Genomic DNA, 223,303 nt, shown 5'->3' on the forward strand with positions numbered 1-223,303 from the left:
CTGTTCGCCCAACCGGAGCTGCTGGCCGCCGCCACCCGCGAGTTCGACGAGCGCACCGGCGGCGGCATCGGCGGCAGCCGGTGGCAGGCGCCGCTGCTGCCGCGCGACTTCCAGGCGCCGCACCGCTACCGCTGGCCGGAATACATCCGCACCGTGCGTGGCGAGGAGTGGTGGATCCCCGCGCGGGACGACGAGTAAGGCCGCCCGTCGCGCGACTGCAACCCGGGGGCGGCGGCGCCACTCAACCGCAGGAAGCCGCAGAGAGAGGGAGGTGCAGCCATGCCGAGCTGGATGATCAGTTACCACAAGGACGACAACACGAGCACGCTGTCGATGCCGTGCGAGCACGCACCGAGCCTGGAGGAGGCCGAGCGCTACCTGCTGGAATGGGCCCGGCACAACCTGGAGGCCGGCGACTACGGTGCGGCCCACGATGCCACCGACGGCAAGCCGGGCGCGCTGCTGCTGCAGCTGTACGGCATCACCATCAGCGGCATCACCCGCGAGTGAGGGGCCGCGCTGCAAGGCCGGGTACCCGTGCGGGCCCCCGGCCATGCAGCAGTGCCTGCCGGGCGTTTCGAGGCAATGGTTCCCTTGGGCTGGCTGGAAATGGCTCTTTGTAGAAGGCCAATCGCCGCGCATCATGATGGCCTTTCCCGTACCCGGAGAACGGCATGTACCTGCCCGAGCATTTCCGCGAGAGCCGCGTCGACGAGCTGCACCGCCTGATCCAGGCCCACCCGCTGGGCATGCTGGTGCACGCCAGCGGCGGCGCGCTGGACGCCGACCACATTCCCTTCGAACTGCTGCCCGGCGAGGGCGCCCACGGCCTGCTGCGGGCCCACGTCGCGCGGGCCAACCCGCTGTGGCGGCACGCCGACGGCAGCGAGGTGCTGCTGGTGTTCCGAGGCGCCGAGCACTACATCTCGCCCAACTGGTACCCCAGCAAGCACGTCGCCCACGAGCAGGTGCCCACCTGGAACTACCAGGTGGTGCACGTGCGCGGCACCCTGCGGGTGGTCGACGACGAGCGCTTCGTCCGCGGCCTGGTGGGCCGCCTCACGCGCACCCACGAAGCCGGCGAGGCGCGGCCCTGGCGCATGGCCGACTCCACCCCCGAATTCATCGCCGGGATGCTGGCCAGGGTGGTCGGCATCGAGGTGGAGATCCAGGCGCTGGTCGGCAAGTCCAAGCTCAGCCAGAACAAGGTGGCCGACGACGTGCGCGGCGCGGCCGCGCGCCTGGACGAGGAGGGCGCCGCCGAACTGGCCGGGGCCATGCGCGCGCACGTGCCGTCCTGAGCGGCGCTGGCCAGCCCGCCCGCGAGCGGCTATCGTTCCGGGCGGCCTTCAATACAGTTCCAAGGACACCTCGCCATGACCGTTGCCCTGCTCATCATCGACGTCCAGTACGTCCTCTGCGGCGGCGCCGAGACCTGCTTCGACCACCAGGGCGTGGTCGAGCGCATCAACGGCCTGAGCCGCCGCGCCCGCGCCCTCGGCTTGCCCGTGGTCTTCGTCCAGCACGAAGAGGCCGAGGGCGACTTCCGCCATGGCGGCCCGGGCTGGCAACTGGCCCCGGCGCTGCAGGTGGGCGAGGACGAGCCGCGGGTGCGCAAGACCACCCCGGATGCGTTCAACGGCACCGAGCTGGATGCCCTGCTGCGCCGCCTGGGCGTGACCGGCCTGGTGATCTGCGGCATGCAGACCGACTTCTGCGTGGACACCACGGTGCGCCGCGCCCTGGCCGAGGGCTACGACGTGGTGCTGGCCGGCGATGCCCACAGCACCACGGACAACGGCGTGCTGCGCGCCGAACAGATCATCGCCCACCACAACGAGGTGTTCAGCCGCATGAGCAGCTTCGCCCCGCGCCTGGAGGTGCTGCCCAGCGCCGCGGTGGCCTTCGACTGAGGCCCGGCGCGGACAGCCGCGATTGCTTACGGCGTGTTCCTTTTAACCGCGATCCGTGCCGACATGCCCCGCTATCGCGGAAAAGTTCCGCTCCTACGGTTCCAGGAAGCACGGACGTAGGCGCAACTGTCTTGCAGGCTGCGCCGCCTCTTTCCAATCCGTAGGGCGCATAACGCCTACGGCGTTATCCGCCGCGGCCGTCGGGCACCGGCGTTCCGGCCAACGGCGGATAACCGCGAACGGTTATTCGCCCTACGGTCGAGCACGGACGTAGGAGCAACTGTCTTGCAGGCCGTGCCGAGGTGCTCTTCGTAGGATGGGGTGAGCTTGCGAAACCCATGCGGTCGTGGTGATGGGTATCGCTTCGCTCCACCCATCCTACGTCAGCGTTTGTCCTGAACTGTAGGACTCCGTCCGCGATGGCCGGGGGTATCGGCGCGGATCGCGGATGAAATCCGCTCCTACGCGGCCCCACCCCCGCCATTCCCCTGTAGGAGCGCGCCCTGCGCGCGAATCGCGGGCAGGGCCCGCTCCTACAGGTTGACGCCGGATTTCTTGCCCGCGCCGGACAGCCGCCGCCGGGAGGCACGGTCGTAGGAGCGGACTCCGTCCGCGATAGCCTGAGCGCCTGCAGGCGCGACCGCCGCGCGTCCGGAGCGCCGGCCATGGGCTGCCGCCGGGGGTAAGGTGAGGGGACGCGGGGGTGGTCCGGTGTGCGGGCCGGCCCGGTGCGGAGGAAGAGCCCATGGCCAGCCGACCGACAGCCTGGCGACCGCTGCGCTGCCTGTTGCTGGCAGCGTTGCTGGCGCTTGCGGCCTGTGCCGGACGCCAGGCCGCCGAGCCGGCCGCGGCGCCGGTGACGGCGGCCACCTGGGCGCAGGTGGACCGCGATATCGCCGACGCCTCCATGGCCGCCGCCGACCAGGCCGAGGACTATGCCCGCAACGCCATGGAGGGCTGGATGGACCTGGTCTACCAGCGCACCGACAGCGACTTCATCCCCTGGTTCTCCGGCTACTGGACGCAGCAGTGGCTGGGCCTGCGGGTGGCCTGGTACAAGCTCGGCGACAGCGAGAAGAGCCCGGCGGTCAGCCGCCTGTCCGTCTACCTGCAGGGCCAGTACCAGCGCCGCGTGCTCGACCCGGTGGCGAAGCAGGTCGACCCCGCGGCGGTGATGGAGGCCGCCACCCGCTTCTACGTGCAGGCCCTGGCCGGGCAGCTGGACGCCATCCCCGAGCGCCTGGGCGTGCCGCGGGCGCAGCTGGACCAGCGCCTGCAGGCCATCCCCGCCATCGTCCTGGGCCCGCCCGCCGTCCGCGACGCCTCGTTGTACCAGCTGCTGCGGGCGAAACGCCTGGACCAGTTGCCGGCCTACCAGGCGCTGATCGCCCGGGTGCACGACGCCTCGACGCGCACCGGGGTGGACGTGGATGAGCCGGACCAGGGCGTGTCCGCCGTGGCCCGGCGCACCAGCGAGAAGCTGCTGGGCGAGGTGACCGTCAGTGGCGCCGTCGGCGCCCTCGCCGCGGCGGTGGGCAAGGCGGCTGGGACGGTGCTGTCGCTGGCCAGCACCGGCTTCACCGCGCTGTCCCGTGACCGCGAGCGTCCGCAACTGGAGGCGCAACTGCGCAAGGACCTCAACGATGCCTTCGACCAGCAGTGGCTGGCACTGATGGGCAATAGCCAGAGCGGCGTGCTGGCCGGCGTGCACTACCTGTCGCTGCAGGTGGAAGCGGGCGTCGCCGCGCCCTGGACGGCGCAGCCATAGAGGGCGCCGCGCGGAACGGGTAGATTAGGCGCACTTTCCGCCCCCGTCCCGGAGCCGCCCCATGCCCACCGCCGCGCCCGCCAGGTTCCTGCCCAGCCTGGACTCGATCATCGCCGCCCATGCCGAACTGCGCGCCGCGCGGCCGCTGGTGCAGTGCCTGACCAACGTGGTGTCGGCCAACTTCATGGCCAACGTGCTGCTGGCCGCCGGGGCCTCGCCGGCGATGGTCGACAACCCCGAGGAGGCCGCCGGCTTCGCCCGCGTGGCCGGCGCCGTGCTGGTCAACCTGGGCACCCCGAGCAGCGCCCAGGTGGAGGGCATGCGCCAGGCGGTGCGTTCGGCGGTGGCCCATGGCACGCCCTGGGTGCTGGACCCCATCGGCGCCGGCGGTCTGCCCTGGCGCGGCGGAGTGGCCGCCGAGCTGCTGCAGCAGCGCCCGGCGGTGGTGCGCGGCAACGCCTCGGAGATCATCGGCCTGGCTGGGCTGGGGCAGGGCGCGCCGGGCTTCGACAGTTCCGACGATCCGGCCCGCGCGGTGCCGGCGGCGGTGGAGCTGCTGCGCAACTGCCAGGCGGTGTCGGCCTCGGGGGCGGTGGACCACCTGCTGGGCTGGGTCGGCGACAGCCGCGAGAGCGCCGTGCCGCGCCTGCTGCGCATCGGCGGCGGCAGCGCGCTGTTGCCGCGGGTGACGGCCTCCGGCTGTGCCCTGGGGGCGTTGGTGGCGGCCTATGCGGCGGTGGCGGTGGACGCCTTCACTGCCCTGGCGGCGGCCCACGTGCATTTCGCCGTGGCCGCGGAAATCGCCGAGGCGGCCAGCCGCGGCCCGGGTTCCTTCGCCGTGGCCTTCGTCGACGCCCTGGACGCGGTGGACGCCAACCTGCTGCGCCAGCGCGCCAGGCTCATGTCGGTGCAGTCCACGGCCTGAGGCGACGCGCGCTCAGTCGTCGCGGGTCAGCACTTCCAGCAGTTCGATTTCGAAGATGAGGTTGGAGTTCGGCTTGATGTGCGTGCCGATCTGCCGCTCGCCATAGGCCAGGTGGGCCGGCACGAAGAGCTTGCGCTTGCCGCCGACGCGCATGCCCATCAGCCCTATGTCCCAGCCCTTGATGACGCGTCCCGTGCCGATCACGCACTGGAAGGGGCGGCCCTTGTCGTAGGAGGAGTCGAAGACGCTGCCGTCTTCCAGGGTGCCCTTGTAGTTCGTGGTGATCAGGGCGCCCTTGACCACCGCCTTGCCGTCGCCCGGGCGGATGTCCTCGATACGCAGTTCGTCGCTCATGTCTGTGCCTCTGTCGCAGGTGGCGGCCCGGCCGGGCCGTTTCGGGGCGCCGTTTTCGCAGGAAACGCCGCGCAAGGCAACAGGCGGGCTCAGGAATCCTTGTTGAGCAACGCGGCCAGCCCGGCCAGCGCCTTGTGCGTGACCTTCGGCCCGCTGGCGCCGGCGTCGTTGCCCTGGTAATGGGCATCGACCTGGCGCTGGTGCTCGTTGTCGTGGCAGTAGAGGCACAGCAGCTCCCAGTTGGAGCCGTCCTCGGGGTTGTTGTCGTGGTTGTGGTCGCGGTGGTGCACGGTGAGTTCGCTCAGGCGCTTGCCGGAGAACTCGCGGCCGCAGCGCCCGCAGATCCAGGGGTACATCTTCAGGGCCTTTTCCCGGTAGCTGCTTTCGCGGCGCTGCTGCGCCTCGGCCAGGAGCTGGTCGACCTTGCTGGTGGGTTTGGCGGGGGTTGGCATGGTGGTGGCTCGGGTGGTTGGGGGCAGGTTTTCAGCATACCTCCGCGCAGGATGGATTGTCCGTATCACCGGAGGGGGCGGCGCAGCCTGCGGGTCCAATCGCGGACGGAGTCCGCTCCTACGCTCGTGCTTCCCTGGAACCGTAGGAGCGGACTCTGTCCGCGATCATGGCGGATAACGCCGTAGGCGTTATGCGCCCTACGGGTCTGCGGCCGGTCGGTCGTCGGGGCGCGACCAGATCCACAGGTTGCCGATCGCCATCCCCAGCACCACCGCGTATAGCCAGTAGCCATGGGGCAGGGTGACCAGCATGAGCGCCAGCGCCGCGAGCATCGCCAGGCTGGCGGCGACCTTGGCCCGGCGGGCGATGGCGCGGCCGTTGCGCCAGTTGGCGAGGATGGGGCCGAACAGCCGGTGGTTCTCCAGCCAGGCGCTCAGCCGGGGCGAGCTCCTGGCCGCGGCCCAGGCCGCCAGCAGGACGAACTCGGTGGTCGGCAGGCCGGGTACCACCAGGCCGACCATGCCCACGCCCAGGCTGGTGTAGGCGAGCAGGGCATAGAGCAGGCGGGCGGTGCGCGAACGGGCGGGCTGGGACATCGGGACGGCAGCGACGGGGGTGACAGGCGCATCCTGGCGGCTGCCGGGATGCGCGTCAATCACCGCGTCAGGCGCGGGCGGCGGCATGCTCGTAGGCGTGCTGCAGCAGCACGCCGAAACGCTCGAAGGCGGCCAGGGCGCCGGCTTCGGCTTCGCGCTCTTCCGCGGCGCTCAGCGCCAGGCCGTCGAGGGTGCGGGTGAAGCGCTTCCAGCCCTCGGCGCGGCCGCCGGCCGGCTCGCCCAGGTGGCGGGCGCCGAAGTTCTCGTCCAGGCCCAGGGCGGCCACGCGCTTGATCAGGAAGGCGGCGCCGAGCTTGGAGCCCTCGGAGACGAACAGCCAGCCCAGCGCTTCGGCGCGGGACGGCCTGGTGATGGCGCCGGCCACCGGCGCCGGGACTTCCGCGCCCAGGTCGGCGAGGTCGGCCTTGGCCTGCAGGGCGCGGCAGCGCTCGGGCAGGTCGGGGAAGAGGGCGCCCAGCTCGGCGTCCTGGTACAGCGCCTGCAGTTCCGACTGGAACAGGTACTGGGCGACGACGAAGGGGGTGAAGTTCTCGCGGCTGGCGAAGGGCTCGTGGGCCTTCACCGCGTTGTCCAGGCGCTGGTGCGGGGCGTGGGTCGCCAGGTTCAGGCGCTGGGAGCGCAGGGCGGGGGCTTCCAGGGTGGTCATGCAACGGGTTCCTTGAAGTGGTGGATCACTGAAGACGAGACGAACGAGGGCGGGAAAAACGTAAAGAACGATGAGAGGTTTTCCTGTAGGAGCGTGCCCTGCCCGCGATTTCGCGCGCAGGGCACGCTCCTGCAGGTGAATCCGGAGGTGGGCATGGCGGAGCGGATCTTATCCGCGAATCGCGCCGGTGGTTCCGGCTATCGCGGACAAGGTCCGCTCCTACACCGTCGGTACCCGCAACACCCCGTAGGATGGTGTTGAGCGAAGCGATACCCATCGCCATGACCGCATGGGTACCGCAAGCTCGACCCATCCTACGAAGAGCGGTTACCTCAGATATCCCACACCAGGTTGAGCGAGAAGTTGCGGCCCGGCTGGGTCAGGCGGTCGAGGTTGGCCGGGGCCAGCACCGCGGCCTCGCCGACGCTGTCGTAGCCGCGCACGTCGTCCCACAGCCAGTACTTCTTGTCGGTGAGGTTGTACACGCCGGCGTTCAGCGTCAGGTCGTCGGTCAGCTTGTAGTAGGCGGTCAGGTCGAGGATGCCGAAGCCGGGGGTCTTGAACTGGCTGCTGGTGCCGTCCGGGGCGTTGAAGGTGGTGTCGTCGACGCGGTCCTTGCGCTTGACCAGGGTCCAGTTCAGCAGACCGCCGTAGACCTGGCTGGGAGCGTCGTAGCCCAGGCCGAACACGCCGGTGAGCGGGTTGACGCTGTTGATCGGCTCGCCGGTGTCCTTGTTGCGGCCGTAGGCGTAGGCCACCGAGCCCTTGGTGTAGAGGCCCTGGGGCGCGCCGAACGGGGCCAGTTCCAGGCGGCCCTTGAGCTCCACGCCCTTGATGATGGCGTGCTTGATGTTGTTGCTCTGGAAGGTGACCTCGTTGTAGCCGGCGGTGATGGCGTCCTCGTTGATGAAGTCGCGGTACTTGTTGTAGAACACCGAGACGTCGAAGGTGCCGACGTCGAAGGTGCCGCGCAGGCCGGTCTCGTAGCTCTGGCTGCGCTCCGGGTCGAGGTCCGGGTTGGGTTCGACGCGGTAGCCGCTGGTGGGGTTGTCGAAGCGGCCGTACAGGGCCTTGGCGGTCGGGGTGCGGAAGCCCTGGGCGTACTGGCCGTACCACAGGTAGTTGTCGTCGAAGGCGTAGGTCACGCCGAGCTTGGGCGAGAGCTGGTGCCAGGTCTTGTCCTCGCTGCTGACCTCGCCGTCGCCGCTCTGGTCCGCGGTGTTGAGGAATTCCTCGGTGATGTGCGGCTTCAGCCGGGTGTAGTCGTAGCGCAGGCCGGGCAGGAAGGTCCAGGCGTTCCAGCGGATCTCGTCCTGGGCGAACAGGCCGTAGGTGTCGATGGTCGGGTCCGGGAAGTCGCTGCTGCGCGCCAGCACGTCGCTGGCGCTGGTGGCGCCGACGGCGCTGCAGCCGCGGCCCACCGCCAGGCAGGTGCCGTTGCCTTCGCGGTAGCCGGTGACCTTCTGCCGCTTGAGGTTGGTGCCGTAGGTCAGCAGGTGGTCGGTCTGGCCCAGCTCGAAGCTCTTGTCCAGCTGCAGGTCGAACACCCACAGGCGTTCCTTGTAGAGGGTGTCGCGGGTGCGCAGGACCTGGCGAGTGATGGGGTAGTAGAACTCCTCGGTGCCCTGTTCGGTCTTCGCCACCTGGTAGTTGAAGGTCCACTTGGCGTGGTCGGCCAGCGCGCTGTCGAGCAGGAACTGGTGGTCCAGGCCGAAGCGCTCGCGGGTGATGGTGTCGTTGGCCTTGCGCCACTGGTACATGCCGCCGGGCAGCACGCTGTCGGGGATGGTCGGCGCGCCGTTGAAGTAGGGGCCGCCATAGGCGCTCTTCTGGTCGGAGTCGACGTCGTCCTTGTAGTGCTCGTAGGTCAGGCCGAAGCGCGAGCCCTCGGCGTAGTTCCAGCCCAGCTTGGCCAGCACGTTGGTGGTGCGCACGTCCTCGGGGTTGGCCTCGGTGCGGGAGAGGCCGGTGCCGCCGTGGCTGCCGTAGGACTCGGTCTCGTGGCCGTTGCGCTGGCTGACGTGGAGCAGGGCGTCGAAGTCGTCGTGGCGGCCGGCGACGGTGGCGGAGGTCAGCCAGCTGTCGTCGGCCGAGCTGTAGCCGGCCTTCAGGCGCGCGCCGACGTCCTTGCCGTCCTTGATGATGTCGTCCGGGTCGAGGGTGAAGTAGCTCACCGCGCCGCCGATGGCGTTGCTGCCGTACAGCGCCGAGGCCGGGCCGCGGAGGATTTCCACGCGCTTGACGATCTCCGGGTCGACGTAGTTGCGCTCGGTCTGGGCATAGGGGCCGTTGAAGAAGGAGCCGGGGATCTCGACGCCGTCGACCTGCGTCAGCACGCGGTCGCCGTCGATGCCGCGGATGTTGTAGCCGGTGATGCCGGAGCGCTGGCCGGTGCCGCCGACGCTGACGCCCGGTTCGTCGCGCACCAGGTCCTTGATGCTGTTGACGTTGTTGCGGTCCAGATCGGTGCGGCTGCGCACGCTGACGCTGTTCGGCACCTCGTTGACGTTCTGCGCCTGGCGGGTGGCGGTGACGGTCTGCGGCTGCAGCTCGATGGCGCGGGCGCCCGGGGTGCGGAACAGCACGACGTTGCGTTCGGAGACCTGGCGGTAGTCCAGGCCGCTGCCGGCCAGCAGGCGCTTGAGCGCCTGCTCGGCGCCCAGGCGGCCGGTGACGCCGGGGGAGGTGACGCCGCTGGCCAGTTCCGCCGGCAGGGCCACCTGCCAGCCGGTGACCGAGCTGAAGGCGTTCAGCGCGCCGGCCAGCGGCTGGCGCTCGATGGCGAAGCGGTAGCCGGCCTGGGCCTGGCTGCTGGGTTCGGCTGCCTGGGCGCTGACGGCGGGCACGGCGGCCAGGGCGATGGACAGTGCCAGCAGCGAAAGGCTGGCCGGTGCGCGCAGGCGATGCAGGGTGGAGCGTCGGGCGTGAGGGATCATCGAGGGCTCTCTTCTGAGTGTCGTCGCATTAAAAATGCGAATCAGTTGCATTGGCATCTGACGAAACGATCGAGGCCTCGGGATCGCGTAAAAATAATTTTTGGGGAATCGGGAGCCCGAGCGTAGGGCGGATAACCGTTCGCGGTTATCCGCCGTTGGCCCATGCACCGAGGCCCACGAACGGCGGCGGATAACGCCGTAGGCGTTATGCGCCCTACGAGTTCGCGGGCAGGCGGGGTTCAGAACCCCAGCAACTGCCCCACCTGGTCCCCCTGCGGGTTGTCGCTGCGGCTCACCAGCGCGTAGTTGTAGTCGCCCTGGCTCCAGTAGCGCGTCAGCAGCTCGCCGTCCTGCCGCTGGCCGTGGGGCAGCAGGAGGTGGCCGGGGCCCGGCGGGCGGATGAAGAAGCTCAGGCGGTGGCCCTGGGTGTCTTCGTATATCACCAGCGCCGCCGCGCCCTGCTCGGTGGCCAGCAGGCGCGCGCCGACGGTGCGCAGGCCCAGGCGGTCGAGGTCGGACGGCAGGCTGGCATTCTCCAGGTAGCGGCCGAGCCAGTTGCGCACGTTCTCGCCGGCCCGGGTATCCAGCGGCGCGCTGCTGCCGTTGGCGGCGAACAGGCGGTAGGCCTGCACCGCGTCCTCCATCGGCTTGCCGTGCCGGACCAGGCTCATCTCGCGGGCCTGCCAGCCGCCCAGGCTGCCCACGCCCAGGGCCACCAGCAGGCCGGCGGCGACGGCCAGGCGGGCGTGGCGGCGTTCGCGCAGGCGGCGGCGGATGTGCGCCGGGTCCAGCGCCGCGCCGGCCGGCGGCAGGGGGCGGCTGGCCAGGGCGGCGCGCAGGTGCTGGGCGTCCTGTTTCCAGCCTTCGACGCGGCGGGCGTCCTGCGGGTGGCTGGCCAGCCAGGCCTCGATCCACTGCCGGCGCTCGGCGTCCAGCTGGCCGTCGACGTAGGCGTGCAGGTCGCTTTCGGTAGGAGTCAGTTCGCTCATTTGAGTACCCGTAGGGAAGGGGCGCCGCCACTGCCTTCGCTGAGCGCGCGCAGGGCCTGGCGTGCGCGCGACAGGCGCGACATCACGGTGCCGATGGGGATCTGCAGGGCCTCGCCGACCTCGCGGTAGCTCAGCCCCTCGACGCTGACCAGGGCGAGCAGGGCGCGCTGTTCGGCCGGCAGGCGTTCGAAGGCCTCCAGGGTGGACTGGGCGCTGACGATGTCCTCGGTGGAGGGGCTGTGTTCGTCCGTGCCGCCGAACAGCGAGAGGATGCGCGCATAGCGGCGGGCGCGGCGCTGGCCGTCGACGAACAGGCGGTAGAGGATGGCGAACAGCCAGGCGCGCAGGTCGCCGTCGCCGCGCTTGCCGCCCCAGGCCGACAGGGCCTTTTCCAGGGTGGCCTGGACCAGGTCGTCGGCGCTGGCCGCGTGGCGCGTCAGGGAGAGCGCGAAGCGCCGCAGGCGCGGCAGCAGTTCGCGCAGTTGCTGGTCATCCAGTTCGTTCATCGCACCGCGGCCGTCGGCCGTCTCCGTGGTTCGTCGAGCCCGTGGGACGAACCTGCGGGCAGTTTATTCCACCGCCGATCGGCCTTGCGGTGAATTTTCCGTGCCGGGAATAACCGGGCGCCTGGGGCGTCGTACGGGCTCATCGAACGCAGCCCAACGAGGACGCCCCCATGACCCAACCCGACTCGGCGCCGCCGAACCTGCCCCTGCGCCTGGCGGCCATCGCCCTGGCGGTGGGCGGCCTGGCCGCCGCCTTCGCCTACGCCGCCGGCTGGATCGGCCCGCAGCGCCTGACCCCGGCGCGCCTGGTGGACAGCCTGGAGCGCAACGCCGGCGTCTACCCGGCCTACCGCCGCAACCACGCCAAGGGCCTGTGCGTGGTCGGCCATTTCGACAGCAACGGCGCCGGCGGCGAAGTTTCCCGCGCCGCGGTGTTCGCCCCGGGCAGCGTGCCGGTGGTGGGGCGCCTGGCCATCCCCGGCGGCAACCCGGCCGCCAGCGACGGCGCGGCGCCGATCCGCAGCCTGGCCCTGCGCTTCCTGCCCGGGCACGGCGGCGAATGGCGCACCGGCATGAACGCCATGCCGGTGTTCGTGGTGAACAGCGTGCAGGGTTTCTACGCGCTGCAACAGGCCTCGCAGCCGCAGCCGGGCAGCGGCAAGCCCGACCCGGCGAAGCTGGCCGCGTTCTTCCAGGCGCACCCGGAGACCGCCGCCTTCCGCGAATGGGTGAAGAGTTCCACACCCTCGTCCAGCTACGCCAACAGCGCCTACTACGGCCTCAATGCCTTCCTCCTGGTGGACGGGCAGGGCCGCGAGCACCCGGTGCGCTGGTCGGTGCAGCCGGAGGCGCCGTACCAGCCGATCAGCGCCGAGCAGCGCGGCGAGGCCGACTTCCTCGCTGCCGAGCTGCAGCAGCGCCTGGCCCAGGGGCCGCTCAAGTGGCGCCTGCAGCTGACCCTCGGCGAGCCCGGCGACTCCACCGCCGACGCCACCCGCGCCTGGCCGGCGCAGCGCCGCAGCATCGATGCCGGCGAGCTGGTCATCGAACGCGCGCTGCCCGAGCAGGGCGGGCCCTGCCAGGACGTCAACTACGACCCGCTGGTGCTCCCCGATGGCATCCGCGCCTCCGACGACCCGCTGCTGAGCGCGCGCTCGGCGGCCTATTCGGAGTCCTTCAACCGCCGTACCCGCGAACAGGCCGCCCTGCCGGCCAAGGAGCCGCAGCCGTGAACGCCGAACCCCGCTACTTCCCCTTGCCGTTGCGCATCCTGCACTGGCTGATGGCGCCGCTGGTGATCGCCATGCTGCTGATCGGCCTGGCCATGGTCGCCAGCGCATCGCCCGCCCACGCCACCCTGGTGGCGATCCACAAGCCCCTGGGTGCGGCCCTGCTGGTGCTGGTGCTGCTGCGCCTGGCCATCCGCCTGAGCGGCCGGGTGCCGCCGCTGCCGCGGGCGATGCCGCACTGGCAGCGACGCCTGGCCCATGCCTCGCACTACCTGCTGTACGCGCTGCTGATCCTGCAGCCGCTGGTGGGCTGGACCATGCAGTCGGCCGGCGGCTACCCGGTGGTGCTGTTCGAAGGCCACGAGCTGCCGGCCCTGGTCGATCCGTCGGTGTGGCTGCACAGCGTGCTGCGCAGCGCCCACAGCCTGATCGCCTACCTGCTGATGGCGACCATCCTGCTGCACCTGGCGGCCGCCCTGTTCCATGGCCTGGTGCGCCGCGACGCGGTGCTGCCCAGCATGACCGGCGGTCGCTTGCCGACCGCCGCCCCGGGAGAACGTCCATGAGCATCCGCCCCCTCAAGCCCCTCCTGCTCGCCCTGGCCCTGGCCGCCACCCCGGCCGCCTTCGCCAGCGAGGCCGGCGACCCGCCGGCCGAGGACTACCGCTACGGCAGCCGCCCGGACATCGCCGAGGTGCTGCGCCCGGCGGACCTGGATTTCTGCGGCATCCGCGAGGTGGAGACGCTCTACCTCGACCACCACGGGCAGAAGCACCTGATGCGCTACCCGGTCTGGGGCCAGGGCTGCCCGAGCGAGAACTGACGGCAGCCCCCCGTGCCGGCCCGCGTTCACTGCCGTTGCGTGCTGCCTTCGACCACGGTGACGGTGGCGGTGGTGCCGGCGCGCAGGCGGTCGCGGCCGGCGTAGGCCGGGTCCACGGCGATGCGCACCGGGATGCGCTGGGCCAGCTTGACCCAGGTGTAGCTGGGGTTGATGTTGGCCAGCAGGCGATTGCCCGGGGCGTTCTCGCGGTCGGTGATGGCGAAGGCGATGCTCTGCACCCGGCCCTCGAAGCGCTCGCCGCTCATCAGTTCGATGCGCACCCGGTCGCCCTCGTGGATGCGCGGCAGCTTGGTTTCCTCGAAGTAGCCGCCGACGTAGAAGGAGTCGCTGTCCACCAGCGCCAGCAGCGGCGCGCCGGCGCTGGCGAAGTCGCCGGCGCGGGTCAGCAGGTTGGTCACGTAGCCGTTCACCGGGGCGTAGACGCGGGTTCGCTCCAGGTCCACCCGGGCCTGCTGCAGGGCGGTCTCGGCGAGGTGCACCTGGGCCTCGGCCAGGCCCAGGTTGGCCTGCTCGCGCACCAGCTGGGCCTGCGCCACCGAGACGTCGGTGTTGGCCTTCTCCCATTCCTCGGCGGAGATCGCCGAGCGCGCCTTGAGCGCGCGGCGGCGGTATTCCTCGCTCTGCCGCTGGCGCAGCAGCGCCTGGTTGGCGGCGATGGAGGCCTGGGACTGGCCGAGCGCGGCCCTGGCCACCGCCACCGCGCGCTCGGCGTGCTGCACCGCCAGGGCGTAGCGCTCGGGGTCGATGCGCAGCAGCAGGTCGCCCTTGTTCACGTGCTGGTTGTCCTGCACGCGCAGCTCGACGATGCGCCCGGAGACGTCCGCCGCCAGGCTCACCACGTCGGCGCGCACACGGGCGTCGCGGGTCCAGGGGGCGCGGGTGTAGTAGCTCCAGGCGTAGCTGCCCAGGACCACGGCCAGCAGCACCACGGCCAGGGTGAGGAGCGGCGGCAACAGCTTGCGTAGCGAATCCATGTCAGTGCAGCGCTCCCATCAGCAGGACCAGGCCGGCGCAGAGGCAAGCGTAGAGGGCGCCCTCGAACAGCGCCTCGTGCCACACCAGGCGCATCACGCCGATGCGCCGCAGCAGCCAGTCCAGGGCGATGAACAGGGGCAGGGCGAGGATCAGCGCCTGGGCGACGGGGGCAGGTAGACGCCGCCGATCTCGAAGTCAGTGGGCATGCAGGTTCTCCCGCGTGGCTTGCAGGGGGGACGGGGGTTCGCCGAGCAGGTCGCGGTAGCGCTCCAGCAGGGCGGCGGCGATCAGCAGCGACACGGCGCTGGCGAACAGTGGCCGCAGGGCCAGGCCGGGGGCGGTTTCGCGTTCGGCGTGGAAGGCGTCCAGGCGCTCGCTCAGGCCGCGCAGGCGCGGCAGCAACTCGTCCAGGCCACGGCGTGGCGGCTGCGCCAGCGCCTCGGCGAGGTCGTCCAGGCACTGCGCCAGGGGCGCGCGGAAGTCCGCCGGCAGCCCCGGGGCCAGGGCCTCGCGGCGCAGTTGGTGCAGCACCACGCCGAGGGTCATGCACGCCAGGGTGCATTCGAAGCGCCGCGCCGACAGCGCCTCGCGCGCCGCCGGCAGTAGCCCGAGCATGTTCGCCAGGCGGTCCACCAGGCGGCTCTCGAAACTGAAGCGGTGCGCCTCGTCGGGCCGGGCCAGCAGCACCTGGCGTACCTCCTCGCGGCTCTGCAGGAACAGCCGGCGGATGCGCGCGTCCGGGGCGAAGGGGAAGATGCAGGCGTAGGCCAGCAGCGACAGGCCGGTGGCGAAGGCGTAGCCGCCGGCGAACTCGAACCACTGGATGGCGTCGTTGAACCAGACGCCCTGGTTCTGTGGCCCGACCATGAGGAAGCTGGTCAGCCCCAGGCCGATGGCGATGCCGGCGGTCTGCGGGCTGTACAGGCCGATGGCGACCAGGTACAGCAGCGGCGCGAGCAGCAGCGCCAGCATCTCGAAGTCGGCCACCGTCGGCAGTCCGAGGAACAGCAGCAGCGCCGAGGCCAGGAAGGCCAGCAGCAGGCCGCGCAGGTAGTTCTGGCAGGCCGCCAGCGGCCGCGGGAAGGTGGCCAGTAGGGAGCAGAGGATGGCCACCAGGATCAGCCCGCCACGGGCGCCGTCCCAGGCCGTCTCGATCCATACCAGCGCGCCGAGGCTCAGCGCCAGGAAGGCGCGCACCCCGTTCATCAGCGCCAGGCGGTAGTCCAGGTGCAGGGCCTGGGCGCGGCCCTGGTGCACCGCGCAGCTGCCCGGACGGCCCTCGCGGATGGCCTCGGCCAGTTCCAGCATCTCGTCCAGTTGCTGCATCAGCCGCGCCTGCTCGTAGCGCAGGCCCCAGGCCAGCGAACGCAGGGCGGCGGGCAGGCCGTCGGCGAGCTGCTCGACTTCGCTGGCGGCGTTGTCGAAGCGCCGACGCAACTGGGTGATGCGCTTGCGGCTGGCGGCGGGCAGGGCGTTGCCGTGGCGCGCCAGCTCTTCCAGGCAGGCCAGCTCGTCCTCGCGCAGGCGCTGCACGGCTGGCGGCAGCGGGCCGTCCAGGCGCTGCAGGACGAGCGTGCGCTGGCGGTGCAGGATGGCCAGGCGCGAGGTCATCAGCACCAGCTGGTTGCCCAGCAGCTGCACCAGGCCGTCGACGCTGCGCAGGCGCGGGGCGTCGAAGTAGAGGTGGCGGCGCAAGCCTTCCAGGGCGCCGATCTCGCCCAGCAGCTGCATCTGCCGACGGCGGAAGTCTTCCTCCGGTTCCTGCGCGCGCACCGCCGCGGCGGCATGCACGGCGATCAGCCGCAGCAGCACGTCGACCTTGGCGAAGTAGCCGCGCGCCACGCCTTCGGGGCGGGCGAAGAACAGGCTGACCAGGGTCACGCAGGCCACCCCAGCAGCGTCTCGGTGACCCGCGTGATGGCCAGGCCGTAGGTGCCCTCAGGGTCGGGCTGGGCCAGCAGCGCCACTATCACTGCGGTGAAGCCGGCGAGCACGAACGCATGGGAATGGGTGTAGCGCAGCAGGGTGCCGCCGGCGGTGCACAGTCCCAGCCACAGCGCCAGGGTGAGCAGGAAGGGCAGCGGCGCCTGGGGGAACAGCGCCATGACGCCCACCGCCACCGCGCCGCCGAGGGTGGTGCCCAGCACCTGGGCGAAGCTCTTCTGCAGGGTCATGCCGGCCAGCGGCTGGCTGATGATGACCACCGTCATGCTCGCCCACTTGGGTTGGTCGAGGTCGAGCAGGAAGGCCAGGTACAGCGTCAGCAGCCCGGCCAGCACGGTGCGCAGGGCGAACAGCAGGCTGTCGGCCGTGGGCTGCAGCAGGGCGCGGAGGTAGACGAGCAGGGGTTGCATGCCGGCTCCGGGGCGGCTGGGGAACCCCCTTCAGTCTGGCCCAGGCGGCGGATTTTGCCGGCCGGCTTCAGCGCAGCCGGCTGTCGATGTGGATTTCGCCGCTGAGCAGCTTGTGCACCGGGCAGGCGTTGGCGATCTCCAGCAGGCGCTGGCGCTGGGCGTCGTCCAGCGCGCCGTTCAGGCCGATGTCGCGGGTGATGCGGCTGTTGCCGGGCTTCTCCTGGCTCAGTGCGAGCTGCACCTGGATGCCGTCCAGCGGCCACTGCTTGCGCCGCGCGTACATGGCCAGGGTGATGGCGGTGCAGGCGCCCAGGGACGACAGCAGCAGTTGGAAGGGCGCCGGCCCCTGGTTGCCGCCGCCCAGCTCGGCGGGCTCGTCGGCCAGCCATTGGTGCAGGCCGTCGGACAGGCTGACCTGGTAGGGAATGCCGGCGTGGCTGGCGGTGACGGGGGCGTCGCTCATGGGGGAAAGCTCCTTGGAGGTGAAGCCTGGGAGTCTAACCGCTTGCGCAGGGCCATGTGGCTTGTGGCGATCTCAGACCTGCAGCGGCGGCCAGTGCCTGGCCGTATGCACGAGGGCCAATATCCTGACGACCTCGTCTTCTACCTGCCTGATAGACGAGGCGGTAATGTTCGTGGGGAATCAGTTCACGGGTTCCGGGAATCCTGCCCGGCTTGCCCCTTTGGGGAAACTGCGTCAGTGCGCCGGCCATCCTGGAGAACAGTTCGTCCATACGTACGGCCGCCGACGGATTATCGACGGCGATGTAGTCCCAGATATCGCTGCGGTCTTGTTCCGCCTGCGGCGTCCAGAGAACCTTCATCCGTGGCCCATGGCCTTGGCTCGACGGGCTGCGAAGTCGGCCTCGACCTCTTCATTCGAGCGACCCTGCCCGGCCTGCACGGAAGCGCGCGCGGCTTCGACCTTGCGCTGGAGATACTCGTCATATTCGCGGGACTGGCGTTGTTCACGGATGAACTCCCGCATCAGTTCCCGCATCACTTGCGAGGCAGGACGATGGGCCGCTTCCGCAGCAGCCATGAAATCGGCCCGAAGTTCGGCCTCTAGTTTCATGGTGAAGACCGCTTCTTTGGACATGCTCGCAGCTCCTGGTAATTACAGTGTATATACCTAGTATGCACGCCTGGGCACTTTACGCCATATCGATGGGTGTTGGAATGCATCCGCGGCTTAGGACTGGTTTCCGGGCTGCGCCCCCCGCGCCTGCTGCAAGCGGATGTGCCGCCGCGCGCTGCGCGCCAGGCGGATGCCCAGCAGGATGGCCGCGCAGGTCAGGCCGACGATCAGCCCCTCCCACAGCCCGCGCGGGCCGGTGGGTGGCTGGAACCAGTCGGTGAGGCCGAGGCTGTAGCCCACCGGCAGGCCGATGCCCCAGTAGGCGAACAGGGTGATGATCATGGTCGCGCGGGTGTCCTGGTAGCCGCGCAGGGCGCCGGCGGCGGTGACCTGCAGGCCGTCGGAGAACTGGAACAGCGCCGAGTACACCAGCAGCGCGGCGGCCAGGGCCAGCACCTCGGGGTCGCGGGTGTAGAGCGCGGCGATGTGCTCGCGGAACAGCAGCATGGCGCTGGCCGAGATGGCCGCCCAGGCCAGCGCCGTGGCCATCCCGGTGCCGGCGGAGAAGCGCGCGTCGCGCGGGCGGCTGGCGCCCAGGGCCTGGCCGACGCGCACGGTCACCGCCATGGCCAGGGCGTAGGGGATCATGAAGGCCAGGGCGCTGATGTTCAGGGCGATCTGGTGGCCGGCCACGACCTTCTCGCCCAGCTCGCCGATCAGCAGGGCGATCACCGAGAAGATGCTCGACTCGGCGAAGATGGCGATGCCGATGGGCAGGCCGACGCTGACCAGGGCGCCGATCACCTTGCGGTCGGGCCGCTCCCAGCGGGCGAACAGGGCGCTGGGCTTGTACACCCGGGCGCTGTTCACCCACACCAGCATGCCCAGCAGCATGAACCACATCACCGTGCCGGTGGCCCAGCCGCAGCCGGCGCCGCCCAGGGCGGGGAAGCCCAGGTGGCCGTAGATCAGCACGTAGTTCAGCGGGATGTTCAGCAGCAGCCCGCAGATGCCCAGCACCATGCTCGGCCGGGTGCGCCCCAGGCCGTCGCTGAAACAGCGCAACACGTGGTACAGGGCCACCGCCGGCAGGCCGCAGGCGATGCCGCGCAGGTAGAAGCGGCTGGGCTCGATCAGCGCCTGCTCGACCTTCATCGCCCGCAGGATGGGCTCGGAGAGGAACCACAGCGCGGCCGCCGCCAGCGGCCCCACCAGCAGCGCCAGCCACAGCGCCTGGCGCACCAGCGGGCCGGTGCCGGGCTGGTCGCCGGCGCCGAAGCGCTGGGCGACCTTGGCGGTGGTGGCCAGCAGGGTGCCGGTCATCAGCAGGAACACCGGGATCCAGATGGAGTTGCCCAGGGCCACTGCGGCCAGGTCGCGCGGGCCGACGCGGCCGGCCATGACGGCGTCGACGAAGCCCATGGCGGTGGTGGCCAGCTGGGCGATCATGATGGGCGCGGCGAGGGTGAGCAGCTCCCTGAGTTCGGTGGCGATGCGCCGTCCGCGCGAGACGGGCTGGGCAATGGCAGTCACGGCTGTCCTTGGCTGAGCGTACGTTGGCAAGCCGGCCAGTCTATCGCCTGACGCCATGGTCAGGAAAGCGCCGCGCACGCGGGCCGCGACCCCTGGCCGTGGCGCTGGTAAAGTGACGGGAATCATCCGTAGGCGCTTTCCTCACAGGAGCTTTGCCCATGCGCATCCTTGCCGACGAGAACATTCCCCTGGCCGAGGCTTTCTTCGGCGCCCAGGGCGACATCCGCCGCGTCCCCGGGCGCGCGATCGACCGCGCCGCCCTGGGTGACGCCGAGGTGCTGCTGGTGCGCTCGGTGACCCAGGTCGACCGCGAGCTGCTGCAGGGCAGCGCGGTGCGCTTCGTCGGCACCTGCACCATCGGCACCGACCACCTGGACCTGGCCTACTTCGCCGAGGCCGGCATCGCCTGGTCCAGCGCCCCGGGCTGCAACGCCCGCGGCGTGGTGGACTGGGTGCTGGGCAGCCTGCTGGCGCTGGCCGAGGCCCACGGCGCGGACCTGGCCAGGCGCCGCTACGGCGTGGTCGGCGCCGGCCAGGTCGGCGGGCGCCTGGTGGACGTGCTGCGCGGCCTGGGCTGGGACGTGCGGGTGTGCGACCCGCCGCGGCAGGCCGCCGAGGGCGGCGATTTCGTCAGCCTGGAGGAGATCGTCCACGAATGCGACGTGATCAGCCTGCACACGCCGCTGACCAGCATGGGCGCGCACATGACCCGCCACCTGATCGACGCCGAGCGCCTGGCCCACCTGCGCCCCGGCGCCTGGCTGCTCAACGCCAGCCGCGGCGCGGTGGTGGACAACCTGGCGCTGCGCCAGCGCCTGGAGAGCGGCGCCAACCTCGATGTGGCGCTGGACGTGTGGGAGGGCGAGCCCCAGGCCGACCCCGAGCTGGCCCAGCTGTGCCGCATCGCCACCCCGCACATCGCCGGCTACAGCCTGGACGGCAAGCTGCGCGGCACCGCGCAGATCTACGGGGCCTTCTGCGCCTGGCGCGGCATCGAGCCCAGCGTGCAGCTGGACGACCTGCTGCCGGCGCAATGGCTGATGGAACTGGGCCTGGGCGAGGACTGCGCGCCGGACTGGGCGCTGGGCCTGCTGTGCCGCGCGGTGTACGACCCGCGTGGCGATGATGCGGCCTTCCGGCGCAGCCTGGTGGGCGGCGCCGAGGCGCGCCGCGAGGCCTTCGATGCGCTGCGCAAGCATTACCCGCCGCGCCGCGAGATCACCGGCCTGTGGGTGGACATCCAGGGCGAGGCGCCGGCGCTGGAACGCCTGGTGCGGGCGCTGGGCGCCAACCGGGTGGGCGAGTAGGCGAGACGGGGAAGAGGGCCCGCCGCGGGCGCGGCGGGCCGGAGGGGCTCAGCGCGCGCGCTTTTGCACGCAGCTGCCCTCCAGTTCGCGGCAGGCGCGCTGGATCATGTCTTCGGTGATGGGTATCTCGCGGCCCTGGGCGTCGATGATCGAGCCGCCCACCGGCTGGTCCGGGGTCGGCCGCGGGGGTTCGCGACGTGGGGCGTTGTCGTGGGTCGGGTGCGAGCTCATGGCCAAACTCCTCATCGAAAGCTGCTGCAGTCTAGGCAGAATCACATGAAGTCCCGGTGACAGCGCAGCGCACGCCGGGCGAAACGACCGCCATGGCCGCGGGCGCAAGCCGGGCGGCGGGGCGGTGAATGCTTGTTATGAGCCGGTCCCTCCCGGACCTGGTATCCGTGGGAAAGTCCTTTGAGGTTGAGTATGGACGGATTTCACCTGGGCCTGATCGTCAATCCGCTGGCCGGTATCGGCGGCGCCGCCGCGCTCAAGGGCAGCGATGGCGTCGCCGAACGGGCCCTGGCGCTGGGGGCCGCGCCGCGCGCGGCCGAGCGTACCCGCCAGGCCCTGGAGGTGCTGCTGCCGCTGCGCGAGCGCCTGCGCTGGCTGACCTTCCCGGGGCCGATGGGCGGCGACCTGCTGGCCGAGCTGGGCTTTCATTTCGAGGTGATTGGCGAGCTGGCGGACGAGCAGACCAGCGCCGAGGACACCCGGCGCGCCGTGACCCTGCTGCAGGACGCCGGGGTGGCGCTGATCCTCTTCGCCGGCGGCGACGGCACCGCCCGCGACGTCGCCGCGGTGGCGCGCGAGGGCCAGCCGGTGCTGGGCATCCCGGCCGGGGTGAAGATCCATTCCGGGGTCTACGCGGTCAGCCCGCGGGCGGCCGGCGAGCTGGCCCGGCGCCTGGTGGAGGGCGGCCTGGTGCGCCTGGCCCAGGGCGAGGTGCGCGACCTCGACGAGGCGGCGCTGCGCGAGGGCAGGGTGGCGGCGCGCTGGTACGCCGAGCTGACGGTGCCGGAGGAAGGCCGCTTCATGCAGCACGTGAAGCAGGCCGGGGTGGAGACCGAGGAACTGGTGCTGGCCGACATCGCCGACTGGCTGCGCGACACCTGGGAGGACGGCGTGCGCTACGTCTTCGGCCCCGGCTCGACGCTGCACGGCCTGGCCCGCGAGCTGGGCCTGGAGACCACGCTGCTGGGCGTGGACGTGATCGAGAACGGCGAGGTGATCGCCCGCGACGTCACCGAGCAGCAATTGTTCGAACTGGTGGACGACTACCCCAGCTGGCTGCTGGTGACGGTGATCGGCGGCCAGGGCCACGTGATCGGCCGCGGCAACCAGCAGATCAGCCCGCGGGTGCTGCGCGCCATCGGCCTGGAACGCCTGCGGGTGGTGGCCACCAAGCGCAAGCTCGGCACCCTGGAGGGCCGGCCGCTGCTGGTGGACAGCGGCGACCCGCAGCTGGACGCGAGTTTCCCCGACGTGCTGCGGGTCTGGGCCGGCTACAAGGAAGAGCTGCTCTACCCGTTGGCCGAGGCGCTGTAGCCGCCCAGGCCGAGGAAGCGGGCGAGCGGGGCGATGCGCGACAGCAGGCAGCGCTCCAGCAGCCAGACGAGCAGCAGCGACGCCCCCAGCAGCGGCAGGTACAGCCCCAGCAGCACCAGCACGGTGAGGGCCAGCGCCGGGTAGCGCGCCCCCGCCATGGCCGCCGGCGCGCCCAGCACGCCCCGGGGCCGGCGCCGCCACCAGAGCACCAGGGCGCTGAGCGCCAGGCAGACCAGCCCCAGGGTGGTGAACAGGCCGAGCAGTTGATTGGCCACGCCGAACAGCTGGCCCTCGTGGGCCGCCACGCCATAGCCGATGACGCGGTCCAGCAGCGGCCGCTGGGCGAAGTCCACGCGCTCGAGCACTTCACCGGTCTGCGCGTCCAGCACCAGGTTGACGCGCTGCGGGCGGTTGGCCGCGTCCGAACGCGCTGTCCACCGCGGCGCCATGGCCGAGGGCGGCGCCAGCAGCACGGGGTAGGGCAGGTCCAGCGCCTGCACGGTCGGCAGCATGCGGTCCAGGGCGGTGTAGTCCGGTGCCGGCGGCGGCATGCCGGGCATGGCGTGGTGCATCATGCCCGGCATGTTGGCGTGCTCGTCCGCCGGGGCGCTGTTCTGCGCACGGCGCTGGGCCATTTCCGAGGCGCGGCCGGTGGTCCAGTCCTGTTGCACCGTCTGCCTGGCCACCCATTGGCGGACGTCCTTGAGCGCACCGCCCCAGAAGGTCGCCCAGGGCAGGCCGCTGAGGATCAGCAGCAGGGCGAACAGCGACACCCAGAACCCGGTCACCCCGTGCAGGTCGCGCCAGAACAGCCGGCCGCGCTGGCCCAGGCGCGGGTAGAGCACCCCGCCCAGGCGCGTGCCGCGCGGCCACCAGAGGTACAGGCCGGTCACCAGCAACAGCACCGTCCAGCAGGCGGCCAGCTCCACCAGGTAGGAACCGGTGCTGCCCATCAGCAACTCGCCGTGCAGGTGGAACAGCTGGCGGCTGAAGCGCTGGTCCTCGGCCACCCGGTGCAGCACCCGGGCATCGGTCGGGTCGACGTAGACGCGGTACAGCCCCTCGCCGCTGCCGACCAGCACCTGCGCCGCATCGCGCGGGCCATCCGGCAACTGGTAGGCGTTCAGTCGCGCGCCGGGCACCGCGGCCAGGGCTGCGCGCACCTGTTCGCTGACCGGCAGCCGCGCGGCGCTGGCGTCCACCTGGTTGTAGGGGCTGTCGAGCAGGGCGTCGATCTGCGGGCGGAACAGGTAGATGGAGCCGGTGAGCGACAGGGCGAGGATGAACGGGATGCAGAACAGGCCTGCATAGAAGTGCCAGCGCCAGATCAGGCGGTACAGCGCGGCGCGGTTGGCTGGTTGCATGGCGGGCCTCAGTAGTCGTAGCTCAGGCCGAGGAAGGCCGTGCGCTGCGGGTAGGGGTGGCTGACGTAGTACTTCTCGTTGCCCAGGTTGTCGATGCCGGCCGAGGCGGTGAGGTGCTCGTCGATGCGGTAGCTGGCCTTGACGTCGAACACGCTGTAGCGGCTGATGCCGCCGTAGGTGTCGTGGTTGTCGTCGGTGTTCAGCAGGGTGCCGTAGGCGGCGCTGGAATAGCGGTAGCCCAGGGCATAGGTCAGGCGCGAATCCTGGTGGTAGACCGCGGACAGGCGCGCCCGCCAGCGCGGGATGCGCGGGTAGTCGTTGCCCTCGGCGGCGGGGGTCAGCTGGTCCTCGAGGATTTTCGCCTGGGTCCAGGTCAGGCTGGCGGACAGGTCCAGGCCGGGCAGGCCGACGTCCCTGGCGTCCAGCGCGCTCTCGATGCCGCGCAGGCGCGCGCGGTCGATGTTGGCGATGCGGGTGACGTTGGGGCTGACGCTGGTGTCGGTCTGCGAGAACAGCGCGTCGTGGCGTTCTTCCTGGAACAGCGAGACGCGCAGCAGGTAGCGGTCCCAGCCGTACTGGGTGGTCCAGTCGAAGGAACGCACGTCCTCGGGTTTCAGCTCCGGGTTGTTCTGCACCAGCTGGGTGCCGCTGCTGATCTGCTGGAACAGCTCGCCCACGGTTGGGTAGCGCACCGCGCGGCCGTAGGAGAAGCGCGTCTGCAGGGCGTCGGTGATGTCGAAGGCCAGCGCCGCCTTGGGCGAGATGTCGTTGCGCTGCTGGTCGTCGTAGTGGGCCACCTGGGGCGTGGTGGTGACGTCGCGGTTGAAGCCGTCGAAGGCTTCCCAGTGCTCGGCGCGGGCGCCCAGGGTCAGCGTCCAGCGCGGGGCGAACTTCCAGGCGTCCTGCAGGTACAGCGCCTGGGTGCGCGTCTCGCCGCCGGAGGCCGCGACCTTGGCGCCGTCGCCGCCGGACTTCCAGTCGTCCAGCTGGTAGGTGCGCTGCTTCAGCTGGTAGTCGTCGATGTGGTAGCCGAAGGTCAGCTCGTGCGCATCGGGGCGCCAGGTGCCGCGCAGCTCGCCGGTCTGCCAGCCGGTGCCGTCCTGCACCTGGCGGGTGCCGGCCAGGCTCTGGCCGTAGTTGGAGGCGGTGCGGGTGGCCGAATCCAGGTAGCGGTAGTCGCTGACCGAGGCCTGCCAGTCGAAGGGCCCGCCGCTGTGGCTGGCCAGCGACAGGCCGTTGAGCAGGTGCAGCTCGTCGGTGCGGCTGGGGTTGAGGCCGGAGACCTTGTACGACTGCCCGTCGATGTTGACCGTGCCGTTGTACAGGGTGCGCCCGCTGGCGTCCTTGAGGTAGCTGTCGACGCCGGTGTGGGAGTCGTTGGACCACAGGCCCAGGGTGTAGACCGCGCTCACGCCCGAATCGAAGTCCCAGCCCAGCTTGAGCTTGCCCTGGTCCTGCAGGCTGTGGTCGATGGAGTAGCCACCGAACACCAGGCGCTGTTTGCCGTTCTGGTCGCTGTCCGAGTGCGCGCCGCCGGCGCTGGGCGCGCCGGCTACCGGGGCCTTGCCCGACAGGCCGGCGGTGGAATAGCTCATCGGCTGGCCCTGGCTGTCCAGGTGGTCGTAGGACACCCATACCGACAGCGGCCCGCGGCGGTCGCCGGCGGCCAGGCTGATGTCGCCGGTGCCATAGTCGTCATGGCTGCCGTAGAGGTCGAAGTCCTGCCGCGAGCCGGTGACCGAGGCGTGGAATTCCGGGCGCGTGGGCATGCGCGTCTCCAGTGTCACCACGCCGCCCAGGGAGTTGCCCGGGTAGAGCGCGCTGAACGGGCCGTAGAGCACGTCCACCCGGGAAATCTCGGCGGGCGCCACCAGGCCCCAGCGCGGCGGGAAGCCGTAGCTGTTGCCGAGCAGGTTGGAGAGCAGCAGGTCGTCGGCGTAGACCAGCGACTGCGCGCTGGAGATGGTGCCGGTGGTGCGGGTGGCGAGGATGCCGTTGCGGTCGCCGATGTAGCGCTCGCGCACCTCGAGGCTGGGCAGGTATTTCAGGGCCTGGGCGGAGGTCACCAGGTTGGTGCTCTCGCGCAGTTGTTCGGCCGTGCGGCTCTCGACCACGGCGGGGGCACTGGCCAGCGCGGCGGGCAGCGGCTGCTGGCCTTCGGCGCTGACCACCACGTCGGCCAGGCGGGTGGGGGCATCGCCGTCGGCGGCGGTTTCGGCGTGGGCCGGCAGCAGCAGGCTGCCGGCCAGGCCGCAGAGCAGGGTGCGGGCGGCCGGGGGCTTCAGTGCGTAGGCAACGCACCGGCGCAGGGATGTGGACATCCGGATGATCCTTGTTCAGGACGACGGGAGCGCGGCCAGGCGTGCGCGCAGGGGCACGCACGCGCGGGGCGCGGGTTCGGGGTGTCGTGGAACGGGATCAGGCCAGGGGCGGGCCGCGCGGACGGACGTCCAGCAGGTGCAGGAAGGGCGGGAGGGGCAGCGCCGGCGGCGGCGCCTGGGCGTTGACCGGCCCCAGCGCCGGGGCCATGGCAATGGCCCAGAGCAGCGCCGGGCTGTCGTGCAGCAGGGTGCAGTAGCCGCAGGCCGGGTCGAGGCTGTTGTGGACCATGCCGCCGTGGTCGTCGGCCGGGGCCTGCTGCATGGCCCCGTGGTCCATGGGCATCTGCCCCATGTCATGGGCGGAGCACCAGGCGCCCTGCGGCGGCGAGGCGTGCTCGACGGCCTCGAGGGTGCGCGAGAAGGTCGGGGCGAACAGCAACAGCCCGAGGGCCATGACGGCCAGCCAGGAGGCGAGGCGGTACTGTGCTGAATGACGGCGCAAGCGGCAGCGTCCCGATCGGTGGGCCGGATTGGGGCCGATATGCTGCCATGGTTGGGGCGTGGGGGAAAGGCGGAGCGGAGCGTGCAGGGTGTCGTTGGCCAACCGTAGGGCGAATAACCGTTCGCGGTTATCCGCCGCCGGCCGGAACAGCGGTGTCCGGGGCCATTGGCGGATAACGCCGTAGGCGTTATGCGCCCTACGGGGAACCCGGGAGCTTCGCGGTCGCGCGTCGCGCCGAACGGTTGGGGAGGGTCAGGGAGCGAGTGGCGAGTCCGGAGTCATCCGGAGACGCCAGCTACCCCTCACGCCCCTCCGCCCGACAAACAGCGAGCCGAATCCGCGCCGCCTCCCTTGCGTGGCGCGGCAATACTGTCATGCTGTCATCATTGGCTTCGGCGGCCCCGGCCGCCGTGCCTTTCGGGGAAGCGAGCATAATGACGGCGCCACACCCGCCTCGTCGCCGGGCGGTGGTGGTGTCTACCAGGGCGGGGCTATGCGCGACATCGGCAGTTGGCTGTTGGCAGTGATTCTGGCGGGGCTGACGGCCCAGGCGCTGGCTCAGGACGAGCGGACCTTGCACGTGCTCGCCTGGCCCGGCTATGCCGACGCCGACGTGGTGAAGGCCTTCGAGCGGCGCGAAGGGGCCCGGGTGGCGGTGACCTTCGTGGATTCCGACGAGGCCCTGTGGGACCGCCTGCATGCCCAGGGTGGACGGCTGTTCGACGTGGTCGCCGCCAATACCGCGGAAATCCAGCGCTACCAGCGCGCCGGGCTGCTGCAGCCGCTGGACCTGGCGGCCATTCCCAACACCCGCCGGCAGCAGCCGCGCTTCCGTGACCTGGCCGGCATCGGCGGGCTGGTCGCCGAGGGCCAGGTCTACGCCATTCCCTACACCTACGCCGCCATCGGGTTGATCTACGACCGCCGCCAGGTGCCGCAGCCGCCCCGCAGCATGGCCGAGCTGTGGAACCCGCGCTACCAGGGCAAGGTGCTGGCCTTCAACAGCGCCCAGCACAACTTCTCCTTCACCGCGCTGAGCCTGGGCCTGCCCGACCCCTTCCACCTCGACGCCCGGCAGACGCGGCGCGTGGCCCTGCGCCTGGTGGAGCTGCGACGCAACCTGCTGGCCTACTACAGCCTGCCCGAGGAGGCCACCGCCCTGTTCGTGCAGCACCGTGCGGCGCTGATGTTCGCCAACTATGGCGCCCAGCAACTGACGCAGCTGCGCCAGGCCGGCGCCGACGTCGGCTACGCCATCCCCGAGGAGGGAGCGTTGGCCTGGCTGGACTGTTGGGCGGTGACCCGTAGCGCCGGCGACCGGGCCCTGGCCCAGGCGTGGATCGACTACATGCTGGAACCCTCGGTCAGCGCGCTGCTGACCCAGCGCCAGGGCCTGGACAACACCCTGGGCGCAGCGGCCGCGCCGGATACCGGGGCACGCCTGTACTGGCTGCAGCCGGTGGAGGACGTGGGCCGCCGCGAGGCGCTGTGGAGCCGCATCGTCTCCGGCGACCGGGCGGAGCGCTTCTGATGCGCCTGGGGATCATCGCCAAGCTCAGCATCCTCCTGGCCTGCATCGGCATCCTGTCCTCCGGCGTCACCGGCTACTACGCCTACACGGCCAACCGCCAGTTGCTGACCAACGAGGCCGAGCGCAACCTGCTGACGTCCACCCAACTGCTCGCCCAGCGCTTCAGCTCGCTGCTGGACGACATCGGCGCCGACGCCCTGACCCTGGCCAACATGCCCTCGGCGCCCAAGGTGGCCGCGCCGCCCGGCAACGTGGTGGACCTGGTGGCGCAGGAGCGCCTGGCCGGCGTATTCGCTACCTTCATGCGCCTGCACCCGCAGTATTCCCAGGTACGCCTGATCGGCCGCCAGGAGCATGGCCTGGAAGTGCTGCGCTACGACCGCGACGGCCAGCGCGTGCTGCGCGTGGACGGCGAGCAGTTGCAGGAGAAGGGGCACTTCCCCTACGTCTTCGAGAGCCTGGCGCTGGCGCCGGGGCAGGTGTTCGTCTCGCCGATCACGGTCAACCACGAGCAGGGCGCCCACGCCGCCGACGGCGCACCGACGCTGCGCGTGGCCACCCCGGTGCCCGGTGGCGCAGGTGGCAACGAAGGCGTGGTGGTGATCAACGTCGACCTGAAGAAATTCCTCGACCAGCTGGTGGCCGACCTGCCGCAGGGCCTGGAGCTGTACCTGACCAACGAGTGGGGCGACTTCCTGGTGCACCCGGACCCGGCCATGACCTTCGGCTTCGACAAGGGCCGGCGCATCCTGGTGCAGGACAGCTTCGTCGAGACCCGCGGGCTGTTCGAGGGCGCCGGCAGCGTGCTGGTCAACGACCTGCAGGGCGCGCACCGCGAGCACGGGCGGATCATGGCCTTCGTGCGCAAGCCCTTCGGCCTGCCCGGCCAGGGGCATTTCGTGGTGCTCGGCCTGGCCCGGCCGCTGGACGAGGTGCTGGCCAGCGGCCGGCCGCTGGGCCTGAGCATCATCCAGATGGTGCTGGTGTTCAGCCTGCTGGCCACCGCCCTGGCGGTGCTCTTCGCCCGCGCGCTGACGCGCCCGCTGCAGATGCTGATCCATGCCGCGGTGCGCTTCCAGGCCGAGCACAGCCTGGCCGCCGAGCTGCCGCTGCAGCGCCAGGACGAGATCGGCCTGCTGGCACGCGGCTTCGACCAGCTGCGCAAGGAGCTCAAGGCGCGCATGGAGGCGATGAGCCGCAGCCAGCAGGAGCTGCAGCACCTGGCCAACCACGATTCGCTGACCGGCCTGCCCAACCGCATGCAGTTCTTCGCGCAGCTGGAACAGGCCATCGCCCAGGTGGCCGCCAGCCACGAGCAGCTGGCACTGCTGTTCATCGACCTGGACTACTTCAAGCGCATCAACGACGAGATGGGCCACGCCGCCGGCGACGAGGTGCTGACCATCATCGCCCGCCGCCTGCGCCACGCGGTGCGCGACCACGACCTGGTGGCGCGCCTGGGCGGCGACGAGTTCGTGGTGCTGCTGCGCGGGCCGGGCATCGCCGGCACCGCCTCGGCCGTGGCGCGCAAGATCCTCGCCACCCTCGGCGAGAAGCTGCTGCTGCAGGGCGCGGTGGTGCAGGTGGGGCCAGCATCGGCATCGCCCTCTATCCCGACGACGGCAACAGCGCCGAGGAACTGCTGCTGCGCGCCGACGGCGCCATGTACCGGGCCAAGGTCGAGGGCCGGCGCAGCTTCGCCTGCCAGCAGGGTGGCGGCCTGGAGATCGACCGGCACCCGGAGGTCTAGTCATTCCCGCGAACGAGGGTAATCGCGGACAGAGTCCTACAATTTGCCTTGAAGCACGGGCTCTCCGTAGGAGCGGACTCTGTCCGCGATTTGGCGGATAACGCCGTAGGCGTTATGCGCCCTACGAACTATCGCGAACACGGGGAACCAGGGTTCGCGAGCAAGCTCGCTCCTACGAAAAGCAAAAGCGGCTCTTGCTCTGGCGTTTGGGATTTCCAGAGAAACCTCCGCGCGCACCGGAACGCCCCTTCAGAAGGCCGAGCGAAACCGGCGCTCAGGAGGTCATGCGACATGGATGTCGCTAGAGCCCCGATGGGCTACAGGGACGTACCCTCGGGGCGGGCCTCCGTGGCGGGGGAATTCGCGAGGGTAGCCCGGCTTCATCGGGCCCGTATGTCGGGGCAAGCCTTCTTGGTTACTTCTTTGGCGTTTGAAAGAAGTGACTCGCCCGAGGGGGCGAAACAAGAGACATCAACGCACTCGGAGCGGCGCGCTACACCCAAACCCAATAGACAGTTGCTCCTACGGTTCCAGGGACGCGAGCAACTGTCTTGCGCCCCGCGCCGCCCCCTTGCAACCCGTAGGGCGGATAACGCCTACGGCGTTATCCGCCAATGGTCCCGGACACCGCTGTTCCGGACGGCGGCGGATAACCGCGAACGGTTATTCGCCCTACGGTCGGGCATGGTCGTAGGGCCTTGTCCGCGATTGGGCTTTCAGACGCCGGCCAGCCCCTCTCCCGCTTGCGGGTGAGGGCGGCAGCCGCCGCCGGCAAGCACCGTTCGCGAGCAGGAACTAGGCGTCCCCGGGTTTCTGCTGGGCGTAGGCGCGGGCCTTTTCCTCCATCAGCCGCAGCACCCGGGTAGCGGTCTCGACGTCTTCCCGGGGGATGCTGCCGAGCACTTCGGTGCGCAGGGCGTTGAGGGCTTTCTCCAGGCGTTCGGCCAATTCGCGTCCCGCATCCTGCAAATGGATGGCGCGCAGCCGCCGGTTGCCCGGCACCATGCGCCGTTCCAGCAGGCCGGCGGCCTCGGCCTGGTCGAGGGTGCGCACCAGGGCCGCCGGGTGCACGCCGATGCGGTCGGCCAGCACGTTCTGCAGCACCCCGTCGCCCATGCGCGAGACCAGCAGCACCGGCGTGGCCACCGCCAGCGACAGGCCGCTCTCGGCCAGCACCAGGCTGGCGGCCTGCTGCCAGGCGCGGCGCGCCGGTTGCAGCGAGCCGGTGAGGGCGAACAGGTGGTCCTGGGGCGGGCTGGGCATGGGGCGGTCCGTTGCGGGTGGATTCGCGCCGATGATACGGGCACGGGCGGGGAGCACAAGGCCGGCGTCGTCAATCTGTGCAAAGTCAATTATTGAATTGACAGCTATTGATCCCGGATTCCAGAATCCACCGAAGCCGCCGCCAGCGCGCGGCCGGCCCCACTGACGCCACGCCAGGTCCCCCACCATGAGCACCGAATTCCGCCCGCCGAGCCTGGCCCTCGCCACCCTCGGCCTGGCCCTGGCCACCTTCATGCAGGTGCTGGACACCACCATCGCCAACGTGGCCCTGCCGACCATCGCCGGCAACCTGGGGGCGAGCGCCAACCAGGGCACCTGGGTGATCACCTCGTTCGCCGTCAGCCAGGCCATCTCCCTGCCGCTGACCGGCTTCCTGTCCCGGCGCCTGGGCGAGGTGCCGCTGTTCATCGGCTGCGCGCTGCTGTTCGTGGTCACCTCGTTCCTCTGCGGCGTGGCCCGCGACCTGCCCATGCTCATCCTGTTCCGCGCCCTGCAGGGCGCCGTGGCCGGACCCATGTACCCGATCACCCAGAGCCTGATGATCAGCATCTACCCACCGCACAAACGCGGCATCGCCCTGGCGCTGCTGTCGATGGTGGCGGTGGTGGCGCCCATCACCGGGCCCATCCTCGGCGGCTGGATCACCGACAACTACTCCTGGCCGTGGATCTTCTTCATCAACCTGCCCATCGGCGCCTTCGCCGTGTTCGTCATCAGCCGACAGATGCGCGGCCGCCCCGAGCGCCTGCAGCGCACCCGCATCGACTACGTGGGCCTGGCGACCCTGGTGGTGGGCGTCGGCGCCCTGCAGGTGCTGCTGGACAAGGGCAACGACGAGGACTGGTTCGCCTCCCCGTTCATCATCGGCTGTGCGGTGGTGGCGGCCATCAGCCTGGCGGCCTTCCTGATCTGGGAGCTGACCGACCGCGAGCCCATCGTCGACCTGCGGCTGTTCCGCCACCACAACTTCCGCTACGGGACCCTGGCCCTGGTGCTGTCGTTCTCGGCCTACTTCGCCATCAACCTGCTGCTGCCACAGTGGCTGCAGCGCAACCTCGGCTACACCGCCACCTGGGCGGGCCTGGCGGCGGCGCCGCTGGGCATCGCGCCGCTGCTGCTGAGCCTGCTGGTGGGGCGCTACGCGGCCAACTTCGACCTGCGCCTGGTGGCCTCGGTGGCCTTCGTCGCCATGGGCGCCACCTGCTTCCTGCGCGCCGGCTTCACCCTGGACATCGACTTCCGCCACGTCGCCCTGATGCAGGCGCTGATGGGCGTGGGCGTGGCGCTGTTCTTCATGCCCACCACGGTGATCCTGCTGTCGGACCTGGAGCCCCACGAGATCGCCGCCGGTTCCGGGTTGTCGACCTTCCTGCGGACCCTGAGCGGCAGCTTCTCGGCCTCGCTCACCACCTTCCTCTGGGACCGCCGCGCGGTGCTGCACCACGCCCAGCTCAGCGAAAGCGTCACGGCCTTCGACAGCGGCACGCGCCACAGCCTCGAGCTGCTGGGCCAGGGCGACCCCCACCTGGGGGCGAGCCTGCTGAACCAGATGATCACCCAGCAGGCCTACCAGATCAGCTTCAACGAGCTGTTCCACGCCCTGGGCTGGATCTTCCTGGTGCTGATGAGCGTGATCTGGCTGACGCGCCCGCCGTTCACCGGCAAGGCGCGGGTGGCGGTGGCGGACCACTAGGGCCGCCGAGCCTGCGGGGCCCGGCGGGCCGTTCAGCCCCTGGGCCGGCGCACCGCGCGGACCTTGCCGCTGGCGCCGCCGCCGCAGTAGAAGCGGTCGCCGCCGTCGGCCTCCAGGCCCGAGACGCCGATGCCGGCCGGTAGCGCCAGGGCTTCGAGGACTTCGCCGCTGCGTGGGTCGATGCGCCGCAGCTCGCTCTCGTCGTTCTCCCAGGTGCCGTGCCAGAGCTGGCCGTCGACCCAGCTGACGCCGGTGACGAAGCGGTCCGACTCCAGGGTGCGCAGCACCGCGCCAGTCTGCGGGTCGATCTGTTGGATGCGCCGCGCCTGGTACTGGCCCACCCATAGCGAGCCTTCGGCCCAGGCCAGCCCGGAGTCGCCGCCGTGGCCGGGGCGGGGAGGGTGGCGAGCACTTCCCCGGTGCGTGGGTCGAGCTTGCGGATGAGTTCTTCGCCGATCTGGTACAGGTAGCGGCCGTCGAAGGCGGTGCCGGCGTAGGCGGGGACCTCGATCGTGCGCTCGATGGCGCCGCTGTCCGGGGCCAGGGCGTTGAGCCGCTCGCCGGAGGCGAACCAGACGTGCTGGCCGTCCCAGGTCAGGCCGTGGACTTTGTCGATGCCCGGGAAGGGGCCGTATTCGCGGAGGATTTCCGCGGGTCGGGTTTTCATGGTGGCGTCCTCCTTCGTGTGGTGCCTGGGGCCATCCTAGTCAGCCATTGACGGGGGCCGGGAGTAACAAGGTGGTCGCGAAACCCACCGGCGGGCTCAGCCAGCGCCGCGCCCGGCCCTGGCCGAAGGCCTGCACCCGGGCGTCCGCCGCCAGGGCTTCCAGCGCGCGCTGCACCTGGCGCTGGCTGCTGCCCAGGGCCAGCGCCAGGGCCGAACTGGACCAGGCCCGGCCATCGGTGAGGCAGGCCAGCACCGCGGCGTGGCGGTCTTCCAGCGGGCGCGCCAGGACCAGCACCTCGTCCACCTGCAGGGGTTCGAGCACGAAGCCCGTGCGGGTGGCGGCGATGCCGGCCAGCCCCTCCAGGGCCGCGCGCAGCCGGCCGATCTCCACCCGCAGGCGGGCGCGGTGGCTGTCGTCGAAGTGGCGGGTGCGGAAGGCGCCGGCGATCAGCTGCGCGCGGCTGGCATCCGCCGGCCAGGCCTCGGCCAGGATGCGGGCGAGGGCGAACAGCACCGGCCGGCTGGCCAGCGGCACCCTGGCCCGCGGCGTGCCGACCAGGTAGCGGCAGGCATCCACCAGCAGGGCCTGGTGTTGCAGCAGCGGCTCGACTTCCTCCAGCCGCAGCAGGCGTTCCGTGCCGCGGGCGATGCAGCGCGCGGCGGGGGCGTCGAGCAGCCGTTGCGCCGCCTCGACCTCCGCCTGCAGCGCGGCGATGCCGGCTTCGCGGGCCGCGGCCGCGGCTTCGAGCAGGGCGGCCCGGGCGGCGCCTGCGCGTAGCTGGCGCAGGGCGATGCTGGCCGCTGTCAACCGATGGATCGCCCGCAGGGGCGCTGCCAGGGCCTGGGGCTGCAGCCGTTCCAGCTGCGCGCCGGCTGCATCGAGCTGGCCGAGCAGCAGCTGGCGGCGCGCCGCGAGCAGGCGCACGTGGGCCGCGTTCAGGCGGTCGCCATGGGCTTCCAGGGTGGCCAGCGCCGCTTCCAGGCGCGCCACCGGCCAGCCCAGTTCGCGGTCGGCGAAGGCGATTTCCGCCTCGGCCACCTGGCAGCGTGCGCGGGCCACGGCCTCCCGCGGGCCGAAGGCCCGGGCGGCGGCGCGCAGCAGTTCGCGGGCGCGAGCCAGGTCGCCCAGCTGCGCCATGGCGATGCCGCGCAGGGCCAGCGCCGGGGCGTCGTCGCGCAGCGCCACGCGGTTCAGCGCGGCGAAGGGGTCGCCCATGGCCAGGGCGCGGGCGGCGGCATTGAGCAGGGCATCCATTGGTCGGTTCCCGGGGTTCCTGCCCAGTCTAGCCAGCGCACCGCTTGTGGGCGTCCGCGCCCTGGCCGGGAAGCGGCGGCCTGCTTTGCGCGGGGATTCGACGAACGGCAGCAGCCCCCATGGGGTGGGCGTCGTGGCGGCGCGATCGGTAGCCGGGGAGGGGCGGCGACGGCGCCAAGGCATGGACCTTGCTGAACTTGCATGGGGCCGGGAAGGTCCGTCCCAGAGCGGGAGGATGCGGCCGGCGGCACGGCCGCGCGCTGCATTTCCCCGTGTTAGTCTTCTGGATTCTCATTCGCTTCGCCGTCCGCACCGGTTGTTCGCGGGCGGCCCGAAACGTGGAGATCGGCCCATGTCCCGCCCGATCGATCCCGGTCTGGCCGACGCGGCCATTGCTGCTTGCGGTGATGCCTCGGCCAGGGCCCTGCTCGATGACTGGTTGAGCGAGCGCGAAGCCCGTTGCGCGCTCTTTCTCGATGTCGACGGTACCCTCCTGGATATCGTCGAGAGCCCCGACGCGGTGCGCGTCCCCGACGACCTGCGCACCGCCCTGCAAAGCCTGCACCGCCGGCTTGACGGTGCCCTGGCGCTGGTCAGCGGACGCCCGCTGGCGCAGCTCGACGACCTGTTCGCCCCCCTGCGCCTGCCGGCCAGCGGCGGCCACGGCGCGCAGTGGCGCCTGGCCGGCGGGCAGCCCATGCGGCAATTGCCGGCGGCCCAACTCGGCGCGGCGCAGCGCGAACGCCTGCTGGCCCTGGCCCGGCGGCACCCCGGCGTGCTGGCCGAGGACAAGGGCAGCAGCCTGGCCCTGCATTACCGCGCCGTGCCCGAGGCCGGCCCGGCCCTGCGGGCCGCCCTCGACCGGCTGCTGCGCGGCCCCGACGGCGCCGGGCTGCGGCTGCTGCCGGGGAAGATGGTGTTCGAGGTGCTGGCCCATGCCAGCGACAAGGCCCAGGCCATCCGTCGCTTTCTCGGCGCGCCGCCCTTCGCCGGGCGCCGGCCGCTGTTCATCGGCGACGACCATACCGACGAGCCGGCCCTGGCGCTGATGCCGCAGCTGGGTGGGCTGGGCCTTTCGGTCGGGCGCCCGGCCCCCGGCGCCCGGGCCGTCTTTGACCATCCGCGAACGGTACGCGAGACACTCATACAGGCCACGAGGAGGACACAGGCATGAGCGGCAAGCACAACGGCGCGCTGGACCTGGGGCTGATCGGCAACTGCCGCGTCGCCGCCCTGGTGAACCGGCAGGGGCGCCTGGTGTGGTGGTGCTACCCGAACTTCGATGGCGACCCGGCCTTCTCCCGGCTGCTGGCCGGCGAGGAGGAGAAGGGCTTCTGCGACGTGCTGCTCGACGGCATGGTCAGCAGCCATGCGGAGTACCAGCCGAACACCGCGATCATCCGCACCACCCTCACCGACGCCGCCGGCAACGCCGTGCGCATCACCGACTTCGCCCCGCGCTTCCCGCAGTACGGCCGCTATTTCCGCCCGGCGCAGCTGTGCCGGCTGGTGGAGCCGATACAGGGGCTGCCGCGGGTGACCCTGCGCATGCGCCCGACGCACCACTACGGCAAGCCCTGCGAGGCGGTGGCCGGCTCCAGCCACATCCGCTACCTGGGTGGCGACCAGGCGCTGCGCCTGACCACGGATGCGCCGCTGTCCTACGTCATGCAGGAAACGCCCTTCGCCCTCAAGCACCCGGTGAGCCTGGTGATGGGCGTCGACGAGCCGCTGGACGAGTCCCCCGAGCAGGTGGTCAGAAGCTTCCTCGAACGCACCCGCGCCGGCTGGTACGAGTGGGTGCGCTCGCTGGCCATCCCCTTCGAATGGCAGGACGTGGTGATCCGCGCGGCCATCACCCTGAAGCTGTGCAGCTTCGAGGAGACCGGGGCGATCATCGCCGCGGTGACCACCTCGGTGCCCGAGGCGCCGGGCACCCAGCGCAACTGGGACTACCGCTACTGCTGGCTGCGCGACGCCTACTTCGTGGTGCTGGCGCTGAACCGCCTGGGCGCCACCAAGACCATGGAGCGCTACGTCGACTTCATCACCACGGTGGCGGTGGAGGGCGCCGAGCTGCGGCCGCTGTACGGGGTGGTTCCGGCCATGGACCTGACCGAGCGCATCGAGCCGGACCTGGCCGGCTTCCTCGGCCACGCCCCGGTGCGCGTCGGCAACCAGGCGGTGGAGCAGGTGCAGCACGACGTGTTCGGCTCGGTGGTGCTGGCGGTGCTGCAGAGCTTCGTCGACCAGCGCCTGCCGCACCCCGGCGACGAGGGCATGCTGCGCCTGCTGGAAAGCCTGGCCGAGCGCGCCGCGCGCTGCGCCTTCGTGCCCGACGCGGGCATCTGGGAATACCGTGGCCGGCAGCGCGTGCACACCCATTCGGCGATGCTCTGCTGGGCTGCCTGCGACCGCGTGGCGCGCATCGCCGCGCGCCTGGGCCACGGCGACTCGGCGGCGCGCTGGCGCAAGGAGGCCGCGCGCCTGCGCGAGGGCATCCTGCGCGAGGCCTGGAGCGAGCGCCGGCAGTCCTTCACCGGCAGCTTCGGCGTCGACGACCTGGACGCCAGCGTGCTGCTGATGCACGAGCTGGGCCTGATCGAGGCCGACGACCCGCGCTTCGTCGCCACCGTCGACTGCATCGGCCGCGAGCTGAACGTCAACGGCCACCTGCTGCGCTATGCCGCCCCCGACGACTTCGGGGTGCCGGAGACCGCCTTCCTGGTGGTCAAGTTCTGGTACCTGGACGCCCTGGCCGCCATCGGCCGGCGCGACCAGGCCCGCGCGCTGTACGCCGAGCTGCTGGCCGCGCGCAACAGCTTCGGCCTGCTGTCCGAGGACCTGCATCCGCACACCGGCGAGATGTGGGGCAACATTCCGCAGACGTATTCCATGGCCGGGTTGATCAACACCGCCATGCGTCTGTCCATGAGCTGGGAGGAGGGCCTATGTCGCGGCTTGTAGTGATTTCCAACCGGGTGGGCATGCCCGATGCCGAGGGCCGGCCCGCGCCGGGCGGCCTGGCGGTGGCGGTGGAAGCCACCCTGCGCGAGCGCGAGGGCCTGTGGTTCGGCTGGAGCGGCCAGGTGGCGGAGAACCCCGCGGAGCCGGTCACCCTGGAGAACGGCAACATCACCTACATGATCACCGACCTGCCGCCGCAGGACTTCCAGGAGTACTACAACGGCTTCGCCAACCGCGTGCTCTGGCCGATCCTGCATTACCGGGTGGACCTGGCCGAGTTCACCGAGGCCGACTTCGGCGGCTACCTGCGCGTCAACGAGTTCTTCGCCGAACGCCTGAGCCCGCTGCTGCAGCCGGACGACGTGCTCTGGGTCCACGACTACCACCTGATCCCCCTGGCCGTGGCGCTGCGCGAGCGTGGCCACCGCAACCGCATCGGCTTCTTCCTGCACATCCCGATGCCGCCGCCGGACCTGCTCACCGCGCTGCCGCACCACGAGGAGCTGGTGCGAGCGCTCACCGAGTACAACCTGATCGGCTTCCAGACCGAGAATGACGCCGACAACTTCGCCCGCTACCTGACCCGCGTGGTGGGCGCGGCCACCCCCGACTCGCGGCGCTTCAGCCTGGGCCACCAGCACTTCCGCGTCGGCGTGTTCCCGGTGGGGGTGGACGTGGAAGGCTTCCGCCGCCTGGCCGAGGAGGCCGAGCACGGCCCGCTGGCGGCCAAGCTGGAGGAGAGCCTGGTGGGCCGCGCGCTGATGGTCGGGGTGGACCGCCTGGACTACTCCAAGGGCATCACCAACCGCCTGGACGCCTACGAGCGCTTCCTGGAGAAGTACCCCGAGCGGCAGGGCCGGGTGACCTGCCTGCAGATCGCCCCCGGCAGCCGCCAGGAGATTCCCGAGTACGCCGAGATCGACGCCGCGGTGAGCGCCCGCGTGGGCCACATCAACGGGCGCTTCGCCGCGGTGTCCTGGGTGCCGCTGCGCTTCGTCAGCCGCAACCTGGGGCGCGAGGACATCGCCCTGGTCATGCGCCGCGCGCGCATCGGCCTGGTCACGCCGCTGCGCGACGGCATGAACCTGGTGGCCAAGGAGTTCGTCGCCGCGCAAGACCCGGCCGACCCGGGCGTGCTGATCCTCTCGCAGTTCGCCGGCGCCGCCGCCGAGCTGGGCGGCGCGCTCATCGTCAACCCCCATGACCGCGACGCCCTGGCCGACGCCATCGAGCGTGCCCTGGAGATGCCGCTGGAGGAACGCCAGGCGCGCCACCAGGAGATGTACTCGGTGCTGGAGGCCAACCACATCCGCTACTGGGGCCATGGTTTCATCGAGGCCCTGACGCGCCCGGCCGTGCCGCTGAACTGGCTGTCCAGCCGCGGCGCCAGCCAGCACTGAGGCAGCCGGGCAACGGCCGTGGGCGCCGCTCACGGGCCCCGTGGCAGGCGCAGGCGGGCGCGCAGGCCGCCCTCGGTGCGGTTGGCCAACTGCACGCTGCCACCCAGGCGCTGCATGATCATGGCCACGATGGACAGCCCAAGGCCCGCGCCGCCCTCATTGCCTTCGCTGTAGAAGCGCTGGAAGGCGCGCTCCAGGTGGGCCTCGGCGATGCCCGGGCCCTGGTCCTCGACGCTCAGCTCGAAGTGCGCGCCCTCCGCGCGCAGGCCGATGCGCACCAGCGCGCCGGGTGGGGAGAAGTTCACCGCGTTGGTCACCAGGTTCTGCAGGGCGATGCCGATGGCGCCGGCGTCGCTGTTCAGGCGGTAGTCGCCGGGCTCGATCTCCAGCACCGGCTCCAGGCCCTGGCGGAGCATCCAGGGGGTGAGTTCGGCAAGGGTGTCGGTGACCACCGCGGCCAGGTCCACCGGGGCGAACTGGCGCTGGGCCAGCTGCGGCTCGACGCGGGCCAGGGTCAGCAACTGGTTGACCACCCGGCTGAGGCGGTCGACGCCGCCGATGAGGAAGTCCAGGGCCTCGCGGCGCTCGGCCTCGTTGCGCGCCTGCAGGGCATTCTGTGCGTGCAGGCGGAGCACCGCCAGGGGCGTGCGCATCTCGTGGGCGGCATCGGCGATGAAGCGGTGCTCGCGGCGCAGCAGCGCCTCGAGCTGGCCGAGCAGGCGGTTGAGCGCGGCCTGCATGGGCTCCAGTTCCCTGGGCAGCGGCACCAGCTGCAGCGGTTCCAGGGAATCGGCGTGGCGGGCGCGGATCACCTTCGCCATGTTCTGCAGCGGCTGCAGGCCCCAGCCGATGGCCAGCCAGACCAGCAGCACCAGGGCCAGGCTGCCGAGCATGAAGGGCAGCAGGGTGTGGCGGACGATGCGCCCCACCAGGTCCTCGCGCACGTCGTCGCGCTCGCCCACCCAGATCAGCAGCTTCTGCGCCGGCACCGGCAGCAGGAAGCCGCGCCAGTGCCGGCCCTCCACCTCGTAGTTGGCGAACCCCGGCGTGCGCAGCGGCGCGCTGAAGGTGGGCGCGCTGGGCGTGTGCACCAGGATCTGGCCGTCCTCGCGCCAGACCTGGAAGGCCAGCTTGTTCTCGTAGGGGTGGCCGACGCGGTGCTTGCCGACCTGGCTCAGCGCCTCGTCGAAGGCGGCGTAGAGGTTGCGCCGCCCGGGCTCGTCCAGCGGCATGCTCATCACCCCCTGCAGCAGGCGGGCATTCTGCGCCAGGTGGGCGTCGTAGACCTCGGCGATCTCGTGACTGCTGTCGTGGTAGTTGTACAGCGTCAGCAGGGCGGTGCCGATCAGCAGCAGGGCCGTCACCCGCAGCAGGGTGCGCTGGCGCAGCGAGTTCATGCCTGGCCTTCCACCAGGTAGCCGATGCCGCGCACGGTGCGGATGAGCTCGCCGGAGAGCTTCTTGCGCAGGTGGTAGATGTGCACCTCCAGGGTGTTGCTCTCGGCTTCCTCGTCCCAGCCGTAGAGCAGCCGGGTCAGGCGCTCGCGGGTGAAGACCTTGCCCGGCTGGGCCAGCAGTTCGTGCAGCAGCAGGTATTCCTTGGGCGTGAGCACCACCGGCTGGCCGCGGTAGCTGACCTGCTGGGTGGCCGGGTCGAGGCTCACCCCGGCGTGCTCGATCAGCACCCGCGCGCGCCCGGCGCTGCGCCGCAGCAGGGCGCGCAGGCGGGCCTTGAGTTCGTCCAGGTCGAAGGGCTTGACCAGGTAGTCGTCGGCGCCGGCGTCCAGCCCGGCGATACGGTCCTCGGTGGCGTCGCGCGCGGTGAGGATCAGCACCGGCAGGTTGGCGCCGCCGGCGCGCAGGCGCCTGAGCACCTCGACGCCGTCCAGGCGCGGCAGGCCCAGGTCGAGCACCACGAGGTCGAATGCCTCGTGCTGCAATGCGTGCAGCGCGCTGGCGCCGTCCTTGAGCCAGTCGATGGTGTAGCCCTCCTGGCGCAGCCCGGTACGTACCCCTTCGCCCAGGGCGCTGTCGTCCTCCACCAGCAGTAGCCGCATGCTCAGTCCTGTTTGTCCCCGGTGGCCTTGAGTAAAGCATCGATTTCGCCGCGGCGGCCCTGGTCGGCCGGCCCACGGGCGTTGGCGTCGCTGTAGCGGCGGATCAGCGGCAGTTGCTTGCGCAGGGCGCGGTCGACCACCCCCGGCAGCATGCCGTTCAGGCGCACGAAGAGTTTCTCCGGCCAGCCCAGGTACAGCTCGCTACGGTTCTTCTGCACGGCGTCGAGCACCGCCCGGGCGACGTCGCGCGGGTCGTCCATGCCGACCTTCAGGGCCAGGTTCAGCGCCGTGGCGGCGGCCGAGTTCATGCCGGTGCGGGTCGCCCGCGGGGCGACGTAGAGCACGTCCACCGGGGTGTCGGCCAGCTCCCGGCGCAGGGCCTCGGAGAAGCCGCGCAGGGCGAACTTGCTGGCGCAGTAGGTGGCGTAGCCGGGGTAGCCGATGGAGCCGTAGGTGGAGCCGACGTTCACCACCAGGGCGTGGGGCTGTTCGCGCAGCAGCGGCAGCATCACCCGCGTCAGTTGCAGGGTGGCGTTGATGTTCAGTTCCAGCAGGTCGTCCAGGGCCTGTTCGTCCAGCTGTTCGAGCAGGGCGAAGCGGTTCACCCCGGCGGCGTTGATCAGCAGGTTGGCGCCGCCCATCTGCCACGCCGCCTCGACCACCGCCTGGCGGCCGCCGGGCCCGCGCAGGTCGGCGCCCTCCCAGCGCAACTGGTGCGGGTAGCGTTGCCGCAGCCCGGCGAGGGGGCCGGGATGGCGGCTGACCGCCAGCACCTGGGCGCCGGCGGCGCACAGCTGCTCGGCCAGCTGCAGGCCGATGCCGCCGCTGGCGCCGGTGAGCACCGCGCGGCAGTCAGGCAGGCGCATGCTGCACCTCGCCCTGGCCGGCCCGGGCCCGCGGCAGGCCGCGGAACATGTCGGCGTACAGCCGGTACACCACCCGGGCGGCGTGGATCACCGCCTGCTGGTCGGCGGCGTCGTCCAGGCGGTCCATCAGCGTGCGGTAGGTGGCCATGTGGCCCTGGTCCAGGGCGCCGTGGGAACTCAGGTAGCCGAAGGCGCCCGGCGGCAGGCCGAGGCTCTCCTGGATGCTGCCGGCGGCGCGGGTGGCCAGGGCGATGCTGGTGCCCTCCAGCACGTTGACCATGCCGAACAGGCCCACCGGGTTGTCGCGGGCGATCAGGTCGTAGAGGAAGGCCACCATCAGCTCGATGGGCAGCGCCGGGCGGCCGTTGCGCACCTGTTCGGGGTTGCCGCCGCAGGCGGCGATGTCGTCGAGGATCCACTGCTCGTGGCCGTATTCCTCCTCGATGTAGTCGCACACCGCCTTGCGCAGCCATTCCAGGCGCGGGGGCAGGCGGGCGCCGCAGGCCATCATCAGCGGCACGGTATGGCGCACGTGGTGGTAGGCCTGGGTGAGGAAGGCGACGTAGCCTTCCAGGCTGACGACGCCGTCCAGGGCGTCGCGGATCACCGGTACGCCGAACAGCGCCTGGCGCTCCTGGGCGGTGGCCGATTGCAGGGTGTCGAAGAATGCCATGGGGTGAACCTCATTCGGTCACGAGGGAGAAGAGTTCGTTGCGGTAGCGTTCGAGGATTTCCGCGCGGCGCGGCCGGCCGTTGCCGGTCAGGGTGCCCTCGGCGGCGCTGAGCGGCTGCGGCAGGCGGCGCCAGGCGTGCACCCGGGCGTAGTCGGGGAGGGCGGCGTTGCAGCGCTGCACCGCCTGTTCCAGGTCGTCGTCGCCGGCCTGCGGGTCCAGCGGCCAGAGCAGCGCCAGGTTCTGGTGCAGGCCCTCGCCATGGACGAAGGCCTGGAGGATGACGCCGCCCTGGGTCAGCTCGGCCTCGATCCATTCCGGGTTGAGGTTGCGCCCGAAGCTGGTGATGAACTGGTTCTTCTTGCGCCCGGCCAGGTACAGGTAGCCATCGGCATCGAAGTGGCCAAGGTCGCCCGTGGGCCACCATTGCCCGGTGAAGGGCGGCTCGCCCAGGTAGCCGAGCAGGGTGGCGCCGCGCACCAGCACCTCGCCGTCCTCGGCCAGGCGCACCTGCGCGTGCGGCAGCGGCTGGCCAACGCTGCCCGGGCGCCGCTCGCCGGGGCGGTTGAGGCAGACCACCGAGGCGCACTCGGACAGCCCGTAGCCCTCGTACACCGGCAGGCCGACGGCGGAGGCGCGCTCCAGCAGGCCCGTGGACACCCGCGCGCCGCCCACCGCGACGAAGCGCAGCGGGCCGACGCGCATCAGGCCGCGCTCGATGGCGCTGACCAGGCCGAGCAGCAGCTGCGGCACCAGGATCAGGCTCTGCGCGCCGCTGAGCGCCACGCAGCCGAGCAGGCGCTTCCAGTCCACCCCGCTGGCGCCGCTGATGCCCAGTTGCCCCTGGGGAAGCAGGGTGACGCCGGCGCCGGCCAGCAGCGCGGCGTACAGGCCGAGGTTCTCCAGCAATACCGCCAGCGGCAGCACCGCCAGGTAGCTGGAAGGCTCGGCCGGGCGGCTGGCCCGTTCCAGTTCGCCGGCCACCCGCAGCAGGGCCCCGGCGGACAGGCACACGCCCTTGGGCGTGCCGGTGCTGCCGGAGGTGTAGGTGATTTTCGCGGTGCCGGGCGGCAGGCCCGCGTCCGCCGTCGCCGGGCGTTGCCAGAAGGGCTCGCCGGGGGTGAAGCCCAGTTCGCGCAATTCCTCGTGCAGCTCGGCCGGAGCCAGGGCCAGTGTCGCCTGGCTCTGCAGCAGGCAGTGGGCGCGCTGGGCCGGGCTGAAGAAGGGCGGCAGGATCACGCAGGGGCGCTCGCCGAACAGCGCCGCCAGGTCCCAGAGCAGCGCCTCGGGACCGTTGTCCAGGGCGATGGCGAGGACGCCCGGCGGCTGCTTTTGCAACAGCGCCTCGCGGGCTTGCACCTGCTCCAGCAACTGGGCATGGCTATAGCGTTCGCTGGCGCCGCGCAGGGCGATGCGCTCACCCTGCTGCCGCGCATACTCCTCCAGGCATTGGCGGAAGGCCTGCAATTCAGGCTGCATGGCCAGCCTCCGTCAGCAACAGGGGAAAGCCCAGGCGGTCGAGCACCTGGTTGCGCTCCAGCTGCGCGTGCCCGTAGCGGATATCGCCGGCGAACACCTGTGGGTGCTGGTCGTAGTAGCTGCCCCAGCTGGCGCCTTCGCCGTCCAGGCGGGCGGGGTCGGCGCGGCCCAGCACGCTCGGCTCCAGCCCCAGGCGGTGGAAGCTGTTGACCAGGCTCGCGGCCCCGGTGAAGGCCACCCAGTTCAGGTCGCGGGCGGCCAGCAGCCAGGTCATCGCGACAATGATCAGGCGCGCGCTGCCGGCGCTGAGCGCGGACAGGTTGCCCACCTCCACCAGTTCGTCGCGCCCGACGATGCGCCCGGCCAGGCGCGACACCGGCACCTCCAGCGGTTCGTCCAGGTAGCGTTCGAGGAACAGCGGCCCACCGGTGGCCAGGCGGATGCCCACCGCGGCGCTCAGCCGGCCCTGGCCGTCGCACAGGCCGAGCAGGTCGGGCAGGAAGTGCTGGACGTCGGCATGGTGCATCCGCGCGAAGCGCTCATGAACGAAAGCCTCCAGCGCCTCGCGCCCGGGCTCCCCCTCGCGACGCAGGACCAGGCTGGCCCTGCGCTCGTGGTGGGTGCCGAACTGGAATGGAAAGAGGGCATTCCATTCTGCTTGTGTCATGTTTCCCCCAAGGCGGGACTGGCGATGGGAGGGGAGTATCGGCAGCGAATCTGAATGCAGTCTGAAGCTGTGGCGGGGTTGCTCAGTCATCCCGAGTAGATCGCCGCGGCGATTCGGCGGATAACGCCGTAGGCGTTATGCGCCCTACGTGGGTACCCGGGAGCTTCGTGATTCTGCTTCACGCCGAACGGTCCCCTCTCCCGCTTGCGGGGGAGGGTTAGGGAGGGGGTGCGGCGTCAGGGTTGGCAGAGGTGCGTGAGCGAAGTCCCCTCTCCCCAACCCTCTCCCTGAAGGGAGAGGGAGCTGTCCCGAGCAAGCGGATAACGCAGCGTCAGCCGGCAAACTCGTAGGGCGAATAACCGTTCGCGGTTATCCGCCGCCATTCGTGCCGCCGGTGAGTCCAATCGCGGACTCTGTCCGCGATCGTCCTCACTCGATCTCGAACAACCCATTGTGGATCGGCCCCACGTTCAGGCGCTCGCGCACGTCGTCGTCGATGCGCGGATCGTCCGGGCGGTACAGCTTCACCTGGCGGTAGGCGCTGATGCGGTTGATCTCCGGGCCCAGGTATTCCCAGACCACCCGGGTGCACGCCGGGGTGCGCCGGTCGCCGCTGGAGACGCCGGTCTTCAGGCCGTTCAGGCGGGTGATGCGGCTCTTGAAGCTGGGGATGAGGATGGTCTGGCTCATCTCGTTGACGGTGAGCGACTCGTAGTCGATCAGGAACACCCGGTCCTGCAGCTGGAAGGCCGCGCCCAGGTAGCGGCAGCGCACCCAGTCCTCGGCCTGCACGTCGGTGCTGCTGGAGCGCTCCTGGCGCTCCTGGCGTTCGAACAGGAAGTTGCCGCCCTCCTCCCACAGGTGCACCAGCGACAGCAGGATGGAACCGGGCACCGACATGCAGTTGGAGTATTCGAAGTAGTAGCCGCAGTAGCGCGACAGGTTGCCGGACTGTTCGCGCAGCGGCTCCAGCAGGCGCAGCAGCGGGTCGTTGCGCGGCACGCTGGCCTGGCTGGCGCGGGCGCCGATCAGGCGGGCGAACTGCTCCGGCGGCAGGCCCAGCTCGTAGTCCTCGACGCCGAAGAAGTCACCGATGCGCTTGAGGTTGAAGGGGGTGGGCTGGCTCTGCCCGCCGAGGTACTTATTGAACTGCGCGCGGTTGATCTGCAACTGCCGGCAGACCTCCGAGATAGAGCGGTAGTGGCTGCAGGCGAGCTTGAGGTTTTCGCCCAGGTGGTCGGACATCGGTGGCTTCCGGGGTGATGCGAGTGGCGCAAGTCTAGCATCAGGTCGCATCAACTCGTAACAGGATGCGAAATTGTCACGGGCCCGTGCCTTGGCCAACCTTGCCCGCCAACGCCAGGCGCCACCCGGCGCCTGACGCCTCTCTTCCATCCGAAGAACAAGAATCGAGGTCACACCCATGCTCGAAGCGCTCAACGACTTCCTCTCCGGGAAGGTTCTCATCGTGCTCATCGTCGGACTCGGCAGCTACTTCACCCTGCGCTCCCGGTTCGTCCAGTTCCGCCACTTCGGCCACATGTTCGGCGTGTTCAAGGAGTCCATCCGCGGCCAGGCCGGCCAACTGAGCTCGTTCCAGGCGCTGATGCTGAGCCTCGCCGGGCGCGTGGGCGCGGGCAACATCGCCGGCGTCGGCATCGCCGTGACCCTCGGCGGCCCCGGCGCGGTGTTCTGGATGTGGGTGACGGCGCTGGTCGGCATGTCCAGCAGCTTCTTCGAGTGCACCCTGGCCCAGGTCTACAAGCGCGCCGACGGCGACGGCCTGTACCGCGGCGGCCCGGCGTACTACATCCAGCACGGCCTGAAGCTCAAGGGCATGGCGGTGGTGTTCTCCGTGCTGCTGCTGGTGACCTACGGCTTCGCCTTCAATGGCCTGCAGTCCTACACCGTGACCCATTCGCTGCAGAACGCCTTCGGCTTCGCTCCGCAGCACACCGGCATCGCCCTGGCGGTGCTGCTGGCCATCGTCTTCGTCGGCGGCATCAAGCGCATCGCCGCGGTGTCCGACCTGCTGGTGCCGGTCAAGACCCTGGCCTACATCGGCGTCACCCTGTACGTGATCGGTAGCCAGATCGAGCACGTGCCGGCCATGCTGGAAACCATCTTCAAGAGCGCCTTCGGCCTCGACCCGGCCTTCGGCGGCCTGCTCGGCAGCGCCATCGTCATGGGCGTGAAGCGCGGCGTGTTCGCCAACGAGGCGGGCCTGGGCAGCGCGCCCAACGTCGCCGCCGTGGCCGCCGTGCGCCACCCGGCCTCCCAGGGCGTGGTGCAGGCCTTCAGCGTGTTCCTCGACACCTTCGTCATCTGCACCTGCACCGCGCTGCTGATCCTGCTCTCGGGCTTCTACACCCCCGGCTTCGAAGGCGACGGCATCACGCTCACCCAGAACTCCCTGGCCGCGGTGGTCGGTGACTGGGGCCGGCTGTTCGTCAGCGTCGCGCTGTCGCTGTTCGTCTTCACCTGCATCCTCTACAACTACTACCTGGGCGAGAACAGCCTGCAGTTCCTCAGCCGCAACCGCCTGGTGCTGATCGGCTACCGCGCCCTGGTGCTGGCGCTGATCGTCTGGGGCTCGGTGCAGAACCTCTCCACGGTGTTCGCCTTCGCCGACATCACCATGACCTGCCTGGCCTTCGTCAACCTGCTGGCCCTGGCCCTGCTGTTCAAGGTTGGCCTGCGGGTGATGGGCGATTACGATGCACAGCGTCGCGCCGGCATCGACCAGCCGGTGTTCGACTCCGCCCAGTTCGCCGACCTCGACCTGGACCGCGATGCCTGGCCGGCCGGCCGGAGCGCCGAGGCCGCCCGCGAAATCCCCGCTGGCCTGCCGCAGGCGCAACGCTGACGGCCGCGCGGGCCGTCCCGGCGGTCGGCCCGCGCCACAACAAGAACGCAGGATCAGCCCATGCGCGCAGTCAAGAACCTCTTCGTCCTCTACACCGGCGGCACCATCGGCATGCTGCAGACGCCCGAAGGCCTGGCCCCGGCCAGCGGCTTCGAGGCGCGCATGCGCGAATGGCTGGCCGGCAGCGGCCGGCAGCCGACCTTCGCCTGGGGCTTCCGGGAAATGCAGCCGCTGCTGGACAGCGCCAACATGCAGCAGGCCAACTGGCTGGCCATGCGCGACGCCATACTCGAAGCGGTGGAGCAGGGCGGCCATGACGGCGTGCTGGTGCTGCACGGCACCGACACCCTGGCCTACACCGCGGCGGCGCTGTCGTTCCTGCTGCTGGGCCTGGACGCGCCGGTGCTGCTGACCGGCTCCATGCTGCCCGCCGGCGCGCCCGGCAGCGACGCCTGGGCCAACCTCGGCGGCGCCCTGGACGTGCTGGAGGGCGGCAAGGCCAGCGGCGTGCAACTCTACTTCGGCGGCGCGCTGCTGCACGGCGCGCGCGCCACCAAGCTGCACAGCGAAGCCTTCGACGCCTTCACCACGCTGCCGCGCCACCGCGACGGCGGGCACGCCCCGCAACGGCCCGAGGCGCTGGGCTACCGGCAAGCGCGCAGGCCCGTACGCCTGGCGGTGCAGCCGCTGTTCCCCGGCCTGCAGGCCGAGCAACTGGACGCCGTGCTGAACAGCGGCGTGCAGGGCCTGCTGCTGGAATGCTACGGCAGCGGCACCGGCCCCTCGGACAACCAGGCGCTGCTCGATGCCCTGAGCCGGGCCCGCCGCCGCGGCGTGCTGCTGGCCGCCATCAGCCAGTGCCCGGCGGGCAGCGTGGTGTTCGACACCTACGCCGCCGGCAGCCGCCTGCGCGACACCGGCCTGGTGTCCGGCGGCGGCATGACCCGCGAAGCGGCCCTGGGCAAGCTGTTCGCCCTGCTGGGCGCGGGGCTGGACGTGGAAGAGGCCGAGCGCTGGTTCGCCCTGGACTTGTGTGGCGAGCTGGCTGAATAGGCGGGCATGTCGTAGCCACTGGGGAGCATGTCTGTTTCTTCCCCAGGCTCACACGTAGGGCGCATAACCGTTCGCGGTTATCCGCCGTCGGCCAGATACGCCGATCCTGAAACGCAGCCATGTTGGCCGGATAATCGCGGACAGAGTCCGCTCCTACAGGCTAAACGCCATGCCTCACCGCAACCTGTAGGAGTGGGCCCTGCCCGCGATTCGCGCGCAGGGCGCGCTCCTACAGGAGAATGGCGCAGGTGGGGCAGCGTAGGAGCGGATCTTATCCGCGAATCGCGCCGATACGTCCGGTCATCGCGGAAAAGTTCCGCTCCTACGAGGGGAGGAGTAGCGCATAGGATAGGTTGAGCGGAGCGATGCCCATCGCCATGGCCGCATGGGTTTCGCCAAGGCTCAACCCATCCTACGATGGCGCCTCTCCTGTAACTCTATTCTGGGCTCCCGCGTTCGCGCACTACTGTCCGGCACTTTTCATGCTATTAACAGCTGCCCTTGCCGTTGGTTAATCTCCTGTAGTCGCTCCCGTCGTCGTCGGGAGCGTTCGGCCTCCAGGCCAGGGCGCTGAAACAGCGTCGCCTGTACCTCCACCATCAGCATCCACAGGCTTTGCCGGGCTCCGGTCCGACGTTGGTAAAGACTCAGCAGCAGGTAGCTGATCAACGCACAGAGAATCTGGATGCGCACGGCATTCTCGCTGCGCCCCAGGAAGCGCTTGATCTTCAGGTGCTGCTTGATCCATTTGAAAAACAGTTCGATTCGCCAGCGATCCCGGTAGCGCTCCGCAATCTCGGTCGCTGGGCTGGTCAGGTCATTAGTCGCCAGGCTCAGCGGAGGCTCACCGCCCGGGCGATTCACCAGGATTCGTCGCAGCGGCTTGGTGTAGTGATTGCGCCGTCTGCCACCGGGGGAACGATTGGAAAAACGCACCTCGGCGTCCTGCAGGATCGTTTCCCGGTCCTGCACGGGCACTTCGCGCTGGGCCAGGACCTTGAGCGCCACATTGGACTTGAAACGCGTGACGAAGCGGGCCTGCTGGGCATCCAGGCTCGCCCACCAATTGAAGTCGTAATAGCCCTTGTCGAACACGTAGGTGGCCCGCGGCTCGATGCTCAGCGTCTTGCCTTCGTCGACATCATTGACGTTGGCGGCAGTGAAACTGCAATGCACCGGCGCGGCGGCCTGCTCGGCATACAGCACATGGACTTTCAGCCCCTGGGTGCGGGTTCGGTTGCTCAACGTCCACTCGTCGAAGCCTGGGCCCTTGAGGGTGATCGACGTGGAGTCCAGCAGGTACAGCAATTCTTTCCCGTCGCGGCGCAGTTGGCGGCAGGCGCCGGTCATCAGGTATTGCGCCGCCAGGGCGAAGACCTGGGCATTACGGCGCTCGTTGGCGTCGGCCAGGGTCGAGCGCCGGATCGGGCCCGCACCGAGGTGATAGTGATGATTGGACTGGCTGTTGAAGCTGGTTTCCAACGCACGCAGGCTGCTTACGCTGGCCAGATGGGCATACACCATGGCGACCAGGTGATGCCAGCTGCCAAAGCGCTTGCTGTGCTTGTCGGCGCCCTGTTCGGCGACCAGTCGATCGAAGACTCCGCGGGGCAGAGCTTTTAGAACATCGTGAAAACGGCTTATTCTGAACATCTTGCGGGGGCTGGGGTTGAGTTGGCGCTCAACGGTTTAATCCGTGCCTTCAGCCCCCGCAAGCCCTCCAGGCTTTTCCTCGCAAAATTTATTCCGGACAGTAGTGCGCGTTCGCGGGAGTGACGGGGATTAAAATTTCTGGCGCCATGCCTCAGCGTAGGAGCGGACTCCGTCCGCGATTGATCCCAGGCCGCACTGGACCACCCGGTGGCCCGAATAGCCCCGCTCCCTTCAGAACCCTGCCTACCCCACAACCCCCTTGCGCATGAACACCCGCGCAAAACCGTCCTCCGTGGCCCGGTGCGTTTCCTGGTAGCCCAGCTTCGTGTAGAGGGCGATGTTCTCGGTCATCAACTGGTTCGTATAGAGTTCGATGGCCTCAAGGCGCCGGGCCCGCGCATAGTCCTCGCAGAACGCCAGCAACGCCTTGCCGATGCCCCGGCCCTTGAACGCCGGCGCAACCGCGATGTTCTCCAGCAGCACTACCGGACTCTGGGGCGGAGCACCAGCACGCCGGCCACTTCGCCATCGAGGGCACACACGAACACATCGGCCTCGGCGATCACCTGCCGGTAGTCGTCGAGCATGGGCGCGGGCTTGCGGCCGATGCGCGGGATGTAGGGGCTGTAGGCCTCGTCTACCAGACGGGCGATGGCGGGGGCGTCGTCGGGGGTGGCTTGGCGGATTTCTCGTGCATCCATGGTCGCTGCCTGGTCATTGCCGGTGGAGAGGGCACTCTAGCGGATTCGCCTGCTGCCAGGCTCGCGGCATCCGAAACGGTACCTGGCCCCGCCTGGCGTCGGCGGGGCCAGGGCTGCGGTACCCGTCTCAGCCAAGCCGCATGCTCAGCTCGACGTCCTCGGCGAAAGGCACCGACAGGTAGCCGTTGCCGGCGTCGCGCACCCGCGCCAGGTACTCCGGGCTGTGGTCGGCGTTGTCGGCGACGATCAGCGCGCCGGGGCGCAGGCGGCTTTCCACCAGGGCGAGGATTTCCGGGTAGAGCGCCTTGGCGCCGTCGAGTAGCAGCAGGTCGATGCGCTCCGGCAGGTCGCGCGCCAGGGTCTGCAGGGCGTCGCCCTCGCGGATCTCCACCAGGTCGGCCAGGCCGCCGGCGCTCAGGTTGGCCCGGGCGCGCTGCACCTTGGACGGTTCGAACTCGCTGCCGATCAGGCGGCCGCCGCCGTTGTCGCGCAGGGCCGCGGCGAGGTGCAGGGTGGAGATGCCGAAGGAGGTGCCGAACTCCACGATGCTGCGTGCCTGGCAGCTGCGCGCCAGCATGTACAGCAGCGCGCCGGTGGCGCGCGAGACGGGGAGCGGCAGGTCCTTCAGGCGCCCGTAGAGGTCGCGGTACTCGGTCTTGCTGCCCATCAGGCGCGACAGTTCCTCGCCGGACAGGCCGGTGATGGCGGGGCTTCTGGCCGGCTCGCTGGCGTCGGCCTCGGCGAACAGGCGTTCCAGCAGGGCGGCGACGGGGGTGGTGGTGAGGGTGGTCATGGGGGGACTCCGAAGGTGGGTTGAGCGCTTCAGGGCGCCCGACTAGAATGCGACGAACTCGTCAGGTTTCACTATTCGCATTCCCGGAGTCCCCCATGGGCGAACGCCGCAGCCCGCGGATTTCCTCGCGCAAGCAGCCCCGGCAGGCCCGCTCGACCGAGCTGGTCGCCGCCATTCTCGACGCCGCTGTTCAGGTTCTGGCGAAGGAGGGCGCGCAGCGCTTCACCACCGCGCGGGTGGCCGAACGGGCCGGCGTCAGCGTCGGTTCGCTGTACCAGTACTTCCCGAACAAGGCGGCGATCCTGTTCCGCCTGCAGAGCGACGAATGGCGCCAGACCAGCGAGATGCTGCGCGGCATCCTCGAAGACACCCGGCAACCGCCCTTGGCGCGCCTGCGCACCCTGGTGCACGCCTTCGTCCGTTCGGAATGCGAGGAAGCGGCGGTCCGCACCGCGCTCAGCGACGCCGCGCCGCTGTACCGCGACGCGCCCGAGGCGCGGGAGGCCAAGGCGGCCGGCGAGCGCATCTTCCACAGCTTCATGGCGCAGGTGCTGCCCGATGCTTCGAGCGAGGCGCGGGCGCTGGCCGTGGACCTGGTCACGACCACGCTCGGCGCGGTGGGCAAGCAGTTCTCGGAAACGCCGCGGACGGATGAGGAAATCGAGCGTTATGCCGGGGCGATGGCGGATATGTTCTGTGCCTATCTTGGAACAGGCAGAGCAGCTTAAGGCCTTCGTTGTTCGTTATGGCAGATGAATAGCTTGTCTTAATGGGCCGGTGGTCGGGTTTTGCTGGGGAAGTGGTCGTTAATGTAGTTCCTGATTTTTTCTTTAAGTGTCAAATTCCAGACTGGCGTTGGCTCCTTGTACCCTGGAATTTTGCGTTGAGGACGGCATCCCCAACTGAGTTGGTTTCTCGAAGGCTCGGTTGCATAGTCCACCGTCGAGCTTGAGTACAGTGCGAGCATGAAGGATACGGTTCTGATGCAGCGCGTTACAATTCTCAAGCGGTCTTGAAGTGTCTGCCTCTCTGTGGGAGATGGATAATCGATTGGCATGAAATCCGGGCAGAAATCATATATCTGATCAGGATGCCCTAGCATGAAGTTTGTACAGTCGGTGAGCGCCCGGATGTTATTGTGTAGTGACCAATTCAGCACTTCACGTACATCTTCATAGGCATTCCTGCCATCTGCGAACTCCAGAATGGAGAATGGGAGAATAAAGTAATTTCTGTTCCATTCCGCCCTTGCTTCTTCATAACTTGTCAAGTATCCGTCGACCCGGTCTTTTGATTGTTTTTCTACGAGTGCTGAATGAATCCTAGAGGAGATCTCTGCCAGCTTGGCTGCTGAGAGCAATAGTGTTTTGGATGCGGCTTTGCGCTTTTCTATGTTGTGTCTGTATTCAGCAGCGTCATCGAAGTTTCGAGTAATGGCACCTCCTAAAATTCCCGTTACTAGGAATCCCGCCAAAAGAAGTGTCAAGGGGTGCCTTGCGATGGCATCAAGTCTTGAGACTTTTGATTGTGGGGTGTCTTCGGGCTGAAGGGTGTTGGTACTTCTTTTCATAAGGGACCTCCATGTCCGCCTCTATAGCTCATCAGGATGGTTCACCTATTCAGGTGTATTTGATTTTTAGCTGGTTTTTGTGGGGCTCTTATATTTATTGGCTTGATGGTTCTGAGCATTTAGGAATTATTCTTCCTGAAGTGCTAGGGCGGATAACCGTTCGCGGTTATCCGCCCTACGCCTGAGGGCGTTGCAATACCGAAAAAAATCCCCCGACCACTCGCGCGGCCAGGGGATGGAAACGCCGGTGCAGGGGGTAACGCGCCGGCGAGGTAGGACCTTTTCGCGTTACAGCCGGATCAGTACCGATTTCACCTCGGTGTAGTGCTCGATGGCGGCGGCGCCCATTTCGCGGCCCAGGCCGGACATCTTGTAGCCGCCGAAGGGCAGCGCCGGGTCCAGTGCGCTGTGGCAGTTCACCCAGACCGAGCCGGACTTGATCTTCGGGATCATCCGGTGCACCGCGCCCAGGTCGTTGGACCAGATGCTGGCGCCCAGGCCGTAGGGGCTGTCGTTGGCCAGGCGGATGGCTTCGTCGATGTCGTCGAAGGGCATGGCCACCAGCACCGGGCCGAAGATTTCCTCCTGCACCAGCGGGTTCTTCTGGTCCACGTCGACGATCACCGTCGGCTTGACGAAGTAGCCGGGGCCGAACTGTTCGCCGCCGCAGGCGATGGTGGCGCCTTTCTCGCGGCCCAGTTCGATGTAGTTGTGCACGCGCTGCTGCTGGCGGGCGGAGATCAGCGGGCCCATGTCCACGCTCGGGTCCAGGCCGTTGCCCAGCTTCATGCCGTTGGCGATGCCGGCGATGTCGGCCACCACGTTGTCGAAGTGCTTGCGCTGCACGTACAGGCGCGAGCCGGCGCAGCACACCTGGCCCTGGTTGAAGAAGATGGCCTGGGCGGCGCCGGCGGCGGCGCTGTTCAGGTCGGCGTCGGCGAGGACGATGGTCGGCGACTTGCCGCCCAGCTCCAGGGTCACGCGGGTCATGTTGTCCATGGCCGCCTTGCCGATTTCCTTGCCCACGGCGGTGGAGCCGGTGAAGGTCAGCTTGTCCACCAGCGGGTGGTGGGTGAGGGCGCTGCCTGCGTTGATGCCGGTGCCGGTGACGACGTTGAACACGCCCGCCGGGTAGCCGGCTTCCAGGGCCAGCTCGGCCAGCTTCAGGGCGCTGAGCGGGGTTTCGTCGGCCGGCTTGAGCACCACGCTGCAACCGGTGGCCAGGGCCGGGCCGAGTTTCCAGCAGGCCAGCAGCAGGGGGAAGTTCCAGGCGACGATGGCGCCGACCACGCCGACGGCCTCGCGGCGGATGAAGCCGTGGAAGTCGTCGTTGGGCATCAGCGGCATGGAGACGTCGACGCTGGCGCCTTCGATCTTGGTGGCCCAGCCGGCCATGTAGCGGAGGAAGTCGATGCCCAGCTGCACGTCCATGACCCGCGCCACGGCGGCGCTCTTGCCGTTGTTCAGGCATTCCAGCTCGGCCAGCAGGTCGGCGTCGCGCTCCATCAGGTCGGCGAGCTTCCATAGCAGGTTCTGCCGCTCGCGCGGACGCATGCGGCTCCAGGGCGAATCGTCGAAGGCCTGGCGGGCGGCGCGCACGGCGCGGTCGACGTCGGCGGCGCTGGCGGAGGGCACCTGGCAGAGCACTTCGCCGGTGGCCGGATTGCGCAGGTCCATGAGGGCGCCATCGGCGGCACCGGTCCAATCGGCACCGATGAGCATCTTCGGCGCGCGCTGCAGGAAGGCGCGGGATTCGGGCTTGATGGGCAGGGAAGCGAGCATTGCGGTTGCCTCTTGTTGAGTTGTCCCGACGGCTATCGCAACCGCTATGCCAAGCTGGTCTTGTTATTTCAACCTATTGAATTAAAAAGGGTTTTATTGGGTCCTGAGTATGCGGAGCGAATACCCGCTGTCGCAGCTTGCGACAGCCCTGAGACAGCCCCTGACGAAACAGCCCGCACGGGGCGGGCTGTTTCGAGGCGGGGTCGCGGCTCAGGCGTGGTGGATTTCGCGGTCCTTGGTTTCCGGCAGGAAGAAGGTGCCGAGGATGGCCGTCATCACCGCGATGATGATGGGGTACCAGAGGCCGTAGTAGATGTCCCCGGTAGCCGCCACCATGGCGAAGGCCACGGTGGGCAGGAAGCCGCCGAACCAGCCGTTGCCGATGTGGTAGGGCAGCGACATGGAGGTGTAGCGGATGCGCGCCGGGAAGAGTTCCACCAGCCAGGCGGCGATGGGGCCGTAGACCATGGTCACGTAGATCACCAGCACGGTGAGCAGCAGCAGGACCGCTAGGTGGTTGGTCTTGGCCGGATCGGCCTTCTCGGGGTAGCCCGCGTCCTTGAGGGCGGTGCCCATCTGTGCGGTGAAGGCCTCGGACTGCGCCTTGAAGTCCGCCGCCGCCAGGCCGCCGCCCTCGAAGCTGGCGATCACCTTGTCGCCGATGTGCACCTGGGCCACGGCGCCGCTCTCGGCCTTGACGTTCTGGTAGGGAATGGCCTTCTTCGCCAGCAGGCTCTTGGCCTGGTCGCAGGAGCTGGTGAATTTGGCCTTGCCCACCGGGTCGAACTGGAAGGCGCAGGCGGACGGGTCGGCGACCACGGTGACCGGGTTCTTCTCCTGCGCGGCGAACACGTCGGGGTTACCGAACTCGGTCAGGCCCTTGAAGATCGGGAAGTAGGTCAGGGCGGCGAGGATGCAGCCGGCCATGACGATCTTCTTGCGCCCGATGCGGTCGGACAGGCTGCCGAAGAACACGAAGAAGGGCGTGCCCAGCAACAGCGAGCCGGCGATCAGCAGGTTGGCGGTCTGCGCGTCTATCTTCAGCGTCTGCAGCAGGAAGAACAGCGCGTAGAACTGCCCGGTGTACCAGACCACCGCCTGGCCGGCGGTGCCGCCGAGCAGCGACATGATCACCACCTTGAGGTTGTCCCAGCGGGCGAAGGACTCGGTCAGCGGCGCCTTGGACGCCTTGCCTTCCTCCTTCATGCGCTTGAACACCGGCGACTCGGAGAGTTGCAGGCGGATGTACACCGAGATGGCCAGCAGCACGATGGAGAGCAGGAAGGGGATGCGCCAGCCCCAGGCCTCGAAGGCCTCGTTGCCCAGGGAGGTGCGGCAGGCCATGATCACCAGCAGCGAGAGGAACAGGCCGAGGGTGGCGGTGGTCTGGATCCACGAGGTGAAGAAGCCGCGCTTGCCCTGGGGCGCGTGCTCGGCCACGTAGGTCGCCGCGCCGCCGTACTCGCCGCCCAGCGCCAGGCCCTGCAGCAGGCGCAGGCTGATCAGGATGACCGGCGCCGCCACGCCTATGCTGGCATAGCTGGGCAGCATGCCCACCACGGCGGTGGAGATGCCCATGATGACGATGGTGATGAGGAAGGTGTACTTGCGCCCCACCAGATCGCCCAGGCGGCCGAACACGATGGCGCCGAAGGGGCGCACCGCAAAGCCGGCGGCGAAGGCCAGCAGGGCGAAGATGAAGGCCGTCGTCTCGTTGACCCCGGCGAAGAAGTGCTTCGCGATGATCGCCGCGAGCGAGCCGTAGAGGTAGAAGTCGTACCACTCGAAGACGGTGCCCAGGGAGGAGGCGAAGATGACCTTGCGCTCCTCCCGGGTGATGCCGTTGTGGGGTGTGTTGCCCGCGGCCGGGCTGTAGGTCTGCGCCATGTTCTTCTCCGTCTTGTTCTTGTGATGGGCCGGAGTCCTTAACCACCGTTGCCGCACTCGGGCCATGGGGTTGATGCAGCGGAACACGGATAGTCGAAGCGAGACTGCAGACAGGCTTCAGGCTGGCCCGGCAAGGCGTGCGGGCCATCTAGAAGCATAAACGCCATCTTCCAGATATCCAGCCGCGGCGGATCGGCTAGAACCAAGGGTGCTGTCTCAGGCTGCAATGGTTGTCGCGAATTGCAACGCCGCGTGGCCCCTGGCCTTGCGCCAAGCGACTGTCATGCAAGGTCTTTTCGCTGCTGGCACACAATATGTAGAGGCCCGGATGCGCAATCCCGCGAACACAGGCGGGAAGCATTCCAAGGAGGCCCGATTTGAAGAGGACGTTCACCCCATCGCCCGTGTTCCCCGGGCTTGGCGCCTTTGTCGCCACCTGCCTGCTGCTGTGGTTCCTGCCGTTGCTGGGCAATGCCTGGCTGTGGGCCAGTGCCGTGCTCATCGCCCTGGGTGCCGTGCGGCCCCGGTGGCGCGCCCTGGCCTGGCCGCTGGCCCTGGGGGCGCTGTGCGGCGCCTGCCTGGCGCTGGCGCTGCACCTGCTGGCCGACCATTTCCAGCTGCGCTACGCCTGGCTCTACAGCAGCGCCGCCTTGCCCGGCTACCTGAAGATGGCCAACCTCTGGGGCGGCGACGAGGGCACCGTACTGTTGCTGGCCACCTTCTGCATGGCCATCGCTGCCGGCCAGGCGCGCCAGGCCGGCTGGGCCGGGCGTTGCGGGGCGCTGGTGGCCGCCTGGTACGCGGCCACCGCGGCCTGGCTCGGGCCCTTTTCCGCCACCCCGGCGGACTGGCTGGCGGCGCAGCCCAACCAGGGCATGAACGCCCACCTGCAGACCTTCTGGATGGCCTTCCACGCGCCCCTGGTGCTGGCCGCCTACGCCTGGGCCCTGGCGCCGGCCGGGGCGGCGCTGGATGCCCTGGGCGGTGGCGGCGAGACCTATGGCGCGGTGGCCCTGCGCTACGGCCGGCGCGCCTGGCTGGTGCTCAGCGCCGGCATAGGCGCGGGCATGGCCTGGGCCATGGAGGACTTCACCTTCGGCCAGCTGTGGCACTGGGACCCGGTGCAGACCTCGGCCTTCGTGGTCTGGGCGCTGCTCGGCGCGGTGCTGCACGGCGCGCGGCGCTGGCGCCCGGATGGGGCCAACCGGCGCCTGTTGCCATGGCTCAGCCTGCTGGCGGCGGCCATGGCCTGCGGCGCCATGGCGGTGACGCGCAGCACGGTGCTGGCCAGCTCGCACCGCTACATAGGCACCACCTCCTGGCTGGCCCACCTGGGCCTGGCCGCGGTACTGCTGGCGCTGGCCGGCTGGGCGACGCTGCGGGCGCGCCGCGGGGCAGGGCGCAAGGCCCGCTCGGACTGGACCCTGGACGTGGCCATCTACCTGTTCGCCGGCAGCGCGCTGCTGGCCCTGGGCGCGCTGCTGCAGGCGCACCTCTATGAATGGCTGGGGCTGGAGCGCCCGGGCGACCTCAAGCCGTTCTTCGAGACGCTCACCGCCTGGGCCACCACCGACGAGATGAACGGCCTGCGCCGCGCCTTCGACCATTGGGACGTGGATGGCTACGGCCTGGTGCGCTGGCTGCTGCCACTGCTGGGCCTGCTCGGGCTGATCGGCGGCTACAGCTTCCTGCGCCGCAGCGGCTGGCCCAGGCTGGCGCTGGCGGCGAGCCTGGCGATGGCCGTGGCCATGCTGCTGGTGGGCTGGCACGGCGGCTGGCTGAGCGCCGGCTACAGCGGCCAGGGCATGCTTTCGCAGAACGTCGTGGTGGTGCTGCCCTGGCTGGACGCGGCGTTGCTGGGCGGGGCCTTCCTGCTGGCGTCCTGCGCCTTCTGGTGCGTGCTCGCCCTGTGGCGCAGCCGGCGCCTGGGCAACCTGCGCTACAGCGGCGGGGTGGCGCTGATCCACGGCGGCGCGGTGGTCGCCCTGGTCGGCGGGCTGGCCGCCACGGCGCTGAACACCTACCTGCAGGTGACCATCCCGCCGGGGGCCTCCTTCGAGCAATGGCAGGCGCTGGCCAACGGCATGCAGCTGCGGGTGCTGCCCGACAGCACCCGGGCGGATCGCGCCGGCTACCACTCGGTGGCGCGGGTGGAGCTGCGCGACGGCGGCCGCCAGCTGGAGGGCCATGCGCTGTTCCAGGACAGCCGCGGCAACCCGCCGGCCTACCAGGGCCCGGTGCGGCAATTGTGCGAGATCCTCGACTACCACTACGCGCGCTTCGCCTCGGACCGCGGCTACGTGCTGCACCCCTTCATCATCCGCGGCTGGCTGGGCGACCTGCAGGTGTGGGTGCCGGCCTCGCCGCGGCTGATGGGGCAGGCCGGCGACGCCATCGAGAGCCTGGTGGTGATCCGCCGCTACCCGCTGCTGTCGTTCGTCTGGACCGGGCTGGCCTGCATGCTGCTCGGCGCCTTGCTGCTGCCCGGCACGGGCACATCGCGCAAGCGCGTCCATACTGCATCCCAGGCGCGTCCCGAGGGCTTGTCTCAGAGTTAGACAGCAATCGCGAAATTAGACGTGCCAACTTGTCGCAGGGTGGCCCGCAAACCCGTCGAAGGCCTGATTCGGCGGGGCTTGCGCAGTAGTGGCACACAACCTGCTAAACAGCTGGAGAGCTAGACGGAACCAGCTGTTCGCCCAGCGGTGGGCACAGAACAATTTCAACAAGAAACACCGAGGAGGCCTGATCTTGAAGATGACACGACTTCGGCACTACCTGGGCGCCGGAACCCTGGCCGCAATGGCCATGGCCTTGCAGCAGCCGGCCCACGCCGCCGATGGCCAGACCATCATCAACGCCAAGTGCATGGCGTGCCACACCCCAGAGGGCAACAATTCCCTGAGCCGCATCAGCCACCAGCGCAAGACGCCGGAGGGCTGGCTGATGAGCATCGCGCGGATGCAGGTGATGTACGGCCTGAAGATCAGCGACGAGGATCGCCGCGCGGTGGTCAAGTTCCTCGCCGACAAGCAGGGCCTGGCGCCCAGCGAGACCGATGGCGTGCGCTACGCCCTGGAGCGCCGGCTGAACACCGTCGAGCACTTCGATAGCAACTTCGAGCAGATGTGCGCCCGCTGCCACTCGGCCGCGCGCATCGCCCTGCAGCGCCGCCCGGCGGCGGAATGGGAGAAGCTGGTGAACTTCCACCTGGGCCGCTGGCCGTCGCTGGAATACCAGGCGCTGTCCCGCGACCGCGACTGGTTCGACCTGGCGAAGAAGGAGATGGTCCCGGAACTGGCCAAGCGCTTCCCGCTGGACAGCAAGGCCTGGAGCGATTGGCAGAAGAACCGGCCGAAGGCCGAGTCCCTGGCCGGGGAATGGAGCTTCGCCGGGCACATGCCGGGCAAGGGCGACGTGGCCGGCACCATGAATGTCAGCGGCGGCGCCGACGACCAGTTCAAGCTCAGCGTCAAGGGCCAGTATGCCGACGGCACCCCGTTCAACGGCGAGGGCAGCGCGGTGCTGTACAACGGCTTCGAATGGCGCGGCAACGTCACCGTGGGCGACGTGACCATGCGCCAGGTGTTCGCCGCGCTGAAGGGCCAGATGCAGGGCCGCATGTTCGACAAGGCCCATGACGAACTCGGCCTGGACTTCGTCGCCGCGCAGAACGGCACCAGCCACGTGCTGGGCGTGCAGCCGGCGTACCTGAAGGCTGGCAGCGAGACCGAGGTCAGCGTCATCGGCAGTGGGCTGAAGGGCAAGCCGTCGTTCGGCAAGGGCGTGGAGGTGCTCTCGGTGGTGTCCGAAACCCCCGAACGCGTGACCGTGAAGGTCAAGGCCGACGCAGCGGCCGCGGCCGGCGAGCGCGAGGTCAGCGTCGGCACTGCCAAGGGCGGCAGCCTGGCGGTCTACAAGGACATCGCCGAGGTCAAGGTGGTGCCGGAGTTCTCCGTCTCGCGCATCGGCGGCAACGGCGGCTCCACGCCCAAGGTGCAGGGCAGCTTCGACGCCGAGGCCTGGGGCAAGGGCGCCGACGGCAAGCCGTTCCGCATCGGCGTGTTCCCGGCCAAGTGGTCGGTGGAGCCCTTCGACGACCGTGCGAAAGAGGACCAGGACGTCAAGTTCGCCGGTGTGATGGACGCCGCCAGCGGCGTGTTCACCCCGGGCGACGCCGGCCCCAACCCCGAGCGCAAGATGATGACCAACAACGCCGGCAACCTGAAGGTGATCGCCGCCGTGGACGACGCCGGCAAGACGCACCAGGGCGAAGGCCACATGATCGTCACCGTGCAGCGCTGGAACAACCCGCCGATCCCGTGATCCACCGCGTCACACGGGTTCGGATGAACTGAACGCATGAACCCCGCCCGCGGGCGGGGCGTACCAAGCAAGTTCCGGGAGGTCGCCATGGGCGCCATCTTGAATCTGGTCGAACGCAACCTGCACGAAGTGCGGGTGGACGCCGACCGCCTGTTGTTCCACATCCCCAGCTCCTCGCTGTTCGCCAGCGACGAGCTGACCGGCGGGATCATCGATGCCCTGCGCGGGCACGCCTGCTCGCCGGACGAGCTGACGCAGCGCCTGGCCGGGCGCTTCGAGGCCAACGAGATCGACGAGACCCTGCGCGAGCTGATCGCGCTGGAGCTGGTCAGCGACGGCTCGCCGCTCACCCCTGAAATCGGCATCAAGAAAGTCGACCGCACCGCGCTCAACACCGTGGTGCTGAACGTCAACACCGGCTGCAATCTCAGCTGCACCTACTGCTACAAGGAAGACCTGGACAAGCCCTCCGCCGGCAAGAAGATGGGCGCGGAAACCGCCGAGGCCTCGGTGGAGATGCTGCTCAGGGAATCGCCCGACGAGAAGCGCTACACCGTGGTGTTCTTCGGTGGTGAGCCGCTGTCCAACCGGCCGCTGATCGAGCACATGGTGGCCTACTGCGAGCGCCGCTTCGGCGAGCTGGGCAAGGTGGTGGACTTCGTCATGACCACCAACGCCACGCTGCTCACCGAAGAGATCGTCGACTGGCTCAACGCCCACCGCTTCGGCCTGTCCGTCAGCATCGACGGGCCCAAGACCGTGCACGACCGCAACCGCATCACCGTGGGCGGGCAGGGCACCTACGACGTGGTGCGGCGCAAGGCCGACATGCTGCTGTCGCGCTACAACAGCCGCCCGGTGGGCGCGCGGGTGACCCTGACCACCGGCGTCACCGACGTCGAGACCATCTGGGACCACCTGTTCAACGAACTGGGCTTCGCCGAGGTCGGCTTCGCCCCGGTGACCTCGGGCGACATCAGCAGCTTCAACCTGACCGGCGAGGAGCTCAAGCAGGTCTTCGCCAACATGAAGGCCCTGGGCCGCCGCTACCTGGCGGAGGCGCTGGAGGGGCGCAACATCGGCTTCTCCAACCTGCACCAGCTGATCACCGACATCCACGAGGGCCAGAAGAAGGCCCTGCCGTGCGGCGCCGGGCTGAAGATGCTGGCGGTGGACCACAAGGGCGAGCTGAACCTGTGCCACCGCTTCACCGGCTCCTCGCTGCCGACCTTCGGCAACGTGCACGCCGGGGTCAAGCAGGCCGAGCTGAACGACTTCCTCTCGCAGCGCCTGGACCGCACCGACACCGGCTGCGCCAGCTGCCGCATCCGCAACCTGTGTTCCGGCGGCTGCTACCACGAGAGCTACGCGCGCTACGGCGACCCGGCGCACCCCACCTACCACTACTGCGAACTGATGAGGGACTGGGTGGACTTCGGCATCGAGGTCTACAGCCGGATCATGGCCTCGAACCCCAGCTTCATCGACCGCCACATCACTCCGCGGAAGGCGCACTGACATGAAACATCTCAAAGCGATCAACAACAAGGCACAGCAGCTGGAGCAGGCTGCCGCCGAGGACCGCATCGAGGACGTGGTGGCGATGAACTCGGTCGCCGGCTGCGCCTCCACCACCGACCCGGGCTGGGAGATCGACGTGTTCGGCGGCGTCTCCTCGCTGTGCCAGCCGATGGAGGCCGACCTCTACGGCTGCTCCGACCCCTGCTGGTGGCCGGCCCAGGTGCCGGACATGATGAGCACCTACCCCGACTGGAACAAGGACGCCCAGGCCTCCGCGGAGAACTGGCGCAACCTCGGCACCGTATTCCCGGACGACAAATGAGCGGACAGAAGAACAAGAGGAAGCACTGCATGTCCAGAAAAGCATTCGCCGCCGTCCTCGGTGGCCTCTCGCTGGCCTGCGCGCTGCACGCCGCAGCCGCCGCCAACGAGGACAAGGCCCTGGAAAGTGGCCACGAGTACCTGGTGTCCACCAACTACCCGAACAACCTGCACGTCATCGACATGCAGACCGACAAGCTCTACAAGACCTGTACCGTTCCCGGCGCCTACGGCCCGGGCATGATCCAGCTGTCGCCGGACCGCAAGATCGCCTACGTGCTGAGCAACCACTACGCGGACATCTACGGCCTGCAACTGGACGACTGCAAGCCGGTGTTCCATGCCACCATCGCGCAGAAGGCGGGCGAGAACGCGCGCTCGATGTTCTCCATGACCGTCAGCCACGACGGCAAGGAGGTCTACGCCATCGCCAACCCGACGCTGATCCTCGCCGAGCACTACGAGGTGCAGCCGCCGCGCCTGCAGGTCTACGCCGCCGATGGCGGCATGGACGCCAAGCCGATCCGCACCTTCCCGGCACCGCGCCAGCTGACCATCATGCAGACCGGCGACGATGGCACCCTGTACGTGGCCGGCCCGGACATCTACAAGGTGGACGTGAAGACCGGCAAGTTCGACGTGCTGATCCCCAGCCGCAACTGGAAGCGCCCGAACTACGCGGCGCCGGACGTGCTCTACGTGTGGAACCAGCAGACCTACCCGCGCGACTTCTCGCTGCTGTACACCACCGCGAAGTTCAAGGACGCCAAGCAGGACCCGGCCACCGCCGACTACCTGTACGGCTTCTTCAACATCGACCTGGCCACCGGCAAGACCGAGACCGTCGACTTCGGCCCGGTCACCGAGGTGTACTTCAGCGGCATCCGCTCGCCGAAGGACCGCAACGTGATGTACGGCGTGCTCAACCGCCTGGTCAAGTACGACATCAAGGCGCAGAAGCTGGAGAAGGCGGCCAACCTCGACCACTCCTACTACTGCCTGACCGCCAACAAGGCCGGCACCAAGCTGTACCTGACCGGCACCCTGAACGACGTGGCGATCTTCGACGCCGACAGCCTGGAACGCATCGGCGACCTGAAGCTGCCCGGCGGCGACATGGCGATCACCACCAGCCAGGCCTTCATCCGCTGAAAACGCCGGGCGCCGCCTGCTGGCGGCGCCCGGTCGGGCTTTTTTTCAGGCGCCGGGGTCGACGACCTCCGGCTCCGCTTCCTCCGTGCTCAGGTAGCGTTGTGCGCCGCAATGGCTGCAGCGCTGGTGGAGCATCAGCACCTCGCCCACGCGGGTGGGCACGCCCTCGCTCCAGCGGCAGCCCAGGAAAAAGCAGCGTAATCGCATGAGACCTCCCGTCGGGAGCGGCTCCCGACCGCAGAACAGGCAGAGTGGGTTCGGATCGCCCCGGCTTGTTCTTGTCTGGCGACGGTCGCGGCCAGCATCCGCCCGGCACTCTAGAATGGGCAATCTAATCGACGCGGGGCCCGTGGGGCGGGGCCTGTCGCTCCAACTGCCGTCGTCTTTTCGGGCGATTGACCCGCCGGGGCATATCCCTAGCATCCGGGGGTGACGGCGGCTGCGCGCCCGGTGTGCGCGCCAGGTTTCGAACGATGGGGGCCACGAGGGCCCGGGGTGACGAGATGAGCAAGAACAGCAAAGGCCGCGCACTGGTGACCGGCGCTTCCGCCGGTATAGGCGCGGCCTACGCCCAGCGCCTGGCGGAGCGGGGCCACGACCTGCTGCTGGTGGCCCGCGACCGGGAGCGGCTGACGGCCCTGGCCGCCTGCCTGCAGGCCGAGTACGGGGTGGACGTCGACATACTGCCGGCGGACCTGACCGAAGCGAAGGAACGCGCCCGGGTGGAAGCGCGCCTGGCCGGGGACGCCGGCATCGACATGCTGGTGAACAACGCCGGGATGGCGGTCAAGGGCAGCATGGTGGAGGCGGGGCTGGACCAGCTGGAGCAGATGATCACCCTCAACGTGCTGGCCTCGGCACGCCTGGCCGGCTGCGCGGCCAAGGCCTTCGCCGCGAAGGGGCGGGGCACCATCGTCAACCTCACCTCGATCCTGGCCCTGGCGCCGGAGCAGTTCAACGGCGTGTACAGCGGCACCAAGGCCTTCCTGCTCAACCTGAGCATCTCGCTGCAGCAGGAACTGGCGCCCCTGGGTGTGCGCGTGCAGGCGGTGCTGCCGGGCGCCACCCGCACGGAAATCTGGGACCGCTCGGGCACCGACGTCCCGGAAGACATCCTCATGGAAGTCGGCCACATGGTCGACGCCGCCCTGGCCGGGCTGGACCAGGGCGAGCTCATCACCATCCCGGCGCTGCCCGACATGCGGGACTTCGAGGCCTACACCCAGGCCCGGCAGAACCTGGCGCCCTTCCTCTCCGGCCGCCTGCCGGCGGAGCGCTACGGCGTGCAGGTGGAATCGACCCCGTAGGGCGCATAACGCCTACGGCGTCATCCGCCAAATCGCGGACGGAGTCCGCTCCTACGGTTCCAGGAAGCACGGACGTAGGAGCGGACTCCGTCCGCGATTGGATTCACCGGCCGCGCCGGACATCCCGGTGGCGCGACCAACGGCGGATAACCGCGAACGGTTATTCGCCCTACGTCGCCCCACCCATGCTATTCCCCTGTAGGAGCGGGCCCTGCGCGCGAAATCGCGCTCCTACAGTTCGCTCGCGATATCGCGCTTGAGATAGCGCCGGGTGCTTTCCAGGATGCGTTCGGACAATGCCGGGTCGGCCACGCTGCGCGACAGCAGCAGGGCGCCGACCAGGGTCGCCAGGGTCGCCACCGCCTGGTCCGCCGGATGCTCCGCGGGCAGGACCTTCTCCAGCCGCTCCAGGCGCTGGGTCAGGGCCCGGTCGGTGGTCGGGCTGGGGCGGCCGCGGGCGCCCAGTTCGGCGCTCAGGGTGGGGAAGGGGCAGCCGCGCTCGGGGTGGTCGCGATGCTGCTCGGAGAGGTAGTCGTCGATGAAGTTCGCCAGCGCGTTCGGCCCGCGGAAGGTCTCGCCGGCCACCTCGGCGAGCTGGTCGGAGGCCGCCTGCAGGGCGATCTCCACCAGCTCTTCCTTGGACTTGAAGTGCGCGTAGAAACCACCGTGGGTCAGCCCCAGGGCCTTCATCAGGGTCTGCAGGCCGGTGGCTTCGACGCCTTCGCTGCGGAAACGCCGCGAGGCCTCGTCGATGATGCGCTGGCGCGTCTGGGCCTTGTGGTCGTCGGGGTAGCGCATGGGGCTGGTCCTGGATCGAATGACATGTTGATCGTCATTCTAACCCCGAAACCGGAACTGCGCCGAACGGCCTCAGACCAGGCTGTCGGGATCGCCGACGAACATACTGATGCGCGAGCGCAGCCAGCGTTCGGCCGGGTCATTGTCCTGGGCGCCGCGCCAGACCATGGACAGCTCGGCAGGGCGCGGGGTGAAGGGCGGCTCCTCGGCGCGCAGGCCGCCGGCGGCGGTCAGCGCCAGGGCCGCGTAGTCCGGCACCGTGGCGATCAGGTCGGTGCCGGCGAGCAGGGCGCCCAGGCCGTTGAACTGCGGCACCGCCAGCACCACCTGGCGCTTGCGCTCCACCGCGGCCAACTGCTCGTCGACGAAGCCTTCCAGGTCGCCGGCGTAGGACACCATGGCATGGGGTCGGGTGCAGTAGTCGTCCAGGCTCAGCTGGCCGGGCACCGAATCGGCGCGCAGCACCTTCCACTTGCTGCGGCGCAGGGTCTTGCGCTTGGCGTTGGCCGGCAGCTCGTCGGTATAGCTGACGCCCACGGAAATCTCGCCGGAGGCCAGCAACTGCGGCATCAGCAGGTAGTTGGCGCGGCGCACCACCAGGACGATGCCCGGCGCCTCGGAGCGCAGGCGGCGCAGCAGCGCCGGCAGCAGGCCGAACTCGACGTCGTCGGACAGGCCGATGCGGAACACCGACTTGCTGGTGGCCGGGTCGAAGTCGGCGGCACGGCTCAGGGCGGTGGAAATGGAATCCAGCGCCGGCGACAGGTGGCCGAAGATCTCCTGGGCCCGGGCGGTGGGCTCCATACTGCGGCCGGTGCGGACGAACAGCGGGTCGTCGAACAGGTTGCGCAGGCGCGCCAGGGCCGCGCTGATCGCCGGCTGGCCGAGGAACAGCTTCTCGGCGGCGCGGGTCACGCTGCGTTCGTGCATCAGCGTTTCGAAGACGATCAACAGGTTGAGGTCAACCTTGCGGAGGTCGTTGCGGTTCATGGGCTCTCCCTGACGATGGGGGAAAAGTGAAGCGCGGCGCGTCTGGCGTCAAGGTCTGACAGATAAGTCCTTGATCATTTTCCGCATTCTTCCTTAGCAAGACGTTCAACAGCCGTTATGCTTCCCTCCTGCAAGGCCGCATTTTTTCGAGCGCCGTCTGGTGTTCCGGCCTACGCGACTGATATGCCTGCGGAATCATCGGCATTTATGTCGACTATCGATAGCGGTGGGTAGCAAGCACAAGAAAGCCCGGATAGAGTCCGTGGCTATAAAGCATCAACGGCGAGGTATGTGATGTCCCGCATGATCCGTTTCCACCAGTTCGGTGATGCCTCGGTACTCAAACTCGAGGAAGTCCCGACCCCGCAACCGGGGCCGGATGAAGTCCTGATCCGCACCCAGGCGCTGGGCGTGAGCTGGCGCGACGTGCTCTGGCGGCAGAACCTGGCGCCCGACCAGGCCCAGCTGCCCGCCGGGATCGGCTACGAACTGGCTGGCGTGGTCGAGGCCGTGGGCGCGAACGTCACCGATCTTGCGCCCGGCATGGCCGTGGCCAGCTTCCCGGCCGATTCGCCGAACCAGTACCCGGCCTGGGGCGACTACGTGGTGATGCCGCGCACCTCGCTGACGCGCTACCCGGACAACCTCACCCCGGTCGAGGCCGCGGTGCACTATACCGGCCTGCTGTACGCCTACTTCGCCCTGGTCGAGCTGGCCAGGCTGCAGCCGGGCCAGCACGTGCTGATCACCGAGGCCGGGCACTGCCTGGCGCCGCAGTCGATCCAGCTGGCCAAGGCGCTGGGTGCCAAGGTCATCGCCACCACCAGCCACGAGAACACCCGCGACTTCATCCGCAGCCTGGGCGCCGACAAGGTGATCTACACCGAGGAGCAGGACCTGGTGCTGGAGGTCGAGCGCTTCACCGACGGCAAGGGCGTGGAAGTGGTCCTGGACCAGTGCGCCGGCCCGCAGATGAAGCTCTTGGGCGACGTCGCCGCGCCGCGCGGCAAGCTGATCCTCTACGGCATCAACGGCGGCAACGATGCCACCTTCCCGGCCTGCGCGGCCTTCAAGAAGCACCTGCAGTTCTACCGCCACTGCGTGCTGGACTTCACCGGCCAGCCGGAAATCGGCCTGACGCGCAACGACGAGGCGGTGCAGCGGGCGCTGCAGGCGATCAACCAGATGACCGCCGACCAACTGCTCAAGCCGAGCATCGACAAGGTCTTCGACTTCGCCAGGTTCCGCGAGGCCAGCAACTACATGGAAAGCTGCCCCAGCGGCGGCCGGGTGGTGATGAAGGTCGCCGACTGACCTGCCGTCCCGCGCAATGCCAGAAGCCACTCCCCGGAGTGGCTTCGGCGTTTCTGCGCACCCGCTTTTCGTAGGAGCGAGCTTGCTCGCGAACAAACCCCGTGCCGAAGCTGTTCGCGAGCAAGCTCGCTCCTACAGGGGAACGGCGTGGGTGGGGCGTAGGGCGAATAACCGTTCGCGGTTATCCGCCGCCATCCGTGCCACCGGGGCGTCCGGCGCGGCCGGTGAATCCAATCGCGGACGGAGTCCGCTCCTACGACCGTGCTTCCTGGAACCCGGCCGCACCCAGCGCAGGATCGGGCAAGCCTGCGCAGGACCGGGCAAGCCACTGGGCGGGCTTTTCCCGTATCGTCGCGGCATTCGGCCGGGGAAGCGCCTAGGCTGAATCCATTCCCACGGAGCGGCCTTGGCTCCGCATTTCCACATCACCCGAACCAAGAGGTGAGCGCCTGATGATCAAGCTGAAACTCAACGGCAAGGACCATGAATTCGACGCGCCCGGGGAAATGCCCCTGCTCTGGGCGCTGCGCGACGTCGCCTTGCTCACCGGCACCAAGTACGGCTGCGGCATGGCCCTGTGCGGGGCCTGCACCGTGCACGTCGACGGCCAGCCCACGCGCTCCTGCGTGACGCCCCTGGCGACGGTGGCCGGCAAGCAGGTCACCACCATCGAGGCGGTGGCCGGGCAACCCGCCGGCAAGGCGGTGCAGGAGGCCTGGCGCAAGCTGGACGTGGTGCAGTGCGGCTACTGCCAGTCCGGCCAGATCATGTCCGCCACGGCGCTGCTGGCCGGCAACAGGAGCCCCAGCGACGCCGACATAGACGCGGCCATGGGCGGCAACATCTGCCGCTGCGCCACCTACGTACGCATCCGCGCGGCCATCCACGAAGCCGCGCAGAACCTGGCCTGAGGAGACTCGACATGGCAGACCTGCAGCAACGAGCCAGCCTCGAGCCGGAAGACGCCGGCAACGGCATCCTCAACCTCAGCCGCCGGCATTTCCTGCGCGGCGCCGGCGGCCTGGCCCTGGGCATCTACTTCGCGCCGCTGCTGGGCCGCTTCGGCGACCCCGAGGCCGCCGCGGCCAAGGCCTTCGAACCCAACGCCTTCGTGCGCATCGCCGCGGACGACACGGTGACGGTGATCGCCAAGCACGTGGAAATGGGGCAGGGCAGCTACACCGGCCTGGCCACCCTGCTGGCCGAGGAGCTGGACGCCGACTGGAGCAAGGTCCGCGTCGAGGGCGCCCCGGCGGACGCCAAGCGCTACGCCAACCTGGCCTTCGGCACCCTGCAGGGCACCGGCGGCAGCAGCGCCATGGCCAACTCCTTCGAGCAGATGCGCAAGGCCGGGGCCACTGCCCGGGCCATGCTGGTAGCCGCCGCGGCGCAGCGATGGAAGGTGCCGGCCGAGCAGATCGAGGTGCACGACGGCGTGGTCGAGCACAAGGCTTCCGGGCACAAGGCCGGGTTCGGCCAGTTGGCCGAGGCGGCGGCCCAACAGCCGGTGCCGGCGGACGTGCAGCTCAAGGCGCGGAAGGATTTCAAGCTGATCGGCCAGGTCAGGCTGCCGCGCAAGGACAGCCAGGACAAGACCGATGGCCAGGCGCGCTTCACCCAGGACGTGCACCTGCCGGACATGCTGGTGGCCGTGGTGGCGCACCCGCCGCGCTTCGGCGGCGTGCCGGGGAAGGTGGACGACAGCAAGGCCAAGGCCGTACCCGGCGTGGTGGCGGTGGTGCAGTACCCGGGCAGCGACTCGCGCTTCGCCGGCGTCGCCGTGCTGGCGAAGAACACCTGGGCCGCGCGCCAGGGCCGTGACGCCCTGCAGGTGGAATGGGACGAGAGCAACGCGTTCCGTCTGGGCAGCGACGAGATCTTCGCCAGGTACCGGGAGCTGGCGGCCAAGCCGGGCGTGGTGGCGCGCAACGAGGGCGACATCGCCAAGGCGCTGGACAAGCCGGCCAGGCTGATCGAGGCCGAGTACCAATTCCCCTACCTGGCCCATGCCTCGATGGAGCCGCTGAACTGCGTGGTCAAACTCTCCGACGGCGCCTGCGAGATCTGGAACGGCGAGCAGTGGCAGACCGGCGACCAGATGGCCGTCGGGCAGTTGCTCGGCATCGCCCCGGAGAAGGTCGCCATCACCCAGCTGTACGCCGGCGGCAGCTTCGGCCGCCGCGCCAATCCGCACTCGGACTACGTGCTGGAGGCCGTCTCCATCGCCAAGGCGGCCCGCGAGCACGGCCACAAGGGCCCGGTGAAGATGGTCTGGACCCGCGAGGACGACACCCGCGGCGGCTACTATCGTCCGGCCTTCCTGCATAGCGCGCGGCTGGCGCTGGATGGCCAGGGCAACCTGGTGGGCTGGCAGCAGCATTTGGTGGGACAGTCGTTCATCGTCGGCACGCCCTTCGAGAAGGTGATGGTCAAGGACGGCATCGACAAGGTGGCGGTGGAAGGCGCGGCGGACCTGCCCTACGCCGTTCCCAACCTGCACGTGGAGCAGACCCTGGTGCCGGAGATCAAGGTGCCCACCCAGTGGTGGCGCTCGGTGGGCCACACCCATACGGCGTACTCCACCGAGACGCTGATCGACGAAGCCGCGGTCGCCGCCGGCAAGGACCCGTACGAGTTCCGCCGCGCGCTGCTGCAGAAGTACCCGCGGCACCTGGGCGTGCTCGACCTGGTGGCCGAAAGGGCCGGCTGGAAGCAGCCGCTGAAGGCCGGCGGGGAAGGCGAGAAGCGCGGCCGCGGGATCGCCGTGCACGAGTCCTTCGGCAGTTTCGTGGCGCAGGTGGTGGAAGTCACGGTGAAGGCCGACAAGAGCTTCAAGGTCGACCGCGTGGTCTGCGCCGTGGACTGCGGCCTGGCGATCAACCCGGACGTGATCCGCGCGCAGATGGAAGGCGGCATCGGCTATGGCCTGGCCATGGCCCTGCACAGCGCCATCACCCTCAAGGAAGGAGTGGTGGAGCAGTCCAACTTCCATGACTTCCAGGTGCTGCGGATCAACGAGATGCCGGCGGTGGAGGTGCACATAGTGCCGTCCAGCGAGGCGCCCACCGGCGTTGGCGAGCCCGGCGTGCCGCCGGCGGCGCCGGCCCTGGCCAATGCCCTGGCGGCGGCCACCGGCAAGCGCATCCGCAACCTGCCGATCGGCAACCAGTTGCAGGCCTGAGGCCGGCAACGACGGCGGCCCGTTTCCTTGTGGGGCGGGCCGTCGCTTTTTTCGCCAGGCGCCCTGGTGGATTCCCTCGATGGCGAATCTCGACCATGGCGATGCGCCGATATTTCCGGCGCGGTCGCGCCAAGGCAGGTATCCTTGTGGGCAGGCGCCCGACCGGGCGCCCCCTTTCTACTGGAGCTGTGACATGACCCGCGACAAGCAACTCTTCCCCGACGACGAGATCGGCGACGCCCTGTGGGCCCTGCAGGAAGATGGCGAGGACCTTTCGTTCGAGCGTGAGGTGGAATTCGCCGTGATCTTCCCGGAAGAGCAGGCGGCGCTGGATTTCGCCATCCTCCTGCTGCAGAACGGCCAGAAGGTGGCCTATTCCGAGTATGACGGCGACCCGGCCAACCCCTGGCAGGTCCTGGCCTACCCGGTGATGGAGCCCACCCACGAGAACATCGGTGGCTACGAGGAGCTGCTGGCCGAGCATTCCGAGCCGCTGGGCGGCAAGACCGACGGCTGGTCGGCGCTCTGAGGCGGGATGGGTAGGAAAAAGCCGGGGCATGTCCCCGGCTTTTTTGTGGGTGGCGAGCGGACGCCATGCCTGCCGGTGGATTGCATGTCCGTAGGGCGAATAACCGTTCGCGGTTATCCGCCGATGGCCGCGCCACCGGGACGTCCGGCATGGCCGGTGAATCCAATCGCGGACGGAGTCCGCTCCTACGACCGTGCTTCCTCGAACCGTAGGAGCAACTGTCTTGCCGGTTGCACCGAAGCGCTCTTCGTAGGATGGGTTGAGCCTTGGCGAAACCCATGCGGCCATGGCGATGGGTATCGCTTCGCTCAACACCATCCTACGGAGCCACAACCCTCTCCGGCGTAGGAGCGGACTCCGTCCGCGATTTGGCGGATAACGCCGTAGGCGTTATGCGCCCTACGGGATGGTGCGGGTGGGGCAATCGCGGACGGAGTCCGCGCCTACGGCGCCGGTTCGCCTTTCTCGGCCACCTGGCGCAGGGCTTTTTCGTAGTAGTCGGCCGATTGCGCGCCGGAGATCAGCTGGCGGCCGTTGATGATCACCGCCGGCACGGCGCGGATGCCGTGGCTGGTGAAGAATTCCTCTTGCTCCATCACTTCGCTGGCGTAGGCGTCGCTGTCGAGGATCTCGCGGGTGCGCACCGGGTCCAGGCCGACGCCGGCGGCCAGGTCCAGCAGTTCCCCGCTGTCGCTGATGTTGCGCCCTTCGCCGAAGTAGGCGTGCAGCAGCGCCTGTTTCAGCGCCAGGTCGCGGCCCTGTTCGGCGGCCCAGTGCAGCAGGCGGTGGGCGTCGAAGGTGTTGTAGATGCGCTGGCGCCTGTGCAGGTCGAAGTGGAAACCGACTTCCTCGCCGAAGTCGCGGATGCGCTTGTGGTTGCTGGCGATGTCCTCGGCGCTGCTGCCGTACTTGCGCTGCAGGTGCTCGACCAGGTCCTCGCCTTCGGCGGCCATGTCGGCATTGAGCTCGAAGGGCTTGATGTGCAGTTCGACGTCGATCTCGCCGTCGACGCGCTGGATGGCTTCCAGCAACCCGGAAAGGCCGATGGCGCACCAGGGGCAGACGACGTCCGAGACGAAATCGAGGGTGATGGCTTCGCGCATGCGGGTGATCTCCGCCTTTGGGTTTCAGGGTTCAAGCATGGACCTTTTTGTGTCGGATGATCCAGCCTTGCGGGGCGATGGGTGCCCCTGTCATCACCTTTGACTTTAGGTTTTATTCATAACTACATGATTTTTAATTGAAATTTATATTCCAGAAATGACTTTAACTTGGGCGCTCTCCTGGCCACCCGAGAGCAGGCTACAGGCCTTGCCCCGCCTGGGATCTGGCCGCCTTGAGGCAGACGGGAAAAGCTACAGCTCTTTCAGTCGTTTCTTGAAGTGTCATTTAACCAATTGATATTCAATTGAAATTTTTCTTTAAAGTATGAATTTCCTTGCTTATCTGAAGATTTTACATTCGAAAAATAATGTAACTATTTGAAAAATAAAAAATTTACCTTTTCGGTTCTGATCTGCTCTTCGAATGAACGCAGGCCGGGCGACGCCACTGGCTCGCCCGGCCGGCACCGACCTCAGGGGCCTCAGAAGTCGACGGTGGCGGACACCCGCAGGGTGCGCGGCTCGCCCTGGGTCAGGTAGCCGCCGATGGTGGAGGCCCAGTAGGCCTCGTTGGCCACGTTCTCCAGGTTGGCGCGCAGGGTCACGTCGCGCTGTTCCACCTTGAAGCGGTAGCGGGCGCCCAGGTCGACGCGGGTCCAGGCCGGGATGCTCAGGTTGTTGGCCTGGTCCAGGTACTGGCCGCCGGTACGCAACAGGCGGCCGTTGACCGCCAGGCCGTCGATGCCGGGCACGTCCCAGTCGGCGCCGAGGTTGTACTGGAACTGTGGCACGCCGATGGCGCGGTTGCCGTCATTGGCGCCGCCGGCGGTGTTGCGCAGCTCGGTGTCGATCCAGGTGGCGCCGGCCAGCAGGCGCAGGCCGTCCAGCGGTTCGCCGAACAGGTTCAGCTCGACGCCGCGGTTGCGCTGCTCGCCGTCGACGCTGAAGACCTTGGTGTCCGGGTCGGTGACGCTGGTGGGCTGTTCGATGCGGTAGAACGCCAGGTTGCCGCCGTAGCTGCCGAAGTCCAGCTTGGCGCCCACCTCGACCTGTTTGGAGCGCTGCGGGGCGAACACCTCGCCGACGTTGACCGCGGTGGAGGGCGCGGTGGGGCCGGCGGCCAGGCCTTCGATGCGGTTGGCGTACAGCGACAGGTAGTCGGTGGGCTTGACCACGATGCCGTACACCGGCGTGGTGATGGATTCGCGGTAGTCGGCGTTGCGCACGCCGGCGTAGCTCCAGCCGTCGGTGCCGATGCTCTGGCGGCGCACGCCGAGGGTCAGCAGTACGCGGTCGTCGAGAAAGCCCAGGGTATCGGAGGCGGCGGCGCTGCGGTTGCGCGTCTTGCCGACGATGCCGGGGTCGTTGTAGTCGCCGCCGGAGAAGGTGGTGGCCGGCTTGGCGACCTGCACGGGGTGGTACAGGTTGGCCGGGAACTTGCTCAGGGCCATGCGGTAGGCGCTGCGCTGTTCGGCCCAGATGCCGGCCAGGCCGAGGTTCATCTGGTGGCTCACCGGGCCGGTGTGGAAGCGGCCGTTGAGGCCGGCCAGGGCGCTCCTGTTGTCTTCGTCGTGGGTGGCGTCCATGGTGCCGCCGCCGGCGCCGCCGTTGTCGTCGCTCAGGGTCAGCGAGGAATAACTGCCGTTCTCGCGGGTGTGCTTGGCGCCGCCGGCGAGGTAGGCCGTCCAGTTGTCGTTGAGGTCGTATTCGCCGCGGAACATGCCGTAGCTGTCTTCCAGCTGCGAGTAGCTCCAGGCCTGGCCGTAGTTGCTGTCGGCGTCGGGGGCGTGGGGGATGCTGGTGACGCCGCTGCCGACGTAGACCACCGGGCGGCCCTGGTTGATGCGCTGCTTCTGGTAGCCGAAGTCGCCGCTCAGGCGCAGGCGCTCGCCGCGGTAGTCGAGGTTGACGCTGGCCAGCTTGTAGCGCTGGGCGTTGTCGTCGATGGCGGTGTCGCCCTCGCGCTGGGCCAGGTTGAGCCGCGCGCCGAAGCGGTTGTCCTCGCCGAAGCGCTGGCCAAGGTCGAGGTGTTCGCCGACCTGGCTGTCGCTGCCGTAGTCCAGGCTCAGGCTGCGGGTGGGGATGTCCTCGGCGTGCTTGGTCTGCAGGTTCACCGCGCCGCCGATGCCGCTGCCGCTGGGCGTCACGCCGTTGATGAAGGCGTTGGGGCCCTTGAACAGCTCGACGCGCTCCAGCGACTCGGTGCCGATGATCTGCCGCGGCGTCACGCCGTACAGGCCGTTGAGCGAGACGTCGTCGGTGCTCAGCGGCAGGCCGCGGATGACGAAGATCTGCGAGAAGTTGCCGTAGCCGTTGCCCTGGCGCACCGCGGCGTCGTTGAGCAGCACGTCGCCGACGGTCTGCGCCTGCTGGTCGCGGATGGTCTGCGCGGTGTAGCTGGAGAAGGCGAAGGGCACGTCCTGCATGTCCTGGTTGCCCAGCATGCCCAGCCGGGCGCCGCGGGCCACCTGGCCGCCGCTGTAGGCCGGCGGCAGCTCGCCGGGGGCCTGGGCCACGGCGCTGACGGTGGTGGCGCCCATTTCCAGGGCCTCGCCGTCCTGGGCGATGGGCTCCACGCCATAGCCGCTAGGCTTGCGGACCAGGCGGTAGCCGCTGCCTTCGAGCAGCCGGCCGAGGCCGTCTTCGGCGTCGTAGCTGCCCTTGAGGCCGTCGCTGTGGCGGGCGTTCAGGGTGGCGGCCTCGAAGGCCAGCGGCACGCCGGCCTGGGCGGCGAAGCGCGCCAGCACCTCGCCCAGCGGGCCGGGGGCGATGTCGTACTGGCGTTGCACGCTGGCGGTCTCCGCGGCCAGGGCGGGCAGGGCGGCGCCGTGCAGGGCCAGGCCGATGGCCAGGGCGAGGGTGTGGGGCTTGAGGCGGAGGCGGGTGGTCATGCGGTGTTCCTGTCGGCGGGAGGTGTGGATGGGTTGTTTCCTCCTTCACCGGACGAGCAGGAAAAAGGTGTCACGGCGGATGAAAATTTTTTCCGGGGCCTCAGGCGGGCTCCAGGGTCACCCAGTAGCGCGTCAGGCGGCTGACCTTCAGTGGCAGCATGTCGGCCAGCAGGCGCAGGCCGGCGTCATCGTTGCCCAGGGGAATGGCGCCGCTGACGCGCAGGCCGGCTAGCTGTGGCGCGCAGCGCAGCACGCCGCTGCGGTAGCGGCCCAGTTCGGCCAGCAGGGCGTCCAGGCGCATGTCCTGGGCCAGCAGCATGCCGTTCTCCCAGCTGCTGGCATTGGCGTCCGCCGGCTGCACGGCCTGCAGGGCACTGGCGCTGAACAGCAGTTGCTGGCCGGCCTCGACCTGGCGGCGCGCGGCGCTGGCGAGGGGCTCCACGGCGACGCTGCCTTCCAGCACGGCCACCCGGCACAGCTCGCCCAGGTCCCGCACCGCGAAGCGCGCGCCGGCGGTGCGCAGCAGGCCCTGGCGGCTTTCCACCAGGAACGGCCGCGGCTCGAGCGCCGGGTCGGCATGGGTGGCGACGAGGATTTCCCCCTCGAGCAGGCGCAGGCGGCGTTCCCGCGGGGTGAAGCGGATGTCCACGGCGCTGCCGGTGTTGAGCGTCAGCAGGCTGCCGTCGGGCAGTTGCACGCGCTTGCGCTCGCCGGTGGCGGTGCGCTGGTCGGCGCTCCATTCGGCCCAGGGCAGCTGGCGCGCCGCCAGCCAGGCCGCGGGCGCCACCGCCAGCAGCAGGCCCAGGCGGTTGAGCATCTGCCGCCGGCTCGGGCCGCGCTCGCCGAGGCGTTGCAGGCTCTGCCGGCCCATGCCCGGGGGCAACTGGTGCAGGCCGCCGAGCAGGCTTTCCGCGCGGCGCCAGGCCTCGGCGTGCTGGGCGCTGCGCCCGCGCCATTGCTCGATGGATTGCTCGATGGCCTGCAGGTCGGCGTCGCTGGCCGGGCGTTCGCCCAGGCGCACCAGCCAGTCGGCGGCTTCGCCGAGGATGCGCGGGTCCAGCGTCTGCTCGTGCATCAGGCCAGGCTCAGGCAGGCGATGAAGGCCGCGCGCATGTAGCGTTTGACGGTCGCCAGGGACAGCCCCAGGCGCTCGGCGATGGCCGGGTAGGTGAGGCCGTCCAGCTGCGAGAGCAGGAAGGCTTCGCGGGTCAGGGGCGGCAGTTCGCCCAGCGCCGCGTCGATGCGCTCCAGGGTTTCCAGGATCAGCTCGCGGGCTTCCGGGCCGGGGGCCTGTTCCCCGGGCAGCGCGGCCAGGGCCTCGAGGTAGGCGCGCTCGATCTCCTGGCGGCGCCAGCGGTCCACCAGCAGCCCCTTGGCGATGTGGGTGAGCAGCGCCCGCGGGCGTTCGCCGATGTCGCCCGGCGGCCGGCGCAGCAGGCGCAGGAAGGTGTCCTGGGCCAGGTCGGCGGCATCCCAGGCGTTGCCCAGGCGGCCGCGCAGCCATTGCTGCAGCCAGCCGTGATGGCGTTCGTAGAGGCTGTGCAGGTGTTGTTCGGCGGAGGGTTCGGCGAATGCCACGGTGTCGTGCGCCAGATGATCATTTGCGAATGAATCTCATTTTATGTCGGTTCCGCCGCGGGGCGCAATGCCACGACGCCGCAGCCGGTCGGCGCGCGTGCCGAGCGCTGCCATCTGCACTGGCATTGCCACGCAGACGCGCTACCTTCAGCCTGTCCCGAATGCAAAATTCGCGGGTTTGCCTTCCTCGGCGGACGGCACCGTCGTTCGCGGTCGAAACCTCAGCCATCCAGAGATACGGAGCAGATCATGGCTCGCACCACGCCCATCGAGCTTTATCGCAACATCGGCATAGTCGCGCACGTGGACGCCGGCAAGACCACCACCACCGAGCGCATCCTGTTCTACACCGGCGTCAACCACAAGATGGGCGAGGTGCACGACGGGGCGGCGACCATGGACTGGATGGTGCAGGAGCAGGAGCGCGGCATCACCATCACCTCGGCGGCCACCACCGCCTTCTGGCAGGGCTCGACCAAGCAGTACCCGCACAAGTACCGCTTCAACATCATCGACACCCCCGGCCACGTCGACTTCACCATCGAGGTGGAGCGCTCGCTGCGCGTGCTCGACGGCGCCGTGGTGGTGTTCAGCGGCGCCGACGGTGTCGAGCCGCAGTCCGAGACGGTGTGGCGCCAGGCCAACAAGTACCACGTGCCGCGCCTGGCCTACGTGAACAAGATGGACCGCCAGGGCGCCGACTTCCTGCGCGTGGTCGAGCAGATCAGGCGCCGCCTGGGCCACGACCCGGTGCCGATCCAGCTGGCCATAGGCGCGGAGGAGAACTTCAACGGGCAGATCGACCTGGTGAAGATGAAGGCCATCTACTGGAACGACGACGACCAGGGCACCAGCTACCGCGAGGAGGAGATTCCCGCCGAGCTGCAGGGCCTGGCCGCGGAATGGCGCGCGCACATGGTCGAGGCCGCCGCCGAGGCCAACGACGAGCTGATGAACAAGTACCTCGAAGGCGAGGAGCTGAGCCAGGAGGAGATCAAGGCCGGCCTGCGCCAGCGCACCCTGGCCAACGAGATCGTCCCGGCGGTGCTGGGCTCCTCGTTCAAGAACAAGGGCGTGCCCCTGGTGCTGGACGCGGTGATCGACTACCTGCCGGCGCCCTCGGAAATCCCGGCGATCAAGGGCACCCACCCGGACGACGAGGAGAAGCACGACGAGCGCCACGCCGACGACAGCGAGCCGTTTTCCTCGCTGGCCTTCAAGATCGCCACCGACCCCTTCGTCGGCACCCTGACCTTCACCCGCGTCTACTCAGGTGTGCTGAGCAGCGGTGACGCCGTGCTCAACTCGGTGAAGGGCAAGAAGGAGCGCGTCGGGCGGATGGTGCAGATGCACGCCAACCAGCGCGAGGAGATCAAGGAGGTGCGCGCCGGCGACATCGCCGCGCTGATCGGCATGAAGGACGTGACCACCGGCGACACCCTGTGCGCCATCGACAAGCCGATCATCCTCGAACGCATGGACTTCCCCGACCCGGTGATCTCGGTGGCGGTGGAGCCCAGGACCAAGGCCGACCAGGAGAAGATGGGCATCGCCCTGTCCAAGCTGGCCCAGGAGGACCCCTCGTTCCGCGTCAAGACCGACGAGGAGACCGGGCAGACCATCATCTCCGGCATGGGCGAGCTGCACCTGGACATTATCGTCGACCGCATGCGCCGCGAGTTCAACGTCGAGGCCAACATCGGCAAGCCGCAGGTGGCCTACCGCGAGGCGATCCGCAGGAAGTGCGAGATCGAGGGCAAGTTCGTCCGCCAGTCCGGCGGCCGCGGCCAGTTCGGCCACTGCTGGATCCGCTTCGAGCCGGGCGACGAGGGCAAGGATGGCCTGGAGTTCCACAACGAGGTCGTCGGTGGGGTGATTCCCCGCGAGTTCATCCCGGCGATCCAGAAGGGCATCGAGGAGCAGATGCACAACGGCGTGCTCGCCGGCTACCCGCTGATCGGCCTGAAGGCGACGGTCTACGACGGCTCCTACCACGACGTCGACTCCAGCGAGATGGCCTTCAAGATCGCCGCCTCCATGGCCACCAAGCAGCTCTCGCAGAAGGGCGGCGCGGTGTTGCTGGAGCCGGTGATGAAGGTCGAGGTGGTGACCCCCGAGGACTACATGGGCGACGTGATGGGCGACCTGAACCGCCGCCGCGGCCTGATCCAGGGCATGGAAGACACCCCGGCGGGCAAGGTGATCCGCGCCGAGGTGCCGCTGGGCGAGATGTTCGGCTACGCCACCGACGTGCGCTCGATGTCCCAGGGCCGCGCCAGCTACTCCATGGAGTTCACCAGGTACGCCGAGGCGCCGGCGAACATCGCCGATGCCATCGTGAAGAAGAACAACGGCTGAGCCCCTGGTGAAAGAAGAACGGCGCCTGCGGGCGCCGTTTTTCATTCGGGGAAGGGGACGAATAGCCGTTCGCGGTTATCCGCCGCCGGCCGTGCCACCAGGGCGTCCGGCGTGGCCGGTGAGTCCAATCGCGGACGGAGTCCGCTCCTACGACCGTGCATCCTGGAACCGTAGGAGCGGACTCTGTCCGCGATTCGGCGGATAACGCCGTAGGCGTTATGCGCCCTACAGGGCCCGGGAGCCTCGTGGTTCCGCACCACACCGAACGGATAACGCAGCGTCAGCCGGCACGTTCGTAGGGCGAATAACCGTTTGCGGTTATCCGCCGTTGGTCGTGCCACCGGAGCGTCCGGCGTGGCGGATGCCAATCGCGGACGGAGTCCGCTCCTACGACCGTGCTTCCTGGAACCGTAGGAGCGGACTCTGTCCGCGATTCGGCGGATAACGCCGTAGGCGTTATGCGCCCTACGGGGGCCCGGGAGCCTCGTGGTTCCGCACCACACCGAACGGATACGCAGCGTCAGCCGGCAAGTTCGTAGGGCGAATAACCGTTCGCGGTTATCCGCCGTTGGCGCCATCAGGACCGGTACAGCATCGGCCTACGCAGGCGCAGGTAGCTGTAGCCCTCGCGGACCATGGCGATGCGTTCCGGCTCGAGGTCGGCGATCAGCAGCTCCCCGGCCTGCCTGGCCCGGGCGATCACCTGGCCGTCCGGGGCCACCACGCAGCTCAGGCCGCAGTATTCCAGCTCGCCTTCGCTGCCCTGGAAGTTGGCGTAGGCGAGGAACACCTGGTTTTCGTAGGCACGGGTGGGCACCAGCACCTGGCAGACGAACTCGTAGGGGTGCATGTTGGCCGTGGGCACCAGCACCAGGTCGGCGCCGGCCAGGGCCAGGGTGCGCACCGCCTCGGGGAACTCGACATCGAAGCAGATCAGCAGGCCGAGCTTCCAGCCGTCCAGCTCGACGATCGCCGGCGGCTCGTCCGAGGGGCTGAACTGGTCGCGGTCGAGGTCGCCGTACAGGTGCGTCTTGCGGTAGTTGGCGCGGCGCTCGCCCTGGCGGTCGATCAACTGGACGCTGTTGAAGGGCGCGCCGTCGGGGTTGCGTTCCGGGTAGCCGTAGAGGATGCCCAGGTCGAATTCCCGGGCGATCCCGGCCACGGTTTCGGCGATGGGGCCGTCGGCGGTTTCGGCCAGGGCGGCGACGCGTTCGGCGCCGATGTTGTAGCCGCTGGCGTACATTTCCGGGCAGACCAGCAGGTCCGCGCTCTGGGCGGCCGCGCGTTGCGCGGCCTCGCGCAGCCGGCGCAGGTTGCCGGGCAGGTCATCGGGCCCCGGAGGGCACTGGTAGAGGGCGAGACGCATGGCGCTTCCTCCTTGGTCAATCGGGCAGGGCCACGGGGCCCAGTTCGGCATAGCGGTCGCCGGGGCCGGGGTTGTCCGGGTGGGTGGCGCCGCCGAAGTGGTGCAGGATGCCCCACACGGCGTTGAGCGAGGTCTGTACCGCGCCTTCGACCCAGGCCGGGGTCCAGGATACATCGTCGCCGGCGATGAAGATGCCGCGCTGCTCGGCGGGCAGCTCGTCCTGCATGAAGTGCGAGTACATGCGGTGGTTGTAGCGGTAGTGGCCGGGCAGGGCGCCCTTGAAGGCGCCGAGGAAGTGCGGGTCGGCCTCCCAGGACACGGTGATGGGGTTGCCGATGACGTGGCTGGCGATGTCCACCTCCGGGTAGACCTTCTTCAGGGCGTCCAGGGCCAGCTGCACGCGCTTCTCCACCGGGTGCGGCAGCATCTTCATGGCGTCGCTCATCCAGGAGTAGGACAGGCAGATCACCCCGGGCTTGTCGTCGCCGTTGTCGAACAGGTAGGTGCCGCGGGTCAGGCGGTCGGTGAGGGTCATGCTCATGACGTCGCGGCCGGTCTGCGGGTCCTTGTCCTTCCAGAAGGGCCGGTCGACCATGACGAAGGTCTTCGACGACTGCATGTAGCGGGTGCGGTCCAGGGCCATCCACATCTTCTGCGAGAACAGCGCTTCCTCGCATTCGATCTGGGTGGTCAGCAGCCAGCTCTGGCAGGTGGTCAGCACCGCGGCGTACTCGCGGGTGTCGCCCCAGTAGTCGGTGACCGCCAGGTTGCCGCTGGCGGCGCGGGCGATCTTCTTCACCCCCGGGCGCGGCGCGCCGTTGTGCAGCTTGGCCAGGGACGTGCCGGCCGGCCAGTGCGCGCACTGTTCCGGCACGTGGTTCCAGATGCCCCGCGGCACCTGCTCGACGCCGCCCACCACCAGGTGCTGGTGGTCGTCGCAGTTGGTCATCACCACGCGGAAGATTTCCAGCATGGAGTTGGGGAAGTCCGAGTCCCAGCCGCCGGTGCCGAAGCCGACCTGGCCGAAGATCTCGCGGTGGTGGAAGGACAGGCGCGAGAAGGCCTTGGAGGTGGCGACGAAGTCATAGAAGGTGCGGTCGTCCCACAGCGGCACCAGCTCGTCCCACAGCGCCTTGAGCTTGGCGGTGTCGCGCGCGCGGATGGCGTCCTGGATCTCGGAGAAGCGCGCACCGTCCTCCAGGGCGTCGGCCCAGGCCTGGGCGACCTCGCGGAAGATCGGCGGCAGGTCGTCGATCTTCTCCGCGTAGTGGCTGGTGCCTTCCAGGTCCACCACGGTACTGCCGGAGGCCGGCGTCAGCGGGTTGGGGAAGGGCTTGGTCTGCAGGCCGAGCTTGTCGACATAGTGGTAGAAGGCCGTGCTGGAGACCGGGAAGCGCATGCCGCCCAGCTCGGCGATGATGCCGTCGGCGCCCTCGAAGGGCTCCGAGCGCAGCCGGCCGCCCAGTTTCGAGGCCTCGTAGACCACCGGTTTCAGGCCCAGCTTCATCAGTTCGTAGGCCGCCACCAGGCCGGCGATGCCGGCGCCGACGATGGCCACTTCCTTGCCATGGTTGTGCGCCGGGATGCTGCCCAGGCCCGCCGGGTGTTCCAGCCAGTCGTCGAAGGCGAAGGGAAAGTCCGGGCCGAAGATGGTCACCGGTTTCTTGCCGGGGGTATGGGGGTGGCGGTTGTCGTGCATTTGTCTCTCCCAACGGTTCTGGCGTGCCTGGCCCTTGTTCCAGCATTGCCCAGGCAGGTGTCTCTTGCACCGCCGCACGCGCTCCGCGGCCGGCCTTCCGATGGATGGCGGGCGCGGAGAGGGCAAGCCTGGCCAGGCTTGTCGGCCGGCCCTGGCGGGCCGGCGCTGGTGCACATGGTGGCAAAGCCGGTCGTTGAAATGAATCCACCAATCTGCAAAATGACGAGCCTATTCAAGGCAATTAAACCGATGGATCAGACAAAATGACGAAAAATGCCGATGCGGCCCTGCTCAACCTCCTGCGCGCCAACGCCCGCGAGTCGGTTTCCGAACTGGCGCGCAAGCTCGGGGTGTCGCGCTCCACGGTGCAGAGCCGGATCGAGCGCCTGGAGCAGCAGGGCATCATCAGCGGTTATTCGATCAAGGTGGCCGACAGCTACGCGCAGTCGCTGGTGCGCGCCCACGTGCTGGTGACCGCGCTGCCCAAGCTGTCGCACCAAGTGGTACAGGCGCTGGAGAAGATCCCCGAGGTGAAGACGCTGCACTCGGTGAGCGGCCAGTTCGACATGATTGCCATCGTCGAAGCCCTGTCGATCCGCGACCTGGATGCCTTGCTCGACCGCATAGGCGCGCTGGATGGCGTGGAGCGCACCATGTCGTCGATCATCCTCTCCACTCGCATCGACCGCTGAGCCCGGCGGCACCAATGGACTCCCGCAATAGCGCCGCATTGGCTATTCGGCGGGCGCGGCGCGGACGCTAAGGTGGGCCCATTCCCGCCACCGGCGGGCCCCACTGGAGAGAACCATGAGTGCACGTATCGAATGGGCCAGGCAGTCCCCGAGGCCTACAAGGCCATGCTCGGCCTGGAACAGGCCCTGGCCGCTTCCGGCCTGGACGACAGCCTGCTGGAGCTGATCCGCCTGCGCGCCTCGCAGATCAACGGCTGCGCCTATTGCGTGAACCTGCACGCCAATGACGCGCGCAAGGCCGGGGAGAGCGAGGCACGCCTGCAGACCCTCTGCGTCTGGCGCGAGACGGACTTTTTCAGCGCCCGCGAGCGCGCCGTGCTGGCCTGGGTGGAAAGCCTCACCCTGCTGGCCGAGAAGCACGCCCCGCAGGCGCAGTTCGACGCCTTGCGCGAGCATTTCAGCGAGGCCGAGATCGTCGGCCTGACCCTGGCCATCGCCACCATCAATGCCTGGAACCGCTTCGGCGTCGGCATGGCCATGGTGCCCTGAGGCAGGGGCCGGGGAGAGGGTTGAAGGCGTCCGTGCGGGCGCCTTTGGCGCTCAAGCAGAGCGGCCGGGGGCAAGTCAAGCGAAACGAGCGCAGGGATGAGATCGTTTCGGCATCGACCTTATAGGAAAACGGTCAATGGGCGCGTCAAGATATTGCTAGCTTTACAACTTGAAGCGCCAAGTTTCTGTTTTATAAAGTTTTTCAAAAAAATGGCGCCAAGGAAGGGAGCATGCTTGAAGCCGCGTCGAAGCGACGTCGTCTGCTGGTGGTCGATCCGTGTGACGACTGCCAGCGATTATTACCCGGACTCCGGGCAGCAGGGTGGGAGGTAGACAGTTGCGGGCTCGACGTGGCGAGCGAACACAACTGCGACGTCGGCCTGCTGCGCCTGCATCCGCAACACCTGGAGCGCCCGGAATCGGTGAAGGACCTCATCACCCGCAGCGGCACCGAGTGGATCGCGGTGCTCAGCCCGGACGCATTGCCCATCCAGGAGGTGGGCGATTTCGTCTGCGAATGGTTCTTCGACTTCCACACCCTGCCGTTCGACGTGGCGCGGGTGCAGGTCACCCTCGGCCGCGCCTTCGGCATGGCGCGCCTGCGCGGGCGCGGCGGCACCTACCACAGCCTGGAGCACCAGCACGAGCTGCTCGGCGAAAGCCGCTCGATGCAGGAGCTGCGCCGCCTGCTGGCGAAGTTCGCGCCCACCGAGTCGCCGGTGCTGATCCGGGGCGAGAGCGGCACCGGCAAGGAGCTGGTGGCGCGCACCCTGCACCGCCAGTCGCGGCGGGCCAACCGGCCGTTCATCGCGATCAACTGCGGGGCCATCCCCGAGCACCTGATCCAGTCCGAGCTGTTCGGCCACGAGAAGGGCGCCTTCACCGGCGCGCACCAGCGCAAGATCGGCCGCTTCGAACAGGCCAACGGCGGCACCCTGTTCCTCGACGAGATCGGCGACCTGCCCCTGGAGCTGCAGGCCAACCTGCTGCGGGTGCTGCAGGAGAAACAGATCGAGCGCGTTGGCGGCAGCCAGCCCATCGCCGTGGACGTGCGGGTGCTGGCGGCCACCCACCTGGACCTGGAGAACGCCATCCGCACCGGCGGCTTCCGCGAGGACCTGTACTACCGCCTGAACGTGCTGCAGGTGTCCACTTTGCCGCTGCGCGAGCGCAATGGCGACCTGGCGCTGCTGGCCAACCATTTTGCCCACCTTTATAGCGTCGAGACCGGCCGCCGCCCGCGGCGCTTCAGCGACGACGCGCTGGCGGCGATGGCCGAGCACGCCTGGCCGGGCAACGTGCGCGAGTTGGCCAACCGCGTGCGCCGCGGCCTGGTGCTGGCCGAAGGAAGGCAGATCGAGGCCCGCGACCTGGGCCTGGAGCGTCAGCGCGGCGGTTCCGGCAAGGTGCCGCTGGTGACCCTGGAGGAGTACAAGCTGGGCGCCGAGCGCCAGGCCATGTGCGACGCCCTGGCCCGCCACGGCGACAACCTGAGCCTGGCGGCGCGCATGCTGGGCATCTCGCGGCCGACCTTCTACCGCCTGCTGCACAAGCACCAGCTGCGCTGAGTGCCACGCCGTAACGACAACGGCCCCTCTCGGGGCCGTTGTCGTGTGCGGGGGATCAGAAGTAGTAGGGGAATTTGACGCTGAAGCTGAAGTCCGGGGCATCGGGGCTGATGCCGATGGACAGGTTCGGCACTATGGTCAGGTTGTTGCTCCAGGCGTAGGTCAGGCCCCAGTTGAAGTAGGCGGCGTTGGCGTCGCTGTCGGTGATCGACTGCCAGTCGCCGCCGTCGGGTTTGAGCTTGCTCTTCTGCGCGATCAGGTCGGAGAAGGAGAACGACATGCTGGTCTTCTCGTTCAGTGCGAAGGCCACGCCGGCACCGACCTGGAACCAGTCGCCCAGGTCCACCTTGCCGCCGAGCTTGGTGCCCTGCTGCGGGCTGATGTCGCTGAAGTCGCGCTCGAAGTTGTGGGTGTAGCTCAGGCTGGCGAAGAGCACCGCCGGGTCGACGGTCTTGACCAGCGACAGGCCCGGGGTGATCGACCAGACGCCGTTGCCGGTGGGCAGGTCGTCGGGCACGTTGAGGCTGTCGTTGTCCGGTGCGCGGACCAGCTTGATGCCGTACGGGTCCTTGCCGGTGGGGGCTTTCACCCGCAGGCTGAACACCGCGTCCGGGCGCGACTCGGTCTCGTCCATGAACTTGTAGGCGATGCCGACGTTGACGTCGCCCAGAGTCGGGTCGCGGTCGACCTTCTCGTCGGTGGACTGCGCCGTGGAGTTGCCGGCGCCGGCCGAGGAGTAGGTGCTTTCGCGATAGACCACGGGCACGTTGATGTCGAACTGCCAACGGTTGTTCCAGTTGTAGCGGCCGGTCAGGTCCAGGGTCCAGTTGTCGGCCTTGATGTTGTCCACGCCGATGTTGCCCAGGAAGATGGTGTCCAGCGCCAGGAAGCCGTTGAGGATCAGCTGCTTGGTGTCGTAGTGGGTGTAGGTCAGGCCCGTCTCGAAGCTGAAGGCGCCGTTGCCGAAGAAGCCGCTGGCCTCGTCGTAGAGGTTCTCCACGCTTTTGGGCGGGTTGTTGCTGTCGTCCTTGAGCGATTCGCCGTAGGAGCTTCCGGTGCCCGGCGGCGTCGGCTTGTTGGTGGAGGTGACCAGGCGCTTGGGCTGCGCCGGGGTCGCCGGCTGTTCCTCGACCTGGCGAACCCGCTGCTCGAGCACCATGAGCGCCTTCTGCTGCGACTCATAGCGTTGCTTGAGCTCGATGAGCTCCTGTTTCAGAGCCTCCACCTCGGCCTCCGTCGCAGCATGGACGAAGGCCGAGGGGAGCAAAGCGGATACACAGATTGCGGTGCGAAGCGAGAGCGATCGGTGCATGGCGCGCTATCCCTATCTTTATCGTTGGGGCACTGCTTCCGCCACTGAGCGTAGATCACATTCCCATGGATCGCAGGCCCTTGAGCTGGTCGAGATTGCAATCCAGCGCTCCGACGGAAGGTGCGTTGTTACGCAGGACCACGTTCAGCTGGGTAAGGTTGTTGACCAGGTTGCTGCTACCCAGCAGGTTGGTGGCCTGCACCAGGCCGCCGGCCCCCAGTTGCTGGAGGCTGGAGCCTTGGCCGTTGGCGTTGATCGCCAACTGGATGTTCCCCTTGCCGGGGGAGACGGTGACGGTGCCGGCGCCGTTGCTGGCGCTGATCTGGCCGTTCAGGGGCGTGCCCTGGTTGCTGGCGGCGGGCGCCTGGTCGGCTTCGCTCACGTTGATGCCGACGTTGTTGTAGGCGGTGTTGTAGTCACCCGCGGAGCGTGCGCTCTGGGTGACGCCCTGGGTCTGGTTGAGCCCTGCGCCACCGACGATGCTGCCGGTCGCGGCCGAGGATGTGCCGCCGTTGCCGGTTTCGTTGGTGGTGGTGACGTAGAACTGCGGTTTGATGGTGGATTCCTGGATCTGCATGCTCACCTTGGCGCCGATGTTGTCGCCTACGGCGTTCTTCCAGGTACTGCTCATGACGATGCCGAAGCTGATGATGCGCCCGGGCATGACGTAGCGGCCGCGCAACTGGGCCAGCTCCTGGTCGTGCAACTCGATCGGCCGGAACACCTCGGCGGCCTGGATCGGCAGGCTGGCCACCAGGCAGGCGGTGGCGAGCATCGGAATGGTTCTCATCGTTCGCTCCCCGAGAGGATCCCACCCCTCGTTATCGTTTGTGGCTCACAGGAAGTCGCTCTGGATGAATCCGAAATCCATGAGCTCCGCGTCCTTGACGGGGCGGAAGGTATCGAGGCGGTTCTTGGCGGTCAGCGGTTCCGGCGGGCTCATCAGGGCGTTTGCCCTGTCATAGCCGGGGCCGATGATGGCGAAGATGATGCCGTTCCAACCCTTGAGAAAATCTTCTTCCTTGTAGCGCTTGTGGCCGAGCACGGGGTCGCCCACGTAGACGTAGCCGTTGTGCGTGCGCTGCAGCACGACGAAGTGCTTGTAGCCACGCACGTCCAGCAGCACGATCACCGGAATGGTCAGTTTCTCCAGCGAGGAGATCGGGATGCGGTAGCCGCGGGCCCGCATGCCGATGCTTTCCAGGTAGGTCTTCATGTCCAGCATCGAGAAGCCCTGGGTCCGTACCAGTTGGGGGTCGGCCTTGACCAGCATGCCGCGGATGACGAACTCCTCGTCCACGTCGAGGTTGTAGCCGGTGCGCAGGATGGTGGCCAGGGCGGCGGCGCCGCAACTGAAGTCGGTCTTCTGTTCCACCAGGTTGCTGAAGCGACGTTCGCGGATGCTCTCCACATGCTTATAGGCCAGCATGCCCCCGGGCAGTATGGCGAAGGGCAGCTGCGCGGCCTGGATCAGGCCCGAGCAGAATGCGAGTAGCAGGAAAGCGAGCGTACGCATGATCGTGACGCCTTATGCCAGCGCTGGGAAAAGGGGAGGCTCCGTTGCCGGAGCCTCCAGGTACAGCACGATGTCGCTTAGAAACCAGTGACTGCGCCAGTGCTTACGCAAGCCTGGCAACCGGCGGCGATGGACAGCGAGTTGCTCTGTTGGTTGCCGACGCCGGCGGCAACGTTCACACCTACGTTACCCGACACGCCGTTGAGCGAGTTGTTGATGGAAGCGTTGTTGACGACCGGGTCCTTCCAGCCGGTGGGAACCAGGACCTGATAGGTAGCCTGGCCACGCAGATCGATGGTGCCCGACTCGCTGAAGTACAGCGGATCCTTGTCCACCTTGCCGTGGTCCTTGCCTTTGTTGTCATAGCTGTTGTGATGGCCACCTTTTTCCGGGTCATCCAGTACTACGCCCGAGCCATGGCCCTGATAGGTGCCATGAGCGTAGAAGCTGGACTTGAGGGTCTTGGTGTCGTAGGTGGCGATGCCCAGGTTGGCGACGTTGTTGCCACTGGAAGTCTGGCTGGCGCCGCTGTTGGCACCGGCCAGGCGCCCACCGGAAACGGCGGCGGCCATGTCGTTTTTCTGTTGGTTGTAGTTGCCGGCGGCGATGTTGATGCCGACGTTGCCCGAGGCGCCGTTGGCCGAGCTGTTCAGAGCGGCGTTGTTGGCGGTGGAGAAGTTCCAGGCAGTGTTGCCGGTGTTGGTCTGGGTCACCGAAGTGGACGCATAGGCGGAACCGAAGATGAAGTGTTCATCCGCGGTGGCCAGCGCGGCGGCATTGGCCTGCTGGTTCATGTCGCCAGCGGCGACGTTGGCCCCGACGTTGCCCGAAGCGCCGCCCAGGGAGTTGCTGACACCTGCGGTGTTCTTGGTCCCCTGGTTGATCACGTTGTTGCTGTAGCTGTTCTGGCTGTCGGTAACGGTGGCGCTGGCGCCGGCCTGGATGCGCGGGTCCTTGTACGGATCGTACTGCTGTTGGCCATGGTGGTTGTCATGGTCATGGCCGTGGCGACGGTCACGATCATGGTCATTGCCTGCGTAAACACTTACAGCCATGACTGCCGTGACAGCGAAAACCAGAGGCTTGAGGGCCATTGTAGGTTTCATGGTGTATCTCCTTGCATTTAGTGTGCTTAGTGTTTCTGGTTGTTGGCGTGGGTCAGTCTGCGACCCGGATGCTCAAGGTATTGGCAAGGCGATTGCCGATACCGGCACTCTGGCTCACCTGGACCACCCCCCGGCTGCCGGCGAATGCCTGGTCGCTGGTGACGACCTGCCGACTGCCCAGGGTGGATCCGGTTGGGCCGGAGTTCTGTGACAACGTGATGTTCTGCTGGGACAGCACGTCGTCGCCGACGCTCTGCGGCACCGCATTGACGCTGATGCTCAGGGCGTTGACCTGTTGGTTGGCGGTACCGGCGGCCTGGTTCACGCCCAGGGCGCCGCTGCCGTTGGAGAAGGAGTTGCCGGTGATCGAGGCCTTGGCGGCCTGGCTCGGGTCGGCGGTGGTGATGACGCTCTGGTAGAAGTGCGTGGTGGCGCCACCGCTGGTGCCGATGGCGATGGCGCGGCCGTTGGCCTGTTGCTGTTCGTCGCCGGCGGCCTGGTTGACGCTGGCCACGCCGTTGTAGCCGCGGCCGGCATTGTCGATGCTGGCGTTGTTCACCAGCTGCGGGTCGGCGGCGAAGGCGCTGGAGCAGCAGAGCAGGGCGAGAAGAGTCAGCTTCGCTTTCATGTCAGCGATCTCCCGTCAGCATGCGCAGCGGCGACAGGCCCTGCTGCACGGTGCGATTGACCGAGTTGGAAATACTGGCGCCGCTGCCGCCGCCGCCGCCCAGGCTGCCGGACTGCAGCGTCTGGTTGGCGCCGTTGTCCATGCCGACCAGGTTGCCGCCGGGGAGAATCCGCTGGGTCAGGCTGGAACCGCTGGTGACGCGGGCGAAGTCGGCGTCATCCAGCTCGGCGTTGCCGAGTTGCTGGTTGACCTGGGAGGAGATGTTCGGATTGACGGTGATGGGATTCGGGTCCGGCACCATGGTGGGGCGGGTGGCGACCCGGGGCTGTACGGTGCGCTGGATGACAATGGTGCCGTCGCCTGCCTGGACCGGTGCCGACAGCGGAACAGCGGTCAGGCACGCGAGGGAAGCGAGCAATCCGACGATCCTTGAGTCGATGTTCCCCATGATGGCGATCCCTTCTGGTGCGCTGTGCCCTGAACAGCAGTACCGGGATGGAGCAGAAGCCGTGCCGCTTTCGCTTATCGCTTGAAATTCAGGGGGTTATGAATTGCTGACAGAAACCCCTGAAAGAAATCTGTTTCGCGGCTGAGACAATGAGTGGGGAACGCACCCCCACCGAAAGTGGGGGAAGCGCTCTGGAATGGGGCTTTGCGCGCATGCGTATCAGTGCTGAAACAGTTTCCCGTGATGCCATCGACGATTGCGCCATTCCTGAGGCCTGGCGGCCTTCGGCTGTTTCAGGGCTGAGACATGATGGCCAGGCAGAGGTGCTTTTGGTACGAATGTGCACTTTTCATTTCAAGGGTTTAGCGAAGGCGACGGCACTGTTAAGGGAATGATCGCGGGCACCGGGTGTCTCATTCCACCGCTTGCTTACAGCCATGGCCGCAGGGTGAAACGCGCCAATGCGAGAAATTTTCGTTACACGCTGACCCGCGGCACTGCAATGCAGTAGCATGCCCAGCCTTTCGTCGGGCCCACCCACGGGTGCCCTGGCGGCTGCACGAAAACAGAAGAAAACGAAAGAGAAATGCGCCTTCGGGGGAAGCAGTATGGAGTTTTGGAGTGCCTTTCAGGCGTTCGTCCTGGGAGTGGTCGAGGGGCTGACCGAGTTCCTGCCGGTGTCCAGCACCGGGCACCAGATCATAGTCGCCGACCTGCTGGGGTTCGTCGGTGAGCGGGCCCAGGCCTTCAACATCATCATCCAGCTGGCCGCCATCCTGGCGGTGGTCTGGGAGTTCCGCGGCAAGATCATCGAGGTCATCTGCGGCCTGCCCAGCCAGCCTCGTGCACAGCGTTTCACCGTCAACCTGCTGGTCGCCTTCTTCCCCGCCGTGGTGCTGGGGTGGCCTTCGCCGACCTGATCCACCACTACCTGTTCAACCCCATCACGGTGGCGGCGGCGCTGGTGGTCGGCGGGGTGGTCATGCTCTGGGCGGAGAAGCGCGAGCACCGCATCCGTGCCGAGAGCGTCGACGACATGACCTGGAAGGATGCGCTGAAGGTCGGGTGCGCCCAGTGCCTGGCGCTGGTCCCCGGCACCTCGCGCTCCGGCGCCACCATCATCGGCGGCCTGCTGTTCGGCCTGTCGCGCAAGGCGGCCACCGAGTTCTCCTTCTTCCTGGCGATGCCGACCATGGTCGGCGCCGCGGTCTATTCCGGCTACAAGTACCGCGACCTGTTCCAGCCCGGCGACCTGCCGGTGTTCGCCGTGGGCTTCGTCACCTCCTTCATCTTCGCCATGATCGCCGTGCGCGGCCTGCTGAAATTCATCGCCAACCACAGCTACGCGATGTTCGCCTGGTACCGCATCGGCTTCGGCCTGCTGATCCTGGCGACCTGGCAGTTCAGCCTGATCGACTGGAGCAGCGCCGCCCCCTGAGGTTGCACGGATGAACATGGAAAAGGACGGCGTCATCAGCCGCTGGGACGACGACAAGGGCTTCGGCTTCATCCGCCCGCGCGCCGGCGGCGAGGAACTCTTCCTGCACATCTCGGCCTTCCGCGGCGACCGCCGGCCCCAGGCCGGCGATGCGGTGCGCTTCGTCGCAGGCACCGACCGCCAGGGCCGCCCGCGCGCCGAGCATGCGCGTCTGGCCGGTCTGGCCGTGGACATGCCCGAAATCCGCCGCAAGCCGGCGGCGCCCGCCACCCGCGCCAAGGTCCGCAGCGGCCGGCAGATCGCCGAACCGGCGCGGCCGGGCGGCTGGGGCAGGGGGCTGGGCTGGCTCGCCGCCTTGCTGCTGTTGCCCCTGGCCGGTGCCGGCCGCCTGCTGCTCGCCGGCACCGCGTCCTGGTGGCTGCTGGCCTACCCGCTGTTCAGTCTGGCCGCCTTCTTCGCCTACTGGCGCGACAAGCGCAGCGCCGAGCGGGGCGCCTGGCGTACCCCGGAACAGACCCTGCACCTGCTGGAACTGCTGGGCGGCTGGCCGGGCGCCTTCCTGGCCCAGCGCCTGCTGCGCCACAAGACGCGCAAGCCCAGCTACCAACTGGTGTTCTGGGCGATAGTGCTGGTGCACCAGGTGTTCTGGCTGGACCGTTTGCTCGGTGGCGTCCTTCTGGCGCGGGTGTTGCCCGCCTTCTGAGTCGATTTACAGCGGCTCGTCGCTATGGCCGAACCCCTCGGCCAGGTAATCGATCAGCGCCCGCACCGCCGGCAGCAGCCCGCGCCGGTGCGGGTACACCGCCTGGAGGAAGGCCGCCGGCTCCCGCCAGTCGGGCAGTACCCGCGCCAGTTGGCCGCCGGCCAGTTCTTCCTGGCAGTAGTAGAGGGGCAGGGTGGTGATGCCCAGGCCGGCCAGCGCCACGTTCTTGCGCAGGTTGAAGTCCTCCGCGGCCAGGCGCGCCTCCAGGGCCAGCTCGCGGACTTCGCCGCCGGGCCCATGCAACTGCAGATGCACCTTGCGATCGTTGCCGATGGCGCCCAGCACCGGCAGCCCGGCCAGGTCGTCCGGGCCCTGCAGCTGGCGGCCGCGCAGCAGCTCCGGTGCGGCCACCAGCACCGCCGCGGCCGGGCGCAGGCGGCGGGTGACCAGCGACGGGTCCTCGTCGCCGGGCGCGCGCACGCGCAGCGCCACGTCCACGCCCTCGTTGACCAGGTCGACGCGCCTGTTGGTCAGCAGCAGCTCCAGGTTGACCTGCGGGAAACCGGCGAGAAAGCCCGGCAGCATGGCGTTCAGGGAGGTCTCGGCCAGCGCCACCGGGCAGGACAGGCGCACCCGCCCGCGGGGTTCGGCGCTGAGCTGGGCGACCACCTCGTCGGCCATCTCCGCCTCCACCAGCATCGCCTGGCAGTGCCGGTAGTAGCGCTCGCCGATGTCGGTGAGCGCCAGCTTGCGGGTGGTGCGCTGCAGTAGGCGCGCGTTCAGGCGCGCCTCAAGTTCCGCGACGCGCCGCGACAGGCGCGACTTGGGCAGCCCCAGTTCGCGGCCCGCGGCGGCGAAGCCACCGGCCTCCACCACCTTGGCGAAATAGAAGAGATCGTTGAGGTCCTGCATGGGATTGTCCTGCTGGTGGGACGATTCATCGCATTTTTGCCGACTTATCGCTCATTGGCTACATGCGTAGTATGCGTCCCATCGCTTCCTACCCCCATTCACAGGAGCCACCCCATGAAACTTCTGCACATCGATTCCAGCATCCTCGGCGACGCCTCCGCCTCCCGCCAGCTCAGCCAGGAAGTGGTCCAGGCCTGGGCCGCCGCCGAGCCGGGCGTACAGGTGACCTACCGTGACCTGGCCGCCGACGCCATCAGCCACCTGTCTGCCGCCAGCCTGGTCGCCGCCGGCACCCCGGCGGAACTGCGCGACGCCGCGCAGAAGCACGAAGCCGCCCTGGGCGAGAACAGCATCGAGGAGTTCCTCGCCGCCGACGCCATCGTCATCGGCGCGCCCATGTACAACTTCACCGTGCCCAGCCAGCTGAAGGCCTGGATCGACCGCATCGCCGTGGCCGGCAAGACCTTCCGCTACACCGAGAACGGTCCGCAGGGCCTGGCCGGCGGCAAGAAGGTGATCATCGTCTCCACCGCCGGCGGCCTGCACGCCGGCCAGCCGAGCGGCGCAGCCCACGAGGACTACCTGAAGCTGGTGCTGGGCTTCCTCGGCATCACCGACATCGAGGTGGTCCGCGCCGAGGGCCTGGCCTACGGCGAGGAACCGCGCGCCAACGCCCTCAAGGGCGCCCGCGCGGAGATCGCCGCGGCCTTCGCCAGCGCCTGATCCACCGAGCGTCGAACGACGAAGCCCCGGCATTGCCGGGGCTTCGTGCTTTCAGGGCGCCGGTCGCCACAGGCCGACCTTGTGCGCCCGCGCTTCCTGCTCCTCGAAGTTGTACTGGGCGCGCTCCTCCTCGCCCTGGGCATCCGCCACCCGCCAGCGCGCCATGCCCACGGAAAGCTGGGCCCGGCCGACGTCCAGGGTATGCCCGCAGCCCGGGCAATCAGCCGGCTCCACCCACACCGCCGCGCTGAGCGCCCCGGCGGCCTCCTCGCGCGGCAGCACCAGGGTGGCGCCGCGGCCCAAGGCCAGGCGCCGCAGATTGTCCAGCGAGGCCCGGGCATAGGGATCGCCGGCCCTGGGCGCCTCGACGCCACGCAGGCGCACCTCGACGCTGCGCTCGGCGAAGCGGCAGGTCAGGCGATCGCCGCTGGCGACGGCGGTCACCTGGCAGGGGCCGTCGGCCAGCGCGACGGAGGGGAGGGCGAGGATGAAGAGCAGGGCGGGGCGGGGTAATCGCATGGGGGCTCCTGGGTTGGTCGTTGCAGGATAACGTCGCAGGAGAGGAAATGTCCGGCGCGGCGGTCGAGCCTGATCGCGGACGAAGTCCGCTCCTACGGGATATATGCCGTGCCCATCGGCAACCTGTAGGAGCAGGCCCTGCCTGCGATTTCGCGCGCAGGGCGCGCTCCTACAGGGGAATGGCATGGGTGGGGCGGCGTAGGAGCGGATCTCATCCGCGAATCGCGCCGGTGGTTCCGGCTATCGCGGACAAGGTCCTCCTACGTTGCAGGCGAGCATGGCTCGCTCCTACGAAGAGCACTTCGGTAGAGCCTGTAAGACAGTTGCTCCTACGCACGCGCTTGACCGTAGGGCGAATAACCGTTCGCGGTTATCCGCCGTCGGCCTGGGCGCCAGTGCCCGACGCCAATGGCGGATAACGCCGTAGGCGTTATGCGCCCTACGGGGAGCCCGGGAGCTTCGTGATTCCGCTTCACGCCGAACGGTCCCCTCTCCCGCTTGCGGGGAGGGTTAGGGAGGGGGTGCGGCGTCAGGGTTGGCAGAGGTGCGTGGGCGAAGTCCGTTGCCCTCACCCCAGCCCTCTCCCGGAGGGAGAGGGGGCCGTTCGGCGTGGGCGGAAAGCTCGGGGTCATCCAGTGAGCGCGTAGGGCGTATAACCGTTCGCGGTTATACGCCGTTGGCCGATACACCGATGCCATCATGACTGGGCGAGCTTGCTCGCGAACGGGGTTTACCAGTGGCTGCTGTGTCGGGTTCAAGAGCGCCCTCTCCCCAGCCCTCTCCCGCAAGCGGGAGAGGGGGCAGTCCGTGCCGAGAAGAGGCTTGGCTTCAGCCGGCAATCTCTGTGCTAGCCGGCTGACTCCAGAACATCAACGTCTGCCCAACGGTCCCCTCTCCCTTCAGGGCGGGGCGCGCAGCCGAGGGTTAGGGAGAGGGAGCAGAGTTGAACCAGTACGCAGATGTCAGCGGCCAGATCGAGAGGTTCGCGAGCAAGCTCGCTCCTACAACCTCGCGTAAGTCATTCCCGACGGATTCGCTCGGACAAGTTCGTGCTAGGATTGCCTCCGGCCCCGAATTCCCCGGCCCCGCCGGCTTCTCCGGCGGGGCCATCCCCTCGATAGAAGGAATACCGCAATGGCTCAAGTCACCCTCAAGGGCAACCCGGTCAACGTCGATGGCAAGCTGCCGCAGAAGGGCGAGAAGGCCCCGGCCTTCAAGCTGGTCGGCGGCGACCTGGCCGACGTGACCCTGGAGAACTTCGCCGGCAAGCGCAAGGTGCTGAACATCTTCCCCAGCGTCGACACCCCGACCTGCGCCACCTCCGTGCGCAAGTTCAACGTCGAGGCCAGCAAGCTGGCCAACACCGTGGTGCTGTGCGTCTCCGCCGACCTGCCGTTCGCCCAGAAGCGCTTCTGCGGCACCGAAGGCCTGGACAACGTGATCAACCTGTCGACCCTGCGTGGCGCCGACTTCCTGGCCAACTACGGCGTGGCCATCGCCAGCGGCCCGCTGGCCGGCCTGGCCGCCCGTGCCGTGGTGGTGCTGGACGAGAACGACCAGGTGCTGCACAGCCAACTGGTCGGCGAGATCGCCGACGAGCCCGACTACGCCGCCGCCGTCGCCGCGCTGAGCTGATCGCCCGCCGCAGCCCCCGGCTGCGCAGGTGCCTGGATGCCGCCCCGCCGATGGTAGGGCGGCATCTTCGTTTGCGCCCCACTGTGCCCAGGGCAACAGCCGTGCTTCTGCTGCTGGCCGAACACTTGCCGCACAACCCCGTCCAGGCGCCGTAAGCCTCGGTAAAACAAAGGTAAATAGCGGGTAAAGAGGCTTTGCCCGTAGCCCCGCTGTGCTTATCGTTCCACCCTGAGGATTTCCCGGTGCGCGCCGCGTCATGGATGCGGCGCTTTGCCCTGCGCCTCGCTATCATCCAAACCTTTGGCCGCCTGATGACCGCTATGACTCCAAGCAATGGAACGCCCTCGACACTCCGCAAGCTGCGCCCCTGGCTGATCACCGCCGCCGTCTTCGCCGCCGTGGTGGGGCTGAGCATGTGGCTGCACAAGACCAGCTCGGCGCCGGAGCCCCAGGCCGGGGGCGGGCGCGGTGGGCGCGGGGCGGCCATGGCCGGGCGCGGGCCCGGCGGCCCGGGTGGCGGCACGGCCATCACCGTCAGCGTGGCGCCGGTGACCAAGGGCGACCTGCCGGTGCATTACCATGCGCTGGGCACCGTCACCGCCTACAACACGGTGAACGTGCGGGCGCGGGTCAGCGGCCAGCTGGTCAAGGTGCCGTTCCAGGAAGGCCAGCAGGTGAAGGCCGGCGACGTCCTCGCGGTGATCGACCCACGGCCCTTCCAGGCGGCCCTGGACCAGGCGGTGGGTACCCTGCAGCAGAACCAGGCGCAGCTTAAGAACGCCCAGATCGACCTGGCGCGCTACAAGGGCCTGTACGCCGAGGACTCCATCGCCAAGCAGACCCTCGACACCCAGGAAGCCCTGGTGCGCCAGTACGAGGGCACCCTGCGCACCAACCAGGGCCAGGTCGACGACGCCAAGCTCAACCTCGAGTTCACCCAGGTGCGCGCGCCCATCTCCGGCCGCGTCGGCCTGCGCCAGGTGGACGTCGGCAACCTGGTCACCAGCGGCGACACCACGCCGCTGGTGGTCATCACCCAGGTCAGGCCGATCTCCGTGGTGTTCAGCCTGCCGCAGCAGCAGCTGGGCACCGTCGCCCGCCAGCTGTCCGGCAGCCAGCCGGTGCCGGTGGAGGCGCTGGACCGCAACCAGAACCAGACCCTCGCCAGCGGCGTGCTCAAGACCCTCGACAACCAGATCGACACCACCACCGGCACGGTCAAGCTCAAGGCCGCCTTCGAGAACGCCGACCAGAGGCTGTTCCCCAACCAGTTCGTCAACGTGCGCCTGCTCGCCGAGACCCTCCACGGCGTGCTGAGCATCCCGGCCAACGCGGTGCAGCGCGGCAACGACGGCACCTACGTGTACATCGCCGATGCCGACGGCAAGGCCAAGCGCCAGCTGGTCACCCTGGGCACCAGCGAGAACGAGCAGGTGGTGGTCACCGAGGGCCTGAAGGAAGGCCAGCGCGTGGTGGTCGAAGGCACCGACCGCCTGCGCGACGGCACCCGCCTGCACATAGTCGCCAGCGACGAGCAGGCCCGCGCCGCCGCCACCGAGGAGGGCGAGGCGGCCTCGCCGAAGCCGTTCGGCTCGGGCTCCCCGGCCCAGGACGACGGTAAGAGCGAATGAACCCGTCGCGCCTGTTCATCCTGAGGCCGGTCGCCACCACGCTGCTGATGGTGGCGATCCTGCTGTCGGGCATCATCGCCTACCGCTTCCTGCCGATCTCGGCGCTGCCGGAGGTGGATTACCCGACCATCCAGGTGGTCACCCTGTACCCCGGCGCCAGCCCGGAGATCATGACCTCCTCGGTCACCGCGCCGCTGGAGAACCAGCTGGGGCAGATCCCGGGGCTCAACGAGATGTCCTCCACCAGCTCCGGCGGCGCCTCGGTGATCACCCTGCAGTTCAGCCTGCAGGTCGACCTGGACGTGGCCGAGCAGGAAGTGCAGGCGGCGATCAACACGGCGCAGAGCCTGCTGCCCAAGGACCTGCCCAACCAGCCGGTGTACAGCAAGGTGAACCCGGCCGACGCGCCCATCCTGACCCTGGCGGTGATGTCCCCGGACATGCCGCTGCCGAAGATCCAGGACCTGGTGGACACCCGCCTGGCGCAGAAGATCTCGCAGATTTCCGGCGTCGGCCTGGTCAGCATCAGCGGCGGCCAGCGCCCGGCCGTGCGCATCCGCGCCAACCCCGCGGCCCTGGCGGCCGCCGGGCTGAGCCTGGAAGACCTGCAGAGCACCGTCAGCAACAACAACCTGAACGGGCCCAAGGGCAGCTTCGACGGCCCGACGCGCTCCTCGACCCTGGACGCCAACGACCAGCTCAAGTCCGCCGACGCCTACCGCGACCTGATCGTCGCCTACAAGAACGGCTCGCCGCTGCGGGTGCGCGACGTCGCCAGCGTCGAGGACGACGCCGAGAACGTGCGCCTGGCCGCCTGGGCCAACCACACCCCGGCGGTGGTGCTGAACATCCAGCGCCAGCCGGGTGCCAACGTCATCGAGGTGGTGGACAGCATCAAGAAGATGCTGCCGCAGCTGCAGGCGACCCTGCCCGGCAGCCTGGAAGTCACGGTGCTGACCGACCGCACCACCACCATCCGCGCCTCGGTGGCCGACGTGCAGTTCGAGCTGTTCCTCGCCGTGTGCCTGGTGGTGATGGTCACCTTCCTGTTCCTGCGCAACCTCTCGGCCACCCTGATCCCCAGCTTCGCCGTGCCGCTGTCGCTGATCGGCACCTTCGGCGTCATGTACCTGGCCGGCTTCTCCATCAACAACCTGACGCTGATGGCGCTGACCATCGCCACCGGCTTCGTGGTGGACGACGCCATCGTCATGGTGGAGAACATCGCCCGCTACCTGGAGCAGGGCGACCCGCCACTGGAAGCGGCGCTCAAGGGCTCGAAGCAGATCGGCTTCACCATCATCTCGCTGACCTTCTCGCTGATCGCCGTGCTCATCCCGCTGCTGTTCATGGGCGACGTGGCCGGGCGGCTGTTCCGCGAGTTCGCCGTGACCCTGGCGGTGGCCATCCTGATTTCCGGCTTCGTCTCCCTGACCCTCACGCCCATGCTCGCCGCCAAGCTGCTCAAGCACGTCGAGCCGGAGCAGGAGGGCCGCTTCGCCCGCGCCGCCGGGCGCTTCATCGAGAACATGATCGAGCGCTACGCCGCCGCCCTGCGCGTGGTGCTGCGCCACCAGGGGCTGACCCTGTTGGTGGCCATCGGCACCCTGCTGCTGACCGCCGCGCTCTACGTCTTCATGCCCAAGGGCTTCTTCCCGGTGCAGGACACCGGGGTGATCCAGGGCATCGCCGAGGCGCCGCAGTCGATCTCCTTCCAGGCCATGGCGAGCCGCCAGCAGGAACTGGCCAAGGTGGTCCTGGCCGACCCGGACGTGGAAAGCCTGTCGTCCTTCATCGGCGTCGACGGCAGCAACGCCACCCTCAACACCGGGCGCATGCTGATCAACCTCAAGCCCCACAGCGAGCGCGACCTCACCGCCAGCGAGGTGATCCGCCGCCTGCAGCCGGAGCTGGACAAGGTCGCCGGCATCAAGCTGTACCTGCAGCCGGTGCAGGACCTCACCATCGAGGACCGCATCGCCCGCACCCAGTACCAGTTCACCTTGCAGGACGCCGACCCGGACGTGCTCGCCGAGTGGGTGCCGAAGCTGGTCGACCGGTTGCAGCAGCTGCCGCAGCTGGCCGACGTGGCCAGCGACTGGCAGGACAAGGGCCTGCAGGCCTACATCGACATCGACCGCGACACCGCCTCGCGCCTGGGCGTGAGCCTGTCGAGCATCGACAGCGTGCTCTACAGCGCCTTCGGCCAGCGGCTGATCTCCACCATCTTCACCCAGGCCACCCAGTACCGCGTGGTGCTGGAGGTTGCGCCGGACTTCCAGCTCGGCCCGCAGTCCCTGGAAAACCTCTACGTGCCGGCCAGCGACGGCACCCAGGTGCGCCTGTCGAGCCTGGCGAAGGTGGAGGAGCGCCACACCCTGCTGGCGGTCAACCACATCGCCCAGTTCCCGGCGGCGACCATCTCCTTCAACCTGGCCAAGGGCGTAGCCCTGGGCGAGGCGGTGCAGGCCATCCGCGACGTCGAGGCGCAGATGCAGATGCCGGCCAGCCTGGAGGGCAGCTTCCGCGGCGCCGCCGAGGCCTTCGAGGCGTCGCTGTCCAACACCCTGCTGCTGGTGCTGGCCTCCATCGTCACCATGTACATCGTGCTGGGCATCCTCTACGAGAGCTTCATCCACCCGGTGACCATCCTCTCCACGCTGCCCTCGGCCGGCGTGGGCGCGCTGCTGGCGCTGATGCTGGCCGGGCAGGACATCGGCATCGTGGCGATCATCGGCATCATCCTGCTGATCGGCATCGTCAAGAAGAACGCGATCATGATGATCGACTTCGCCCTGGACGCCGAACGCAACGAGGGCAAGCCGCCCCATGAGGCCATCTACCAGGCCTGCCTGCTACGCTTCCGGCCGATCCTGATGACCACCATGGCCGCGCTGCTGGGCGCGCTGCCGCTGATGCTCGCCGGCGGCGCCGGCGCCGAGCTGCGCCAGCCGCTGGGCATCACCATGGTCGGCGGCCTGCTGCTGAGCCAGCTGCTGACGCTGTTCACCACCCCGGTCATCTACCTCTACTTCGACCGCCTGGCGCTGCGCTGGGCCAACTGGCGCAAGCGCCACGGGCTGGACGTGAACAGCCCCGACGAAGGCCTGGAGCAGGGCTGATGAACATCTCCCGCCCGTTCATCCTGCGGCCGGTGGCGACCCTGCTGCTGACCCTGGCAATGGTGCTGGCCGGGGCGCTGTCCTTCGGCCTGCTGCCGGTGGCGCCGCTGCCCAACGTCGACTTCCCGACCATCGTGGTGCAGGCGGCGCTGCCCGGCGCCAGCCCGGAGACCATGGCCTCCACCGTGGCCACGCCGCTGGAGCGCTCGCTGGGGCGCATCGCCGGGGTCACCGACATGACCTCCACCAGCTCCCTGGGCAACACCACCGTCATCATCCAGTTCGACCTGTCGAAAGACATCGACGGCGCCGCCCGCGAGGTGCAGTCGGCGATCAACGCGGCCATGAGCCTGCTGCCCACCGGCATGCCGAACAACCCGACGTACCGCAAGGCGAACCCGTCGGACCAGCCGATCATGATTCTCACCCTGACCTCGGACACCTACACCCGCGGGCAGATGTACGACCTGGCCTCGACCATCGTCTCGCCCAAGCTGGCCCAGGTGAAGGGCGTGGGCCAGGTGAGCATCGGCGGCTCCTCGCTGCCGGCGGTGCGGGTGGACGTCAACCCGGACCAGCTCAGCCACTACGGCATTTCCCTGGACACGGTGCGCACCGCCATCGACAACACCAACGCCACCGGGCCCAAGGGCGCCCTGGAGTTCGGCGAGCGGCACTGGCAGGTGGACGCCAACGACCAGTTGCGCAAGGCCAGCGAGTACGCGCCGCTGATCATCCACTACAACGCCGAGACCAATGCCGCGGTGCGCCTGCGCGACGTGGCCAAGGTCAGCGACTCGGTGGAGGACGTGCGCAACGCCGGCTTCTCCGACAACCTGCCGGCGGTGCTGCTGATCGTCACCCGCCAGCCCGGCGCCAACATCATCGAGGCCACCGACGCCATCCACGCGCAGCTGCCGATCATCCAGGACGTGCTCGGCCCGCAGGTCAAGCTCAGCGTCATGGACGACCGCAGCCCGTCGATCCGCTCTTCCCTGGAGGAGGCCGAGCTGACCCTGGTGATCTCGGTGCTGCTGGTGATCCTGGTGGTCTACCTGTTCCTGCGCAACGGCCGCGCCACGCTGATCCCCAGCCTGGCGGTGCCGGTGTCGCTGGTGGGCACCTTCGCCGTCATGTACCTGTGCGGCTTCTCGCTGAACAACCTGTCGCTGATGGCGCTGATCATCGCCACCGGCTTCGTGGTGGACGACGCCATAGTCGTCGTAGAGAACATCGCCCGGCGCATCGAGGAGGGCGACCACCCGGTCCGGGCGGCCATCCGCGGCGCCCGCGAGGTGAGCTTCACGGTGCTGTCGATGACCCTCTCGCTGGTGGCGGTGTTCATCCCGCTGCTGCTCATGGGTGGCATCACCGGGCGGCTGTTCCGCGAGTTCTCGGTGACCCTGGCGGCGGCCATCCTGGTCTCGCTGGTGGTCTCCCTGACCCTCACGCCGATGCTCTGCGCGCGCCTGCTGCGCCGTGCCGAGCGGCCGCAGAAGGCTTCGGTGGCGCGGCAGAGCAACCGCTACTTCGTCGCCTTCATGCTGCGCTACCGCGCAAGCCTGAGCTGGGCGCTGGAGCACTCGCGGCTGATGGTGGTGATCATGTTCGGCTGCATCGCGCTGAACCTCTACCTGTTCGCCATCGTGCCCAAGGGCTTCCTGCCGCAGCAGGACTCCGGGCGCCTGCGCGGCTTCGCGGTGGCCGACCAGAGCATTTCCTTCCAGGCCCTGGACCGCAAGATGGCGGAGTTCCGCAACATCCTCGCCCAGGACCCGGGGTGGAGAACGTGGTCGGCTTCGTCGGCGGCGGCCGCTGGCAGTCGAGCAACACCGGCTCCTTCTTCGTCACCCTGAAACCCATCACCCAGCGCGACTCCGCCGAGGCCATAGTCGCGCGGCTGCGCAAGAAGCTGGCGGAAATCCCCGGCGCCAACCTCTACCTCACGGCCGGCCAGGACGTGCGCATCGGCGGCCGGCAGAGCAACGCGCAGTACGAGTTCACCCTGCGCAGCGACGACCTCACCCTGCTGCGCGACTGGGCGCCCAAGGTCGAGGCGGTGCTGAACAAGGTCCCGCAGCTGGTGGACGTCAACAGCGACGCCCAGGACAAGGGCGTGCAGAGCCGCCTGGTGATCGACCGCGACCGCGCCGCCAGCCTCGGCATCGACGTGGCGGCGGTGGACGCGGTGCTGAACAACGCCTACGGCCAGCGCCAGGTGTCGACCATCTTCAACCCGCTGAACCAGTACCACGTGGTGATGGAAGTGGACCAGCCGTTCCAGCAGAGCCCGGAAGAGCTGCGCCAGGTCTACGTCATCGGCGCGGACGGCCAGCAGGTGCCGCTGTCGGCCTTCACCCACGTGGAGCCCAGCCGTGCGCCGCTGTCGGTCAACCACCAGGGGCAGTTCGCCGCCACCACCTTCTCGTTCAACCTGGCCCCCGGCGCGCTCATCGGCCCGGCCCGCGACGCCGTGATGGCGGCGCTGGAGCCGCTGCACCTGCCGCTGGAGATCCAGGCCAGCTTCGAAGGCAACGCCGGCGCCGTGCAGGACACCCAGAACGACATGCCCTGGCTGATCCTGCTGGCGCTGGTGGCGGTCTACATCGTCCTGGGCATCCTCTACGAAAGCTACGTGCACCCGCTGACCATCCTTTCCACGCTGCCCTCGGCGGGGGTGGGCGCGCTGCTGACACTGATGCTGTTCCGCACCGAGCTGTCGCTGATCGCGCTGATCGGGGTGATCCTGCTGATCGGCATCGTCAAGAAGAACGCCATCATGATGATCGACTTCGCCCTGGACGCCGAGCGCACCCTCGGCCTGTCGCCGCGCGAGGCCATCCTGGAAGCCTGCATGAAGCGCTTCCGGCCGATCATGATGACCACCCTGGCGGCCATCCTCGGCGCGCTGCCGCTGATCTTCGGCATCGGCGGCGACGCCGCGCTGCGCCGCCCGCTGGGCATGACCATCGTCGGCGGCCTGATCGGCAGCCAGCTGCTCACCCTCTACACCACCCCGTGGTCTACCTCTATCTCGACCGCCTGCGCCTCTGGGTCAACCAGAAGCGCGGCGTGCGCACCGACGGCGCCCTGGAGACTCCGCTATGAACCGCCCGAACCCATCCCGCAGCCTGCTCGCCCTGGCGCTGTGCGCGGCGCTCGCCGGCTGCGCGGTCGGCCCCGACTACAAGCGCCCCGAGCTGGGCGTGCCGGCCGCCTTCAAGGAAGGCGAGGGCTGGCGCCTGGCGCAGCCGGCCGACCCGGGCGGCCACGGCCAGTGGTGGACGCTGTACGCCGACCCGGTTCTGGACGACCTGCAGCAGCGCCTGCTCAAGGCCAACCAGACCCTGGCGCAGTCCGAGGCCTCCTACCGCCAGGCCGCGGCCTTGGTGAAGGGCTCGCGCGCCTCCTTCTTCCCGACCATCAGCGCCGACGTCGGCAAGACCCGCTCCGGCCAGGGTGGCAGCGGCAGCGGCAGCGTGCGCCTGCCCGACGGCTCCACGGTCAGCAGCGGTGGCAGCGGCGGCATCAGCAACAGCTACAGCGCAAGCCTGGGCGTGAGCTGGGAACTGGACCTGTGGGGCAAGCTGCGCCGCCAGCTGGAGGCCGACACCGCCAGCCGCGACGCCAGCGCCGCGGACCTGGCCGCCTCGCGCCTGTCGCTGCAGTCGCAGCTGGCGCAGAACTACCTGCAACTGCGGGTGATGGACCAGCAGATCAAGCTGCTCAACGACACGGTCGAAGCCTACGAGCGCGCGCTCAAGCTGACCACCAACCAGTACAACGCCGGCATCGTCACCAAGGCCGACGTGGCCCAGGCGCGCACCCAGCTCAAGAGCACCGAGGCCCAGGCCATCGACCTCAAGTACCAGCGCGCGCAGCTGGAACACGCCATCGCCGTGCTGGTGGGCCAGGCCCCGGCCAACTTCAGCCTGGCTGCCACCGGCCAGGTGCCGAAGCTGCCGTCTATCCCGGCGCTGGTGCCCTCGCAATTGCTGGAGCGGCGCCCGGACATCGCCTCCGCCGAGCGCCAGGTGATCTCGGCCAACGCCAAGATCGGCGTGGCCAAGGCCGCCTGGTACCCCGACCTGACCCTGAGCGCCGCCGGCGGCTACCGCAGCGGCAGCTTCCACGACTGGATCGAGACGCCCAACCGCTACTGGTCCATCGGCCCGCAGTTCGCCATGACGCTGTTCGACGGCGGCCTGATCTCTTCCCAGGTGGAACAGGCCGAGGCCAGCTACGACCAGACCGTGGCCAGCTACCGCCAGACCGTGCTCGACGGCATGCGCGAGGTGGAGGACTACATGGTCCAGCTCAAGGTGCTGGAAGAAGAGAGCGGGGCGCAGAACGAAGCCCTGGACGCCGCCCGCGAAGCCCTGCGCCTGACCAGCAACCAGTACAAGGCCGGCACCGTGGACTACAACAGCGTGGTCACCACCCAGACCACCGCGCTGTCCAACGAACGCAACGTGCTGAGCCTGTACGGCAACCGCCTGGTGGCCAGCGTGCAACTGATCGCCGCCATGGGCGGCGGCTGGGACGCCGGCCAGATCGCCACCGAGGGCGAGAGGGCGGCCAAGGCCGATTGACCCCGCCCCTCTCAACGCCTACGGCGTTATCCGCCGTTTGGCCTCGGTTCCCGGCGGCTCCGGGGTTGACCTGGGCGTTGGCTGTGGCCTCGGTGTATCGGCGTATAACCGCGAACGGTTATACGCCCTACGTCAAGGTCGGGTCTGGCGTAGGGCGCATAACGCCTACGGCGTTATCCGCCGTTTGACCTTGGTTCCCGGCGGCTCCGGGGTTGATCTGGGCATTGGCCATGACCCCGGTGTATCGGCGAATAACCGCGAACATGAGGGAGTGGCGTGGATGGGCCTTCAATGCCTGAACCGCCGTGCCGTGGTGAAATTACGGTCCCAGTAGCTGTTGCTCAGCGAGTCGATGCGCACCGTCTTGCCGCTGCGCGGCGCGTGGATGAAGCGGTCATCGCCCAGGTACAGCCCGACGTGGCTGACCCGCGCGCCGCCATTGTGGCTGAAGAACACCGCATCCCCCGGCTTGAGCGCATGGCGCGGCACCTGGCGGTGCTTCTGGTGGATCATCGAGCGGGTGGTGCGCGGCAGTTCCAGGCCGATTTCCTTGCGGAACAGGTAGACCAGCAGGCCGCTGCAATCGAAGCCGGTCTTCGCCGAGGTGCCGCCCCAGCGGTACGGCGTGCCCACCAGTTGCCGCGCGCTCTGCAGCAGGCGGTGCATGTCGCCGTCCGGCATCCCGGGCTTCAGGCCGGGCTGTGCGCCGGGACGGAAGAATTGCGCCAGGCTGCCTTCCTGCGACTGGTAGCTGCGCCAGGCGGGCGCATCCAGCAGGTCGGCCGAAGCGAACAGGGGGACAGGCAAATCAGCAACAGCAGGAAACTACGCACGACAGGTACCGCAGGGAAGCATTAGGAACAGGGCGTCATCCTAGGCATCCGGTGCGTGAGCGGTCAGTCGGAAAATTCGCCTGTACCAGGCGGAAAATACCAATCGGTGCCGGGGGCGCAGCCTGCAACTGCGCAAGAACGTTCAAGGCGGGCGCTGGGGGTTTCTGCCAAGCTGGTGGCCTCACTGCCTCGAAAGCATCATCCATGTCACAACAACTGCTTCCCTCCCGCGCCTTCCTCAAGGGCGCCATCGCCATCATGCCGCTGTCCATCGCGGTGCTGCCCTGGGGCCTGCTGGCCGGCTCCCTGGCCATCGAGGCCGGGCTTTCGCCGCTGCACGGCCAGGGCCTGTCGGCCATCGTCTTCGCCGGCGCCGCGCAACTGGTGGCCATCGGCATGCTCAAGGGCGGCGCCGGGTTCTTCTCGATCATGATCACCACGCTGCTGCTGACTTCGCAGCACCTGCTCTACGGCATGAGCATGCGCCCGGTGATCGCCGACCTGCCCGGGCGCTGGCGCCTGGGCCTGGGCTTCCTGCTCACCGACGAGTTCTTCGCCCTGACCAGCCAGCACGACCGCGAGACCTTCAACCGCTGGTACGCCCTGGGCGTGGGCCTGACTTTCTACGTGGCCTGGAACCTCTTCACCCTGGCCGGCGTGCTGCTGGGCAGCAGCATCCCGGGCCTGGAGCACCTGGGCCTGGACTTCTCCGTGGCCGCCACTTTCGTGGCGCTGATCGCGCCGGTGGTGCGCAGCGTGCCGACGGTGGTCTGCGTGGCGGTGTCGCTGTTCTGCTCGGTGCTGTTCAGCTACTGGCAACTGGGCTCGGCCCTGGTGCTCTCGGGCCTGGCGGGCATGACCGCGGGCTTTTTCTGCAACAGGTTCAGCGGGAGGTCGGCATGATGGTCTGGGCCGTGATCGTCGGCATGGGGCTGATCGTCTTCTTCAACCGCTACGTGTTCCTCGAACCGCGCCTGCCGATCCGCCTGGGCAGCAACATCCGGCAGTTCCTAGGCTTCGCCGTGCCGGGCATGCTCACGGCCATCTGCGGGCCCATCGTGTTCCTGCCCGAACACCAGTTGAACCTGCGCCCGGACAACCCCTACCTGCTGGGCTCGCTGGTGGCGGTGGGGCTGGTGCTGTGGACGCGCAACACGCTGCTCAGCGTGCTGCTGAGCATGGGCGTGTTCTTCCTGCTGCGCTGGTGGCTGTAGGGCGCATAACGCCCCAAGCGTTATCCGCCGTCGTCCTGGCGCCGATGTGCCAGCCAACGGCGGATAACCGCGAACGGTTATGCGCCCTACGGTCAGGCACGCCCATAGGAGCGGACTCCGCCCGCGATCGGGCTTGCAGGATGACGCCGGACTTCCCGACAACTCCGAACGGCTCCCTCTCCCGCTTGCGGGAGAGGGCTGGGGAGAGGGTGCGGAACAACGCCCGGCGCCGATGTTCTGGGATAACCGCGAACGGTGCTCCGCCTTACGAACCCCCTTTCAACCCTTACGCTCGAACCCATACGCCCGCTCGACCTTCGCCACCCGCACGGCGAAGCGCTCGTACCAATCCCGCCGCCCAGCGTCCCGCGCCAGCCGGTGCTCGGCATGCTCGCGCCACAGGCGAATGCTGTCCTCGTCCCTCCAGTAGGACACGGTAATACCCAGCCCATCCGCCCCGCGCGCCGACTCCACGCCGAGGAAGCCCGGCTGCGCGGCGGCCAGCTCGACCATGCGTTCGGCCGCCTCGCCATAACCGGCCTCCAGCGGCGTGCGCAGGGAGGTGAAGATCACCGCATAGTAGGGCGGCTCGGGCGTCGTGGCGCTCATGCCGCGCTCCTCGCGTACTGGTTGGCGGCGCGCAGGAAGGCCTCTGCCAGCGGCACGCTGACGCCGGCCAGGGCCTTGCGCTCGGGTTGGAACAGGGTGGCGACGAAGAACGGATGGTCGCTGGCCTCCAGGGCGCGGATGCTGCCGTCCTCGCCGTGGGCGGTGGCATGCAGGGCGTCGCCGAACAGCGCTTGCTGGTACTCCGGGTTGACGCCGTAGCTGCAGCGGTAGCCTTCGCGGATGCTCGGCTTGCCGTAGACGCTGGCCAGGCGCGAACCCGGTTGCAGGCGGATGTCCTCGCGCACCTCGATCAGCGAGCAGGGCAGGGCGTGGATCACCGGCCGTGCCGCGCGGGGTTCGACCTCGCCGTGGGCGGCGTCGTCCCAGCCCAGGACGTTGCGGGCGCGCTCCAGCAAGGCGTGCTGGAAGCCGGCGCAGGTACCCAGGTAGGGCACGCCGCGGGTGCGCGCGTGGGCGATGGCGCGCAGCGCGCCCTCGGTGCTGCGGTAGGGGCTGCCGGGGGTGCACCAGAAGCCGGAATAGGCGTCCAGCGCCAGACCGTTGGCCAGGCGCGCGGTGTCCAGCCACTCCAGGCGCAGGGTGCCGGTGTGGGGCAGCAGCGACTGCTGCAGCGCCAGGGGAATGGCCCAGTGCGCGGTGACCCGGCTGTCGCGGTCACCGATCAGGCCGATCCGCAGTAGTTTCCGCATCTTCCGCATCGCTCCTTCCCCCTGCGCTGGCGCCCGTTGGCGGGCTTCGCTGGGCAATTTATAGTTGCGCTGATGCAATCGAAATGGGCGGTTGCGCAATTCAAGAGTGCGCTCATGCAATATCGACTGGAATATGCCGACCTTTCCCTGGTACTGGCCCTGGTGCGCGGCGGCACCCTGGCGCGGGCCGCGGAGTTGCTGGCGGTGGACGTGTCCACGGTGTTCCGCGCCGTGCGCCGGCTGGAGAAGGCCCTGGGCATGGCGCTGTTCGAGAAGGGCCGCGCCGGCTACCTGCCCGGCGCCACCGCGCAGCAGCTGGCGCGCCAGGCGGAACTGGCCGAGCAGGCCCTGGAGGCGGCGCGGGTGGGCCTGGAGCAGGGCCGCGAGGTGCTCAGCGGCACGGTGCGCCTGACCTGTACCGACGCCGTGCTGCACGGCCTGCTGCTGCCGGCCCTGGGCCGTTTCATGGGCGGCTACCCCGGCCTGCACCTGGAGCTGTCCACCTCCAACGCCTTCGCCAACCTCAGCCGGCGCGACGCCGACGTCGCCCTGCGCCTGACCACCGCGCCGCCGGACTACCTGGTGGGCCGCTGCCTGGGCGAGGTGCGCTACGCCCTGTGCGCCCACGAGGACTACCTGGCCACCCAGGCCGGGCGCGACTGGAGCGAGCTGAGCTGGATCGCCCCGGACGAGTTCATGCCCGACCACCCCAGCGTCGCCTGGCGCCGCCAGCTGTACCCGGCGCTCACCCCGGCCTACCGCTGCGGCAGCATCCTCTCGGTACTGGAGCTGTGCAGCGCCGGCCTGGGCCTGGCGGCGTTGCCGGACTACCTGCTGCGCGAAGGCGACGGCCTGCGCGTGCTGCAGCACGACCTGCCGGGCTGCGGCACCGCGCTGTGGCTGCTGACGCGGCCGGATTGCCGGGCCCTGCGCACCGTGGTCACGCTGTTCGAGGAACTGGCGAGGCACATCCGCCTGCCGCAGCCGGCTGGGCGCTGAACGACCACCCGACGAACAGAACGAACCCGGGGCGGCCGGCGGCCCTCCAATGGCCATCCCCGCATCGACCGGAGGTCACCATGAACCCGACACTGCACAAATGGCTGGGCAACCCCTGGCCGCAACGCGACGGCGACAATGCCGCCCGTGGCCTGCCGGGCTACCCGCGGGACGCCGAGCAGGACGCGGAAATCGTCAGGACCCTGGGCTTCGACCCCGACTCGCCGGACCTGGCCGACCCGCAGATCGACCCGCCGCAGCCGCCACACCCGCCCCGCGAGGGCCCCAGCCCGCAGCGCCACAAGCGCGCCCCGGGCGAGCAGTACCCGCCTTACGGCGATTGAGCCCTGCCCCCCGGACGGCGGGGCTGCGCGGCGCCGGCACATGCCCTAGACTGCCGCTTTGCGCAAGCCGAGGAGCAGGGCATGTACCAGGGAAGCTGTCTGTGCGGGGCCGTCGCCTTCGAGCTGGAAGGCGAGCTGGCGCCCATCCAGGTCTGCCATTGCGGACAGTGCCGCAAGGCTCAGGGCGGGCCCTTCGCCACCAACATCCCGGTGCGCCGCGAGGCCTTGCGCCTGCTGGCCGGGCAGGCGCAGCTGCGGGCCCATGAATCCTCGCCGGGCAAGCGGCGCTGGTTCTGCGCGAACTGCGGCTCGCCAATCTACAGCGAACGCGATGCCTTGCCCGGCATCCTGCGGTTGCGTGCCGGCACCCTCGACGGCGAGCTGCGCACCCGGCCGGAGGCCCACTACCACGTGGCCTCGGCGGCCAACTGGTGGCCGCTGGACGACGACCTGCCGCGGCACCCCGCCGGCAAGCCCGGCTGAGCGAGGCGCTGTTTGTCATGTTCGCAGCCTCCGCCGCACGTTACCCTATGGGCCGCCTGAATGGCTGATCGTCAAGGAGGAACGATGTCGGCATCACCCAGCCGCTTTCGCGTCATGGTGCTCGGTGGCTATGGCAATTTCGGCAGCCTGATCGTCCGCCGCCTGGCCGGCGCGGAGGGCATTCGCGTGCTGGTCGCCGGGCGCGACCAGAAGCGCGCCGGCCTGCTGGCCGCGGAGGTGGGCGGCGAGGCGGTGTGCCTGGACATGAACCAGCCGACCCTCGCCGGGCGCCTGCGCGAGCTGCGCGTGGACCTGCTGATCTCCACCGCCGGCCCCTTCCAGGCCCAGGACTACCGGGTGGCGCGCGCCGCGGTGGCGGCGGGGGCGCACTACGTCGACCTGGCAGACGCCCGCCAGTTCGTCTGCGCCATCGGCGAGCTGGACCGGGCGGCGCGCAGCGCCGGGGTGCTGGTGTGCGCCGGCGCCAGCTCGGTGCCGGCGCTCAGCGCCGCGGTGGTCGATGAACTGTTGCCGCGCTTCGCCCGCCTGGACGTCATCCACCATGGCATCAGTTCGTCGGCGAAGATTCCCGGCCAGGCCACCCTGGCGGCCGTGCTCGGCTACTGCGGCAAGCCGTTGCGCCAGTTGCGCGACGGCCGCTGGCAGGCGGTGTACGGCTGGCAGGACCTGGTCGCCCATCGCTTCCCGGCGCCGCTGGGGCGCCGCTGGCTGGCCAACTGCGACGTGCCCGACCTGGAACTCTTCCCGCAGCGCTACCCGACGGTGCGCGAGGTGCGCTTCGGCGCCGGCCTGGGCCTGCGCACCACGCATTTCGGCACCTGGGCGCTGTCCTGGCTGGTGCGCCTGGGCCTGCTGCGGGACGCCAGCCGCCTGAGCCCCTGGCTGCAACGCCTGGCCCAGGGCCTGGAGCCGCTGGGCGACGGGCGCAGCGGCATGTTCGTGCGCCTGGAAGGCGAGGGCGCCGATGGCCAGCCCCTGCGCCTGTGCTGGGAGCTGCAGGCGGCCGACGACCACGGGCCGAACATCCCCTGCATGGCCGCGGTGGCCCTGGCCCGCAAGCTGGCGGCCGGGCGCCTGGACAAGCGCGGCGCCACGCCCTGCGTCGGCCTGCTGGGCCTGGACGACTACCTAGCCGAGCTGCAAGGCCTGAGTGTGCGCCATGGCCTGCGCGAGCTGGGGCCGCTGCGCCCCGGCGCCTGATGCCTCCAAGGGGGTATGCGCGCCGGCGCCGCAGGCCCATCCGCCGCCGGCTACTGATCCACGACAAGAAATGCGCCGATCGCCCGCCCTAGACTCCGGGACCGCCCATCCCCGCGAGAGGAGTCACCCATGCACGTGGATATCGCCATCGTCGGCGCCGGCCCCGCCGGGCTCTGCCTGGCCCGCGCCCTGTCCGGCCATGGCCTGTCGATCCTGCTGATCGAGCGCCAGGCCCGCGCCGCCCTGGCCGAGCCGGCGGAGGACGGTCGCGAGATCGCCCTGACGCACGCCTCGCGCAGCCAGTTGCAACTCCTGGACATCTGGCCGCGGCTGGCTGCCAGGGACATCGCACCGCTGCGCGACGCCCAGGTGCTCAACGGCCCCTCGTTGTTCGCCCTGCGCATCGATGCCGGCCTGGCCGGCGCCGGCCAGCTCGGCCACCTGGTGCCGAACCAGGCGATCCGCCGCGCCGCCTTCGCGGCGGTGGAAGATTGCGCCGACGTGACCCTGCTCGACGGGCATGCGCTGCAGTCCGTGCGCGTCACCGGCGAACGCGCCCGGCTCACCCTCGATGACGGCGAGCAACTGACCGCTGGCCTGCTGGTGGCCGCCGACAGCCGCTTCTCGGAAACCCGCCGCATGCTCGGCATAGGCGCGCGCATGGAAGACTTCGGCAAGACCATGCTGGTCTGCCGCATGGCCCACGCCAAGCCCCACCAGCAGGTGGCCTGGGAATGGTTCGGCTACGGCCAGACCCTGGCCCTGCTGCCGCTCAACGGCGACGTCTCGTCGGTGGTGCTGACCCTGCCGCAGCACGAGATGAACCCGATGCTGGCCCTGGACGAGGCGGCCTTCGCCCGCGACATCGAGCGCCGCTTCGAAAGTCGCCTGGGCAGCATGGCCCTGCTCGGGCCGCGCCATTGCTACCCGCTGGTGGGCGTCTACGCCGACCGCTTCGCCGGCCCGCGCTGCGCGTTGCTGGGCGATGCCGCGGTGGGCATGCACCCGGTCACCGCCCATGGCTTCAACTTCGGCCTGCAGAGCGCCCGGCGCCTGGCCGCCGAATTGCTGGCGGCCAAGCGCAAGGGCAGTGACTGGGGCGCCGCCGGCCCCTGCGCCGCTACGCCCTGGCGCACCGCCTGGCGACCTGGCCGCTGTACCAGGCCACCAGCCTGATCGCCGGGCTGTACAACGACCCGCGCCCGCCGGCGCGCCTGCTGCGCAATGCCGGCCTGCGCCTGGCCCAGGGCCTGCCGCCGCTGCGCCAGGCCATCGCCCGGCACCTGACGCAGAACGCCTGAAACAGACGGCCCGCGCCCGGGGGAGGGCGCGGGCCGCGAGCCAAGAAAGTACGGGAGGAAAGATCATGGCCCTGACATCCACCGACATCTGCGCCGCCGCCGATCGCCTGAAGGGCTTCGTCGGCTTCAACCGCAAGACCGGCAAGTACCTGGTGCGCTTCAGCGAGGACTCCTTTGGCCTCGACGTGGACGAGGACAGCATCGTCCCGGCCTGCGAGTTCGTCTGGGCGCAGAAGACCGGCGAGCTGATGACGCTGAGCCGCGAATGCCTGCAGATACTCCAGGCGCAGAACATCGCCGAGCGCCTGGAGTTCGGCGAGGCGCTGCAGACCTACCTGCGGCGCACCGACCTGCCGGAAATCTGCGCCCAGCGCCAGCTGAAGTAGCCGGTGCCGCCTGGCCGCGCTGGAGCAGAACAAGGCGAAAGCAGGCGAGGGAGCGTAATGCCGTTCATGGTTCAGCGAAGGCGGGAACGTAGGGCGAATGACCGTTCGCGGTTATCCGCCGTTGGCCGTGCTACCGGGGCGTCCGGCGTGGCCGGTGAATCCAATCGCGGACGGAGTCCGCTCCTACGCTGGCCGAGCCATGCCATTCCCCTGTAGGAGCGCGCCCTGCGCGCGAATCGCGGGCAGGGCCCGCTCCTACGACCGTGCTTCCTGGAACCGTAGGAGCGGACTCTGTCCGCGATTCGGCGCATAACGCCGTAGGCGTTATGCGCCCTACGGGTTTCCAGAGAAACATCCGAGCGCACCGAAACGCCCCTTCAGAAGGCCGAGCGAAACCGGCGCTCAGGAGGTCATGCGACATGGATGTCGCGAGAGCCCCGATGGGCTACAGGGACGTACCCTCGGGGCGGGCCTCCGTGGCGGGGGAATTCGCGAGGGTAGCCCGGCTTCATCGGGCCCGTATGCGGGGCAAGCCTTCTTGGTTACTTCTTTGGCGTTTGAAAGAAGTGACTCGCCCGAGGGGGCGAAACGAGAGACATCCGAGCACTCGGTGCGGCGCGCTACACCCAAACCCGACGTCTTTTTTGGGTTCCCGCGTTGCGGGATTGAGTGCAAGGGCTCGCAAACGAAGCCATAACCCCATCCCATATGAAAAATGCCGTTTCCCTCATGAAGAGAAGCGGCATTCTTTCTTCAGTGAACAGCATCAGGCGAGGAAACGGAGTTCAGGCCACTTAATGAGCATCATTCGCCTGCTTATGCCGACGCGCAGCAGATCATGGACTGGTTCTCAGAGGAACATGCCGCCGGAGGCCTCCACCCGCTGGCCATTGATCCAGCGGCTGTCGTCGCTCAGCAGGGCGACCACGGCGCCACCGATATCGTCCGGCAGGCCGACGCGGCCCAGCGCGGTGTTGCTGGCGATCTGCCGGTTGAGCTCGGCGTTGTCGCGCACCAGGCCGCCGCCGAAGTCGGTCTCGATGGCGCCGGGGGCGAGGATGTTCACCGAGATACCGCGCCCACCCAGCTCCTTGGCCTGGTACTTCGTCAGCACCTCCATCGCGCCCTTCATGGCCGCGTAGGTGGAGTAGCCGGGCAGGGCGAAGCGGGTGAGGCCGGTGGAGACGTTGAGGATGCGCCCGCCGTCGGCGAGCAGCGGCAGCAGCTTCTGGGTGAGGAAGAAGGGGCCCTTGAACTGGATCTTCAGCAACTGGTCGAACTGCGCCTCGGTGGTCTCGGCGAAGGCCGCGTGGAGGCCGATGCCGGCGTTGTTCACCAGGTAGTCGAAATGCGGGCGGCCGAAGTGTTCCTTCAGCACGCTTTCGACGTTCCGGGCGAAGTCGGCGAAGCTGGCGCTGTCGGCGACGTCCAGGGGCAGCATCCGCACCCGGGCGCCGTGCTGCTCGATCTCGTCGGCGACGATCCGTGCCTCGTCGGCCTGGCTGCGGTAGGTACCGATGACGTCGACGCCGGCGGCGGCCAGGTGCAGGGCGGCGTTGCGGCCCAGGCCGCGGCTGGCGCCGGTGATGAGGGCGATCTTGCGGGACATGGCGTGGCTCCTGTGTGGGGTGGCTTCGGGGGCAAGGTTATTATCCTGGCTGGTACTGATAAACACGGCGAAATCGGAAATACTGGTCGCTACAGTCGAACAATTCGCAGGCCTCGCCGCCCATGATCAAGCCCGAACTGTTGCGCACCTTCGTGCGTGTCACCGAACTCTCCAGCTTCACCCAGGCCGGCGAGCAGCTGGGCCTGCCGCGCTCCAGCGCTTCCGAGCAGGTCCGGCAACTGGAGGGCCTGCTCGGCACCCGCCTGCTGCAGCGCACCACGCGCAAGGTCCGGGCGACCCAGGACGGCCTGGTGTTCTACGAGCGTAGCAAGGCGCTGCTGGCGCAGATGGACGAACTGCAGGGGCTGTTCCGCCGCGACGGCGAGGTGCTCGCCGGGCGCCTGCGGGTGGACATGCCGACCATAGTGGCGCGCAAGGTGGTGATGCCGCGCCTGGGCGAGTTCACCGCCCGCCATCCGGGCCTGGAGCTGGAGGTGAGCAGCACCGACCGCCGCGTCGACCTGGTGCGCGAGGGCTTCGACTGCGTGCTGCGCATAGGCGGTGCCGCGGAGGCCTCCCTGGTGGCGCGGCCGCTGGGCGCCTTCGAGCAGATCAACTGCGCCAGCCCCGCCTACCTGGCCGCCTTCGGCACGCCCCGTGGCCTGGAAGACCTGGCCGGGCACCGCCTGGTGCACTACGTGCCCGTACTGGGCACCCGCCCGGCCGGCTTCGAGTACCGTCGCGAGGGTGCGACGCACTTCCTGCCGATGGCCGGCAGCGTGACGGTGAACAACGCCGAGGCCTACGAAGGCGCCTGCCTCGGCGGGCTGGGGCTGATCCAGGCGCCGCGCCACGGCCTGCAGGACTACCTGGCCGACGGCCGCCTGGTGGAGGTGCTGCCGGACTTGCGCCCGGCGCCGCTGGAGGTGACGCTGCTCTACGCCCACCGCCAGCAGCCACCGCGGGTACGGGTGTTCATGCAGTGGCTGCAGGGTCTGGTGGAGGAGGCGGCCGGCCGCTGAGCCGGTCGCGCGCCCGCTCAGCTCGGCCAGTCCGAATCGAGGATGATCCGGCAGAAGTCGAGGCGCTCGAAGTGCGCGTCCTTCAGCGCCAGGACGTCGGCCTTGACGTTGCCGAAGGTGCTCTGCGGCTTGTCCTTGATGCCCTGGTAGAAGGCCTCGATGATGTCGTTCTTGAAGTCGCCGCCGCGTGGGTGGGCGGCCACCACGGCGTCGCGCACCGCGCCGGGGAACCCGGCGTAGTCGATGCCCAGCACGTCCATCTCCACCCCGGCGGTGACCAGGGCGATCTCCGCCCGCATGTGCTGCGGGATGCCCGGCGTGGTGTGCAGGGCGATGGCCGTCCACACGGTTTCCACGTCGCGCTCGGCGATGCCGTGGCTGCGCAGGAACTCGGCGGCGCAGTCGGCGCCGTCCACCTCGAAGCGCTCGCACTTGCTGCAGTAGCGCGGCAGCAGCCCCATGTCGTGGAACATGGCGCCGGCGTAGAGCAGCTCGGCGTCGTACTCCAGGCCCCGGCGCGCGCCGGCGAGCGCGCCCCAGTAGTACACCCGCGAGGAGTGGTGGAACAGCAGCGGGGTGGCGGTGTCGCGTACCAGTTCGGTGATTTCCCGGGCGAGCGGGCTGTCGGGGACTTTCACCCCCTGGATGTCGAGCGTCATGGTGGCCTCCTGATGAGTGTCGCGGCGATGTCGTGCCGTGCATCCATTGGAAGTCCGTAGCGCTTTGGCAGCAATCGACAGGGTGGATCGAATCCTGCCAACCGACGCCGATGCCCTGCCAGCCTTGTGGAATGAGATTCTGCTGAAAATGACGTCATAAAACTGACGAATCTTGTCGCGCGTCAAATCAGAAGTCGGTTGTACGTCACATTCTTACAGCAATCCATTAAGATGCTGCGGGTTTTGTCGCCGTATTCCGGTCCTCGCCGAGCCATCACCGTGTTCTTCGCTTCCACCGCCATTCGTCGCTCCTCTGTGCTACAACGCGCAGCGCTGCTGGCCCTGCTGGGCCTGGCGGCGCCCCTGTGCCTGGCGGCTCCCAGCGCCTCGGAGGGCGACGGCGCGGCCCTGCGCGGCATGTTGCTGGGCATCCTCAGCTACGTGCGCTGGCCGCGGGAGCCGCAGACCCTGGAACTGTGCGTGCTGGGCGCCAGCGAATACGCCGAGGACCTGCTGCGCCGGGGCAGCCTGCTGCAGGCCAGTGGCCGCCGCGTCGAGGTGCGCCGGGCCCAGGTGGACGACCCCGGCCTGGGCGAGCGCTGCAACGTGCTCTACCTCGGCAGGCTGGATGCGGCGCAGCGCCAGCGGGCATTCGCCGGGATCGCCGGGCACCCGGTGCTGTCGCTCAGCGAGGACGACCCCGACTGCAGCGTCGGCAGTGTGTTCTGCCTGGAACTCGGCGTCGCGCCGCCGTCCTTCGCGGTGAACCTGGACTCGGTGGCGCGCAGCGGCGTGCGGGTGCACCCCAGCGTGCTGAGCCTCGGCCGGCGGAGGGGCGAGCCATGAGCCTGCCACGCCTGACCGAGCGCCGCAGCAGCCGGCGCAAGTCGCTGGGCCGCCTGCTGTACCGCGCGCACCTGGGGGTGGCCCTGGCCTCGGTGTGCATGGCCGGCCTGGCGGTGAGCGTGGTCGGCCTGCTCACCCTGCGCGCCTACGCCGAGCACAACCTGCACCTGATAGGCCGCTCGATGGCCTACACCGTCGAGGCCGCGGTGGTGTTCAACGACAGCGCCGCCGCCGAGGAGGCCCTGCGCCTGGTGGCCAGCACCGAGGAGGTGCGCCGCTGCACCGTGTACGATGCCCAGGGCCGCCTGCTGGCCACCTGGGAGCGCAGCCACGGGATCAGCCCGCTGCGCCACTTCATCGGCCGCTGGTGGCTCAACCACGAGGAAGTGCAGCCCATCGTCCACGACGGCCGGGCGATCGGCGAGATCCGCCTGACCGGCACCGGCGGGCGCCTGCTGACCTTCCTGCTCACCGGCCTGGGCGGCATGCTCGGCTGCCTGGCGCTGACCGCCCTGGGCGCCTTCTACCTGTCGCGGCGCATGGTCAGCCGCATCGTCACGCCGCTCGACCGCCTGGCCCAGGTGGCCCACGCGGTGCGCCGCGACCGCCAGTTCTCGCGGCGCGTGCCCTCGGCGCGCATCGCCGAGCTGGACGAGCTGGGCGGCGACTTCAACGCGCTGCTCGACGAACTGGAGGCCTGGCAGCAGCACCTGGAGCGCGAGAACGCCTCCCTGGCGCACCAGGCCAACCACGACAGCCTCACCCACCTGCCCAACCGCGCCTTCTTCGAGGGCCGCCTGAGCCGCACCCTGCGCGACCTGGCCCAGCACGGCGGGCAGGCGGCGGTGCTGTACATCGACTCCGACCGCTTCAAGGCGATCAATGACGAACTCGGCCACGCGGCCGGCGACCGCGTGCTGGTGGCCATCGCCGAGCGCATCCGCGGCCAGCTGCGCGACAGCGACCTGGTGGCGCGCCTGGGCGGCGACGAGTTCGCCGTGCTGCTGGCGCCGCTGCCGGACAGTCGCGCGGCGCTGCATATCGCCGACGACATCCTGGCCAGCATGGCCGCGCCCATCGCCTTGCCGGACGGCAGCAGCATCACGACCTCGTTGAGCATCGGCCTGGCGCTCTATCCGCAGCACGGGCGCACCCTGGCGGAGCTGCTGCATCGCGCCGACAGCGCCATGTACCACGCCAAGCGCAGCGGCCGCGGCATGCGCAGCCTGGCCGGCGAGGAAGTGGATTCCACCCCCGAGGACTACGAGGAGATAGCCCGTGATAGCCAAGCCCCTGAAACCTAGCCGCCTGTTCATCGGTCTGCTGCTGAGCCTGCTGCTGGCCGGTTGCCAGACGCCGCCCGCGCCGCAGAAGGGGCTGAGCGCCGAGCAGGTCGCCGTGCTCCGCCAGCAGGGCTTCGCGCTGGGCGAGGAAGGCTGGGAGCTGGGGCTGTCGAGCAAGGTACTGTTCGGCAACAACCTCGACAACATCGACCCGCCCAGCCGCGGCGAGGTCGAGCGCATCGGCCGCGTGCTGCTGGGAGTGGGCATCGACAAGCTGCGCCTGGAAGGCCATACCGATTCCTACGGCGATGCAGGTTACAATCAGCAGCTCTCGGTGCGCCGGGCACAGTCGGTGGCCCAGGTGCTGGCCGGCATCGGCATGCCCCGGGAGAACCTCGAAGTCATCGGCCGCGGCATGCAGCGCCCGGTGGCGGACAACAGCAGCCCCGCCGGGCGCATGGAGAACCGCCGGGTATCCATCATCGTCCCGGCCGAGTAAGGAGTCGCCATGGAGCGGTCTTCGCCATTGGCAGCCTACCACCTGGCCCTGAGCGAACGGGGCTTCGTCGAGGACGACGCGCAACACCGCGCCGCGCAGCACCTGGAGGCCTGCCAGGCGGCCCTGCACCGTGGCGAGCGGCCGCCGGGCGTCTACCTGTGGGGGCCGGTGGGGCGCGGCAAGACCTGGCTGCTGGACCGCTTCCACGCCAGCCTGCGGGTGCCCGCGCGGCGCCAGCATTTCCACCATTTCATGCAGTGGGTGCACCGCCGCCTGTTCCAGCTCTCCGGCACCGCCTCGCCGTTGCAGGCCCTGGCCGCCGAGCTGGCTCAAGAAGTGCGGGTGCTGTGCTTCGACGAACTCTTCGTCAGCGACATCGGCGATGCCATGCTGCTGGGCGGCCTGCTGCAGGCCATGTTCGAGCAGGGCGTGGTGGTGGTCGCCACCTCCAACCAGCCGCCCGAGGGGCTGTACGCCGACGGCTTCAACCGCGAGCGTTTCCTCCCGGCCATCGCCGCGCTGGAGCGCCACATGCAGGTGCTGGCCACCGACGGCGGCCAGGACCACCGCCTGCACCCGGGCGCGCCGGTGCAGCGCTACTGGCTCGCCCGCGCCGGGGTGCCCAGCGCCCTGGGCTACGTGTTCGCCGCGCTGGCCGGCAGCGGCAGCGACGCACCGCTGGCGCTGGGCACCCGCGAACTGGCCGTGGTGCGCCACGGCCGCGGGGTGCTCTGGTGCCGCTATGCCGACCTGTGCGAACGGCCCTGGTCGGCCCAGGACTTCATCGCCCTGTGCGACCGCTTCCACGCCATCCTGCTGGGCGACATCCCCGAACTGGGCGGCGAGCGCCGTGAGGCGCGCATCGCCCGCGGCACCGAGGACGGCGCCCGGCGCGTGGTGGCCGGCGACCGCCAGTTGCCGGCGCTGTCGGCCCGGGACGACGGCGTGCGCCGCTTCATCGCCCTGGTCGACGAATGCTACGACCGCGGCGTGCCGCTGTACCTGGAGGCCGAGGTGACGCTGGAGGCGCTCTACACCCGCGGCGGCCTGGAGTTCCCGTTCCGCCGCACCCTGAGCCGCCTGCGCGAGATGCAGACCAGCCGCTTCGGCCGCTGAGCGGCGCGCACGGGCACGTTCGTCGGGCCTGTTCCAGACTTGTCGATCCCGCGTCCCGCCGGACGACCAGGAACAGAGCGCGGCCACGGTGGCCGCGCACCCGCCAGGAGACAGCCCCATGTCCCGTATCCAGCGCGTCACCCCCTGCCTGTGGTTCGACGACCAGGCGGAGCAGGCCGCGGCCTTCTACACGGCCATCTTCCCCAACTCGCGCATCGCCGCCGTCAGCCATTACGGCGAGGCCGGCCGGGAAATCCATGGCCGCCCGCCGGGTTCGGTGATGACCGTGGCCTTCGAACTGGACGGCCTGGCCTTCACCGCGCTCAACGGCGGGCCGGTGTTCCAGTTCAGCGAGGCACTGTCGCTGCAGGTGAACTGCGACAGCCAGGAAGAGATCGACCACTACTGGGAACGCCTGTCCGCCGGCGGCCCGGTGGAGGCGCAGCAGTGCGGCTGGTTGAAGGACAGGTACGGCCTGTCGTGGCAGATAGTGCCGGCGGCGCTCGCGGACATGATGGCCGGCCCGGCGACGGCGGCGTCGCAGCGCGCCATGCTGGCGCTGCTGGGCATGAAGAAGCTGGATATCGCGGCGTTGCGCCGGGCCTATGACGGGCACCCGTAGGGCGGTTATCCGCCGCGGGCCGGGCGCCGATGCGCGAGGTCGACGGCGGATGTCGTACCTCACGTAAACCTGTAGGAGCGGGCCCTGCCCGCGATTCGCGCGCAGGGCGCGCTCCTACAGGGGAATGGCGCCGGCCTACCAGGCGTACTTGACGCTGGTCAGCACCGTGCGGCCTTCGCCGGGGTAGCACTCGGCGATGTCGTCGCAGGTGGTCACGTACTTCTCGTCGAGCAGGTTCTGCGCGCTGAAGGAGAGGGTGACGTTCCTGTTCACCGGGTAGCTCACGCCAGCGTCGTACAGGGTGTAGTTGTCGACGTGGAAGGTGTTGCCGTTGTCGCCGTACACCGAGCCGGTGTAGCGCACCCCGCCGCCGACGCTGAGGCCGTTGGCCACGCCTTCGTGGAAGGTGTAGTTGAGCCAGGCCGAGGCCATGTGCTCGGGCACGTTGGCGAAGCGGTTGCCCTCGTCGCCGTTGTTGCTCTTGAGGATCTTGGTCTTGGTGTAGGTGTAGGAACCCAGCAGGTCCCAGTGCTCGTCGAGCTGGGCCTTCACCTCGGCCTCGATGCCGCGCGAGCGCACCTTGCCGGTGGCCTTCTGGAAGCCGGTGTTGACGCCGTTGACCACGTCGTTGGTGAGCACGTTGGTCTTCTCGATCTCGAAGCCGGCCAGGGTCAGCAGGACCTTGTCGGTGGGCTGGTACTTCACCCCGGTCTCCCACTGGTGCGCGGTGCTCGGCTCGAAGGTCTTGCCGTTGCCGTCGATGCCGCTGTTGGGCACGAAGGACTCGGAGTAGGCGACGTAGGGCGCCAGGCCGAAGTCGGTCAGGTAGGTCAGGCCGACGCGGCCGCTGAAGGCATCGTCCTTGGCCAGGGTATCGCTGCCGCTCAGGTGGTCGTTGGTGCTGCTGCGCACGTTGTCGTAGCGCCCGCCGAGGGTCAGCAGCCAGTTGTCGTCGAACCTGATCTGGTCCTGGGCGTAGTAGCCGACGGCGTCGATGTCCTGGTCGTAGTTGACCTGGAGGGTGCTCGGGCGGTTGATGTTCAGGCCGTATTTCGGGTTGCTCGGGTCCAGCAGCAGCGGCAGGAAGTACGACAGGTTGGCCAGGCTCAGGCTCTCGAAGTAGCGCTTGACGTCGGATTCGGTGCGCGAATAGTCGATGCCGGTGAGCAGGGTGTGCTCGATGCCCGCGGTGTCGAAGTCGAACTGCAACTGGTTGTCGACGGTGAAGGCGTTCATGTGCTCGTCCCAGCGCCGCGGCGAGCGCAGGACGTCGTTGGCCAGGGACGGGACCAGCGCGGCCAGGGCCGGCACGGCGCTCTTCACGGTGCCCAGCGGCAGCATGTTGTTGAGGATGAAGTCGACCTGGCCGTAGCGCAGGTTCTGGCGGAACTCGACGTTGTCGTTGAAGCGGTGGCGGAACTGGTAGCCCAGGGTGAACTGGTCCTGGTACGAGTGGTTGAAGCTGTGGTCGCCCAGCAGGGTGTTGTCGGTATGGCCGTACTGCGGGGTGTTGACCGCGACGGTGCCGCCGCTGTCGTCCTTCATGAAGCTGCTGAGAAAGGTGAAGCTGGTGTCTTCGTCCGGCGCCCAGGTGAAGGAGGGGGCGACGTAGTAGCGGTCGTCCTTGATCTCGTGGCCGTCGTCGTACTCGAACTCGGTGTTGGCCTTGCGCACCACGCCGACCACGCGGTACAGCAGGCTGCCGTCGTCGACCAGGCGGTCGCCGATGTCGAAGCGGCCCTGGATGCGGTCATGATTGCCGAAGCCCAGTTCCACCTCGTGCACGCCGGCCGCGGTGGGCAGCTTGCTGACGCGGTTGATGATGCCGCCGGCGTCGCCCAGGCCGAACAGCGTGGAGGACGGGCCGCGGACCACGTCGATGCGCTCCAGCGCATAGGGCTCGGTGCGGAAGAAGGTGTAGCTGTTGTTCAACTGGCGCAGGCCGTCGAGGTAGTCGCTGGTGGTCTGGCCGTTGAAGCCGCGGATGAACAGCCAGTCATAGCCCTTGGGGTCCTGGCCGTAGGTCTCCACGCGCACGCCGGGGACGTAGCGCAGGGCCTGGGTCACGCTCTGCACGCCCTGGGCGTCCATCTGCTTGCGGGTGATCACCGAGACCGACTGCGGGATTTCCAGCAGCGGGGTGTCGGTCTTGCTGGCGCTGCCGCTGGTGCGCGGCACGTAGCTGTCGGTGCCCTCGGGGGCGGCGGTGACCACCTGGGCCGGCATCGCCAGGGTGTCGTTGCCGGCGGCGTCGGCGCCTAGCAGCGTCACGCGGCTGCCGTCGACCTGGTAGCGGATGCCGGTGCCGCGCAGCAGTTGCTCCAGCGCCCGCGCCGGCTCCATCTCACCGTGCACGCCGGGGCTGCGCAGGTTCTGCACCTGGGCCTGGTTGAAGATGATCTGCAGGTGCGCCTGGCTGCCGAGGTTGGTCAGCGCCGAGGCCAGCGGTTGCGCCGGGATGTCGATGCGCACCGGCGCGGCGAAGGCGCTGGTGGCGCTCAGGGTCAGGCCGAGCGCGGCGGCGCCGACCAGGCGGGCCAGGGGGCTGCGCTTGCTGTGCAGGGGCTTGCGGTTCACTGGGACACTCCTATGATCCATGCAGTTTTGTTATTAATGCGAATGATTAGCCTTCTATGACGCAGCTACCGGAAAAAACCGGAAGACTTTTTTTTCGCGGGCATGGATTGGAGGGAGAAGCGACGGCTTTTCGTAACGGCTTTTCGTAGGAGCGAGCTTGCTCGCGAATCAGCCCCGCTGCAGAGTCCGTTCGCGAGCAAGCTCGCTCCTACGAAGAGACAGACGCAACGCTCAGAGCGGCGCGTACCTGCTGGCCAGGGTGATGCTGCCGTCGTCGTGCCGGCGCATTTCCAGCGGCAGCACCTTGGGCAGGGAGTCGACCAGCGCCTGCAGGTCGCTGGTGTCGTAGATGCCGCCGATGCGCATGGCCGCCACCACCGGGTCGTCCAGGCGCACCGGGTGCGCCAGGTAGCGGTTGATCTGCGGGATGGCCGCCTGCAGCGGCTGGTCCTGCAGCACCAGGCGGCCGTCGAGCCAGGCGATGGCGTCGCCGGGGGCCACCTGGGCCAGCTCGATCTGCCGGGTGGCGCTGCTGTAGCGGGCCTGCATGCCCGGGGTCAGCTGGGCGCTGTTGCTGTCCACGCCGGGCGGCGGGGTGACCACCACCGAGCCCTCGAGCAGGGTGACGAGCATCTGGTTGGCGTCGGTCCAGACGTTGAAGCGGGTGCCGGTGACGCGCACGCTGCCGTTGCCGGTGCGTACCGTGAATGGCTGCAGGCTGTTGTGGCTGACGCTGAAGTAGGCCTCGCCACCGCTGCCCAGGCGGGCGTCGCGGCGGTCGCGGTAGAGGGCGAAGAACAGGCTCGAATGGGCGTTCAGGCGCACCTGCGAGTCATCCGCCAGGCGCAGCTCGCGCGGGGCGTCCGTGGCGCTGTAGTAGCCGACGCGGGAGGGCAGCCAGCCGGCGGACCAGCCCGTCGACCAGACCATGCCCAGCGCCAGGCAGGCAACGGCCGCGGCAGTGGCGAAACGCCTGATGCGCGAGCGCCGTGGCCGCGCCGGGGCCCGGCGGCTGTGCGACAGGGGTTGGCGCGCCGGGGCCTGCAGGCGTTCGGCCAGGCGCCAGATCTCCAGCATCGCCAGGTATTCGTCGCGGTGCCGTGGGTCTTCCGCGCACCAGGCGTCGAAGGCATCACGCTCGGCCTGGGTGCAGTCCGCCTCGTGCAGGCGCGAGCACCAGCGAGCGGCTTCGGTGCTCAGGCTCTGGTCGTCGTGCTCGGCGGGGGGCTGGTTCATCGAAGGCTTCCACGGCTGGGCGGCGAAGTGCGCCCAGATCACTCTTTCTTTTCGGCTTGATGCGAGTGATTATAATTACGTCCGACCCGGACTGTCAGCCAGTACCGGCTGCGAAAGCCGATCTTACCCGCAAGCCCCCACCGGGCGGAGCGCTTTTTTCTTGATTCGCTACTACCAGGAACTGACCGCCTTCCTCAGTCGCACCCTGGGGGACCGCCACGCAGCCGCGGACCTGACCCAGGAGACCTTCCTGCGCCTGCTCGACCGCAAGGCCGAGGAGCGCATCGAACAGCCGCGGGCGTTCCTCTTCAAGACCGCCGTCAACCTCAGCATCGACTTGCGCCGGCGGGCGCGTATCCGTCGCAACGAGGACCTGGAGGCCCTCGACCGCGAAGGCTGCATCGACGAACGTTGCCCGCAGGCCGAGGCCATCCAGCAACAGCAGCTGCTGATGTTGCGCCGCGCCCTGGCGCAACTGCCGGAGAACTGCCGCGAGGCCTTCCTGCTGCGCAAGGTCGAGGGCTGTTCCCATGCCGAGATCGCCGAACGCCTGGGCATTTCCCGGGACATGGTGGAAAAGCACATCGTCAACGCCATGCGGCATTGCCGGCAGCGCCTGCAGCAGTGGGGTGGGCAGGCGTAGGTGTCGTGGTGGGAGCGGGGGCGCCCTACATGGTTGAGCTGCTTGGCGGTCAGGCACCATCCTCTCACCTCGTCATTCCCGCGAACGCGGGACGCAGCTCCATCGCGAACAGCGCTTGCGCTGGCCCGAAGGGGAATAACCCAGAGACTTTTGGGTTTGGGTGTAGCGCGCCGCTCCGAGTGCGTTGATGTTTCTTGTTTCGCCCCCTCGGGCGAGTCCCTTTTGTCAAACGCCACAAAAGGAACCAAAAAGGCTTGCCCCGCATACGGGCCCGATGGAGCCGGGCTACCCTCACGAACTCCCCCGCCACGGAGGCCCGCCCCGACATCCATGTCGCATGACCTCCTGAGCGCCGGTTTCGCTCGGCCTTCTGAAGGGGCGTTTCGGAGTGCGCGGAGGTTTCTCTGGAAGTCCAAAAGCCAGAGCAAGAGCGGGCGTGCTTTTGCTTTTCGTAGGATCGAGGGGGAGTGAGGAGTTTCAGGATGACTCTAGATTAGCCGCCCACTCCGAACGGCCCCCTCTCCCTTCAGGGAGAGGGTTGGGGAGAGGGCGCTCTCAACTCCAACACCGCAGCCACCGGCAAACCCCGTTCGCGAGCAAGCTCGCTCCTACAGTTCCAGAAGGGCATCGGCGCACAGGCCAACGGCGTATAACCGCGAACGGTTATACGCCCTACGAACTCGCCAGCTGACGTAGGGTTATCCGCCCACGCCGAACGGCCCCCTCTCCCTCCGGGAGAGGGCTGGGGTGAGGGTGCTCTAGAGCCCGCCGCGCAATCCCAACCCTGAATCGCAGACGAAAAAAAGGCCGTTACCGAGTCGCGGGGGAAGCGGGGAGTGGTAACGGCCTTGAGGCTTCAAAACCAGGCGAGCAACACCTGATGGGGTAATAAGCTAGCAAACTGTTCGCAGGCTAATGATGAATGCGCTTGATAGTGCATATGGGCCAGGGCGATGGTCCGCCGGCAGGCTCGGTTGCGGCGCGCGGCGCGAGTTTCGGCTATCAATACAGGGCGGCCCGCTTCGCGCGGGTGGCGACGCGGCGTGCTTGTCGGCGCGCCTTCGACCTGGCACCGGCCTCGTGGCCGGCTCGAAGAAGGAACGACCCGATGCATTCGATCACCCGCTGGCTGGGGACCGCGCTGCTGGCCCTGGGGCTCCTGGCGCAGGGCGCGCAGGCGGCCGAGGAACGCAAGCCGATCCATTTCGGCGAACTCACCTGGGAAAGCGGCAGCCTGATCACCGAGGTGCTGCGCCTGCTGGTGGAGCAGGGCTACGGCTACCCCACCGACACCTTGCCCGGCAGCACCGTGAGCCTGGAGACCGCGCTGGCGCACAACGACATCCAGGTGATAGGCGAGGAGTGGGCCGGACGCAGCCCCGCCTGGATCAAGGCCGAGGCCGAAGGCAAGGTGGCCGGCCTGGGCGACATCGTGAAGAACGCCAACGAGGGCTGGTGGGTGCCGGACTACGTGATCCACGGCGACCCGGCCCGCGGCATCGCCGCCGCCGCGCCGCAGCTGCGCTCGGTGAGCGACCTGCCGCGCTACCGCGAGGTGTTCCGCGACGCCGAGGCGCCGGACAAGGGGCGCTTCCTCAACAGCCCCACCGGCTGGACCTCGGAGATCGTCAATTCGCAGAAGCTCAAGGCCTACGGCCTGGAAGACAGCTACGTGAACTTCCGCAGCGGCTCGGGCGCGGCCATGGACGCCGAGATCGCCTCGGCCATCCGCCGCGGCAAGCCGGTGCTGTTCTACTACTGGTCGCCGACGCCGCTGATGGGCCGCTACAAGCTGGTGCGCCTGGAAGAACCGCCCTTCGACGCCGAGGCCTGGAAGACCCTGGTGGACGCCAGCAACCCCAACCCGCGCGGCTGCCAGTCGCTGCCGGCGCGCCTGTCCATCGGCGTCTCGGCGGCCTTCCGCGAGGACTACCCGGACCTGGTGGCGCTGTTCCAGAAGGTCGACATCCCCATCGAGCCGCTCAATGCCGCACTGGCGAAGATGAGCGAGACGCGCCAGGCTCCGCGTGACGCCGCCCGCGCGTTCCTCAAGGCGCACCCGCAAGTGTGGCAGGGCTGGCTGCCGGAATCGGCGCGGGCCAAGGTCGCCGCCGCGCTCTGAATCAACCCTTGCCGAACCCCGCCTGCAGGTCCGCCAGGGCCTGCTTCAGGCCCTCGCTGGCGTCCTTCTGGCGCTGTTCCAGCTGCTTGGCGCGGGCCTCGCAGGCAGGGCCGAGGTCCTTGGCCAGCGCCTGCAGGGCGGGCTCCTTGGCGATTGCCCGGCGCAGCTCGGCGTCGCCCAGCAGCGCCTGGGCCTGCGCCAGCGCCTCCATGGCCTGGCGGTAACGCAGGGTCAGCTGCCTGGCGTAGGCGTCGAGGCCGTCGCCCAGTTGCGCGGCCACCTCGGCCTGGGGCCCCTGGCTGCCGGCCCGGGCCTTGGCGCTCAGCTCCGGCAGCGCCGGCAACTGCACCAGGGTGCCGCTGGGCAGGGTTGCCAGGTCGGCCAGCTGCGGATTCTGCCGGAGCAGGGCGCTCTCGACCTTCTCGCGCTGCTTCACCGTGAGCCGGCTGTACAGCTTGTCGGCGATTTCGCCGAGGCTCTTTTCACCGCGGAACGGGATGACGGGCATGTTGCACCTTCCTTAGACGCCGATGAGGTTGCACAGGTTGATGTCGTTGGGCACCGTGGCGCCGCTGAGCACCCTGATGTTGCCGCTGCTGGCGTTGCCGATGACGATGGCCCGTTCCAGCTGGGTGCTCAGGTGCAGGGTGTCGAGCTTTTCGCGGCCGATCAGGCGGTTGTTGCTGGCGTTGAGGGTCCGCCCCTGCAACGCGCCCAGTTGCGGCTGCTGGTCGTTGCCGTCCAGCGCCTGGCAGCGGTTGCCGGCGAACAGGCAGTTGTCCAGCGCCGCGCAGAGCACCAGCGGCAGGCTGCTGGCGTGGCTGCGCAGCTGGTTGTCCTGGATCGCCAGGTCGGCCGCGCGCGGGGCCAGGGCGAACACCTGGCTGGCGGTGAACAGGTAGCTCAGCTGGGCCCCCTCGACCACCTGGGCGGGGCTTGCGTAGAGCGGCGAGCCGGCCGCCGCGCTGGCCACGCGGATGGCCCGCCACTGGCTCATCAACGGTTTCTGCGCCGGGTCGTCGCCCAGGCGTTCCACCTGGTTGGCCTGCACCAGCGCGCGGTCGAAGGGCGGCAGCAGGTGGATGCCGGTGATCTCGGCGCCACTGCGGTCCGGGCCGATGCCGAGCAGGCGGTTGCCGCTGATGCGCAGGCGCTGCACCGCCGCGGTGCGGATGGCGTCCAGCGCCGCCAGGTCGGTGGCCTGGCGCGCCACCTCGGCGAGCTGGTTGTCGCACAGGTCGGCCTGGTCGACGCGTACCAGCTGGATGGCGGCATAGGCGCCGCTCGCTGCCAGGCCCAGGCCCTGGCAGCGGTTGCCGCTGAAGGCCAGCACCCCGGCGGCGCCGCCTTCGCCCATCACCAGCGCGCCCAGGCCGATGGCGTCGAAGGTATTGCCGGTGATCACGGCGTTCTCCACCCGCTGGCGGACGAGGATGGCGTTGCCCTGCAGCCGGGCCAGGCGGTTGCCTTCGATGCGCACGCCGTCCAGCGCCAGCGGGTCCAGGCCTTCCTCGAGGACGATGCCGTCGCCGCTGCGCTGGTCCAGGCCGCTGATCTCGTTGGCGCGGATGCGCAGGCCGTCGACCCCGGCGCGGATGCCGGCGCCGCCGGTGTGGATGACGTTGCCGTCGATGTCGAACACCGCGCCGGGCAGCACCGCGCCGGTGGCCACCAGCGCCGCCTGGTTGCCGCCCAGCATCAGGTTGCCGGCCACCCGCGTGTTGCCGTAGTGCAGGCTGACGCCGTCGAAGCTGAGGGCGCGCTGGCTGCAGATGAACAGGTTGCGGGCGACCTGCAGCTCGGCGCCGAGCAGGTACTCGCCGGCGCGCACGATGCCGCGCTCGGCCACCAGTGCGCAGTCGCCGACGTAGGCGCCCAGGGCGTAGCCGGCCAGGCCGATGGCCGCGCTGGTGCCGTCGCCCACCGCCAGGCAGATCACGTTGATGTGCTCGGCGCGCAGGTCCAGGGTGTTGCGCGCGAGGATCGCCGGCGTTTCGCGGTTGGTCGAGCCGAGCAGGCTGAGGTTCTCCAGGGCCACGCCGATGCTGGCCTCGATGTTCAGCACGGTGCCGGGCTGGCCGGCCACCAGCAGGGTGGCCCAGCCCTGGCCGCGGATGCGCAGCGAGCGGGCGCCGTCGACGTTCAGCGGCTCGCGCAGGTTGTAGGTGCCGATGCCCAGGCAGACGGTGCCGCCGCTGTCCTTGATCGAGTCGATGGCCTGTTGAATGGTGGCCGCGCCGCTGTTGTGGCCTTCGGCGCTGACGCAGACGCTGCAGTCGCAGCCTTCGCCCTCGGCGATGGGCGGCCAGAGCACGCGGCAGTCGGTCTCGTCGTCGGGGAAGTCGACCACCGCCAGGCGCGCGTAGTGGTGGTGGATGCCCAGCGGCGGCGCCTGGTCCAGCAGCTCGATGCTGGCATCCACGGTGCGCGCGGCGAACACCCAGTGGTCGCCGCTGTGGAACTGGCCGCCCGCCGGTGCCAGGGCGAAGTCGACGAGGATGCCGCTCTCCAGGAACAGCCGGGTGCCGGCGGCGGGGATCGGGATGTCGCCGGCCGCCGCCGGGGCATTGAGGTCCAGCAGCTGGCTGCCGTCCTCGCGGCGCACCGGGCCGGCCTGGCCCCAGCGCCGCACGCGGGTGTTGCGCGCCGCGTCGGTGGCCTGCTGGGCGTCGGTGGGGAACAGCCCGGCCGGCAGCGCGAGGTCGAACTGCAGGGTGCGCGCGGTCTCGTCGACGCCGCCGGCCACGCGGATGCGCCGCAGCTCGCCGGGCAGGTTGTGCAGCTCGCGCCAGTCGTCGCTGACTTCTACCCAGTCACCGTCGTGGAAGCGCAGCACCTGGTCGCGGCCGAGGCTTTCCACGGTGATGCGGTCGCGCGCCGGGTTGATGTGGGTGACGCGCGAGGCCACCGTGGCGTTGTCCCGCGACCACTTGAAGGTCGCCGTGCCCAGGGGGCCGCCGCGGTGCACCTCGACGCGGTACAGCTGGTTCTCCAGGCCGCGGTAGCCAGCGGCCGGCGGCACCTGGCAGGGGTCGGGCTCGAAGTCCGGCACCCCGGTGGCGGTGCTCAGGCGCGCCGCCGAGGGCGCGGTGGCGGCCAGCCAGCCGGGCAGCTCGGCGTCGGGCGTGGCGCAGGTGCCGTCGCCGATGCCGGCCAGCACCTTGACCTGCCACACCGTCTGCAGGCGCCCCGTGGTGTCGACGCCCACGGCTTTCTCCACCAGGTCCGGGGCCAGCACCGCGTCCACCTCGCGCTGCCAGACGTCCAGGTAGACCAGGTGCGGCCCGCCCTCGGGCAGCGCCGGCGGGTCCGGGTAGTAGGGTTGCGCGGCGTAGTCCAGCGGCGCGCTGCCGGCCAGCCCGGCCAGCCGTGGTTCCCACGCCAGGGGCGCGGCGCCGTGGTTCTCCGCCAGCAGGCCGTCGACGTACATGCGCCCGGCGCCGATGTTCAGCTTGCCGCCGCTGGCCTGGATGCGGAAACCGTCGGGGGTGATGCGCGGCACCACGTTGCCGCCGAAGCCGTCCAGGCTGCCGGCCTGCAGGCGCCGCGCCAGCTGCGCGACCCATTCGTTCCAGTCGGCGTCTAGCTGGACGCGGCCCTGTTGCATGACCACACCGAGGAAGTCGCGGTGGGCGTCGAAGCGGATGCGCGAAAGATCGAAGCTCATGGCGGGGTTCCTCAGGATTCGTGGAAACTGCCGGCGCGCAGGCCGACGCGCAGGTACTCGGCCAGGCGGATGCGCAGGTTGACCAGGCGTTGCGCGCCGTATAGGTGGTGCAGCACGCCCATCTCGCTCTCGTCGTCGGCGCCCTGGAGGATTTCCACCGGCGTCGAACCGGCCAGTTGGCCGTAGGCGGGCGTGCCATAGCGCAGCGAGGTGAAGCGTGGCGCGATGCCCGAGCCGGCGGTGTCCGGCTGGCAGTGGTGGCGGCGCGGCACCCGCGAGCCGGGCGGCAGCCAGCTGAAGCGCACGCAGCCGACCTGCTTGCGCAGGGCGCGCACCGCGGCGGGCCAGGTGTCGGCCGTGGCCAGCTCGGCGAACAGGATGCTGTTGGAGATCAGCCCCACCTCGCGGGTGTGCAGCTTGCCGACCACCGTGCAGGCGTCCAGCGACAACCTGGCCCCCGGCGAATCGCCGTCGCCGGCGGCCAGGGCCACGGCGCTGCGGGCGAGGGCATCGACCAGGCAGTCGCTGGCCGCCACCTCGGCGTGCTCGTGGGCGCGGACGGCGCCGAGGATGCAGCGCGTCAGTTCCACGCGCAGGCCGGGCACTTCCAGTTGCAGGCTCGGCGTGGCCGGTTGCGTCGGCAGGCCGGTGGCGTCCAGGGCGATGCCCGGCACCAGGGTGCAGTGCTTCAGCTCCAGGCGCGCCAGGGCGTTGCCCGGGGCGGCCGGCACCCGCAGCGGTGCGCCGGCGATCAGCAGGCCGTTGAGCAGGCAGGCCGCGTCGGCGCCGCCGCTGACATTCAGCGCGGTCAGCGCCAGCAGCGGTCGGAAGCCATTGGCGGCGCGGATTTCCACCGCGCCGCCGGCGCTCACCTCGATGTCCAGCGCCTCTTCGTAACGGCCGTTGTCGCTGATCTCCACCACGCCGTCGCCGGCGACCTGCGCCAGGGCCGCGGCCAGGGTCGGCTGGTCGCCGGGCACGCGCACCGGCGTGCGCTCTTCCGGCGGCACGGGCAGGTCGGCGCCGCGCTCGTATTCGCCGCCGCCGAGGTCGGCGCAGGCGCCTTCGTGCCAGGTCAGGCGGACTTCGGCGGGGTCGGCGGCGTCGCCGGGCAGGGCGATGCGCCCCAGCCGCGGGTCGATGGAATACAGGCCATCCGGCGGCGTATGGGCCCAGCCGCCGCCGTCGTCGCCCAGGTGGCAGATGCAGATGCGGTCGCGCTCGATGGCCACGCCGTCGACCCACAGCTGCAGGCTCGGCTGCGGGTTGTCCAGCGGCGCCGTGGCGTCGGCCCGCACGCCGTAGTGGCGGGCCAGGTGCGCGGCCAGGCGCCGGCGCGACAGCGGCCAGGGCACGTTGTCCGGCTCGGCCAGGTGGCCGATGTCGTCCTCCGCCTGCGGCCGGTTGTACAGCGCCACGTCCTGGCCCAGCGGGCTCGCCCGGTAGCGGCGCACGCCGGCGCGCGGGCAGGGCACCTGGCTGCGCGCATAAGCCTGGATACGCCACAGGTGCAGGCCGACGTTGGGGATGTTGTGGCGGCCGCGGCCGGACTCGATGTTGCGCACGTCGACGCTGCGGTTGGCGCTCTCGAAGGCGGTGCCCAGCCATTCCAGCGCCTCGCCCTGGCGCAGGTCCGGCGCCTGCACGGCCTGCGGGCGCGGGTGGTTCATGTACTGGGTGGCGCACAGGCGCTGGAAGTACTCCACCGCGCGGGCGTCCCAGCCGGTGACGTCGCGGGCCAGCTGCTCCAGCACCGTGGCGGTACCCTTGCGCCGGCGCAGGGCGATGGTGTGGGCCACCTCGGCGCGCGGGCTGGCGACCTTGGGCACCACCCGGTGCAGGCCCTGGTAGCCGATCAGGTCGCCGATGTAGGGCACCACCCAGTCGCCGCAGGTCTCGATGAACAGGTCGTCGTAGAGCTGCTCCAGGCTTTCCTCGGCGACGCCGAGCTGTTCCGCCAGCAGCGCCAGCAGTTCCTCCAGCGGGCCCCGGTCCAGGCCTTCGGCGGCGGCGATCTCGGCGTCGCGCACGCGGTGGATGGCCGGCAGCAGGGCGTACAGGCTTTGCGCATCCAGGCTCATGGCAGCACCTCCAGTTCCATTGGCGCATCACTCAGGGTCAGCAGTTCCGCGGCCTGGGGCAGGCCGGTCAGCGAGGGCACCGGCAGCGCGGCGAACAGCCGTGGCTTCAGCGCCGGCGGCTGGTCCTGGCGGTACAGCCGGGCGACCTGCACCGCCAGCACGCCGGGCAGGCGCTGGACCACCGCGGCCAGCTCGTCCACCGAGACGGTCTGGCCGAAGTCGCGGCGGGCGAAGCCGAAGTGCTCGCGCAGCGCCGCCTCGACCGCTGTGAGCAGCGGCCCGGACTCGTAGCCGGGGGCCAGCTTCACCGCCAGCCGGCAGCGGAAGCGCGCGTCGAGGTAGCTGGCCAGGCGCAGCGGCAGCAGCGGGTCGCCGTAGGCCAGCAGGGCGTCGCGGAGGAAGCCGTAGGTGGCGCCGTCCTCGCTCACGGGCGCGCCGTCGACGCCGGCCAGGCTGAGGAACACGCCGCGCGCCGGGCCGGCGGGGATCCACAGCGCATGGGCCTTGTCGATGCCGGCGAAGGCGCGGGCGAAGTTGGCGTAGTCGGCCACCGATACCGCGCGGTCGAGGGTCAGCACCGTCAGCGGCGCATTGGCCCGCGCCCGCTCCAGCGGCTCGCCGTCCTCGCCGCCGCTGGCCGCGGCCGGGTTGACCACTTCGCTGACGCCCAGCGGCCGCGAGAGCAGGGTGGTGAGCTTGCCGGCGGCGAGGTTGCCGGCGCTGCCCAGGCCCTTGCGGTAGCGCGCCCGCACGTTGCTGTGGCCGCTGGGCAGGCGCGCGCCTTCGAGGCCGTCGCCGAACTGCAGGGTGGCGAGGCCCGCCTCGTCCTGGGCCGTTTCGTAGCCGTGGGCGTCGGCGGCGGCGCGGTACAGCGTCGGGGCCTCGGTCCAGAGTACGTCGTTGACCCGCAGCTCCAGGGTGGAGGCGCGGCCGCTGGGGGTGTTGGCGGCGACGTAGGTCAGCGGCGCCTGGTTCAGGGCGAAGCGCTGGTTGGCCTGGCCAGCGTCGCCGTCGCCGAGGATGGCCTCCACCGTCTCGCCGTGGCTGGCCGGCGCCAGGTTGGCGTTGACGCGCAGGCTGGCGCGCTCGAACACGTACTGCAACGCGGCGCGCAGCTTGATGCGGGTGTAGTCGCGGTCGAGCGCCAGGGCGTCGTCGCCGTCGGCGATGAAGGCCACCTGGCGCACCACGGCGTCGCCCTTGCGCGCCTCGGCCAGGCGCAACTGGCTGGCCTTGGCGCTGAGCCGGCCACTGCGGCCGTCGCGGTCCAGCAGGTGCAGGCGCAGGTTCACCGCGGGGCTGCCCAGCAGCCCGGCGAAGGTTTCCGCGTCCTGGGCCACCGCGCTGGCGCCATACAGGCGGTCGGCCGGGGCGAGCATGAAGAGTTCGTCGCCTTCGCCCAGGGCGGCGCTGCCGCCGTCGTCCAGCTGCAGCGCCAGGCCCCCGGCCAGCACCGCGAGGCGCTGGCGTACGCCGGAGAGGGCCAGCGGCTGCCCCGGGGCAAGGCCTTCGACGCGGCGCCCCAGCACCAGCTCGTCGCCCTGCACCGGGTACAGCAGTGGTCGCGCCGTGGCGGCCAGCGCCTCGCTCTGCGCCAGGACCAGGGTGCGGCGCAGCGGGAAGCGCTCGGCGGTCAGGTGCTCCTGGGTGTCCGGGGTCAGCCGGGTGACCTTGGCCGACAGCGCGAAGGCCGTGCGGCTGCGGTGCGCCACCCGGGCGATGCGGTACAGCTCGGTGTAGCCGGGCAGGTCGGCGCTGCCCAGGCCGGCCTGGTTGGAGACCAGGGCGAACCAGCCGCCGGCGACCAGCTTCGGGTTGTCGCCATCGAGGTCGACGGCTGCCGGGTCGAGCACGAAGTTCTTCCATTGCCAGGCGTCGGCATCGGCCTTGTCGATCTGCTGGGCGATGTTGGAGTCGTCGTTGCCCAGCAGGTTCGGGTCCGGCGCGTTGTGGCCGAACAGCGCGCCGCGCTGGCGCAGGGCGAACACCTGCACGCCGGCGGCGGCCGGGGCCATGCTCGGGAAGCGGCTGCCCAGGGGCGTGGTCCAGCGCACCCGGGTGCGCTGGTTGGCGGTGTCCGGCTCGACGCTGGCCAGCACCCGGATGTCCCAGCGTTCGCTGCCCGGGTCGGCCAGGCGCTCGTTGCCGACGATCAGCAGGGCGTCGCCCGGCTGCAGGCCGGTGGCCAGGCCCGCCAGCCACAGCCCGGTGTCGCCGCTCTGCGGCTGCCAGGGGCGGCTGGCCTGCACCGCGATGGCGTTCCACTCGGCGCGCGCCGGCGCCGGCGCGGTGGTCTCGAAGGTCTGCGCCTGCTCGCCCTGGCCGGGCACGCTCTGCACCCGCGTGCCCGGCGGGATGACGATGGGCTCGCTCGGCGCGCCGGGGGTTTCCAGCAGGGTGAAGGCCAGGTGGGTGGAAGCGGCCACCCCGGGCGCCGGGCGGTAGCCGATCAGCCGCGCCAGCTGGCGCACCGACAGTTGTTCGGTGGCGGTGCGCAGGTAGTGCTCCTGGGCGTAGCGCTCGGTGTAGAAGCCCAGCACTTCCAGCGAGCAGGCCAGGGCGTCGGCCAGGGCCAGGGTGAAGTCGCTGTCCTCGCGGCTGGTCAGCGCCGCCAGGGCCGGGTAGTCGGTGCTGGACAGGCGCGCCCGCAGGCTCGCCAGGTAGTCGCCGTGGCGGCCGCTGCGGTAGTCCAGCGCCGGCAGGCCGGGCGGGTTGTCGATGCGCCGCGGGGTGTCGGCCTCGACGCCGGCGCAGCAGTCGCACTCGGGTTTGCCGTTCATCATTTGCCTCCGTGCAGTTCCAGGTGCAGCACGCCGTGCTCGGGGAAGTCGGGGTCATTGTCCAGGCGCGCTATCTCCAGCCGGCCCAGGCGCATGAAGCCATCGGCCAGGGGCTTGGCGTCGGCCTGGCCGAGGCGCTGGAAGCGCTTGACCTGCACCGAGGCCACGCCGGGTACGCTGCGCGCCGCGGCGTACAGCGGGCTGAGGTAGACGGTCTGGCCAAAGCTGAAGTTGTCCGGGTGGAACAACCCCGGGGCGCCGTCGGCGCGGCGCCGGGAGCCGAGCACGTCGAGCAGCGCGCGGCGCACGTCGCTGCGGAAGTAGCCGGCGCGCACGCAGACCAGCAGCTCGATCTCCAGCGACACGTGCACCGGCTCGTCCACCCGCAGGTCGTGGCCGGCCATGCGGTAGCGCTCCAGGTGCTCGACCAGCTCCACGGCGAAGCTGGCGTCCACCGCCGCGCCGCCCTCGCGGTCGACGGTGACGAACACCGTGTGCCAGCTGCCGGTCCAGCGCAGGCTGGCGGCGGCGCGCTGCACGCCGGCCAGGCGTTCGCTGACCTCGGCGTAGTCGGCCGGGGTGACCGCGCGTTCCTGGGTGCGGAACGCCTGGGGCGCGGCGCGGCGCAGCTGGGCCGGGCCTTCCGGCTCGACGCCGCCGCGGGCCGGCAGCGGGTTGCACACCCACCGGATGCGCCCTTCGGCGCTCACTGCATGGGCGATGGCGTCCGCGCCGACGTTGCCGGCGGTGCCGTTGCCGACGCGGTAGAAGGCGCGGAAGGCGCTGCCGCTGTCCGGCCGGCGGCCGTGCTGGTCGTCGCCGAAGCGCAGGCGGGCGCTGCCGTCCTGCTCGGTTTCCAGGACGAAGCAGCGGTCGTCGGCGTGGCTGTCCAGCAGGTCGCGCTGCACGCTCCAAAGGTCCGGGGCGGCGCCGCTCTCCAGGCGCAGCTCGGGCAGGGCGTCGGCGGCGCGCCAGCGCAGCGCGGCGCTGGCCGAGTCGGTGGCATCGAAGAACACCCACTGGCGGCGCTGCAGGCCGCCTTCGACGATGCGCCGCTGCACGCGGCCGCGGTGCGTCACCGGGCCCTCCGCCAGCAAGGGCCGGTAGCGCGGCGGCAGCGGCTCGGGCGCCTGGCGCTGGCAGGCGCCGCCGCTGCCCGGGTACCTCAGCAGCGGCGCCGGCACGCTGCCCAGGGCTTCGCCGGCGACGCTGCGGCCGTGGTCGACCAGCACGATATTGCCCAGGGCGACGCTGACATCTTCCAGCCGCGCATTGCCGTGCTCGTCGTCGCTCTGGCTGGAGATGCACAGGGCGAAGGGCAGGGCGTCGCCGGGGTGCCAGGCGATCTCGGTGACCGGGCTGCCGTCCAGGGGATCGGCCAGCGGATCGCTGCCGTCGAAGGCGCGCACCCGGGTCAGGCGCACCGCATGGCGGCGCGCCGGGTCGGCGTCGGCCGGCTCGCCGGTGAGCGGGCCGAGCACTTCCTGCAGCACCAGCACGTCGCCCACGGCCAGGCCGGGCAAATGGCCGCGCAGGGTCGCCGTGGTGGCGCCGGCCGGCAGGCAGCAGCGCTCGTTGCTCCAGGTGTGGAAGAACAGCCGGTTGTGCGCCGCGTCCAGGTTCGCCCCGTGCATCGGTTCGAACACCAGCGGCGCCGCTTCCAGGGCGCGGCGCTCCTCCGGCGAGTCGGCGAGCAGGCGCCGCGGCACGCCGGGCACGCGGGTGTAGAAGCGCAGGCCGTCCGGCAGCGCGAAGGGCCCGCCGCTGACCTCCAGGTGCAGCCAGGCGCGGGCGTTGCAGCCCTCGTGCAGGTGGTAGTCCACCAGCAGCGCGTGGCGGCGCAGGCTGCTGCGGCGCCGCGCGGTGTGCAGGTAGGCCTCGGTGGCGATGGCGTCCAGCTGGTAGTGCTGCAGGTCGCCGACATAGGCGATCAGCTCGCCCAGGGTGGTGGCCAGGTCCGCCGGGCTGCGTTCGCGCCAGCCGGGCATGCCTTGCGCCAGGCGGTCCATCACCAGGCGGCGCAGGCTGGCGTAGTCGCGGGCCAGGTAGTTCAGGTCCGGGCTGGCCGGAGGCTGCCCGGGGCAGTCGGTTTGCGGGCGGCAGTCGAAGTCGCTGGGGCACTCGACCTTGAAGGCGAAGTCCACCGCCGACAGGCGCGGGTCGAAGTCCGCCAGCGGCTGTTCGGCGCCGGCCCGGTGCAGGCGCAGGCGGTAGCTGGAGTGGTCGCCTTCGCTGTCGGTGCGCACCACCAGCACCCGGTCGGGCTCGGCCAGGGCGGCGAACAGCGCCTGCTCGGCGGCGCTGGCCTGGGCCGGTGGCGCGCTGGCGCTGCCCAGCCAGAGGATGCCGATGTGGCGCACCCGCTCGCCACCCTCGATGTGCAGGTTGTCCAGGCCCAGCGCCGCCGGCACCGGCTTGAGCAGGCGCACCAGCAGGGTGCGCTGGCGCGGGCTGCCGGGCGGCGCGTCCTGGTCCAGCACTTCCAGGTAGTCGATGCCGTTGAGCGTGGGGTGGGCGTCCACCAGGGCGCGGCGGTGTTCCTCGCAGCAGTGGTAGATCATGGCGCGCCTCCCTGGACGAACAGCGCCGAGTGCAGCGCGTCGTTGCGGCGGATGCGGTACTGCACCTGCACCGCCAGGCGCGATTCGACGGCGCTGACCTCCACGCCCTCGACCAGGATCAGCCCGGCCAGCCACTGCTGCAGCGCGCCCTGCACCAGGAACTGCACGGTGGCCGCCAGCTCCGGGCTGTTGGGCGCGAACACCAGCTCGCGCAGGCCGCTGCCGAAGTCCGGGCGCATCACCCGCTCGCCCGGCGCGGTGAACAGCACCTGCTCGATCAGGCCGCGGATCCAGGTGGCCTCGTCGGCGTCGCGGGTGCGGCCGTGGCCGTCGAAGCGGTAGGGGAAGTACAGTCGCTGGGTCATGTTCAGCTCCCGATCACGCGGGTCTGCGCCGCCACCGGCAGCAGCGGCGTGCCGTTGGGCGCGCAGACCGCCTGGCTGTCCATCAGCAGCAGCGGCTGGCCGTTGCTGAACACCCGCGTCGCCGCCACCAGCCATTGCGCGGTGACGCAGGGCACCGGGCCGCCGGAGACGTTGAACGGGCAGCCGGCGATGACGTAGGGCGCGCTCATCAGCACCGTCGGCTGGCCACCGACCAGCACCCGCGGGTTGGGCGCGGTGGGAGTGGCGGTGCCGCCATGGGCGCAGAGCACCGTGGCGCCGACATGCAGAAGAGGCCCGGGCATCTCAGATCACCGTCAGCGCGCCGTTGTTGATGGTCACCGCCGGGCCCACCAGGGTGAGCGCGGCGCCCTTGCCGTTCTGGATGTAGATGCCGGTGTCGTTGACGATCAGCGTCGCCCCGGTGGCGCTCTTGAGCATGATGCCGCCGGTGGGGCCGGGCAGGTCGGAGATGGTCAGGCCGTTCTGCAGCGGCGTCTGCAGGGTGATCGCCGGCAGCCCCGGCGGGGTGGCCAGGGCCAGCGCCGGGACTTCCGCGGCGCTGCCCCAGAAGCAGCCGACCCAGATGGGGCTGTCGGGGTTGCCCTGCTCGAATTCCACCCAGACCCCGGAGCCGATCACCGGCAGCGCCACCATGCCGTTCTGCAGCCCGGCGATGGGCACGCAGGGCATGGCCCAGCTCGCCGGCACCAGCCCGGCCACGTCGGGCACCTGCACCTGCAGGCGGCCCTGCTGCAGGGGGTCGACGTTGTTCAGCACCATGCCGCGGTATTTGCCGTAGTAGCGTTGGCTCATGCGGGCACCCTCGGCGTGATGGAGACCAGGCCGTTGCGCGTCAGCTGGAAACTCTGGGTGAACTTGCCGCGGGCCAGGGTGCTGGTGACGCTGCTGACGTAGTACAGGCCGTCGTAGGCCACCCCCGCGCCGCGCACGCCCACCAGCCGCCGCGCGCGCAGCACGCGGCCGTAGCGCAGCACGTCGAGGCTGCCGCTGGCGCTGACCGCGTCCTGGGACTTCTTCGCCTCGGCCAGGCCGGCGCTGATGGCCTGCATGGGGTTCAGCTTGGCCGTGTCCTTCATCATCTTCAGGTTGGCGATGGGCGCGGACAGGGCGCCCAGCGGCGGCTGCAGCGGGTTGAGGTTGGGGATCGGGATGGGAATGGGCGCGCGGGTCTGCGGGTTCTGGATGTACACCACCGGCAGCACGCCCTTGGTCGGGTCGAAGCTGAAGTTCAGCGACTCGACGTTGGTGTGCGCGTCCATGTCGACGTTCAGCGCCGGCTGCGGCGGGCCGACCTTAATCTCCGGGCCGAAGTAGGCGATGCTGGTCAGCGGCACCTCGCCCGGCTCGATGTAGAACACGTGGCCGACCTCCTCGGCGAGCTGGCGGACGTAGGCCAGGTCGGTGCCCTGCTGGGCGGGGATGCGCTCGATGGGGATGGGCACGTCGGGGAACAGCGCCGGGATCGGCAGCGGGATGATGCCGAAGGCCGCGTACTTCGCGCAGATCAGCGCCACCCGCGCCTCGATGGGCATGGCCGGGTAGGGCAGGCCGGAGAAGTCGATCAGGTCCATCACCTTGCTCAGGTCCTCGCCGGTCAGGGTGATGCTGCCGGCCTGGCGGTCCTGCCCGGCCTGCACCCCGACGTGGGTCAGCACGCCGTCGAACAGCGGCTGCGCGCGCCCGCCGAGGGTGACGATCAGCACCACCCGCAGCGGTGGCGTGCCCAGGCTGGTGTTGTTGCCCACGGCGATCAGGAACAGGGTGTTCAGCTCGGAGTGGCTGTTGACCTTGAAGCGCAGCTGGAAGCCGCTGGCGCCCTCGCTGGCATGGGTCACGCTGACCTCTTCCAGGGCGTCGATCAGCAGCGCCGGCACCGGGATCGGCACTATGGGCCCGATCAGCAGGCTCAGGTGTATGGCGCTGCTCACGATTCGTCCCCCGGCACCCCTTCGGGCAGGGTGATGCGCAGCGTCCGCCCGGGCGTTTCGGTCAGCTCGTCCGGGCGCAGCGCGCCATTGCCGTCGCACAGCCGCCAGTACTGCTGCGGGTCGCCCAGGTAGCGGGCGGCGAGGTTGTCGATGCGGTCGCCGGCTTCCACCTGGTGCTCGCCGAGGGCGGCGAAGTGCTCCGGCGGCGGCACGAAGCGCCGCCGCACGTAGCTGAGCGCCACGCCGTCGGGGCGCGTCCACTGGGCGATGTCCAGGCCGTGGTAGCGGCTGTCCGGGGCGAAGGCCGGGGCGGTCAGGGCGTTGGCCTGGAGGAAGGCCTTGAGCGGGTCGGTCATGGCAGGCCTCCGATGCCGAGGGCGTCGAAACCGAAGGTGGCGGCCTTGCCGGCCAGCTTCTCGCGGGATTGCAGGTAGGCCATGAACAGCCCGCCGCCCTTGTGCTCGAAGCCGAGGTCGGCGACGGACAGCACGCGCAGGCCGAGGGTGACGGTGGCGTTGATCGGGTTGAGCTGCGGGTCGAAGGCCTCCTCGCTGATGGAGAAGTCGGTCACCCGCACCGGCACGATGCGCTGGGCGCCCCAGACGAACAGGGCCAGGTCCGATTCCAGGGGGGCGATCTCGAGGATGCCCGAGGCCGCCTGCGCCTGGCTGGCCAGCAGGTCGGCCGCGCGCGGGTTGACCAGCGCCTCCAGCACCGCCAGCTGCGGGGCGATGCCGACTTCGCTGGCGGTCCTGTCGCGCTCGGGGAATTCCAGCTGGTCGCTGGCGTCTATCTCCGCCTCCAGCTGGAAGGTCTCCACCGCCGGGCCCTTCAGGCGCAGCGCGTCCGAGCGCTCGGCACCATCGCCCATGCCCTGCACCTGCAGGCTGCGGCGCAGCTTCTCGGGGTTGTACTGCAGGGCGATCACCCGGCGCACCTGCGCCGAGCCGGGGTCGACCAGCACCAGGCCGGCCTTGATCAGTCGCGGTGAGCTGCTCAGCGTCATGCCGGCCTCCTGTCCTCAAGGGTTCGCATAGGTCAGCTCCGTGGTCTGGTCGGTCGCGGGCCACTGCTCGACGAACAACCCGGAGGCGTTGAACCAGCTGGAGCGGTGCAGGGTGACGCGCCAGCTGTCGTCGCTCAGCCGCTGCGTCGGCGTCAGGCGCACGAAGGCGCCCACCACGTACTCCCCGCGCTGGCGGGCGACGAAGGTCACCACCGTCTGCCCGACCGCCAGGCTGGTCTTGGGCACCAGGATGCGGCCGATGGTGGGCGAGCGCGCCAGCAGCGCGGCGATGCGCCGGCCGACTTCCGAAGGCGTTGCGGCCTCGGCCGTGGCCGGCGCCGGCTCGGGCAGCGCGGGTGTGGGCGTGGCCGCATCGTCCTCGCTGGGTTCGGCGTCGGGTTCGCTGCCGGCCGGCGTGCGCACCGTGGTCACCGCGGCCTGCAGGCTGGCGAGAACCTCGTCGACCGTCTGCCCCTGCACGCCGCCGAGCCCGGCGATCAGCCGGTCGGCCTCGGCGCCGGCGAGGTCGGCGGGGACGATGGCGAGGAAGCGCTCGACCACTTCGTCGGTGACGCTCGGCCCGCTGCCGCCGCGGCGGGTCATGGCGTCGAACAGCCGGCGCACCTCGGGGTTGGCCGCCAGGCGCCGGTTGAGTTCGTCGGAGATGCCCGGCAACGGTTCCGCCGGCGTCGGGGCGGGCGCCGGCTCGGCCGCGGCGTCCGCATCGGTATCCGCGTCGCCGCCACCACCCGCGTCGGCCGGTTCGCCGCGGCGCCGGGCTTCGAGCGCGGCGCGCATGGCCTCCAGGGTGGGTTGCGTGGCCACCTCGCCGCCGCTGGCCATTTCAGTGGCGCTGGCCAGCACTTGCAGGTCCTCGTCGCTGAAGGCGTCGGGGTTCTCGGCGATCACCCGCATCATCTGGTTGGCGATCTGCTGCTGCGCGGCGCTGAGGTCGCCGGTCTGCGCCGCCTGCTCCAGCGTGTTGCGCAGGGCTTCGTCGTGCTCCAGGCGCTCGCGCAGCTCCGGCGGCACCTCGATGCCGTCGTCGTGCATCGCTTCGAACAGGGTTTCCAGCGGCGATTCGCCCGGGCCCACGCGGGCCTCGGCGCGTCCGGCATAGAACACCAGCAGCGCGACTACGGCGAAGGCCTGGGCGTAGGCGGTGACGCGCCGCCCGGCTGCCTGGGGCGCATTGCGCAGGGCCGAGCGCATCAGCAGCGAGGTGGCCGTCAGCGCCGCGCCCAGCCAGCCGACCCGCGCCGCCTGGGGCACCCACTCGCCGTCTTCCTGGGGCGCGCCTTCTTCCTCCGTTCCCGGGCTGGGCCGGCCGGGGAAGGGCACCACGTTGTCCGGCGGGGTGTCGGGCACGGGTTCGGTTTCCGGCTCGGGCGTCGGGTGCGGCTGCGGTTCGGGCCTGGGTTCGGGCACGCTGTCCACCACCGGTGGCGTGCCGGGAACCGAGTGGGGCTGCGGCACCGTGCGCGGCACGGGCACCGGGACCGGCACCTCCACGTCCTCGCGTTCGCGCCGCGGCGGCCGGCAGGAGCACAGCCGGCGGGCCTCGGAGAAGGGCGGGGCGCAGAAGTAGCCGAACAGCCCGGGCTGCATCATCACCACCGACAGGCGCTGCTGCAGGCAGCCGGCGGAGGCGGCCAGCGGGTCCGGCATGGGCAGGCCGCGGCCGACGGGGATGCTGGTGCGCAGGCGCTCGACCTCCACGGCCGGGTTCTCGACCGCGAAGGCTTCCTGCACGGCGGCTTCGTAGAAGTCCAGGTCGTCCACGCCCTCGCGCTCGCCGTGGGGCGTCGCCGCCTTGATCTCGCCGATCTGCACCCGCACCGGGATGCCGTTCTCGCGGGTGACGATGGCCAGGTCCAGGCGGCCGTTCTCGTCGGTCGGGCTGCTGAACGGCAGCTCCACGCGGCCACGGGGGAAGCGGGCGACGAAGGCCAGCTGGACGATGGCGTGGGCGGCGTTGCCGGCTTCCGCCGTGCCGAGCGGGCCGAACACCGCGCCGTAGCAAATGCCGCAGCCGCCAGCGGCTTCCTCGGTGACCGAGAAGCGCTGGACGCGCTGGCGGCGCAAGGCGCCGTCGACCCCGGCCGGCCCGCCCGCGCCCAGCCGTTGCACCGCGCGGTGGGCCTCCTGTTCCAGGGCGTCGCCCGGCGCGCCGAGTTGCAATGCCTGTTCCGCAGTCCGCTCGGCGGCCCCGCGCTGCTGGACGACGTGGGCCAGTTCGTGGGCGAGCAGCGCGCGGCCGCTGGGCGTGTGCGGCTGGTAGCGGCCGCGGGCGAAGACGATGTGCTGGCCGACGGTGTAGGCGTGGGCCTCGACGTCACGGGCGGAGTCGGCCGCCGTGGCGTCGTGGTGCACGCGCACCCGGGCGAAATCGTGGCCGAAGCGCGGCTCGAAGAATGCCCTCGCCGGCAGTGGCAGCGGCTCCCCGGCGGCGCGCAGGGCCTGGTCGACGCTGCCCGGCGCCTGCCCGGCCGCCGCCGCGGGGCGTTCCGGTTGGCGGCTGATGCGTGGCGTGGCGATGCCTGGCGAGGCTTCGCTGGCAGCGCCGGCATCCAGCACCTGGGCAGCGGCGCGGTCGGCCTCGCGCTCCAGCGGGTCGTCGCTGGCGCCCACCGCCAGGCGTGGCTGCAGGCCCAGGGCGTGGGCGCGCCGGCATTCCTCGCACTCGCCGCTGAGCCCGGTGGCTTCGCCACCGCAGGCGCACTTGCGCTGCAGCAGCGTCGCCGGCTGTTCGCCGGTGGCGGCCGGGGCCAGGCTGGCGTGGCTGTTCACCGCCGGCCTCCGATGGTTTTCATGCCCTCAGGGCGCCGGGTACTGGTCACGGAAGTCTCCCTTGACCTTGCAGGCGTTCTTCGCGTCGGTGGCGGCGATGGTCTGCCAGGCCGAGCCGTCCCAGTAGGTCACGGTGCCGCCCTGGAGGATGCCCGGCTGCGGGCCGGTCTCGCCCTTGTGGCGCGACTCGACCACCGACTTCCAGGTCGAGACGATGGCCGCCACGTCGACGGGGTCGTCGATCAGCAGCGGCCGGTTCAGCTCGTTGATGCGCTTGGTCAGGTCGCTGCGCACCGCCGCGCCCTGCAGTGGTGCCGACTTGCGGTAGCCGAGGATCACCGCGTTGGGGAACAGGCTGGTGAAGACCGCCACCGCCTCCTTGCAGAGCGTCGCGCAGCTGGTGCTGATCATCAGCTTGACGTTGGCGAAGCCGCCGGCCTTCTGGACGTAGCGCAGGTCGAAGCCCTGCGTCTCGTCGCCGTTGGCGAACAGGCCGGGGGCCTTGTACTGGGCGTACTGGTGGCCGCGGAAGTAGACGATGTCGGTGCGCCCCAGGTCGCCCAGGTCGGCGGTGGCGGTCTTCTTGGCCCGCGACTTGTGGGTGGCGCCCTCACCGGACAGTTCGAAGGTGTCGGAGGCCAGCGATTCGCTGGCGCCGAGCTTGCCCAGGTGCGTCTTGATGTCCGGGGCGAAGCCCGGGTAGAAGCCGACGTAGCCGCCGAAGGCGGTGCCGGCGGCCTTCCAGGCTTCGTCCGCCTTGTCGGCGGCCAGCGCGCTGGCCAGGGCGCTCTTGACCTCGGTCTGCTGGGCGGCGCTGGCGCAGCGGCGGATCGGCTTGAGCGCGCGGATCAGCTGCAGCAGGTCGCCCTTGGCAGCCAGCTTGGCCTGGGCCTCGACCGCCTTGCGCGCCTTGTCGAAGTCGAACTTGGCGCACAGCGGGTCGGGGGCGGCGGCCTTGGGCTTGTCGGCCGGCTTGCGGTGCAGGCCGGGGCCCTGCTGCAGCACGTGGGTCAGTTCGTGGGCCAGCAACTGGCGGCCTTCGGGGCTTTGCGGGCGGTACTGGCCGGCGGCGAACACCAGGTCGTGGCCGACGGTATAGGCGCGGGCCTGGACTGCCTGGGCCGAGGCATCTGCCTTGGTATCGGCGTGCACCCGCACCCGGGCGAAGTCGTGGCCGAAGCGCGGTTCGAAGAAGCCCCGCGCCTCGGCGGCCAGGGGCTGGCCCGGTTCGCGCAGCACGTCGTGGACGATGCCGGGCGCCTGGCCGGCGTCGGGGCCTGCGGTTACGGGCTTGCGCGCCAGCGCGCCGCTGGCGGCCGTGACCTTCGCCGGCGGCTCGGCGGCCATGACCTGTTCGGCGACGCGGTCGGCCTCGCGCTCCAGTGGCTCGTCCTGGGCGCCGACCCACAGCTTGGGCTGCAGGGCCGCCTGTTCCTCGCGTTCGCATTCCTCGCACTGGCCCTGGGGGCCGGAATCGCCGCCGCAGGCGCACTTGCGCTGCAGCAGCCAGTCGGCCCCGCTGGCGGGCGAGGGCTCGCGGGTGCCGTGGGTGGCGATCATGGCTGCGGCCCTCCCTCCTTCGCACCGCGCGGCGCCTGCGGCCAGAGCCCCTGGGGCCCGTGCACCAGGCTCGCGGCCACGGCCTGGCCGAGCCCCTGCACGCCGGCATCGGCGGCGAGCCGCAGCTTGTCCGGGCGGCGTGCGCGCCGCGGTTGCTCCTGCAAGGGCGGCAAGCCGCTGACACTGAGCAGGCGCTGGACCTCCTGGCGCAAGGCCGCCGCCAGCGCGTCGGCGTCCGCCGGGTCGATGCCGCGCAGCAGCAGGCGGTCGATGTGCAGCACGATGCGCGTCATACCCAGCCCCTCGTCTCCGCGTCGGAGATCGCCTTGTCGCGCTTCGCCGCTTCCAGGTGCGCCGCCCGCAGCAGGTGCCCCATGCCTACCGCGGTGCCGGCCTCGGCGGCGAGGAAGGCCGCGGCCAGGGCGATGTTGCGGATGCTGCCGCCGGGCACCGCCAGGCGCGCCAGCCGGGCGTAGTCCAGCCCGGCCAGCGGCGTGGCGGCGGGGAACACGCCGCGCCACAGGGCCTCGCGCTGGGCCGCGTCGGGGAAGGGGAAGTGCACCACGAAGCGCAGCCGGCGGGCGAAGGCGCCGTCCAGCGCGGCCTTGTGGTTGGTGGTGAGGATCGCCAGGCCGCGGTAGGCCTCCATGCGCTGCAGCAGGTAGCTGACCTCGATGTTGGCGTAGCGGTCGTGGCTGTCCTTGACCTCGCTGCGCTTGCCGAACAGCGCGTCGGCCTCGTCGAACAGCAGGATGGCGCCCAGTTCCTCGGCGCTGTCGAAGACGCGGCGCAGGTTCTTCTCGGTCTCGCCGATGTACTTGCTGACCACCGCCGACAGGTCGATGCGGTACAGCGCCAGGTCCAGGGCGTTGGCCAGCACTTCGGCGGCGAGGGTCTTGCCGGTGCCGGAGTCGCCCCAGAACAGCGTGGCGATGCCCAGGCCGCGGCTGCCGCCGTCGGCGAAGCCCCAGTCGTGGTGCACGGTGAGGCGGTGGCGGGTGTGCACGGCGATCTGCCGGAGGGTCTGCAACTGGGCCTCGGGCAGCACCAGGTCATGCCACTGGGCGCGGGCCTCGATGGGCTGGGCCAGTTCGCTCATGGCCCGTGCGTCGCCGCGGCAGGCGGCGTGCAGGCGGGCCGGGGCCTGGTCGCTGGCGTCCAGCTGCGCGGCTATGTCTGCGATGCGCCGGGCGCCGAGACGGTACTGGCCGGCCAGGGCATCGAGGCTCGGGGCCAGGGCGCCGGCCTGCTCGCCCAGGGCTTCGCGCCACAGGCGGCGCTGTTCCGGCACGTCCGGGCGGTCGACGGCGAAGGCCTCGCCGTCCAGGCCGCAGGGCGCGCGGCTGGCCACCAGCAACAGGCCGTCCAGGCGCGCGGCGAAGGGCGCCAATGGCCTGTCGTCGTCGCCGGCGCGGACCAGCAAGGCGCTGCCGAGCAGGGCCGCCTCGCGCTGCCAGAGGATGGCCAGGGCCGCCTGTTCGTGGGCCGCAGCGGGGATGTCGGCGGCGCGCAGCTGGAACAGCGTCACGCCCAGGCGCCGGGCGATTCCTGCGGCGACATCCTGCTGGCCGAGGGCGTCGTCGCCGTGCAGGAGGATCGGTAGCAGGCGGCCGTGGCCGTGCTGCAAGCGCTCGATGGCCGCGGCGACCACTGCAGCGTGGGCATGGCTCATCAGCCCGGCGTCCGGCACTGCCTGCAGCAGCGGTTGCAGGCGCGGGTCGAGGTAGTTGAGGCCGCCGAGGAAGTGCAGCACGCGCTCGTCGATGCGCAGGCGGCCGGCGGTCAGCCCGGCGTGCTCGTCGACTTCCAGCAGGCGCCAGCGGCGCAACGGTTCCGGCGGCGCCAGGGCGCTCCAGTGCGCCGCCGGCAGCACTGCCAGGGCCAGGCCGAAGGTGGCCCAGGGCCGCGCCGGCTGGCCGCTGGCCTGGGCGCACAGTTGGGCCAGGCGGGCGTCCATCTCCACGCCGGCGGCGAGCAGCAGCAGGTCGCGCTCGAAGGCGCTCAGCGCGAACAGCCGCGCCAGGCTGTCGATGGCCGCCGGCTCGTCCATCGCCGCGCGCAGGGCGTCCAGCCGGGCCTGGGCCTCGTCCGCCTCGCCGTCGCCGAGCAGGGCGCGCAGGCGGGCGAATTCGGCCGCCAGCAGGCGCTGGTTGGCGGCGGTCCAGTCCGGGGCGGCGGGGGCGTTCATGTGAGGGTCAGCCGCTGGTCGAGGAAGCGCGGCGGCGCCTGGGCGTAGTCGACGATGGGGCTGTCGATGCCGTCGATGCGCAGGCGCACCAGGTGTTCGCCGGCCTCGGCGTTCTCGATCAGGAAGTCGAGGCTGGCGGTGGGCGCGGCGAAGGCCTGCGGCGCCACTTCGCGCTGGCCGAGCAGCAGGCTGGCGCGTTGGCCGGGGCGCAGCTCGGGGGTGAAGGCGATGTTCACCAGGACGTTGCCGTCGCCGTCGCGGGCCAGGTTCTGCGGCAGGTTGGTGATTTCCGGGGCCAGGGTGAAGGCCAGCCGGTTGCTTTCCCGCGGCAGGCTTTCGCCGGGGCGCACCAGGCGGGCGCAGGCGGCGTAGACGCCGACCGGGAAGTCGGCGGCGCGGGCCGTGGGGATCAGCAGCCCGAGGCTGTCGCCGAGGTTGGCGCCGCTGGCCGGCAGGACCTCGTCCAGCTCGAAGCGCGGGTTGCCCAGGCGCACCTCGCGGGCCGCGCCGTCCAGGTGGTGGCCGCGCAACTCGATGGCGTGGCCCAGGCGCGCCACCGGCTGGGCGTCGGCCGGCAGTATGGCTTCCAGGGTCGGCAGCGCCGGCGCAAGGCCGGGGGCGACCAGCACGCCGCGCTCGCGGCTGCTGTCCGCGTCGACCTGGCCGCGGCTGAGCACCGGCAGCGGCACGCGGGTAGGGCGCTCGGCCTCGATCAGCACCACCGACACCAGGTAGGCGGCGCTGGGGCGGAAGCTGGACTGGGTGGCGGCCCAGAGCTTGGCGCTTTCCTCGGTGTTCAGCGTTTGCGGGGTGATGCGCAGCTGCTCCACCTGGTCGGCCAGGCCGCACTCGGCGAGGCGCTGCAGCGCGGCGGGGAGGACCAGGCCGAGGTCCGGCGAGGTGCTGAGCGCGGTGCGGATCATCTCGCGGGTGAGCACCGGGAACTCATGCATCAGTTGCATGGCGTAGCCGAGCAGGATTTCGCCGTGCAGGTCGCCGCCGCTGTAGGCGGACAGCAGGTAGTGCAGGTCCAGCGCCAGGGGCGGGTTGCCCAGGCGCTGGCTGCCGTCGGCGCTGTGCCCGGGCAGGCCCTGGTTGCGCCAGGCGGCGTTGGGCGTGACCTGGTAGAGGAACAGGTTGAGCTGGCTGGCCTCGGTGCCGTCGGCCGGCACCACGCGGTCCGGCGGCAGCACGCTGACGGTCACGGTGGTGCCCAGGGTGCCGGCGACGTTGTGGTTGACCAGGCCGTCGTTGAGGCGGTCGCGCAGCACGGCGGTGACGCCGGCGATGGCCAGGGCGCTGCTCATCGCCGGTCTCCGTTGCGCCGCGCCAGGTAGTCGTCCAGCGACAGCGGCGGCGGGCCCTTGCGCGCCTCGCGGCGGGCGGGCGCGGTTTCCTGGATGGCGGTGACCTCGATGCGGCCGATGTGGATATGCACCTCGTCGGGTTGCCGCGGCACCGGTTCGGCCTGGGGTGGCGCAACCCTGGGCTGGGGCGCGGTCGCTGGCGCCATGGGGGCGAGTAGTGGCGGCAGGCGCGGGGTGGTGGGCGAGGGCGGTGTGGCATCGGCCCTGGTCGGGGCCTGGTGATGGGGCGGCGTCTCGTGCATCGCCACGGGCGTGGGCGCGGCTGTTTCCGCCGGGGCGCCGCCGGGGGCGTGGATGACCAGATTCAACGGCTGCTCGGCCAGCAGCAGCTCGGGAAGCCTGGGTTGCTGGACGGGCGAAGATTCCTCGGCTTGCACGGCTGGAGCCGGCGGCGCTTCACCCGGCCTCTGCGCCGCGGCCGCGTGTGGCCGGGCTGGTGGCACGGCTGCCGTGGGCGTGATGGCCGGTGATGCGGGCAACTCCATGAGGGCTGGCAGCGCCGCGCCGGGCAGGGCTGCCGGTAGCCTTGCCTCGCCGCAGTCCAGCCGTTCGGGCGCCGGCTGGAATGGCAGGCGCGCCGGCGCATGGAGGATGGCTCCGCGCTGGCCGCCGGCCTGGGCGGCGAGGCGGCGCAGCAGCCCGCTCATGGCGCCACCCGCGCGAGGTAGGCGGCGCGGCGCGCATCGCCCAGGGCGAGGATCTGCGCCTCGCTCCAGCCGTAGGCGCGGGCCAGCAGGTGGATTTCGTCGAGCAGTTGCCGCGCGCTGCCGTCGATCTCCTCCCACAGGTAGGCGGCGACGTCGAGGCTGGCCTCGCCCTCCGCGCCGCAGGCCGGGCAACGGTAGGCCAGGGCCAGGTCGGCCCAGGGATCGGCCGCCTCCAGCGCGGCTTCCAGGGCTTCGCGCAGCTCGCCCAGGGCCTGCTCGTCCCGCGGCAGCGCCGTGGCGTCTTCCGCGCAGGCCAGCAGCAGTTGCCGCGCGGCGTGCTCGGCGTCGGCCAGGCCGGCGATGGCGGCCAGGTCGCGGCTGGCCGGGCAGCGGAAGCGCAGGCCCTGCACCTCGACCTGTTCCGGCGGCGCCTGCAGCGGCGGGAACTGCGCCGGCTCCAGTTCGAACGCCAGGCGTTCGCCGCAGCCGGGGCAGTCCAGCCACAGCGCCAGGCGGTTGCCGAAAGTCTCGCGGCGCAGGCGCATCAGCGCGGCATTGCAGGCGCCCAGGGGCGCGTCGGCGAGGCTTTCCGGCGGGCGTTCCGGGGCGGCCTGGGCGAACAGCAGCAGGGCGCGGTCCAGCGGGTGGCGGCGCGCGCCCTGTTCCCAGAGCGCCAGCAGCTGCGCGCAGCTCAGCGCGGCCATGGCCTCAGGCCGGCTCGTTGTAGCTGGGTTCGGTCGGCTCGGTCACGTCGTAGTCGCGTTCCCAGCCTTCGTTCTCCAGCTTGAGGGTCTGGATGGCCACCGCGTTGGCGTTGGCGTCCAGGTCCGGCAGCGCCTGGTATTCCGAGACCCAGCAGCGGAACACCTTGTAGGCCAGGGCGAGCTGGCCGGCCTCGTTGTACACCTCGATGATCAGGTCCTTGCGGAAGTCCTTCAGCGACACTTCCGCGCCAAGGCCGGCGCCGAAGTTCCAGACCTTGTTGGCCCAGCGCTCGAACTCGGTGTCGTGGGTCACCCCGCGCTCCAGGGTGATGGCCTCGAACTTGGTGCGCCCGGGCGACTTGCGCGAGGTGGAGGGGTCGCCGCCCTCGCGGTGCTCGACCAGTTCGGTGCTGCGCTTCAGGGCGCCCACCTTGCTGATGCCGGCGACGTAGCGGCCGTCCCATTTCACGCGGAATTTGAAGTTCTTGTACGGATCGAAGCGCTGGGCGTTGACGCTGAACTGTGCCATGGAAGGTTCCTCCCTAGACGGCGACCTGGCCGGCCATCTGCTGCAGCTTGATGACCACGAACTCGGCGGGCTTGAGCGGGGCGAAGCCGACGTGGATGTTCACCACGCCGCGGTTGATGTCGCTCTGGGTGGTGGTCTCGCGGTCGCACTTGACGAAGTACGCCTCGCGCGGGCTGCTGCCCTGGAAGGCGCCCTGGCGGAACAGGTCCTGCATGAAGGCGCCGACGTTGAGGCGGATCTGCGCCCACAGCGGCTCGTCGTTGGGCTCGAACACCACCCACTGGGTGCCGCGGAACAGGCTTTCCTCGAGGAACAGCGCCAGGCGCCGCACCGGCAGGTACTTCCATTCCGAGGCCAGCAGGTCGGCGCCGGCCAGGGTGCGCGAGCCCCACACCAGATGGCCGGCCACCGGGAAGCTGCGCAGGCAGTTCAGGCCCAGGGGGTTGAGCACGCCGTTCTGCCGGTCGGTCATGGCGTAGGTCAGGCCCTGCACGCCGGAGAAGGACGCCGCCAGGCCCGCCGGCGCCTTCCACACGCCGCGCTGCACGTCGGTGCGGGCGATGATCCCGGCCACCGCGCCGCAGGGGGCGAAGTCCGCCGGGCGGTTCTCCGCCAGCGGGTCGGCCAGGCGCAGGCGCGGGTAGTAGGCCGCGGCGTTGATCGCGTCGTCGTTGCCGACGCTGGCACGCAGGGCGTTCACTCCATCCTCGGCATCGCCGATGGCGCTGCCCGGGTTGGCCGTCCAGTCCGCCGGTGAGTCGATGATCAGCACGGCGCGGCGTTCCTGGCAGTAGCCGGCGGCGGTGGCCCAGGTGGCGGGGTCGAGGTCGGTGTCGCGGGTCAGCGGCGGGATGCACAGCAGGTTGAACAGGTCGGCCGCCTCCAGGGCGTAGAGGCCGCTGCGCAGGTCCTGGTCGCCGGTGATGGCGCCATCGTCGAGGTCGCCACCGTCGTCGCCCAGGCTGCCGGCGGCGGTGGCCGTGCCGTCCTCGTTGGCCACGGCGACGGTGGCGTCGGCGGGGCTCTCGGTGGTCGGCGCCGAGGTGAGCACGCGGACCAGCGCCGACTGCTCCTTGAGCAGGGTGTCGACGAAGCGCGGGCTGAGCGGGTCCACCGAGACGTTGCGGAACACTTCCGAGGCCACGGTGGTGGTGCCGCCGGGGCGGTCCAGTTCCTCCACCAGCAGGTTGAACAGCAGGGTGTCGGCGCTGTCGCGAGTGGCGTGGTCCACCGTCGCCCGCAGGCGGTTGCCCCAGGCGCCCGGGCTTGCGGCGGCGAGCACCAGGCTGCCGCCGGCGGTGGCCAGGGTGAGGGTGGCGGTGTCGTCGTCGAGGTCGCCGTTGAACACTCGGACGATCAGCGCGTCGCTGCCGCCGTGCTGGAAGAACTGCATGACCGCGTAGCCGAGGGTGCTCGGCTGCCACAGGCCGCCGAACAGCCGGCTGTACTCGGCGAAGCCCTGCACGCGCACCGGGCGGTTCACCGGGCCGCGCAGGGCACGGCCGACGAAGGCGGTGATGGAGGTGGCGACGCCGGTGATGCTGCGCACGCCGCTGGGTACTTCTTCGATGTAGACGCCGGGGTAGGTGAGGTTGGACGGCATGAGCGGAACTCCTCAGCAATCACTCTGAAGTCCGGTCTCAGCAGAACGGCGCGCGGACCGGGTATTGAACTACTCGGTGCACAGAGGACGATGCGGACTGCAGGACAGCACGCGATCGGGAAGACGGGCATCGATGCCCGGCGTGGCAGGAAGGGGGATGGGGGGATCGCGTCCTTGCTGCGAGGTCAGGCCTTGATGCGGGACTGCGGGAACCCGATTGCCCAGACGGGCCGAAGGTCTGTTGACCACCATAGTTCAGCGCCCGGAGGGCGCAATGGTGTCACCGTACTGGCCAATGCCGGCCCGGTATACTGGCGAAAAAATGGCAGTCGGGCTGGGAAGCGCAGCGGCCGTGGCCGCCGCCGCCAGGCCCGCGCAGGCGCGTGGCTGGCGCCGCAGCGACGAACGGTAGGGCGCAGGGCCCGCGGCCGGCGCCGCGGGCCCCCGGCATCAGAGGATGCTCAGCGGGTACTCGATGAAGGCGCGCACCTCGTTGAGGTCCGGGCCGACGTCGTTGTCCGCGCGGTAGATGGAGTTGCGCAGCTTGAACGACAGGTCCTTGGCCGGGCCGCTCTGGATCACGTACTTGACCTGGTTGAACAGTTCGCGCTCGGTGCCGTCGGAGTCGCCGCCGGTGTCGATGTTGTCGCCGCGCACGTAGGCGATCTTGTAGGTCAGGCCGGGCACGCCGTAGCCGCCGAAGTCCAGCTCGTAGCTGGCCTGCCAGGAGCGTTCGTCCTTGAGGTTGAAGTCGGCGTAGTAGGAGTTGGCCAGGTAGATGGTGCCGCCGCCGTCGCCGTAGTCGTAGGCGTAGCCGGCATCGCCGGTGCTGCGCTGGTGGGCGAGGATGAAGGCGTGCGGGCCGACGCTGTACCTGGCCGCCAGGCTCCAGATGGTGTTGCGGTCGTTGTCGCCGTCGCCGCCGAAGTCCAGCGCGGCCTGGGAGCCGTCGTCGTACTTGGTGCGGTAGATGTTGAAGTCGAAGTTCAGCGCCTGCTCGGCGGCCAGCGGCAGGGTGTAGTTGACGTTGGCGTAGTTCTTCTCGAACACGTCGCGCACGTCGCTGTGGTACAGCGCCACGCTGAGGTCGTCGGTGATGGCGTAGCTGCCGCCGTAGAGGTAGATCTCGTCCAGGTGGTTGGGGTCGCGCGCCGGGCTGCCCATGGGGCTGTCGGCGGTGAACTTGCCGACGTTCAGCTGCAGGCCCTTGATCTCCTCGCCGGTCAGCAGCACGCCGGTGAAGGCCTGCGGCAGCATGCGCGAGTCGTCGCGGGAGAGCACTGGCAGGTCGGGGAACTGGTTGCCGTACTTGATCACCGTGTTGGAGAAGCGCAGCTTCACCGCGCCGCCGGCCTCGGACAGGCTGTCCACCGGCTTGCCGTCGTCGTGTTCGTTGAAGATGCCGGTGTAGTTGCGCCCGCGGCCGCTGTCGAGCTTGACGCCGAGCAGGCCGTAGGCGTCGACGCCGAAGCCCACGGTGCCCTGGGTGAAGCCGGACTCGAAGGTGCCGATGAAGCCCTGGCCCCAGACCTTGGCGTCGTTGGTGTGGTCCTTGTAGTCGCGGTTCCAGTAGACGTTGCGCAGCAGCAGGTCGAGCCTGGCGTCCTCGATGAATCCCTTCGACTCGTCCTGGGCACTGGCCTGTGCCAGCTGGGTGCCCGCGGCCATCACGGCGAAGGCCAGCGCATGACGTTTCATGATCCTCATGGATATAGCTCCTTTGGTTTCCAACGTTCAGGTTTTAGCAGTTTTTCGTACTGGTACCAGTGACCGGATCGTCATTCGTCGGAAATTTCCTACGGCTGGAAGCCGCGTGCTAGAGCCTGGCGCTGTGGATCATGTGATGGCTATCTAATGGCGTTTGCCTGGTGGAAGGGGCGCGCGCGCCCCCTTCCGCGGGGCGGTCAGTAGCTGAAGAAACCCTGGCCGCTCTTGCGCCCCAGGCGGCCGGCCGCGACCATTTCCTTGAGCAGCGGGGCGGGGCGGTACTTGGAGTCGTCGAAGCCGTTGTAGAGCACCTGCATGATCGCCAGCAGGGTGTCCAGGCCGATCAGGTCGGCCAGGGCCAGCGGGCCGATCGGGTGGTTGCAGCCCAGCTGCATGCCGGCGTCGATGTCGGCGGCGCTGGCCAGGCCTTCCTGGAGCACGAAGATGGCCTCGTTGATCATCGGCACCAGGATGCGGTTGACCGCGAAGCCCGGGGCGTTCTTCACGCTCACCGCGGTCTTGCCGACCAGGGCCGCGAAGGCCAGGGCGCGGGCGTGGGTCTCGTCGGCGGTCTGCAGGCCGCGGATCACCTCCAGCAGGCCCATCACCGGCACCGGGTTGAAGAAGTGCAGGCCGATGAAGCGCTGCGGGTTGCGCACCACCACCGCCAGCTGGGTGATGGAGATCGACGAGGTGTTGCTGGCGATGACGCAGTCGGGGCCGACCAGCTCGTCCACCTGGCGCAGGATGCGCAGCTTCAGCTCGAGGTTCTCGGTGGCGGCCTCGATCACCAGGTCGGCGTCCTTCAGCGAGGCATAGTCGGTGCCGCCGTGGATGCGCGCGAGGATGCCCGGCTTGTCGGCGGCGGCCAGCCTGTCCTTCTTGATCAGCCGCTCGAGGTTGCCGTCGATGCTCTTCAGGCCACGCTCGACGGCGGCGTCGGAGACGTCGACCATCGCCACCTGCAGGCCGGCGGCGGCGCACACCTGGGCGATGCCGTTGCCCATGGTGCCGGCGCCGATCACGCCGATCTTGCGGATGTCGAGGGGGGAGTCTTGGGTGCTCATGTCTTGTCAGTCCTCTCTGGAATCGAAGCGGGGGGCCCGCGGGCGCCGGCGACGATAGCGCAGGCGCCGGCCGGCGGCGAGCCTCGCGTGGGGTGGGTCGCCGGCAGCTGTGCCTTTGCTGAGGGCATATACGCCATTTTCTGGCCGGATAGTCCGTGTGACTGGGGCTGGGCGCGACTCTTTGGCACAGTATTGCCATTAGTGTCGGGTGGGGGCCTACCGGGGCGTCCGGCGTGGCCAGTGAGCCCAATTGCGGACGGAGTCCTACGTCCGTGTGTCCCGGAAGCGTAGGAGCGGACTCTGTCCGCGATCATGGCGGATAACGCCGTAGGCGTTGCCCCCCAGATGAACCGCACCAGGATTCAGGCAGCCCCATGAAATTCGAACGTATTCCCCTGGACTACCCCTGCGGCCCGGTGCCGGAACCCGGCGCCAGCCGTGAGATCGCCCCGGGCGTGCACTGGCTGCGCATGCCACTGCCGCTGAGCCTGGACCATATCAACCTGTGGGCGGTGGAGGACGGCGACGGCTGGGCGCTGTTCGACACCGGCATGCACACCCCGGCGAGCCTGGACGCCTGGCGCGCGCTGCTTGGCCCCGGCGGCGCCCTGGGCGGGCGGCGGCCGACGCGGCTGTTCGTCACCCACATGCACCCGGACCACGTCGGCCTGGCCGGCTGGCTCACCCGCGAGTACGGCTGCGAACTGCGGATGACCTTCGGCGAATACATGAACTGCCGCGTGCTGGCCGCCGACAGCGGCCGCGAGGCGCCGCCCGAGGGCATCCGCTTCTACCGCCGGGCCGGCTGGGACGACGCGGCCATCGCCCACTACCGCGCGCGCTTCGGCGGCTTCGGCAAGTTCATCTGGCCGCTGCCGGAAAGCTACCGGCGCCTGCGCGACGGCGAGCGCATCCGCATCGGCGGGCATGACTGGCGGGTGGTGGTGGGCAGCGGGCATTCGCCGGAGCACGCCAGCTTCCACTGCCCCGACCTGCGCATGCTGGTCGCCGGCGACCAGGTGCTGCCGCGCATTTCGCCGAACGTCTCGGTGTTCCCCACGGAGCCCGAGGCCGACCCGCTGGGCCAATGGCTGGAGTCCCTGGCCAAGGTGCGCCGCGAGGTGCCCGACGACGTGCTGGTGCTGCCGGCCCACAACGAGCCCTTCCAGCCCCTGCATGCGCGCCTGGCGCACCTGGAGCGCGGCCACCAGCGGGCCCTGGAGCGCCTGCAGGAGCTGCTGGCGGAAGGCCCGAAGCGCGCCATCGACCTGTTCGGCGCGCTCTTCGCCCGGCGCATCGACCAGGACCTGCTGGCGCTGGCCACCGGCGAGTGCCTGGCCAACCTCAACTACCTGGTGCAGCGCGGCCGGGTGACGGCCAGCGAGGACGCGCAGGGCGTGGCCTGGTACCGCCTGGCCTGAGGCCCGGGCTCAGATCCAGACGTCGTTGGGTGCGGTGCGCTCGCCGCCCTGGTCGCCGGTGTTGACCACGCCGCGCGGCTCGATCAGCAGCACCTGCACTTCCTGCGCGGCGAAGGGCTTGTGCTCCACGCCGCGGGGCACCACGTACAGCTCCCCTGCGCGCAGTTGCACGGCGCCGTCGCGGAAATCGATGCGCAGCTCGCCGTCGAGCACCATGAAGGTCTCGTCGGTGTCGGCATGGCTGTGCCAGACGAACTCGCCCTCCAGCTTCGCCAGCTTGAACTGGTAGTCGTTCATCTCGGCCACCACGCGCGGCTGCCACTGCTCGTGGATGGCCGCCAGCTTGGCGGCGAGGTTGACCGGCTGGTGGGGGCGTGCGGATGTTTGCGGCATGTTTCAGCTCCTGGATCGTCGAGCGGCCAGGGTAGGGCCCCCGGGGCGCGGGCGTCTTGCATATTCCTGCGCATGGGTGCGCTGCCGGGCGGATTTTCCGCCTAAGGAAAACCCCAATGCCTACGGGAGCCTACCCCCATGCCGAGGCCGTTTCCCCGTATGGTCCCGCCCGGGCCCCATCCCCTAAGGTGCCCCTGGCCCCCGCCCCACGAAGGCGGGGCCGCCTTGTAGCGACACGCCCGCCAATAACAACAAGAGGCCCCTCATGCGCCAATTCCCCCGTGCCACGCCCTGCGCACGCTTTCGCCCGCCCCTGGCGGATTCCTGCCGGACACGCCCATAGCGGCGCAAGAGGAGCGGAACCCATGAACACCCAGGCCAAGACCCCGGCGCAGCTGCGCCCCAGGCGCTACACCTACGAGTGGTACGTCGTCAGCCTGTGCATGGTGGCGTACATCTTCTCCTTCGTGGACCGGCAGATCCTGGCGCTGATGATCGAGCCCATCAAGGCCGACCTGCAGCTCAGCGACACCCAGTTCAGCCTGCTGCACGGGCTGGCGTTCTCGCTGTTCTACGCGGTGATGGGCTGGCCCATCGCCTACCTGGCCGACCGCTTCTCGCGGCCGCGGATCATCGCCATCGGCGTGGTCTTCTGGAGCCTGGCCACCGCCGCCTGCGGGCTGTCGAAGAACTTCCTGCAGATGTTCCTGGCGCGCATCGGCGTCGGCGTGGGGGAGGCGGCGCTGTCGCCGGCGGCCTACTCGATGTTCAGCGACCTGTTCCCCAGGGAAAAACTGGGGCGCGCGGTGGGCATCTACTCCATCGGCTCCTTCGTCGGCGGCGGCCTGGCCTTCCTGGTCGGCGGCTACGTCATCGACCTGCTCAAGGACACCCACGCCGTGGTGCTGCCGCTGCTGGGCGAGGTCAAGGCCTGGCAGCTGACCTTCTTCATCGTCGGCCTGCCCGGGGTGCTGGTGGGCCTGCTGATCTGGCTGACCGTGCGCGACCCGCAGCGCAAGGGCCTGAGCCGCGACGCCAGCGGCCAGGCCAGGGCCGTGGCGCCGGGCGACGGCGTGCGCTTCCTCGGCCGCCACCGGCTGACCTTCACCTGCCTGTACCTGGGCTTCTCCTGCTACGCCATGGCCCTGTACGCCATGCTTAGCTGGACCCCGGCGCTGTACATGCGCAAGCACGGCCTGGACCCGGTGAGCACCGGCTACACCCTGGGCGTGGTACTGCTGCTGGCGAACACCGCCGGCGTGTACTGCGGCGGCTGGCTGACCGACGTGCTGGCCCGCCGCGGCCACGGCGACGCGGCCATGCGCACTGGCGTGATCGGCGCCATCGGCATGCTCGTGCCGGTGGCCCTGTTCGCCCTGGTGGAGCCGCTGTGGCTGTCCCTGGCGCTGCTGGTGCCGGCGATGTTCTTCGCCTCCTTCCCCCTGCCGACCTCCACCACGGCCATGCAGAACCTGGCGCCGAACCAGGTGCGCGCGCAGGTCTCGGCGATCTTCCTGCTGGTCAGCAACCTGCTGGCGGTGGGCCTGGGCACCACCCTGGTGGCGCTGATCACCGACCGGGTGTTCGGCGACCCGGCGGCGGTGGGGGCGTCCATCGCCATCGTCTCCGCGGTGGCCACGCTGCTGACCATAGGGCTGTTGTGGAAGGGCTGCGGCAGCTACCGCGCGAGCCTGGTGCGTGAACAGGCGGAGCGTGCCTGAGCGGACTCCGTCCGCGATTCGTGCCGCAGGGAATGGCGTGGGTGGGGCAGCGTAGGAGCGGATCTTATCCGCGAACCGCGCCGGTGGTTCCGGCTATCGCGGACAAGGTCCGCTCCTACGGGGACATGCCGTGCCTCCCGGAAACCTGTAGGAGCGGGCCCTGCCCGCGAAATCGCGCGCAGGGCGCGCTCCTACAGGGGAATGGCGTGGGTGGATTCATCCGCGCTACGCCGGTACCACTTCGCGGCCCGGCAGGAAGCGTCCGAAGCCGCGTTCCTTGCCCAGCTCCTCGGCAAAGCCGCTTTCCCGCCGGTAGGCCACCCGGCCGTTGATGACGGTGGCCTCCACCGCCGCGTCGTTGCGCTTGACCAGGCGCACCAGCCCGAGGTTTTCCATGGGCGCCTCGCTCACCTCGTCCAGCTCGTCGGTCAGCCCTTCGGGATTGACGATCACCAGGTCGGCGCGGTCGCCCACGCGGAGGTAGCCGGCGTCCAGCCCGGCGAAGTCGGCCAGTTCGCCGGTCAGGCGCCGCACCGCGCGGCCGACGTCCATGAACGGCTGGCCGGCCAGCTCGGCGTCGCGCACGTACTTGAGCAGGCGCAGCGGGAAGTTGTACTGCGCGTGGGACGCCAGGTGCGCGCCGGAGTCGGCGAAGCCCGGCTGCGTCCAGGGGCTGGCCAGCAGCCTGGCCATCACCTGCGGGCGGTGGTTGCCGTAGCAGGTGGTCCACTTCAGCGCGTTGCGGTACTGGCTGGCCAGGTCGAAGAAGGCGTCCACCGCGTCCTGGCCGCGCTGCTGGCCGATCTCCTCGAAGTTGCGCCCGACGAGGCTCGCGTCCGGGCATTCGCGCACCCAGCAGTCGGACAGCCGGCGGTGCCACAGGCCCAGGCTGAGGGTGGCCTTGATGTCCTTGCGGAAGCGCTCGCGGAAGGCCGGGTCCTGGATGCGCGCGTAGAGTTCCTCCGGGTCCTTGATGTCGCGCAGCACTTCGCCGGCGCCGAACTCCTCGAAGCCGTTCATGTTCAACCCCTCGATGCGCACCACGAAGGGCGCCGGCAGCGTCTGCCAGCGGAAGCGCCCGCGCAGCACGCGGTTGGCCAGCCAGCCGGAGGCGCGGGTGATGCGGTGCATGAAGGGCTGCGACTTGAGGTCCAGGGCGGTGAGCATGCTGCACTTGAGCGGCCGGCGGAACCAGCCGTGGGCCTGCCAGAGGAAGGCGAACACGTTGATCTTGGTCACCGCGTTGGGCGCGCCCTGCATCAGCGCGCCGCGCCGGCGCAGCACGGCGAACAGGCGGGCGAACTCCTTCCAGCTGGCGAAGGTGGAGGGCAGCGGGCTGGACCAGGCGCGCTCGCCGTCCATCTTGTCCAGCCGCGTGGTCATCACCGACAGGCCGAAGCAGCCGGCGTCCAGCGCTTCGTCGAGCAGTTGCTCCATGCGCCGCAGCTCGGCCTCGGTGGGCCTGGCGCCGCTGGTGGCGCGTTCCAGGCCCATCACCGCCACGCGCAGTTCGGAGTGGCCGAGGAAGGAACACAGGTTCGGGCCCAGCGGCAGTTGCTCGTAGAAGGCGCGGTAGCCGGCGGCGTCGCGCCAGGTGCGCTTCTCCCGCAGGATCGGCAGCACCACCTCGCGGGGCACCGCCTCGACGCGGGTGAACAGGTCGGAGCAGTCCTCCGCCTCGCCCAGCACCATGCTGATGGAGCAGGAGCCCAGGGCCACCGTGGTCACGCCGTGGCGCACCGATTCCTTCAGCGCCGGCGCGGCTATCACCTCGGCGTCGTAGTGCGAGTGGATTTCCAGGAAGCCCGGGGTCACCCAGCTGCCGGCGGCGTCCAGCACCTGCGGGCAGCCGGCCTCGTCCAGCGGCGATGCGCTGAGGGTGTCGATGCGCCCGGCGCGGATGCCCAGGTGGCGCAGGGCGCCGGGGGCGCCGCTGCCGTCGAAGTAGAGGCCGTTCTTGACGATGATGTCGTAGCTCACAGGAGGCTCCAGGGAGACAGCAGCAGGACCCCGCTGACCAGCAGCAGGAGGTGGATGGCCAGGCGGAAGTGGCGTTCCGCGCAGCGCCGGTGCAGGTGCTCGCCCAGCCACAGGCCCATCGGCAGCAGCGGCGCGTAGGCCAGCACCTGGGGCAGGGCCGGGCGCAGCCGGCCGTCGAGCAGGAAGGCCAGGGTGAGCAGGCCGTTCAGGGTGAACCAGACGCACACCAGGGTGGCGCGCAGGCGCGACTTGTCCAGCTGCTGGCCGGCCAGGGCGTAGACCAGCAGCGGCCCGCCGGAGGCGAACAGGCCCTGGCAGACGCCGGCGGCGCCGGTGGCCAGGCGCATCGCCCAGCCGGGCACCCGGCCGCGCGGCGTGCCCTTGGCGCTGCGCTGCAGCTCGCGGGCGGCGAACCAGAGGATGAGCAGGCCGAGGCCGCGCTTGAGCAGTTGCGGGTCCAGCCAGGGCAGCAGCAGGTAGCCGGCCACCATGCCCAGCAGCATGCCCGGCAGCAGGGTGGCCAGCAGCAGCCGCCACTGCACCAGGTGGCGGTGGCGCCAGGCCAGGTAGCTGGTCAGGCCGACGTTCAGCGGCACCAGCACCGGCAGCAGTTGCTCGATGGGCAGCAGCAGCGCGCCGAGGGACAGCGCCAGCACCACGCTGCCGAAACCGGTGACCGCCTCCAGGGTGTAGGCCAGCAGGATGAAGCTGCCCAGGGCCGGCGCCACGTAGCTCATGGCGCTCTTCCCGCCGAGGCGGCCAGGCCCGGCAATGGCGCGCGGCGCGACCAGAACAGCGCCAGGCCCAGCCCGGTGAGCAGTTGCCAGCAGCCCCAGAAGGCGGCGATCAGCAGCATGCCGCCGGCCTCGGGGAAGAAGGTCAGGATCAGCGCCATGCCCAGCGCCGAATTGTGGATGCCGCTCTCCAGCGTCACCGCGCGCACGTCGGCCTCGCCCAGCCGGCAGGCCCGCGCGCACAGGTAGCCCAGGCCCAGGGCCACGGCGTTGAGCAGCGCCACCAGCCAGAAGAACAGGTGGAAGTAGGCGACGAACTGCGCGTAGTTCTTGACGAAGGCCATGACCACGAAGGCCGCCAGCACCAGCAGCGAGAACACCCGCATGGGCTTCTCCAGGCGCCGCGCCAGCTGCGGGCGACGCCGGCCCAGGGCCATGCCGGCGAGCATCGGCGCCACCAGCACCAGCAGCACCGTGGCCAGCAGCTCCAGCGGGTCGATGCGGATCTGCGTGAGCAGCGCGCGGGTCTCCGGCGCAAGGCTTGCGTAGAGGGCGAAGTTGAACGGCGTGAAGAACCCGGCGGACAGCCCGGACACCGCGGTGACGCTGGCCGACACCGCGACGTTGCCGCGCGCGAGCCAGGTCATGACGTTGGAGAAGCTGCCGCTGGGGCAGGTGGCCACCAGCAGCATGCCCAGGGCCAGCTGCGGGTCGATCGGCAGCAGGTTGGCCAGCAGGCAGGCGCCGGCCGGCAGCAGCAGGAACTGGATGAGCATGCCGATCAGCGGCGCCTTGGGCGCGCGGACGATGCGGGCGAAGTCCTCGCGGCGCAGTTCCAGGGAGACGCCGAACATCATCAGCGCGATGATCGCGTTCAGGGCCAGCATCGAGGCGCCGGCGAATTCCAGGTGGACGGTGGGCATCAGCGCGCCTCCCGAAGGGGCGCGGGGCAGGGGGGCAAGGCATGCGCGGCTCGTTTGTGTTTCTCGTTGTAATGGGCAAGGATACCCGCCCCACGCCGCGCTTTGATGGCTCAATCAGGACTTTTTCCGGTTATTTCGAGACCATGCCCAACAGCCCCTCGATCACCGTCCACTACGCCCAGGGCATCCTCCAGGCCGCCGCGCGCCTGGGCCTGCAGCTGCCCGCCGAACTGCGCGAACTGGGCCGCGAGGCGCGCATCCCGCTGGCGCGCCAGGACGAGCTGTGGGAGGGCCTGTGCGCGGCCAGCGCCGACCCGCTGCTCGGCCTGCGCCTGGGCAGCGCCCTGCAGGTCGGCCACCTGGACATGGTCGGCGCCCTGCTGATGAGCTGCGAGACCTTCGGCGAGGCCCTGGAGGCGCTGCTGGAGTACTACCCGATCATCGCCGAGGGCAGCGCGTTCAGCCTGCGCCACCAAGCCGGCGGCGTGGCCCTGGCCTACCAGCCAAGCTACAGCGTGCGCCGCGAGGCGCGGGTGGAAGCGGTGCTGGCCAGCCTGGTGCGCTTGAGCGCCTGGATCACTGGCGAGCGCGTGCGCCCGCAGGCGGTGCGCATCGGCCACGGGGCCCGCGGCGAGGCGGGCAGCTACCGCGAGTTGCTGGGCCTGCTGCCCGGGTTCGGCGCAGGCGAGGATGGCTTGGTGTTCGTCGATAGCGACCTGCAAGTGCCACTGATCCAGGCCAACGCGCCCATGCGCGAGCACCTGCGCCAGTTGGCCGACGCCCAGTTGCAGCGCCTGGGCGCGCAGAGCCTGGCGGCCCAGGTGCAGGGGTTGCTGCGCGAGCACCCGCAGTGGGGCAAGGAGCGCGTCGCCGAACGCCTGGGCCTCAGCGGCCGGCACCTGAACCGGCGCCTGGCCGAGGAGGGCAGCAGCTTCAAGCTGTTGCGCGAGCGGGTGCTGCACGCCATGGCCGAGCAGTTGCTGCTGGGCTCCGCGCGGCTGGCGGACGTGGCCGAGCGCCTGGGCTTCTCCGACGAGAGCGCCTTCGCCAAGGCCTTCCGCCGCTGGAGCGGGACCACCCCCGGGCAGTTCCGCCAGGGCGCCGACTGACTCAGGCGTTGGCCGCCAGGGCGCGCAGGCGCTCGCCGGCCACCACGATCTTGCGCTGGCGGTGGCAGCCCTGGCCGGGGTTGAAGGTCTGCAGTTCGATGCGCTTGCGGAAGCAGTCCACCTGGTCTTCTTGCAGGGGCTGGCCCTCGGCGGTCAGCAGGTCGCGGCGGATGCGTTCGATGAAGTTGTTCAGGCGCGTCGGGTCACGCCATTCGCTGGCCGGGATGGCCCAGGTGGTCAGCAGGCGCCGGCTTTCGTTGTCACGCAGCCTCAGCAGCAGGCCGCCATCCGGGCGTTGCTGGAGGTCGATGCGATAGTCGCTGAATTGTTCGCCGAGAAGTTGCGGGGCCTGGCTACGGTCGTTGTGCATGACGCTCTCCCTTGGTATCCATGAAGAAGCCGATGGGAGAGCTGTTGCAGCATGCGTTCCAGCTTCGCTTGAAAATTTTCTCTTTTTAAATCAGTAGGTTGAGGAAAGGTAGCGAAGATGCGACCGTGCATTGCGCACGATTGCACAAAGCCTGCACGGCAGAATGCAAGGTCCCGGGCGCTCAGTGCTGCTCGTCGATCACGCCTTCCTGGTGGGCGGCGGACAGGTGCGGTTCCTGGCCGCTGTCGACCGGGTCCAGCTCCACCAGCTCCTCCAGTTCGTCGGCTTCGCGGGTCACCACCGGATCGGGGTGCGGGGTATCCACGGGGCTTTTCATGGGGCATTCCTCCAGCGGGCATCGTGGTGGCCCGTACCTTTGTTCAGACCACAGCTGCGCGTGCGCGTGCGATCCATTCATGCGCACCGTCCGTTCATGCGCACAGTGTCGCGCGAAAACCCGCCTGCGGGAGGCGAAGCGAGGAACGGCAGGGAAAGGGGCGGCTGCTAGAAGCCGCTGGCTCGTCGGTGCCCCGGCTCGTCCAGGTGCATGCCGAAGGCCAGCTGGAAGAATTCGGCGAGCTGTTCGTCGAGCACCTCGCCGTCCAGCGAGTCCAGGTCCGCGCCGAGGCGGCGCATGCGCTGGCCATGGGTGGCGTACTGCTCGTGGACCAGGCCCTGGAGTTCGGTATCGGCGACGATGCGGTAGAAGCTCGGCTGCTGGCTGCCGCCCAGGCGGGCGAACAGGCACAGTTGCAGGTGGTCGTCCTCGTCCACGAGCAACTCGACCTGGCAGTCCAGGCCGCGGTCGCGGGCGAAGCGGCTGGCTTCCTCGAAGGCGGGCAGGGCCTTCTGCAGGACGTGGGTCTCGAAGGTGAAGAGGAAATCCTCCTCCGCGGGCCCCGAGGCCCTGGGTGCAGAGTCGTACATGCCGGCGGCTCCTGTGCGGGGGATTAGGAAACACGCAAACGGACCACGTGAACCCGGCGCTACACCTCGACCGCGCCGGACGACAACGCCCATGACACTTGTCTGGCGCCAATCTGTCAATGAGTTCCCCGGCATATGCGCGGCGCTGCAAATAGCCGGCGGTTAGAAGGCCCGTTCAGGGCGCCGGCGCGCCGGCCAGCGCCGGGAAGTCGTCCGGGGTGAGGGTTTCCCGCTCCAGCAGCAGGCGCGCGCCTTCCTCCAGGTCGGCGCGGCGCTGCTCCAGCAGGGCCCGGGCGCGGCGGAAGGCTTCGTCGATCAGCTCGCGCACGCATAGGTCCACCTCGCGGGCGGTCTGCTCCGAGTAGTCCTTCTCGCGCAGCCCCGCCAGGTGGCCGTTGTCGCCGCTCAGGTAGGGCGCGCTCTGCCGCTCCAGCACGGCCTGGCCGAGCTGCTCGCTCATGCCGAAGCGCGTCACCAACTGGCGGGCGATGTCGGTGGCCTTGGCCAGGTCGTCGGCGGCGCCGGTGGAAATCTCCTCGAACACCAGGGCCTCGGCGGCGCGCCCGGCCAGCAGCACCACCATGCGGTCCTTGAGTTCCTGGCGGCCGATCAGGAAGCGGTCCTCGGTGGGCCGCTGCAGGGTGAAGCCCAGGGCGCCGATGGCGTGGGGGACGATGGAGACCTTGTGCACCGGGTCCATGCGCGGCAGCGAGGCGGCGGCCAGCGCGTGGCCCATCTCGTGGTAGGCCACCACCTTGCGCTCCTGCGGCTGCAGCAGCCGGCTGCGGCGCTCGGCGCCGGCGACGATGCGCTCTACCGCGGCGGTGAAGTCGGCCATGCTCACCGCCTCGGCGCCGCGCCGGGTGGCGCCGATGGCGGCCTCGTTGACCAGGTTGGCGAGGTCCGCGCCGGTGAAGCCGGTGGTGATGGCGGCGATCTGCGTGCAGTCCAGGTCGCGGGCGGCGCTGATGCGCTTCAGGTGCACCCGCAGGATGGCCTCGCGGCCGCGGCGGTCCGGGCGGTCGATGAGGATCTGGCGGTCGAAGCGGCCGGCGCGCAGCAGGGCCGGGTCCAGCACTTCCGGGCGGTTGGTGGCGGCCAGCAGCACCACGCCTTCGCGCGGGTCGAAGCCGTCCAGCTCGGCGAGCAGCTGGTTGAGCGTCTGCTCCTTCTCGTCGTTGCCGCCGAAGGCGCCCAGCCCGCGCATCTTGCCCAGGGCGTCCAGCTCGTCGATGAAGATGATGCAGGGCGCGGCCTTGCGCGCCTGCTCGAAGAGATCGCGCACCCGCGCGGCGCCCACGCCGACGAACAGCTCGACGAACTCCGAGCCGGAAATGGAGAAGAACGGTACCCCGGCCTCGCCGGCCACGGCCTTGGCCACCAGCGTCTTGCCGGTGCCGGGCGGGCCCACCAGCAGGATGCCCTTGGGAATGCGTGCGCCCAGGCGGCTGTAGGTGGGGCGGTCCTTGAGGAAGGACACCACCTCCTGCAACTCGGCCTTGGCCTCGTCGATGCCGGCGACGTCGTCGAAGCTGACCCCGGTGTCGCGTTCGACGAACACCCGCGCCTTCGACTTGCCGACGTTGACCATGCCGCCGAAGCCCTGCTTCTCGGCCAGGCCGCGGAAGAAGAACACCCACAGGGCGAAGATCAGCAGGAACGGCAGCAGCCAGCCCAGCAGCTTGGCCAGGCCGCTCTGGGTGACGCCGGAGAAGTCCACCTCGGCTTTCTCCAGCTGCGCCGCCAGCTGCGGCTCGACGCGGTTGGTGGTGAAGCGCGTGCGGCCCTGGATCGGCTCCTTGAGGGTGCCGCTGATGCGCTCCTGGTCGATGCGCAGGTCGCTGACCTTGCCGGCGTCCAGCAGGCGCTGGAACTCGCTGTAGGGAATCGGCGCCTCGGCCGAGTATTCACCCAGCCAGTTCTGCAACAGCAGCATGGCCACGAAGGCCACGAGGAAATACCCGAGGTTCCATTGGTGGTGCTTTTCCATGGCCATGCTCGCTCCCGTGCCGGCAGGGGGGATGGATGCACGCCGGGCTCCGGCGTCGGCACCATTCAGGCACGAACCGCGGCGCGGGGCCTTGGCCGGGATCAAACAAAGGCGGAGGCGGCGTGTCCGAAGGATAGCCGCCGTTGGCGGTCAGTGGCCGGTGAGTTCGGCGAGCAACTCGTCGCGCAGCTTGTGCAGGCGCGGGGCGTTGCGCTCGCGCGGGTGCGGCAGGTCGACGCGGACCTCGTGGCGGATACGCCCGGGACGGGCGTCCATGACGATCACCCGGTCGCCCAGGTAGAGCGCCTCCTCGACGTCGTGGGTGACCATGATCATGCTGCTGCGCTGCTGCATCCAGATGCGCTGCAGCTCGCGTTGCAGGTGCACGCGGGTGAGGGCGTCGAGGGCGCCGAAGGGCTCGTCGAGCAACAGCAGCTTGGGCCGGGTGATCAGCGCCCGGGCGATGGCCGCGCGTTGCGCCATGCCGCCGGAGAGCTGATGCGGGTAGGCCTGCTCGAAGCCCTGCAGGCCCACCAGGGCCAGGTGCTCGGCGACGCGCTCGGCCTTCTCGCGCTTGCCCAGGCGCTGGTTCTTCAGGGCCAGGGCGACGTTCTGCTCGACGGTCTTCCAGGGGAACAGCCGGTGGTCCTGGAACACCAGGCCGCGGTCCAGGCTGGTGCCGCGCACGGTTTCGCCGTCGAGGCGGATCTGCCCCTCGTAGTCCTGTTCCAGGCCGACGATCAGGCGCAGCAGCGAGGACTTGCCGCAGCCGCTGGCGCCGACGATGCAGACGAACTCGCCGGGCAGTACCTGCAGGTCGATGCCGCTGAGCACCTGCAGGGGCTTGCCGTCGATCCGGTAGCCCTTGTTCAGCCCGCGGATCTCCAGGGCGCCGGGTTGGCCGATGGCATGGGCGGGGGAGGAATTGAGCAGTGCGGTCATCGCGGTCACCTATCGACGAAGGGCGCGCCAGCGCAGCAGGTGCCGGCCGAGGCGGGAAAACAGCTGGTTCATGGCGTAGCCGAGCAGGCCGATGCAGAGCACGCCGATCACGATGATCTCCATGCGCGAGCCGGTCTCGGCGTTCATCATCAGGTTGCCCAGGCCCATGCCGGTGGAGAGGAACAGCTCGCTGCCCACCGAGCTGACCCAGGCGAAGGCCAGGGCGTGCAGCACGCCGTTGCACAGGCTCGGCAGGGCGCCGGGCAGCAGCACCTGGGTGAATTGCTGCAGGGGCGACAGCGCGTAGAGCCGGCCGACCTCGCGGTAGCGCTTCTCGACGTGGCTGAAGCCTTCATGGGCGTTGAGCGCCATGGGGTAGAAGGCGGCCAGGGACACGATCAGCACCTTGGTCGCCTCGCCGCTGCCGAACCACAGGGCCAGCAGCGGGATCAGCCCGAGGATGGGCACCTGGCGCAGGCCGTGGAAAAGCGGCGCGAGCAGGCGCCCGGCGAAGCGCGAGAGGGCCATGGCGGCGCCCAGGACGAACCCTGCAGCCACGCCGAACAGCAGGCCCAGGCAGGTGCGTTGCAGGCTGGCCGCCACGCTCAGCCAGAGCTCGCCGCTGGCCAGCAGTTCCTGCAGCCCTTCGCCGATGCGTTGCAGCGGCACGAAGGCATAGGCATGGCTGGCGTCCTGCCGCGAGGCGGCTTCCCAGGCGAGGACCAGCAGCAGCGGCAGGACCAGCCCACGGCCGCGGCGCAACAACGAGAACACTGCGTTCATAGCGGTTTCCAGCGCAACACGCGCCGCTCCAGCAGGCGGAAGCCATAGTCCAGGACGAAGCCGACGACGCCGGTCACCAGCACGCCGACCATCACCACGTCGATGCGCAGCATCTGCCGGCTCATCTCGATCATCTGCCCCAGGCCGCTGTCGGCGGCCAGCAGCTCGGCGGCCACCAGCACCATCCAGGCGCGGCTCAGGCCGATGCGCAGGCCGGTGAGGATAGGCGGCGCGGCAGCCGGGAAGGCCACCTCGGCGAGCAGCGTGGGCAGCGGCAGGCGGTACACCTGGGCCACCTCGAAATAGCTGCGCGGGATGCCGCGCACGCCCTCGCAGGTGGCCAGGGCCACGGGGAAGAAGGTGGCCTTGGTGACGATGAGGATCTTGAAGGTCTCCTCGACGCCGAAGAACAGGATGAACATCGGGATCAGGGCGATCGACGGCACCTGGCGCAGGGTATGGAACAGCGGTCCGCAGTAGGCCTCGACGTTGCGCGACAGGGCCATGGCGGTACCGAACGCCAGGCCGCCGCCGGCGCCGATGACGAAGCCCAGGGCCAGGCGCGACAGGCTGGCCTCCAGGTGTTCGAGCAGCTCGCCGCTGGCCAGCAGCTCGGCGAAGGTCCGCCAGACCTCGCGCGGCGGCACCAGCAGCTGGCTGGGGAAGCGCCCGCTGTCGGCCAGCAGCACCCAGGCCGCCAGCAGGGCCAGGGGCGAGACCAGCAGCGTCAATTGCTGCAGGGGGATTCTGCGCATCGTTTCAGCCCTCCACGGCAATCACGCCGGCGCCGCGCCGCAGGTGGCGCAGCCAGCAGAACAAGGCGGCCAGCAGCACCAGGGGAATCCATGCCAGGAACAGGTTGGCCAGGCCGATCCAGTGGCTGATGGCGCCGCCGAGCAGCGCGCCGGAACAGCTGCCGAGCATGCCGGCGAGGTTGAACAGGCCGGACAGCTTGCTCTTGTCCAGGGCCGATTCGCCCAGCTGTGCCATGTTCACCAGATGCACCAGCGAGGTGGCCAGGCTCAGCAGCACCGCGCCCAGGGCCAGCCAGGCGTAGCCCTGGCCGCGGCCGAGCAGCAGCAGGCCGGCCACCCCCAGGGCGAGCCCGGCCAGGCGAGCCAGGCGCCGTCCGCCGCGCTCCACCAGGCGCCCGAGGCCGAACAGGCCGAGCACCGCGGCCAGGCCCTGGATCATCACCAGGCTCACCGCGCGCTCCTGGCTGATCTGGGCCACCTCCATGGCCAGGACGATGATGAAGGTGCCGAACAGCGCCCCGGTAGCGCCGGACAGCAGCTCCACCAGGCAACTTTCGGCGACCTCGGCGTGGCCGAGCAGCGTCCGCGCCTGGGCCAGAATGCCGCCGTCCAGCTCGACGGCCTGTTCCGCGGCGCCTTCGCCTTCCCAGAAGCCCAGGCTGTACAGCGCCATCAGGCCGAAGCACAGGCCGATCACCACGAAGCCCAGGGTGAAGCTGCCGCCGCTGAGCCAGTTGCCCAGCAATGGGCCCAGCAGGCCCATGCCCAGGGTCAGGGCGCCGCGGTACCAGCCGGCCTTGTCGTTGCCGATGTGGCGCAACTGGCGAAGGAAGGCGCTGTTCATGGCGACGATGCGGAAGGGGATGCACAGGCCGATCAGCAGGCGCGCCGCGGCCAGCCACAGCCAGCCGCCGAACAACGGGATGGCCAGGTTCAGCAGCAACGGCCCGAGGCTGGCCAGGAAGTACACCCGGCGCGCGCCGTAGCGGGCGATGACGAAGCCCGCCGGCAGGGTCAGCAGCACCATGCCCAGCGACTCCATGGCCGAGATCACCCCCAGTTGCATGGGGCTGGCGCCGATGTGCAGGGCATAGAGGGTGGTGACTATCTTGGCCATGCCGATGGTGGCGCCGCTGAAGGCAGCCAGCAGCATGAAGCCGGCGAGGAAGGCCGGCGGCCTAGATGGCGACATTGACCTTCTCCAGCAACTGCTCCAGCGGCCCCGGCTCTATCCATTGGCGCACGTCGAAGCGGCGGGGGATGAAGTCCCAGCGTTCGAGGAAGTCGGTGAGGTCCTGCAGGGCCTCGATGGAGCGCTCGGCCAGGTTGGTCTGCAGGCGCAGGTGGGCGTCCTCGCCGTAGGCGGCGGCCACCCAGTACTCGCTGGTGTTCAGCTCGCGGGCGAGGAAGCGGCGGGTCTCCTCGGGGTGGGCCCAGGCCCATTGCTCGGCGCGCAGCACGGTTTCGAGGATCAGCACGGCGGCGTCGAAGTGCTCGTCGAGCAGGTGCTGGTCGACGGTGAGGGTGCGCGGAGTGCCGATGTTGGCGCGGATCAGCGGATCGGGGTGCGAGCCGACGTCGACCACCACCCGCAGGCCGAACTCGTCGGCCAGGTGCAGGCCGTGGGCGCCCTTGAGGAAGATGGCGTCGATGTCGCCACGCAGCAGGCCGATCAGCTCGTTGTTGCGCCGGCGCAGGCGGTTGCCGTTGAGTGTCACCTGGGCGCCGTGCACATGGCGTACCGGGTCGTCGCTGTAGGTGCCGCCGTAGGGGTAGTCCACCAGTTCGACGTCGGCGACCTCCAGGCCTTCCAGCCGCAGGGCGTTCTCCAGGCCGCGGATGGCCTGGGCGCGGGTGAAGTCGATCTGCACGTTGGCCCACTTGGGCACGCCGAAGCGGCGGTTGCGCAGGTCGCGGATGTCGCGCACCGGGCTGTCGGCGGTGGTGACGATCAATTGCACCTCGTCGCTCCACGACAGGCCCAGCACCCGGGTATCGCGGCCGCTGGCGCGGGCCCAGATGGCCGGGATGTTGCCGCCGTGGCGCACCGAGTTGTGCAGGTGGTGGTCGAAATGCGCCTCGCGCACCTCGCGGTCGGAGGATTCGCGCAGGGCCTGGATGCGCGTGCCCCAGGGGCGGAAGGCCTGGGCCAGGCGGCCGGATTCGACGGCGATGCCGAGCCCCGTGGGTACCGGACTGTGGGTGTACCAGAGGGTATCGAGTGGGTTGTTCATCGGGGAGCCTATTCGGGTGGGCGGTCGGCCCCGGCGCGCGCCGGGGCCGGTCGGCACTCAGCCGGCGCGCTGGGCGACGGCGCTGCGCAGGGCCTCCAGCGGACGCGGGTCGACCCAGTCGCTCACGGCGAAGCCCTGGGGGATGAAGTTCCAGCGCCGGAGGAAGTCGGTGAAGTCCTGCAGGGCGGCGATGGAACGCTCGTCGAGGTTGGTGCGCAGGCGCTGGTGGGCATCCTCGCCATAGGCCTGGACCACCCAGTACTCGCTGCTGTTGGACTCGCGGGCCAGGTAGCGGCGGGTGTCCTCCGGGTGGGTATGGGCCCAGGCCTCGGCGCGCAGCACCGCGTCGAGGATGCCCACGGCGCTGTCGAAGTGCTCGTCGAGCAGGTGCTGGTCCACGCTCAGGGTGCGCGGGGTACCGTTGTTCGAGCGGATCAGCGGCTCGGGGTGCGAGCCGGTGTCGATCACCGTGTGCAGGCCGAACTGCTGGGCCAGCTGCACGGCATGGGCGCCCTTGAGGAAGATGGCATCCACCTCGCCGCGCAGCAGGCCGGTGAGCTCCGGGTTCTGCCCGCCGCGGCGGCGCCCGCCGAAGGCACCGAGGCCGGCGACGCTATGCGGCGCCTCGTCGCTGAAGGTGCCGCCCTGGCGGAAGTCCACCAGTTCCACGTCCTTCACCTCCAGGCCCTCCAGCTTGAGGGCGTTCTCCAGGCCGCGGATGGCCTGTGCGCGGGTGAAGTCGATCTGCGCGCCGGCCCAGTCGGGCAGGCCGAAACGGCGCCCCGCGAGGTCCCTGACGTTGCGGATGCCACTGTCGGGCAGGCTGAGGATCAGCTGCACCTCGTCGGCCCAGGACAGGCCGATCACCCGCGTCTCGCGGCCGCTGGCGCGGGCCCAGATGGCCGGGATGCTGCCGCCGTGGCGCACCGAATTCCGCAGGCTGTGGTCGAAGTGCGATTCGCGCACGGCCTGGTCGTCCGATTCGCGCAGTGACTGGATGCGCGTGCCCTGGTCGCCCAGGGCCTGTTCCAGCCAGCCTTTCTGCACCGCGATGCCGAGGCCGGTGGGCACCGGGCAGCGGGTGTACCAGAGGGTGTCGAGCGGTTGACTCATGATGCGGTTCCTTGCGGGGTCAGGCGCTGGCCTTCAGCGCGGTGGGTTGGGCGGCGTCGCTGGCCTGGCGCTCGTGCACCAGCGGCAGCACTTCCTGGCCGATGCGCAGGGCTTCTTCCAGGTGCGGGTTGCCGGCCAGGATGAAGGTGGAGAAGCCGGCATCGCGGTACTCGGCCAAACGCTCGGCGACGTTCTGGTGGCTGCCCACCAGGCCCACGGTGGGGCCCGGCTTGGCCTTGCCGAAGCCGGCCCAGAGGTTGGGCCCGAGGATCAGGTCGTCGAAGCGCTCGAGGTTCTGGTGGTAGGCGCTCTGGCGCGCCGCGCCCACCGAGTCGGAGCCGCTGGCGAAATGCTTGATGGCGGCGCTGGTGCGCGAGTCGATGCGCTCGTACTGGCGGCGCAGCTCGCTCCAGGCGGCTTCCTCGGTCTCGCGGGCGAACAGGTCGATACGGATGCCGAAGCGCACCTGGCGGCCCTGCTTGTCGGCCAGCTCGCGCACGCGTTCGAGGTGCGGCTTGAGCTTGTCGACCGGCTCGGCCCAGTTCAGGTACACGTCGGCATGGCGCGCGGCCACGTCGAGGGCGGCGTCGGAGAACCCGGAGAAGTAGATGCCCGGCTTGCGCTCGTGCTTCAGGGCCGGGGGCAGCGAGCCGTTCTCCAGCTGGTAGATGTCGCCCTGGTAGCTGAACTGCTCGTGGTTCCACAGGCCATCGATGATGTCGAGGAATTCGCCGGTGCGCTGGTAGCGCTTGTCATGTTCGAGGAAGTCGCCGTTGGCGCGCTGGCTGGCCGGGTTGCCGCCGGTGATGATGTTCCACTCCAGGCGCCCGTGGCTGAGGTGCTGCAGGATGGCGGCCTGCTGCGCGGCGTAGGCCGGCAGCGTCCAGGTGGCCTGGAAGGCGACCAGGAACTTGATGCGGCGGGTCTCCCGGGCCAGGGCCGCGGCGGCGATCCACGGCTCCGGACCGGTGGGCAGCAGGGCGCCTTCGAAGCCGGCGATCTCGGCGGCCTTGGCCACCTGGGCGATGTAGTCGATGTAGGTGAAGCCGTCCGGCTCGCCATTGGGCAGCCGCCCGGGCGCGATGTTGCCGGGGCGGTGGACCGCAGCGCCGCGGTTGTTCTTGTCGGTGGCGAGGTAGGGGCCATCGCTCCCCAGGGGAAGGCGCCAGAAGAATTCGGTGCTCATGGTGGTGCTCCAGTGGCTGCGTGGAAGGGCCCGGGGCCGTCCGCCCTGGGTTTGCAGTACTGGAGCAAGGCCTGTGCCGAAAGCCTGGAAGCCTTGTGTGGCAAGGGTTGCCGTGATTTTTCGAAGGGGCGGGCAAGGGCGACTGCTGACCCAGCAGCACCCCGCCAGCAATCGCTGCTGAAGCCGCAGCAGCTTGTGCCGGCAAATGTCCCGAAATGCCCGGGGTGATTCTCAACTCATTGAAACAAATGGGCTTTCCTGAATGGCACAAGTCCTGCTGAAGCCTCTGCAGCCCGACTTCCCGAGGCTCGATGCACACCACAGAGGACCTGCACCATGACCCATCGACTCACCCCGGCGCTGCTCGCCCAGCTCGACCAGGCCCGGCGCGATTTCGCCAAGGCCTTCCGCGTACTCAAGGACACCCGCACCCTGACCGCCACCAACACCTACCAGGCCTACATCCGGGTGCCCGACAGCGACCTGGTGATCGCCCTGCACGCACCCAGCCCCTGGGCGGACGACCCGAGCATCCGCGCCGTGGTCGCCAGCCACGGCGGCGAGGTGGTGCTGGACGAAACCGCCGAAGGCAGCTCGCCGCTGAGCGGGCGCAAGGCCGGCGGCAACGGCCAGCGCTACGCCGGCATCTTCCAGAAACGCGCGGAGGTGAACGTGGTGATCCACGTGCACACGCCCTACCTGGGTGGCTGGGCCAGCGCCCACCGCGTACTGCCGATCCGCTACGCGGCGTCCCAGCGCGTGACCCTGGCCCGCGAACTGCCGATCTACATCGACCGCCGCCAGCCCGAACACGCCTTCATCGTCGAGCGCATCGAGGCCAACCCGCGCACCCCGGCGATTCTCGAGGCCAACGGCGGCGCGACCTTCTGGGGCGACAACCTGCTGCAGGTGTCGAAGCTGATCCTGCTGATCGAGGAGGGTGCCTACTTCCAGGGCCTGGCCGAGCAGTTCGGCGGCTCCAAGGAGTTCGGCCCGGGCGTGCTGGAGCAGCAATGGAAGATGACCGGGCTGTGGGCCGAGGGACAGAAGCTGCTGGAGGCGGTGGCCTGAGTTTCGTCCATTGCAAAAGCCCCGGTTAGCAGGCTGTGTGAAAAACCGAGCGGCTCTTCGAAGAGCGCGTTCCTACGTGAAATCTGAAGAGGCTTGGCTATTCAGCCAATCCAGAATCCACGTAGAAACGCGAAATCCAGGTTGTTTTTTAACCAGTGGGACCGATCCTGAGGTTTTCACACAGCCTGTTAGCCGGGGCTTTCTTGTACGCCTGGAAGCGATGGGCGACTCGCACCCGGATCAACCGGCGCGCTTGCTGGCTGCTCGTTCGGCGCAATCGGCCAGGTAATCCTCGACGGCTGCGTGAAAGGCCGTGTGCAACTCGGCCACGCTGTCGGCATGGAAGCTGACGATGTCGCGGACACCGAGCAGATGGCCGGCGAAGATGTCGTCGCGATCGTCGAATTCGACGACCGCCGTGTGGCCCTTGTAGGTCATGCAGCTCATGGTTCAACTCTGGGTGCGGAAGAAAGCTATCGGCGTCTCGGCGTGACGGTTCTTCATCCGGCCAATGCTATCGCCGGGTGACTGCAATTCATGCCGACGAAGTCGCGGAGCACCGTAGGAACCGGCCGGGCACGTAGGGCGAATAACCGTTCGCGGTTATCCGCCGACTGCCCTGGTGCGATGGACAGCGGCGGATAACGCTGGCGCGTTATGCGCCCTACGGTCGAGTCAGCCGGCGATCATCGGGATATCCGGGATCTTCCCAACGGTCACGGCTGCCTGGCGAGGCTCGCCGCATCGTCCTTCCAGTAACCCTGCAACTTCAGCTCTTCCAGCCCGTGCTGGACGAACTGCGGCGCCAGCAGCTCATCCACCTTCACATCGTTGCGGATCAGCCGGGCCTTGAGGCTGTAGGCGATGGCGTCGGCGTAGTGCTGGCGCAGGGCCTGGTCGTAGAGCGGGCTGAAGTGCTGCGCCCAGGGTTCGCCCTCGGCCTCGCGCTGCAGCACGCTCAGCGGCTGGCCGGACTGCGCCTGGTAGCCCTGGTAGGTGGCCTTGTTGGCTTCCTGGGCGGTCCAGTAGGCCGCCTTCAGGTAGGCGTCCACCACCAGTTGCGTCAGTTCCGGCTGCTGGGCGACGAAGTCGCTGGCGCCCCAGAGTTCGGCACGCATCTTCCAGTCAGCCGGGGCCTGCTTGCTCGACCAGATGATGTGGCCCACCTGCTTGTCTTCCAGCAGGTAGGCGTCGCTGAGGGTGAAGAAGGCGTCGACGCGCCCGGCGCTCAGGGCGGCGGCGCCGGCCTGGGGGCTGAGGTTGAAGATGCGGAAGTCGTCGAAGCCCAGGTGGTTGGCCTCCAGCAGCTTGGCGAACGACAGTTCCCACGGCCGGCCGCGGTGCAGAGCGATGCGCTTGCCCTTGAGGTCGGCGATGGATTTCGCCGTGGAGCCCGGCGGCACCACCAGGTAGACATGGTTGCCGCTGCCGCCGGGGGCGATCAGCCGGGTGGAAACACCGGAGGCGTTGGCGATGATCGACGGCAGGTCGCCGTAGAAGGCGAAGTCGATGCGCCTGTTGGCGAACTCCTCGTTGACGAAGGTGCCCACCGAGGCGGTGGCCGCCGGCACCCATTCCAGCTTGATGCCGCGCCTGGCCAGTTCCTCCTCGAGCCACTTGTCGCGGTCCATGACGTAGGCCGGGCCATTGAAGGTGATCTTGCCGGCATTGGCGTAGGCCACGGTGGCGATGCGGATGCTCTGGGGCGGCTCCGCGGCCGCTGCATGGCCCGCCAGGAGGACGGCGGGGACCAGCAGCAGGCGCCGCAGCGCCCGGGGCAGGGAAGGGATGTGCATGGTGCTCTCCTCGAACGGGGCCCGCGGCCGGCGCCGCGGGCGGGGCGGATCAGAAGTCGGTGGTGACGGAAACGCCGAAGGTGCGCGGGTCGCCGAACATCACCCCGGCGCTCTGGAAGCCGCCCGGCAGGGTGTGGTTGCGGTATTCCTTGTCGGTCAGGTTGTTGACGTAGGCGGTGACCCGCGTGGTCTCGCCGGGCAGCTCATAGGTGACCCGCGCGTTGCCCAGGGTGTAGCCGCCGCTGCGCATGCTTTCGCTCTGGTCGTTGGAGAAGAAGTACTGGCGGCTGCGGGTGTTCCAGTCGGTGCCGAGGATCAGCGCGCCGCCGACCTTCAGCGGAATGCGATAGTCGGCGCCGAGCACCGCCGAGACGTTGGGCGCGCGGACGAACTTGTTGCCCGAGTAGTCGTTGCTGCCGGAGGTGTAGTCGGTGAACTCGGTGTGCAGCAGGCCGAGGGCGAAGTTCAGGTGCAGATTCTGCAGCGGGATGGCCTCCAGCTCGAACTCGGCGCCGTAGGCTTCGCCCTGGGCGCCGTTGGCCAGGCGCGAGACGGTCTGGTTGTTCACCGCGCTGACGATGTTCAGCTGGATGTCCTCGTAGTCGTAGTAGAAGAGCGCGGCGTTGGCGTTGAGGCGGCCGTCCAGCCATTCCGACTTCAGGCCCAGCTCGTAGGCGGTCAGGTATTCCGGGTCGACCGTGGCCACCGTGGCCTGGCTGGTGGCGCCGGTGTTGTAGCCGCCGGAACGGAAGCCGTAGGCATAGCGGAAGTACACCCGGGCGTTGTCGGAGAGGCGGTATTCGGGCGTCAGGTCGTAGGTCCAGTCGCTCCAGGTGTTGCGCTCGTCCTGCACGGCGTTGACCACCAGCGGCGTGGTGACGCTGCCCTGCTTCCACCAGTCGCCGCCGGAGAAGCTGGCCTGGCCCTGGTTCTGCACGCGGCGCAGGTCGATGTCCTTGGTCTCGCGGGTCCAGCGCAGGCCGGCGGTGACGCTGAAGTCGTCGGTGAAGCGGAAGGTGCTGCTGCCGAACACCGCGTAGCTCTCGGTGCCCTGGTTGTAGTCGAGGTCGTTGTAATAGCGCGGGATGTAGGGGTTGTCCAGGGCGGCGCTGGCGTTGCGCGAGTCCAGGTCCTCGTTGAAGTAGTGGAAACCCAGCACCCAGTTCAGGCGGTCCTCCCGTGGCGAGGCCAGGCGGAACTCCTGCGACCACTGCTGGCTGTCGGCGTAGGCATAGCTGCGCTGCAGCTCCTGCGGGGTGTTGTCGGAGTCGCTGAAGCCGTCGCGGGTGAAGTGCTCGAAGGCGCTGATGGAGGTCAGCGTCAGGTCGCCCAGCTGCCAGTTCAGGTTGAGGTTGCTGCCCACCTGGTCGATCTGCACCAGGTACTTGGCGTTGTAGTTGACCTTGCCCTGCTCGGGGTCGATGCGGTAGCCGAACTGGTTGCTGCCATCCGGGCGCAGGCCGTAGTTCACCGTGCTGTAGCCGGCGGTGTCGTGGTAGCTGCGGGCGTGCAGGTTGAGGTTGGCCTCCAGCTCGTCGTTGATCCGCGCCAGGAACTGCACGCGCGCGGCGTCGTCCTCCAGGCCGCCGCGGTCGTCGTTGTCGGCGATGTTCTCGTTGTAGCCCTCGCGTGCCTGGTGGCGGAACGCCACGCGCGCGGCCAGGCGGTCGTCCACCAGGGCATCGCCGATGGCGCCCTCGACGACGCGGTCGTCGTAGTTGCCGGCGGCCACCTTGAAGTAGCCGGACTTGTCGAAGGTGGGCTTGCGCGAGATGAAGTTGATCGCCCCGGCGGTGGTGTTCTTGCCCCACAGCGTGCCTTGCGGCCCGCGCAGCACCTCGACGCGCTCCTGGTCGAACAGCGGGAAGCCGGTGGCGCTGATGTTGGCGATGTACACGTCGTCGACGTAGATGCCCACCGGGCTCACGGTGTTGGCGCCCTGGTCGCCGGTGCCCAGGCCGCGGATCCACCAGCGTGGCCGGCCGTGGCCCTCGGTGGTGCCGGCGGAGGCGTTGGGGATGTAGCGGGTGACCTCGTTGGCCGATTGCAGCGAGTCGTCGCGGACCTTGTCGCCGCTGAGCACGGAGATCGACGACGGGACCTCCTGGGCGGTTTCCTCGCGCTTCTGCGCGGTGACCACCACCTTGGCCAGGGTGGAGCCGCCATCGTCGGCGGCCTGCCCGGCGTTGCCGGTGGTGGTGCTTTCATCGGCCAGCGCCGTCAGTGCTGGCAGGCCCCCCAGGACCAGGGCGACGGCGGTGGAAAGTGCGGTGCGTTTGAACATGCTGATCCCCAATGGCATTCAATGCGGACGTCGTGCAGCGGCGTCGCGCTGCGTTGTCGTAATGACGGTGCGTGCGTCCGTTGGCTGGCGCGCATGGCATCCGCTGCACCCCTTGTGGCGGGGCGCGAGAGGGCTAGGGCAACAACCGTACCGACTTGCCGGAAATAAGCATAAGTAGTTGATTTTTATTTATTTAATTTCTTGAGGAATGTGCGCAGAGGCGCCTTGGCGAGTCTGCGCTGGCAGCAGGCGCTGCTGCTGGTGTGCTGCTGCAGCAGCAAAGTTGTAAATGGAATATTGAAATGAATATTTATGATTTTTTGGTAATAAGAATTTTCAGGCACTATCCGGCAACCGCATGCCAAAGGACCTGCCGCCATGTCGCTGCTCACCCACCCCCATGCCCGTGAACTGAGCAAGTCGGTTCGCGCCACCGTGCTGGTCTTCGAGGACCCGCGGTCGCGCGAACTGCTCAATCGCATCGAGCGCCTGGCCCCAGCGAGGCCAATGCGCTGATCATCGGCGAGACCGGGACCGGCAAGGAGCTGGTGGCCAGGCACATCCACCGGCTCAGCCGGCGCGGCAAGGCGCCCTTCGTCGCGGTGAACTGCGGCGCCTTCCCGGAAAGCCTGGTGGAGAGCGAACTGTTCGGCCATGAGAAGGGCGCCTTCACCGGCGCCACCAGCAGCAAGGCCGGCTGGTTCGAGGCGGCCAACGGCGGCACCCTGTTCCTCGACGAGATCGGCGACCTGCCGCTGAACATGCAGGTGAAGCTGCTGCGCGTGCTGCAGGAGCGCGAGGTGGTGCGCCTGGGCTCGCGCAACGCCATACCCATCGACGTGCGCCTGGTGGCGGCGACCAACGTCAACCTGGCCGACGCCGTGGTGGCCGGCCATTTCCGCGAGGACCTGTTCTACCGCCTGCACGTGGCCACCATCCGCCTGCCGCCCCTGCGCGAACGCCCGGGCGACATCCTGCCGCTGGCCGAATTCTTCCTCGAGGAGCACTGCCAGCGCCTGGGCTACCAGCGCGCCAGCCTGAGCCCGGAGGCCGAGCGCAAGCTGCTGGGGCACAACTGGCCGGGCAACATCCGCGAACTGGAGAACGCCATCCACCATGCGCTGCTGGTGTGCCGCAACCAGCAGGTACAGCCGGGCGACCTCTACCTGGCCGACATGCGCGGCACGCCGGCGCGCAACGAGGCGTTGCCGGCGCAGGCCGCCGCGCCCGCCGAGGCGAGCCTCGATGCGGCACTGCTGGCGCTGTACGAGCGCAACCTGCCCGAGCTGTACGAACACATCGAGGAAGCCGTGTTCCGCACCGCCTACCACTACTGCCACGGCAACCAGTTGCAGACCGCCCGCCTGCTGGGCATCAGCCGCAACATCGTGCGGGCGCGGCTGGAGAAGATCGGCGAGCTGGAGCCTTCCAGCCGGACCCTCGCCGCCCAGCGGGGCTAGCCGCCGCGCCGCAGCTGGAAGCGGCACACCTGGCCGCCGCGCAGCATGCACTCGCGGTGGTCGACGGCGGCGCCGCCGAGGCGGCCGAGCAGGGCCAGGTCCAGTTCGCAGACTTCCGGGTGGCGGCTGGCCAGGTGGTGGAACACGCAGTTGTGCGCGACTATCTCCGGTTCGCCGCCGCTGCGGGCGATCAGTTGCGCCTCGTAGCCGGCGGCGTTCATGTGTTCGACGATGCGCGCCTGGTCCACCGGGGCTGGTTCCAGTTCCGTGGCCATGCGCTCGCCCAGCTTGCGCATCAGCGCTACCAGGGCGTCGTGGCCGATGAGTTGCGCCACTTCGCCGATCAGCAGGTCGGCCAGCAGCTGGTATTGCCGGGGGAACAGCTCGCGGCCGCGGGGGCTCAGCTGGTACAGCTGCTCCGGGCGGCGCCCGGTGGGGCGCAGCGGGCCGCGCAGCACCAGGGCGTCGCGTTCCAGCGCCGCCAGGTGCTGGCGCACGGCGGTGCGCGTCACCGCCAACTGCTCGGCCAACTCGTCGATGCTCATGCCCTGCGCACGGTAGAGCAGGGCGCTGAGCAGGTCCTGCTGGGTGCGGCCCAATCCCTGAAGCATGCGTCTACCTCGCGGCGAACTTGTCGGGGAACTGCTTGACCAGGGCGCTGGCCAGGGCGTCGGAGAGCATCAGGATATGCCCGCGCATGGCTGCCCAGGTCCTGGCTTCGGCAGCGTAGTCGTGGGCGGCCAGCTGGTCGATCTGGGCGATGTGCTGGGCGCCGTGGGTGCCGAGCATGGCCAGCAGGTCGTTCTCGGGCAGGTTGGGGTTGGCCCCGGCGAGGAAGCGGGCGATGGCCCCGGCGTTGCCCTGCAGCTCGCCGACGGCGGCCTTGCGGCCATTGGCATCCTTGGCCACGCTGGCATCGCTGTAGTGCTTCACCGCGCCCCAGTGCCCGGCCAGCAACTGCAGCAACTGGTCGGCGGCCGGCTGGCCGTACAGCGGGGCGATGCTGTTGGCGATGGCCGTGGCGTTGGCCACCACCTGTTCGCCGGCCACCTTGGCCTGGCGGCTGTCGCCGGCCTGGTTGGCCTGGACGTAGTCGCGGATCCAGAAGATGTGTTCCAGCCACAGGTCGCGCAGCGCCAGGCGCGTATCCAGCGCCGAGGCCGCGCTGGGCGTGTCGGCGGCAGTGGCCGGGGTGGGCAGGGCGGCGCTGGTGCAGAGTGCGGCGAGTCCGAGGAAAAGCAGTGTCCTGACGTTCATGGCGATAGCCTCTTGCAGGTCGATAACACTACAAGAGCAATTTCAGCATATTTAAATGCCGTTATTGTTTTTGCCGACCGGAGGTCATGCCCGCCCCCTTGGCGCAGGCGGGCCCCAGCGCAGTATCCTTCGCGCTCCCCCAGCGCCATGAGCCGACCATGATCGAATTCCACAACGTCACCGCCTTCCAGCAGCAGACCCGCGTGCTCGACGGCTTTTCCCTGCGCATCGAGGACGGCGAGAAGGTCGCCATCCTCGGGCCCAACGGCGCCGGCAAGAGCACCCTGCTCAAGCTGATCAGCCGCGAGCTGTACCCGGTGGAGCGCGAAGGCAGCCACCTGAAGCTGTTCGGCAGCGACACCGTCAACCTGTGGGACCTGCGCAGCCGCATCGGCTTCATCTCCCAGGACCTGCAGGACGACTACACGCCCTACACCCAGGCCCTGGACGTGGTGGTCTCCGGCTTCTTCGGCTCGATCGGCGCCCACGGCCACCTGCAGCCCAGCGAGGCGCAGTTGCAGCAGGCCCGCGAGCTGCTCGCGGTGGTGGAGATGGAAGGCCACGAGCGGACCATGTTCCAGCGCCTGTCCACCGGCCAGAAGCGCCGCCTGCTGCTGGCCCGCGCCCTGGTCCACGCGCCGCGCGCGCTGATCCTCGACGAGCCGGCCAACGGCCTGGACATGGGTGCCAGCCTGGGCATGCTGCGCCTGTTGCGGCGCTTCTGCGGCGCCGAGCACGCGATGATCATCACCACCCACCACATCGACGAGATCATCCCCGAGATCGAGCGCGTGGTGCTGCTGGACCGCGGCCGCATCGTCGCCGACGGGCCCAAGGCCGAGGTGCTGACCAGCGAGCGCCTGTCCGCGCTGTACCAGACGCAGCTGCGCATCAGTGAAGAGGACGGTTGGTATCGTTGCTGGCATGCCTAGCCCGTAGGGCGCCAGGTTTGAGGTTGGTGGCGGATAATCGCGAACGGTTATTCGCCCTACGGATTTGTTCATGCATCTCTGCCAACGCCTCTCCTCGGTGTGGGGCGGAATCCCGTTGGGCATTGGGAGTTGGGTTACGTAGGACTCCGTCCGCGATCAGGTTCCCGGTGGAGCGGGCGCTCCACCGGGAGGGCACTTGCCAGGTTAGCTGCGCCCGCCTCCATGGCTGTGCTGCCCGCCCTTGCGGCCGGCTTCGGAGGCTTTCTCACGGTCGTTGGCGAAGTTGCCGCCGCTTTGCTGACCGCCTTTCTTCCCTGCCTCGGAGGCTTTTTCGCGATCGTTGGCGAAGTTGCCGGGATTGGTGTTTTTGGAAGTCATGAAAGTGCTCCTCGGATGCTTCGCATCCATTGGGTGGGCCGCCAGTCGGCCCACACAGTTACTGGGAAGGCAGCGCCGGAGAATGGTTCGAAGAAGTTTCGCCAGTGGTTGAAGTTCCGGCGCAGCCCGGCTGGATCAGGCGCCCGAAGGCGTGCGCGAGGGGCCGAGCAGGTCGATGACTTCCTGGTCGTCGAGCTGGTGGAAGTCCCGGTAGTAGTGGCCGACGGAGTGGAAATCCTCCGGTGTCAGCAGGCATACCAGTTCGTCCACCAGCGGCCGCAGTTTCTCCACGGTGGCCGGCGGCCCCACGGGCACGGCGAGGATGATGCGCCGCGGGCCGTCCTCGCGCAGGGCCTGCAGCGCCGCACGCACGCTGTTGCCGGTGGCCAGGCCGTCGTCCACCAGGATCAGGTCGCGGCCACGGCGTGACGCCAGCGGCTGCCGCCCGCAGTAGCGGGCGCGGCGGCGCTCGATTTCCCGCAGCTGTTCGGCCAGGCGGCGCTCGAACCAGTCGGGCGCCACGCGCAGCTGGCGCAGCAGGTCCTCGTCCTTCACCCACCTGGGCGGGTCGCCTTCCACCACGGCGCCCACGGCGTATTCCTCGTGGCCGGGCGCGCCTATCTTGCGCACCAGCAGCAGTTCCAGGGGGTACTGCAGGGCCAGGGAGATCTCATAGGCCACCGGCACGCCGCCGCGGGGCAGGGCCAGCAGCAGGGGCTCGTGCATGGGCCGTTCGCGCAGCGCCTCGGCCAGGGCCTTGCCGGCGTGCCGCCGGTCGTCGAATGCGTTCATCGTCAGACTCCGAAGGGGAAGGTGTCCGCCGCGCCCGGCGCCGCCTCGCCGGTGCCGGGCTGCAGCGGGGTGACAGCGGTGGTCCGGGCGAACCACAGGTAGGCGTCGAACTGTTCGCCCAGCACCGCCTCGCAGGAATCCCCGTCGCCCCATTCCACCCGCGCGCCGTAGGCCGCCGGGTCGCCCTGCCAGGGCGTGAGGCAGGCATAGCGCTCGCGGGCCTCGCGTGCGCGGGGCGGGTCGTGCAGCTCCAGGTACTGCAGCACCGCGGCCATGGAGGCGCGCAGGCTGTAGATGTCCAGGCCGCGGAATTCCACGCGTTCGGCGATGGGCAGGCCGGCATTGTGGCGGCGCAGCCAGCGCACGAAGTCGAGCACCTCGCGGTTGCGCCACATCCAGCTGGGGAAACGGCTGAAGGCGGCGTCTTCGTCGGGCTGGCCGGGGTAGTCGCGGACGTGGCGGTCCAGGCGCGCCGTGTCCGGCCAGTCGCCCTCGATGGCGACTATGTTGAAGCCGTGCCGCTCGACCAGCTGGCGGGTGATGGCGGCCCGCGCCCGGTAGAACTCCGAGGTGCCGTGGCTGGCCTCGCCGATCAGCACCACCCGGCCGTCGGCGTAGCGCGAGAAGAAGCCGCCGAAGGTCGCCGCGTCCGGATCGGGCAGCGGTTCGGCGGCGTGGCGCAGGCGTTCGACCAGGCATTCGCGCTCGGCTTCGCTGGGGAAGGAAGACATGCTGCGTACCTCGTCCCGTGGCTCATTCTGGTTTTGAGAAGGTGGCGGGGCGGGCGTTCAGGTTTTCAGTGCGGCGGCAGGCGGCCAGGGCGCGGACGGGCCGGGGTTTGCTGGGAGCCGGCGGCCCCGGCGAGGTTCGGGAAATCCCTAGCTGGCCTCCTGGTGCATGGCCGAGGCCGGCCGGTCCTTCTGCAGTATCGCCAGGTCCAGCGTCTGGCGCAGCTCCAGGGCCAGCCTGGCCACGGCGCGCAGGCTGTTCCAGTCCTGCCGCGGGATCTTCGGCACGGTCAGTTCCACGTCCGTGGAATTGGGCGCGAGCAATTGCACGGTCATCGAACCGTCCGCCTCGAGCGTGCAGCGGCAGCCGTAGGGCGCGAAGCTGTCTTCGAGGATGCGTTTGGCCTGCAGGTAGGTTTGCATGGAAGGACTCCGGGTAATCGATTCGCTCAGGCGTGTCCGCGCAGGGCCCGGGGCCTCTCGGCCCGCTCACGCCGAAAAGCCGACGCCAGGAAATGAACGATAGCCGGCTAGCGAACCGTTGTTATGACTTTTTCTTATAGCAATAACCGCATTCCGGCATGCCCATCCGCCGCAGCCGGTCGGCGACCGCGGCTGAACCCTGGACCTGCGCACCGGTCAGTCGGAGACCACGCACCACGGGCGGCGCCGCTGGCGCCGAGCCGCGGACAGCTCAAGCGTTTCGACGAATGGCCGCCGCCGGCGGCAGCCCACCCAGGAGGCACAGGACCATGGCGCACCCCCCGCGTTTCCGCATCCACTACGAGCTCGAAGGCCAGCCCTGCTCCCACGAGGTGGAGGCCCCCGGCGGCGACCTGACCCCGGACCAGGCGCGCTTCCAGCTGGAAAGCCTGCACTCGGACGCCAACCCGGCGGACATCACCGAGCTGCGCATCGTCCCGCTGACCCCCGGCGAGGGCGAGACCGGCCCCGGCGACGGCTGGCAGGCCGGCGCCCCCGATGGCGCGGCCTGAGCCTAGAGCGGTTCGGCGAGGCTTTCCAGGTAGGCGCCGAAGCCGCCGTGGGCGCGGTAGTCGCGGCGGGCGCTGGTGGTCACGCAGGTCTGGTGCGTCCAGACGATGCGGGCGCCGCAGCGCTCCAGGTCGCGCACCAGGTGCAGGTCCTCGTCGCAGGGCAGCGGGCGGAAGCCGCCAGCGCGGCGATAGGCGAGGGCGCACACGCCCAGGTTGGCACCGTGCACGTGGCGGTGGCCCTCGCGGGGCTGGTAGTGGCGCAGGTAGCGCGCCCGCACTTCGGGGGCATGGGCCGACCAGTCGTCCAGGCGCACCGTGCCGCACACTGCCTCGGCGCCGAAGGCCAACTGGCGCACCAGCCAGTCGGGGCCGACGCAGCTGTCGGCGTCGGTGCAGGCCAGCCAGCGCGCGCCCAGGCCCAGCAGGTGCTGGGCTCCGGCGCGGCGGGCCTGGCCGACGTTGCGCGCCGCCAGCGGCAGCACCGCCACGCCCAGCTCGGTGGCGATGGCCGCGCTGCCGTCGGTGCAGCTGTCGAGCACCGCCAGTACGCGCACCGGCTCGCCGCCCAGGGCCGGGTGCCGGGCCGCTTCCAGCAACGACAGCAGGCAGCCGCGCAGGCGGCCTTCCTCGTTGTGCACCGGCACCAGCACGCCGATCACGGGGCGGCCCCGGCGCTGTCGTCGAACCACAGTTCCAGGCGGAAGTCCGGCTCCAGGTGGCGGACCCGCGCCGGCGCGCCCATGGCCTCGGCGAGCAGGGCATGGACGTCGTCGCCGGCCATCTCGCAGCCCGGGATCGGGTGGCGCCAGTGGCAGGCCACCAACGCGCCGCCGCGTTCCAGGCTGGCGGCGGCGCGTTCACAGGCCAGGCGCCAGGCCGGCGGGGCGAGGTAGTAGCCCAGCTCGCCGAGCACCACCAGGTCGAAACGGCCGGCGGGCCAGTCCTGCGGCAGGCCGCCCTGGCGTACGCGGGCGTGGTCGCAGCTGGCCAGGCGCTGGCGCGCCAGGCCCACGGCGGTGGCGCTGGGGTCGCTGCACAGCAGCTGGTCGCAGCGCTGCGCCAGTTCGATGCTCAGCTCGCCGTTGGCGCAGGCCGGCTCGAAACCGCGGGCGAAGCGCGGGCGCGGCAGGCAGGCCAGCAGCAGCGAGCGCTTGCGCCGCTCGTACCAGCGGGTGCGGAAGGCCCAGGGGTCGGGATCGCCGGCGTACAGCGCCTCGAAATGGCTAGCGGGCAGGCTCACAGGAAGTACACCTCGAAGGGTTGGCTGAGGGTTTCCAGCAGGTGCGGGCCGAGGATGGGGCCGGCGCCGCGGCTGGGGTCCGCCTGCAGTTGGCTGGCATGGGCAGCGATGGCCCGGCGCTTGCGCCACAGGGCGCGCTCGTCCAGGTCCAGGCGCCGGGCCCGCGCCCAGGGCAGGCGCGGGTCGCCGGGCTCGGCCCAGTGCCAGGCCCAGATCGGCACTTCGCAATGGCGTGCGCCGCGGGCGGCGGCCGCCGCCGCGCAGGCCAGGCCGACCTGTTCGTGGTCCGGGTGGCCGTCGTGGCGCCAGGTGCTGACCAGCCTGTCGCCGGGGCGCAGCAGGCCGCGCAGGGCGGCGTCGAGGGTGGCCGCAGCGACCTGGCCATCGGCCATGCGCAGGCGTCGCCAGTGCAGGCGGGGCAGGTCCAGGCCGAGGCGGGCGAGGGCTTCGCGGCTCTCCTGCGGGCGCACTTCGCGCAGGCGCTCGCGGGGCCACAGGGGCGAGCCGGGGTGGCTGGCCTCGCCGTCGGTGACCGACACCAGCAGCGTCTCGCCGGCCAGGGCGCCCAGGCTGGCCAGCAGGCCGCCGCAGCCCAGCACCTCGTCGTCGGGGTGCGGCGCCACCAGCACCAGGCGCCCGCCGCCCAGCAGCGCCGGCGGGGTAATCCGCGGCAGGCGCTGCAGGCCCGGCCAGGTGCGCCAGGCACCGGGCGCGGTGCCGGCGCCGGCCGCGGCGATCGGGTCCTGTGCCGCGCTCATAGCGCCCAGGCCTCGGTGGCCTGGGCGGTCAAGCGCAGCCCCAGGCAGGCCAGGTCGCGCTCGCCATGGCTCTGGCGCAGGAACACCGGCAGGTCGGCGGCCAGTTGGGCGAAGTGGTGGTCGCGGCAGAAGGGCGTGGCGCCCAGGGCACGGCCGACGTGCCACTGCACCGCCTCCACGGCGCCCTCGACCTGGGCCCGCACCCGCCGTGCGCCGAGTTCGGCGCAGGCGCCGGGGTTGTCGTCGATCCAGCTGGCGCATTCGCGCAGCGCGCCGGCGGCGCCGGCCAGGGCAGCGTCCACCGCGCCCAGGTGGGCCATGGCGTGGGGATCGTCGGTATGCCCATGGTGCAGGTAGCTGGCCAGGCGGCTGGCGGCGCCGTACCAGCAGGCGGCGATGCCCGCCGCGCCGTGCCAGAAGCCCGGGCGCTCCAGGTAGGCCAGCGGCCCGCCGACGCAGCGCGCCTCGGCCGCCTCGAAGGTAACCTCGACGCTGGCGGTGGCGGCCATGCCCACGGCGTTCCAGCCGCCCTCGGCGACCCGCACGCCGGGCTGCGCCAGGTCCACCGCCACCAGCTGCGGGCGCTCGTCCTCGTCACGGACGCTGACCAGGGCGCGGTCGACCTGGGCGGCACCGGAACACCAGGGCTTGACCCCGCTGATGCGCACCTCGTCGCCCCGGCGCGCCTGGATGCGCACCAGCCGGGCCGGTGGGTCGGCGGCCCACACCGCCCAGATGCCGGGGCGGCGCGGCACCTCGGGGGCCAGTTCGGCGAGGATCGCCAGGGCGTCGGTGTGGCCCTCGTACAGCTTGAGCAACGACAGGTCGCTGCCGGACACCGCCGCCAGCGCCTGCCAGCGCTGCAGAGTCAGGCCGCTGCCGGGGCGGGGCAGCTGGTCGAGGCCGGCGGCGCACAGCTCGCGCAGGCGGCTGCCCAGGGTGGCCGGCTGGCGGTTGAGGTCGCGGGGGAGTTCGAAGTCGGCGAGGGCCTGCAGCAGGCCGATGGGCAGGTCGTGGGGCATGACGGCTCCGGCGAAGGTCGTTTCCCAGCCGACTGCCACGCAGCGCCGCAGGTTCAAACCGAACGCCGAACGCGCCGCCTGCGCACCGCCGGGGAAAAAAGCCTGAACTCCGCCGCCGCGCCCGCCCCCAAGCAAGAGCCAGCGCGCGCCATGGGCGCCGCCCACCTGATCAGGAGATGGACAGATGACACAGAAGAAAGAGTCCGGCAAGCACAGCCAACTGGCGGGGACCCAGACCACCGACCGCGGCAACGGCAACGAGAAGCTCGAACAACTGGAGCGCTACCGCGAGGACGCCACCGGGCAGCCCCTGACCACCAATACCGGCACGCGCATCGCCGACAACCAGAACACCTTGAGCGCCGGCCCGCGCGGCCCCTCGCTGCTCGAAGACTTCATCATGCGCGAGAAGATCACCCACTTCGACCACGAGCGCATTCCCGAGCGCGTGGTCCACGCCCGTGGCTCGGCGGCCCACGGCTACTTCGAGGCCTACGACGATTGCAGCGCGCTGACCAGGGCGGCGTTCCTCGGCAAGGCCGGCAAGCGCACCCCGGTGTTCGTGCGATTCTCCACCGTGCAGGGGCCGCGCGGCTCGGCCGATACCGTGCGCGACGTGCGTGGCTTCGCGGTGAAGTTCTACACCGAGGAGGGCAATTTCGACCTGGTGGGCAATAACATGCCGGTGTTCTTCATCCAGGACGCGATCAAGTTCCCCGACTTCGTCCACGCGGTGAAGCCCGAGCCGCACAACGAGATCCCCACCGGCGCCTCGGCCCACGACACCTTCTGGGACTTCGTCTCGCTGCAGCCGGAGTCGGCGCACATGGTCATGTGGCTGATGTCCGACCGCGCCATCCCCATCGCCTTCCGCAACATGCAGGGCTTCGGCGTGCACAGCTTCCGCCTGGTCAACGCCAATGGCCAGAGCACCCTGGTGAAGTTCCACTGGCGGCCGAAGTCCGGCACCTGCTCGCTGGTCTGGGACGAGGCGCAGAAGCTCGCCGGCAAGGACCCGGACTTCAACCGCCGCACGCTCTGGGAAGACATCGAGAAGGGCGACTACCCCGAATGGGAGCTGGGCGTGCAGCTGATCGCCGAGGACGACCAGGACAAGTTCGACTTCGACCTGCTCGACGCCACCAAGCTGGTGCCCGAGGAACAGGTGCCGGTGCAGGTGCTCGGGCGCATGGTGCTGGACCGCAACCCGGACAACTTCTTCGCCGAGACCGAGCAGGTGGCCTTCCACGTCGGCCACATAGTGCCGGGCATCGACTTCACCAACGACCCGCTGCTGCAGGGCCGGCTGTTCTCCTACACCGACACCCAGCTGCTGCGCCTGGGCGGGCCGAACTTCAACCAGATCCCCATCAACCAGCCGCTGTGCCCGTTCCACAATAACCAGCGCGACGCCTTCCACCAGCACACCCTGCATTGTGGGCGGGCCTCCTACGAGCCCGACTCCATCGACGCCGGCTGGCCCCGGGAGACGCCGCCGGCGGCGCGCCAGGGCGGCTTCGTCAGCTACCATGAACCCATGACCGGCACCAAGGTGCGCGAGCGCCCGGACTCCTTCGGCGACCATTTCAGCCAGGCCGCGCTGTTCTGGCACAGCCTGAGCGAGGCCGAGCAGAACCACGTGGTGGCGGCCTACGCCTTCGAGCTGGGCAAGGTGGAGCGCCAGGCCATCCGCGAACGCGAGGTCAACGAGGTGCTGGCGAACATCGACGCCCAGCTGGCCGCCCGGGTGGCCCAGCGCATCGGCGTGCAGGTCACCGCCCGGGCCCCGCGGCGCACGCCGCCGCAGCCCTCGCCGGCGCTGAGCCAGGTGAACCTGCTGCCCGGCGACATCCGCTCGCGCAAGGTGGCGATCCTGATCGCCGACGGCGCCAGCGAAGGCGAGGTCGGCGACATGCTCCAGGCCCTGGGCGCGGAGGGTGCCAGCGCCAAGCTGATCGCGCCCACGGCGGCGCCGGTCAAGGCCGACAGCGGCGCCACCCTGACGCCCCAGGGCACCTGGGACGGCCTGCCCTCGGTGGCTTTCGACGCGGTCTACGTGCCCGGCGGGGTGGCGGTCACCCTGGGCGTGGACGGCGCCGGCATGCACTACCTGCTGGAGGCCTACAAGCACCTCAAGCCGCTGGCCTTCAGCGGCGACGGACAGGCCCTGCCGGGGCAACTGGGCCTGCAGCCGGACGACGGCGTGGTGATGGGGGCGACGGTGGCGGACGTGTTCGGCGGGTTGAAGAACGCCTTGCTGCAGCATCGTATCTGGGCCAGGGAAGCGCAGGTGGGGGCGGTGCCGGCGTGAGGTGAGCCCGGGTGGGAGCGCGGTGTTTGGGCCAGCGGCGGATAACCGCGAACGGTTATTCGCCCTACAGGCCGGCTGACGCAGCGTTATCCGCCAACACCGCGAGGCGGTGGATGCGCCGCGCGAGGACGGGTTCCTCGCCCGCCAGGCGCGGCGGGAGAGGAAATGACCTCGCGCCGGGGCGCCATCCACTGCACCGGTCCACTGGCAGAGAGCCTCCGGAGGCGAGGATGAAAAGACGCTACAGCCTGCTCTTGTCGAGCGTCCTGGCGATCCTGGCGTTGCTGCTGGTCGCGCATGTCGCGTTGCCCTACGTGATCCGCGACTACCTCAACGGCAAGCTCGACCGGATGGGCGACTACCACGGCCAGCTCGCCGACGTCGATCTCGCGCTGTGGCGCGGGGCATACCGGATCAATGGCCTGAAGATCGTCAAGGTCAACGGCAAGGTGCCGGTGCCGCTGCTGGACGCGCCGGTGATCGATCTGTCGGTGAGCTGGCACGCGCTGTGGTACGACCACGGCATCGTGGCGCGGGTGGTCTTCCTGCGGCCGGAGCTGAACTTCGTCGACGGTGGCGACCGCCAGGACTCCCAGAGCGGCGCCGGTACCGACTGGCGCGAGCAACTGGACAAGCTGCTGCCCACCACCCTGGACGAGGTGCGCATCGAGGACGGCCGCATCCACTTCCGCAATTACCGCTCCAGGCCGCCGGTGCATCTCACCGCCAGCGCGGTGCAGGCGAGCCTGTACAACCTGACCAACGTGGCGGACGAGAAGGGCAAGCGGGTGGCCCGCTTCGAAGGCCATGCCCGGCTGTTCGGCCAGGCGCCGCTGGAAGTGCAGGCGTCCTTCGACCCCTTCTCCGACTTCGAGGACTTCGTACTGCGCCTGCGGGCCAGCGACGTGGAGCTGCGGCGGGTGAACGACTTCGCCTCGGCCTACGGCAAGTTCGACTTCAACCAGGGCCACGCCACGCTGGTGATCGAGGCCACGGCGGACAAGGGGCGGCTCAGCGGCTACATCAAGCCGTTGCTGCGCGACGTCGACGTGTTCAACTGGCAGCAGGACGTGGAGGAGAAGGACAAGGGCCTGTTCCGCTCCATATGGGAAGCCCTGGTCGGCGGCGGCGAGACGCTGCTGAAGAACCAGCGCAAGGACCAGTTCGCTACCCGCGTCGACCTCAGCGGCAACATCCATGACCAGGACGTCAGCGCTTTCCAGGCCTTCCTCGGCATCCTGCGCAATGCCTTCATCCAGGCGTTCAATGCGCGCTACGAGCGTTCCGCGCCCGAGGACTGAAGCGCCCGCTCAATGGCTGGTGGAGTCCCGGCTGCCGCCTTGCGCCTGTGGGTGGGCGAAGGCGGCCGTCGACTGGCGTTCGGCGCTGCGCTGCGGCGTGGGCATTGCCTCGACGTTGCGCAGCTCGCGGACCGGGAAGGCGAAATCGACGCCCAGCTCCTTCACCCCGGCCAGCAGCCGGAGGTTGATCTGCTGCTGCACGTCCATGTAGCGGTTGTAGTCGGCCGTCTGCATGATGTAGACGACCTCGTAGAGCAGGCGGCTCTCGTCGAAGGCGAGGAAGTGGGCACGGTCGAACTTCGCCTCCGCCTGGGCGTCGATGATTTCCTTCACCAGCTCCGCCACCGCCTTCGCCTTGTCGGCCGAGGTCCGGTAGCTGATGCCGAACTGGAAGACGATTCGCCTGGTGTTCATCCGCTTGTAGTTATGCAGCGTCTGCTTGAGCAGTTCGGTGTTGGAGCAGACGATCTGCTCGCCACTGAGGCTGCGGATGCGCGTGGTCTTGAGCCCGATGTGCTCGATGGTGCCCGCCACGTCGCCGAACACGATGAAGTCGCCGATCTCGAAGGGCTTGTCGAAGCCGATCGAGAGTGACGCGAACACATCGCTCAACAGGGTCTGCACGGCGAGCGCCACCGCGATGCCGCCCACGCCCAGGCTGGCGACCAGGGCGGTGATGTCGACGCCCAGGTTCGCCAGGATGGAAAGCAGCATCACGGCCCAGACGACGATCAGGATCACCACCGAGAGGAGAGTCGTCATCACCGGGTTGCGGATGCCCCCGAAGCGCGAGCGGGCCAGCTCTCCGGTCCACAGGCGCACGCAGGCGTCGAGCCACAGGGCCACCTGCAGCGCCAGGACGACGAACCAGCCATGGGCCAGCGCCGCCTCCCAGTTGGCGGGGAAGGCGACGAACTTGAGGGCCAGCATCAGCGAGAAGACGAATAGCAGGAGGTTGCTGGTCCTGTTCGCGATGGCCGAGGCATAGCGGGCCCATTGGCTCGTCCGCGCCTCCAGGCGCTTTCTCAGGGACACGAGGAGCAAGCGAAGCAGCCCGAATGCGACCAGGACGGCGACTGTCACCAGCAGCAGGTGGCCGAGAAAGGCCAGGTCGGGCCAGGCATTCAGCGGCGCCATGGTATTCCCCTTGTCGACTCGTCTGAGTAGTTTTGTCGGGGCGTGGCGGGAGAAGTTCAGGAAAATGCCCCGCTGCGCCCCGGGCGGGGCGCCCGGCACCGCCGGGGAGATGTTCTGAACTCTCGGCCGCGGCGCTTTTCCACCGAGGGCGACACCAGAGAGGCTTTGGGGGCTCAGCCCCGGGAGAGAACGTGATGAGCAGCAAGAACACCATCGTGCAGAAACCCCGTCCCGGTCCGGTGGCCGAACATGACGACCCGCCGAAGGCGCCGGTGCGCGAGCGCCGTGGCGAGCCGCGCCGGCCCGGCCCGGTCATCGAGACGCCCGAGGAGGATGCCGACGACTCGGGCGACCCTTGCGCCAGCACCCCGGAATACGAACCGGACGACGTCGACATCCAGGGGATCGGCGATGAGAAGCGCCCCGGCTAGGGGGCAGGGGCGGGCCTCCCGGGCCGCGCGCGGCGGGGCCCGCCCCGGGGCGCCGCCCAGGAGACGCCCAAGGCCCCGTCCTTTTCCCGCTTCGCCCAGTGGCTCTCGATATGGGCCGGGCGCCCGCCGACCTTCGCCGTGGCCTGCGCCCTGCTGGTGGCCTGGGCCGTCAGCGGGCCCTTCTTCCACTTCAACGACACCTGGCAGCTGGTGATCAACACCTCGACCACCATCGTCACCTTCCTCATGGTGTTCCTCATCCAGAACACCCAGAACCGCGACACCGACGCCCTGCACATCAAGATCGACGAGTTGCTGCGCACCACCCGCGCGGCCCATGACGCCCTGATGGGGCTGGACGAGCTGGACGCCGAGCAGTTGCAGAAGCTGCGCGACACCTACCAGCGCATGGGCGAGGACGCCGGCGCCGGGGAAACGCCCCAGTGCGTGGCCGACGAGGAGCAGGCCGAAGGCGACGAACCGCCGCCCCGCTGACAGCCACCGACACCCGCCGAGGACCACCGCCATGCCAAGCCTTCGCACCCTCCGTCTCTGCCGCGCCTTGCCGTGCCTGGAGGACGATGGCTGCGAGGCGCAGCCGTCGCCCGTCGACTGAGCGCCGGCCCATGGGCTTCAACCAGTGGCTGCTGGTGCTCGGCGGCATCCTGCTCACCCTCGGGCTGACTTCCGCCTACCTGCGCCTGCTGCCGGTCAGTTCCTCGCTGCTTTACCTGCTGTTCGGCCTGGCCATCGGCCCGCTGGGGCTGGACCTGTGGCAGGCGGACATCGGCCGCATCAGCCCCTGGCTGGAGCACCTGGCCGAGGCCACGCTGCTGATCTCGCTGTTCATCGGCGGGCTGCGCATGCGCCAGAGCCTGCGCTCGCCGGTGTGGACCGCGACCTGGCAACTGGCCGGGCCGGTGCTGCTGGGCTGCATCGCCGGCAGCGCGGCGCTGGCGCACTACCTGCTGGGCCTGGACTGGGGCCTGGCGCTGCTGGTGGCGGCGATCCTCTCGCCCACCGACCCGGTGCTGGCGAGCATCGTCCAGGTCGACGACGCCAGCGACGACGACGGCCTGCGCTATGGCCTGTCCGGCGAGGCCGGGCTGAACGACGGGGTGGCCTTTCCCTTCGTCGGCGCGGCCTTCCTGCTGGTCACCGAGCCCCCCGGCGGCGCCCCGGCGCTGCTCCGGCAACTGCCGCACTGGCTGCTGCTGGACGTGCTCTGGGCCATACCCGCCGGGCTGCTCACCGGCTACTGCCTGGGCTACGGGGTGGGGCGCCTGGCCATCCACCTGCGCGCCCGGCACACCGACACCAGCGTGTCGGCCAACGATTTCCTCGCCATGGCGCTGATCGCGCTGTCCTACGTGGGTGCGGAAAGCCTCGGCGGCTGGGGCTTCCTGGCGTGCTTCGCGGCTGGCATCGGCTTGCGCCACGCCGAGGTGGCCACCATCGGCAAGCGCGAGGACCCGGCCGAAGCCCAGGCCGAGGCCGCGCACATCCGCGAGGCGGGGCAGGCCCACGGCGCCATCGCCTTCGGCGAGGATCGCAGCGAACACCCCAGGGTCGCCGCCGGGGCGGTGATGCTCGACATCCTCTCCTTCGGCGACCTGCTGGAGCGCTCCCTGGCGTTGCTGCTGGTGACCCTGCTTGGCGCGCTGCTGGCCAACCACTGGGACTGGCGGGCGCTGCCCTTGGCGCTGGGGCTGTTCTGCCTGCTGCGCCCGGCGCTGGTCTGGCTGCTGGTCACCCGCCGCGCCCTGGCGCCCCGGCAGCGCTGGCTGCTGGGCTGGTTCGGCATCCGCGGCATCGGCAGCCTGTTCTACCTGTGCCACGTGCTCAACCAGGCCGACGCGCCCCGGGCGCTGGGCGCCGCCAGCGACCTGGTGCTGAGCGTGGTGGCGCTGAGCATCTGCCTGCACGGGCTGACCACCCAGCCGCTGCTCGACCGCTACGAGCGCGCCCAGCTCAGTTGCCGCCCTCGGGAATGATGGAGATCTTGCCGTTCTTCTCGAGGATGGCGAAGCGGATCTGCTCCATGCGCTCCAGGCCCTGGGTCTGGCGCGCGGCGAGCAGGATGTCCTCCTCCCGCAGGCGGGCCTCGGCCAGGCGCGCGCGCAATGGCCGGCCGTACTCGACGATGAGCGTCGGCGAGCCCTCGATCAGCCGGTCCACCGCCGGGTGGCGCAGCTTGAGCAGCGACAGGCCGACGTCGATGACGATCAGCGTGACTATCACCAGCGCCGCGTTGATCAGCGAGAAGTCGTTGCCCAGCAGGGCCTGCTGGGTGGCCTCGCCGATGATCATCAACAGCAGCAGGTCGAAGGTGGTGATGTCAGCCAGCGACCGCCTGCCGGCGATGCGGAAGAGGATCAGCAACAGCAGGTAGATGGCCGCGGCGCGCAGGACGGACTCCATGGGGCACCTCCTCAGGGGTAGATCAGCTGGTTGAATTCCAGGGCCTGGCCGGCGCCTTCCACCCGGTAGCCGAGCAGGCCCGGCTCGTCGGGCAGCAGGGTCAGGAACAGGTGCCACTCGCCGCGCTCGTCGTGCCGCCCGCGCAGGGCCAGGCCGCCGCGCCAGCTGTCGCCGCGCAGCATCGGCTGCAGGCTCTGCACGCTCTGACGGGCGAGGAAGTCGCCGCCCAGGCGCAGCTCGGCCGGGCTGCCGGGGGCGCCCCGCAGGCGCACGTGCAGGTTGTGGCTGGCGCCGATGCGGCCGAAGCGCTCGTATTCGACCTGCAGCCGGCCGTCCTGGCTGGCCAGCTGGCGCGAACTCAGCGGGCCGCTGGCGAACAGGCCACTCAGGGCCACCAGCACGATGCCCAGCAGGACGACCAGCCCCAGGCGTTCCAGGCGCCAGGCGCGGCGTTGGCTGGCCATGTGCTCGTCGACCGGGTAGCTGCGTTCGCGGAACGCCTGCGCGGGCTCTGCCGGAGGGAGGCGGGGAGGCTCTGTCATGGCGGGTACCTTCGTTTGGCCGCTCTTTTGCTGCGACTGCGACGGCGCCGCTTGGTGCCGGCCAGCTTACCGGCGGAAGCGCTGGGCATTTTGCAGCGCGGCCGCGGGCGGGCAGCGCATTCTGCTGATGTCGCCCTGCCATGACCCGCGGCGCGGGTGCTCTGCGCCGGGGGCCGCGCCCGGCGCGGGGGTGGGCGTGGTTCTTGCTGGACTAGAGGAAGGAAGCATTCACCGACGGGGGACGAGCCATGAGCGAAACGGACAAGGTCGTACTGCTGCTCGCCGAGCAGGCCGACCAGTTGTGGCGCCTGGAGCAACTGCTGCTGGACCACGGCTACGCGGTGCTGAGCGCCGTGGACAGGATACAGGCGCTGGAGCACCTGTCCTCGTCGGTGGTGATCGACCTGATGCTGGTGGACGAGCCCTTCGCCGGGCCGCTCACCGGCGCCGCGCTGATCGAGTCCTGCCTGCCGCTGCGCCCGCTGATGCGGGTGCTGGTGCTGACGCAGAACACGGAGCGTTCCACGTTGCACGCCCAGGCCTACCCGGTGCTGCTCAAGCCGGTGGGCCTGGAAGAGCTGGGCCTGGCGATCGCCGTGGCGCTGCGCAGCCCGCCCGTGCAACCCTGGCTGTGAGGGGCGCGCCTGCCGCGGCGAACGGGCCTGAGCCCGGCCATTCCCTGCAACCGCCTTCGCGGAGGAGGACACCCATGGGCAACAGACCTCTGTACCTGGTCAGCTACATCCTCGACGACCAACCCACCACCCTGGCGCTGCACCGCGACGGCGAGCTCGATGCCGGCGCGGCACTGGACTTCCTGCAGGGGCTGCACGGCCCCGCCGCGCGCATCAGCGACGTGCAGGTGAGCCGGGTCAAGCGCAGCCAGGAGCGCGACGCCACTCCCGGGCACTACCGCCAGCCCTGAGCCTTCAGGCCAGGCGGCGCAAGGTCAGCAGCACCGCGGCGATGCGCTCCACCTGCCGGTAGGCGGGCTGCTCCAGTTCCTCGCCGAACACGTCCGGGTCCAGTTCCTCGTAGTGCCATTCCCAGCCGGGGCGGGCCGCCAGCAGCCGGCTCGCCTGGTGCCACAGCGGCGCCTCGCCGTCGATGACCGCGGCGCCCGTGTAGAGCAGCAGGCTGCCGCCGGGCGCCAGGCGGCCGAGGGCGCTTTCGAGGATGCGCAGCGACAGCTCCGCCCCTGGGAACCGCCGCCGTGGCGGTAGGTACGCTGGGCTGGGTCGAGCATGTAGGGCGGGTTGGCCACCATCAGGTCGAAGTCGCCGGCCAGGCCCTCCAGCAGGTCGCTGCGGCGCACCTGCAGCTGCGGCGCCTCGGCCAGCAGCGCGTTGACGCGGGTGAAGGCCAGGGCGTGGGGTTGATGTCCACGGCGTGCACTTCCGCCCGCGGGCAGGCCCCGGCGAGGAGGATGGCGCCGGGCCCGGCGCCGCAGCCGATGTCCACCGCACGGTGGACGTCGCGGCTGTCCAGTGCCTGCAGGTGCTGGCCGATGGCGCGGGCGAAGCGGTAGGTGTCGGGGCCGAAGAACACCGCCTCGGCCTCCTGGGTGGGGTAGGCCGAGTGCACGAACAGCTGGTCCTCCAGGCTCGACCAGCGCACCTTGCTGCGCCAGTGGCGGCCGTCCCAGTGCAGCAGGTCGGCGGCCGCCAGCAGGGAGAACAGCGGGCGCTCGAGCTGGCCGTCGGCGAAGGGCCGGCTCCAGCCGAAGATGTCGCGCAGGTCACGGGCCAGGGCGTTTTCCTCGCGGGCATTGACCCGCGCATGGGTGGCCGGGCTCACGGTGACGAAGGCGTAGCCTTCCCGGCGCAGGCGCAGCCCCAGCGCCAGCAGGGCCTCCAGGCGCGGTGGCAGCGCAGTCATGGGGCCACCCCCAGGTCCTGGCTGAACAGGCGGGTGGCCAGCAGGCCGAGGGGCGTCCAGTGGCGCTGCGGGGCCAACAGCGGCAGCAGGTGCTGGCGACGCTGGTGCGGCACCAGCTGGGCCAGTTCGCGGCGCAGCCGGCGTTCCTCCTCGTCGAGGTCGGCCGGCGCCGGCTCCAGCGCCAGCGGTCGCGGCGGCGCGTGCCGGGCCGGGGCGGGCGAGGGCGCCCAACTGCCGGCTATCCAGTCGTGCAGCAACTGCTGCTCGTAGCCATCGAAGACGCCGAACATGGCGGCGTCGGGGCCGCTGACCAGGCGCCAGAAGCGGCTGCGCGCCGGGTCGGCGTCGCGCAGGATCCAGCCTTCCTGCTGCAGCGCCCGCAACAGGGCGGCCACGCCCCAGGGCTGGGCCAGCCACTGGTTGAGGGTGCGGCCCTGGATGCGCGCGCGGTCGCTGTGCTGGTGGCGGGCGAAGGGCTGCTTGCGCTCCAGCATGGCCAGCAGTTCGTGGTCCAGGTCGAAGCCGTCGATCACCTGGGTGCTGGACAGGCCGACGTCGTTCAGCCCCATGCCGGCCCGCACTCGGGCGAGGAAGGCCGCGCGCCGCGGCTTGTCCGGCAGGTGGTTGAACAGTGTCTGCAGGGCCCGCCGGGCATGGCCGCAGCTGGCGTTGTCGATGGTCACGTGGAGGCGGAAGTAGGTGGGGTCTATGCCCAGTTCCTGCAGTTCCCAGGTGGTCACCAGCAGGTGCAGCGGCGGCAGTTCGTAGCCCAGGTTGTAGCCGATCAGCTCGGGCAGGCGCTGCCCGGCCAGGCAGCCCAGCGCCAGTTGCACCGTGCCCTGCAGGTAGTGCTCGACGGACAGGTCGGACGTGCCGGCGCAGCCCAGGCTTTCCAGCAGGTGGCGGTAGATCAGCACATGGTTGCAGCCGGCCACGCCGCGGCCCAGCTCCTCCAGATAGGTGTGCACCAGCGGCAGCAGCCGGGCGTCGCCGGCATGGGCCAGCACGCCGTACAGCCAGGCGCCGTCCACCAGCTTGGTGGGGCCACGCCGCGCAGGAAGTGGAGCGCGTGGGCACGGTTGCGGAAGTAGCGCCGCGGGGCGCCGGCATGCCGCTCGGCCAGGTAGCGCGCATAGTCCCGCGCGGTGCGGGCGGCTCGCGCGTCCAGCCACTGCGGCCAGGCCGCCGGGGTATCGGGCAGGTCCACGGGCCGCTCGGCCGCCCGTTGCAGCTGCCGTTGGAGGAAGGCGTCGGCCGCCGCCAGGTGTTCCTCCGGCGCGTGGAGCAGGGCCGCGTGCAGCGAGCGGGCATCGACCGCCTCTTCGCGGGGCGGGGTGCAGGGCAGGTTCATGGGGCGGCTCCTCTGGCGATGGCTCCTGAAGAGTGCGATCGGCGCCGGCGGCGAAGGTTTCAACAATCGGCCCGAGCGGCTGCGCGCAGGAAAGACGGAACCCGGGGCGGGGCCGCGGCGTCGATCCTGTAACCCTTCCGGCAGGGATCACCATGGCCGCGACGCCCGCGCACCCACCGGCCCGCTTCGGCATCGAGGAAGAGGCCTTTCTTCTCGACGGCGCCAGCCTCGACCTGGCCCGGCACGTCCCGCCCGAATGGGGACCGGCCTGCCGCCGGGCGCTGGGCGACTGCTTCGCCGAGGAAATGTTCCAGTGCCAGGCGGAACTGGTCAGCCCGGTGTTCCGCCAGTTGGGCGAGGCCGCCGCCTTCCTCGCCCGCGGCCGCGCGCAGCTGGCCGACCTGGCCCGCGCCCACGGCCTGCGCAGCCTGGTGGTGGGCGCGCACCCGTTCAGTTGCCTCGCCGACGCCGCGCCCAGCGAGCAGCCGCACTACCGCGCCTTGTTCGAGGACTACGTGCAGCCGGCCCGCAACAGCCTGCTGTGCGGCCTGCACGTGCACGTGGAGGTGCCGCCCGGGCAGGACCGGGTGGCGCTGATGAACCGGGTGCTGCCCTGGGCGCCGCTGCTGCTGGCGCTGAGCTGCTCGTCGCCGTTCTGGCAGGGCCGCCACACCGGGCTCGCCAGCTACCGCCGGGCGCTGTCCGGGCAATGGCCGCGGATGGGCATGCCGCCGTGGTTCGCCGACGAGCCGGCCTACCAGGCGCACCTGAAGCTGCTCCACGCCCGGGGCCTGATGCGCGAGCCGGGCCACGCCTGGTGGTTCCTGAGGCCCTCGGCGCGCTACCCGACCCTGGAGTTGCGCATCAGCGACGCCTGCCCGCGCCTGGCCGACGCGCTGTGCATCGCCGGGCTGTTCCGCGCGCTGCTCACCCAGGCCATGGCCGATGCCGATGCCGGTGACCCGCACCTGGCGCGCGCGCTGCTGGCGGAGAACTACTGGCAGGCCCAGCGCCACGGCTGCCGGGCGCGCTTCCTGCTGGCCGACGGGCGCTGCGTCGACCTGGCGCAATGGCTGGCGCAGGCCTGGGCACAGTGCGCGGCACCGGCCCGCGCCGGCAACGAATGGGCCTACGCCCACGCCTGCCGGCTGGCCCGCTCGGGCGGCAGCGCGCAGCGGCAGGTGCGCAGCCTGCGCCGGCATCTGGCGCGCGGCGGCGATGTGGCGGAGGCACTGCAGGAGCTGGTGGCCGAATTGCTGGAAGAGAACCGCCAGGTGCCGGAGGGCCTGCCCTGAATAGCCGGTGAGCCCGATCGCGGACAGAGTCCGCTCCTACGACCGTGCTTCCTGGAACCGTAGGAGCGGACTCCGTCCGCGATTTGGCGGATAACGCCGTAGGCGTTATGCGCCCTACGGGTTTCCAGAGAAACCACCGAGCGCACCGGAACGCCCCTTCAGAAGGCCGAGCGAAACCGGCGCTCAGGAGGTCATGCGACATGGATGTCGCTAGAGCCCCGATGGGCTACAGGGACGTACCCTCGGGGCGGGCCTCCGTGGCGGGGGAATTCGCGAGGGTAGCCCGGCTTCATCGGGCCCGTATGCGGGGCAAGCCTTTTTGGTTCCTTTTGTGGCGTTTGACAAAAGGGACTCGCCCGAGGGGCGAAACAAGAAACATCCGAGCACTCGGTGCGGCGCGCTACACCCAAACCCAAAAGTCTCTGGGTTATTCCCCTTCGGGCCAGCGCAAGCGCTGTTCGCGATGGAGCCGCGTCCCGCGTTCGCGGGAATGACGATTGTCTTGCAGTCCGCGCCGGGGTGCTCTTTGTAGGAGCGGGCCCTGCCCGCGATTTCGCGCGCAGGGCGCGCTCCTACAGGGAATGGCATGACTCGGGCTGCGTAGGAGCGGACTCCGTCCGCGATGACCCGCGGCCACGCCGATCATCGGGCATGGGCGGAACCACGCCCCAGCCGTTCGTCGCGCCGATGGCTCGACCGGGCTTCGCCGCGACTCAGCAGAATGTCCAGCCCGGAGGCCCCCGCAACCAGGAGAGCACGCCCATGTCCACGCACATCATCCATTTCACCGGCCCGATCAACTCGTCCACCTGCGGCAACCTCATCAGCACCTGCACCCGCGCCCTGCAGCAGGGCGCCAGCCACCTGCAGCTGAACATCGCCACCATGGGCGGCGACTGCAGCTACGGCTTCACCCTGTACAACTACCTGCTTTCGCTGCCGGTGCAGGTGGACACCCACAACCTCGGCACCGTGGAATCCATGGGCAACATCCTGTTCCTCGCCGGCCAGGTGCGCACCGCCTGCCCGTACAGCAAGTTCCTGTTCCACCCGTTCCACTGGTCGCTGCATGGCGCGGTGGACCATGCGCGCATGGCGGAGTACGCCATGAGCCTGGACTACGACCTGAAGCTCTACGCCGACATCGTCGCCGAGCGCACCCGGGGCGCGGCGGAACGCCTGGACATTCCCAGCTACCTGATGGCCTACCCGCGCATCCTCGGGGCGCAGGAGGCCATCGCCTGCGGCCTGGTCGAGCGGGTGGACGCCATGCCCATCGCCGATTCCACCTGCCAGTGGACGGTGCACGCCTGACGCCCGGGCAGATTGTTCGAACCCTGCCGGCGGCGGGGTGGGCCCTACCAGCGCGGGTTGCGGTCGGCCTGGGCGCGCAGGCGCTCGCCGGCCACCACGATCTTGCGCGGCCGGTGCTGGTAGTTGCCGGGGACGAAGGTGCGCAGCTCGATGCGCTTGAGGAACCAGTCGACGTTGTCCGGCTGCAGCGGGCCCGACTCGGTGATCAGGTCGCGGCGGATGCGTTCCACCAGGTTGTTCAGCAGAACCTCGTTTTCCTGCTCTTCCTTGTGCAGCACGCGCAGGGCGATGCGCTCGCCGTTGGCGTCGTGCAGGTCCATCAGCACCGAGCCGTCGGGGCGGAAGGTGAATCGCGGGGAATAGGCGCGGAACTGGTTCTGCAGGTGTTCGATGGCAGCGTTGGGGGTGGCAGGCATGACGTGCTCCCTGTTCGTTGGACGGTGGTCGAGGGCTTTGCAGCAATCGTTCCGTCTCTGTCGTCATCCTCAACCAACTGTTTTTGTTTAACTTCTTATTGGAGAGATGGCCCCTTGATACTTGCGCATTGCAAAGCGGCGGGATCGTCCGCCGCCTTACTGCATGCCAGGATGATGGCCAAGTGATGCTGAGGCGCGCCACCTCGCCGGTGGGATGACCTGGGTGCCGGCAACGTCCCGCGGCGCCGACCGTTCGTCCGGCCTGGCGCTTTTTTTGGCGACAAGAAAGCGGCGCGTGGGCTCGCAGTCCCGCTAAGTGGATGAAGCGCGGAGCGCTTTCGTCGATCAGGCATTCTGCATGGCCGAACGATAGCTCCCCGCCACCCTGTTTTCGCCGGCTGCCGGCGCTACCTTTGCTCAAAGACATTCTTTTCCTGGGAGGGGCATGCAGATGACCCACTTCACACGCGGTGAAATCGAAGACCTGTTGCAGCACAACCACCCGGCGTTCCGCTTCAGTTGCTGCCGGCAGCTCGATGGCTGCTACGCGATCAGCCTGCGCCACCCGTCGCAGGGCAGGGCGCCCGCCACCGTGGTGGGCATCAGCGGCGAGGAACTGTGCACCGCCGAGCAGGTGGAAAGCCTGGGCCAGGAGCTGATCCGCACCTACGACGCCGCCTGAACCGCGGCGGCCTCGCCCGCACGAAAAGCTGAACTCCCCGCTGGCGTCCGGCTCAACCCAGGTAGAGCTGACGCACGGAGGAGCCTGGAGATGAAACCCGATATCTGCGCCTGCCCCGGCTGCATCTGCGAGCTGGACGATGCCGCCGTGCGCGAGGGCGACCGCTACTTCTGCTGCCAGGCCTGCGCCCAGGGCCACCCCGGGGACCGGCAGTGCAAGGACCCCGAATGCCCCTGCGCCGACCGCGGCAAGGCGAAGAAGAGCCAGGAGCAGCAGCTGGACCACTCCCTGGAAGAAACCTTTCCCGCCAGCGACCCCATTTCCCCTGAGGCCGGCGCCGCTGCCTGCCCGGCAGCCCGAGGCCGGGGCAGGGCGGCGCCCAGCGAGAGGAGAAGGCCATGAACGACGAGCGCAAGCACAGCCAGCCCCAGGAAATCGACGACACCGAGGACCGCATGGGCTCGGTGCGCGAACTGGATTTCGACGAGGAGCGCGCCCAGGGCCGCATCGGCGACGAGCGCCCGCGGCGCGAGGTGAACGAGGAGTTCCCGCCGGAACGGGCGGCCGAGATGGGCATGACCGGCGGCGAGACCCTGGTCGACGGCGACTACGAGGACCATGTGGACAGCGACGACCTGGCCCCGGAGACGCTGCTCGACGAAGGCAGCGAATCCGAGCTGGAACCGGCCGACGACACGCCGGTGGACCGCGAGCTGCGGGTGGTGGGCGAGGAGGAGATCGGCGGCGGCATCGGCCTGGACGAGGCCGAACTGGGCCGCTCCGCGCCACTGGACGGCAAGCCCTGGACCGACCGGGTATCGCCGCCGGACACTGACGAAGAAGAACGCTGAACGCCCGAGCCACGGAGGAAGCACCGATGGCCAGTGACACCTCCAGCCTGGAGGAATACGCCCGCCGCCGCGACTTCGGCGGTACGCCGGAGCCGCGCGGCGAAGCCCCCGGGCGGCATGCCGGGGAACTGGCGTTCGTCATCCAGAAGCATGACGCCAGCCACCTGCACTACGACTTCCGCCTGGAACTGGACGGGGTGCTGAAGAGCTGGGCGGTGCCCAAGGGGCCCTGCCTGGACCCTTCGGTGAAGCGCCTGGCCATCGAGGTGGAGGACCACCCCCTGGAATACGCCGGCTTCGAGGGCCACATCCCCGAGGGCCACTACGGCGCCGGTGACGTCATCGTCTGGGACCGCGGCCGCTGGGTCCCCCTGGGCGACCCGCGCCAGGGCCTGGAAAACGGCCACCTGAAGTTCCGCCTGGAAGGCAGCAAGCTGCATGGCAGCTGGAACCTCATCCGCACCCGCATGGCCGGGCGCAAGCCGCAGTGGTTCCTGGTCAAGGGCCGCGACGACGAGGCCCGCGACTTCCCCCGCCACGACATCCTCGCCGAGGCGCCGCAGAGCGTGCTCAGCGGGCGGACGCTGCCCGGCGAGGCGGCGCCGCCACCGAAGACGCCGCCGCCGAAGCGCGCCATGCCGGCCAAGGCCCCGCACAAGGTGGCCGGCGCCATGCCCGAGCACATCTCCCCGGAACTGGCCACCCTGCTGGATGCGCCGCCCGAGGGCGACTGGCGCTACGAGCTGAAGCTCGACGGCTACCGCATCCTGGCGCGGGTGGCGGACGGCAAGGTGCGCCTGCAGACGCGCAACGGCCACGACTGGTCGGAGCGCCTGCCGGACATCTGCGCCGGGCTGCGGGCCCTGCCGCTGCGGTCGGCCTGGCTCGACGGCGAGATACTGGTGGTGGACGAGGAGGGCCGCCCGGACTTCCAGCGCCTGCAGAACGCCTTCGACGTGGGCGCCAGCGACGAGGTGCGCTACACCCTGTTCGACCTGCTCTGGCTGGATGGCGAGGACCTGCGCCGGCAGCCGGTGGAAAAACGCCGAGCGGCGCTGGCCGCGCTGCTGCAGGGCAACGCCAGCGACCGCCTGCGCTACTCGGAGGACTTCACCGACGATCCGCGCAGCATCCTCGACAGCGCCTGCCGCCTGGGCCTGGAAGGGCTGATCGGCAAGCGCGCCGGCAGCGCCTATGTAGAGCGCCGCTCCACCGACTGGATCAAGCTCAAGTGCAAGCGCCGCCAGGAATTCGTCATCGTCGGCATGACTCCGCCCAAGGGCAGCCGCCAGCATTTCGGCGCGCTGCTGCTGGGCCTGCACGACGACGAGGGCGAGCTGCGCTACGCCGGCAAGGTGGGCACCGGCTTCGACGCCGCCACGCTGAAGCGGGTGCACGCCAGCCTGCGCCCGCTGGCGCGCAAGACCTGCCCGCTGGCCGCGCCGCCCCGCGGCCAGGCCTACCGCGACGTGACCTGGCTGCGCCCCGAGCAGCTCTGCGAGGTGGCCTTCGCCGAGATCACCCGCGAGGGCCTGGTGCGCCAGGCGGTGTTCCACGGCCTGCGCAGCGACAAGCCCGCCAAGGCCATCGTCCAGGAACGCGCCAGCCCGGCGGCCGGGGTGGCCGGCAAGGCGGCGAAACCCACGGCCAAAAGCCCGAGGAAGGCGGCGCGGGACGACGCGAAGGTCGCCGGCGTCGCCATCACCCACCCCGAGCGGGTGATCGACGCCGCCAGCGGCCTGAGCAAGCTGGACCTGGCGCGTTACTACGAGAAGGCCGCCGAATGCATCCTGCCCTGGCTCGACGACCGCCCGGTGTCGCTGCTGCGCGCCCCGGACGGCGTCGGCGGCGAAGTCTTCTTCCAGCGCCACGCTTCGCGCAACGCCATGCCCGGCGTGGAACAGCTGGACCCGCGGCTGGACCCCGGCCACGCGCCGCTGCTGCGCATCGCCACCGCCAGGGCCCTGGCCGGCGCCGCGCAGATGGGCGTGGTCGAGCTGCACACCTGGAACGCCCGGGTGGATGACCTGGAGCACCCCGACCGCTTCGTCCTCGACCTGGACCCCGACCCCAGCCTGCCCTGGGCGCGGATGATCGAGGCCACCCGGCTGACCCTCGCCGTGCTGGACGAGCTGGGCCTGGCCTGCTTCCTCAAGACCAGCGGCGGCAAGGGCATGCACGTGCTGGTGCCGCTGGAGCGCCGGCACGGCTGGGACGAGGTCAAGGGCTTCGCCCACGCCATCACCTGCCACCTGGCAAAGCAGATGCCGGACCGCTTCAGCGCCGTGTCCGGGCCGAAGAACCGCGTGGGCCGGATCTTCGTCGACTACCTGCGCAACAGCCGCGGCGCCAGTACCGTGTGCGTCTGGTCGGTCCGCGCCCGCGAGGGCCTGCCGGTGTCGGTGCCGGTGGCCGAGAGCGAGCTGGACTCCTTGAAGGGGGCCAATGCCTGGACCCTCGGCAATATCGATGAACGCCTGGCGCTGCGGGGCAAGGACGATCCCTGGGCGGGCTGGGGCGATGTCCGGCAGCGCCTGACGCGGAAGATGTGGGAGCAGTTGGGGCGCAGCGCCGATGACGATGGCGGATAACGCCGTAGGCGTTATGCGCCCTACGCTCGAAAGAATCGGGATGACCCGGGATTTCCTGGCTGTACCGAACGTCTTCCTGGCCCCTCGTACGCAGGAGCAACTGTCTTCTGGGCTCCCTCGTTCACGGGAGTGACTGGATCAAAATCCGCGTCTCCCATGTTGCCCCATTGTAGGAGCGGGCCCTGCCCGCGATTTCGCGCGCAGGGCGCGCTCCTACAGGGGAATGGCATGGCTCGGGCAGCGTAGGAGCGGATCACGTGGCCGTGGCCGCGCGTCACGGCTTCTCCCCATCCACCAACTGCTGCGCGATCTCCCGCTGGTGGTAGAGCTGCGGCTGCCAGTGCCGGGCGAAGCGCTGCAGTTCGGCGTCGCTGCCGTCGCCGGCCAGGCGGTCGAAGAGTTCCACCGCCTGGCGGCTGGAGGCCAGTTGCGCCTCGGCGTAGTCGCGGTCGAAGCGCTGGCTGTTCGCCAGTTGCTCGCGGGCCTGGGTGGCGCGGGCTTCGCGGGTTTCGTCGCGGGGCGGAAGCAGGCCTTTCTTGCGCGCCAGTATCCGCAGGTCGTCCTGCAGGCGCTGGTGCTGGTCGATCAGCCCCTGGGCCTGGTCGCGCACCGCCGTGGTGTGGCCGTGGTCCAGGGCCAGGCGGGCGCGGGCCAGTTGCTGCTGGCTGTTGGCCAGGGCGCTGGCGACGAAGGTGGCGTGGGGTTCGCTGGCGGGGGCGGCGTGCGCCAGGCCGATGCAGCACAGGCAGGCGAACAGCAGCAGGGGGATGCGCGCGGCCATGGGCCTTTCCTCCGGTGGTGGGCTGTGCTGGGTGGACGTCCGCGGTGGCCGCAGGTTCAGAAAACGCGGCCGGCGGGCCGCTGGCGGAAAAAGCTGAACTCCACCGCCCGCCGCCGGCCGAACCCTGTGACCGGCGGGGCTGCGGCCCCGCTCCCTGACACCGAGCCGAAGGAGACCTGCGATGAGCGACCAACCCTGCGCCTGCCCCGGCTGCCAGTGCAGCCTGGGCGCCGCCGCCGTGTTCGCCGAAGGCCGCGCCTATTGCTGCCAGGCCTGTGCGGATGGACACCCCGACGGCGAGAAGCACTGCCAGGACCCCCACTGCCACTGCGGCGAGGCCGTGCCGCCACGCGGCTGAGGCCCCGACACCGACCGGCGCGCGCGCCGGAGAGGAGAGCGACCATGAGCGACAAACTACCGCCCCAGCACCAGGACCAGCAGCCCGGCCGCGAGGAGACCATGCAGCCGCCGCCGGAGTTCGCCTCGGAAAGCTACCGCGCCGCCGGCAAGCTGGAGGGCAGGGTGGCGGTGGTCACCGGCGGCGACAGCGGCATAGGCCGCGCCGTGGCCCTGACCTTCGCCCGCGAGGGGGCCGACGTGATGCTGCTGTACCTGGAGGAAACCGAGGACGCGACCAAGACCTGCCAACTGATCGAGGCCTGCGGCCAGCACTGCCTGGAGCTGGCCGGCGACGTCGCCGATGCCGGCTTCTGCGCCGAGGTGGCCCGGCGCCTGGAGGAACGCTGGGGGAGGGTGGACGTACTGGTGAACAACGCCGGCGAGCAGCACCCGGCCGCTTCCCTGGAGGACATCAGCGAAGAGCAGTGGGAGCGCACCTTCCGCACCAACATCTTCGGCATGTTCCAGCTGACCAAGGCACTGCTGCCGCTGATGAGCGAGGGCGCGGCCATCGTCAACACCACCTCGATCACCGCCTACAAGGGCAACCCCAGGCTGATCGATTATTCCTCGACCAAGGGTGCCATCACCGCCTTCACCCGTTCCCTGGCGCTGAACCTCGTCCAGCGCGGCATCCGGGTCAACGCAGTGGCCCCGGGGCCGATCTGGACGCCGCTGATTCCCTCGACCTTCAGCGCCGAGGAGGTGGAGACATTCGGCAGCAATACCCCGATGGGGCGTCCGGGCCAGCCCGACGAACTGGCGCCGGCCTACGTCTACCTGGCCTGCTCCGACTCCTCGTACATGAGCGGCCAGGTGCTGCACGTCAACGGTGGCACCGTGGTCAATGGCTGAAGCGCACGCGGCCCCCGGCGCGCTATCGCACCAGGGGCCGCGGGGCTCAGGCCTTGCGCAGGGCCTCGATCAGTTCCTGCTTGCGCATGCTCGAGCGGCCGCGGATGTTCTGCCGGCGCGCGCGTTCCAGCAGCTCCTGCTTGTTCATCGCCTCCAGGCGCTGGCCGGGGCGCGGCACGCCGTGCTTGGTGGCCACCGCGCGGCGCGCCGAGGAACGCCGCGATTCGGCCTTGGCACCCGGGCTCTTCTTCTGGCCCGAACCGCCGGAGCGCTCGCCACCGCCGGACTGCTTGTTGACGGTGGCCCAGGCCCGCGCTTCGGCCTCGTCCCTGGAGACGCCACGCTCCTCGTAGCTTTCCTCGATATGTTCGGCCTTGCGCTTCTGCTTGTCGGTGTACTTGTCTTTGCTGCCTCGGGGCATGGCTGTTCTCCTTTGTCGGCCGCTTCACTGCGGGGTTCGTTCGGGAGAGGCCGCAGCGCCGCGCGGTGTTCAGCGATTCGGACGGACGGCCGCCCCGGGCGGGGAAAACACCTGAACTCCGGCCCCGGCCCGGGGGCCTAGATACACGAGGCGGCCGGTGGCGCCGCCGTTTCCCACAGGCGAACCGTGGAGAGACCGCCATGCAAGGCTCCAGCACCCCCGTTCCCGAACAGGTGGAAAACTTCAAGCAGGAAGTGCTGACGCGACTGCGCTACGACGTCGGCAAGGACGCCGCCGACGCCTACGCCCACGACTGGTTCGAGGCCCTGGCGCTGGCGGCCCGGCGCTACATCGTCGATGGCTGGGACGAGGCCAGCCACAGCATCGACCGCGGCCGGCGCAAGCGCGTCTACTACCTGTCGCTGGAGTTCCTCATCGGCCGCCTGCTGATCGACAACCTGAGCAACCTCGGGCTGCTGGAGATCGCCCGCGAGGCGCTGCTGCAACTGGGCGTGGACCTGGAGCAGGTGCGCCTGGCCGAACCCGACGCGGCCCTGGGCAACGGCGGCCTGGGGCGCCTGGCGGCCTGCTTCATGGAAAGCATGGCGACCCTGGACATCCCCGCCTACGGCTACGGCATCCGCTACGAGCACGGGCTGTTCCGCCAGAGCATCGCCGACGGCTGGCAGCAGGAACAGCCGGAGACCTGGCTGGACTTCGGCAACCCCTGGGAGTTCGAGCGCCCGGAATGCAGCATCAGCATCGGCTTCGGCGGCAGCGTGTACGCCCTCAACGGCAGCGACGGCAGCGCGCGGCAGCACTGGGAACCCATGGAGCGCCTGCGCGCGGTGGCCTACGACATGCCCATCGTCGGCTGGCGCCGGGCCGGGGTGAACACCCTGCGGCTGTGGCGCGCCCGTGGCGAGGAAACCCTCAAGCTGGACCGCTTCAACGCCGGCGACCACCTCGGCGCGGTGGCCGACACGGCGCGCGCCGAGAGCATCTCGCGGGTGCTCTACCCGGCGGACAGCACCGAGGCCGGGCAGGAACTGCGCCTGCGCCAGGAATACTTCTTCGTCAGCGCCTCGCTGCAGGACCTGCTGCAGCGCCACCTGGGCCAGGGCCTGGCGCTGGCCAGCCTGCCGGCGCGGGTGGCCATCCAGCTCAACGACACCCACCCGGCCATCGCCGTGGCCGAGCTGATGCGCCTGCTGCTGGACGACCACCACCTGCAGTGGGAACAGGCCTGGGGCCTGACCGTGGCCACGCTGTCCTACACCAACCACACGCTGCTGCCCGAGGCCCTGGAGTCCTGGCCGGTGGCGCTGATGGAGCGCCTGCTGCCGCGGCACATGCAGATCATCTACCTGATCAACGCCTTCCACATCGATGCGCTGCGGGCCAAGGACATCCACGACTTCACCCTGCTGCGCGCGGTGTCGCTGATCGAGGAGGACAACGGCCGCCGGGTGCGCATGGGCAACCTGGCGTTCCTCGGCTCGCACAGCGTCAATGGCGTTTCCGCGCTGCACACCGAGCTGATGCGCGAGACGGTGTTCCGCGACCTGCACCGCCTGTACCCGGCGCGCATCAGCAACAAGACCAACGGCGTGACCTTCCGCCGCTGGCTGTTCCAGGCCAACCCGGAGCTGACCGGGCTGCTCTGCGAGTGCCTCGGCCGCGAGCTGCTCGACGACCCCGAGCGGCGCCTGCGCGGCCTGGAGGCCCACGCCGGCGACGCCGCCGTGCAACGCGGCTTCGCCCAGCAGCGGCGGCACAACAAGGCGCGCCTGGCGCAGCTGGTGGAGGAGCGCCTGGGCATCCGCCTGGACGTCGAGGCGCTGTTCGACGTGCAGGTCAAGCGCATCCACGAGTACAAGCGGCAGTTGCTCAACCTGCTGCACGCCGTGGCGCTGTACCAGGACATCCGCAACGACCCGGCCGCGCCGCGGCTGCCGCGGGTGAAGATCTTCGCCGGCAAGGCCGCGCCCAGCTACCACCAGGCCAAGCTGATCATCAAGCTGGCCAACGACATCGCCCGTATCGTCAACGACGACCCCACGGTGCGCGGCCTGCTCAAGGTGGTGTTCATCCCCAACTACAACGTCAGCCTGGCCGAGGCCATCATCCCCGCGGCGGACCTGTCCGAGCAGATTTCCACCGCGGGCCTGGAGGCCTCGGGCACCAGCAACATGAAGTTCGCCCTGAACGGCGCGCTGACCATCGGCACCCTGGACGGCGCCAACGTCGAGATGTCCGAGCGCATCGGCCTGGAGAACCTGTTCATCTTCGGCCTCACCGCCCAGCAGGTGGAGGCCCGCAAGCATGCCGGCGAGCTGTCCATGGCCGGCGAGATCGCCGCCTCGCCGCGCCTGCAGGAGGCGCTGCAGGCCATCGGCTCGGGGGTCTTCTCGCCGGACGACGCCAACCGCTACACGGCCCTGGTGGAGGGGCTGCGCCACGACGACAGGTTCATGCTCTGCGCCGACTTCGAGGCCTACTGGCAGGCCCAGGCGCGCGTCGAGGCACTGTGGCGCGAGCCCTCCCGCTGGTGGCGCGCGGCGGTGCTGAACACCGCGCGGGTCGGCTGGTTCTCCTCCGACCGCACCATCCGCGAGTACGCCGAGGAAATCTGGAAAGTGCCGGTGGGCGGCTAGGGCCTACCAGAAGCCGCCGCCATGGCGGCGCGCGAGGTAGTCCAGGCTCAGGCCGAAGCCGGCCTGGAAGAAGGCCTGCAGGCGGGTGTCCAGCACCATGCGGTTGAGCGAGGCCAGCGGCCCGACGATGCGCTCCGGGTCGCCGCGCCCGCCGTAGTGGTTCTCGTGCACCAGGCTGGCGCTCTGCGGGTCGGCGCTGATCAGGCAGTGGCAGTCCAGACCCTCGCCGGGGCGGCGGGCGTGCAGGCCCAGTTCGGAAAGCCCGCCGGCGCCGCGGTGCAACCCCAGGTGGCAGAGCAGCCCGTGGTCGCGGGCGTACTCGCCGGCCGCGGCGAAGGCGGGCAGGGCCACTTCGGTCAGGGCCTGCTCGTAGGCGTGGGCGAAGTCGTTTTCGTCGCTGTTCATGGCGCGTCCCTTTGTTCGGCGATTGCCGGGTTTGGACCGGCGCGGCGGCGAAACGCGCGGACCAGCCGCCGGGCGGTAGTGCTGGCGCTACCGCCGGGAAAATCGTTCAAACCATCGGCCGGCGCGGCAGTCTGCAACAGCAATACCCCTTCACGGAGAGGCCCATGGAGACCCTGTCGCGCATCGCCGAGGCCCTGCTGGCGGAGTTTTCCGACCTGCGCGAGTTGGAGCAGATCACCCGCGCCTGCTTCCGCCTGGCGCTCGCCACGCTGCTGGGCGGCCTGCTGGGCTACGAGCGCGAGAGCCAGGGCAAGGCCGCCGGGCTGCGCACGCACATGCTGGTCACCCTGGGCGCCGCGCTCTTCGTCATGGCGATCAGCGAAGGCGGCGCCGGCGACGACGCCATCAGCCGGGTGATCCAGGGCATCGCCGCGGGCATCGGCTTCCTCTGCGCCGGCACCATCCTCAAGGACAGCGCCGACACCGCGCGGGTGAAGGGGCTGACCACGGCGGCCGGGCTCTGGCTGAGCACCGCCATCGGCATCTGCGTGGGCCGCGGCCATTCGGCCACCGCGGTGCTCGGCACCCTGCTGGCGCTGGCGGTGCTGCACAGCCTGCCGCGGCTGTTCGAGCGGCCGCAGGTGCCCGATACATCGGAGGAGCGCCATGTTCCGTGACTTCAGCGGCAGCAGCGCCTGGACCGACGCCATGTGCGACGGCGGCGCCTACGTCGGGCTGATCCAGTACCAGCCCAAGCGCGAGGGCGCGCCGGTGGAAGTGCTCTGGGTGTTCGCCCCCGGCAGCCGCAACGCGGCCGAAGCCGAGGACGCGGCCCGGCGCATGCTGGCGCGCATCCGCGACATCGGCGCGGACGGCCGCGTCCGTTTCGACGATGGCATCTCACTGTAGGAGGCGCACATGGTGCGCGTGATCTGGAAGGGCGCGATCAGTTTCGGCCTGGTGCACATCCCCGTGGGGCTCAACAGCGCCAGCCGTTCCGGCGGCACCGACTTCGACTGGCTGGACGCCCGCAGCCTGGAGCCGGTGGGCTACAAGCGGGTGAACAAGGTGACCGGCAAGGAAGTGCCCAGGGAGCGGATCGTCAAGGGCGTGGAGTACGAGAAGGGCCGCTACGTGGTGCTCAGCGAGGAGGAAATCCGCGCGGCGCGCCCGCGGGCCACGCAGACCATCGACATCCTGCGCTTCGTCGAGCGTGGCGAGATTCCCCTGCCGTACTTCGACACCCCCTACTACCTGAGCCCCGAGCGGCGCGGCGAGAAGGTCTACGTGCTGCTGCGCGAGACCCTCGCGCGCAGCGGCAAGGTCGCGGTGTGCCAGCTGGTGCTGCACAGCCGCCAGCACCTGGCGGCGCTGCTGGCCGACGGCGAGGCGCTGCTGCTGATGACGCTGCGCTGGCCGGGCGAGGTGCGCCCGGTGGACGAGCTGGCGCTGGAGCTGAACGACATCGCCCTGGACAAGCGCGAGCGCGAGATGGCCACGCGCCTGGTGGAAGACATGAGCCAGGCCTGGGACGACTCGGCCTTCAAGGACACCTTCAGCGACGAGATCCACGCCCTGGTGGAGCAGAAGGCCGCCAAGGGCCAGCTGGAGGAAGTGCCCGGCGCCGAGGCGCCGGAGGCCAGCGAGGGCGCCGACATCATCGACCTCACCGACCTGCTGCGGCGCAGCCTGCGCGGCAACGCCAAGGGCGCTGGCGCCAGGCCGGCGGGCAAGGGCAAGGCCAGCGAGAAGCCGGCCGAGGAAGCGCCGGCGCGGCGCAAGGCCGGCAGCCGGCGACGCGCCGCGCGCTGAGCCGGCCCGCCGGCGAAAAGTCTGAACTTGCCGGCTGGCCCAGCCTCGGAAAGCATGGGGCCGCAGGTTGCGGCCGACGATCATCGAATCGCTTGGCGAGGAGGGCGCAGCGATGAATTCGGACCTGCACGGGCGCGCCAGCGCCGCGGCCAAGGCGCCGCGCATCTCCATCGAGGGCATCGAGCCCCAGGTCGAGGGCGGGCGCTTCGCCGCCAAGGCCATCGCCGGGCAGCGTTGCCCGGTCAGCGCGCGCGTCTTCATGGACGGCCACGAGCAACTGAGCGCCGAGGTGACCTGGCGCCTGGCGCCGGACGAGGCCTGGCGCAGCCAGCCGCTGGCCTGGCAGGGCAACGACCTGTGGCAGGCCGAGCTGCTGCCGCCCCACGAGGGGCGCATCCAGTTCGTGATCCAGGCCTGGCTGGACCGCTACGCCAGCTTCCGCCACGACCTGGAGAAGAAGTACGCCGCCGGCCAGGCCATCGGCCTGGAGCTGAGCGAAGGCGAGCAGCTGCTGCGCGAGGCACGCCAGGCGGCCCAGGGCGAGCCGGCCGAGCAGCTCGACGCCCTGCTGGCGCGGCTCGCCGCCGAGCAGCCCCGCGACGGCCGCGTGGCCCTGCTGCTGGCCCCGGCCACCCTGGCGCTGATGCAGCAGGTGCAGCCGCGCCTGCAGCGGGTGCGCAGCCCGGTGCTGAGCCTGGAGGTGGAGCGGCCGCTGGCCGGCTTCGCCAGCTGGTACGAGCTGTTCCCCCGCTCCGAGGGGGCGCGGCCGGGCGTGCACGGGCGCTTCGAGGACGTGCGCCGGCGCCTGCCGGAAATCGCCGCCATGGGCTTCGACGTGCTCTATTTCCCGCCCATCCACCCCATCGGCCGCAGCCACCGCAAGGGCCCCAACAACAGCCTGCAGGCCGGCCCGGACGACCCCGGCAGCCCCTACGCCATCGGCAGCGGGGAGGGCGGCCACGAGGCGGTGCACCCGCAGCTGGGCAGCCTGGAGGACTTCCGCGCCCTGGTGGCCGATGCTCGCGCCCACGGCCTGGAGGTGGCCCTGGACTTCGCCATCCAGTGCTCGCCCGACCACCCCTGGCTGCGCCAGCACCCCGGCTGGTTCAGCTGGCGCGCCGACGGCAGCATCCGCCATGCCGAGAACCCGCCGAAGAAGTACGAGGACATCGTCAACGTCGACTTCTACGCCGCCGACGCCGTGCCCTCGCTGTGGCTGGCCCTGCTGGAGGTGGTGCTGGGCTGGGTGGCCCAGGGCGTGACCCTGTTCCGCGTCGACAACCCGCACACCAAGCCGCTGCCGTTCTGGGAATGGCTGATCGCCGAGGTGCGCCACCTGCACCCTGACGTCATCTTCCTGGCCGAGGCCTTCACCCGCCCGGCGATGATGGCGCGCCTGGGCAAGCTCGGCTTCAGCCAGAGCTACACCTACTTCACCTGGCGCAACACCAAGCAGGAGCTGCAGAGCTACTTCGAGGAACTCGGCCAGCCGCCCTGGCGCGACTGCTACCGGCCCAACTTCTTCGTCAACACCCCGGACATCAACCCCTTCTTCCTGCAGCGCAGCGGGCGCGCCGGCTTTCTCATCCGCGTCGTGCTGGCGGCCACCGGCTCTGGGCTGTGGGGCATGTACTCGGGCTTCGAGCTGTGCGAGGCGGCGGCCATCCCCGGCCGCGAGGAATACGCCGATTCCGAGAAGTACCAACTGCGCCAGCGCGACTACCGCGCGCCGGGCAACATCGTCGGCGAGATCACCCGGCTCAACCGCATCCGCCGGGAGAACCCGGCGCTGCACAGCCACCTCGGTTTCCAGGCCTACAACGCCTGGAACGACAACATCCTCTACTTCGGCAAGCGCACCGCGGACCTGGACAACTTCGTGCTGGTCGCCGTGTGCCTGGACCCGGACAACGCCCAGGAGGCCGACTTCGAGCTGCCGCTGTGGGAGTTCGGCCTGCCGGACGACGCCGCCATGGGCGGCGAGGACCTGATGAACGGCCACCAGTGGACCTGGTACGGCAAACGCCAACGGATGCGCATCGAGCCCTGGCACCTTCCCTTCGGCATCTGGCGCCTGCACCCGCAGCGCCGGTAGGAGTCGCCCATGGCCAGACGCCTGAGAAAGCCCCGTCCCTTCCTGCACGACCCGCTCTGGTACAAGGACGCGGTCATCTACCAACTGCACGTGAAGTCCTTCTTCGATGCCAACAACGACGGCATCGGCGACTTCCCCGGGCTGATCGAGAAGCTGGACTACATCGCCGACCTGGGGGTGAACACCCTCTGGTTGCTGCCGTTCTACCCCTCGCCGCGGCGCGACGACGGCTACGACATCGCCATGTACCGCGGCGTGCACCCCGACTACGGCACCCTGGCCGACGTGCGCCGCTTCATCGCCGCCGCCCACGCGCGCGGCCTGCGGGTGATCACCGAGCTCGTGATCAACCACACCTCCGACCAGCACCCCTGGTTCCAGCGTGCGCGGCGGGCGAAGAAGGGCTCGCGGGCGCGGGAGTGGTACGTCTGGTCCGACAGCGACGAGCGCTACGCCGGCACCCGGATCATCTTCGTCGACAGCGAGACCTCCAACTGGACCTGGGACCCGCAGGCCGGGCAGTACTACTGGCACCGCTTCTACTCGCACCAGCCGGACCTGAACTTCGACAACCCCCAGGTGCTGCGCGCCGTGCTCGGGGTGATGCGCTTCTGGCTCGACCTGGGCGTGGACGGCCTGCGCCTGGACGCCATTCCCTACCTGATCGAGCGCGAGGGCACCAGCAGCGAGAACCTGCCGCAGACCCACGCCGTGCTCAAGCGCATCCGCGCCGAGCTGGACGCCCATTACCCCGACCGCATGCTGCTGGCCGAGGCCAACCAGTGGCCGGAGGACACCCGGCCCTATTTCGGCGGCATGGACGACAGCGGTCCCGGCGACGAATGCCACATGGCCTTCCACTTCCCGCTGATGCCGCGCATGTACATGGCCATCGCCCAGGAAGACCGCTTCCCCATCAGCGACATCCTGCGCCAGACCCCGGCCATCCCCGACAACTGCCAGTGGGCCATCTTCCTGCGCAACCACGACGAGCTGACCCTGGAGATGGTCACCGACGACGAGCGCGACTACCTGTGGAACTACTACGCCGCCGACCGCCGCGCGCGCATCAACCTGGGCATCCGCCGGCGCCTGGCGCCGCTGGTGGAGCGCGACCGGCGGCGCATCGAGCTGCTCAACAGCCTGCTGCTGTCGATGCCCGGCACGCCCACGCTGTACTACGGCGACGAGATCGGCATGGGCGACAACATCTACCTGGGCGACCGCGACGGCGTGCGCACCCCCATGCAGTGGTCGGTGGACCGCAACGGCGGTTTCTCCCGCGCCGACCCGGCGAGCCTGGTGCTGCCGCCGATCCTCGACCCGCTGTACGGCTACCAGAGCGTCAACGTCGAGGCGCAACTGCGCGACCCGCATTCGCTGCTCAACTGGACGCGGCGCATGCTCGCCGTGCGCAGGCAGCAGAAGGCCTTCGGCCGCGGCAGCATGACCCTGCTGTCGCCGAGCAACAGGCGCATCCTCGCCTACCTGCGGCAGTACCGCGGCGAGGAGGGCGAGGACAGCCTGCTGTGCATCGCCAACCTGTCCGGCGCGGCCCAGGCGGTGGAGCTGGAACTGGCCGAGTTCGAAGGCCGCGTGCCGCTGGAAATGCTAGGCGGCGCCGCCTTCCCGCCGATCGGCCGCCTGACCTACCTGCTGACCCTGCCGCCCTACGGCTTCTACTGGTTTTACCTGGCCGACTCGCAGCGCATGCCCAACTGGCACCGCCAGCCCGAGGAGCGCCTGCCGGAGCTGCCCACCCTGGTGCTGGGCCAGCGCCTGGAGGAACTCATGGGCGGCACGCCGCGCGAGCTGCTGGAGAAGGATTCGCTGCCGCGCTACCTGCCGCGCCGGCGCTGGTTCCCCATGCCCGGGCGCTGCCCGGCAGCGTGCGCCTGCTCTACGCGCTGCCGCTGGAGGAGGGCGACGCCGCGCCGTTGCTGGTGGAGCTGGAATACCGCGACGGCGAGCTGTGCGAGCACTACCAGCTGCCCCTGGCCGCGGCGCCGGAAAAGAGCAGCAGCGGCTATGACCTGCCGCAGCAGCTGGCCATGGCCCGCCTGCGCCGTGGCCGCCGCGTCGGCATGCTGACCGACGCCCTGAGCCTGCCGCGCTTCAGCCGCGCCGTGCTGCAGCTGCTGCGCCAGGGCGCCATCCTGGCCGGCCCGGGCGGCGAGGTGCAGTTCGTGCCGCAGCCCGGCCTGGCCGGGCTGGAGCTGGCCGAGGACGCCCCGGTGCGGGTGCTCGCCGCGGACCAGTCGAACACCTCGGCGCTGCTCGGCGACGGCCTCCTGCTCAAGGTGCTGCGGCGCGTCTCGCCCGGCCTGCACCCGGAGGCGGAACTGGGCGCCTACCTGAGCCGCCACGGCTTCGCCAACGTCGCGCCGTTGCTGGGCGAAGTGCGCCGGGTGGACGAGCAGGGCCAGGCGCACACCCTGATGCTGCTGCAGGGCTACCTGAGCAACCAGGGCGACGCCTGGACCTGGACGCAGAACAACCTGGAGCGGGCCATCCGCGAGGCCCTGGCCGCCGGCGCCGCGCAGCCCCCGGAGTTCGATGCCCTGGACGAGCTGCGCGGCTTCGCCGCCACCCTCGGCCGGCGCCTGGGCGAGATGCACCAGGTGCTCACCGAGGGCGTGGACGAGCCGGACTTCGCCCCGCGGCGCAGCGGCTCGGCCGATAGCCGTGCCTGGCAGGAGGGCGTCGGCGCCCAGGTCGGCCAGGCCCTGCAGGCGCTGGAAGACGCCCCGGGCCTGGACGAGCGCGGCCGCGCCCAGGCCGCCCGCCTGCTGGAGCTGCGCGACGAGCTGCTGCTGGCGGTGGGCAACCTGGCGCGGCTGGCCGAGGGCGGGCTGATGATCCGCGTGCACGGCGACCTGCACCTGGGCCAGGTGCTGGTGGTGCAGGAGGACGCCTACCTGATCGATTTCGAGGGCGAGCCCAACCGCTCGCTGGAGCAACGCCGGGCCCTGAACAGCCCGATGAAGGACGTGGCCGGGGTGCTGCGTTCCTTCGACTACGCCGCCGCCATGGCCGAACGCAACCTGCAGAGCGCCGACGTCTCGGAGGAGGCGGTGCAGGTGCGCCGCGCCATCGCCCAGCGCTACCGCACCCAGGCCCGCGACGCCTTCCTCGATGCCTACCGCCTGGCGGCTGCCGGGCTGCCCCATGAATGGCACGGGCGCGAGGGGGAGGGCGCGGCCATGGCGCTGTTCAGCCTGGAGAAGGCGGCCTACGAAGTGGTCTACGAGGGCGGCCACCGGCCCGACTGGGTCGGGGTGCCGCTGCTGGGAATGCTGGAGCTCGCGCTCCACCTGCTGGGAGGAAGGACATGACACAGGCGTTGCACGACGACGAACGCAACCACCTGGAACGGCTGCAGCGGGCCGAGCACGGCGACCCCTTCGCCTTCCTCGGCGCGCACCCGGAGGGCGACGGCTGGCGCGTGCGGGCCTGGCTGCCGGGAGCCTTCGCCTGCGAGCTGCTGGGCCGCGAGGGCGAGTTCCTCGCGGCCATGGAGCAGCAGGACGCCAGCGGGCTATTCAGCGCCCACCTGGATGCGCGCCAGGCCTACCTGCTGCGCATCCACTGGCCCGAGGGCGAGCAGATCACCGAGGACTCGTACGCCTTCGGCCCGCTGCTGGGCGACACCGACCTCTACCTGTTTGCCGAGGGCAACCACCGCCACCTCGGCCAGTGCTTCGGCGCCCAGGCCATGACCCTGGACGGCGTGGCCGGGGTGCGCTTCGCGGTGTGGGCGCCCAACGCCCGGCGCGTGTCGGTGGTGGGCGACTTCAACGCCTGGGACGGGCGCCGCCACGCCATGCGCCTGCGCTACCCCAGCGGCGTCTGGGAACTGTTCGTGCCGCGCCTGCAGCCCGGCGAGGTCTACAAGTATGAAATCCTCGGCCCCGGCGGCCTGCTGCCGCTGAAGGCCGACCCGCTGGCGCTGGCCACCGAGCGGCCGCCGGCCACCGGCTCGCGGGTGGCCGAGCCCACCCCGCGGCAATGGCGGGACGAGCGCTGGATGCGCGAGCGCCACGGCCGCCAGGGGCCGCAAAGCCCGCTGGCGATCTACGAGCTGCACGCCGGTTCCTGGCAGACCCTGGACGGCCGGCCGCCGAGCTGGGACGAGCTGGCCGAGCGGCTGATCCCCTACCTGCAGGACATGGGCTTCACCCACGTCGAGCTGATGCCGGTCATGGAGCACCCCTTCGGCGGCTCCTGGGGCTACCAGCCGCTGTCGCTGTTCGCGCCCACCGCGCGCTATGGCAGCCCGGCGCAGTTCGCCGCCTTCGTCGAGCGCTGCCACTTGGCCGGCATCGGCGTTATCCTCGACTGGGTGCCGGCGCATTTCCCCACCGACGAGCACGGCCTGGGGCAGTTCGACGGCACCGCGCTGTACGAGTACGCGCACCCCTTCGAGGGCTTCCACCCGGACTGGGACACCTACATCTACAACCTCGGCCGCACCGAGGTGCACGGCTTCCTGCTGGCCTCGGCGCTGCACTGGCTGCGCGAGTACCACGTCGACGGCCTGCGCGTCGACGCCGTGGCCTCGATGCTCTACCGCGACTACTCGCGCAAGGAAGGCGAGTGGATCCCCAACCGCCACGGCGGGCGCGAGAACCTGGAGGCCATCGAGTTCCTCCGCCACCTCAACGAAGTGGTGGCCGCCGAGGTGCCCGACGCCCTGGTGATCGCCGAGGAATCCACCGCCTGGCCCGGCGTCAGCCGGCCGGTGGCCGAGGGCGGGCTGGGCTTCTCGCACAAGTGGAACATGGGCTGGATGCACGACACCCTGGCCTACATCCGCGAGGACCCGCTGTACCGCGGCTACCACCACCACCGCCTGACCT

189 protein-coding genes and 16 pseudogenes (2 of these 205 only partly in view) are annotated in these 223,303 nt (G+C 69.8%); 87 read left to right on the forward strand and 118 right to left on the reverse strand.

Features of this window, described 5'->3' with window-relative positions:
- The 6 genes from PKO50_RS14245 to thiM all read left to right on the forward strand — a co-directional run.
- Window positions 1–198, forward strand: partial view of an amidohydrolase gene (locus PKO50_RS14245; protein WP_275630093.1) — the 3' portion only. Its footprint begins 1,386 nt before the window's first position; only the last 198 of its 1,584 coding nucleotides appear in the window; its start codon lies off the left edge, out of view; its stop codon occupies window positions 196–198.
- A gap of 81 nt (window positions 199–279) precedes the next feature.
- Window positions 280–510, forward strand: coding sequence for a hypothetical protein (locus tag PKO50_RS14250; protein WP_275630094.1), 231 nt, complete (start codon window positions 280–282; stop codon window positions 508–510).
- Between the two features lie 164 nt (window positions 511–674).
- Window positions 675–1,301 (forward strand): FMN-binding negative transcriptional regulator, encoded by a 627-nt coding sequence (locus PKO50_RS14255; RefSeq protein ID WP_109933622.1) that lies wholly within the window; start codon window positions 675–677, stop codon window positions 1,299–1,301.
- Between the two features lie 75 nt (window positions 1,302–1,376).
- Window positions 1,377–1,913, forward strand: a complete 537-nt coding sequence (locus PKO50_RS14260; protein ID WP_275630095.1) for a cysteine hydrolase family protein — start codon at window positions 1,377–1,379, stop codon at window positions 1,911–1,913.
- Window positions 1,914–2,658: 745 nt separating this feature from the next.
- The gene (locus tag PKO50_RS14265) at window positions 2,659–3,681 is read left to right on the forward strand and encodes a hypothetical protein (RefSeq protein ID WP_275630096.1); all 1,023 of its coding nucleotides are present in this window, start codon (window positions 2,659–2,661) and stop codon (window positions 3,679–3,681) included.
- 61 nt (window positions 3,682–3,742) lie between these two features.
- On the forward strand, window positions 3,743–4,606 hold the full coding sequence (thiM, locus tag PKO50_RS14270) for a hydroxyethylthiazole kinase (RefSeq protein ID WP_275630097.1): 864 nt from the start codon (window positions 3,743–3,745) through the stop codon (window positions 4,604–4,606).
- Window positions 4,607–4,618: 12 nt separating this feature from the next.
- Here the strand turns inward: thiM and PKO50_RS14275 are convergent, their stop codons facing one another.
- The 7 genes from PKO50_RS14275 to PKO50_RS14305 all read right to left on the reverse strand — a co-directional run bounded on the left by PKO50_RS14275 (window position 4,619) and on the right by PKO50_RS14305 (window position 11,107).
- A complete protein-coding gene (locus PKO50_RS14275) occupies window positions 4,619–4,960 on the reverse strand; it encodes an FKBP-type peptidyl-prolyl cis-trans isomerase (RefSeq protein ID WP_275630098.1) in 342 nt (113 codons plus the stop codon).
- An 89-nt stretch (window positions 4,961–5,049) separates the two neighbouring features.
- Window positions 5,050–5,412, reverse strand: a complete 363-nt coding sequence (locus tag PKO50_RS14280) for a YajD family HNH nuclease (protein ID WP_043317887.1) — start codon at window positions 5,410–5,412, stop codon at window positions 5,050–5,052.
- A gap of 198 nt (window positions 5,413–5,610) precedes the next feature.
- Entirely contained in the window at window positions 5,611–6,009 is a 399-nt protein-coding gene (locus PKO50_RS14285) for a YbaN family protein (protein WP_275630099.1), read from the reverse strand.
- A 67-nt stretch (window positions 6,010–6,076) separates the two neighbouring features.
- The gene (locus PKO50_RS14290) at window positions 6,077–6,676 is read right to left on the reverse strand and encodes a biliverdin-producing heme oxygenase (RefSeq protein WP_109933628.1); all 600 of its coding nucleotides are present in this window, start codon (window positions 6,674–6,676) and stop codon (window positions 6,077–6,079) included.
- Window positions 6,677–7,008: 332 nt separating this feature from the next.
- Window positions 7,009–9,612, reverse strand: a complete 2,604-nt coding sequence (locus PKO50_RS14295; protein WP_275630100.1) for a TonB-dependent receptor — start codon at window positions 9,610–9,612, stop codon at window positions 7,009–7,011.
- A 239-nt stretch (window positions 9,613–9,851) separates the two neighbouring features.
- A complete protein-coding gene (locus PKO50_RS14300; protein ID WP_109935583.1) occupies window positions 9,852–10,601 on the reverse strand; it encodes an anti-sigma factor in 750 nt (249 codons plus the stop codon).
- Complete coding sequence (locus PKO50_RS14305) at window positions 10,598–11,107, reverse strand: sigma-70 family RNA polymerase sigma factor (RefSeq protein ID WP_275630101.1); 510 nt, start codon at window positions 11,105–11,107, stop codon at window positions 10,598–10,600. The genes PKO50_RS14300 and PKO50_RS14305 overlap by 4 nt, the downstream gene beginning before the upstream one ends.
- Before the next feature lie 170 nt (window positions 11,108–11,277).
- Here PKO50_RS14305 and PKO50_RS14310 point away from each other — a divergent pair, with 170 nt between their 5' ends.
- From PKO50_RS14310 to PKO50_RS14320, 3 genes are read left to right on the forward strand one after another with little or no spacing between them, the layout of a single operon-like run.
- Window positions 11,278–12,339: a catalase family peroxidase gene (locus PKO50_RS14310; RefSeq protein ID WP_109935585.1), complete on the forward strand. Its 1,062-nt coding sequence runs from the start codon at window positions 11,278–11,280 to the stop codon at window positions 12,337–12,339.
- Window positions 12,336–12,902 (forward strand): cytochrome b, encoded by a 567-nt coding sequence (locus tag PKO50_RS14315; RefSeq protein WP_275630102.1) that lies wholly within the window; start codon window positions 12,336–12,338, stop codon window positions 12,900–12,902. Before PKO50_RS14310 ends, PKO50_RS14315 begins: the two co-directional genes overlap by 4 nt.
- Window positions 12,899–13,159, forward strand: a complete 261-nt coding sequence (locus PKO50_RS14320; protein WP_109935587.1) for a DUF2790 domain-containing protein — start codon at window positions 12,899–12,901, stop codon at window positions 13,157–13,159. The genes PKO50_RS14315 and PKO50_RS14320 overlap by 4 nt, the downstream gene beginning before the upstream one ends.
- A gap of 26 nt (window positions 13,160–13,185) precedes the next feature.
- Here PKO50_RS14320 and PKO50_RS14325 read toward each other — a convergent pair whose 3' ends face one another.
- The 7 genes and pseudogenes from PKO50_RS14325 to PKO50_RS14355 form a co-directional block, all read right to left on the reverse strand.
- Window positions 13,186–14,154: an HlyD family secretion protein gene (locus tag PKO50_RS14325; protein ID WP_109935588.1), complete on the reverse strand. Its 969-nt coding sequence runs from the start codon at window positions 14,152–14,154 to the stop codon at window positions 13,186–13,188.
- Between the two features lies 1 nt (window position 14,155).
- A pseudogene (locus PKO50_RS14330) lies at window positions 14,156–14,361 on the reverse strand (DUF1656 domain-containing protein).
- Window positions 14,351–16,509 (reverse strand): annotated as a pseudogene (locus PKO50_RS14335) (FUSC family protein). Before PKO50_RS14335 ends, PKO50_RS14330 begins: the two co-directional pseudogenes overlap by 11 nt.
- Window positions 16,510–16,576: 67 nt before the next feature.
- On the reverse strand, window positions 16,577–16,972 hold the full coding sequence (locus tag PKO50_RS14340) for an OsmC family protein (protein ID WP_109935590.1): 396 nt from the start codon (window positions 16,970–16,972) through the stop codon (window positions 16,577–16,579).
- 72 nt (window positions 16,973–17,044) lie between these two features.
- Window positions 17,045–17,333: pseudogene (locus tag PKO50_RS14345) on the reverse strand (type II toxin-antitoxin system RelE/ParE family toxin).
- On the reverse strand, window positions 17,330–17,608 hold the full coding sequence (locus PKO50_RS14350; RefSeq protein ID WP_275630103.1) for an antitoxin of toxin-antitoxin stability system: 279 nt from the start codon (window positions 17,606–17,608) through the stop codon (window positions 17,330–17,332). Before PKO50_RS14350 ends, PKO50_RS14345 begins: the two are co-directional and overlap by 4 nt.
- 93 nt (window positions 17,609–17,701) lie before the next feature.
- Window positions 17,702–19,120 carry an MATE family efflux transporter gene (locus tag PKO50_RS14355; protein WP_275630104.1) on the reverse strand — a complete coding sequence of 473 codons (1,419 nt, stop codon included), beginning with the start codon at window positions 19,118–19,120 and terminating at the stop codon, window positions 17,702–17,704.
- Window positions 19,121–19,278: 158 nt separating this feature from the next.
- Here PKO50_RS14355 and pdxB point away from each other — a divergent pair, with 158 nt between their 5' ends.
- A complete protein-coding gene (gene pdxB / locus PKO50_RS14360; protein WP_275630105.1) occupies window positions 19,279–20,427 on the forward strand; it encodes a 4-phosphoerythronate dehydrogenase PdxB in 1,149 nt (382 codons plus the stop codon).
- A 48-nt stretch (window positions 20,428–20,475) separates the two neighbouring features.
- Here pdxB and PKO50_RS14365 read toward each other — a convergent pair whose 3' ends face one another.
- Window positions 20,476–20,658 carry a PA1571 family protein gene (locus PKO50_RS14365; protein ID WP_089392098.1) on the reverse strand — a complete coding sequence of 61 codons (183 nt, stop codon included), beginning with the start codon at window positions 20,656–20,658 and terminating at the stop codon, window positions 20,476–20,478.
- A gap of 192 nt (window positions 20,659–20,850) precedes the next feature.
- Between PKO50_RS14365 and PKO50_RS14370 the strand changes: the two genes are divergently transcribed.
- Window positions 20,851–21,972, forward strand: coding sequence for an ATP-NAD kinase family protein (locus PKO50_RS14370; RefSeq protein ID WP_109935594.1), 1,122 nt, complete (start codon window positions 20,851–20,853; stop codon window positions 21,970–21,972).
- Here the strand turns inward: PKO50_RS14370 and PKO50_RS14375 are convergent.
- The 3 genes from PKO50_RS14375 to PKO50_RS14385 form a co-directional block, all read right to left on the reverse strand.
- Window positions 21,948–23,336, reverse strand: coding sequence for a PepSY domain-containing protein (locus PKO50_RS14375; protein WP_109935595.1), 1,389 nt, complete (start codon window positions 23,334–23,336; stop codon window positions 21,948–21,950). The genes PKO50_RS14370 and PKO50_RS14375 overlap by 25 nt on opposite strands.
- An 8-nt stretch (window positions 23,337–23,344) precedes the next feature.
- The gene (locus tag PKO50_RS14380; protein WP_275630106.1) at window positions 23,345–25,657 is read right to left on the reverse strand and encodes a TonB-dependent receptor; all 2,313 of its coding nucleotides are present in this window, start codon (window positions 25,655–25,657) and stop codon (window positions 23,345–23,347) included.
- Between the two features lie 97 nt (window positions 25,658–25,754).
- Window positions 25,755–26,159: a DUF2946 domain-containing protein gene (locus PKO50_RS14385; protein WP_146219627.1), complete on the reverse strand. Its 405-nt coding sequence runs from the start codon at window positions 26,157–26,159 to the stop codon at window positions 25,755–25,757.
- 493 nt (window positions 26,160–26,652) lie between these two features.
- On the opposite strand from PKO50_RS14385, the gene PKO50_RS14390 reads away from it, so the two are divergent.
- Window positions 26,653–27,690, forward strand: a complete 1,038-nt coding sequence (locus PKO50_RS14390; protein WP_109935598.1) for an extracellular solute-binding protein — start codon at window positions 26,653–26,655, stop codon at window positions 27,688–27,690.
- The gene (locus PKO50_RS14395; protein WP_275630107.1) at window positions 27,690–29,462 is read left to right on the forward strand and encodes a diguanylate cyclase; all 1,773 of its coding nucleotides are present in this window, start codon (window positions 27,690–27,692) and stop codon (window positions 29,460–29,462) included. The genes PKO50_RS14390 and PKO50_RS14395 overlap by 1 nt, the downstream gene beginning before the upstream one ends.
- 773 nt (window positions 29,463–30,235) lie before the next feature.
- Here the strand turns inward: PKO50_RS14395 and PKO50_RS14400 are convergent.
- The gene (locus tag PKO50_RS14400) at window positions 30,236–30,703 is read right to left on the reverse strand and encodes a MarR family winged helix-turn-helix transcriptional regulator (RefSeq protein WP_275630108.1); all 468 of its coding nucleotides are present in this window, start codon (window positions 30,701–30,703) and stop codon (window positions 30,236–30,238) included.
- 187 nt (window positions 30,704–30,890) lie between these two features.
- Here PKO50_RS14400 and PKO50_RS14405 point away from each other — a divergent pair, with 187 nt between their 5' ends.
- On the forward strand, window positions 30,891–32,417 hold the full coding sequence (locus PKO50_RS14405) for a DHA2 family efflux MFS transporter permease subunit (RefSeq protein WP_275630109.1): 1,527 nt from the start codon (window positions 30,891–30,893) through the stop codon (window positions 32,415–32,417).
- A gap of 32 nt (window positions 32,418–32,449) precedes the next feature.
- Here the strand turns inward: PKO50_RS14405 and PKO50_RS14410 are convergent.
- A pseudogene (locus PKO50_RS14410) lies at window positions 32,450–33,084 on the reverse strand (glutamine cyclotransferase).
- A 40-nt stretch (window positions 33,085–33,124) separates the two neighbouring features.
- The gene (locus PKO50_RS14415) at window positions 33,125–34,339 is read right to left on the reverse strand and encodes a helix-turn-helix domain-containing protein (protein ID WP_275630110.1); all 1,215 of its coding nucleotides are present in this window, start codon (window positions 34,337–34,339) and stop codon (window positions 33,125–33,127) included.
- Between the two features lie 352 nt (window positions 34,340–34,691).
- Between PKO50_RS14415 and otsB the strand changes: the two genes are divergently transcribed.
- Genes otsB through otsA form a run of 3 tightly spaced genes read left to right on the forward strand, consistent with a single transcriptional unit; the run spans window position 34,692 to window position 38,706 of the window.
- Window positions 34,692–35,513 (forward strand): trehalose-phosphatase, encoded by an 822-nt coding sequence (gene otsB, locus PKO50_RS14420; RefSeq protein WP_109937078.1) that lies wholly within the window; start codon window positions 34,692–34,694, stop codon window positions 35,511–35,513.
- A complete protein-coding gene (locus PKO50_RS14425) occupies window positions 35,510–37,306 on the forward strand; it encodes a glycoside hydrolase family 15 protein (RefSeq protein ID WP_109937077.1) in 1,797 nt (598 codons plus the stop codon). The genes otsB and PKO50_RS14425 overlap by 4 nt, the downstream gene beginning before the upstream one ends.
- Window positions 37,291–38,706 carry an alpha,alpha-trehalose-phosphate synthase (UDP-forming) gene (gene otsA, locus PKO50_RS14430; protein WP_275630111.1) on the forward strand — a complete coding sequence of 472 codons (1,416 nt, stop codon included), beginning with the start codon at window positions 37,291–37,293 and terminating at the stop codon, window positions 38,704–38,706. The genes PKO50_RS14425 and otsA overlap by 16 nt, the downstream gene beginning before the upstream one ends.
- Window positions 38,707–38,735: 29 nt before the next feature.
- Here the strand turns inward: otsA and PKO50_RS14435 are convergent, their stop codons facing one another.
- The 7 genes and pseudogenes from PKO50_RS14435 to PKO50_RS14465 all read right to left on the reverse strand — a co-directional run bounded on the left by PKO50_RS14435 (window position 38,736) and on the right by PKO50_RS14465 (window position 45,690).
- On the reverse strand, window positions 38,736–40,103 hold the full coding sequence (locus PKO50_RS14435; protein ID WP_109937075.1) for an ATP-binding protein: 1,368 nt from the start codon (window positions 40,101–40,103) through the stop codon (window positions 38,736–38,738).
- Entirely contained in the window at window positions 40,100–40,762 is a 663-nt protein-coding gene (locus tag PKO50_RS14440) for a response regulator (protein ID WP_109937074.1), read from the reverse strand. Before PKO50_RS14440 ends, PKO50_RS14435 begins: the two co-directional genes overlap by 4 nt.
- A gap of 74 nt (window positions 40,763–40,836) precedes the next feature.
- Window positions 40,837–41,628: pseudogene (locus PKO50_RS14445) on the reverse strand (SDR family oxidoreductase); the annotation flags it as partial.
- Window positions 41,615–42,301, reverse strand: a complete 687-nt coding sequence (locus PKO50_RS14450; RefSeq protein ID WP_109937072.1) for an iron-containing redox enzyme family protein — start codon at window positions 42,299–42,301, stop codon at window positions 41,615–41,617. The gene PKO50_RS14450 and the pseudogene PKO50_RS14445, both read right to left, overlap by 14 nt.
- Before the next feature lie 10 nt (window positions 42,302–42,311).
- A complete protein-coding gene (locus PKO50_RS14455; RefSeq protein WP_275630112.1) occupies window positions 42,312–43,778 on the reverse strand; it encodes an AMP-binding protein in 1,467 nt (488 codons plus the stop codon).
- Complete coding sequence (locus PKO50_RS14460; protein WP_275630113.1) at window positions 43,768–44,445, reverse strand: thermostable hemolysin; 678 nt, start codon at window positions 44,443–44,445, stop codon at window positions 43,768–43,770. Before PKO50_RS14460 ends, PKO50_RS14455 begins: the two co-directional genes overlap by 11 nt.
- A gap of 429 nt (window positions 44,446–44,874) precedes the next feature.
- Window positions 44,875–45,690 (reverse strand): XRE family transcriptional regulator, encoded by an 816-nt coding sequence (locus PKO50_RS14465; protein ID WP_275630114.1) that lies wholly within the window; start codon window positions 45,688–45,690, stop codon window positions 44,875–44,877.
- Window positions 45,691–45,868: 178 nt separating this feature from the next.
- Here PKO50_RS14465 and PKO50_RS14470 point away from each other — a divergent pair, with 178 nt between their 5' ends.
- Window positions 45,869–47,311, forward strand: coding sequence for a sodium:alanine symporter family protein (locus PKO50_RS14470; RefSeq protein ID WP_109937068.1), 1,443 nt, complete (start codon window positions 45,869–45,871; stop codon window positions 47,309–47,311).
- Between the two features lie 60 nt (window positions 47,312–47,371).
- Window positions 47,372–48,364: an asparaginase gene (locus PKO50_RS14475; protein WP_275630115.1), complete on the forward strand. Its 993-nt coding sequence runs from the start codon at window positions 47,372–47,374 to the stop codon at window positions 48,362–48,364.
- 480 nt (window positions 48,365–48,844) lie between these two features.
- Here PKO50_RS14475 and PKO50_RS14480 read toward each other — a convergent pair whose 3' ends face one another.
- From PKO50_RS14480 to PKO50_RS14490, 4 genes are all read right to left on the reverse strand, one after another.
- A complete protein-coding gene (locus PKO50_RS14480; RefSeq protein WP_275627213.1) occupies window positions 48,845–50,017 on the reverse strand; it encodes an IS4 family transposase in 1,173 nt (390 codons plus the stop codon).
- 243 nt (window positions 50,018–50,260) lie between these two features.
- On the reverse strand, window positions 50,261–50,500 hold the full coding sequence (locus PKO50_RS34115) for a GNAT family N-acetyltransferase (protein ID WP_346770509.1): 240 nt from the start codon (window positions 50,498–50,500) through the stop codon (window positions 50,261–50,263).
- Complete coding sequence (locus PKO50_RS34120) at window positions 50,500–50,718, reverse strand: hypothetical protein (RefSeq protein ID WP_346770510.1); 219 nt, start codon at window positions 50,716–50,718, stop codon at window positions 50,500–50,502. The genes PKO50_RS34115 and PKO50_RS34120 overlap by 1 nt, the downstream gene beginning before the upstream one ends.
- A gap of 127 nt (window positions 50,719–50,845) precedes the next feature.
- Window positions 50,846–51,511 (reverse strand): O-methyltransferase, encoded by a 666-nt coding sequence (locus PKO50_RS14490; protein ID WP_275630116.1) that lies wholly within the window; start codon window positions 51,509–51,511, stop codon window positions 50,846–50,848.
- A 95-nt stretch (window positions 51,512–51,606) separates the two neighbouring features.
- Between PKO50_RS14490 and PKO50_RS14495 the strand changes: the two genes are divergently transcribed.
- Window positions 51,607–52,239: a TetR family transcriptional regulator gene (locus PKO50_RS14495; protein WP_275630117.1), complete on the forward strand. Its 633-nt coding sequence runs from the start codon at window positions 51,607–51,609 to the stop codon at window positions 52,237–52,239.
- Between the two features lie 38 nt (window positions 52,240–52,277).
- On the opposite strand, the gene PKO50_RS14500 is transcribed toward PKO50_RS14495, so the two are convergent.
- The 3 genes from PKO50_RS14500 to PKO50_RS14510 all read right to left on the reverse strand — a co-directional run bounded on the left by PKO50_RS14500 (window position 52,278) and on the right by PKO50_RS14510 (window position 56,750).
- Window positions 52,278–53,081 carry a hypothetical protein gene (locus PKO50_RS14500; protein WP_275630118.1) on the reverse strand — a complete coding sequence of 268 codons (804 nt, stop codon included), beginning with the start codon at window positions 53,079–53,081 and terminating at the stop codon, window positions 52,278–52,280.
- 288 nt (window positions 53,082–53,369) lie between these two features.
- Window positions 53,370–54,863 (reverse strand): aldehyde dehydrogenase family protein, encoded by a 1,494-nt coding sequence (locus PKO50_RS14505; protein WP_089392125.1) that lies wholly within the window; start codon window positions 54,861–54,863, stop codon window positions 53,370–53,372.
- Window positions 54,864–55,073: 210 nt separating this feature from the next.
- Window positions 55,074–56,750 (reverse strand): MFS transporter, encoded by a 1,677-nt coding sequence (locus tag PKO50_RS14510; protein WP_275630119.1) that lies wholly within the window; start codon window positions 56,748–56,750, stop codon window positions 55,074–55,076.
- 377 nt (window positions 56,751–57,127) lie between these two features.
- Here PKO50_RS14510 and ccsA point away from each other — a divergent pair, with 377 nt between their 5' ends.
- From ccsA to peaD, 5 genes are all read left to right on the forward strand, one after another.
- Window positions 57,128–59,308, forward strand: a complete 2,181-nt coding sequence (gene ccsA / locus PKO50_RS14515) for a cytochrome c biogenesis protein CcsA (protein WP_275630120.1) — start codon at window positions 57,128–57,130, stop codon at window positions 59,306–59,308.
- 199 nt (window positions 59,309–59,507) lie between these two features.
- Entirely contained in the window at window positions 59,508–61,076 is a 1,569-nt protein-coding gene (peaA, locus tag PKO50_RS14520; protein ID WP_275630478.1) for a quinohemoprotein amine dehydrogenase subunit alpha, read from the forward strand.
- Window positions 61,077–61,163: 87 nt separating this feature from the next.
- Complete coding sequence (peaB, locus tag PKO50_RS14525) at window positions 61,164–62,594, forward strand: quinohemoprotein amine dehydrogenase maturation protein (protein ID WP_275630121.1); 1,431 nt, start codon at window positions 61,164–61,166, stop codon at window positions 62,592–62,594.
- 1 nt (window position 62,595) lies between these two features.
- Window positions 62,596–62,919, forward strand: a complete 324-nt coding sequence (gene qhpC / locus PKO50_RS14530; protein WP_009620363.1) for a quinohemoprotein amine dehydrogenase subunit gamma — start codon at window positions 62,596–62,598, stop codon at window positions 62,917–62,919.
- Window positions 62,920–62,948: 29 nt separating this feature from the next.
- Complete coding sequence (gene peaD / locus PKO50_RS14535) at window positions 62,949–64,070, forward strand: quinohemoprotein amine dehydrogenase subunit beta (RefSeq protein ID WP_275630122.1); 1,122 nt, start codon at window positions 62,949–62,951, stop codon at window positions 64,068–64,070.
- A gap of 45 nt (window positions 64,071–64,115) precedes the next feature.
- Here peaD and PKO50_RS14540 read toward each other — a convergent pair whose 3' ends face one another.
- Window positions 64,116–64,277, reverse strand: coding sequence for a PSPA7_2676 family Cys-rich small protein (locus tag PKO50_RS14540; protein WP_177412012.1), 162 nt, complete (start codon window positions 64,275–64,277; stop codon window positions 64,116–64,118).
- A 296-nt stretch (window positions 64,278–64,573) separates the two neighbouring features.
- Here PKO50_RS14540 and PKO50_RS14545 point away from each other — a divergent pair, with 296 nt between their 5' ends.
- A complete protein-coding gene (locus PKO50_RS14545; RefSeq protein ID WP_275630123.1) occupies window positions 64,574–65,377 on the forward strand; it encodes an SDR family oxidoreductase in 804 nt (267 codons plus the stop codon).
- Between the two features lie 231 nt (window positions 65,378–65,608).
- Here PKO50_RS14545 and PKO50_RS14550 read toward each other — a convergent pair whose 3' ends face one another.
- Together PKO50_RS14550 and PKO50_RS14555 are read right to left on the reverse strand one after the other, a co-directional pair.
- On the reverse strand, window positions 65,609–66,175 hold the full coding sequence (locus tag PKO50_RS14550; RefSeq protein WP_275630124.1) for a TetR/AcrR family transcriptional regulator: 567 nt from the start codon (window positions 66,173–66,175) through the stop codon (window positions 65,609–65,611).
- Between the two features lie 72 nt (window positions 66,176–66,247).
- A complete protein-coding gene (locus PKO50_RS14555; protein ID WP_109934004.1) occupies window positions 66,248–67,165 on the reverse strand; it encodes a LysR substrate-binding domain-containing protein in 918 nt (305 codons plus the stop codon).
- Between the two features lie 294 nt (window positions 67,166–67,459).
- Here PKO50_RS14555 and PKO50_RS14560 point away from each other — a divergent pair, with 294 nt between their 5' ends.
- From PKO50_RS14560 to PKO50_RS14575, 4 genes are all read left to right on the forward strand, one after another.
- The gene (locus tag PKO50_RS14560) at window positions 67,460–68,479 is read left to right on the forward strand and encodes a zinc-dependent alcohol dehydrogenase family protein (RefSeq protein ID WP_275630125.1); all 1,020 of its coding nucleotides are present in this window, start codon (window positions 67,460–67,462) and stop codon (window positions 68,477–68,479) included.
- A 452-nt stretch (window positions 68,480–68,931) separates the two neighbouring features.
- Window positions 68,932–69,390: a (2Fe-2S)-binding protein gene (locus PKO50_RS14565; protein ID WP_109934002.1), complete on the forward strand. Its 459-nt coding sequence runs from the start codon at window positions 68,932–68,934 to the stop codon at window positions 69,388–69,390.
- An 11-nt stretch (window positions 69,391–69,401) separates the two neighbouring features.
- Entirely contained in the window at window positions 69,402–71,660 is a 2,259-nt protein-coding gene (locus PKO50_RS14570; RefSeq protein ID WP_275630126.1) for a xanthine dehydrogenase family protein molybdopterin-binding subunit, read from the forward strand.
- Between the two features lie 193 nt (window positions 71,661–71,853).
- A complete protein-coding gene (locus PKO50_RS14575) occupies window positions 71,854–72,189 on the forward strand; it encodes a ribonuclease E inhibitor RraB (RefSeq protein ID WP_089392137.1) in 336 nt (111 codons plus the stop codon).
- A 443-nt stretch (window positions 72,190–72,632) separates the two neighbouring features.
- Here the strand turns inward: PKO50_RS14575 and PKO50_RS14580 are convergent, their stop codons facing one another.
- The 4 genes from PKO50_RS14580 to PKO50_RS14595 form a co-directional block, all read right to left on the reverse strand.
- A complete protein-coding gene (locus PKO50_RS14580) occupies window positions 72,633–73,292 on the reverse strand; it encodes a DsbA family oxidoreductase (protein ID WP_109934000.1) in 660 nt (219 codons plus the stop codon).
- 482 nt (window positions 73,293–73,774) lie between these two features.
- Window positions 73,775–76,183: a TonB-dependent receptor gene (locus PKO50_RS14585; protein WP_275630127.1), complete on the reverse strand. Its 2,409-nt coding sequence runs from the start codon at window positions 76,181–76,183 to the stop codon at window positions 73,775–73,777.
- A gap of 100 nt (window positions 76,184–76,283) precedes the next feature.
- Window positions 76,284–77,258, reverse strand: coding sequence for a FecR domain-containing protein (locus tag PKO50_RS14590; RefSeq protein ID WP_275630128.1), 975 nt, complete (start codon window positions 77,256–77,258; stop codon window positions 76,284–76,286).
- Window positions 77,258–77,761 carry a sigma-70 family RNA polymerase sigma factor gene (locus tag PKO50_RS14595; protein WP_089392141.1) on the reverse strand — a complete coding sequence of 168 codons (504 nt, stop codon included), beginning with the start codon at window positions 77,759–77,761 and terminating at the stop codon, window positions 77,258–77,260. The genes PKO50_RS14590 and PKO50_RS14595 overlap by 1 nt, the downstream gene beginning before the upstream one ends.
- 249 nt (window positions 77,762–78,010) lie before the next feature.
- On the opposite strand from PKO50_RS14595, the gene fusA reads away from it, so the two are divergent.
- The gene (gene fusA / locus PKO50_RS14600; RefSeq protein ID WP_109933997.1) at window positions 78,011–80,119 is read left to right on the forward strand and encodes an elongation factor G; all 2,109 of its coding nucleotides are present in this window, start codon (window positions 78,011–78,013) and stop codon (window positions 80,117–80,119) included.
- A 577-nt stretch (window positions 80,120–80,696) separates the two neighbouring features.
- Here the strand turns inward: fusA and PKO50_RS14605 are convergent.
- Window positions 80,697–81,485 (reverse strand): carbon-nitrogen hydrolase family protein, encoded by a 789-nt coding sequence (locus PKO50_RS14605; RefSeq protein WP_275630129.1) that lies wholly within the window; start codon window positions 81,483–81,485, stop codon window positions 80,697–80,699.
- Between the two features lie 16 nt (window positions 81,486–81,501).
- The gene (locus tag PKO50_RS14610; protein WP_275630130.1) at window positions 81,502–83,184 is read right to left on the reverse strand and encodes an NAD(P)/FAD-dependent oxidoreductase; all 1,683 of its coding nucleotides are present in this window, start codon (window positions 83,182–83,184) and stop codon (window positions 81,502–81,504) included.
- 263 nt (window positions 83,185–83,447) lie between these two features.
- On the opposite strand from PKO50_RS14610, the gene PKO50_RS14615 reads away from it, so the two are divergent.
- The 3 genes and pseudogenes from PKO50_RS14615 to PKO50_RS14625 all read left to right on the forward strand — a co-directional run bounded on the left by PKO50_RS14615 (window position 83,448) and on the right by PKO50_RS14625 (window position 85,993).
- On the forward strand, window positions 83,448–83,876 hold the full coding sequence (locus PKO50_RS14615) for an Lrp/AsnC family transcriptional regulator (protein ID WP_109936655.1): 429 nt from the start codon (window positions 83,448–83,450) through the stop codon (window positions 83,874–83,876).
- A gap of 115 nt (window positions 83,877–83,991) precedes the next feature.
- Window positions 83,992–84,425 (forward strand): annotated as a pseudogene (locus tag PKO50_RS14620) (carboxymuconolactone decarboxylase family protein).
- 230 nt (window positions 84,426–84,655) lie between these two features.
- Window positions 84,656–85,993, forward strand: a complete 1,338-nt coding sequence (locus PKO50_RS14625; protein ID WP_089392146.1) for a sigma-54 dependent transcriptional regulator — start codon at window positions 84,656–84,658, stop codon at window positions 85,991–85,993.
- A 55-nt stretch (window positions 85,994–86,048) separates the two neighbouring features.
- Here the strand turns inward: PKO50_RS14625 and PKO50_RS14630 are convergent, their stop codons facing one another.
- The 6 genes from PKO50_RS14630 to PKO50_RS14655 all read right to left on the reverse strand — a co-directional run bounded on the left by PKO50_RS14630 (window position 86,049) and on the right by PKO50_RS14655 (window position 91,003).
- Window positions 86,049–87,305, reverse strand: coding sequence for a hypothetical protein (locus tag PKO50_RS14630; RefSeq protein WP_275630131.1), 1,257 nt, complete (start codon window positions 87,303–87,305; stop codon window positions 86,049–86,051).
- A 55-nt stretch (window positions 87,306–87,360) separates the two neighbouring features.
- On the reverse strand, window positions 87,361–88,095 hold the full coding sequence (locus PKO50_RS14635; protein WP_275630132.1) for a hypothetical protein: 735 nt from the start codon (window positions 88,093–88,095) through the stop codon (window positions 87,361–87,363).
- Window positions 88,096–88,140: 45 nt separating this feature from the next.
- A complete protein-coding gene (locus PKO50_RS14640) occupies window positions 88,141–88,821 on the reverse strand; it encodes a C39 family peptidase (RefSeq protein ID WP_109936659.1) in 681 nt (226 codons plus the stop codon).
- Between the two features lie 77 nt (window positions 88,822–88,898).
- Window positions 88,899–89,927, reverse strand: a complete 1,029-nt coding sequence (locus tag PKO50_RS14645; RefSeq protein WP_275630133.1) for a heme utilization protein — start codon at window positions 89,925–89,927, stop codon at window positions 88,899–88,901.
- A gap of 52 nt (window positions 89,928–89,979) precedes the next feature.
- Window positions 89,980–90,555, reverse strand: a complete 576-nt coding sequence (locus PKO50_RS14650; protein ID WP_275630134.1) for an adhesin — start codon at window positions 90,553–90,555, stop codon at window positions 89,980–89,982.
- A gap of 1 nt (window position 90,556) precedes the next feature.
- Window positions 90,557–91,003 (reverse strand): hypothetical protein, encoded by a 447-nt coding sequence (locus PKO50_RS14655; RefSeq protein WP_089392152.1) that lies wholly within the window; start codon window positions 91,001–91,003, stop codon window positions 90,557–90,559.
- Between the two features lie 608 nt (window positions 91,004–91,611).
- Here PKO50_RS14655 and PKO50_RS14660 point away from each other — a divergent pair.
- Window positions 91,612–92,441: pseudogene (locus PKO50_RS14660) on the forward strand (undecaprenyl-diphosphate phosphatase).
- 16 nt (window positions 92,442–92,457) lie between these two features.
- Window positions 92,458–93,144 (forward strand): DUF1294 domain-containing protein, encoded by a 687-nt coding sequence (locus PKO50_RS14665; RefSeq protein ID WP_275630479.1) that lies wholly within the window; start codon window positions 92,458–92,460, stop codon window positions 93,142–93,144.
- Window positions 93,145–93,150: 6 nt separating this feature from the next.
- Here PKO50_RS14665 and PKO50_RS14670 read toward each other — a convergent pair whose 3' ends face one another.
- Window positions 93,151–94,056: a LysR substrate-binding domain-containing protein gene (locus tag PKO50_RS14670; RefSeq protein WP_275630135.1), complete on the reverse strand. Its 906-nt coding sequence runs from the start codon at window positions 94,054–94,056 to the stop codon at window positions 93,151–93,153.
- 114 nt (window positions 94,057–94,170) lie between these two features.
- On the opposite strand from PKO50_RS14670, the gene PKO50_RS14675 reads away from it, so the two are divergent.
- Window positions 94,171–94,779 (forward strand): FMN-dependent NADH-azoreductase, encoded by a 609-nt coding sequence (locus PKO50_RS14675; RefSeq protein ID WP_109936665.1) that lies wholly within the window; start codon window positions 94,171–94,173, stop codon window positions 94,777–94,779.
- 51 nt (window positions 94,780–94,830) lie between these two features.
- On the opposite strand, the gene PKO50_RS14680 is transcribed toward PKO50_RS14675, so the two are convergent.
- On the reverse strand, window positions 94,831–95,298 hold the full coding sequence (locus PKO50_RS14680) for a thermonuclease family protein (RefSeq protein ID WP_275630136.1): 468 nt from the start codon (window positions 95,296–95,298) through the stop codon (window positions 94,831–94,833).
- 1,134 nt (window positions 95,299–96,432) lie between these two features.
- On the opposite strand from PKO50_RS14680, the gene tpx reads away from it, so the two are divergent.
- The 5 genes and pseudogenes from tpx (at window position 96,433) to PKO50_RS14705 (ending at window position 106,278) form a co-directional block, all read left to right on the forward strand.
- Entirely contained in the window at window positions 96,433–96,933 is a 501-nt protein-coding gene (tpx, locus tag PKO50_RS14685) for a thiol peroxidase (protein WP_275630137.1), read from the forward strand.
- 320 nt (window positions 96,934–97,253) lie between these two features.
- Window positions 97,254–98,564 carry an MdtA/MuxA family multidrug efflux RND transporter periplasmic adaptor subunit gene (locus PKO50_RS14690; protein WP_275630138.1) on the forward strand — a complete coding sequence of 437 codons (1,311 nt, stop codon included), beginning with the start codon at window positions 97,254–97,256 and terminating at the stop codon, window positions 98,562–98,564.
- Window positions 98,561–101,686 carry an MdtB/MuxB family multidrug efflux RND transporter permease subunit gene (locus tag PKO50_RS14695; RefSeq protein WP_275630139.1) on the forward strand — a complete coding sequence of 1,042 codons (3,126 nt, stop codon included), beginning with the start codon at window positions 98,561–98,563 and terminating at the stop codon, window positions 101,684–101,686. Before PKO50_RS14690 ends, PKO50_RS14695 begins: the two co-directional genes overlap by 4 nt.
- Window positions 101,686–104,794 (forward strand): annotated as a pseudogene (locus PKO50_RS14700) (multidrug efflux RND transporter permease subunit). The gene PKO50_RS14695 and the pseudogene PKO50_RS14700 overlap by 1 nt, the downstream one beginning before the upstream one ends.
- Window positions 104,791–106,278: an efflux transporter outer membrane subunit gene (locus tag PKO50_RS14705; protein ID WP_109933444.1), complete on the forward strand. Its 1,488-nt coding sequence runs from the start codon at window positions 104,791–104,793 to the stop codon at window positions 106,276–106,278. Before PKO50_RS14700 ends, PKO50_RS14705 begins: the two are co-directional and overlap by 4 nt.
- A 288-nt stretch (window positions 106,279–106,566) precedes the next feature.
- Here PKO50_RS14705 and PKO50_RS14710 read toward each other — a convergent pair whose 3' ends face one another.
- Complete coding sequence (locus tag PKO50_RS14710) at window positions 106,567–107,085, reverse strand: C40 family peptidase (protein ID WP_275630140.1); 519 nt, start codon at window positions 107,083–107,085, stop codon at window positions 106,567–106,569.
- Between the two features lie 230 nt (window positions 107,086–107,315).
- Between PKO50_RS14710 and PKO50_RS14715 the strand changes: the two genes are divergently transcribed.
- Together PKO50_RS14715 and PKO50_RS14720 are read left to right on the forward strand one after the other, a co-directional pair.
- Complete coding sequence (locus PKO50_RS14715; protein ID WP_109933443.1) at window positions 107,316–108,014, forward strand: AzlC family ABC transporter permease; 699 nt, start codon at window positions 107,316–107,318, stop codon at window positions 108,012–108,014.
- Window positions 108,011–108,325: an AzlD domain-containing protein gene (locus tag PKO50_RS14720; RefSeq protein WP_109933442.1), complete on the forward strand. Its 315-nt coding sequence runs from the start codon at window positions 108,011–108,013 to the stop codon at window positions 108,323–108,325. Before PKO50_RS14715 ends, PKO50_RS14720 begins: the two co-directional genes overlap by 4 nt.
- Window positions 108,326–108,604: 279 nt before the next feature.
- Here the strand turns inward: PKO50_RS14720 and PKO50_RS14725 are convergent, their stop codons facing one another.
- Window positions 108,605–108,934: an antibiotic biosynthesis monooxygenase gene (locus PKO50_RS14725; protein WP_109933441.1), complete on the reverse strand. Its 330-nt coding sequence runs from the start codon at window positions 108,932–108,934 to the stop codon at window positions 108,605–108,607.
- Window positions 108,931–109,653 (reverse strand): gamma-glutamyl-gamma-aminobutyrate hydrolase family protein, encoded by a 723-nt coding sequence (locus tag PKO50_RS14730; RefSeq protein ID WP_275630141.1) that lies wholly within the window; start codon window positions 109,651–109,653, stop codon window positions 108,931–108,933. Before PKO50_RS14730 ends, PKO50_RS14725 begins: the two co-directional genes overlap by 4 nt.
- A gap of 105 nt (window positions 109,654–109,758) precedes the next feature.
- Here PKO50_RS14730 and PKO50_RS14735 point away from each other — a divergent pair, with 105 nt between their 5' ends.
- The 6 genes and pseudogenes from PKO50_RS14735 (at window position 109,759) to PKO50_RS14760 (ending at window position 114,378) form a co-directional block, all read left to right on the forward strand.
- Window positions 109,759–110,643, forward strand: coding sequence for a LysR family transcriptional regulator (locus tag PKO50_RS14735; protein ID WP_109933439.1), 885 nt, complete (start codon window positions 109,759–109,761; stop codon window positions 110,641–110,643).
- Between the two features lie 80 nt (window positions 110,644–110,723).
- Window positions 110,724–110,987 (forward strand): DUF6021 family protein, encoded by a 264-nt coding sequence (locus PKO50_RS14740; RefSeq protein WP_275630142.1) that lies wholly within the window; start codon window positions 110,724–110,726, stop codon window positions 110,985–110,987.
- A gap of 81 nt (window positions 110,988–111,068) precedes the next feature.
- Window positions 111,069–111,470 (forward strand): GFA family protein, encoded by a 402-nt coding sequence (locus PKO50_RS14745; RefSeq protein WP_109933428.1) that lies wholly within the window; start codon window positions 111,069–111,071, stop codon window positions 111,468–111,470.
- Window positions 111,471–111,554: 84 nt separating this feature from the next.
- A complete protein-coding gene (locus tag PKO50_RS14750; protein ID WP_275630143.1) occupies window positions 111,555–112,691 on the forward strand; it encodes a saccharopine dehydrogenase NADP-binding domain-containing protein in 1,137 nt (378 codons plus the stop codon).
- Window positions 112,692–112,820: 129 nt separating this feature from the next.
- Window positions 112,821–113,992, forward strand: a pseudogene (gene ubiM, locus PKO50_RS14755) (5-demethoxyubiquinol-8 5-hydroxylase UbiM).
- Window positions 113,993–114,057: 65 nt separating this feature from the next.
- Window positions 114,058–114,378 carry a DUF2025 family protein gene (locus tag PKO50_RS14760; protein ID WP_109933425.1) on the forward strand — a complete coding sequence of 107 codons (321 nt, stop codon included), beginning with the start codon at window positions 114,058–114,060 and terminating at the stop codon, window positions 114,376–114,378.
- 850 nt (window positions 114,379–115,228) lie between these two features.
- Here the strand turns inward: PKO50_RS14760 and PKO50_RS14765 are convergent.
- The gene (locus PKO50_RS14765) at window positions 115,229–115,987 is read right to left on the reverse strand and encodes an SDR family oxidoreductase (protein WP_275630144.1); all 759 of its coding nucleotides are present in this window, start codon (window positions 115,985–115,987) and stop codon (window positions 115,229–115,231) included.
- 122 nt (window positions 115,988–116,109) lie between these two features.
- On the opposite strand from PKO50_RS14765, the gene PKO50_RS14770 reads away from it, so the two are divergent.
- Complete coding sequence (locus PKO50_RS14770; RefSeq protein WP_275630145.1) at window positions 116,110–117,009, forward strand: LysR substrate-binding domain-containing protein; 900 nt, start codon at window positions 116,110–116,112, stop codon at window positions 117,007–117,009.
- A 17-nt stretch (window positions 117,010–117,026) separates the two neighbouring features.
- Here PKO50_RS14770 and PKO50_RS14775 read toward each other — a convergent pair whose 3' ends face one another.
- On the reverse strand, window positions 117,027–117,668 hold the full coding sequence (locus PKO50_RS14775; RefSeq protein WP_275630146.1) for an HD domain-containing protein: 642 nt from the start codon (window positions 117,666–117,668) through the stop codon (window positions 117,027–117,029).
- A 279-nt stretch (window positions 117,669–117,947) separates the two neighbouring features.
- On the opposite strand from PKO50_RS14775, the gene PKO50_RS14780 reads away from it, so the two are divergent.
- The 5 genes from PKO50_RS14780 to PKO50_RS14800 all read left to right on the forward strand — a co-directional run bounded on the left by PKO50_RS14780 (window position 117,948) and on the right by PKO50_RS14800 (window position 122,034).
- The gene (locus PKO50_RS14780) at window positions 117,948–118,514 is read left to right on the forward strand and encodes a YfiR family protein (protein WP_256595975.1); all 567 of its coding nucleotides are present in this window, start codon (window positions 117,948–117,950) and stop codon (window positions 118,512–118,514) included.
- Window positions 118,511–119,818, forward strand: a complete 1,308-nt coding sequence (locus PKO50_RS14785) for a diguanylate cyclase (RefSeq protein ID WP_275630147.1) — start codon at window positions 118,511–118,513, stop codon at window positions 119,816–119,818. Before PKO50_RS14780 ends, PKO50_RS14785 begins: the two co-directional genes overlap by 4 nt.
- A complete protein-coding gene (locus tag PKO50_RS14790) occupies window positions 119,793–120,296 on the forward strand; it encodes an OmpA family protein (protein ID WP_275630148.1) in 504 nt (167 codons plus the stop codon). Before PKO50_RS14785 ends, PKO50_RS14790 begins: the two co-directional genes overlap by 26 nt.
- A 9-nt stretch (window positions 120,297–120,305) precedes the next feature.
- Window positions 120,306–121,412, forward strand: coding sequence for a cell division protein ZapE (gene zapE / locus PKO50_RS14795; RefSeq protein ID WP_275630149.1), 1,107 nt, complete (start codon window positions 120,306–120,308; stop codon window positions 121,410–121,412).
- Between the two features lie 118 nt (window positions 121,413–121,530).
- A complete protein-coding gene (locus tag PKO50_RS14800) occupies window positions 121,531–122,034 on the forward strand; it encodes a VOC family protein (protein ID WP_275630150.1) in 504 nt (167 codons plus the stop codon).
- Between the two features lie 135 nt (window positions 122,035–122,169).
- On the opposite strand, the gene PKO50_RS14805 is transcribed toward PKO50_RS14800, so the two are convergent.
- Together PKO50_RS14805 and PKO50_RS14810 are read right to left on the reverse strand one after the other, a co-directional pair.
- Window positions 122,170–124,611: a TonB-dependent siderophore receptor gene (locus tag PKO50_RS14805; RefSeq protein WP_275630151.1), complete on the reverse strand. Its 2,442-nt coding sequence runs from the start codon at window positions 124,609–124,611 to the stop codon at window positions 122,170–122,172.
- Between the two features lie 231 nt (window positions 124,612–124,842).
- Entirely contained in the window at window positions 124,843–125,847 is a 1,005-nt protein-coding gene (locus PKO50_RS14810; RefSeq protein ID WP_275630152.1) for a FecR family protein, read from the reverse strand.
- 160 nt (window positions 125,848–126,007) lie between these two features.
- Here PKO50_RS14810 and PKO50_RS14815 point away from each other — a divergent pair, with 160 nt between their 5' ends.
- A complete protein-coding gene (locus PKO50_RS14815; protein ID WP_109936462.1) occupies window positions 126,008–126,490 on the forward strand; it encodes a sigma-70 family RNA polymerase sigma factor in 483 nt (160 codons plus the stop codon).
- A 1,108-nt stretch (window positions 126,491–127,598) separates the two neighbouring features.
- Window positions 127,599–128,612, forward strand: coding sequence for an ABC transporter substrate-binding protein (locus PKO50_RS14820; RefSeq protein ID WP_109936463.1), 1,014 nt, complete (start codon window positions 127,599–127,601; stop codon window positions 128,610–128,612).
- A 1-nt stretch (window position 128,613) separates the two neighbouring features.
- On the opposite strand, the gene PKO50_RS14825 is transcribed toward PKO50_RS14820, so the two are convergent.
- From PKO50_RS14825 to PKO50_RS14930, 22 genes are all read right to left on the reverse strand, one after another.
- A complete protein-coding gene (locus PKO50_RS14825) occupies window positions 128,614–129,120 on the reverse strand; it encodes a tail protein X (RefSeq protein WP_109936464.1) in 507 nt (168 codons plus the stop codon).
- A gap of 12 nt (window positions 129,121–129,132) precedes the next feature.
- A complete protein-coding gene (locus tag PKO50_RS14830) occupies window positions 129,133–132,279 on the reverse strand; it encodes a DUF6519 domain-containing protein (protein WP_275630153.1) in 3,147 nt (1,048 codons plus the stop codon).
- 11 nt (window positions 132,280–132,290) lie between these two features.
- The gene (locus PKO50_RS14835) at window positions 132,291–134,360 is read right to left on the reverse strand and encodes a hypothetical protein (RefSeq protein ID WP_275630154.1); all 2,070 of its coding nucleotides are present in this window, start codon (window positions 134,358–134,360) and stop codon (window positions 132,291–132,293) included.
- Window positions 134,357–137,140: a putative baseplate assembly protein gene (locus PKO50_RS14840; protein WP_275630155.1), complete on the reverse strand. Its 2,784-nt coding sequence runs from the start codon at window positions 137,138–137,140 to the stop codon at window positions 134,357–134,359. Before PKO50_RS14840 ends, PKO50_RS14835 begins: the two co-directional genes overlap by 4 nt.
- A complete protein-coding gene (locus PKO50_RS14845) occupies window positions 137,140–139,701 on the reverse strand; it encodes a putative baseplate assembly protein (protein WP_275630156.1) in 2,562 nt (853 codons plus the stop codon). Before PKO50_RS14845 ends, PKO50_RS14840 begins: the two co-directional genes overlap by 1 nt.
- Window positions 139,698–140,066 (reverse strand): GPW/gp25 family protein, encoded by a 369-nt coding sequence (locus PKO50_RS14850; protein WP_109936469.1) that lies wholly within the window; start codon window positions 140,064–140,066, stop codon window positions 139,698–139,700. The genes PKO50_RS14845 and PKO50_RS14850 overlap by 4 nt, the downstream gene beginning before the upstream one ends.
- A gap of 2 nt (window positions 140,067–140,068) precedes the next feature.
- Window positions 140,069–140,389, reverse strand: a complete 321-nt coding sequence (locus PKO50_RS14855; RefSeq protein WP_109936470.1) for a hypothetical protein — start codon at window positions 140,387–140,389, stop codon at window positions 140,069–140,071.
- 1 nt (window position 140,390) lies between these two features.
- Window positions 140,391–140,900 (reverse strand): phage baseplate assembly protein V, encoded by a 510-nt coding sequence (locus PKO50_RS14860; protein WP_275630157.1) that lies wholly within the window; start codon window positions 140,898–140,900, stop codon window positions 140,391–140,393.
- Window positions 140,897–142,036, reverse strand: a complete 1,140-nt coding sequence (locus PKO50_RS14865) for a hypothetical protein (protein WP_275630158.1) — start codon at window positions 142,034–142,036, stop codon at window positions 140,897–140,899. The genes PKO50_RS14860 and PKO50_RS14865 overlap by 4 nt, the downstream gene beginning before the upstream one ends.
- Window positions 142,033–142,392 carry a hypothetical protein gene (locus PKO50_RS14870; RefSeq protein ID WP_275630159.1) on the reverse strand — a complete coding sequence of 120 codons (360 nt, stop codon included), beginning with the start codon at window positions 142,390–142,392 and terminating at the stop codon, window positions 142,033–142,035. The genes PKO50_RS14865 and PKO50_RS14870 overlap by 4 nt, the downstream gene beginning before the upstream one ends.
- Entirely contained in the window at window positions 142,389–143,042 is a 654-nt protein-coding gene (locus tag PKO50_RS14875; RefSeq protein ID WP_109936473.1) for a hypothetical protein, read from the reverse strand. The genes PKO50_RS14870 and PKO50_RS14875 overlap by 4 nt, the downstream gene beginning before the upstream one ends.
- 15 nt (window positions 143,043–143,057) lie before the next feature.
- On the reverse strand, window positions 143,058–145,832 hold the full coding sequence (locus tag PKO50_RS14880; RefSeq protein WP_275630160.1) for a DUF4157 domain-containing protein: 2,775 nt from the start codon (window positions 145,830–145,832) through the stop codon (window positions 143,058–143,060).
- Between the two features lie 27 nt (window positions 145,833–145,859).
- Window positions 145,860–147,392, reverse strand: a complete 1,533-nt coding sequence (locus tag PKO50_RS14885) for a DUF4157 domain-containing protein (RefSeq protein ID WP_275630161.1) — start codon at window positions 147,390–147,392, stop codon at window positions 145,860–145,862.
- Window positions 147,389–147,685, reverse strand: a complete 297-nt coding sequence (locus PKO50_RS14890) for a hypothetical protein (protein ID WP_275630162.1) — start codon at window positions 147,683–147,685, stop codon at window positions 147,389–147,391. The genes PKO50_RS14885 and PKO50_RS14890 overlap by 4 nt, the downstream gene beginning before the upstream one ends.
- Complete coding sequence (locus PKO50_RS14895) at window positions 147,682–149,580, reverse strand: ATP-binding protein (RefSeq protein WP_275630163.1); 1,899 nt, start codon at window positions 149,578–149,580, stop codon at window positions 147,682–147,684. Before PKO50_RS14895 ends, PKO50_RS14890 begins: the two co-directional genes overlap by 4 nt.
- Entirely contained in the window at window positions 149,577–150,887 is a 1,311-nt protein-coding gene (locus PKO50_RS14900; protein ID WP_275630164.1) for a DUF4255 domain-containing protein, read from the reverse strand. Before PKO50_RS14900 ends, PKO50_RS14895 begins: the two co-directional genes overlap by 4 nt.
- Window positions 150,884–151,324: a hypothetical protein gene (locus tag PKO50_RS14905; RefSeq protein ID WP_275630165.1), complete on the reverse strand. Its 441-nt coding sequence runs from the start codon at window positions 151,322–151,324 to the stop codon at window positions 150,884–150,886. Before PKO50_RS14905 ends, PKO50_RS14900 begins: the two co-directional genes overlap by 4 nt.
- A gap of 266 nt (window positions 151,325–151,590) precedes the next feature.
- Window positions 151,591–152,298, reverse strand: a complete 708-nt coding sequence (locus tag PKO50_RS14910) for a hypothetical protein (RefSeq protein ID WP_275630166.1) — start codon at window positions 152,296–152,298, stop codon at window positions 151,591–151,593.
- Window positions 152,299–152,302: 4 nt separating this feature from the next.
- A complete protein-coding gene (locus PKO50_RS14915; RefSeq protein ID WP_074980862.1) occupies window positions 152,303–152,827 on the reverse strand; it encodes a phage tail protein in 525 nt (174 codons plus the stop codon).
- A 13-nt stretch (window positions 152,828–152,840) separates the two neighbouring features.
- Complete coding sequence (locus tag PKO50_RS14920) at window positions 152,841–154,430, reverse strand: phage tail sheath C-terminal domain-containing protein (protein WP_275630167.1); 1,590 nt, start codon at window positions 154,428–154,430, stop codon at window positions 152,841–152,843.
- 450 nt (window positions 154,431–154,880) lie between these two features.
- Window positions 154,881–156,137 (reverse strand): OprD family porin, encoded by a 1,257-nt coding sequence (locus PKO50_RS14925; protein WP_275630168.1) that lies wholly within the window; start codon window positions 156,135–156,137, stop codon window positions 154,881–154,883.
- 197 nt (window positions 156,138–156,334) lie between these two features.
- The gene (locus PKO50_RS14930) at window positions 156,335–157,204 is read right to left on the reverse strand and encodes a 3-hydroxybutyryl-CoA dehydrogenase (protein WP_275630169.1); all 870 of its coding nucleotides are present in this window, start codon (window positions 157,202–157,204) and stop codon (window positions 156,335–156,337) included.
- 374 nt (window positions 157,205–157,578) lie between these two features.
- On the opposite strand from PKO50_RS14930, the gene PKO50_RS14935 reads away from it, so the two are divergent.
- Complete coding sequence (locus tag PKO50_RS14935; RefSeq protein ID WP_275630170.1) at window positions 157,579–158,625, forward strand: MBL fold metallo-hydrolase; 1,047 nt, start codon at window positions 157,579–157,581, stop codon at window positions 158,623–158,625.
- A 9-nt stretch (window positions 158,626–158,634) separates the two neighbouring features.
- On the opposite strand, the gene PKO50_RS14940 is transcribed toward PKO50_RS14935, so the two are convergent.
- Window positions 158,635–159,018, reverse strand: coding sequence for a cupin domain-containing protein (locus PKO50_RS14940; protein ID WP_275630171.1), 384 nt, complete (start codon window positions 159,016–159,018; stop codon window positions 158,635–158,637).
- 365 nt (window positions 159,019–159,383) lie between these two features.
- Here PKO50_RS14940 and PKO50_RS14945 point away from each other — a divergent pair, with 365 nt between their 5' ends.
- Complete coding sequence (locus tag PKO50_RS14945; protein ID WP_275630172.1) at window positions 159,384–160,739, forward strand: MFS transporter; 1,356 nt, start codon at window positions 159,384–159,386, stop codon at window positions 160,737–160,739.
- A 225-nt stretch (window positions 160,740–160,964) separates the two neighbouring features.
- On the opposite strand, the gene PKO50_RS14950 is transcribed toward PKO50_RS14945, so the two are convergent.
- Genes PKO50_RS14950 through PKO50_RS14960 form a run of 3 tightly spaced genes read right to left on the reverse strand, consistent with a single transcriptional unit; the run spans window position 160,965 to window position 164,376 of the window.
- The gene (locus PKO50_RS14950; protein ID WP_275630173.1) at window positions 160,965–162,719 is read right to left on the reverse strand and encodes an N-acyl-D-glutamate amidohydrolase; all 1,755 of its coding nucleotides are present in this window, start codon (window positions 162,717–162,719) and stop codon (window positions 160,965–160,967) included.
- The gene (locus PKO50_RS14955; protein WP_275630174.1) at window positions 162,716–163,456 is read right to left on the reverse strand and encodes a sulfite exporter TauE/SafE family protein; all 741 of its coding nucleotides are present in this window, start codon (window positions 163,454–163,456) and stop codon (window positions 162,716–162,718) included. The genes PKO50_RS14950 and PKO50_RS14955 overlap by 4 nt, the downstream gene beginning before the upstream one ends.
- Complete coding sequence (locus PKO50_RS14960; protein WP_275630175.1) at window positions 163,453–164,376, reverse strand: bile acid:sodium symporter family protein; 924 nt, start codon at window positions 164,374–164,376, stop codon at window positions 163,453–163,455. Before PKO50_RS14960 ends, PKO50_RS14955 begins: the two co-directional genes overlap by 4 nt.
- A 143-nt stretch (window positions 164,377–164,519) precedes the next feature.
- On the opposite strand from PKO50_RS14960, the gene PKO50_RS14965 reads away from it, so the two are divergent.
- Complete coding sequence (locus PKO50_RS14965) at window positions 164,520–165,485, forward strand: AraC family transcriptional regulator (RefSeq protein WP_275630176.1); 966 nt, start codon at window positions 164,520–164,522, stop codon at window positions 165,483–165,485.
- Between the two features lies 1 nt (window position 165,486).
- Here PKO50_RS14965 and PKO50_RS14970 read toward each other — a convergent pair whose 3' ends face one another.
- The 11 genes from PKO50_RS14970 to PKO50_RS15020 all read right to left on the reverse strand — a co-directional run bounded on the left by PKO50_RS14970 (window position 165,487) and on the right by PKO50_RS15020 (window position 175,785).
- Window positions 165,487–165,855 (reverse strand): DUF3509 domain-containing protein, encoded by a 369-nt coding sequence (locus PKO50_RS14970; RefSeq protein ID WP_089393223.1) that lies wholly within the window; start codon window positions 165,853–165,855, stop codon window positions 165,487–165,489.
- Between the two features lie 181 nt (window positions 165,856–166,036).
- A complete protein-coding gene (locus PKO50_RS14975) occupies window positions 166,037–166,192 on the reverse strand; it encodes a hypothetical protein (protein ID WP_009621884.1) in 156 nt (51 codons plus the stop codon).
- A gap of 167 nt (window positions 166,193–166,359) precedes the next feature.
- Complete coding sequence (locus PKO50_RS14980; RefSeq protein WP_275630177.1) at window positions 166,360–166,782, reverse strand: hypothetical protein; 423 nt, start codon at window positions 166,780–166,782, stop codon at window positions 166,360–166,362.
- 175 nt (window positions 166,783–166,957) lie between these two features.
- On the reverse strand, window positions 166,958–168,772 hold the full coding sequence (gene ftsH / locus PKO50_RS14985) for an ATP-dependent zinc metalloprotease FtsH (protein ID WP_275630480.1): 1,815 nt from the start codon (window positions 168,770–168,772) through the stop codon (window positions 166,958–166,960).
- 150 nt (window positions 168,773–168,922) lie between these two features.
- Entirely contained in the window at window positions 168,923–169,714 is a 792-nt protein-coding gene (locus PKO50_RS14990) for an ABC transporter ATP-binding protein (protein ID WP_275630178.1), read from the reverse strand.
- A 9-nt stretch (window positions 169,715–169,723) separates the two neighbouring features.
- A complete protein-coding gene (locus PKO50_RS14995; RefSeq protein WP_275630179.1) occupies window positions 169,724–170,497 on the reverse strand; it encodes an ABC transporter permease in 774 nt (257 codons plus the stop codon).
- Window positions 170,494–171,252, reverse strand: coding sequence for an ABC transporter permease (locus PKO50_RS15000; RefSeq protein WP_275630180.1), 759 nt, complete (start codon window positions 171,250–171,252; stop codon window positions 170,494–170,496). The genes PKO50_RS14995 and PKO50_RS15000 overlap by 4 nt, the downstream gene beginning before the upstream one ends.
- Before the next feature lie 4 nt (window positions 171,253–171,256).
- On the reverse strand, window positions 171,257–172,444 hold the full coding sequence (locus PKO50_RS15005; RefSeq protein WP_275630181.1) for an MFS transporter: 1,188 nt from the start codon (window positions 172,442–172,444) through the stop codon (window positions 171,257–171,259).
- Entirely contained in the window at window positions 172,431–173,486 is a 1,056-nt protein-coding gene (locus tag PKO50_RS15010; protein WP_275630182.1) for an ABC transporter substrate-binding protein, read from the reverse strand. Before PKO50_RS15010 ends, PKO50_RS15005 begins: the two co-directional genes overlap by 14 nt.
- A gap of 57 nt (window positions 173,487–173,543) precedes the next feature.
- The gene (locus PKO50_RS15015; RefSeq protein WP_275630183.1) at window positions 173,544–174,599 is read right to left on the reverse strand and encodes an ABC transporter substrate-binding protein; all 1,056 of its coding nucleotides are present in this window, start codon (window positions 174,597–174,599) and stop codon (window positions 173,544–173,546) included.
- Window positions 174,600–174,618: 19 nt separating this feature from the next.
- A complete protein-coding gene (locus tag PKO50_RS15020; RefSeq protein ID WP_275630184.1) occupies window positions 174,619–175,785 on the reverse strand; it encodes an LLM class flavin-dependent oxidoreductase in 1,167 nt (388 codons plus the stop codon).
- 336 nt (window positions 175,786–176,121) lie between these two features.
- On the opposite strand from PKO50_RS15020, the gene PKO50_RS15025 reads away from it, so the two are divergent.
- On the forward strand, window positions 176,122–176,856 hold the full coding sequence (locus tag PKO50_RS15025) for a class II aldolase/adducin family protein (protein WP_275630185.1): 735 nt from the start codon (window positions 176,122–176,124) through the stop codon (window positions 176,854–176,856).
- Window positions 176,857–177,096: 240 nt separating this feature from the next.
- Here PKO50_RS15025 and PKO50_RS15030 read toward each other — a convergent pair whose 3' ends face one another.
- The 3 genes from PKO50_RS15030 to PKO50_RS15040 all read right to left on the reverse strand — a co-directional run bounded on the left by PKO50_RS15030 (window position 177,097) and on the right by PKO50_RS15040 (window position 180,936).
- Window positions 177,097–177,303 carry a type II toxin-antitoxin system HicB family antitoxin gene (locus PKO50_RS15030; protein WP_275630186.1) on the reverse strand — a complete coding sequence of 69 codons (207 nt, stop codon included), beginning with the start codon at window positions 177,301–177,303 and terminating at the stop codon, window positions 177,097–177,099.
- 269 nt (window positions 177,304–177,572) lie between these two features.
- Window positions 177,573–178,652 (reverse strand): ABC transporter substrate-binding protein, encoded by a 1,080-nt coding sequence (locus PKO50_RS15035; RefSeq protein WP_275630187.1) that lies wholly within the window; start codon window positions 178,650–178,652, stop codon window positions 177,573–177,575.
- 49 nt (window positions 178,653–178,701) lie between these two features.
- Window positions 178,702–180,936 carry a TonB-dependent receptor gene (locus PKO50_RS15040; RefSeq protein ID WP_275630188.1) on the reverse strand — a complete coding sequence of 745 codons (2,235 nt, stop codon included), beginning with the start codon at window positions 180,934–180,936 and terminating at the stop codon, window positions 178,702–178,704.
- Between the two features lie 378 nt (window positions 180,937–181,314).
- Here PKO50_RS15040 and PKO50_RS15045 point away from each other — a divergent pair.
- Window positions 181,315–182,396, forward strand: a pseudogene (locus tag PKO50_RS15045) (sigma-54 dependent transcriptional regulator).
- Here the strand turns inward: PKO50_RS15045 and PKO50_RS15050 are convergent.
- Together PKO50_RS15050 and PKO50_RS15055 are read right to left on the reverse strand one after the other, a co-directional pair.
- A complete protein-coding gene (locus PKO50_RS15050; RefSeq protein WP_275630189.1) occupies window positions 182,393–183,007 on the reverse strand; it encodes an HTH domain-containing protein in 615 nt (204 codons plus the stop codon). The pseudogene PKO50_RS15045 and the gene PKO50_RS15050 overlap by 4 nt on opposite strands.
- Window positions 183,008–183,011: 4 nt before the next feature.
- Window positions 183,012–183,653 (reverse strand): hypothetical protein, encoded by a 642-nt coding sequence (locus PKO50_RS15055; RefSeq protein WP_109932354.1) that lies wholly within the window; start codon window positions 183,651–183,653, stop codon window positions 183,012–183,014.
- A 158-nt stretch (window positions 183,654–183,811) separates the two neighbouring features.
- Here PKO50_RS15055 and PKO50_RS15060 point away from each other — a divergent pair, with 158 nt between their 5' ends.
- A complete protein-coding gene (locus PKO50_RS15060) occupies window positions 183,812–184,585 on the forward strand; it encodes an ATP-binding cassette domain-containing protein (protein WP_089393220.1) in 774 nt (257 codons plus the stop codon).
- Window positions 184,586–184,789: 204 nt separating this feature from the next.
- Here the strand turns inward: PKO50_RS15060 and PKO50_RS15065 are convergent.
- The 4 genes and pseudogenes from PKO50_RS15065 to PKO50_RS15080 all read right to left on the reverse strand — a co-directional run.
- Window positions 184,790–184,945 (reverse strand): annotated as a pseudogene (locus tag PKO50_RS15065) (general stress protein); the annotation flags it as partial.
- A 153-nt stretch (window positions 184,946–185,098) separates the two neighbouring features.
- Window positions 185,099–185,755: a phosphoribosyltransferase gene (locus tag PKO50_RS15070; RefSeq protein WP_109932352.1), complete on the reverse strand. Its 657-nt coding sequence runs from the start codon at window positions 185,753–185,755 to the stop codon at window positions 185,099–185,101.
- A 104-nt stretch (window positions 185,756–185,859) separates the two neighbouring features.
- Window positions 185,860–186,486: pseudogene (locus PKO50_RS15075) on the reverse strand (erythromycin esterase family protein); the annotation flags it as partial.
- Between the two features lie 147 nt (window positions 186,487–186,633).
- Window positions 186,634–186,906, reverse strand: coding sequence for a DUF1652 domain-containing protein (locus PKO50_RS15080; RefSeq protein WP_109932348.1), 273 nt, complete (start codon window positions 186,904–186,906; stop codon window positions 186,634–186,636).
- Between the two features lie 329 nt (window positions 186,907–187,235).
- Here PKO50_RS15080 and PKO50_RS15085 point away from each other — a divergent pair, with 329 nt between their 5' ends.
- A complete protein-coding gene (locus PKO50_RS15085) occupies window positions 187,236–187,478 on the forward strand; it encodes a hypothetical protein (protein WP_109932346.1) in 243 nt (80 codons plus the stop codon).
- A 2-nt stretch (window positions 187,479–187,480) separates the two neighbouring features.
- Here PKO50_RS15085 and PKO50_RS15090 read toward each other — a convergent pair whose 3' ends face one another.
- The 4 genes from PKO50_RS15090 to PKO50_RS15105 are packed head-to-tail and all read right to left on the reverse strand — an operon-like array spanning window position 187,481 to window position 190,498.
- Window positions 187,481–188,137, reverse strand: a complete 657-nt coding sequence (locus PKO50_RS15090; RefSeq protein WP_109932344.1) for a glycosyltransferase — start codon at window positions 188,135–188,137, stop codon at window positions 187,481–187,483.
- Window positions 188,134–188,718 carry a methyltransferase domain-containing protein gene (locus PKO50_RS15095; RefSeq protein WP_109932342.1) on the reverse strand — a complete coding sequence of 195 codons (585 nt, stop codon included), beginning with the start codon at window positions 188,716–188,718 and terminating at the stop codon, window positions 188,134–188,136. The genes PKO50_RS15090 and PKO50_RS15095 overlap by 4 nt, the downstream gene beginning before the upstream one ends.
- The gene (locus PKO50_RS15100; RefSeq protein WP_109932340.1) at window positions 188,715–189,476 is read right to left on the reverse strand and encodes a PIG-L family deacetylase; all 762 of its coding nucleotides are present in this window, start codon (window positions 189,474–189,476) and stop codon (window positions 188,715–188,717) included. Before PKO50_RS15100 ends, PKO50_RS15095 begins: the two co-directional genes overlap by 4 nt.
- The gene (locus PKO50_RS15105) at window positions 189,473–190,498 is read right to left on the reverse strand and encodes an acyl-CoA dehydrogenase family protein (protein ID WP_275630190.1); all 1,026 of its coding nucleotides are present in this window, start codon (window positions 190,496–190,498) and stop codon (window positions 189,473–189,475) included. The genes PKO50_RS15100 and PKO50_RS15105 overlap by 4 nt, the downstream gene beginning before the upstream one ends.
- 184 nt (window positions 190,499–190,682) lie before the next feature.
- Between PKO50_RS15105 and katE the strand changes: the two genes are divergently transcribed.
- Together katE and PKO50_RS15115 are read left to right on the forward strand one after the other, a co-directional pair.
- Window positions 190,683–192,809, forward strand: a complete 2,127-nt coding sequence (katE, locus tag PKO50_RS15110) for a catalase HPII (protein WP_275630191.1) — start codon at window positions 190,683–190,685, stop codon at window positions 192,807–192,809.
- Between the two features lie 230 nt (window positions 192,810–193,039).
- Window positions 193,040–194,110 (forward strand): DUF748 domain-containing protein, encoded by a 1,071-nt coding sequence (locus tag PKO50_RS15115; protein ID WP_275630192.1) that lies wholly within the window; start codon window positions 193,040–193,042, stop codon window positions 194,108–194,110.
- Window positions 194,111–194,119: 9 nt separating this feature from the next.
- Here PKO50_RS15115 and PKO50_RS15120 read toward each other — a convergent pair whose 3' ends face one another.
- Window positions 194,120–195,247 (reverse strand): mechanosensitive ion channel family protein, encoded by a 1,128-nt coding sequence (locus tag PKO50_RS15120; RefSeq protein WP_275630193.1) that lies wholly within the window; start codon window positions 195,245–195,247, stop codon window positions 194,120–194,122.
- Window positions 195,248–195,441: 194 nt separating this feature from the next.
- Here PKO50_RS15120 and PKO50_RS15125 point away from each other — a divergent pair, with 194 nt between their 5' ends.
- The 3 genes and pseudogenes from PKO50_RS15125 (at window position 195,442) to PKO50_RS15135 (ending at window position 197,672) form a co-directional block, all read left to right on the forward strand.
- The gene (locus PKO50_RS15125; RefSeq protein ID WP_109932332.1) at window positions 195,442–195,678 is read left to right on the forward strand and encodes a hypothetical protein; all 237 of its coding nucleotides are present in this window, start codon (window positions 195,442–195,444) and stop codon (window positions 195,676–195,678) included.
- Between the two features lie 78 nt (window positions 195,679–195,756).
- Window positions 195,757–196,173 (forward strand): annotated as a pseudogene (locus PKO50_RS15130) (low affinity iron permease family protein); the annotation flags it as partial.
- 131 nt (window positions 196,174–196,304) lie between these two features.
- A complete protein-coding gene (locus PKO50_RS15135) occupies window positions 196,305–197,672 on the forward strand; it encodes a sodium:proton antiporter (RefSeq protein ID WP_109932328.1) in 1,368 nt (455 codons plus the stop codon).
- On the opposite strand, the gene PKO50_RS15140 is transcribed toward PKO50_RS15135, so the two are convergent.
- On the reverse strand, window positions 197,650–198,099 hold the full coding sequence (locus PKO50_RS15140; RefSeq protein WP_089393208.1) for a YetF domain-containing protein: 450 nt from the start codon (window positions 198,097–198,099) through the stop codon (window positions 197,650–197,652). The genes PKO50_RS15135 and PKO50_RS15140 overlap by 23 nt on opposite strands.
- Before the next feature lie 11 nt (window positions 198,100–198,110).
- Window positions 198,111–198,641 (reverse strand): hypothetical protein, encoded by a 531-nt coding sequence (locus PKO50_RS15145; protein WP_109932324.1) that lies wholly within the window; start codon window positions 198,639–198,641, stop codon window positions 198,111–198,113.
- Window positions 198,642–198,889: 248 nt separating this feature from the next.
- On the opposite strand from PKO50_RS15145, the gene PKO50_RS15150 reads away from it, so the two are divergent.
- Both PKO50_RS15150 and PKO50_RS15155 read left to right on the forward strand, forming a co-directional pair.
- A complete protein-coding gene (locus PKO50_RS15150; RefSeq protein ID WP_109932322.1) occupies window positions 198,890–199,276 on the forward strand; it encodes a response regulator in 387 nt (128 codons plus the stop codon).
- 74 nt (window positions 199,277–199,350) lie between these two features.
- Window positions 199,351–199,566, forward strand: a complete 216-nt coding sequence (locus PKO50_RS15155; RefSeq protein ID WP_275630194.1) for a hypothetical protein — start codon at window positions 199,351–199,353, stop codon at window positions 199,564–199,566.
- A gap of 4 nt (window positions 199,567–199,570) precedes the next feature.
- On the opposite strand, the pseudogene PKO50_RS15160 reads toward PKO50_RS15155, so the two are convergent.
- Both PKO50_RS15160 and PKO50_RS15165 read right to left on the reverse strand, forming a co-directional pair.
- A pseudogene (locus PKO50_RS15160) lies at window positions 199,571–200,519 on the reverse strand (class I SAM-dependent methyltransferase).
- Window positions 200,516–201,870: pseudogene (locus tag PKO50_RS15165) on the reverse strand (iron-containing redox enzyme family protein). The pseudogenes PKO50_RS15160 and PKO50_RS15165 overlap by 4 nt, the downstream one beginning before the upstream one ends.
- Window positions 201,871–202,022: 152 nt before the next feature.
- On the opposite strand from PKO50_RS15165, the gene PKO50_RS15170 reads away from it, so the two are divergent.
- Entirely contained in the window at window positions 202,023–203,165 is a 1,143-nt protein-coding gene (locus PKO50_RS15170) for a carboxylate-amine ligase (RefSeq protein WP_275630195.1), read from the forward strand.
- Between the two features lie 762 nt (window positions 203,166–203,927).
- Window positions 203,928–204,479 carry an ATP-dependent Clp protease proteolytic subunit gene (locus PKO50_RS15175; protein ID WP_109933730.1) on the forward strand — a complete coding sequence of 184 codons (552 nt, stop codon included), beginning with the start codon at window positions 203,928–203,930 and terminating at the stop codon, window positions 204,477–204,479.
- 44 nt (window positions 204,480–204,523) lie between these two features.
- Here PKO50_RS15175 and PKO50_RS15180 read toward each other — a convergent pair whose 3' ends face one another.
- On the reverse strand, window positions 204,524–204,895 hold the full coding sequence (locus PKO50_RS15180; RefSeq protein WP_109933731.1) for a DUF3509 domain-containing protein: 372 nt from the start codon (window positions 204,893–204,895) through the stop codon (window positions 204,524–204,526).
- 451 nt (window positions 204,896–205,346) lie between these two features.
- Between PKO50_RS15180 and PKO50_RS15185 the strand changes: the two genes are divergently transcribed.
- The 4 genes from PKO50_RS15185 (at window position 205,347) to ligD (ending at window position 209,019) form a co-directional block, all read left to right on the forward strand.
- Entirely contained in the window at window positions 205,347–205,577 is a 231-nt protein-coding gene (locus PKO50_RS15185; protein WP_089393199.1) for a hypothetical protein, read from the forward strand.
- Window positions 205,578–205,667: 90 nt separating this feature from the next.
- Window positions 205,668–205,979 (forward strand): metallothionein, encoded by a 312-nt coding sequence (locus tag PKO50_RS15190; RefSeq protein ID WP_275630196.1) that lies wholly within the window; start codon window positions 205,668–205,670, stop codon window positions 205,977–205,979.
- Entirely contained in the window at window positions 205,976–206,428 is a 453-nt protein-coding gene (locus PKO50_RS15195) for a phosphotransferase system, HPr-related protein (protein WP_275630197.1), read from the forward strand. Before PKO50_RS15190 ends, PKO50_RS15195 begins: the two co-directional genes overlap by 4 nt.
- 26 nt (window positions 206,429–206,454) lie before the next feature.
- Window positions 206,455–209,019 (forward strand): DNA ligase D, encoded by a 2,565-nt coding sequence (gene ligD / locus PKO50_RS15200; RefSeq protein WP_275630198.1) that lies wholly within the window; start codon window positions 206,455–206,457, stop codon window positions 209,017–209,019.
- A 274-nt stretch (window positions 209,020–209,293) separates the two neighbouring features.
- Here ligD and PKO50_RS15205 read toward each other — a convergent pair whose 3' ends face one another.
- Complete coding sequence (locus PKO50_RS15205; protein ID WP_109933735.1) at window positions 209,294–209,800, reverse strand: DUF4142 domain-containing protein; 507 nt, start codon at window positions 209,798–209,800, stop codon at window positions 209,294–209,296.
- 181 nt (window positions 209,801–209,981) lie between these two features.
- On the opposite strand from PKO50_RS15205, the gene PKO50_RS15210 reads away from it, so the two are divergent.
- The gene (locus PKO50_RS15210; RefSeq protein WP_089393194.1) at window positions 209,982–210,158 is read left to right on the forward strand and encodes a metallothionein; all 177 of its coding nucleotides are present in this window, start codon (window positions 209,982–209,984) and stop codon (window positions 210,156–210,158) included.
- A gap of 44 nt (window positions 210,159–210,202) precedes the next feature.
- A complete protein-coding gene (locus PKO50_RS15215; RefSeq protein ID WP_275630199.1) occupies window positions 210,203–211,054 on the forward strand; it encodes an SDR family oxidoreductase in 852 nt (283 codons plus the stop codon).
- A gap of 46 nt (window positions 211,055–211,100) precedes the next feature.
- Here PKO50_RS15215 and PKO50_RS15220 read toward each other — a convergent pair whose 3' ends face one another.
- The gene (locus tag PKO50_RS15220) at window positions 211,101–211,475 is read right to left on the reverse strand and encodes a Rho termination factor N-terminal domain-containing protein (RefSeq protein WP_109933737.1); all 375 of its coding nucleotides are present in this window, start codon (window positions 211,473–211,475) and stop codon (window positions 211,101–211,103) included.
- Between the two features lie 200 nt (window positions 211,476–211,675).
- Here PKO50_RS15220 and PKO50_RS15225 point away from each other — a divergent pair, with 200 nt between their 5' ends.
- Complete coding sequence (locus tag PKO50_RS15225; RefSeq protein ID WP_275630200.1) at window positions 211,676–214,132, forward strand: glycogen/starch/alpha-glucan phosphorylase; 2,457 nt, start codon at window positions 211,676–211,678, stop codon at window positions 214,130–214,132.
- 3 nt (window positions 214,133–214,135) lie between these two features.
- Here PKO50_RS15225 and PKO50_RS15230 read toward each other — a convergent pair whose 3' ends face one another.
- Entirely contained in the window at window positions 214,136–214,537 is a 402-nt protein-coding gene (locus tag PKO50_RS15230) for a hypothetical protein (RefSeq protein WP_275630201.1), read from the reverse strand.
- A gap of 164 nt (window positions 214,538–214,701) precedes the next feature.
- Here PKO50_RS15230 and PKO50_RS15235 point away from each other — a divergent pair, with 164 nt between their 5' ends.
- The 6 genes and pseudogenes from PKO50_RS15235 to glgB form a co-directional block, all read left to right on the forward strand.
- Entirely contained in the window at window positions 214,702–215,214 is a 513-nt protein-coding gene (locus tag PKO50_RS15235) for an MgtC/SapB family protein (protein ID WP_275630202.1), read from the forward strand.
- Window positions 215,204–215,446, forward strand: coding sequence for a hypothetical protein (locus PKO50_RS15240; RefSeq protein WP_109933741.1), 243 nt, complete (start codon window positions 215,204–215,206; stop codon window positions 215,444–215,446). The genes PKO50_RS15235 and PKO50_RS15240 overlap by 11 nt, the downstream gene beginning before the upstream one ends.
- A 9-nt stretch (window positions 215,447–215,455) precedes the next feature.
- Complete coding sequence (locus PKO50_RS15245; protein ID WP_275630203.1) at window positions 215,456–216,349, forward strand: Ku protein; 894 nt, start codon at window positions 215,456–215,458, stop codon at window positions 216,347–216,349.
- A gap of 112 nt (window positions 216,350–216,461) precedes the next feature.
- Window positions 216,462–218,444, forward strand: coding sequence for an alpha-1,4-glucan--maltose-1-phosphate maltosyltransferase (locus tag PKO50_RS15250; protein ID WP_275630204.1), 1,983 nt, complete (start codon window positions 216,462–216,464; stop codon window positions 218,442–218,444).
- Between the two features lie 9 nt (window positions 218,445–218,453).
- Window positions 218,454–221,779: pseudogene (treS, locus tag PKO50_RS15255) on the forward strand (maltose alpha-D-glucosyltransferase).
- Window positions 221,776–223,303, forward strand: the 5' portion of a protein-coding gene (gene glgB / locus PKO50_RS15260; RefSeq protein ID WP_275630205.1) for a 1,4-alpha-glucan branching protein GlgB. 665 nt of this gene lie beyond the right edge of the window; 1,528 of the gene's 2,193 nt are visible here — the first part of the coding sequence; the start codon lies at window positions 221,776–221,778; the stop codon falls past the right edge of the window. The pseudogene treS and the gene glgB overlap by 4 nt, the downstream one beginning before the upstream one ends.

Origin of the sequence: Pseudomonas sp. 273 (assembly GCF_029201425.1) — a bacterium.
In the GTDB taxonomy this organism is placed as follows: domain Bacteria; phylum Pseudomonadota; class Gammaproteobacteria; order Pseudomonadales; family Pseudomonadaceae; genus Pseudomonas; species Pseudomonas delhiensis.

What these genes read in the sequence shown, in the direction of transcription:
- PKO50_RS15155 (WP_275630194.1), top strand. Translation starts at nt 199,351, where the DNA reads ATGGGCAACAGACCTCTGTACCTGGTCAGCTACATCCTCGACGACCAA.
- PKO50_RS15185 (WP_089393199.1), top strand. Translation starts at nt 205,347, where the DNA reads ATGACCCACTTCACACGCGGTGAAATCGAAGACCTGTTGCAGCACAAC.
- PKO50_RS14740 (WP_275630142.1), top strand. Translation starts at nt 110,724, where the DNA reads ATGAACCCGACACTGCACAAATGGCTGGGCAACCCCTGGCCGCAACGC.
- PKO50_RS14655 (WP_089392152.1), bottom strand. Translation starts at nt 91,003, where the DNA reads ATGGGGAACATCGACTCAAGGATCGTCGGATTGCTCGCTTCCCTCGCG.
- PKO50_RS15000 (WP_275630180.1), bottom strand. Translation starts at nt 171,252, where the DNA reads ATGCGCAGAATCCCCCTGCAGCAATTGACGCTGCTGGTCTCGCCCCTG.
- PKO50_RS14450 (WP_109937072.1), bottom strand. Translation starts at nt 42,301, where the DNA reads ATGGCATTCTTCGACACCCTGCAATCGGCCACCGCCCAGGAGCGCCAG.
- PKO50_RS15020 (WP_275630184.1), bottom strand. Translation starts at nt 175,785, where the DNA reads ATGAGCACCGAATTCTTCTGGCGCCTTCCCCTGGGGAGCGATGGCCCC.
- PKO50_RS14900 (WP_275630164.1), bottom strand. Translation starts at nt 150,887, where the DNA reads ATGAGCAGCGCCCTGGCCATCGCCGGCGTCACCGCCGTGCTGCGCGAC.
- PKO50_RS14640 (WP_109936659.1), bottom strand. Translation starts at nt 88,821, where the DNA reads ATGCGTACGCTCGCTTTCCTGCTACTCGCATTCTGCTCGGGCCTGATC.
- PKO50_RS14925 (WP_275630168.1), bottom strand. Translation starts at nt 156,137, where the DNA reads ATGAGGATCATGAAACGTCATGCGCTGGCCTTCGCCGTGATGGCCGCG.
- PKO50_RS14690 (WP_275630138.1), top strand. Translation starts at nt 97,254, where the DNA reads ATGACTCCAAGCAATGGAACGCCCTCGACACTCCGCAAGCTGCGCCCC.
- PKO50_RS34120 (WP_346770510.1), bottom strand. Translation starts at nt 50,718, where the DNA reads ATGGATGCACGAGAAATCCGCCAAGCCACCCCCGACGACGCCCCCGCC.
- PKO50_RS15170 (WP_275630195.1), top strand. Translation starts at nt 202,023, where the DNA reads ATGGCCGCGACGCCCGCGCACCCACCGGCCCGCTTCGGCATCGAGGAA.
- PKO50_RS14930 (WP_275630169.1), bottom strand. Translation starts at nt 157,204, where the DNA reads ATGAGCACCCAAGACTCCCCCCTCGACATCCGCAAGATCGGCGTGATC.
- peaA (WP_275630478.1), top strand. Translation starts at nt 59,508, where the DNA reads ATGACACGACTTCGGCACTACCTGGGCGCCGGAACCCTGGCCGCAATG.
- PKO50_RS14605 (WP_275630129.1), bottom strand. Translation starts at nt 81,485, where the DNA reads ATGCGTCTCGCCCTCTACCAGTGCCCTCCGGGGCCCGATGACCTGCCC.
- PKO50_RS14570 (WP_275630126.1), top strand. Translation starts at nt 69,402, where the DNA reads ATGGCAGACCTGCAGCAACGAGCCAGCCTCGAGCCGGAAGACGCCGGC.
- PKO50_RS14425 (WP_109937077.1), top strand. Translation starts at nt 35,510, where the DNA reads ATGAGCGGCAAGCACAACGGCGCGCTGGACCTGGGGCTGATCGGCAAC.
- PKO50_RS14510 (WP_275630119.1), bottom strand. Translation starts at nt 56,750, where the DNA reads ATGGCGCAGACCTACAGCCCGGCCGCGGGCAACACACCCCACAACGGC.
- otsB (WP_109937078.1), top strand. Translation starts at nt 34,692, where the DNA reads ATGTCCCGCCCGATCGATCCCGGTCTGGCCGACGCGGCCATTGCTGCT.
- PKO50_RS14435 (WP_109937075.1), bottom strand. Translation starts at nt 40,103, where the DNA reads ATGAACTCGCTGCGCCAGCGCACCCTGCTGCGGGTGACGGCCCTGCTG.
- PKO50_RS14650 (WP_275630134.1), bottom strand. Translation starts at nt 90,555, where the DNA reads ATGAAAGCGAAGCTGACTCTTCTCGCCCTGCTCTGCTGCTCCAGCGCC.
- PKO50_RS15050 (WP_275630189.1), bottom strand. Translation starts at nt 183,007, where the DNA reads ATGCTTCAGGGATTGGGCCGCACCCAGCAGGACCTGCTCAGCGCCCTG.
- PKO50_RS14720 (WP_109933442.1), top strand. Translation starts at nt 108,011, where the DNA reads ATGATGGTCTGGGCCGTGATCGTCGGCATGGGGCTGATCGTCTTCTTC.
- PKO50_RS14765 (WP_275630144.1), bottom strand. Translation starts at nt 115,987, where the DNA reads ATGTCCCGCAAGATCGCCCTCATCACCGGCGCCAGCCGCGGCCTGGGC.
- PKO50_RS14730 (WP_275630141.1), bottom strand. Translation starts at nt 109,653, where the DNA reads ATGCGGAAGATGCGGAAACTACTGCGGATCGGCCTGATCGGTGACCGC.
- PKO50_RS14890 (WP_275630162.1), bottom strand. Translation starts at nt 147,685, where the DNA reads ATGACGCGCATCGTGCTGCACATCGACCGCCTGCTGCTGCGCGGCATC.
- PKO50_RS15070 (WP_109932352.1), bottom strand. Translation starts at nt 185,755, where the DNA reads ATGAACGCATTCGACGACCGGCGGCACGCCGGCAAGGCCCTGGCCGAG.
- thiM (WP_275630097.1), top strand. Translation starts at nt 3,743, where the DNA reads ATGCCCACCGCCGCGCCCGCCAGGTTCCTGCCCAGCCTGGACTCGATC.
- PKO50_RS14705 (WP_109933444.1), top strand. Translation starts at nt 104,791, where the DNA reads ATGAACCGCCCGAACCCATCCCGCAGCCTGCTCGCCCTGGCGCTGTGC.
- PKO50_RS14465 (WP_275630114.1), bottom strand. Translation starts at nt 45,690, where the DNA reads ATGTCCGACCACCTGGGCGAAAACCTCAAGCTCGCCTGCAGCCACTAC.
- PKO50_RS14615 (WP_109936655.1), top strand. Translation starts at nt 83,448, where the DNA reads ATGACGAAAAATGCCGATGCGGCCCTGCTCAACCTCCTGCGCGCCAAC.
- PKO50_RS14840 (WP_275630155.1), bottom strand. Translation starts at nt 137,140, where the DNA reads ATGAACGGCAAACCCGAGTGCGACTGCTGCGCCGGCGTCGAGGCCGAC.
- PKO50_RS14440 (WP_109937074.1), bottom strand. Translation starts at nt 40,762, where the DNA reads ATGCGGCTACTGCTGGTGGAGGACGACAGCGCCCTGGGCGAAGGGGTA.
- PKO50_RS14855 (WP_109936470.1), bottom strand. Translation starts at nt 140,389, where the DNA reads ATGCCCGGGCCTCTTCTGCATGTCGGCGCCACGGTGCTCTGCGCCCAT.
- PKO50_RS15235 (WP_275630202.1), top strand. Translation starts at nt 214,702, where the DNA reads ATGGAGACCCTGTCGCGCATCGCCGAGGCCCTGCTGGCGGAGTTTTCC.
- qhpC (WP_009620363.1), top strand. Translation starts at nt 62,596, where the DNA reads ATGAAACATCTCAAAGCGATCAACAACAAGGCACAGCAGCTGGAGCAG.
- PKO50_RS14265 (WP_275630096.1), top strand. Translation starts at nt 2,659, where the DNA reads ATGGCCAGCCGACCGACAGCCTGGCGACCGCTGCGCTGCCTGTTGCTG.
- PKO50_RS14550 (WP_275630124.1), bottom strand. Translation starts at nt 66,175, where the DNA reads ATGCGCTACCCCGACGACCACAAGGCCCAGACGCGCCAGCGCATCATC.
- PKO50_RS14675 (WP_109936665.1), top strand. Translation starts at nt 94,171, where the DNA reads ATGAAACTTCTGCACATCGATTCCAGCATCCTCGGCGACGCCTCCGCC.
- PKO50_RS14590 (WP_275630128.1), bottom strand. Translation starts at nt 77,258, where the DNA reads ATGCACGAGCAGACGCTGGACCCGCGCATCCTCGGCGAAGCCGCCGAC.
- PKO50_RS14460 (WP_275630113.1), bottom strand. Translation starts at nt 44,445, where the DNA reads ATGACACAAGCAGAATGGAATGCCCTCTTTCCATTCCAGTTCGGCACC.
- PKO50_RS14400 (WP_275630108.1), bottom strand. Translation starts at nt 30,703, where the DNA reads ATGCCCAGCCCGCCCCAGGACCACCTGTTCGCCCTCACCGGCTCGCTG.
- PKO50_RS15245 (WP_275630203.1), top strand. Translation starts at nt 215,456, where the DNA reads ATGGTGCGCGTGATCTGGAAGGGCGCGATCAGTTTCGGCCTGGTGCAC.
- fusA (WP_109933997.1), top strand. Translation starts at nt 78,011, where the DNA reads ATGGCTCGCACCACGCCCATCGAGCTTTATCGCAACATCGGCATAGTC.
- PKO50_RS14845 (WP_275630156.1), bottom strand. Translation starts at nt 139,701, where the DNA reads ATGATCTACCACTGCTGCGAGGAACACCGCCGCGCCCTGGTGGACGCC.
- PKO50_RS14750 (WP_275630143.1), top strand. Translation starts at nt 111,555, where the DNA reads ATGTCGGCATCACCCAGCCGCTTTCGCGTCATGGTGCTCGGTGGCTAT.
- PKO50_RS15025 (WP_275630185.1), top strand. Translation starts at nt 176,122, where the DNA reads ATGACCCATCGACTCACCCCGGCGCTGCTCGCCCAGCTCGACCAGGCC.
- PKO50_RS15120 (WP_275630193.1), bottom strand. Translation starts at nt 195,247, where the DNA reads ATGGCGCCGCTGAATGCCTGGCCCGACCTGGCCTTTCTCGGCCACCTG.
- PKO50_RS15140 (WP_089393208.1), bottom strand. Translation starts at nt 198,099, where the DNA reads ATGGAGTCCGTCCTGCGCGCCGCGGCCATCTACCTGCTGTTGCTGATC.
- zapE (WP_275630149.1), top strand. Translation starts at nt 120,306, where the DNA reads ATGGAGCGGTCTTCGCCATTGGCAGCCTACCACCTGGCCCTGAGCGAA.
- PKO50_RS14575 (WP_089392137.1), top strand. Translation starts at nt 71,854, where the DNA reads ATGACCCGCGACAAGCAACTCTTCCCCGACGACGAGATCGGCGACGCC.
- PKO50_RS14665 (WP_275630479.1), top strand. Translation starts at nt 92,458, where the DNA reads ATGGAAAAGGACGGCGTCATCAGCCGCTGGGACGACGACAAGGGCTTC.
- PKO50_RS14500 (WP_275630118.1), bottom strand. Translation starts at nt 53,081, where the DNA reads ATGAAAAGAAGTACCAACACCCTTCAGCCCGAAGACACCCCACAATCA.
- PKO50_RS14580 (WP_109934000.1), bottom strand. Translation starts at nt 73,292, where the DNA reads ATGCGCGAAGCCATCACCCTCGATTTCGTCTCGGACGTCGTCTGCCCC.
- PKO50_RS14940 (WP_275630171.1), bottom strand. Translation starts at nt 159,018, where the DNA reads ATGCCGCAAACATCCGCACGCCCCCACCAGCCGGTCAACCTCGCCGCC.
- PKO50_RS14275 (WP_275630098.1), bottom strand. Translation starts at nt 4,960, where the DNA reads ATGAGCGACGAACTGCGTATCGAGGACATCCGCCCGGGCGACGGCAAG.
- PKO50_RS15085 (WP_109932346.1), top strand. Translation starts at nt 187,236, where the DNA reads ATGGCGCACCCCCCGCGTTTCCGCATCCACTACGAGCTCGAAGGCCAG.
- PKO50_RS15190 (WP_275630196.1), top strand. Translation starts at nt 205,668, where the DNA reads ATGAAACCCGATATCTGCGCCTGCCCCGGCTGCATCTGCGAGCTGGAC.
- PKO50_RS15125 (WP_109932332.1), top strand. Translation starts at nt 195,442, where the DNA reads ATGAGCAGCAAGAACACCATCGTGCAGAAACCCCGTCCCGGTCCGGTG.
- PKO50_RS14920 (WP_275630167.1), bottom strand. Translation starts at nt 154,430, where the DNA reads ATGCCGTCCAACCTCACCTACCCCGGCGTCTACATCGAAGAAGTACCC.
- PKO50_RS14800 (WP_275630150.1), top strand. Translation starts at nt 121,531, where the DNA reads ATGTCCCGTATCCAGCGCGTCACCCCCTGCCTGTGGTTCGACGACCAG.
- PKO50_RS15180 (WP_109933731.1), bottom strand. Translation starts at nt 204,895, where the DNA reads ATGCCTGCCACCCCCAACGCTGCCATCGAACACCTGCAGAACCAGTTC.
- PKO50_RS14560 (WP_275630125.1), top strand. Translation starts at nt 67,460, where the DNA reads ATGTCCCGCATGATCCGTTTCCACCAGTTCGGTGATGCCTCGGTACTC.
- PKO50_RS15250 (WP_275630204.1), top strand. Translation starts at nt 216,462, where the DNA reads ATGAATTCGGACCTGCACGGGCGCGCCAGCGCCGCGGCCAAGGCGCCG.
- PKO50_RS15035 (WP_275630187.1), bottom strand. Translation starts at nt 178,652, where the DNA reads ATGCACATCCCTTCCCTGCCCCGGGCGCTGCGGCGCCTGCTGCTGGTC.
- PKO50_RS14835 (WP_275630154.1), bottom strand. Translation starts at nt 134,360, where the DNA reads ATGAGCCTGGATGCGCAAAGCCTGTACGCCCTGCTGCCGGCCATCCAC.
- PKO50_RS14340 (WP_109935590.1), bottom strand. Translation starts at nt 16,972, where the DNA reads ATGAGCGACGCCCCCGTCACCGCCAGCCACGCCGGCATTCCCTACCAG.
- PKO50_RS14735 (WP_109933439.1), top strand. Translation starts at nt 109,759, where the DNA reads ATGCAATATCGACTGGAATATGCCGACCTTTCCCTGGTACTGGCCCTG.
- PKO50_RS14625 (WP_089392146.1), top strand. Translation starts at nt 84,656, where the DNA reads ATGCTTGAAGCCGCGTCGAAGCGACGTCGTCTGCTGGTGGTCGATCCG.
- PKO50_RS14350 (WP_275630103.1), bottom strand. Translation starts at nt 17,608, where the DNA reads ATGTCCAAAGAAGCGGTCTTCACCATGAAACTAGAGGCCGAACTTCGG.
- PKO50_RS14895 (WP_275630163.1), bottom strand. Translation starts at nt 149,580, where the DNA reads ATGAACGCCCCCGCCGCCCCGGACTGGACCGCCGCCAACCAGCGCCTG.
- peaD (WP_275630122.1), top strand. Translation starts at nt 62,949, where the DNA reads ATGTCCAGAAAAGCATTCGCCGCCGTCCTCGGTGGCCTCTCGCTGGCC.
- PKO50_RS14390 (WP_109935598.1), top strand. Translation starts at nt 26,653, where the DNA reads ATGCGCGACATCGGCAGTTGGCTGTTGGCAGTGATTCTGGCGGGGCTG.
- PKO50_RS14405 (WP_275630109.1), top strand. Translation starts at nt 30,891, where the DNA reads ATGAGCACCGAATTCCGCCCGCCGAGCCTGGCCCTCGCCACCCTCGGC.
- PKO50_RS15040 (WP_275630188.1), bottom strand. Translation starts at nt 180,936, where the DNA reads ATGTTCAAACGCACCGCACTTTCCACCGCCGTCGCCCTGGTCCTGGGG.
- PKO50_RS14770 (WP_275630145.1), top strand. Translation starts at nt 116,110, where the DNA reads ATGATCAAGCCCGAACTGTTGCGCACCTTCGTGCGTGTCACCGAACTC.
- PKO50_RS14555 (WP_109934004.1), bottom strand. Translation starts at nt 67,165, where the DNA reads ATGAACCGCAACGACCTCCGCAAGGTTGACCTCAACCTGTTGATCGTC.
- ftsH (WP_275630480.1), bottom strand. Translation starts at nt 168,772, where the DNA reads ATGGAAAAGCACCACCAATGGAACCTCGGGTATTTCCTCGTGGCCTTC.
- PKO50_RS14995 (WP_275630179.1), bottom strand. Translation starts at nt 170,497, where the DNA reads ATGAACGCAGTGTTCTCGTTGTTGCGCCGCGGCCGTGGGCTGGTCCTG.
- otsA (WP_275630111.1), top strand. Translation starts at nt 37,291, where the DNA reads ATGTCGCGGCTTGTAGTGATTTCCAACCGGGTGGGCATGCCCGATGCC.
- PKO50_RS14365 (WP_089392098.1), bottom strand. Translation starts at nt 20,658, where the DNA reads ATGAGCTCGCACCCGACCCACGACAACGCCCCACGTCGCGAACCCCCG.
- PKO50_RS15135 (WP_109932328.1), top strand. Translation starts at nt 196,305, where the DNA reads ATGGGCTTCAACCAGTGGCTGCTGGTGCTCGGCGGCATCCTGCTCACC.
- PKO50_RS14325 (WP_109935588.1), bottom strand. Translation starts at nt 14,154, where the DNA reads ATGGATTCGCTACGCAAGCTGTTGCCGCCGCTCCTCACCCTGGCCGTG.
- PKO50_RS14375 (WP_109935595.1), bottom strand. Translation starts at nt 23,336, where the DNA reads ATGCAACCAGCCAACCGCGCCGCGCTGTACCGCCTGATCTGGCGCTGG.
- PKO50_RS14745 (WP_109933428.1), top strand. Translation starts at nt 111,069, where the DNA reads ATGTACCAGGGAAGCTGTCTGTGCGGGGCCGTCGCCTTCGAGCTGGAA.
- PKO50_RS14885 (WP_275630161.1), bottom strand. Translation starts at nt 147,392, where the DNA reads ATGATCGCCACCCACGGCACCCGCGAGCCCTCGCCCGCCAGCGGGGCC.
- PKO50_RS14305 (WP_275630101.1), bottom strand. Translation starts at nt 11,107, where the DNA reads ATGAACGAACTGGATGACCAGCAACTGCGCGAACTGCTGCCGCGCCTG.
- PKO50_RS14470 (WP_109937068.1), top strand. Translation starts at nt 45,869, where the DNA reads ATGCTCGAAGCGCTCAACGACTTCCTCTCCGGGAAGGTTCTCATCGTG.
- PKO50_RS14475 (WP_275630115.1), top strand. Translation starts at nt 47,372, where the DNA reads ATGCGCGCAGTCAAGAACCTCTTCGTCCTCTACACCGGCGGCACCATC.
- PKO50_RS14970 (WP_089393223.1), bottom strand. Translation starts at nt 165,855, where the DNA reads ATGCACAACGACCGTAGCCAGGCCCCGCAACTTCTCGGCGAACAATTC.
- PKO50_RS15105 (WP_275630190.1), bottom strand. Translation starts at nt 190,498, where the DNA reads ATGCCCCACGACCTGCCCATCGGCCTGCTGCAGGCCCTCGCCGACTTC.
- PKO50_RS14320 (WP_109935587.1), top strand. Translation starts at nt 12,899, where the DNA reads ATGAGCATCCGCCCCCTCAAGCCCCTCCTGCTCGCCCTGGCCCTGGCC.
- PKO50_RS14965 (WP_275630176.1), top strand. Translation starts at nt 164,520, where the DNA reads ATGCCCAACAGCCCCTCGATCACCGTCCACTACGCCCAGGGCATCCTC.
- PKO50_RS14255 (WP_109933622.1), top strand. Translation starts at nt 675, where the DNA reads ATGTACCTGCCCGAGCATTTCCGCGAGAGCCGCGTCGACGAGCTGCAC.
- PKO50_RS15225 (WP_275630200.1), top strand. Translation starts at nt 211,676, where the DNA reads ATGCAAGGCTCCAGCACCCCCGTTCCCGAACAGGTGGAAAACTTCAAG.
- peaB (WP_275630121.1), top strand. Translation starts at nt 61,164, where the DNA reads ATGGGCGCCATCTTGAATCTGGTCGAACGCAACCTGCACGAAGTGCGG.
- PKO50_RS14725 (WP_109933441.1), bottom strand. Translation starts at nt 108,934, where the DNA reads ATGAGCGCCACGACGCCCGAGCCGCCCTACTATGCGGTGATCTTCACC.
- PKO50_RS14980 (WP_275630177.1), bottom strand. Translation starts at nt 166,782, where the DNA reads ATGTACGACTCTGCACCCAGGGCCTCGGGGCCCGCGGAGGAGGATTTC.
- PKO50_RS14480 (WP_275627213.1), bottom strand. Translation starts at nt 50,017, where the DNA reads ATGTTCAGAATAAGCCGTTTTCACGATGTTCTAAAAGCTCTGCCCCGC.
- PKO50_RS14785 (WP_275630147.1), top strand. Translation starts at nt 118,511, where the DNA reads ATGAGCCTGCCACGCCTGACCGAGCGCCGCAGCAGCCGGCGCAAGTCG.
- PKO50_RS15010 (WP_275630182.1), bottom strand. Translation starts at nt 173,486, where the DNA reads ATGAACAACCCACTCGATACCCTCTGGTACACCCACAGTCCGGTACCC.
- PKO50_RS14395 (WP_275630107.1), top strand. Translation starts at nt 27,690, where the DNA reads ATGCGCCTGGGGATCATCGCCAAGCTCAGCATCCTCCTGGCCTGCATC.
- PKO50_RS14850 (WP_109936469.1), bottom strand. Translation starts at nt 140,066, where the DNA reads ATGACCCAGCGACTGTACTTCCCCTACCGCTTCGACGGCCACGGCCGC.
- PKO50_RS14830 (WP_275630153.1), bottom strand. Translation starts at nt 132,279, where the DNA reads ATGAGCTTCGATCTTTCGCGCATCCGCTTCGACGCCCACCGCGACTTC.
- PKO50_RS14910 (WP_275630166.1), bottom strand. Translation starts at nt 152,298, where the DNA reads ATGGCCGCGCTGAGCTGCGCGCAGCTGCTGGCGCTCTGGGAACAGGGC.
- PKO50_RS14860 (WP_275630157.1), bottom strand. Translation starts at nt 140,900, where the DNA reads ATGAGCCAACGCTACTACGGCAAATACCGCGGCATGGTGCTGAACAAC.
- PKO50_RS15220 (WP_109933737.1), bottom strand. Translation starts at nt 211,475, where the DNA reads ATGCCCCGAGGCAGCAAAGACAAGTACACCGACAAGCAGAAGCGCAAG.
- PKO50_RS15230 (WP_275630201.1), bottom strand. Translation starts at nt 214,537, where the DNA reads ATGAACAGCGACGAAAACGACTTCGCCCACGCCTACGAGCAGGCCCTG.
- PKO50_RS14285 (WP_275630099.1), bottom strand. Translation starts at nt 6,009, where the DNA reads ATGTCCCAGCCCGCCCGTTCGCGCACCGCCCGCCTGCTCTATGCCCTG.
- PKO50_RS15175 (WP_109933730.1), top strand. Translation starts at nt 203,928, where the DNA reads ATGTCCACGCACATCATCCATTTCACCGGCCCGATCAACTCGTCCACC.
- PKO50_RS14505 (WP_089392125.1), bottom strand. Translation starts at nt 54,863, where the DNA reads ATGCTCGCTTCCCTGCCCATCAAGCCCGAATCCCGCGCCTTCCTGCAG.
- PKO50_RS14870 (WP_275630159.1), bottom strand. Translation starts at nt 142,392, where the DNA reads ATGACCGACCCGCTCAAGGCCTTCCTCCAGGCCAACGCCCTGACCGCC.
- PKO50_RS14935 (WP_275630170.1), top strand. Translation starts at nt 157,579, where the DNA reads ATGAAATTCGAACGTATTCCCCTGGACTACCCCTGCGGCCCGGTGCCG.
- PKO50_RS14495 (WP_275630117.1), top strand. Translation starts at nt 51,607, where the DNA reads ATGGGCGAACGCCGCAGCCCGCGGATTTCCTCGCGCAAGCAGCCCCGG.
- PKO50_RS14610 (WP_275630130.1), bottom strand. Translation starts at nt 83,184, where the DNA reads ATGCACGACAACCGCCACCCCCATACCCCCGGCAAGAAACCGGTGACC.
- PKO50_RS15060 (WP_089393220.1), top strand. Translation starts at nt 183,812, where the DNA reads ATGATCGAATTCCACAACGTCACCGCCTTCCAGCAGCAGACCCGCGTG.
- PKO50_RS14250 (WP_275630094.1), top strand. Translation starts at nt 280, where the DNA reads ATGCCGAGCTGGATGATCAGTTACCACAAGGACGACAACACGAGCACG.
- PKO50_RS14545 (WP_275630123.1), top strand. Translation starts at nt 64,574, where the DNA reads ATGAGCAAGAACAGCAAAGGCCGCGCACTGGTGACCGGCGCTTCCGCC.
- PKO50_RS15210 (WP_089393194.1), top strand. Translation starts at nt 209,982, where the DNA reads ATGAGCGACCAACCCTGCGCCTGCCCCGGCTGCCAGTGCAGCCTGGGC.
- PKO50_RS15115 (WP_275630192.1), top strand. Translation starts at nt 193,040, where the DNA reads ATGAAAAGACGCTACAGCCTGCTCTTGTCGAGCGTCCTGGCGATCCTG.
- PKO50_RS14455 (WP_275630112.1), bottom strand. Translation starts at nt 43,778, where the DNA reads ATGCAGCCTGAATTGCAGGCCTTCCGCCAATGCCTGGAGGAGTATGCG.
- PKO50_RS14310 (WP_109935585.1), top strand. Translation starts at nt 11,278, where the DNA reads ATGACCCAACCCGACTCGGCGCCGCCGAACCTGCCCCTGCGCCTGGCG.
- PKO50_RS14380 (WP_275630106.1), bottom strand. Translation starts at nt 25,657, where the DNA reads ATGTCCACATCCCTGCGCCGGTGCGTTGCCTACGCACTGAAGCCCCCG.
- PKO50_RS14825 (WP_109936464.1), bottom strand. Translation starts at nt 129,120, where the DNA reads ATGCCCGTCATCCCGTTCCGCGGTGAAAAGAGCCTCGGCGAAATCGCC.
- PKO50_RS15205 (WP_109933735.1), bottom strand. Translation starts at nt 209,800, where the DNA reads ATGGCCGCGCGCATCCCCCTGCTGCTGTTCGCCTGCCTGTGCTGCATC.
- PKO50_RS14715 (WP_109933443.1), top strand. Translation starts at nt 107,316, where the DNA reads ATGTCACAACAACTGCTTCCCTCCCGCGCCTTCCTCAAGGGCGCCATC.
- PKO50_RS14280 (WP_043317887.1), bottom strand. Translation starts at nt 5,412, where the DNA reads ATGCCAACCCCCGCCAAACCCACCAGCAAGGTCGACCAGCTCCTGGCC.
- PKO50_RS14680 (WP_275630136.1), bottom strand. Translation starts at nt 95,298, where the DNA reads ATGCGATTACCCCGCCCCGCCCTGCTCTTCATCCTCGCCCTCCCCTCC.
- PKO50_RS15005 (WP_275630181.1), bottom strand. Translation starts at nt 172,444, where the DNA reads ATGTCGCCATCTAGGCCGCCGGCCTTCCTCGCCGGCTTCATGCTGCTG.
- PKO50_RS14540 (WP_177412012.1), bottom strand. Translation starts at nt 64,277, where the DNA reads ATGCGATTACGCTGCTTTTTCCTGGGCTGCCGCTGGAGCGAGGGCGTG.
- ligD (WP_275630198.1), top strand. Translation starts at nt 206,455, where the DNA reads ATGGCCAGTGACACCTCCAGCCTGGAGGAATACGCCCGCCGCCGCGAC.
- PKO50_RS14260 (WP_275630095.1), top strand. Translation starts at nt 1,377, where the DNA reads ATGACCGTTGCCCTGCTCATCATCGACGTCCAGTACGTCCTCTGCGGC.
- PKO50_RS14300 (WP_109935583.1), bottom strand. Translation starts at nt 10,601, where the DNA reads ATGAGCGAACTGACTCCTACCGAAAGCGACCTGCACGCCTACGTCGAC.
- PKO50_RS15055 (WP_109932354.1), bottom strand. Translation starts at nt 183,653, where the DNA reads ATGAACGTCAGGACACTGCTTTTCCTCGGACTCGCCGCACTCTGCACC.
- PKO50_RS14775 (WP_275630146.1), bottom strand. Translation starts at nt 117,668, where the DNA reads ATGACGCTCGACATCCAGGGGGTGAAAGTCCCCGACAGCCCGCTCGCC.
- PKO50_RS15100 (WP_109932340.1), bottom strand. Translation starts at nt 189,476, where the DNA reads ATGAGCGCGGCACAGGACCCGATCGCCGCGGCCGGCGCCGGCACCGCG.
- PKO50_RS14990 (WP_275630178.1), bottom strand. Translation starts at nt 169,714, where the DNA reads ATGACCGCACTGCTCAATTCCTCCCCCGCCCATGCCATCGGCCAACCC.
- PKO50_RS14820 (WP_109936463.1), top strand. Translation starts at nt 127,599, where the DNA reads ATGCATTCGATCACCCGCTGGCTGGGGACCGCGCTGCTGGCCCTGGGG.
- PKO50_RS14875 (WP_109936473.1), bottom strand. Translation starts at nt 143,042, where the DNA reads ATGACGCTGAGCAGCTCACCGCGACTGATCAAGGCCGGCCTGGTGCTG.
- PKO50_RS15240 (WP_109933741.1), top strand. Translation starts at nt 215,204, where the DNA reads ATGTTCCGTGACTTCAGCGGCAGCAGCGCCTGGACCGACGCCATGTGC.
- PKO50_RS15015 (WP_275630183.1), bottom strand. Translation starts at nt 174,599, where the DNA reads ATGAGTCAACCGCTCGACACCCTCTGGTACACCCGCTGCCCGGTGCCC.
- PKO50_RS15215 (WP_275630199.1), top strand. Translation starts at nt 210,203, where the DNA reads ATGAGCGACAAACTACCGCCCCAGCACCAGGACCAGCAGCCCGGCCGC.
- PKO50_RS14295 (WP_275630100.1), bottom strand. Translation starts at nt 9,612, where the DNA reads ATGATCCCTCACGCCCGACGCTCCACCCTGCATCGCCTGCGCGCACCG.
- PKO50_RS14760 (WP_109933425.1), top strand. Translation starts at nt 114,058, where the DNA reads ATGGCCCTGACATCCACCGACATCTGCGCCGCCGCCGATCGCCTGAAG.
- PKO50_RS14955 (WP_275630174.1), bottom strand. Translation starts at nt 163,456, where the DNA reads ATGAGCTACGTGGCGCCGGCCCTGGGCAGCTTCATCCTGCTGGCCTAC.
- PKO50_RS14630 (WP_275630131.1), bottom strand. Translation starts at nt 87,305, where the DNA reads ATGCACCGATCGCTCTCGCTTCGCACCGCAATCTGTGTATCCGCTTTG.
- PKO50_RS14490 (WP_275630116.1), bottom strand. Translation starts at nt 51,511, where the DNA reads ATGACCACCCTCACCACCACCCCCGTCGCCGCCCTGCTGGAACGCCTG.
- PKO50_RS14960 (WP_275630175.1), bottom strand. Translation starts at nt 164,376, where the DNA reads ATGCCCACCGTCCACCTGGAATTCGCCGGCGCCTCGATGCTGGCCCTG.
- PKO50_RS14585 (WP_275630127.1), bottom strand. Translation starts at nt 76,183, where the DNA reads ATGACCACCCGCCTCCGCCTCAAGCCCCACACCCTCGCCCTGGCCATC.
- PKO50_RS14635 (WP_275630132.1), bottom strand. Translation starts at nt 88,095, where the DNA reads ATGAGAACCATTCCGATGCTCGCCACCGCCTGCCTGGTGGCCAGCCTG.
- tpx (WP_275630137.1), top strand. Translation starts at nt 96,433, where the DNA reads ATGGCTCAAGTCACCCTCAAGGGCAACCCGGTCAACGTCGATGGCAAG.
- PKO50_RS14370 (WP_109935594.1), top strand. Translation starts at nt 20,851, where the DNA reads ATGGACGGATTTCACCTGGGCCTGATCGTCAATCCGCTGGCCGGTATC.
- pdxB (WP_275630105.1), top strand. Translation starts at nt 19,279, where the DNA reads ATGCGCATCCTTGCCGACGAGAACATTCCCCTGGCCGAGGCTTTCTTC.
- PKO50_RS15030 (WP_275630186.1), bottom strand. Translation starts at nt 177,303, where the DNA reads ATGAGCTGCATGACCTACAAGGGCCACACGGCGGTCGTCGAATTCGAC.
- PKO50_RS14810 (WP_275630152.1), bottom strand. Translation starts at nt 125,847, where the DNA reads ATGAACCAGCCCCCCGCCGAGCACGACGACCAGAGCCTGAGCACCGAA.
- PKO50_RS15195 (WP_275630197.1), top strand. Translation starts at nt 205,976, where the DNA reads ATGAACGACGAGCGCAAGCACAGCCAGCCCCAGGAAATCGACGACACC.
- PKO50_RS14975 (WP_009621884.1), bottom strand. Translation starts at nt 166,192, where the DNA reads ATGAAAAGCCCCGTGGATACCCCGCACCCCGATCCGGTGGTGACCCGC.
- PKO50_RS15145 (WP_109932324.1), bottom strand. Translation starts at nt 198,641, where the DNA reads ATGACAGAGCCTCCCCGCCTCCCTCCGGCAGAGCCCGCGCAGGCGTTC.
- PKO50_RS14290 (WP_109933628.1), bottom strand. Translation starts at nt 6,676, where the DNA reads ATGACCACCCTGGAAGCCCCCGCCCTGCGCTCCCAGCGCCTGAACCTG.
- PKO50_RS14945 (WP_275630172.1), top strand. Translation starts at nt 159,384, where the DNA reads ATGAACACCCAGGCCAAGACCCCGGCGCAGCTGCGCCCCAGGCGCTAC.
- PKO50_RS14645 (WP_275630133.1), bottom strand. Translation starts at nt 89,927, where the DNA reads ATGAAACCTACAATGGCCCTCAAGCCTCTGGTTTTCGCTGTCACGGCA.
- PKO50_RS14415 (WP_275630110.1), bottom strand. Translation starts at nt 34,339, where the DNA reads ATGGATGCCCTGCTCAATGCCGCCGCCCGCGCCCTGGCCATGGGCGAC.
- PKO50_RS15080 (WP_109932348.1), bottom strand. Translation starts at nt 186,906, where the DNA reads ATGCAAACCTACCTGCAGGCCAAACGCATCCTCGAAGACAGCTTCGCG.
- PKO50_RS15150 (WP_109932322.1), top strand. Translation starts at nt 198,890, where the DNA reads ATGAGCGAAACGGACAAGGTCGTACTGCTGCTCGCCGAGCAGGCCGAC.
- PKO50_RS14565 (WP_109934002.1), top strand. Translation starts at nt 68,932, where the DNA reads ATGATCAAGCTGAAACTCAACGGCAAGGACCATGAATTCGACGCGCCC.
- PKO50_RS14670 (WP_275630135.1), bottom strand. Translation starts at nt 94,056, where the DNA reads ATGCAGGACCTCAACGATCTCTTCTATTTCGCCAAGGTGGTGGAGGCC.
- katE (WP_275630191.1), top strand. Translation starts at nt 190,683, where the DNA reads ATGACACAGAAGAAAGAGTCCGGCAAGCACAGCCAACTGGCGGGGACC.
- PKO50_RS14915 (WP_074980862.1), bottom strand. Translation starts at nt 152,827, where the DNA reads ATGGCACAGTTCAGCGTCAACGCCCAGCGCTTCGATCCGTACAAGAAC.
- PKO50_RS14695 (WP_275630139.1), top strand. Translation starts at nt 98,561, where the DNA reads ATGAACCCGTCGCGCCTGTTCATCCTGAGGCCGGTCGCCACCACGCTG.